At 65.6% G+C, this 226,134-nt stretch carries 212 protein-coding genes, 4 tRNA genes, 2 pseudogenes and 1 riboswitch (1 of these 219 only partly in view); of the genes and pseudogenes, 144 read left to right on the top strand and 74 right to left on the bottom strand.

What is annotated here, in order from left to right; all coding sequences use genetic code 11:
- The 5 genes from surE to rlmD form a co-directional block, all read left to right on the top strand.
- A protein-coding gene (gene surE / locus AC56LK_RS01090) for a 5'/3'-nucleotidase SurE (protein ID WP_497182719.1) crosses the window boundary here: on the top strand, positions 1-251 show its 3' portion. It extends 484 nt beyond the left edge of the window; the window shows 251 of its 735 coding nt (coding positions 485-735); its start codon lies beyond the left edge, outside the window; its stop codon occupies positions 249-251.
- Entirely contained in the window at positions 248-1,132 is an 885-nt protein-coding gene (locus AC56LK_RS01085; RefSeq protein WP_497182718.1) for a protein-L-isoaspartate(D-aspartate) O-methyltransferase, read from the top strand. Before surE ends, AC56LK_RS01085 begins: the two co-directional genes overlap by 4 nt.
- A 144-nt stretch (positions 1,133-1,276) precedes the next feature.
- Complete coding sequence (locus tag AC56LK_RS01080) at positions 1,277-2,200, top strand: peptidoglycan DD-metalloendopeptidase family protein (protein WP_497182717.1); 924 nt, start codon at positions 1,277-1,279, stop codon at positions 2,198-2,200.
- A gap of 17 nt (positions 2,201-2,217) precedes the next feature.
- The gene (gene rpoS, locus AC56LK_RS01075; RefSeq protein ID WP_497182716.1) at positions 2,218-3,234 is read left to right on the top strand and encodes an RNA polymerase sigma factor RpoS; all 1,017 of its coding nucleotides are present in this window, start codon (positions 2,218-2,220) and stop codon (positions 3,232-3,234) included.
- A 131-nt stretch (positions 3,235-3,365) separates the two neighbouring features.
- Entirely contained in the window at positions 3,366-4,736 is a 1,371-nt protein-coding gene (rlmD, locus tag AC56LK_RS01070) for a 23S rRNA (uracil(1939)-C(5))-methyltransferase RlmD (RefSeq protein ID WP_497182715.1), read from the top strand.
- Positions 4,737-4,799: 63 nt separating this feature from the next.
- Here rlmD and AC56LK_RS01065 read toward each other — a convergent pair whose 3' ends face one another.
- Complete coding sequence (locus AC56LK_RS01065) at positions 4,800-5,498, bottom strand: Bax inhibitor-1/YccA family protein (protein ID WP_497182714.1); 699 nt, start codon at positions 5,496-5,498, stop codon at positions 4,800-4,802.
- A gap of 231 nt (positions 5,499-5,729) precedes the next feature.
- Here AC56LK_RS01065 and ndk point away from each other — a divergent pair, with 231 nt between their 5' ends.
- The 19 genes from ndk to AC56LK_RS00970 all read left to right on the top strand — a co-directional run bounded on the left by ndk (position 5,730) and on the right by AC56LK_RS00970 (position 24,017).
- Complete coding sequence (gene ndk / locus AC56LK_RS01060; protein WP_436105057.1) at positions 5,730-6,143, top strand: nucleoside-diphosphate kinase; 414 nt, start codon at positions 5,730-5,732, stop codon at positions 6,141-6,143.
- Positions 6,144-6,223: 80 nt separating this feature from the next.
- Positions 6,224-7,396: a dual-specificity RNA methyltransferase RlmN gene (gene rlmN, locus AC56LK_RS01055; RefSeq protein ID WP_497183036.1), complete on the top strand. Its 1,173-nt coding sequence runs from the start codon at positions 6,224-6,226 to the stop codon at positions 7,394-7,396.
- On the top strand, positions 7,396-8,187 hold the full coding sequence (pilW, locus tag AC56LK_RS01050) for a type IV pilus biogenesis/stability protein PilW (RefSeq protein WP_497182713.1): 792 nt from the start codon (positions 7,396-7,398) through the stop codon (positions 8,185-8,187). The genes rlmN and pilW overlap by 1 nt, the downstream gene beginning before the upstream one ends.
- A gap of 21 nt (positions 8,188-8,208) precedes the next feature.
- Positions 8,209-9,216 (top strand): RodZ domain-containing protein, encoded by a 1,008-nt coding sequence (locus AC56LK_RS01045; protein ID WP_497182712.1) that lies wholly within the window; start codon positions 8,209-8,211, stop codon positions 9,214-9,216.
- A 15-nt stretch (positions 9,217-9,231) separates the two neighbouring features.
- Positions 9,232-10,515, top strand: a complete 1,284-nt coding sequence (gene ispG, locus AC56LK_RS01040; RefSeq protein WP_497182711.1) for a flavodoxin-dependent (E)-4-hydroxy-3-methylbut-2-enyl-diphosphate synthase — start codon at positions 9,232-9,234, stop codon at positions 10,513-10,515.
- Positions 10,516-10,519: 4 nt separating this feature from the next.
- Positions 10,520-11,878: a histidine--tRNA ligase gene (gene hisS, locus AC56LK_RS01035; RefSeq protein WP_497182710.1), complete on the top strand. Its 1,359-nt coding sequence runs from the start codon at positions 10,520-10,522 to the stop codon at positions 11,876-11,878.
- Between the two features lie 43 nt (positions 11,879-11,921).
- Positions 11,922-12,596, top strand: a complete 675-nt coding sequence (locus AC56LK_RS01030) for a YfgM family protein (RefSeq protein WP_497182709.1) — start codon at positions 11,922-11,924, stop codon at positions 12,594-12,596.
- A 92-nt stretch (positions 12,597-12,688) separates the two neighbouring features.
- Positions 12,689-13,870 carry an outer membrane protein assembly factor BamB gene (gene bamB / locus AC56LK_RS01025; RefSeq protein ID WP_497182708.1) on the top strand — a complete coding sequence of 394 codons (1,182 nt, stop codon included), beginning with the start codon at positions 12,689-12,691 and terminating at the stop codon, positions 13,868-13,870.
- A 9-nt stretch (positions 13,871-13,879) separates the two neighbouring features.
- Complete coding sequence (gene der / locus AC56LK_RS01020) at positions 13,880-15,223, top strand: ribosome biogenesis GTPase Der (RefSeq protein ID WP_497182707.1); 1,344 nt, start codon at positions 13,880-13,882, stop codon at positions 15,221-15,223.
- Between the two features lie 140 nt (positions 15,224-15,363).
- The gene (hfq, locus tag AC56LK_RS01015; protein WP_026354376.1) at positions 15,364-15,600 is read left to right on the top strand and encodes an RNA chaperone Hfq; all 237 of its coding nucleotides are present in this window, start codon (positions 15,364-15,366) and stop codon (positions 15,598-15,600) included.
- A gap of 32 nt (positions 15,601-15,632) precedes the next feature.
- Positions 15,633-16,805 carry a GTPase HflX gene (gene hflX / locus AC56LK_RS01010; RefSeq protein WP_497183035.1) on the top strand — a complete coding sequence of 391 codons (1,173 nt, stop codon included), beginning with the start codon at positions 15,633-15,635 and terminating at the stop codon, positions 16,803-16,805.
- 3 nt (positions 16,806-16,808) lie between these two features.
- A complete protein-coding gene (gene hflK / locus AC56LK_RS01005) occupies positions 16,809-18,098 on the top strand; it encodes an FtsH protease activity modulator HflK (protein WP_497182706.1) in 1,290 nt (429 codons plus the stop codon).
- Complete coding sequence (gene hflC, locus AC56LK_RS01000; RefSeq protein WP_497182705.1) at positions 18,098-18,970, top strand: protease modulator HflC; 873 nt, start codon at positions 18,098-18,100, stop codon at positions 18,968-18,970. The genes hflK and hflC overlap by 1 nt, the downstream gene beginning before the upstream one ends.
- A gap of 252 nt (positions 18,971-19,222) precedes the next feature.
- Positions 19,223-20,377 (top strand): ATP phosphoribosyltransferase regulatory subunit, encoded by a 1,155-nt coding sequence (locus AC56LK_RS00995; protein ID WP_497182704.1) that lies wholly within the window; start codon positions 19,223-19,225, stop codon positions 20,375-20,377.
- 3 nt (positions 20,378-20,380) lie between these two features.
- Positions 20,381-21,697, top strand: a complete 1,317-nt coding sequence (locus AC56LK_RS00990; protein WP_497182703.1) for an adenylosuccinate synthase — start codon at positions 20,381-20,383, stop codon at positions 21,695-21,697.
- 33 nt (positions 21,698-21,730) lie between these two features.
- A complete protein-coding gene (locus AC56LK_RS00985) occupies positions 21,731-22,270 on the top strand; it encodes a phosphoribosyltransferase (protein WP_209585874.1) in 540 nt (179 codons plus the stop codon).
- Between the two features lie 271 nt (positions 22,271-22,541).
- A complete protein-coding gene (locus AC56LK_RS00980) occupies positions 22,542-23,009 on the top strand; it encodes an Lrp/AsnC family transcriptional regulator (RefSeq protein WP_497182702.1) in 468 nt (155 codons plus the stop codon).
- A 74-nt stretch (positions 23,010-23,083) separates the two neighbouring features.
- The gene (locus AC56LK_RS00975; protein WP_436105072.1) at positions 23,084-23,680 is read left to right on the top strand and encodes a MarC family protein; all 597 of its coding nucleotides are present in this window, start codon (positions 23,084-23,086) and stop codon (positions 23,678-23,680) included.
- Positions 23,681-23,747: 67 nt separating this feature from the next.
- The gene (locus tag AC56LK_RS00970) at positions 23,748-24,017 is read left to right on the top strand and encodes an RES family NAD+ phosphorylase (protein ID WP_497182701.1); all 270 of its coding nucleotides are present in this window, start codon (positions 23,748-23,750) and stop codon (positions 24,015-24,017) included.
- 32 nt (positions 24,018-24,049) lie between these two features.
- Here the strand turns inward: AC56LK_RS00970 and uvrB are convergent, their stop codons facing one another.
- Positions 24,050-26,146, bottom strand: a complete 2,097-nt coding sequence (gene uvrB / locus AC56LK_RS00965; RefSeq protein WP_497182700.1) for an excinuclease ABC subunit UvrB — start codon at positions 26,144-26,146, stop codon at positions 24,050-24,052.
- 115 nt (positions 26,147-26,261) lie between these two features.
- Between uvrB and AC56LK_RS00960 the strand changes: the two genes are divergently transcribed.
- From AC56LK_RS00960 to AC56LK_RS00945, 4 genes are all read left to right on the top strand, one after another.
- Positions 26,262-27,473, top strand: a complete 1,212-nt coding sequence (locus tag AC56LK_RS00960) for an amino acid aminotransferase (RefSeq protein ID WP_497182699.1) — start codon at positions 26,262-26,264, stop codon at positions 27,471-27,473.
- 115 nt (positions 27,474-27,588) lie between these two features.
- Positions 27,589-27,664 (top strand) — tRNA-Asn (locus AC56LK_RS00955).
- Between the two features lie 123 nt (positions 27,665-27,787).
- Entirely contained in the window at positions 27,788-28,546 is a 759-nt protein-coding gene (locus AC56LK_RS00950) for an alpha/beta fold hydrolase (protein WP_497182698.1), read from the top strand.
- 68 nt (positions 28,547-28,614) lie between these two features.
- A tRNA-Asn gene (locus AC56LK_RS00945) sits at positions 28,615-28,690 on the top strand.
- A 51-nt stretch (positions 28,691-28,741) separates the two neighbouring features.
- Here the strand turns inward: AC56LK_RS00945 and AC56LK_RS00940 are convergent.
- The gene (locus tag AC56LK_RS00940; protein ID WP_497182697.1) at positions 28,742-29,452 is read right to left on the bottom strand and encodes a glutathione S-transferase family protein; all 711 of its coding nucleotides are present in this window, start codon (positions 29,450-29,452) and stop codon (positions 28,742-28,744) included.
- 98 nt (positions 29,453-29,550) lie between these two features.
- On the opposite strand from AC56LK_RS00940, the gene AC56LK_RS00935 reads away from it, so the two are divergent.
- Positions 29,551-30,450: a LysR substrate-binding domain-containing protein gene (locus AC56LK_RS00935; protein WP_497182696.1), complete on the top strand. Its 900-nt coding sequence runs from the start codon at positions 29,551-29,553 to the stop codon at positions 30,448-30,450.
- Here the strand turns inward: AC56LK_RS00935 and AC56LK_RS00930 are convergent.
- The 3 genes from AC56LK_RS00930 to purT all read right to left on the bottom strand — a co-directional run bounded on the left by AC56LK_RS00930 (position 30,401) and on the right by purT (position 34,997).
- On the bottom strand, positions 30,401-31,567 hold the full coding sequence (locus AC56LK_RS00930) for a PepSY-associated TM helix domain-containing protein (RefSeq protein WP_497182695.1): 1,167 nt from the start codon (positions 31,565-31,567) through the stop codon (positions 30,401-30,403). The two genes, AC56LK_RS00935 and AC56LK_RS00930, sit on opposite strands and share 50 nt — an antisense overlap.
- A 10-nt stretch (positions 31,568-31,577) precedes the next feature.
- Positions 31,578-33,680, bottom strand: coding sequence for a TonB-dependent siderophore receptor (locus tag AC56LK_RS00925; protein ID WP_497182694.1), 2,103 nt, complete (start codon positions 33,678-33,680; stop codon positions 31,578-31,580).
- Between the two features lie 108 nt (positions 33,681-33,788).
- Positions 33,789-34,997: a formate-dependent phosphoribosylglycinamide formyltransferase gene (gene purT / locus AC56LK_RS00920; protein WP_497182693.1), complete on the bottom strand. Its 1,209-nt coding sequence runs from the start codon at positions 34,995-34,997 to the stop codon at positions 33,789-33,791.
- Between the two features lie 125 nt (positions 34,998-35,122).
- Between purT and AC56LK_RS00915 the strand changes: the two genes are divergently transcribed.
- A tRNA-Asn gene (locus tag AC56LK_RS00915) sits at positions 35,123-35,198 on the top strand.
- 139 nt (positions 35,199-35,337) lie between these two features.
- Here the strand turns inward: AC56LK_RS00915 and AC56LK_RS00910 are convergent.
- The 5 genes from AC56LK_RS00910 to AC56LK_RS00890 all read right to left on the bottom strand — a co-directional run bounded on the left by AC56LK_RS00910 (position 35,338) and on the right by AC56LK_RS00890 (position 38,498).
- Positions 35,338-36,864, bottom strand: coding sequence for an amidase (locus AC56LK_RS00910; RefSeq protein ID WP_497182692.1), 1,527 nt, complete (start codon positions 36,862-36,864; stop codon positions 35,338-35,340).
- 67 nt (positions 36,865-36,931) lie between these two features.
- Positions 36,932-37,345, bottom strand: coding sequence for a DUF6691 family protein (locus AC56LK_RS00905; RefSeq protein WP_497182691.1), 414 nt, complete (start codon positions 37,343-37,345; stop codon positions 36,932-36,934).
- The gene (locus AC56LK_RS00900; protein ID WP_497182690.1) at positions 37,342-37,779 is read right to left on the bottom strand and encodes a YeeE/YedE family protein; all 438 of its coding nucleotides are present in this window, start codon (positions 37,777-37,779) and stop codon (positions 37,342-37,344) included. The genes AC56LK_RS00905 and AC56LK_RS00900 overlap by 4 nt, the downstream gene beginning before the upstream one ends.
- Positions 37,769-38,107 carry a metalloregulator ArsR/SmtB family transcription factor gene (locus AC56LK_RS00895; protein ID WP_497182689.1) on the bottom strand — a complete coding sequence of 113 codons (339 nt, stop codon included), beginning with the start codon at positions 38,105-38,107 and terminating at the stop codon, positions 37,769-37,771. The genes AC56LK_RS00900 and AC56LK_RS00895 overlap by 11 nt, the downstream gene beginning before the upstream one ends.
- A 61-nt stretch (positions 38,108-38,168) precedes the next feature.
- Positions 38,169-38,498, bottom strand: a complete 330-nt coding sequence (locus AC56LK_RS00890) for an HNH endonuclease signature motif containing protein (protein WP_497182688.1) — start codon at positions 38,496-38,498, stop codon at positions 38,169-38,171.
- Between the two features lie 142 nt (positions 38,499-38,640).
- Between AC56LK_RS00890 and AC56LK_RS00885 the strand changes: the two genes are divergently transcribed.
- Positions 38,641-40,308: a response regulator gene (locus AC56LK_RS00885; RefSeq protein WP_497182687.1), complete on the top strand. Its 1,668-nt coding sequence runs from the start codon at positions 38,641-38,643 to the stop codon at positions 40,306-40,308.
- Here AC56LK_RS00885 and AC56LK_RS00880 read toward each other — a convergent pair.
- Both AC56LK_RS00880 and AC56LK_RS00875 read right to left on the bottom strand, forming a co-directional pair.
- Positions 40,290-40,745: a response regulator gene (locus AC56LK_RS00880; protein ID WP_497182686.1), complete on the bottom strand. Its 456-nt coding sequence runs from the start codon at positions 40,743-40,745 to the stop codon at positions 40,290-40,292. The two genes, AC56LK_RS00885 and AC56LK_RS00880, sit on opposite strands and share 19 nt — an antisense overlap.
- A gap of 9 nt (positions 40,746-40,754) precedes the next feature.
- Positions 40,755-43,007 carry an ATP-binding protein gene (locus AC56LK_RS00875; RefSeq protein ID WP_497182685.1) on the bottom strand — a complete coding sequence of 751 codons (2,253 nt, stop codon included), beginning with the start codon at positions 43,005-43,007 and terminating at the stop codon, positions 40,755-40,757.
- 182 nt (positions 43,008-43,189) lie between these two features.
- Here AC56LK_RS00875 and AC56LK_RS00870 point away from each other — a divergent pair, with 182 nt between their 5' ends.
- Positions 43,190-45,097 (top strand): hybrid sensor histidine kinase/response regulator, encoded by a 1,908-nt coding sequence (locus tag AC56LK_RS00870; RefSeq protein WP_497182684.1) that lies wholly within the window; start codon positions 43,190-43,192, stop codon positions 45,095-45,097.
- Between the two features lie 37 nt (positions 45,098-45,134).
- On the opposite strand, the gene AC56LK_RS00865 is transcribed toward AC56LK_RS00870, so the two are convergent.
- From AC56LK_RS00865 to AC56LK_RS00840, 6 genes are all read right to left on the bottom strand, one after another.
- On the bottom strand, positions 45,135-47,129 hold the full coding sequence (locus AC56LK_RS00865; protein WP_497182683.1) for a T6SS phospholipase effector Tle1-like catalytic domain-containing protein: 1,995 nt from the start codon (positions 47,127-47,129) through the stop codon (positions 45,135-45,137).
- Positions 47,126-47,872, bottom strand: coding sequence for a DUF3304 domain-containing protein (locus tag AC56LK_RS00860; protein ID WP_497182682.1), 747 nt, complete (start codon positions 47,870-47,872; stop codon positions 47,126-47,128). The genes AC56LK_RS00865 and AC56LK_RS00860 overlap by 4 nt, the downstream gene beginning before the upstream one ends.
- On the bottom strand, positions 47,856-48,689 hold the full coding sequence (locus AC56LK_RS00855; protein ID WP_497182681.1) for a DUF4123 domain-containing protein: 834 nt from the start codon (positions 48,687-48,689) through the stop codon (positions 47,856-47,858). Before AC56LK_RS00855 ends, AC56LK_RS00860 begins: the two co-directional genes overlap by 17 nt.
- 1 nt (position 48,690) lies before the next feature.
- Positions 48,691-51,540 (bottom strand): type VI secretion system Vgr family protein, encoded by a 2,850-nt coding sequence (locus AC56LK_RS00850; protein ID WP_497182680.1) that lies wholly within the window; start codon positions 51,538-51,540, stop codon positions 48,691-48,693.
- Positions 51,541-51,645: 105 nt separating this feature from the next.
- The gene (locus AC56LK_RS00845) at positions 51,646-52,830 is read right to left on the bottom strand and encodes an esterase/lipase family protein (RefSeq protein ID WP_497182679.1); all 1,185 of its coding nucleotides are present in this window, start codon (positions 52,828-52,830) and stop codon (positions 51,646-51,648) included.
- Positions 52,831-52,931: 101 nt separating this feature from the next.
- Positions 52,932-54,191: a dienelactone hydrolase family protein gene (locus tag AC56LK_RS00840; RefSeq protein ID WP_497182678.1), complete on the bottom strand. Its 1,260-nt coding sequence runs from the start codon at positions 54,189-54,191 to the stop codon at positions 52,932-52,934.
- Positions 54,192-54,425: 234 nt separating this feature from the next.
- On the opposite strand from AC56LK_RS00840, the gene AC56LK_RS00835 reads away from it, so the two are divergent.
- Genes AC56LK_RS00835 through AC56LK_RS00820 form a run of 4 tightly spaced genes read left to right on the top strand, consistent with a single transcriptional unit; the run spans position 54,426 to position 59,146 of the window.
- Positions 54,426-56,096 carry an MFS transporter gene (locus AC56LK_RS00835; protein ID WP_497182677.1) on the top strand — a complete coding sequence of 557 codons (1,671 nt, stop codon included), beginning with the start codon at positions 54,426-54,428 and terminating at the stop codon, positions 56,094-56,096.
- 1 nt (position 56,097) lies between these two features.
- Positions 56,098-57,183: an HlyD family secretion protein gene (locus AC56LK_RS00830; protein WP_497182676.1), complete on the top strand. Its 1,086-nt coding sequence runs from the start codon at positions 56,098-56,100 to the stop codon at positions 57,181-57,183.
- A complete protein-coding gene (locus AC56LK_RS00825) occupies positions 57,180-58,547 on the top strand; it encodes an efflux transporter outer membrane subunit (protein ID WP_497182675.1) in 1,368 nt (455 codons plus the stop codon). Before AC56LK_RS00830 ends, AC56LK_RS00825 begins: the two co-directional genes overlap by 4 nt.
- Entirely contained in the window at positions 58,544-59,146 is a 603-nt protein-coding gene (locus tag AC56LK_RS00820; protein ID WP_497182674.1) for a tRNA-uridine aminocarboxypropyltransferase, read from the top strand. Before AC56LK_RS00825 ends, AC56LK_RS00820 begins: the two co-directional genes overlap by 4 nt.
- 178 nt (positions 59,147-59,324) lie before the next feature.
- Here AC56LK_RS00820 and AC56LK_RS00815 read toward each other — a convergent pair whose 3' ends face one another.
- The 3 genes from AC56LK_RS00815 to AC56LK_RS00805 all read right to left on the bottom strand — a co-directional run bounded on the left by AC56LK_RS00815 (position 59,325) and on the right by AC56LK_RS00805 (position 60,583).
- On the bottom strand, positions 59,325-59,543 hold the full coding sequence (locus AC56LK_RS00815; protein WP_497182673.1) for a hypothetical protein: 219 nt from the start codon (positions 59,541-59,543) through the stop codon (positions 59,325-59,327).
- A gap of 89 nt (positions 59,544-59,632) precedes the next feature.
- On the bottom strand, positions 59,633-60,043 hold the full coding sequence (locus AC56LK_RS00810; RefSeq protein ID WP_497183034.1) for a lysozyme inhibitor LprI family protein: 411 nt from the start codon (positions 60,041-60,043) through the stop codon (positions 59,633-59,635).
- Positions 60,044-60,217: 174 nt separating this feature from the next.
- On the bottom strand, positions 60,218-60,583 hold the full coding sequence (locus tag AC56LK_RS00805) for a DUF6794 domain-containing protein (protein WP_497182672.1): 366 nt from the start codon (positions 60,581-60,583) through the stop codon (positions 60,218-60,220).
- A gap of 363 nt (positions 60,584-60,946) precedes the next feature.
- On the opposite strand from AC56LK_RS00805, the gene AC56LK_RS00800 reads away from it, so the two are divergent.
- Positions 60,947-62,077: a PA0069 family radical SAM protein gene (locus AC56LK_RS00800; protein WP_497183033.1), complete on the top strand. Its 1,131-nt coding sequence runs from the start codon at positions 60,947-60,949 to the stop codon at positions 62,075-62,077.
- Positions 62,078-62,104: 27 nt separating this feature from the next.
- On the opposite strand, the gene AC56LK_RS00795 is transcribed toward AC56LK_RS00800, so the two are convergent.
- Positions 62,105-62,575 (bottom strand): YciI family protein, encoded by a 471-nt coding sequence (locus tag AC56LK_RS00795; protein ID WP_497182671.1) that lies wholly within the window; start codon positions 62,573-62,575, stop codon positions 62,105-62,107.
- Between the two features lie 112 nt (positions 62,576-62,687).
- Positions 62,688-63,626 carry a helix-turn-helix domain-containing protein gene (locus AC56LK_RS00790; RefSeq protein ID WP_497182670.1) on the bottom strand — a complete coding sequence of 313 codons (939 nt, stop codon included), beginning with the start codon at positions 63,624-63,626 and terminating at the stop codon, positions 62,688-62,690.
- Between the two features lie 87 nt (positions 63,627-63,713).
- Between AC56LK_RS00790 and AC56LK_RS00785 the strand changes: the two genes are divergently transcribed.
- Positions 63,714-65,120 carry a cytochrome P450 gene (locus tag AC56LK_RS00785; protein WP_497182669.1) on the top strand — a complete coding sequence of 469 codons (1,407 nt, stop codon included), beginning with the start codon at positions 63,714-63,716 and terminating at the stop codon, positions 65,118-65,120.
- A gap of 19 nt (positions 65,121-65,139) precedes the next feature.
- On the opposite strand, the gene AC56LK_RS00780 is transcribed toward AC56LK_RS00785, so the two are convergent.
- Entirely contained in the window at positions 65,140-65,736 is a 597-nt protein-coding gene (locus AC56LK_RS00780; RefSeq protein ID WP_497182668.1) for a gamma-glutamylcyclotransferase, read from the bottom strand.
- Between the two features lie 21 nt (positions 65,737-65,757).
- On the bottom strand, positions 65,758-66,657 hold the full coding sequence (locus tag AC56LK_RS00775) for a LysR family transcriptional regulator (RefSeq protein WP_497182667.1): 900 nt from the start codon (positions 66,655-66,657) through the stop codon (positions 65,758-65,760).
- Positions 66,658-66,753: 96 nt separating this feature from the next.
- Between AC56LK_RS00775 and AC56LK_RS00770 the strand changes: the two genes are divergently transcribed.
- Positions 66,754-67,779 carry a fumarylacetoacetate hydrolase family protein gene (locus AC56LK_RS00770; protein WP_497182666.1) on the top strand — a complete coding sequence of 342 codons (1,026 nt, stop codon included), beginning with the start codon at positions 66,754-66,756 and terminating at the stop codon, positions 67,777-67,779.
- Positions 67,776-68,420, top strand: coding sequence for a maleylacetoacetate isomerase (maiA, locus tag AC56LK_RS00765; protein ID WP_497182665.1), 645 nt, complete (start codon positions 67,776-67,778; stop codon positions 68,418-68,420). The genes AC56LK_RS00770 and maiA overlap by 4 nt, the downstream gene beginning before the upstream one ends.
- Positions 68,421-68,464: 44 nt before the next feature.
- Here maiA and AC56LK_RS00760 read toward each other — a convergent pair whose 3' ends face one another.
- Entirely contained in the window at positions 68,465-68,911 is a 447-nt protein-coding gene (locus AC56LK_RS00760; protein WP_497182664.1) for a CBS domain-containing protein, read from the bottom strand.
- Between the two features lie 144 nt (positions 68,912-69,055).
- On the opposite strand from AC56LK_RS00760, the gene AC56LK_RS00755 reads away from it, so the two are divergent.
- The 12 genes from AC56LK_RS00755 to AC56LK_RS00700 all read left to right on the top strand — a co-directional run bounded on the left by AC56LK_RS00755 (position 69,056) and on the right by AC56LK_RS00700 (position 78,320).
- Positions 69,056-69,826, top strand: coding sequence for a uracil-DNA glycosylase family protein (locus tag AC56LK_RS00755; protein WP_497182663.1), 771 nt, complete (start codon positions 69,056-69,058; stop codon positions 69,824-69,826).
- A gap of 203 nt (positions 69,827-70,029) precedes the next feature.
- Positions 70,030-70,518, top strand: a complete 489-nt coding sequence (gene iscR / locus AC56LK_RS00750; protein ID WP_497182662.1) for a Fe-S cluster assembly transcriptional regulator IscR — start codon at positions 70,030-70,032, stop codon at positions 70,516-70,518.
- Complete coding sequence (locus tag AC56LK_RS00745; RefSeq protein ID WP_497182661.1) at positions 70,518-71,774, top strand: IscS subfamily cysteine desulfurase; 1,257 nt, start codon at positions 70,518-70,520, stop codon at positions 71,772-71,774. The genes iscR and AC56LK_RS00745 overlap by 1 nt, the downstream gene beginning before the upstream one ends.
- 25 nt (positions 71,775-71,799) lie before the next feature.
- The gene (iscU, locus tag AC56LK_RS00740; RefSeq protein ID WP_369092782.1) at positions 71,800-72,189 is read left to right on the top strand and encodes a Fe-S cluster assembly scaffold IscU; all 390 of its coding nucleotides are present in this window, start codon (positions 71,800-71,802) and stop codon (positions 72,187-72,189) included.
- Between the two features lie 27 nt (positions 72,190-72,216).
- Positions 72,217-72,540 carry an iron-sulfur cluster assembly protein IscA gene (iscA, locus tag AC56LK_RS00735; protein WP_036249162.1) on the top strand — a complete coding sequence of 108 codons (324 nt, stop codon included), beginning with the start codon at positions 72,217-72,219 and terminating at the stop codon, positions 72,538-72,540.
- Positions 72,541-72,543: 3 nt separating this feature from the next.
- Positions 72,544-73,062, top strand: a complete 519-nt coding sequence (hscB, locus tag AC56LK_RS00730; protein ID WP_497182660.1) for a Fe-S protein assembly co-chaperone HscB — start codon at positions 72,544-72,546, stop codon at positions 73,060-73,062.
- A 106-nt stretch (positions 73,063-73,168) separates the two neighbouring features.
- The gene (gene hscA / locus AC56LK_RS00725) at positions 73,169-75,058 is read left to right on the top strand and encodes a Fe-S protein assembly chaperone HscA (RefSeq protein ID WP_497182659.1); all 1,890 of its coding nucleotides are present in this window, start codon (positions 73,169-73,171) and stop codon (positions 75,056-75,058) included.
- Positions 75,059-75,125: 67 nt separating this feature from the next.
- On the top strand, positions 75,126-75,467 hold the full coding sequence (gene fdx, locus AC56LK_RS00720; RefSeq protein WP_036249155.1) for an ISC system 2Fe-2S type ferredoxin: 342 nt from the start codon (positions 75,126-75,128) through the stop codon (positions 75,465-75,467).
- A 13-nt stretch (positions 75,468-75,480) separates the two neighbouring features.
- Complete coding sequence (iscX, locus tag AC56LK_RS00715) at positions 75,481-75,675, top strand: Fe-S cluster assembly protein IscX (protein WP_497182658.1); 195 nt, start codon at positions 75,481-75,483, stop codon at positions 75,673-75,675.
- A complete protein-coding gene (locus AC56LK_RS00710; protein ID WP_497182657.1) occupies positions 75,662-76,540 on the top strand; it encodes a class I SAM-dependent methyltransferase in 879 nt (292 codons plus the stop codon). The genes iscX and AC56LK_RS00710 overlap by 14 nt, the downstream gene beginning before the upstream one ends.
- An 8-nt stretch (positions 76,541-76,548) precedes the next feature.
- Entirely contained in the window at positions 76,549-77,577 is a 1,029-nt protein-coding gene (gene ltaE / locus AC56LK_RS00705) for a low-specificity L-threonine aldolase (protein ID WP_497182656.1), read from the top strand.
- A complete protein-coding gene (locus AC56LK_RS00700; protein WP_497182655.1) occupies positions 77,577-78,320 on the top strand; it encodes an rRNA pseudouridine synthase in 744 nt (247 codons plus the stop codon). The genes ltaE and AC56LK_RS00700 overlap by 1 nt, the downstream gene beginning before the upstream one ends.
- On the opposite strand, the gene AC56LK_RS00695 is transcribed toward AC56LK_RS00700, so the two are convergent.
- From AC56LK_RS00695 to AC56LK_RS00680, 4 genes are read right to left on the bottom strand one after another with little or no spacing between them, the layout of a single operon-like run.
- The gene (locus AC56LK_RS00695) at positions 78,317-78,862 is read right to left on the bottom strand and encodes an RDD family protein (protein ID WP_497182654.1); all 546 of its coding nucleotides are present in this window, start codon (positions 78,860-78,862) and stop codon (positions 78,317-78,319) included. The genes AC56LK_RS00700 and AC56LK_RS00695 overlap by 4 nt on opposite strands.
- A complete protein-coding gene (locus AC56LK_RS00690; protein ID WP_497182653.1) occupies positions 78,831-79,586 on the bottom strand; it encodes a DUF3106 domain-containing protein in 756 nt (251 codons plus the stop codon). The genes AC56LK_RS00695 and AC56LK_RS00690 overlap by 32 nt, the downstream gene beginning before the upstream one ends.
- Positions 79,583-79,984 (bottom strand): DUF3619 family protein, encoded by a 402-nt coding sequence (locus AC56LK_RS00685; protein ID WP_497182652.1) that lies wholly within the window; start codon positions 79,982-79,984, stop codon positions 79,583-79,585. The genes AC56LK_RS00690 and AC56LK_RS00685 overlap by 4 nt, the downstream gene beginning before the upstream one ends.
- The gene (locus AC56LK_RS00680; RefSeq protein ID WP_436108039.1) at positions 79,981-80,550 is read right to left on the bottom strand and encodes an RNA polymerase sigma factor; all 570 of its coding nucleotides are present in this window, start codon (positions 80,548-80,550) and stop codon (positions 79,981-79,983) included. The genes AC56LK_RS00685 and AC56LK_RS00680 overlap by 4 nt, the downstream gene beginning before the upstream one ends.
- Positions 80,551-80,795: 245 nt before the next feature.
- On the opposite strand from AC56LK_RS00680, the pseudogene AC56LK_RS00675 reads away from it, so the two are divergent.
- From AC56LK_RS00675 to AC56LK_RS00640, 8 genes and pseudogenes are all read left to right on the top strand, one after another.
- A pseudogene (locus AC56LK_RS00675) lies at positions 80,796-80,912 on the top strand (ABC transporter ATP-binding protein); the annotation flags it as partial.
- 20 nt (positions 80,913-80,932) lie between these two features.
- Positions 80,933-81,178: pseudogene (locus AC56LK_RS00670) on the top strand (ABC transporter permease); the annotation flags it as partial.
- 381 nt (positions 81,179-81,559) lie between these two features.
- Positions 81,560-83,287, top strand: coding sequence for an acetolactate synthase 3 catalytic subunit (locus tag AC56LK_RS00665; RefSeq protein WP_497182651.1), 1,728 nt, complete (start codon positions 81,560-81,562; stop codon positions 83,285-83,287).
- On the top strand, positions 83,287-83,778 hold the full coding sequence (ilvN, locus tag AC56LK_RS00660; protein WP_027867685.1) for an acetolactate synthase small subunit: 492 nt from the start codon (positions 83,287-83,289) through the stop codon (positions 83,776-83,778). Before AC56LK_RS00665 ends, ilvN begins: the two co-directional genes overlap by 1 nt.
- A gap of 35 nt (positions 83,779-83,813) precedes the next feature.
- Positions 83,814-84,830 (top strand): ketol-acid reductoisomerase, encoded by a 1,017-nt coding sequence (ilvC, locus tag AC56LK_RS00655; protein ID WP_497182650.1) that lies wholly within the window; start codon positions 83,814-83,816, stop codon positions 84,828-84,830.
- A gap of 169 nt (positions 84,831-84,999) precedes the next feature.
- Positions 85,000-85,770 (top strand): SIMPL domain-containing protein, encoded by a 771-nt coding sequence (locus tag AC56LK_RS00650; RefSeq protein ID WP_497182649.1) that lies wholly within the window; start codon positions 85,000-85,002, stop codon positions 85,768-85,770.
- Positions 85,771-85,842: 72 nt separating this feature from the next.
- Positions 85,843-86,709, top strand: a complete 867-nt coding sequence (gene pssA, locus AC56LK_RS00645) for a CDP-diacylglycerol--serine O-phosphatidyltransferase (RefSeq protein WP_497182648.1) — start codon at positions 85,843-85,845, stop codon at positions 86,707-86,709.
- 57 nt (positions 86,710-86,766) lie between these two features.
- Positions 86,767-88,314: a 2-isopropylmalate synthase gene (locus AC56LK_RS00640; RefSeq protein ID WP_497182647.1), complete on the top strand. Its 1,548-nt coding sequence runs from the start codon at positions 86,767-86,769 to the stop codon at positions 88,312-88,314.
- A gap of 35 nt (positions 88,315-88,349) precedes the next feature.
- Here the strand turns inward: AC56LK_RS00640 and AC56LK_RS00635 are convergent, their stop codons facing one another.
- Complete coding sequence (locus AC56LK_RS00635) at positions 88,350-88,850, bottom strand: hypothetical protein (RefSeq protein ID WP_497182646.1); 501 nt, start codon at positions 88,848-88,850, stop codon at positions 88,350-88,352.
- Between the two features lie 186 nt (positions 88,851-89,036).
- Here AC56LK_RS00635 and rpsO point away from each other — a divergent pair, with 186 nt between their 5' ends.
- The gene (gene rpsO / locus AC56LK_RS00630) at positions 89,037-89,306 is read left to right on the top strand and encodes a 30S ribosomal protein S15 (RefSeq protein ID WP_027867691.1); all 270 of its coding nucleotides are present in this window, start codon (positions 89,037-89,039) and stop codon (positions 89,304-89,306) included.
- A gap of 165 nt (positions 89,307-89,471) precedes the next feature.
- Positions 89,472-91,574 (top strand): polyribonucleotide nucleotidyltransferase, encoded by a 2,103-nt coding sequence (pnp, locus tag AC56LK_RS00625; RefSeq protein ID WP_497182645.1) that lies wholly within the window; start codon positions 89,472-89,474, stop codon positions 91,572-91,574.
- A 116-nt stretch (positions 91,575-91,690) separates the two neighbouring features.
- Here the strand turns inward: pnp and AC56LK_RS00620 are convergent, their stop codons facing one another.
- Complete coding sequence (locus AC56LK_RS00620; RefSeq protein ID WP_497183032.1) at positions 91,691-92,578, bottom strand: LysR family transcriptional regulator; 888 nt, start codon at positions 92,576-92,578, stop codon at positions 91,691-91,693.
- Between the two features lie 128 nt (positions 92,579-92,706).
- On the opposite strand from AC56LK_RS00620, the gene AC56LK_RS00615 reads away from it, so the two are divergent.
- From AC56LK_RS00615 to AC56LK_RS00580, 8 genes are all read left to right on the top strand, one after another.
- Positions 92,707-93,948, top strand: coding sequence for an SGNH/GDSL hydrolase family protein (locus AC56LK_RS00615; protein ID WP_497182644.1), 1,242 nt, complete (start codon positions 92,707-92,709; stop codon positions 93,946-93,948).
- A gap of 133 nt (positions 93,949-94,081) precedes the next feature.
- Positions 94,082-95,215, top strand: a complete 1,134-nt coding sequence (locus AC56LK_RS00610; RefSeq protein WP_497182643.1) for a sensor histidine kinase — start codon at positions 94,082-94,084, stop codon at positions 95,213-95,215.
- A gap of 199 nt (positions 95,216-95,414) precedes the next feature.
- Positions 95,415-96,275 (top strand): STAS domain-containing protein, encoded by an 861-nt coding sequence (locus AC56LK_RS00605; RefSeq protein ID WP_497182642.1) that lies wholly within the window; start codon positions 95,415-95,417, stop codon positions 96,273-96,275.
- A 7-nt stretch (positions 96,276-96,282) separates the two neighbouring features.
- On the top strand, positions 96,283-96,639 hold the full coding sequence (locus AC56LK_RS00600; protein ID WP_436105134.1) for an STAS domain-containing protein: 357 nt from the start codon (positions 96,283-96,285) through the stop codon (positions 96,637-96,639).
- Entirely contained in the window at positions 96,639-97,106 is a 468-nt protein-coding gene (locus AC56LK_RS00595) for an anti-sigma regulatory factor (protein WP_436105135.1), read from the top strand. The genes AC56LK_RS00600 and AC56LK_RS00595 overlap by 1 nt, the downstream gene beginning before the upstream one ends.
- On the top strand, positions 97,094-98,122 hold the full coding sequence (locus AC56LK_RS00590) for an ATP-binding SpoIIE family protein phosphatase (protein ID WP_497182641.1): 1,029 nt from the start codon (positions 97,094-97,096) through the stop codon (positions 98,120-98,122). The genes AC56LK_RS00595 and AC56LK_RS00590 overlap by 13 nt, the downstream gene beginning before the upstream one ends.
- Positions 98,119-99,486, top strand: a complete 1,368-nt coding sequence (locus tag AC56LK_RS00585; protein ID WP_497182640.1) for an ATP-binding protein — start codon at positions 98,119-98,121, stop codon at positions 99,484-99,486. Before AC56LK_RS00590 ends, AC56LK_RS00585 begins: the two co-directional genes overlap by 4 nt.
- On the top strand, positions 99,486-101,384 hold the full coding sequence (locus AC56LK_RS00580; protein ID WP_497182639.1) for an ATP-binding response regulator: 1,899 nt from the start codon (positions 99,486-99,488) through the stop codon (positions 101,382-101,384). The genes AC56LK_RS00585 and AC56LK_RS00580 overlap by 1 nt, the downstream gene beginning before the upstream one ends.
- 68 nt (positions 101,385-101,452) lie before the next feature.
- On the opposite strand, the gene AC56LK_RS00575 is transcribed toward AC56LK_RS00580, so the two are convergent.
- Complete coding sequence (locus AC56LK_RS00575) at positions 101,453-102,877, bottom strand: M16 family metallopeptidase (protein WP_497182638.1); 1,425 nt, start codon at positions 102,875-102,877, stop codon at positions 101,453-101,455.
- A gap of 11 nt (positions 102,878-102,888) precedes the next feature.
- A complete protein-coding gene (locus AC56LK_RS00570; RefSeq protein ID WP_497182637.1) occupies positions 102,889-104,292 on the bottom strand; it encodes a M16 family metallopeptidase in 1,404 nt (467 codons plus the stop codon).
- A 317-nt stretch (positions 104,293-104,609) separates the two neighbouring features.
- Between AC56LK_RS00570 and AC56LK_RS00565 the strand changes: the two genes are divergently transcribed.
- Both AC56LK_RS00565 and AC56LK_RS00560 read left to right on the top strand, forming a co-directional pair.
- Positions 104,610-105,392: a GIN domain-containing protein gene (locus AC56LK_RS00565; RefSeq protein WP_497182636.1), complete on the top strand. Its 783-nt coding sequence runs from the start codon at positions 104,610-104,612 to the stop codon at positions 105,390-105,392.
- A gap of 111 nt (positions 105,393-105,503) precedes the next feature.
- Positions 105,504-106,115, top strand: coding sequence for a tetratricopeptide repeat protein (locus AC56LK_RS00560; RefSeq protein ID WP_497182635.1), 612 nt, complete (start codon positions 105,504-105,506; stop codon positions 106,113-106,115).
- A gap of 15 nt (positions 106,116-106,130) precedes the next feature.
- On the opposite strand, the gene AC56LK_RS00555 is transcribed toward AC56LK_RS00560, so the two are convergent.
- Positions 106,131-107,483 carry an SGNH/GDSL hydrolase family protein gene (locus AC56LK_RS00555; RefSeq protein ID WP_497182634.1) on the bottom strand — a complete coding sequence of 451 codons (1,353 nt, stop codon included), beginning with the start codon at positions 107,481-107,483 and terminating at the stop codon, positions 106,131-106,133.
- A gap of 240 nt (positions 107,484-107,723) precedes the next feature.
- On the opposite strand from AC56LK_RS00555, the gene AC56LK_RS00550 reads away from it, so the two are divergent.
- The 32 genes from AC56LK_RS00550 to AC56LK_RS00395 all read left to right on the top strand — a co-directional run bounded on the left by AC56LK_RS00550 (position 107,724) and on the right by AC56LK_RS00395 (position 135,990).
- On the top strand, positions 107,724-110,027 hold the full coding sequence (locus AC56LK_RS00550) for an FdhF/YdeP family oxidoreductase (RefSeq protein WP_497182633.1): 2,304 nt from the start codon (positions 107,724-107,726) through the stop codon (positions 110,025-110,027).
- Complete coding sequence (fdhD, locus tag AC56LK_RS00545; protein ID WP_497182632.1) at positions 110,024-110,866, top strand: formate dehydrogenase accessory sulfurtransferase FdhD; 843 nt, start codon at positions 110,024-110,026, stop codon at positions 110,864-110,866. Before AC56LK_RS00550 ends, fdhD begins: the two co-directional genes overlap by 4 nt.
- A gap of 45 nt (positions 110,867-110,911) precedes the next feature.
- Positions 110,912-111,898, top strand: coding sequence for an MYG1 family protein (locus AC56LK_RS00540; protein ID WP_497182631.1), 987 nt, complete (start codon positions 110,912-110,914; stop codon positions 111,896-111,898).
- A 77-nt stretch (positions 111,899-111,975) separates the two neighbouring features.
- Entirely contained in the window at positions 111,976-112,194 is a 219-nt protein-coding gene (locus AC56LK_RS00535) for a hypothetical protein (RefSeq protein ID WP_497182630.1), read from the top strand.
- A gap of 63 nt (positions 112,195-112,257) precedes the next feature.
- The gene (locus tag AC56LK_RS00530) at positions 112,258-113,238 is read left to right on the top strand and encodes an NAD(P)H-quinone oxidoreductase (protein WP_497182629.1); all 981 of its coding nucleotides are present in this window, start codon (positions 112,258-112,260) and stop codon (positions 113,236-113,238) included.
- A gap of 93 nt (positions 113,239-113,331) precedes the next feature.
- On the top strand, positions 113,332-114,081 hold the full coding sequence (gene tpiA / locus AC56LK_RS00525; protein ID WP_497182628.1) for a triose-phosphate isomerase: 750 nt from the start codon (positions 113,332-113,334) through the stop codon (positions 114,079-114,081).
- A 54-nt stretch (positions 114,082-114,135) separates the two neighbouring features.
- Positions 114,136-114,627, top strand: coding sequence for a preprotein translocase subunit SecG (gene secG, locus AC56LK_RS00520; protein WP_497182627.1), 492 nt, complete (start codon positions 114,136-114,138; stop codon positions 114,625-114,627).
- Positions 114,628-114,852: 225 nt separating this feature from the next.
- A tRNA-Leu gene (locus AC56LK_RS00515) sits at positions 114,853-114,937 on the top strand.
- 167 nt (positions 114,938-115,104) lie between these two features.
- On the top strand, positions 115,105-115,464 hold the full coding sequence (locus tag AC56LK_RS00510; protein WP_436105152.1) for an NADH-quinone oxidoreductase subunit A: 360 nt from the start codon (positions 115,105-115,107) through the stop codon (positions 115,462-115,464).
- A 3-nt stretch (positions 115,465-115,467) separates the two neighbouring features.
- Positions 115,468-115,944, top strand: a complete 477-nt coding sequence (locus tag AC56LK_RS00505; protein ID WP_020654624.1) for a NuoB/complex I 20 kDa subunit family protein — start codon at positions 115,468-115,470, stop codon at positions 115,942-115,944.
- A 15-nt stretch (positions 115,945-115,959) separates the two neighbouring features.
- Complete coding sequence (locus tag AC56LK_RS00500) at positions 115,960-116,556, top strand: NADH-quinone oxidoreductase subunit C (protein ID WP_497182626.1); 597 nt, start codon at positions 115,960-115,962, stop codon at positions 116,554-116,556.
- The gene (locus tag AC56LK_RS00495; RefSeq protein WP_497182625.1) at positions 116,556-117,809 is read left to right on the top strand and encodes an NADH-quinone oxidoreductase subunit D; all 1,254 of its coding nucleotides are present in this window, start codon (positions 116,556-116,558) and stop codon (positions 117,807-117,809) included. Before AC56LK_RS00500 ends, AC56LK_RS00495 begins: the two co-directional genes overlap by 1 nt.
- A gap of 16 nt (positions 117,810-117,825) precedes the next feature.
- Positions 117,826-118,302 (top strand): NADH-quinone oxidoreductase subunit NuoE, encoded by a 477-nt coding sequence (nuoE, locus tag AC56LK_RS00490; protein WP_436105155.1) that lies wholly within the window; start codon positions 117,826-117,828, stop codon positions 118,300-118,302.
- Positions 118,299-119,594, top strand: a complete 1,296-nt coding sequence (nuoF, locus tag AC56LK_RS00485; protein ID WP_436105156.1) for an NADH-quinone oxidoreductase subunit NuoF — start codon at positions 118,299-118,301, stop codon at positions 119,592-119,594. The genes nuoE and nuoF overlap by 4 nt, the downstream gene beginning before the upstream one ends.
- A gap of 21 nt (positions 119,595-119,615) precedes the next feature.
- Complete coding sequence (gene nuoG / locus AC56LK_RS00480) at positions 119,616-121,958, top strand: NADH-quinone oxidoreductase subunit NuoG (RefSeq protein WP_497182624.1); 2,343 nt, start codon at positions 119,616-119,618, stop codon at positions 121,956-121,958.
- Complete coding sequence (gene nuoH, locus AC56LK_RS00475) at positions 121,958-123,046, top strand: NADH-quinone oxidoreductase subunit NuoH (RefSeq protein ID WP_497182623.1); 1,089 nt, start codon at positions 121,958-121,960, stop codon at positions 123,044-123,046. Before nuoG ends, nuoH begins: the two co-directional genes overlap by 1 nt.
- Positions 123,047-123,061: 15 nt before the next feature.
- Complete coding sequence (gene nuoI, locus AC56LK_RS00470; protein ID WP_027863876.1) at positions 123,062-123,550, top strand: NADH-quinone oxidoreductase subunit NuoI; 489 nt, start codon at positions 123,062-123,064, stop codon at positions 123,548-123,550.
- Between the two features lie 16 nt (positions 123,551-123,566).
- Positions 123,567-124,232: an NADH-quinone oxidoreductase subunit J gene (locus AC56LK_RS00465; protein WP_497182622.1), complete on the top strand. Its 666-nt coding sequence runs from the start codon at positions 123,567-123,569 to the stop codon at positions 124,230-124,232.
- Positions 124,229-124,537 carry an NADH-quinone oxidoreductase subunit NuoK gene (gene nuoK / locus AC56LK_RS00460; protein WP_027863874.1) on the top strand — a complete coding sequence of 103 codons (309 nt, stop codon included), beginning with the start codon at positions 124,229-124,231 and terminating at the stop codon, positions 124,535-124,537. The genes AC56LK_RS00465 and nuoK overlap by 4 nt, the downstream gene beginning before the upstream one ends.
- Positions 124,538-124,575: 38 nt before the next feature.
- Entirely contained in the window at positions 124,576-126,639 is a 2,064-nt protein-coding gene (gene nuoL, locus AC56LK_RS00455; protein ID WP_497182621.1) for an NADH-quinone oxidoreductase subunit L, read from the top strand.
- Positions 126,640-126,664: 25 nt separating this feature from the next.
- Positions 126,665-128,164, top strand: coding sequence for an NADH-quinone oxidoreductase subunit M (locus AC56LK_RS00450; protein ID WP_497182620.1), 1,500 nt, complete (start codon positions 126,665-126,667; stop codon positions 128,162-128,164).
- Between the two features lie 6 nt (positions 128,165-128,170).
- The gene (nuoN, locus tag AC56LK_RS00445) at positions 128,171-129,685 is read left to right on the top strand and encodes an NADH-quinone oxidoreductase subunit NuoN (protein WP_497182619.1); all 1,515 of its coding nucleotides are present in this window, start codon (positions 128,171-128,173) and stop codon (positions 129,683-129,685) included.
- 7 nt (positions 129,686-129,692) lie between these two features.
- On the top strand, positions 129,693-130,046 hold the full coding sequence (locus AC56LK_RS00440; protein ID WP_497182618.1) for a DUF2818 family protein: 354 nt from the start codon (positions 129,693-129,695) through the stop codon (positions 130,044-130,046).
- 45 nt (positions 130,047-130,091) lie between these two features.
- Positions 130,092-130,646, top strand: coding sequence for an NUDIX domain-containing protein (locus AC56LK_RS00435; protein ID WP_497182617.1), 555 nt, complete (start codon positions 130,092-130,094; stop codon positions 130,644-130,646).
- A gap of 3 nt (positions 130,647-130,649) precedes the next feature.
- The gene (locus tag AC56LK_RS00430; protein ID WP_497182616.1) at positions 130,650-131,345 is read left to right on the top strand and encodes a hypothetical protein; all 696 of its coding nucleotides are present in this window, start codon (positions 130,650-130,652) and stop codon (positions 131,343-131,345) included.
- Positions 131,345-132,085 carry a 2-C-methyl-D-erythritol 4-phosphate cytidylyltransferase gene (gene ispD, locus AC56LK_RS00425; RefSeq protein WP_497182615.1) on the top strand — a complete coding sequence of 247 codons (741 nt, stop codon included), beginning with the start codon at positions 131,345-131,347 and terminating at the stop codon, positions 132,083-132,085. Before AC56LK_RS00430 ends, ispD begins: the two co-directional genes overlap by 1 nt.
- A gap of 2 nt (positions 132,086-132,087) precedes the next feature.
- Positions 132,088-132,606 (top strand): 2-C-methyl-D-erythritol 2,4-cyclodiphosphate synthase, encoded by a 519-nt coding sequence (gene ispF, locus AC56LK_RS00420; protein WP_497182614.1) that lies wholly within the window; start codon positions 132,088-132,090, stop codon positions 132,604-132,606.
- Between the two features lie 79 nt (positions 132,607-132,685).
- Entirely contained in the window at positions 132,686-133,954 is a 1,269-nt protein-coding gene (locus AC56LK_RS00415) for an MFS transporter (RefSeq protein WP_497182613.1), read from the top strand.
- Positions 133,955-133,958: 4 nt separating this feature from the next.
- Positions 133,959-134,267, top strand: a complete 309-nt coding sequence (locus tag AC56LK_RS00410; RefSeq protein WP_497182612.1) for a hypothetical protein — start codon at positions 133,959-133,961, stop codon at positions 134,265-134,267.
- Positions 134,268-134,317: 50 nt separating this feature from the next.
- Positions 134,318-134,872, top strand: a complete 555-nt coding sequence (locus AC56LK_RS00405) for an NADPH-dependent FMN reductase (protein WP_497182611.1) — start codon at positions 134,318-134,320, stop codon at positions 134,870-134,872.
- Entirely contained in the window at positions 134,862-135,323 is a 462-nt protein-coding gene (locus AC56LK_RS00400) for a VOC family protein (protein WP_497182610.1), read from the top strand. The genes AC56LK_RS00405 and AC56LK_RS00400 overlap by 11 nt, the downstream gene beginning before the upstream one ends.
- Positions 135,324-135,420: 97 nt before the next feature.
- Positions 135,421-135,990, top strand: a complete 570-nt coding sequence (locus tag AC56LK_RS00395) for a phasin family protein (protein WP_497182609.1) — start codon at positions 135,421-135,423, stop codon at positions 135,988-135,990.
- A gap of 16 nt (positions 135,991-136,006) precedes the next feature.
- Here the strand turns inward: AC56LK_RS00395 and AC56LK_RS00390 are convergent, their stop codons facing one another.
- The 6 genes from AC56LK_RS00390 to ribA form a co-directional block, all read right to left on the bottom strand.
- Positions 136,007-137,239, bottom strand: coding sequence for an acyltransferase family protein (locus tag AC56LK_RS00390; RefSeq protein ID WP_497182608.1), 1,233 nt, complete (start codon positions 137,237-137,239; stop codon positions 136,007-136,009).
- Between the two features lie 104 nt (positions 137,240-137,343).
- Complete coding sequence (locus tag AC56LK_RS00385; protein WP_497182607.1) at positions 137,344-138,057, bottom strand: LytR/AlgR family response regulator transcription factor; 714 nt, start codon at positions 138,055-138,057, stop codon at positions 137,344-137,346.
- Positions 138,045-139,139 carry a sensor histidine kinase gene (locus tag AC56LK_RS00380; protein ID WP_497182606.1) on the bottom strand — a complete coding sequence of 365 codons (1,095 nt, stop codon included), beginning with the start codon at positions 139,137-139,139 and terminating at the stop codon, positions 138,045-138,047. Before AC56LK_RS00380 ends, AC56LK_RS00385 begins: the two co-directional genes overlap by 13 nt.
- Before the next feature lie 42 nt (positions 139,140-139,181).
- Complete coding sequence (locus AC56LK_RS00375) at positions 139,182-140,132, bottom strand: FHA domain-containing protein (RefSeq protein ID WP_497182605.1); 951 nt, start codon at positions 140,130-140,132, stop codon at positions 139,182-139,184.
- On the bottom strand, positions 140,129-141,577 hold the full coding sequence (locus AC56LK_RS00370; protein ID WP_497182604.1) for a S1 family peptidase: 1,449 nt from the start codon (positions 141,575-141,577) through the stop codon (positions 140,129-140,131). Before AC56LK_RS00370 ends, AC56LK_RS00375 begins: the two co-directional genes overlap by 4 nt.
- Positions 141,578-141,645: 68 nt before the next feature.
- Entirely contained in the window at positions 141,646-142,308 is a 663-nt protein-coding gene (ribA, locus tag AC56LK_RS00365) for a GTP cyclohydrolase II (protein WP_497182603.1), read from the bottom strand.
- A 182-nt stretch (positions 142,309-142,490) separates the two neighbouring features.
- Between ribA and AC56LK_RS00360 the strand changes: the two genes are divergently transcribed.
- Positions 142,491-144,362 carry an ABC transporter ATP-binding protein/permease gene (locus AC56LK_RS00360; protein ID WP_497182602.1) on the top strand — a complete coding sequence of 624 codons (1,872 nt, stop codon included), beginning with the start codon at positions 142,491-142,493 and terminating at the stop codon, positions 144,360-144,362.
- Between the two features lie 3 nt (positions 144,363-144,365).
- Here AC56LK_RS00360 and AC56LK_RS00355 read toward each other — a convergent pair whose 3' ends face one another.
- The 3 genes from AC56LK_RS00355 to AC56LK_RS00345 all read right to left on the bottom strand — a co-directional run bounded on the left by AC56LK_RS00355 (position 144,366) and on the right by AC56LK_RS00345 (position 146,589).
- Positions 144,366-145,706, bottom strand: coding sequence for a hypothetical protein (locus AC56LK_RS00355; RefSeq protein WP_497182601.1), 1,341 nt, complete (start codon positions 145,704-145,706; stop codon positions 144,366-144,368).
- Between the two features lie 66 nt (positions 145,707-145,772).
- Complete coding sequence (locus tag AC56LK_RS00350) at positions 145,773-145,994, bottom strand: energy transducer TonB (protein WP_497182600.1); 222 nt, start codon at positions 145,992-145,994, stop codon at positions 145,773-145,775.
- Between the two features lie 64 nt (positions 145,995-146,058).
- Entirely contained in the window at positions 146,059-146,589 is a 531-nt protein-coding gene (locus tag AC56LK_RS00345) for a hypothetical protein (protein WP_497182599.1), read from the bottom strand.
- A gap of 170 nt (positions 146,590-146,759) precedes the next feature.
- Here AC56LK_RS00345 and AC56LK_RS00340 point away from each other — a divergent pair, with 170 nt between their 5' ends.
- Entirely contained in the window at positions 146,760-147,263 is a 504-nt protein-coding gene (locus AC56LK_RS00340) for a GAF domain-containing protein (protein ID WP_497182598.1), read from the top strand.
- Complete coding sequence (locus AC56LK_RS00335) at positions 147,250-147,678, top strand: ANTAR domain-containing protein (protein ID WP_497182597.1); 429 nt, start codon at positions 147,250-147,252, stop codon at positions 147,676-147,678. Before AC56LK_RS00340 ends, AC56LK_RS00335 begins: the two co-directional genes overlap by 14 nt.
- Before the next feature lie 12 nt (positions 147,679-147,690).
- On the opposite strand, the gene AC56LK_RS00330 is transcribed toward AC56LK_RS00335, so the two are convergent.
- Entirely contained in the window at positions 147,691-147,903 is a 213-nt protein-coding gene (locus AC56LK_RS00330) for a DUF3820 family protein (protein WP_497182596.1), read from the bottom strand.
- 74 nt (positions 147,904-147,977) lie between these two features.
- Here AC56LK_RS00330 and AC56LK_RS00325 point away from each other — a divergent pair, with 74 nt between their 5' ends.
- Together AC56LK_RS00325 and AC56LK_RS00320 are read left to right on the top strand one after the other, a co-directional pair.
- Positions 147,978-148,397 (top strand): DUF1810 domain-containing protein, encoded by a 420-nt coding sequence (locus AC56LK_RS00325; RefSeq protein WP_497182595.1) that lies wholly within the window; start codon positions 147,978-147,980, stop codon positions 148,395-148,397.
- A gap of 126 nt (positions 148,398-148,523) precedes the next feature.
- The gene (locus AC56LK_RS00320; protein WP_497182594.1) at positions 148,524-150,122 is read left to right on the top strand and encodes a PKD domain-containing protein; all 1,599 of its coding nucleotides are present in this window, start codon (positions 148,524-148,526) and stop codon (positions 150,120-150,122) included.
- Here the strand turns inward: AC56LK_RS00320 and AC56LK_RS00315 are convergent.
- Positions 150,119-150,412, bottom strand: coding sequence for a hypothetical protein (locus tag AC56LK_RS00315; RefSeq protein WP_497182593.1), 294 nt, complete (start codon positions 150,410-150,412; stop codon positions 150,119-150,121). The two genes, AC56LK_RS00320 and AC56LK_RS00315, sit on opposite strands and share 4 nt — an antisense overlap.
- A 77-nt stretch (positions 150,413-150,489) precedes the next feature.
- The gene (locus tag AC56LK_RS00310; RefSeq protein WP_497182592.1) at positions 150,490-150,759 is read right to left on the bottom strand and encodes a hypothetical protein; all 270 of its coding nucleotides are present in this window, start codon (positions 150,757-150,759) and stop codon (positions 150,490-150,492) included.
- A 151-nt stretch (positions 150,760-150,910) separates the two neighbouring features.
- Here AC56LK_RS00310 and AC56LK_RS00305 point away from each other — a divergent pair, with 151 nt between their 5' ends.
- The 15 genes from AC56LK_RS00305 to AC56LK_RS00235 all read left to right on the top strand — a co-directional run bounded on the left by AC56LK_RS00305 (position 150,911) and on the right by AC56LK_RS00235 (position 177,454).
- Positions 150,911-152,524 carry an NYN domain-containing protein gene (locus tag AC56LK_RS00305; RefSeq protein ID WP_497182591.1) on the top strand — a complete coding sequence of 538 codons (1,614 nt, stop codon included), beginning with the start codon at positions 150,911-150,913 and terminating at the stop codon, positions 152,522-152,524.
- A 126-nt stretch (positions 152,525-152,650) separates the two neighbouring features.
- Positions 152,651-153,067 (top strand): hypothetical protein, encoded by a 417-nt coding sequence (locus tag AC56LK_RS00300; RefSeq protein ID WP_497182590.1) that lies wholly within the window; start codon positions 152,651-152,653, stop codon positions 153,065-153,067.
- Positions 153,068-153,367: 300 nt separating this feature from the next.
- Positions 153,368-156,118: a type VI secretion system Vgr family protein gene (locus tag AC56LK_RS00295; protein WP_497182589.1), complete on the top strand. Its 2,751-nt coding sequence runs from the start codon at positions 153,368-153,370 to the stop codon at positions 156,116-156,118.
- A gap of 23 nt (positions 156,119-156,141) precedes the next feature.
- Positions 156,142-157,893 (top strand): esterase/lipase family protein, encoded by a 1,752-nt coding sequence (locus AC56LK_RS00290; RefSeq protein WP_497182588.1) that lies wholly within the window; start codon positions 156,142-156,144, stop codon positions 157,891-157,893.
- 14 nt (positions 157,894-157,907) lie between these two features.
- Complete coding sequence (locus tag AC56LK_RS00285) at positions 157,908-159,386, top strand: T6SS immunity protein Tli4 family protein (protein ID WP_497182587.1); 1,479 nt, start codon at positions 157,908-157,910, stop codon at positions 159,384-159,386.
- A gap of 3 nt (positions 159,387-159,389) precedes the next feature.
- The gene (locus AC56LK_RS00280; protein ID WP_497182586.1) at positions 159,390-159,656 is read left to right on the top strand and encodes a PAAR domain-containing protein; all 267 of its coding nucleotides are present in this window, start codon (positions 159,390-159,392) and stop codon (positions 159,654-159,656) included.
- 123 nt (positions 159,657-159,779) lie between these two features.
- Entirely contained in the window at positions 159,780-161,258 is a 1,479-nt protein-coding gene (locus AC56LK_RS00275) for a sodium:solute symporter (RefSeq protein ID WP_497182585.1), read from the top strand.
- 33 nt (positions 161,259-161,291) lie between these two features.
- Positions 161,292-163,148, top strand: coding sequence for a signal peptide peptidase SppA (gene sppA, locus AC56LK_RS00270; protein ID WP_497182584.1), 1,857 nt, complete (start codon positions 161,292-161,294; stop codon positions 163,146-163,148).
- Between the two features lie 253 nt (positions 163,149-163,401).
- The gene (locus tag AC56LK_RS00265) at positions 163,402-164,751 is read left to right on the top strand and encodes an efflux RND transporter periplasmic adaptor subunit (protein WP_497182583.1); all 1,350 of its coding nucleotides are present in this window, start codon (positions 163,402-163,404) and stop codon (positions 164,749-164,751) included.
- A 19-nt stretch (positions 164,752-164,770) separates the two neighbouring features.
- Positions 164,771-167,869, top strand: a complete 3,099-nt coding sequence (locus tag AC56LK_RS00260; RefSeq protein WP_497183031.1) for an efflux RND transporter permease subunit — start codon at positions 164,771-164,773, stop codon at positions 167,867-167,869.
- Positions 167,866-171,105 (top strand): efflux RND transporter permease subunit, encoded by a 3,240-nt coding sequence (locus AC56LK_RS00255; protein ID WP_497182582.1) that lies wholly within the window; start codon positions 167,866-167,868, stop codon positions 171,103-171,105. The genes AC56LK_RS00260 and AC56LK_RS00255 overlap by 4 nt, the downstream gene beginning before the upstream one ends.
- Positions 171,106-171,113: 8 nt before the next feature.
- Entirely contained in the window at positions 171,114-172,508 is a 1,395-nt protein-coding gene (locus AC56LK_RS00250) for an efflux transporter outer membrane subunit (protein ID WP_497182581.1), read from the top strand.
- A gap of 86 nt (positions 172,509-172,594) precedes the next feature.
- On the top strand, positions 172,595-174,733 hold the full coding sequence (locus AC56LK_RS00245; RefSeq protein WP_497182580.1) for a S46 family peptidase: 2,139 nt from the start codon (positions 172,595-172,597) through the stop codon (positions 174,731-174,733).
- A gap of 165 nt (positions 174,734-174,898) precedes the next feature.
- Positions 174,899-176,851: a rhamnogalacturonan lyase B N-terminal domain-containing protein gene (locus tag AC56LK_RS00240; protein WP_497182579.1), complete on the top strand. Its 1,953-nt coding sequence runs from the start codon at positions 174,899-174,901 to the stop codon at positions 176,849-176,851.
- 30 nt (positions 176,852-176,881) lie between these two features.
- On the top strand, positions 176,882-177,454 hold the full coding sequence (locus tag AC56LK_RS00235; protein WP_497182578.1) for a proprotein convertase P-domain-containing protein: 573 nt from the start codon (positions 176,882-176,884) through the stop codon (positions 177,452-177,454).
- Here AC56LK_RS00235 and AC56LK_RS00230 read toward each other — a convergent pair.
- Genes AC56LK_RS00230 through AC56LK_RS00205 form a run of 6 tightly spaced genes read right to left on the bottom strand, consistent with a single transcriptional unit; the run spans position 177,447 to position 184,621 of the window.
- Positions 177,447-178,808: a sensor histidine kinase gene (locus tag AC56LK_RS00230; RefSeq protein WP_497182577.1), complete on the bottom strand. Its 1,362-nt coding sequence runs from the start codon at positions 178,806-178,808 to the stop codon at positions 177,447-177,449. The two genes, AC56LK_RS00235 and AC56LK_RS00230, sit on opposite strands and share 8 nt — an antisense overlap.
- Entirely contained in the window at positions 178,805-180,199 is a 1,395-nt protein-coding gene (locus tag AC56LK_RS00225) for a sigma-54-dependent transcriptional regulator (protein WP_497182576.1), read from the bottom strand. Before AC56LK_RS00225 ends, AC56LK_RS00230 begins: the two co-directional genes overlap by 4 nt.
- A gap of 22 nt (positions 180,200-180,221) precedes the next feature.
- Positions 180,222-181,382: an ABC transporter permease gene (locus AC56LK_RS00220; protein WP_497182575.1), complete on the bottom strand. Its 1,161-nt coding sequence runs from the start codon at positions 181,380-181,382 to the stop codon at positions 180,222-180,224.
- A gap of 50 nt (positions 181,383-181,432) precedes the next feature.
- Complete coding sequence (locus AC56LK_RS00215) at positions 181,433-182,680, bottom strand: ABC transporter permease (RefSeq protein ID WP_497182574.1); 1,248 nt, start codon at positions 182,678-182,680, stop codon at positions 181,433-181,435.
- 10 nt (positions 182,681-182,690) lie between these two features.
- Positions 182,691-183,353, bottom strand: coding sequence for an ABC transporter ATP-binding protein (locus tag AC56LK_RS00210; RefSeq protein WP_497182573.1), 663 nt, complete (start codon positions 183,351-183,353; stop codon positions 182,691-182,693).
- Between the two features lie 20 nt (positions 183,354-183,373).
- Positions 183,374-184,621 (bottom strand): efflux RND transporter periplasmic adaptor subunit, encoded by a 1,248-nt coding sequence (locus AC56LK_RS00205; protein WP_497182572.1) that lies wholly within the window; start codon positions 184,619-184,621, stop codon positions 183,374-183,376.
- Positions 184,622-184,834: 213 nt separating this feature from the next.
- On the opposite strand from AC56LK_RS00205, the gene pnuC reads away from it, so the two are divergent.
- From pnuC to AC56LK_RS00190, 3 genes are all read left to right on the top strand, one after another.
- Positions 184,835-185,428 carry a nicotinamide riboside transporter PnuC gene (gene pnuC, locus AC56LK_RS00200; RefSeq protein ID WP_497182571.1) on the top strand — a complete coding sequence of 198 codons (594 nt, stop codon included), beginning with the start codon at positions 184,835-184,837 and terminating at the stop codon, positions 185,426-185,428.
- Positions 185,425-185,937: an AAA family ATPase gene (locus tag AC56LK_RS00195; protein WP_497182570.1), complete on the top strand. Its 513-nt coding sequence runs from the start codon at positions 185,425-185,427 to the stop codon at positions 185,935-185,937. The genes pnuC and AC56LK_RS00195 overlap by 4 nt, the downstream gene beginning before the upstream one ends.
- An 89-nt stretch (positions 185,938-186,026) precedes the next feature.
- A complete protein-coding gene (locus AC56LK_RS00190; protein WP_497182569.1) occupies positions 186,027-186,992 on the top strand; it encodes an HDOD domain-containing protein in 966 nt (321 codons plus the stop codon).
- Positions 186,993-187,029: 37 nt separating this feature from the next.
- On the opposite strand, the gene AC56LK_RS00185 is transcribed toward AC56LK_RS00190, so the two are convergent.
- From AC56LK_RS00185 to AC56LK_RS00175, 3 genes are all read right to left on the bottom strand, one after another.
- Positions 187,030-189,165 carry a TonB-dependent siderophore receptor gene (locus AC56LK_RS00185; RefSeq protein ID WP_497182568.1) on the bottom strand — a complete coding sequence of 712 codons (2,136 nt, stop codon included), beginning with the start codon at positions 189,163-189,165 and terminating at the stop codon, positions 187,030-187,032.
- Positions 189,166-189,254: 89 nt separating this feature from the next.
- A riboswitch (TPP riboswitch) is annotated at positions 189,255-189,362 on the bottom strand.
- Between the two features lie 63 nt (positions 189,363-189,425).
- The gene (locus tag AC56LK_RS00180) at positions 189,426-191,042 is read right to left on the bottom strand and encodes a CocE/NonD family hydrolase (protein ID WP_497182567.1); all 1,617 of its coding nucleotides are present in this window, start codon (positions 191,040-191,042) and stop codon (positions 189,426-189,428) included.
- Between the two features lie 48 nt (positions 191,043-191,090).
- Entirely contained in the window at positions 191,091-192,062 is a 972-nt protein-coding gene (locus tag AC56LK_RS00175; protein ID WP_497182566.1) for a DUF535 family protein, read from the bottom strand.
- Positions 192,063-192,416: 354 nt separating this feature from the next.
- Between AC56LK_RS00175 and AC56LK_RS00170 the strand changes: the two genes are divergently transcribed.
- Positions 192,417-193,124 carry a glutathione S-transferase gene (locus AC56LK_RS00170; RefSeq protein ID WP_497182565.1) on the top strand — a complete coding sequence of 236 codons (708 nt, stop codon included), beginning with the start codon at positions 192,417-192,419 and terminating at the stop codon, positions 193,122-193,124.
- A gap of 33 nt (positions 193,125-193,157) precedes the next feature.
- On the opposite strand, the gene AC56LK_RS00165 is transcribed toward AC56LK_RS00170, so the two are convergent.
- On the bottom strand, positions 193,158-194,363 hold the full coding sequence (locus AC56LK_RS00165) for an MFS transporter (RefSeq protein WP_497182564.1): 1,206 nt from the start codon (positions 194,361-194,363) through the stop codon (positions 193,158-193,160).
- Between the two features lie 103 nt (positions 194,364-194,466).
- Between AC56LK_RS00165 and AC56LK_RS00160 the strand changes: the two genes are divergently transcribed.
- The 5 genes from AC56LK_RS00160 to AC56LK_RS00140 all read left to right on the top strand — a co-directional run bounded on the left by AC56LK_RS00160 (position 194,467) and on the right by AC56LK_RS00140 (position 200,966).
- Positions 194,467-195,363 carry a LysR family transcriptional regulator gene (locus AC56LK_RS00160; RefSeq protein WP_497182563.1) on the top strand — a complete coding sequence of 299 codons (897 nt, stop codon included), beginning with the start codon at positions 194,467-194,469 and terminating at the stop codon, positions 195,361-195,363.
- An 87-nt stretch (positions 195,364-195,450) separates the two neighbouring features.
- Positions 195,451-195,924: a VOC family protein gene (locus AC56LK_RS00155; RefSeq protein ID WP_497182562.1), complete on the top strand. Its 474-nt coding sequence runs from the start codon at positions 195,451-195,453 to the stop codon at positions 195,922-195,924.
- A gap of 38 nt (positions 195,925-195,962) precedes the next feature.
- Positions 195,963-196,814, top strand: a complete 852-nt coding sequence (locus AC56LK_RS00150; RefSeq protein WP_497182561.1) for a PhzF family phenazine biosynthesis protein — start codon at positions 195,963-195,965, stop codon at positions 196,812-196,814.
- 277 nt (positions 196,815-197,091) lie between these two features.
- A complete protein-coding gene (locus tag AC56LK_RS00145) occupies positions 197,092-197,919 on the top strand; it encodes an N-acyl amino acid synthase FeeM domain-containing protein (RefSeq protein ID WP_497182560.1) in 828 nt (275 codons plus the stop codon).
- 164 nt (positions 197,920-198,083) lie between these two features.
- Positions 198,084-200,966 (top strand): putative bifunctional diguanylate cyclase/phosphodiesterase, encoded by a 2,883-nt coding sequence (locus AC56LK_RS00140; protein WP_497182559.1) that lies wholly within the window; start codon positions 198,084-198,086, stop codon positions 200,964-200,966.
- A gap of 20 nt (positions 200,967-200,986) precedes the next feature.
- Here the strand turns inward: AC56LK_RS00140 and AC56LK_RS00135 are convergent, their stop codons facing one another.
- From AC56LK_RS00135 to AC56LK_RS00125, 3 genes are all read right to left on the bottom strand, one after another.
- Positions 200,987-201,358, bottom strand: coding sequence for a DUF4124 domain-containing protein (locus AC56LK_RS00135; protein WP_497182558.1), 372 nt, complete (start codon positions 201,356-201,358; stop codon positions 200,987-200,989).
- A gap of 94 nt (positions 201,359-201,452) precedes the next feature.
- Complete coding sequence (locus AC56LK_RS00130) at positions 201,453-201,740, bottom strand: RidA family protein (RefSeq protein ID WP_497182557.1); 288 nt, start codon at positions 201,738-201,740, stop codon at positions 201,453-201,455.
- Entirely contained in the window at positions 201,740-202,717 is a 978-nt protein-coding gene (locus AC56LK_RS00125; RefSeq protein ID WP_497182556.1) for a threo-3-hydroxy-L-aspartate ammonia-lyase, read from the bottom strand. Before AC56LK_RS00125 ends, AC56LK_RS00130 begins: the two co-directional genes overlap by 1 nt.
- A 96-nt stretch (positions 202,718-202,813) precedes the next feature.
- On the opposite strand from AC56LK_RS00125, the gene AC56LK_RS00120 reads away from it, so the two are divergent.
- From AC56LK_RS00120 to AC56LK_RS00110, 3 genes are all read left to right on the top strand, one after another.
- The gene (locus tag AC56LK_RS00120; RefSeq protein WP_497182555.1) at positions 202,814-203,353 is read left to right on the top strand and encodes a GbsR/MarR family transcriptional regulator; all 540 of its coding nucleotides are present in this window, start codon (positions 202,814-202,816) and stop codon (positions 203,351-203,353) included.
- Positions 203,350-204,408 (top strand): TIGR01777 family oxidoreductase, encoded by a 1,059-nt coding sequence (locus tag AC56LK_RS00115; protein WP_497182554.1) that lies wholly within the window; start codon positions 203,350-203,352, stop codon positions 204,406-204,408. Before AC56LK_RS00120 ends, AC56LK_RS00115 begins: the two co-directional genes overlap by 4 nt.
- A 144-nt stretch (positions 204,409-204,552) precedes the next feature.
- On the top strand, positions 204,553-206,034 hold the full coding sequence (locus AC56LK_RS00110; RefSeq protein ID WP_497182553.1) for a pyridoxal phosphate-dependent aminotransferase: 1,482 nt from the start codon (positions 204,553-204,555) through the stop codon (positions 206,032-206,034).
- Here AC56LK_RS00110 and AC56LK_RS00105 read toward each other — a convergent pair.
- Together AC56LK_RS00105 and ompR are read right to left on the bottom strand one after the other, a co-directional pair.
- Positions 206,031-207,404, bottom strand: coding sequence for a sensor histidine kinase family protein (locus tag AC56LK_RS00105; RefSeq protein ID WP_497182552.1), 1,374 nt, complete (start codon positions 207,402-207,404; stop codon positions 206,031-206,033). The two genes, AC56LK_RS00110 and AC56LK_RS00105, sit on opposite strands and share 4 nt — an antisense overlap.
- Positions 207,404-208,105: an osmolarity response regulator transcription factor OmpR gene (ompR, locus tag AC56LK_RS00100; protein ID WP_051306146.1), complete on the bottom strand. Its 702-nt coding sequence runs from the start codon at positions 208,103-208,105 to the stop codon at positions 207,404-207,406. Before ompR ends, AC56LK_RS00105 begins: the two co-directional genes overlap by 1 nt.
- A gap of 277 nt (positions 208,106-208,382) precedes the next feature.
- Between ompR and AC56LK_RS00095 the strand changes: the two genes are divergently transcribed.
- Both AC56LK_RS00095 and AC56LK_RS00090 read left to right on the top strand, forming a co-directional pair.
- Entirely contained in the window at positions 208,383-208,781 is a 399-nt protein-coding gene (locus AC56LK_RS00095) for a hypothetical protein (RefSeq protein WP_497182551.1), read from the top strand.
- A 158-nt stretch (positions 208,782-208,939) separates the two neighbouring features.
- Positions 208,940-210,799 (top strand): flagellar assembly protein A, encoded by a 1,860-nt coding sequence (locus AC56LK_RS00090; protein WP_497182550.1) that lies wholly within the window; start codon positions 208,940-208,942, stop codon positions 210,797-210,799.
- Between the two features lie 12 nt (positions 210,800-210,811).
- Here the strand turns inward: AC56LK_RS00090 and AC56LK_RS00085 are convergent, their stop codons facing one another.
- On the bottom strand, positions 210,812-211,312 hold the full coding sequence (locus AC56LK_RS00085; RefSeq protein WP_497182549.1) for a nuclear transport factor 2 family protein: 501 nt from the start codon (positions 211,310-211,312) through the stop codon (positions 210,812-210,814).
- A 69-nt stretch (positions 211,313-211,381) separates the two neighbouring features.
- On the bottom strand, positions 211,382-212,251 hold the full coding sequence (locus AC56LK_RS00080) for a DUF817 domain-containing protein (RefSeq protein ID WP_497182548.1): 870 nt from the start codon (positions 212,249-212,251) through the stop codon (positions 211,382-211,384).
- A gap of 160 nt (positions 212,252-212,411) precedes the next feature.
- On the opposite strand from AC56LK_RS00080, the gene AC56LK_RS00075 reads away from it, so the two are divergent.
- The 3 genes from AC56LK_RS00075 to AC56LK_RS00065 all read left to right on the top strand — a co-directional run bounded on the left by AC56LK_RS00075 (position 212,412) and on the right by AC56LK_RS00065 (position 216,499).
- On the top strand, positions 212,412-215,306 hold the full coding sequence (locus AC56LK_RS00075; protein ID WP_497182547.1) for a hybrid sensor histidine kinase/response regulator: 2,895 nt from the start codon (positions 212,412-212,414) through the stop codon (positions 215,304-215,306).
- A gap of 26 nt (positions 215,307-215,332) precedes the next feature.
- Positions 215,333-215,959, top strand: a complete 627-nt coding sequence (locus tag AC56LK_RS00070) for an NUDIX hydrolase (protein ID WP_497182546.1) — start codon at positions 215,333-215,335, stop codon at positions 215,957-215,959.
- Positions 215,960-216,031: 72 nt separating this feature from the next.
- On the top strand, positions 216,032-216,499 hold the full coding sequence (locus tag AC56LK_RS00065; RefSeq protein WP_497182545.1) for a chemotaxis protein CheW: 468 nt from the start codon (positions 216,032-216,034) through the stop codon (positions 216,497-216,499).
- Between the two features lie 6 nt (positions 216,500-216,505).
- Here AC56LK_RS00065 and AC56LK_RS00060 read toward each other — a convergent pair whose 3' ends face one another.
- The 7 genes from AC56LK_RS00060 to dapC form a co-directional block, all read right to left on the bottom strand.
- Positions 216,506-218,491, bottom strand: coding sequence for an ATP-binding cassette domain-containing protein (locus tag AC56LK_RS00060; RefSeq protein ID WP_497182544.1), 1,986 nt, complete (start codon positions 218,489-218,491; stop codon positions 216,506-216,508).
- Between the two features lie 21 nt (positions 218,492-218,512).
- A complete protein-coding gene (gene prmB / locus AC56LK_RS00055; RefSeq protein ID WP_497182543.1) occupies positions 218,513-219,403 on the bottom strand; it encodes a 50S ribosomal protein L3 N(5)-glutamine methyltransferase in 891 nt (296 codons plus the stop codon).
- Positions 219,404-219,424: 21 nt separating this feature from the next.
- The gene (gene dapE / locus AC56LK_RS00050; protein ID WP_497182542.1) at positions 219,425-220,561 is read right to left on the bottom strand and encodes a succinyl-diaminopimelate desuccinylase; all 1,137 of its coding nucleotides are present in this window, start codon (positions 220,559-220,561) and stop codon (positions 219,425-219,427) included.
- Entirely contained in the window at positions 220,558-220,917 is a 360-nt protein-coding gene (locus AC56LK_RS00045; protein ID WP_497182541.1) for an ArsC family reductase, read from the bottom strand. Before AC56LK_RS00045 ends, dapE begins: the two co-directional genes overlap by 4 nt.
- Before the next feature lie 128 nt (positions 220,918-221,045).
- The gene (locus AC56LK_RS00040; protein WP_497182540.1) at positions 221,046-222,194 is read right to left on the bottom strand and encodes a PilT/PilU family type 4a pilus ATPase; all 1,149 of its coding nucleotides are present in this window, start codon (positions 222,192-222,194) and stop codon (positions 221,046-221,048) included.
- 32 nt (positions 222,195-222,226) lie between these two features.
- Positions 222,227-223,054, bottom strand: coding sequence for a 2,3,4,5-tetrahydropyridine-2,6-dicarboxylate N-succinyltransferase (gene dapD, locus AC56LK_RS00035; RefSeq protein WP_497182539.1), 828 nt, complete (start codon positions 223,052-223,054; stop codon positions 222,227-222,229).
- Between the two features lie 53 nt (positions 223,055-223,107).
- Positions 223,108-224,319, bottom strand: a complete 1,212-nt coding sequence (gene dapC, locus AC56LK_RS00030) for a succinyldiaminopimelate transaminase (RefSeq protein ID WP_497182538.1) — start codon at positions 224,317-224,319, stop codon at positions 223,108-223,110.
- A 75-nt stretch (positions 224,320-224,394) separates the two neighbouring features.
- On the opposite strand from dapC, the gene AC56LK_RS00025 reads away from it, so the two are divergent.
- Positions 224,395-224,904: an energy transducer TonB gene (locus AC56LK_RS00025; RefSeq protein WP_497182537.1), complete on the top strand. Its 510-nt coding sequence runs from the start codon at positions 224,395-224,397 to the stop codon at positions 224,902-224,904.
- Positions 224,905-224,926: 22 nt separating this feature from the next.
- On the opposite strand, the gene AC56LK_RS00020 is transcribed toward AC56LK_RS00025, so the two are convergent.
- The gene (locus AC56LK_RS00020; RefSeq protein WP_436105240.1) at positions 224,927-225,124 is read right to left on the bottom strand and encodes a hypothetical protein; all 198 of its coding nucleotides are present in this window, start codon (positions 225,122-225,124) and stop codon (positions 224,927-224,929) included.
- Between the two features lie 31 nt (positions 225,125-225,155).
- Positions 225,156-225,797 (bottom strand): uridine kinase, encoded by a 642-nt coding sequence (gene udk, locus AC56LK_RS00015; protein WP_497182536.1) that lies wholly within the window; start codon positions 225,795-225,797, stop codon positions 225,156-225,158.
- Between udk and AC56LK_RS00010 the strand changes: the two genes are divergently transcribed.
- Together AC56LK_RS00010 and AC56LK_RS00005 are read left to right on the top strand one after the other, a co-directional pair.
- Positions 225,777-226,058 carry a MerR family DNA-binding transcriptional regulator gene (locus AC56LK_RS00010; protein ID WP_497182535.1) on the top strand — a complete coding sequence of 94 codons (282 nt, stop codon included), beginning with the start codon at positions 225,777-225,779 and terminating at the stop codon, positions 226,056-226,058. The genes udk and AC56LK_RS00010 overlap by 21 nt on opposite strands.
- A partial coding sequence (locus AC56LK_RS00005; RefSeq protein WP_497183030.1) for a helix-turn-helix domain-containing protein occupies positions 226,030-226,134 on the top strand: 105 nt, incomplete at its 3' end. The genes AC56LK_RS00010 and AC56LK_RS00005, both read left to right, overlap by 29 nt.

Raw genomic sequence — 226,134 nt, 5'->3', positions numbered from 1 at the left:
ACCTGCCGTACGACGAGATCGGCCCGCTGACGCCCTCGCGCCTCGGGCGCCGTCACCAGGCCGAGCCGGTCGTCCGCGCGCAGGATCCGCGCGGCCGCGAGATCTTCTGGATCGGCGCGCCAGGCGCCTGCCGCGATGCGGGCGAGGGCACCGATTTCCATGCCACCGCGCAGGGCTGCGTGTCGATCACGCCGCTGCAGATCGACCTGACCCACCGGGCCCAGCTGGAACTGCTGCGGGGGATCGTATGAGCGACAAGCGCAGCACCTTTCCGCTGCCGCTGTCGTCGGTGACCGGCGGCGCGGTGCGCAAGCCGGGCATCACGGCGACGGTGGCCACGCCGCAGACCGCGACCCGCAATGCCGCGCACACGGCGGTGAACAAGGGCGCCGCCCAGCCGCCCGCGGCCCTGGCGCCGTCGCCGCGCCCGCCGGGCTACGCGCAGGCGCACCAGACTGCGGCGCCGGTCGCCCAGCGTTCCGACCTGATGGCGTCGGAAGCGGTGCGGCGCGCCATGGTGGCGCGCGTGGCGCGCCAGGGCGTCAAGGACGGCGTCGTGCTGGGTGCGATGGAAGCGGTGCCGCGCCACCTGTTCATCGAGCCGGCCCTGTCGGCCCAGGCGTACATCGATGCCTCGCTGCCGATCGGGCACAACCAGACGATTTCGCAGCCCTACATCGTGGCCCGCATGATCGAGGCAATGCGTGAAGCAATGCGCGGTGGAGAGAAGCTCGGCCGGGTGCTCGAGATCGGCACCGGCTGCGGCTACCAGGCCGCGGTACTGTCCTTCGTCGCGCGCGAAGTCTACTCGATCGAACGCATCAAGCCGCTGCACGAGCTGGCCAAGACCAACCTGCGGCCGCTGAGGATTTCGAACCTGCGTTTGCAATACGGCGATGGTATGCTAGGCTTGCCGCAGGTTGCACCATTCGACGGCATCATCCTCGCAGCCGCGGGACTCGAAGTACCGCAAGCCCTGCTCGAACAACTGGCCATCGGCGCGCACCTGGTCGCACCGGTTGGCGCCCAGGTCCAGCACCTGCAACGTATCACCCGTATCGGCAAGAGCGAGTGGGCCAGCGAAACGCTGGAAGCATGCCACTTCGTGCCGCTGCGTCCCGGCACAATCTAGCGTGTCACGGCGGCGTGCCGCATGGCGCGCCGCGTCGGCTCGGCCTGTTCCGAACTGCCGGGTCAACCCAGCCGGCCTCGCCCGCGTTGAAGAGCCAGGTCTTGCCGGCACGGCCATAGAACATGAACAGAAAACAGAAAGACAATGAACCAAGCACCCCGATTAGCACTGCTCACCCTCGCCCTCGGCCTGCTGGCCGGCTGTAACTCCCTGACGCGCCAGGCGCCGGTCGTCGAACGCACCGCGACGCCGACGGCGTCGCAGGCGCGTCCGGCTCCGGCCGCCCGTGTCGAAGAACCGAAACAGGACGAGAAGGGCATGTACACCGTGCGCCGCGGCGACACCCTGCTGCGCATCGCGCTGGACCACGGCGAGAACTACCGCGACATCGTCGCCTGGAACAACCTGCGCGACCCGGACGACATCAAGGTCGGCCAGACCCTGCGCGTGTCGGCGCCGGAACGCGGCGAGCGTACCGCCAACATGCAGACCCAGCCGGTGCCGGTGCCGCCCCCGGCCACGCCGCCGCGCAAGACCGAACCGCGCGCCGACAAGCAGCCCTACAACGACAACGTCGCCGCCAGCCAGCCGAGCGCGCCCGCACGCACCGAGCCGGTCCGCCCGGCCGCGCCAGCGCCTGCGCCGGCGGCCCCGGCCCCGGCGATCGCCGCCGGCAGCACCGTGACCGCGAACGCCGACGACAGGCTGAGCTGGATGTGGCCGGCCGACGGCCGCATCGTCGCCACCTTCGACGAAGGCCGCAACAAGGGCATCGACATCGCCGGCCGTCCCGGCCAGCAGGTGGTGGCGGCAGGCGCCGGCAAGGTGATGTACGCTGGCAGTGGTATCCGGGGTTATGGTAATCTCGTCATCGTCAAGCACAACAACAGCCTGCTGTCGGCTTACGCGCACAACCGCAAGATCGTCGTCAAGGAAGGCGACAACGTGGCCAAGGGCCAGATGATCGCGGAAATGGGCGATTCCGACGCCGACTCGGTGAAATTGCATTTCGAGATACGCCAACAGGGCAAACCAGTCGACCCGTCGAGGTTCCTGCCCGGTCGTTAGAGGTTTGAAAAAATGGTATGACGCAGCCGCCGCACTCGCTGGACCCGCAGGACACAGACGAGTTTCCGGACGAACCGGAGCACGAAGGTGCGCTTGCGGCTGACGCGGTCGACGCGGCGGAGGCCTTGCCGGGCGGCCCGCAAATCGACACCCTGGTCGAGACGGTGGACGAGCTGCGCAAGGTCTTGCAGGCCGAGCTCGCCACCGACACCACCCAGCACTACCTCAACCAGATCGGCACCCGCCCGCTCCTGAGCGCGGGCGAGGAAGTCCAGGTCGCCACGCTGGCCAAGGCCGGCGACTTCGCGGCGCGCCAGAAGATGATCGAGCATAATCTGCGCCTGGTCGTCTCGATCGCCAAGCACTACATCAACCGCGGCGTCGTGCTGCTCGACCTGATCGAAGAAGGCAACATCGGCCTGATGCGCGCGATCGACAAGTTCGAGCCCGAGCGCGGTTTCCGCTTTTCCACCTACGCTACCTGGTGGATCCGCCAGAGCATCGAACGCGCCATCATGAACCAGGCGCGCACCGTGCGCCTGCCGGTGCACATGGTGCGCGAGCTGAACCAGGTCCTGCGCGCCAAGTACCATCTCGAAGCCCAGAAGCACGACGGCAAGGAAGCCTCGTGCGAGGACATCGCCAGCCTGGTGGGGCGTCCGGTGGAAGAGGTGCAGGACATCCTGGCCCTGTCCGAACACGCTGCCTCGCTCGACGCCCCGCTCGACAACGATCCTACCTCCACCCTGATGGACATGCTGCCCGACGACGGCGAGGCCAGCCCCGACGTGCGCGCCGAGCAGCACGAGATGACGGTCCTGGTGCGCGACTGGCTGGCGCGCCTGCCGGACAAGCAGCGCCTGGTGGTGACGCGGCGTTTCGGGCTGGACAACGACGATCCGGCCACGCTGGAGACCCTGGCCGAAGAGATGGGCGTGACGCGCGAGCGGGTGCGCCAGATCCAGCAGGAGGCGCTGGTCAAGCTCAAGCGGGCGATGGCGGCGCGCGGCGTGGTGCGCGATTCGCTGCTATAGGCTGGGCGGCCGGCCCCTTGTAGCGCCCACCCGATTTCCTTGCTATCATGCCCGCCGGGCGCACACGCCCATTTTTTATTTGCGAACTCCCCGCACAGCCAGTCCTGTGCCCACTCCTATTTTCCGCCACCATGCAAGAAATTTTCATCGACATCAAATCCCTGGATGCGGACGCGCGCGGCGTCGGCCACCTCGAGAACGAAGACGGCAGCCAGGGCAAGGTGATCTTCGTCGAAGGCGCGCTGCCGGGCGAGCGCGTCAGCTTTGAAACCCTGCGCAAGAAGAAGAACTGGGAGTCGGGCCGTATGGTCACGCTGCAGCGCGCCTCGTCGATGCGCGTCGAGCCGAAATGCAAGCACTTCGGCTACTGCGGCGGCTGCTCGATGCAGCACCTGGAGCCCTCGGCCCAGGTCGCGATGAAGCAGCGCGTCCTCGAGGACAACCTCTGGCACCTCGGCAAGGTCAAGTCCGAGAACATCATGCGCCCGCTGTACGGTCCGACCTGGGACTACCGCTACCGCGCGCGCCTGTCGGTGCGCCATGTGGCCAAGAAGGGCGGGGTGCTGGTCGGCTTCCACGAGCGGGCCTCGTCCTACGTGGCCGACATCATCTATTGCGAGATCCTGCCCGACCACGTCGCCCAGCTGATCGTGCCGCTGCGCGAATTCATCGGCCAGCTGTCGATCTACAACCAGCTGCCGCAGATCGAGGTCGCGATCGGCGAAGAGGTCACGGTGCTGGTGCTGCGCATCATGGCGCCGCTGAGCGCTGCGGACGAGGTGCTGGCGAAAGCCTTCGCCGACAAATGGAACATCCAGTGGTGGCTGCAGCCGAAGGGCCCGGACACCGCCTATCCGTACTACCCTCTGGGCAAGGAGCTGTACTACACGCTGCCGGAATTCGGCATCCGCATGCCCTTCAAGCCGACCGACTTCACCCAGGTGAACCACCAGATCAACCGCGTGCTGGTGGCGAAGGCGCTGCGCCTGCTCGAGGTGCAGCCGGGCGAGCGCGTGGCCGACCTGTTCTGCGGCCTGGGCAACTTCACGCTGCCGCTGGCGACCCAGGCGCGCGAAGTGGTCGGCATCGAGGGCAGTACGGCCCTGACCACGCGTGCGCTGGAGAATGCGCAGGCCAACGGGCTGGCGGCGAAGACCTCGTTCTCGACCCGCAACCTGTTCGAAGTGACGAAGGAAGACCTGGTCGCGCTCGGCAAATTCGACCGCATGCTGGTCGACCCGCCGCGCGACGGCGCCATGGCGCTGTCGCTGGCGCTGGCCGACCTGCGCGAGACCCATGAGGAACTGATGCCGCAGCGGATCGTGTACGTGTCCTGCAGCCCGTCGACGCTGGCGCGCGACGCCGGCATCCTGGTGCACAAGGCGGGTTATGTGCTGAAGAAGGCGGGTGTGTGCAATATGTTCCCGCATACCTCGCACGTGGAGTCGATTGCGGTGTTCGAGCTGGGTGAGAAGCCCGTTGCGCCGGCTGAAGTCGCTTGAGCGCTACGCAAGCAAAGAAAAAGCCGACCAGATGGTCGGCTTTTTCATTCAAGCAGAGTCCGCTTAGTCGCGGTCGCCGCCGGCAATGCCCAGCAGGTGCAGCAGGCTGGTGAAGATGTTGTACACGTCCAGGTAGATCGCCAGCGTCGCCGAGATGTAGTTGGTCTCGCCGCCGTTGATAATGCGCTGCACGTCATACAGGATGAAGGCCGAGAAGATGCCGATTGCCAGCATCGAGATCACGATCGACAGCGCCGACATCTGCAGGAAGATGTTGGCCACCGCGGCCAGCAGGATCACGATCACGCCGGCCATCAGCCAGCTGCCCATGCCCGAGAAATCGCGCTTGGTGGTGCTGGCGATGCTGGCCATCACCGCGAACACGCAGGCGGTGCCGCCGAAGGCGGTCATGATCAGGGTGCCGCCGTTGCTGTAGCCCAGGGTGTGGCGCAGCAGCGGGGTCAGCATCAGGCCCATGAAGAAGGTGAAGCCGAGCAGCACGGCTACGCCGACCGCCGAGTGCTTGGTCTTTTCGATCGCGAACATGAAGCCGAACGCGATAGCCAGGAAGATGATGAAGCCGATGCCGCCGCTGAGCATCGGCAGTTCCATCGATACGCCGATGAAGGCGCCGAGGACGGTCGGGATCATCGACAGCGCAAGCAGCCAGTAGGTGTTGCGCAGGACGTTGTTACGCGCGACCTGGCCCCGACCGGCTTTGGTCAGGTCGATCGTGCTGCGTGGTTGCGAGTTAGGGAACATTTATGCCTCCGGTTAGTGGATGAGCGTCACTGAAAACATACAAGGCCAAGCTTAGTCAAACCTTAAGCAGGGCTGAAACCAGGACGATTTTGCTCTGCCACTCTACCACTTTGCTTGCCAGTGCCGCAATATCGGCTATATGAGGGATGTATGGTAAAATTAAAGGTTGATTGAGGTCCAAATTTTAATCAAGTTCTCGATTTAAACCTTTCTTTTTATTGGAGTTTTTACATGGCAATCGAACGCACCCTGAGCATCATCAAGCCTGACGCAGTCGCGAAAAACGTGATCGGCCAGATCTACACCCGTTTCGAAAACGCCGGCCTGAAGATCGTTGCTGCCCGCATGACCCAGCTGACCCGCGAACAGGCTGAAGGCTTCTACGCTGCTCACAAGGAGCGCGGCTTCTTCAACGACCTGGTGAACTTCATGGTGTCGGGTCCGGTCATGATCCAGGCCCTGGAAGGCGAGAACGCCGTCCTGGCGCACCGTGACCTGATGGGCGCTACCGATCCGAAGAAGGCAGAGAAGGGCACCATCCGCGCCGATTTCGCCGATTCGATCGATGCCAACGCCGTGCACGGTTCGGACGCTGTCGAAGCTGCAAAAGTTGAAATCGCTTACTTCTTCCCAGAACTGAAGTAATCGGTTTTATTGCATCAAGAACCGCTCGCCCGCGGCCCAAGGCCGGCGCGAGCGGGGTTATTTGGAAAGATACAGGATTTATCATGACGACTCTCACCAACCTGCTGGACTTCGATCCCGCGCAACTCGTCGCGTATTGTGCCGAGCTGGGTGAGAAGCCGTTCCGCGCCAAGCAGCTGCAGCGCTGGATCCACCAGTTCGGTGCGGCCGACTTCGACGAGATGACCGACCTGGCCAAGTCGCTGCGCGAAAAACTGAAAACCCGCGCCGAGATCCGTGCGCCGGGCATCATCAGCGACCATACCTCGTCCGACGGCACCCGCAAGTGGCTGGTCGACGTCGGCAATGGCAATGCCGTGGAAACCGTGTTCATCCCGGAAGAAAACCGCGGCACGCTGTGCATCTCCACGCAGGCCGGCTGCGCCGTCAATTGCCGCTTCTGCTCGACCGGCAAGCAGGGCTTCAACCGCAACCTCACCGTGGCCGAAATCATCGGCCAGCTGTGGATGGCCGAGTTCGAGCTGCGCCGTACCAAGGGCATCGAGCCGGGCCCGAAGGGCGAACGCCAGATCACCAATGTGGTCATGATGGGCATGGGCGAGCCGCTGCTCAACTACGAGCCGACCGCGACCGCGCTCAAGCTGATGCTCGACGATAACGCCTACGGCCTGTCGCGCCGCCGCGTGACCCTGTCGACCTCTGGCGTGGTCCCGAACATCGACAAGCTGTCGCAGGACGTGCCGGTGGCCCTGGCCGTGTCGCTGCACGCGTCGAACGACGCGCTGCGCGACATCCTGGTGCCGCTCAACAAAAAGTACCCGCTGCGCGAACTGCTGGCCGCGTGCAAGCGCTACCTGGAATTCGCCCCGCGCGACTTCATCACCTTCGAATACTGCATGCTCGACGGCTTCAACGATTCCGACGAGCACGCGCGCGAACTGATCGCCCTGGTGAACGATCCGGTGGTCGGCGTGAACTGCAAGTTCAACCTGATCCCCTTCAACCCCTTCCCGGAATCGGGCCTGACGCGTTCGAAGAACCCGCGCATCAAGGCCTTCGCCCAGGTGCTGATGGATGCCGGCATCGTCACCACCGTGCGCAAGACGCGCGGCGACGACATCGATGCCGCCTGCGGCCAGCTGGCCGGCGAGGTGCAGGACCGCACCCGCGTGGCCGAGCGCATGGAAAAGATGGCTGAGTACCAGAAGAAGTTCGGCGCCGACTTCGGGCGCATCGTGGAGATCCCTTCCTGATGGGTAGCAAAGCCGGCGGCGCCGCGCTCCTGTTTGCCCTTGCCTTGCTGGCCGGCTGCGCCAGCAATGGCGGCGGCGAACTGAAGACCGCGTCGGACCAGACGGCGGCGGAAAAGCGCGCCTCGATCCGCATGCAGCTGGCGGTCGGCTATTACCAGCAGGGCAAGCTCGAGATCGCGCTGGACGAAGTCAAGCAGGCGATCGCCGCCGAGCCGGGCAATGCCGAGGCCTACGGCCTGCGCGCCCTGATCTACACCGCGATGGGCCATCTGCCGCTGGCCGACGAGAACTACCAGACCGCGTTGCGCCTGAATCCGGGCAACCCGGACCTGTCGAACAACTACGGCTCCTTCCTGTGCCAGTCGCTGAACAAGCCGGCCCAGGCCATGCCTTACTTCGATACGGCGCTGCGCAACCGGGCCTACCAGACCCCGGTGAGCGCGCTGGTGAACGCCGGCCTGTGCAGCATCCGCAGCAAGAATTTCCTGGCCGCCGAGCGCTACCTGCTCGAAGCCGTGCGCTACAACCCCGACCTGCAGGCCACCAATGCCGGCCTTGCGCGGACCTATTACGAGCGGCGCGACTACCAGCGCGCCGGTTTTTTCATCAATCGCCTGATCGAGACGTCGAAACTCGACAACCTCTCGGCCGACGCGCTCTGGCTGGCGCTGCGCGTGCAGCGCAAGCTGGGTGACCGGAGCCAGGAAGCCAGCCTGGCAGCCCAGCTGCGGCGGCGCTTCCCCGGCTCGCCGGAGTACGCGGCGTTCGAGCGCGGCGCATTTGATGAGTGAATCTAGAGTGAGACCAGCACAATGAACGAGCAAGCAGACCAGCCGGCGACGCCGGGCAACGATGCAGGCCTTCCCGGCAAGACCCTGCAGTCCCAGCGCGAAGCGATGGGCTGGAGCGTGGAGCAGGTGGCCGACCAGCTGAAGCTGGCGCCGCGCCAGGTGGTAGCGCTGGAAGCGGGCGACTATGCCTCGCTTCCGAGCCCGGCCGTGACGCGCGGCTTCGTGCGCGCCTACGCCAAGCTGCTGAAGATCGACGCCGCCCCGCTGGTGGCCAAGATCGAGATGAACATGCCGCCGGAAGCCCTGGCCGGCGCGACCGCTTCGGTTCCGCGCCGCGAACAGCGTCCCACGTCGTTCTCGCAGAGCCGCTTCCCGATCGGCGGCAAGCGCAACAAGGTGCCGGTCGGCCTGATCGCCGGCGCCGTGGTCCTGGCCGCCGCCGGCGCCGCACTCTGGCACTTCGGCCTGATCCCGGGCAGCCGTCCGCTGGAAGCCGATGCCGGCGCCGGGCTCGAGACGCCCGCCGTGGCGCCGCTCACGCCGAACGGCGCCGCAGCGAGCGCCCAGGATCCGCTGCTGAACCCGTCGGTGCCGCTGATCTCGGTACCGGCGCCGGCAACCGAGGGCGGCGCCGCACCGGCAACGGCGGCGCCGGCCGCAACCACTCCGCCAGCTGCCGCGCCAGGCGCCACACCGGCGACCACGACGCCGCCGGCAGCGGCGGCGACGCTGGCGGCGCCCGTCACCACGGTACCGGCAGCGCCGGCAACTGCGCCGGCAGGCGCCGGTGGCAACGCGCTGGTGCTGAACGTGCGTGAGGATGCCTGGATCGGTGTCCGTCCGGCCGGCGGCGGCAAGCCGCTGATCTGGCGCGAGGTCAAGGCCGGCTCGACGGAAACCGTTGACGTCGCCGGACCGGTCACCCTGACCGTCGGTAATCCTGGCGCCGTGACGGCGACCCTGCGTGGTTCGGCTGTCAGCCTGGAGCAGGCGCCGGGCAAGAAATTCGCACAAGTGTCTTTGAAGTAAGCAATGGAACGGAACATGATGGTGAACGAACCCTGCATCGGAGAACCGATTCCCTCGGGTCCGCTGGCGCGCCGCGCCAGCCGCAAAGTGCTGGTCTCGCATGGCGAGCGCAAGGTCTGGGTCGGCGGCGACGCGCCGGTCGTGGTGCAGTCGATGACGAATACCGACACGGCCGACGTGATCGGCACCGCGATCCAGGTCAAGGAACTGGCGCGCGCCGGTTCCGAGATCGTGCGCATTACCGTGGACACGCCGGCAGCGGCGGCCGCGGTGCCGGCGATCCGCGAGCAGCTCGACCGCATGGAGATCGACACCCCGCTGGTCGGCGACTTCCACTACAACGGCCACCTGCTGCTGCGCGACTATCCGGAATGCGCACAGGCGCTGTCGAAGTACCGCATCAATCCGGGCAACGTGGGGCAGGGCGCCAAGCGCGACACCCAGTTCGCCCAGATGATCGAGATCGCCGCCAAATACGACAAGCCGGTGCGCATCGGCGTCAACTGGGGCTCGCTGGACCAGTCCCTGCTTGCCCGCATCATGGACGAGAACGCCTCGCGCGCGAATCCGTGGAGCGCCCAGGCCGTGATGTACGAAGCCCTGATCACCTCGGCGATCGAGAACGCCGTGCGGGCCGAGGAAGTCGGCCTGGCGCGCGACAAGATCATCCTGTCGTGCAAGGTCTCGGGCGTGCAGGACCTGATCGCGGTCTACCGCGAACTGGCGCGCCGCTGCGACTACCCGCTGCACCTGGGCCTGACCGAAGCCGGCATGGGCAGCAAGGGCATCGTCGCCTCGACCGCCGCGCTGTCGGTGCTGCTGCAGGAAGGCATCGGGGACACCATCCGCATCTCGCTGACCCCGGAACCGGGCGGCGACCGCACGAAAGAGGTCGTGGTCGGCCAGGAGATCCTGCAGACCATGGGCTTGCGCAAGTTCACCCCGATGGTGATCGCCTGCCCGGGCTGCGGCCGTACCACGTCCACCGTGTTCCAGGAGCTGGCGGACAACATCCAGACCTTCCTGCGCGAGCAGATGCCGGAATGGAAGAAGACCTATCCGGGCGTGGAAGCGATGAACGTGGCCGTGATGGGCTGCATCGTGAACGGCCCGGGCGAATCGAAGCACGCCAACATCGGCATCAGCCTGCCGGGCACGGGTGAATCGCCGGCGGCGCCGGTGTTCGTCGACGGCCAGAAGTTCGCCACCCTGCGCGGCGAGCGCATCGTGGATGAGTTCAAGACCATCGTGCTGGATTACGTCAAAAAGAATTACAGCCGCGAAGCTATTACAGAATAAGACTATGTCCAAACCAGAAAAAATCGTCGCCGTCAAAGGCATGAACGACATCCTCCCGCAAGACGCACCGATGTGGGAGCTGTTCGAGAACACCGCCGAAACCATCCTCAAAAGCTACGGCTACCAGAAGATCGTCACGCCGATCGTCGAGGACACCAGCCTGTTTGCACGCGCCATCGGCGCGGTCACCGACATCGTCGAGAAGGAGATGTACTCCTTCGAAGACTCGATGAACGGCGACCAGCTGACCCTGCGCCCGGAAGGTACCGCCGGCGCCGTGCGCGCGGTGATCGAGCACAACCTCGTGTACGACGGCCCCAAGCGTCTCTGGTACAAGGGCCCGATGTTCCGCCACGAGCGTCCGCAGCGCGGCCGCTACCGCCAGTTCTTCCAGTTCGGCGCCGAAGCCGTGGGCTTCTCGGGTCCGGACATCGACGCCGAGCTGATCATGCTGTGCCGCCGCCTGTGGGACGACCTCGGCCTGCAGAACGTGCGCCTCGAGCTGAACTCGATCGGCAATGCCGACGAGCGCCTGCGCCACCGCGCCGACCTGATCGCCTATCTCGAAAAGCACGAGGACATCCTCGACGCCGAGGCCAAGCGCCGCCTGCACAGCAACCCGCTGCGCATCCTGGACACCAAGAACCCGGCCATGCAGGAGATGGTCAACGGCGCGCCCAAGCTGCTCGACTACCTGGGCGAAGAGTCGCAGGCCCACCTGAACGGCCTGAAGAACATCCTCGACCGCAATGCGGTCCAGTACACCATCAACCCGCGCCTGGTGCGCGGCCTGGACTACTACAACCGCACCGTGTTCGAGTGGGTCACCGACGAACTGGGCTCGCAGGGCACCATCTGCGCCGGCGGCCGCTACGATCCGCTGATCGAGCAGTTCGGCGGCAAGGCGACGCCTGCGGTCGGCTTCGCGATGGGCATCGAGCGCATCATCGAGCTGATGAAGGGCCTGGGCGAAACCCAGGCGCCGAGCCAGTGCGACGTGTACATGGTGCACCAGGGCGAGGACGCCCAGCTGCAGGCCTTCATCCTGGGCGAGCGCCTCCGCGATGCCGGCCTGGATGTTGTGTTACATTGCGCAACGCCGGCAGGGGCGGGCAGCTTCAAGAGCCAGATGAAGAAGGCCGACGGCAGCGGCGCCTCGTTTGCCGTGATCATCGGCGACGACGAGATCGCCTCCGGCCAGGCTGTCGTGAAAGCCATGCGTGGCGAAGCGGGCGAGCAGCAGCAGGCCAAGGTCGCCTTCGAGGAAGTGGTCGACTACGTGGTCGACCAGATCGTCGGCGGCGGCGGGCACGACTGCGACGACGAAAATTGCAATGAGCACGGACATCACCACCGTCCGTAAGCGCTGACAGTACCGATCCACCACTAGAAAAACAGAGCAGACAATGGCATACGACCTCGAAGAGCAGGAACAGATAGCGAACTTCAAGGCCTTCTGGGCCCGCTACGGCAACATCATCTATGCGGTGCTGATCATCGCGCTCGGCTCCTACGCCGCCTACAACTTCTGGAATTCGCACAAGCGCAGCCAGGCCGTCGAGGCCTCGGCGCTGTATGACGAGCTGCAGGCATCGCTCGCTGCGAGCGACAATGCCAAGGCCCAGCGCATCGCCGGCGACATCCAGAAGAAGTACGAGGGCACGACCTACGCGCAGATGGCCGCCCTGGGCGCCGCCAAGACCGCCTTCGAGGCGAATGACCTGAAGGCCGCCAAGGCCCAGCTGCAATGGGTGGTGGACAATGGCAACGACGAATACAAGGCCATCGCGAAGCTGCGCCTGGCTGGCGTGCTGCTGGACGAGAAGTCCTTCGACGCCGCGCTCAAGCTGCTGAACGACAAGTTCCCCGAGCAGTTCTCGGCCGAGGTGTCGGACCGCAAGGGCGACGTGCTGGTGGCGCAGAACAAGATTGCCGAAGCACGTCAGGCCTATGTGGCCGCGTTCGCGGCGATGCACAAGGATAACCCGGGCCGCCAGCTGGTCCAGCTGAAGCTCGAAGCCATCGGCGGCACCGTGCCGACGGAAGCGAAAGACGCGAAAGCGCCCGCAGCCGCCGCGTAATGCCTGATTGACAGGCCCGCGCGCGCTTGCGAAAGGCGTGCGCGGGCTTTGCGTCCTCTACAGTCTACAGTCCAGGAACAAGGTTAAAGAATATGCGTATTAGCAGCAAACTTGTTGGTGTTGGTGTACTGGCCCTGGTGACGGGCTGCTCGAGCATGAGCCCATCCAGCATGGTCAATAAACTCAGCTCGCTCAATCCTTTCGCCTCGAAAGACAAGACCGACCAGCCGGCGCCCCTGGTCGAGCTGAAGGCCACCATGGCCGTGCGTACCGCATGGAAGCTCGACATCGGCAAGGCCGGCCCGCACGTGTTCTCGCCTGCGCTGGCAGGCAACACCGTGGTGGTGGCCGGCGGCGACGGCGACATCGCGCGCGTCGAAGCCGCCACCGGCAAGCTGCTGTGGCGCACCAAGGCCGGCAGCGAACTCTCGAGCGGCGTCGGCACCGACGGCAACCTGATCGTGGTCGGCGGCGCCAAGGGCACCGTGCTGGCCTTCGACATGGACGGCAAGAAGCTGTGGAGCTCGCAGCTGTCGAGCGAACTCCTGTCCTCGCCGGTGGTTGGCCAGGGCGTCGTCGTCGCGCGCAGCCTCGACAACCGCATCGTCGGCCTGGACGCCAGGACCGGCGAACGCAAGTGGACCGTACAGCGCGTGACGCCGGCACTGACCCTGCGCACTGCGCCGGGCATGCTGATCAATGGCAGCGACGTCATCATCGCCCAGCCGGCGGGCCGCCTGTCCTCCTTCATCCTGGCCACCGGCGCGCCGCGCTGGGACCAGGAAGTCGGCGTGGCGCGCGGCGCCACCGAACTCGAGCGCGTAACCGACATCGGCGGCGCGCCGGTGCTGTTCGAGGGCGACGTCTGCGCCGTTTCCTACCAGGGCCGGGTCGCCTGCTTCGATGCGGCGGCAGGTTCGGTGAAGTGGACCCGCGACCTGTCGTCGGAAGTTGGCGTCGCCGTCGACCAGCGCTTCGTGTTCGCCCCTAGCGACAAGGGAGAGCTGTTCGCCTATAACCGCGACACCGGCTCGAACGCCTGGAAAAACGACAAGCTGGCCTTCCGCCGCCTGTCGACCCCGGTCTCCTTCGGCCGCGCGGTGGCGGTGGGCGACTACCAGGGCTACGTGCATTTCCTGTCGCGCGAGGACGGCGCTTTCCTCGCCCGTGCCGCCACCGATGGCAGCGCCATCATCGGCACCCCGCAGGTGGCTGGCTCGCACCTGATCTTTCAAACACAAAATGGAACTGTGACCGCCATCGCGGTCGAATAGAATAAAACAATGAAGCCGGTAATTGCACTCGTTGGTCGCCCGAACGTCGGGAAGTCGACCCTATTCAACCGCCTGACCCGCTCGCGGGACGCGCTGGTGGCCGACCTCCCTGGCCTGACCCGCGACCGCCACTATGGCGAAGGCCGGATCGGCGAACGGCCGTTCCTGGTCATCGACACCGGCGGTTTCGAACCGGTCGCCAAAGAGGGCATCATGCACGAAATGGCGCTGCAGACGCGCCAGGCGGTGGCGGAAGCCGACGTCGTCGTGTTCATCGTCGACGGTCGCCAGGGCCTGACCCCGCACGACAAGACCATCACCGATTACCTGCGCAAGACGGGCCGCAAGGTCATGCTCGTGGTCAACAAGTCCGAGGGCATGAAGTACACCTCGGTCACCGCCGATTTCTATGAACTCGGCATGGGCGACCCGTACGTCATTTCCGCCGCCCACGGCGACGGCGTGCACGACCTGGTCAACGAAGCCCTCGATTTCGCCCTCGAGAACCGTCCCGACGAGGAAGACGAGCCGGAACACCCCGACCACGGCATCAAGATTGCCATCGTCGGCCGCCCGAACGTGGGTAAGTCGACCCTGATCAACACCCTGGTCGGCGAGCAGCGCGTGATCGCCTTCGACATGCCGGGCACCACCCGCGACTCGATCGAAGTGCCTTTCGAGCGCGACGGCAAGAAATACACCCTGATCGACACCGCCGGTATCCGCCGCCGCGGCAAGATCTTCGAGGCCATCGAGAAATTCTCGGTCGTGAAGACCATGCAGTCGATCTCGGATGCCAACGTGATCGTCCTGCTGCTGGATGCCCAGCAGGATATTTCCGAGCAGGATGCGCACATCGCCGGCTTCATCCTGGAGTCGGGCAGGGCGCTGGTGGTGGCCGTCAACAAGTGGGACGGCCTGCAGTCGGACGACCGCGACCAGGTCAAGATGGACCTCGACCGCAAGCTCGACTTCCTGTCCTTCGCGAAGACCCACTTCATCTCGGCGCTGAAGGGCACCGGCATCGGCCAGCTGATGAAGTCGGTGGATTCGGCCTATGCCGCCGCCACCGCCAACCTGTCGACCCCGCGCCTGACCCGCGCGCTGCAGGAAGCGATCGAGAAGCAGGAACCGAAGCGCAAGGGCAGCACCCGTCCGAAGATGCGCTACGCCCACCAGGGCGGCCAGAACCCGCCGATCATCGTGATCCACGGCAATGCGCTGGAAGCCGTCAGCGACCCCTACAAGCGCTATCTGGAGAAGCATTTCCGCGACATCTTCAACCTCGTGGGTACCCCGGTACGCATCGAATTCAAGTCCGGGAAGAATCCATTTGCCAGGGAGCAGAATTAGCCGTAGCAGGACGACAAAAAGTGGCAAAACAGGTTACAGTAGCTCAGGGCTTTCATTCGCCATAGCGGAATGTGGCCCAGGCACTTGAAAATCGGCAAATCGCCACAACTTTTAAACTACAACAACATTACGGAGCTGTTATGAGCAACAAAGGGCAACTGTTACAAGACCCATTCCTGAACGCATTGCGCAAGGAGCACGTCCCCGTCTCCATCTACCTGGTCAACGGCATCAAGCTGCAAGGCCATATCGAATCCTTCGACCAGTACGTCGTCCTGCTTCGTAATACCGTGACCCAGATGGTCTACAAGCATGCCATTTCCACCGTCGTCCCGGCCCGCGCCGTCAACCTTAACCTCGACTCCGAAGCCGAGTAAGGCCGATGGCTGACGCCCCCGGCAACACCTCCATGCGCGCAGCGCTGGTCGGCATCGACTTCGGCGCTGGCGACTTTACCGCCAGCCTCGAAGAGCTGTCCCTGCTTGCGCGCTCCGCCGGCGCCGAACCGATCACCACGATCACGGCCAAGCGCGGCAGTCCCGATCCCGCCCATTTCGTCGGCAGCGGCAAGGCCGACGAGATCGCCGTGGCCTGCAAGGCCGAGCGGATCGACATCGTCATCTTCAACCACGCCCTGTCTCCGGCGCAGCAGCGCAACCTGGAGCGCCGCCTCGAGGTGCGCGTGGTCGACCGTACCAGCCTGATCCTCGACATCTTCGCCCAGCGCGCCCAGAGCCATGAGGGCAAGCTGCAGGTGGAACTGGCCCAGTTGCAGCACCTGGCCACGCGCCTGATCCGCGGCTGGACCCACCTGGAGCGCCAGAAAGGTGGTATCGGCCTGCGCGGTCCCGGCGAAACCCAGCTCGAGACCGACCGCCGCCTGATCGGCGAGCGCGTCAAGCAATTGCGCATCCGTCTTACCAAGCTGCGCAAGCAGCACGAGACCCAGCGCCGCCAGCGCGGACGCAACCAGACGTTCTCGGTGTCGCTCGTCGGTTATACCAATGCCGGCAAGTCGACCCTGTTCAACACGCTCACCAAGGCCGGGGTATATGTTGCGAACCAGCTGTTCGCAACCCTCGACACCACCAGCCGCCGCCTCTACCTCGGCGACGAGGTGGGCAGCGTGGTGATTTCCGATACCGTCGGCTTCGTGCGCGAACTGCCGCACCAGCTGGTGGCGGCCTTCCGCGCCACGCTCGAAGAGACCATCCACGCCGACCTGCTGCTGCACGTGGTCGACGGCAATTCGCCGGTGCGCATGGAGCAGATCGAGCAGGTCAACGAGGTGCTGCGCGAGATCGGCGCCGATCACGTGCCCCAGATCCTGGTCTGGAACAAGATCGATGCGGCCGGGCTCGAGCCCGGGGTCGAGCGTGATGAATATGATAAGATCAGCCGCGTTTTCATCAGCGCCCACAGCGGAGCTGGACTGGACCTGCTGCGCGAAGCCATCGTCGAGTCGGCCAAGGCGGCGCGCGCGGGCAACGCGCGGGACGGGGACGAACCGGCGGTGGGCGGCTCCCTGGGCAGTTCTGCAGAGAACAATATAACAACCTCTACCCATCTCGGGCCACACTAGCCTATGCTCGTTTCTTTACTCAAGCGTTGCGGCATCAAACTGTCGCTCAACGATCCACGCTGGGGCCATAAACCCCAGGGTGACCCCAAGGCCCAGGAGGGCCGCCGGCCGGGTGAAGGCCCGCCCGACCTCGATCAACTCTGGCGCGACTTCAACGCCCGCCTCAACCGCATCTTCGGCGGCCGCAACAACGGCGGCGACGGCGGCAACGGCCCGTCCGGCCGCGGCGACATGCGCGGCGCCAGCGTCACCGCCGGCGTGGTGGCGGTGATCGTCGGCCTGATCTGGCTGGCGAGCGGCGCCTTCATCGTGCAGGAAGGCCAGGTCGGCGTCGTCACCACCTTCGGCAAGCTCAGCCACAAGACCGGCGCCGGCTTCAACTGGCGCTGGCCGTATCCGATCCAGGCCCACGAGACCGTCAACGTCTCGCAGATCCGTACCGCCGAGATTGGCTACCGCGCCAACGTGCGCAACAAGCAGCCGGCCGAAGCCCTGATGCTGACCGATGACGAAAACATCATCGACATCCAGTTCGCGGTCCAGTACACGCTGAAGGACCCGGTCCAGTGGCTGTTCAACAACCGCGAGAACGACGAGACCGTGCGCCAGGTCGCCGAGACCGCGATCCGCGAAGTGGTCGGCCGCAACAAGATGGACTTCGTGCTGTACGAAGGCCGCGAGAAGGTCGCGGTGGACGTGCACCAGATGATGCAGAAGATCGTCGACCGCTATGCGCTCGGCGCCCTGGTCACCAACGTGACCATGCAGGCGGTGCAGCCGCCGGAGCAGGTGCAGGAAGCCTTCGACGACGCCGTCAAGGCCGGCCAGGACCGCGCCCGCGCCAGGAATGAAGGCGAAGCCTACGCCAACCAGGTGATCCCGCAGGCGCGCGGCCAGGCCTTCCGCCTCCAGCAGGACGCCGAAGCCTACCGCTCGATGGTGGTGGAGAATGCGACCGGTAACGCCTCGCGCTTCGACCAGGTGGTGGCCGCTTATGCGAAGGCGCCGGCCGTGACCCGCGACCGCATGTACATCGACACGATGCAGCAGATCTTCTCCAGCACCAGCAAGGTGATGGTCGATTCGCGCACCGGCAACCCGATGATCTACCTGCCGCTGGACAAACTGATCGGGCAGGGCGCCGGCAACGAAGCCGTGGGCGGCCGTTCCGGTCCGCAGCAGGTTCCGGTGCCGCAATCGTCGGCGCCGGCGGACGTCATGCAAGCCATGGATTCGGTGCGTCAGCGCGACAGCCGGAGCCGCGATTCCTCACGTGATCGGGAGAGCCGTTAATGAACCGCCTCGTAACTTTATTTGTGGCGGGCTTCATTGCCCTGATGCTGCTGTCGTCGACCGTGTTCGTGGTGGACCAGCGCCGCTTCGCCATCGTGTTCGCCCTGGGCCAGGTGCGTGACGTGATCACCGAACCGGGCCTGCACTTCAAGCTGCCGCCGCCCTTCCAGAACGTGATCTACCTGGACAAGCGCATCCTGACGCTCGACACGCCCGACGCCGACCGCTTCATCACGGCCGAGAAGAAGAACATCCTGGTGGATGCCTTCATGAAATGGCGCATTACCGATCCGCGCCTGTACTACGTCAGCTTCAACGGCGATGAAAACCGTGCGCGCGACCGCCTGTCCCAGATCATCAAGGCGGCCCTGAACGACGAAATCACCAAGCGCACCGTGCGCGAAGTGATCTCGGGCGAGCGTGGACGCGTGATGGAGGCGGTGAAGGAAAAGGTCGTGGCCGAAGCCAAGGAGATCGGTGTCGGCGTGGTGGACGTGCGCCTGAAGCGCGTCGACTACATCGAGCAGATCAACAACTCGGTGTACGAACGCATGAAGGCCGAGCGCGTGCGCGTGGCCAACGAACTGCGTTCGACCGGCGCCGCCGAATCCGAACAGATCCGCGCCGACGCCGACCGCCAGCGCACCGTGATCATCGCCGAAGCCTTCCGCGAGGCCGAGAAGATCAAGGGTGACGGCGATGCGAAAGCAACCGCGATCTATGCGGATGCGTTTGGCAAGAACCCGGAATTCGCCAGGTTCTACCGCTCGCTGGAAGCCTACCGGGCGACCTTCAAGAACCGTGGGGACGTGATGGTGGTGGATCCGAATTCGGAGTTCTTCAAGTACTTCAAGCAGCCGGGCAGCAAGTAAGCCGGATTGTCTGATAACGTGGGCGGCTCTGCCGCCCACGTGACGTTTACCCGGCAGTTTTCAGTCTATACAAGCGTTGCACAATGGCACTCTGACAAGCCATCAGGCCTGTCAAACCAACATCCCCCGCCTACGCCTTGGCATTTTCGGGTAAAATCACCGATTCGGCGCTCGCACCGTGCGCCAGCACGCGTGTGCGCTCCGCAGTGCTCTTTGCATCGCTCTTAAAAACAACCCGTTAGCTGTCTGCCCATGCCGAACTGGCTTTTGCCTGAGAATATCGCCGATGTCTTGCCGTCCGAGGCGCGCAAGATCGAAGATCTGCGCCGCAAGATGCTCGACACCTTCCGCCTGTACGGCTACGAACTGGTGATGCCGCCGCTGCTCGAGTACGTCGAGTCGCTGCTGGCGGGGGCAGGGCAGGACACCGAACTGCGCACCTTCAAGGTGGTCGACCAGATCTCCGGCCGCCTGCTCGGCCTGCGCGCCGACATGACCACCCAGGTGGCGCGCATCGACGCCCACCTGCTCAACCGCGAAAGCGTCACCCGCCTGTGCTACGCCGGCAGCGTGCTGCATACCCGTCCCTCGGGCCTGCACGCCACCCGCGAGCCGATCCAGATCGGCGCCGAGATCTACGGCCATGCCGGCCTCGAAGCCGACGCCGAGATCCAGGAACTGGCGCTCGGCTCTGTCGCGCTGGCCGGCTTCACCGACGTCCGCCTCGACCTGTGTCACGTCGGCATCCTGCGCGCCCTGCTGGCCGCGGACCCGGCCGCGCAGCGCGACGAAGCCCAGCTGACCTGCCTGCTGCGCGCGAAAGATGCGCCGGGCCTGGACGAGTTCACGCACAATTACCTGCCCGAGACCCGCAAGGCCCTGCTGGCGCTGACCCAGCTCTACGGCGACGTCGAGGTGCTGGGCCGTGCCAAGGAAATGCTGCCGGCACTGCCCGGCGTGACGCGCGCGCTGGCCGAACTGGCCGCGCTGGCGGCGGGCGCCATCGGCCGCGCCGAAGTGGCGATCGACCTGGCCGACCTGCGCGGCTACCAGTACGAAAGCGGCGCCATGTTCGCGCTCTACGTGCCGGGCCTGCCGAACGCGGTGGCGCGCGGCGGCCGCTACGACCATGTGGGCGAGGCCTTCGGACGCGCGCGCCCGGCGACCGGCTTCTCGCTCGACCTGCGCGAACTGGCGCGGCTGCTGCCGCTAGCTGAGCGCAAGCATTCCATCCGCGCGCCATGGGGCAATGCCCCCGAGCTGAAGGAAAAAATCGCTGACCTGCGCAAGGCAGGCGAAGTCGTGATCCAGAGCATGCCGGGTCACGACAATGTTCAGGACGAGTTCGAGTGCGACCGCGTGCTCGTCCTCGAAAACGGAAATTGGATTCTCAAAAACTTAGGTTAAGTGATGTCAAATACTAACGTGGCAAAGAACGTCGTTGTCATCGGCACCCAGTGGGGCGATGAAGGCAAGGGTAAGATCGTCGACTGGCTGACCGACCATGCGGCCGGCGTCGTCCGTTTCCAGGGCGGCCATAACGCGGGCCACACGCTCGTGATCAAGGGCCAGAAGACCGCGCTGCAGCTGATCCCCTCGGGCATCATGCGCGAAGGCGTGGCCTGCTACATCGGCAACGGCGTCGTGGTCTCGGTGCCGGACGTCCTGCGCGAGATCGACAAGCTGGCCGCGGCCGGCGTCGAAGTCGTGTCGCGCCTGAAGATCTCGGAAGCCTGCCCGGTCATCCTGCCTTACCACGTCGCCATCGACAAGGCACGCGAAGCCAAGCGCGGCGAGAACAAGATCGGCACCACCGGCAAGGGCATCGGCCCGGCCTACGAAGACAAGGTGGCGCGCCGCGCGATCCGCATTGCCGACATGCTCAACCCGGAGCGTTTCGCCGAGAAGCTGAAAGAGAACCTCGAGTACCACAACTTCGTGCTGGTGAACTACCTGGGCGGCGAAGCGATCGACTTCCAGCAGACCTACGACGACGCGATGGCACAGGTCGAACGCCTGCGTCCGATGGTCGCCGACGTGTCCTCGCTCCTGCACGCCGCGCACAAGGCCGGCGGCAGCCTGCTGTTCGAAGGCGCGCAAGGTTCGCTGCTCGACGTCGACCACGGCACCTATCCCTTCGTCACCTCGTCGAACTGCGTGGCGGGTAACGCCGCCGCCGGCGCCGGCGTCGGCCCGGGCATGCTGCACTACATCATGGGCATCACCAAGGCCTACACCACCCGCGTCGGTTCGGGCCCGTTCCCGGCCGAACTGCCGACCGACCAGGGCGTCGGCGAGCACCTGTCGCGCGTGGGCCACGAATTCGGCACCGTGACCGGCCGTGCGCGCCGCTGCGGCTGGTTCGACGCCGCGCTGCTGCGCCGCTCGGTCCAGATCAACGGCGTGTCGGGCATGTGCCTGACCAAGCTGGACGTGCTGGATGGTATCGAATCCCTTAAACTCTGCACCGGTTACAGGATCGACGGCCGCGACGTCGACATCTTCCCGGTCGGCGCCGAAGAAGCCGCGCTGTGCCAGCCGGTCTACGAAGAGATGCCGGGCTGGACCGAAAGCACCGTCGGCGCCAAGTCGCTGGAAGAGCTGCCCGCCAACGCCCGCGCCTACATCAAGCGCATCGAAGAGCTGGTCGGCATCCCGATCGACATGGTGTCGACCGGCCCGGACCGCGAAGAAACCATCGTGCTGCGCCACCCCTTCGCGGCATAAGACCCAACTATAAAAAAATAGGAATAGCCTGAAATGAACACCCCTGCATCGACCGACAAGGACCTCTGGGTTTCCTGGGACGAGTACAACCGCCTGGTCGAGCGCCTCGCGCTGCAAGTGTATGAATCGAACTGGAAGTTCGACATGGTGCTGTGCCTGGCGCGTGGCGGCGTGCGTCCCGGCGACGTGATCTCGCGCATCTTCGACGTGCCGCTGGCGATCCTGTCGACCAGCTCCTACCGCGAAGAAGCCGGCACCAAGCAGGGCAACCTGGACATCGCCAAGTACATGACGATGACCAAGGGCCCGCTGGCCGGCCGCATCCTGCTGGTCGACGACCTGGCCGATTCGGGCGTGACCCTGCAGAAGGTGCGCGAGCACCTGCAGACCAACTACCCGGACGTCAGCGAAGTGCGTTCGGCCGTCATCTGGGTGAAAGGTACCTCGGCCTTCAAGCCGGACTACCACCTGGAAGACCTGCCGCACAACCCATGGATCCACCAGCCGTTCGAGGACTACGACGGCCTGCGTCCGCACCAGCTGTCGGCGTGGATGAAGAAGTTCGAGAAGTAGTCCGTTGCCCCTGAAAAGGGCAAGCGAACGGGCAGGGGAGGCGCGAGCCTTCCCTGCCCTTTTGCTTTGTTGCGGCTTCTCTCGTGAAGAAGCGTCCGCGGCGCGCGATGCAGCTTCGGTCGTGGCGAAGGTTCGGGGCGGCGCGGGAAGGTCTCGATAAAGTCATTCCATGGTAGCGGCGCGGCCCTGGAAGGTGCTTTTGTAGTTTTCCTATCTTGTGCAAACTGTGGGAGAATCTTCTGTGTTTTAAGAAAAACATAGGAGAACCTTCATGAAAGACGGCGAGCTCGACGAGATCGATCGCAAGATCCTGCGCATCCTGCGCAGGGACGGCCGCATCAGCAACCAGAAACTGGCCGACAGCGTGCACCTGTCGCCCACCCCTTGCTGGAACCGGGTCCGTGCCCTGGAAGAAACCGGCTTCATCGAGGAATACGCAGCGATCCTTTCCCAGCGCGCGCTGGGCCTGCCGGACACCGTCATCATCGAGGTCACGCTCGAGCGCCACGACGACGAGATCTTCGAACAGTTCGGCAAGGCGCTGGCGGAGCTGCCCGAGGTGATGGAGGCCAGCCTGCTGACCGGCGACTACGACTACCTGATCAAGGTGGCGGTGGCCGGTACCGAGGGCTACGAGCGCTTCCTGCGCCAGCGCCTGTACAAGATTCCCGGCATCCGCCACAGCCGTTCCACCTTCGTGCTGCGCACTCTCAAGCGCACCCATTCCGTGGAGCCCTGATACAAAGCCGGGGTCGCCATTTCATGGCAGTCTGTTAAGATGCGGCGGTTGCCGACAATAACAATCAGAAACCGATGACCCAAAGCTTCTTCCAGACCTTCATCCTCCTGATTCTCGTCACCGACCCGTTTGGGAATGTCCCCTTGTTCGTCGCGGCCCTGAAGGAAGTGCCGGTCCAGCGCCGCGCCCGCATCGTGGTGCGCGAATGCGCGATCGCCTTCCTCCTGCTGCTCGTTTTCATGTTCTTCGGCCAGCACTTCCTGGCGGCCCTGCACCTGTCGCCGGTGGCACTGCGCATCGGCGGCGCGGTCATCCTCCTCATCATTGCGATCCGCATGATCTTCCCGCATCCTGACGGCGTACTCGGCCGCAACGAGGGCGGCGAGCCCTTCATCGTGCCGCTGGCGATTCCCGCGCTGGCCGGCCCGTCGGCCCTGGCCACCGTGCTCCTGTTCAGCTCAGGAAGCCTGACCGAGACCATGGTGCACGTGGCTGCGCTGGCCGCCGTCGGCGTGGTGTGGCTGGCGGTCTTCCTCAGCGCCGAGCGCCTGCAGCAAAAGCTCGGCCCGCAGGTCATGACCGCCTTCGAGCGCCTGATGGGCCTGATCCTGACCGCCATGTCGGTCGAGATGCTGCTGGGCGGTATCCGAGAGTTCGTCAAGACGCTGTGAGGGCAGCGCTGCTCCCGCGCCCGGTGCCGGTGTATGCTGGACCCGGGACAACTGGAGACAAGCTCGCATGAGAACCTGGAGAATCGCGGAAGAAGACGTGGCCCTCGACCGCAGCTGCGAGGGCGCGCGCAAGAGCGGCGGACATTGGCATGAAGAGGGCTGCGCGGCCCTGTATTCGGCCATGACGGTGGAGCTGGCGGTGCTCGAGAAGTTCGTCCATGCCGAGGGCGACGAACCGGGGCTGGTGCTGGTGGCGGTCGACCTGCCCGACGATCCCGGGCTGGGCGTGGACGTGGCGCCGCGAAGAAAGACTGAGGCGAAAAAAACCGTTCCCTGAACAGCGGGAACGACTTCCAAGGCTTGCCGGGCTTACTTGCCCAGGATCGACACCACGTTGTCCGTCCCCGGCGCCCCGAAGGCCTGCTGCTTGAGCACATGCAACTGATCCCGCACCTGTGCCGCCTTCTCGAACTCGAGGTTCTTGGCGTGGTCCACCATGAGCTTCTCGAGGCGCTTGATCTCCTTGCTGATCTGCTTCTCGCTCATCGACTCGACCTTGGCCGTCGCGGCGTCTTCCTGGATGCCCTCGGCCATGGCCTTCTGGGCGGCGTTGCTGTACACGCCGTCGATCATGTCCTTGATCTTCTTGTTCACGCCCTTCGGCGTGATGCCGTTCGCTTCGTTGAACGCGATCTGCTTGGCGCGGCGGCGCTCGGTCTCGTCGATCGCGCGCTTCATCGAATCGGTCATCTGGTCGGCATAGAGGATCGCCACGCCGTTCAGGTTGCGCGCCGCGCGGCCGATGGTCTGGATCAGCGAACGCTCGGAACGCAGGAAGCCTTCCTTGTCCGCGTCCAGCACCGCCACCAGTGACACTTCCGGCAAGTCGAGGCCCTCGCGCAGCAGGTTGATGCCGACCACCACGTCGAAGGTACCGAGGCGCAGGTCGCGCAGGATTTCGACACGCTCCACCGTCTCGATATCGCTGTGCAGGTAGCGCACCTTGATGCCGTGGTCGCTCAGGTATTCGGTCAGCTGCTCGGCCATGCGCTTGGTCAGCGTGGTCACCAGCACGCGCTCGTCCTTGGCGATGCGGTCGGTGATCTCGCTCATCAGGTCTTCCACCTGCGAGCGCGCCGGCTTGACGATGACCAGCGGGTCGACCAGGCCGGTGGGACGCACCACCTGCTCGACCACGTTGTCGGCCTTTTCCTTTTCGTAGTCGGCCGGCGTGGCGGACACGAAAATCGTCTGGCGCATCTTGCCTTCGAACTCCTGGAACTTCAGCGGCCGGTTGTCCAGCGCCGAGGGCAGGCGGAAACCGTAGTCGACCAGGTTCACCTTGCGCGAGCGGTCGCCGTTGTACATCGCATTGAGCTGGCCGATCATCACGTGCGACTCGTCCATGAACATCAGCGCGTCCTTGGGCAGGTAGTCGATCAGGGTCGGCGGCGGTTCGCCCGGCATCGAGCCGGACAGGTGGCGCGAGTAGTTCTCGATGCCCTTGGTAAAACCGATCTCGGCCAGCATCTCGAGGTCGAAGCGGGTGCGCTGCTCGAGGCGCTGTTCCTCGATCAGCTTGTTCTCGGTGCGGAAGTATTCGAGGCGGTCGCGCAGCTCGGCCTTGATCGATTCCACCGCGCGCAGGACGGTCGAGCGGGCCGTGACGTAGTGCGAGCCCGGGTAGACCGTGAAGCGCGGGATCTTCTGGCGCACGCGGCCCGTGAGCGGGTCGAACAGCTGCAGCGATTCGATCTCGTCGTCGAACATCTCGACGCGGATCGCGAGTTCGGCGTGCTCCGCCGGGAAGATGTCGATGGTGTCGCCGCGCACGCGGAAGGAGCCGCGCGAGAAGTCCATCTCGTTGCGCGTGTACTGCATCTGGATCAGGCGCGCGATGATGTCGCGCTGCGCCACTTTGTCTTTATGGCGCAGGGTCAGGACCATCTTGTGGTATTCGTTCGGATTACCGATACCGTAGATGGCCGACACGGTGGCGACGATGACCACGTCGCGCCGCTCCATCAGCGACTTGGTGCACGACAGGCGCATCTGCTCGATGTGCTCGTTGATCGACGAGTCCTTTTCGATGAACAGGTCGCGCTGCGGCACGTAGGCTTCCGGCTGGTAGTAATCGTAGTAGGAGACGAAATACTCGACCGCGTTCTGCGGGAAGAATTCGCGGAACTCCGCGTACAGCTGGGCCGCCAGCGTCTTGTTCGGTGCGAACACGATGGCCGGACGGCCCGCCTGCGCGATCACGTTCGCCATCGTGTAGGTTTTACCGGAACCCGTCACGCCGAGCAGGGTCTGGTACATCAGGCCGTCATTGATGCCTTCGATCAGGCCGGCGATCGCGGTCGGCTGGTCACCGGCCGGAGGAAAGGGCTGGTGCAGCTTGAAGGGCGATCCGGGATAGGTGATGACGGTCGGCTCCGGGGCATTTGCGATGGATAAATCTGCCATACTTTCAGACCTTTGCTAGAATGGGAATCCGCTTGCGGCACTGCAGCATGACTATACAAGCAGTGTCGTTCCATGAAACCGCTGCGAACCCACCGACAAAACTCAGTTTATCACGATGACTTCCACAGCCTCCGCCAGCCTCTTCGGCGCCATCGACATGGCGCCCCGCGACCCGATCCTGGGCATTACCGAAGCGTTCAACGCCGACACCAATTCAGGCAAGATTAACCTGGGAGTGGGCGTCTACTATGACGATAATGGCAAGGTGCCTTTGCTGCAGTGCGTGCAGAAGGCGGAAGCGAAGCTGATGGAGCAGCCGGCGCCGCGTACCTACCTGCCCATCGAAGGGCTGGCTGCGTATGACAAGGCCGTGCAAGAGCTGGTATTTGGGGCCGACAGCGCCGTAATTCAAGAGAAGCGTGCGATCACCGCGCAGGCCCTGGGCGGCACCGGCGCGCTCAAGCTGGGCGCCGACTTCCTCAAGCGTTTCTCGCCGAATTCCGAGGTCTACATCAGCGACCCGAGCTGGGAAAACCACCGCGCCCTGTTCGAGAGCGCCGGCTTCGCCGTCAACAACTACACCTATTACGACCCGGCCACCCACGGCGTGAATTTCGACGGCATGCTGGCCTCCCTGAAGGCCATGCCGGCCAAGTCCATCGTGGTGCTGCACGCCTGCTGCCACAACCCGACCGGCGCCGACCTGACCCAGGACCAATGGGGCCACGTGATCGAGGCCGTCGTCGCGGGCGGCCTGGTGCCATTCCTCGACATGGCCTACCAGGGCTTCGGTGACGGCATCGCCGAAGACGGCGCCGTGGTGCGCCGCTTCGCCGAGACCGGCATCCCGCTGCTGGTGTCGAACTCGTTCTCGAAGTCCTTCTCGCTGTACGGCGAGCGCGTCGGCGCACTGTCGATCGTCGGCACCAGTGCCGAAGAAACCGCACGCGTGCTCTCGCAGCTCAAGCGGGTGATCCGCACCAACTACTCGAATCCGCCGACCCATGGCGGCAAGGTGGTCGCCACCGTGCTGGCGACCCCGGAGCTGCGCCAGCTGTGGGAAGAAGAACTGGCCGGCATGCGCGTGCGCATCCGCGAAATGCGCAACGTGATGGTCGCGAAGCTCAAGGAAAAAGCGCCGGGCCACGATTTCGAATTCGTGCGCGAGCAGGTCGGCATGTTCTCGTACTCGGGCTTGACGAAAGAGCAGGTCGGCAAGCTGCGCGAGCAGTCGATCTACGCGGTCGACACCGGCCGTATCTGCGTTGCTGCCCTGAACTCGACCAACATCGACCGCGTCGTTGACGCCGTTGCGAAAGTTCTTTAAAATCGCGGCTCTTCGGAACTGACGAGAGTTGTTTCCGAAGAGCAGCAAAGATGGCTGCGCGACATGACGTGAATTTGACACGCTGTCACCGCAAACATATAATGCTGTCATCAATTCCCTGATAGCTCAGTCGGTAGAGCGACGGACTGTTAATCCGCAGGTCCCTGGTTCGAGTCCAGGTCGGGGAGCCAGAATTGCAGAAGGCCACATCGTGAGATGTGGCCTTTTTTGTTGGTGCGTCAAACAACACTTTTGGTTGCAAGGAGGCATACACACGCGGTACGCTGGCGGCAGCAAACTCTTCAGGACGAACAGTGAAACATCTACCATCGAGCAAGAGGCTCGCCGTCGGCGGACAGGTGTTCCGGTTTTCCTTGTCGGGGAAGGGCAGCCCGACCATCGTCATGCTGGGAGGCGCCGGCGCCACCCTCGAAGGCTGGTTCAAGCTGTTTCCCGAGATCGAGACCCTGGGCGCGGTGATGAGCTATGACCGGCCCGGCGTCGGCGGCAGCGGGCGTCCGCGCGAGCCGCAGATGGGCACCACCGTCGTCCTGCAGCTGCGCGCGCTGCTGCGCGAGATCGGCGCCAAGCCGCCATTCCTGCTGGTGGGGCACTCCTTCGGCGGCCTGCACGCCAACCTGTTCGCCCGCGTGTATCCCGACGAAACCTGCGGCGTGCTGTTCCTGGAGGCGACCGCGCCGGATGACGTGCGCAACATGAAGCGCTACCGTTCGCGCCTGCAGCGCGCCGTGGCCGGCCTGCTGGACCGTGTCTCGCCGCCGGATCCGAATGACGAGATCAGCAACGAGGCCGAGACGGTCGAGGAAATCGGCGAGGCGCCGCCGTTCCCGCCGATTCCGGTCACCGTGCTGTCGGGCGGCAAGCGCCTGCCGCGCTGGATGGTGTCAAGCGAGGCGCAGCGCGAACGCGAGCGCAACCAGCTGCTGCTCGCGCGCCTGTCGCCGCTGGGCGAGCGGGTGATCGCGCCGCGCAGCGCGCACTTCCCGCAGATGTCCGAGCCGCGGCTGGTGCTGGACGAACTCGCGAAGCTGGTCAAGCGGGTCCAGGTGTAGGAAATCTTGCCTTTCGATAGCGCAGGACTTCGCGGAATCGAAAAGCGCTGCTATAATACGGCCTCTAATCCCTGATAGCTCAGTCGGTAGAGCGACGGACTGTTAATCCGCAGGTCCCTGGTTCGAGTCCAGGTCGGGGAGCCAGAATATATGCAGCCCTGCGAGAAATCGCAGGGCTGTTTTCATTTCAGGGTGTCAAAGAACGCCTGATTCCTGCAGCGTGGCCAGGCTCACGTGGCCGCGGAACCCGCTGCCTCCTTGCACCGCTTCGTTCGCCTCGATTCCCAGCGCGAAACGCACGGCCGGCAGCTCCCTCATGCGCTCGGCGTGGGCGAAGACGGCCGGGTAGCTGCGTGCCAGGTCACCCACCTCGTGATACGCCGCCCAGCGGCCGACTGCGAACAGATAGGCATCGGCAACCGTCGGGGTGGCGCCTCCCAGCAGCCATGCGCGGTCGGCCAGCATGCGCTCGACGTGGCCGAGTTCCACGTTCACCTGTGTCACTGCCTCGGCGCGCATGCGCTGGCGCAGGTCTTCCGGCAAGCCCCGGGTTTCGTACAGTTTCCACAGTGGCCCGAAGGACGCGAAAAAGTCGGTGGTCAGGTAAGACAAGGTTTCGGCCAGGCGATCGAATTCCAGCGTGCCTTGGCGGAAGCCCAGGCCCGCGTCGATGCCGCGCGAACCGATGTGCTGGAGGATCGCGAAGCTTTCGGTCAAGCTTACCTTCGGCGCCAGCATCAGCGCCGGGGTTTTCATCCGTGGGTTGGCGCGCGCAAAGGTGGCCGGCCAGGGGTGCTCGAGCATCTCGATGCGGCACAGCTTGTAAGGCTGTCCCAGCCATTCGAGCGCGATGACCGATGCCAGCGAGCAGCCGCTCGGTACGCCGTAGAAAAGAACCTGTTCCATGTTGATCTCCTGAGTGAAAGTACACGAACTATAAATTCGTGGACGATGGAGCGATAGACGGTCTAAAGTAGAATCAGCGTCCACACACGGAGACGATGATGCTGAATCTGAATGACGTATATTTCTTCACCCAGGTCATCGACCATGGCGGCTTCGCCCCTGCCGCGCGCGTCACGGGAACGCCGAAATCCACGCTGTCCAAGCGCATCACGGCGCTCGAGGCGGAGCTGGGCGTGCGGCTGATCCAGCGTTCGTCGCGCCGCTTCACGGTGACCGACCTGGGGCGGGAGTTTCACCGGCACGCGGTCGCGATGCTGATCGAGGCGGAGGCGGCCGAGAACGCAGTGCGCCGGCGCCTGGCCGAGCCGAGCGGCATCGTGCGCATCACGGCCTCGATTCCCACGGCGCAGACCGCGCTGGCGCAGCCCTTGCTGGAACTGGCGCGCAGGTATCCCAAGCTGCACGTGGCCGTCCAGGCAGCCGACCGCTTCGTCGACATCATCCAGGAAGGCATCGATATCGCCGTGCGCGATCACTTCGCGCCGCTGCCGGATTCAGGCCTGATCCAGCGCACCGTGTGCGTGGATCCCGTGTACCTGGTGGCGGCGCCGCACTATCTGGCCGCCCGCGGCACGCCTGCGGCGCCGGCCGAGCTGGCGGGGCATGAGGGATTGCTCGTTCATCCGCAGGCGCCGCCCTGGCGCCTGCAGCGCGATGGTGAGCTAGCCGAGGTGGTCGAGGTGTTGCCGCGCGGCCGCCTGTCGGCCAACGAGTCGAGCATTCTGCTGGCTGCGGCCGCCGGCGGCATGGGCATCGCCTGCCTGCCGCGCAAGCTGTGCGGCGCGGCCCTGCAGGCCGGCAGGCTGCTGCGGGTACTGCCCGAATGGACGGCGGGACAGGTGACGACCACCTTGCTGATACCGCACCGGCGTGGGCAGCTGCCGTCCGTCAGGGCAGTCGCGGATGTGCTGGCGGAACGGATACCGTTGCTTGGATAACGCCCTGCAGCGACGCCAGCTTCTGCTCGGCCGTCACCTTCCTGCGCTGCCACCACAGCACCAGCCCGCTCCACAGCACGACGATGCTGAGCACGTCCAGCAGCGCCCACAGCAGCTTGAGCGCCATTCCGCCGTAATCCCCGAAGTGCAGCGGCTGCGACAGCATCAGGGTCGACACGTACCAGGGCATCTCGCCGCTGGCCACCACCTGCGCCGTACGCGCGTCGATCACCGCGATCGACAGCAGCTTCGAGGTCAGGGGCGTATTCCCGTTCATGAAGGCGACGAAGTGCTGCGGCGTGGCGAAGCCGTTGCCCGGATAGGCCATGAAGCTCAGCGACTTGTCCGGATGCGCCCGGCGCGCGGCCCGCAGCGCCGCATCGGCCGACAGCGGCCCGGTGACGGCAGGCTGCTTGCGATAGGGCGCGGCCAGCGCTGCCAGTTCGGTCGCCTGCCAGGCGGCGAAGATCGGCCGGTTCAGCGCATTGATGGTGCCGGTCAGGCCCACCACCAGCAGCCAGACCAGGGTCACCATGCCCAGCAGGTTGTGCTGGTCGAGCCACTTGAGCCGGGTAGCGCGCGCGCGCCGCACGGTCCCGAAGCGCAGCTTCTTCATGTAGGGCCCGTACACGCAGATGCCCGACACGATCGAGGCGCCCAGCAGCAGCCCGGTGAAGCCGAGGAACAGGGTGCCGCCGAGGCCCAGGTACATGTCGGTGTGCAGGCGCAGCATCAGGTCCATGAAACCCTGGCCCAGCGGGTACTCGCTGAGGAAAGCGCCGCTGCGCGCGTCGTAGGTATAGAAGGCCGTCAGGCCTTCCGAGTCGATCTTGTCGGCCATGCGCACGTGAAGCAGTTCCGGCTCGTCGGCTTCGGCCACCAGGAACTGCGGGACGTCTTGCGGGCGGCGCGCCTGGGCGTCGGCGACGATGCGGTCGATGCTGGCCTGGCCCGTGTGGCCGGGCGCCAGCGCCGGCGGCTCCACGCTGGCGCCGGTCAGATGGGCGATCTCGTGCGAGAAGATCAGGGGCAGGCCGGTCACGCACAGCATCAGCAGGAACAGGGTGCTGACCAGGCTGGTCCATTTATGGACCGCATACCAGGCGCGGAAGCTCATCGACCGCTCCTCAGAATGCCGCATGCAGGCTCAGTTCGACGCTGCGCGCGGCGCCCATCCAGCAGTTCCGCGCGCTGTGGCAGGCGCCGACGTAGCGCTTGTCGCCCAGGTTGCTGGCGGTGAGCCCGAGGCGCCAGGTCTTGTTCAGCCTGTACATCGCGGCGGCGTCGAACACGGTATAGGAGGGCACGGTGCCGGCATTCGCCGCATCCATCTGGCTCTCGCCCACGTAACGCAGGCCTGCACTCAGGTCGAGCGTGTCCAGCGGCGCATAGTTCAGCCACAGCGAGGCCTGCCTGTCGGCCACCCACACCGGCGTCTTGCCTTCCAGCGCAGGATCGAGCGGGTTCTCCGTCACTTCCATGTCGAGCTTCGTCAGGCCGAACGTGAAATCGAGGCGCTCGGTCAGGGCCTGGCTCCACGACAGCTCCGCGCCCCTGCTGCGCACTTCGCCGTTCTGGGTGTACTGGTTGAAGCTCGGCGTGTTCACGACCACGTTGCGCTTGCGGATATCGAACAGCGCCACCGTCAGCTGGGTACGGGCATCTAGCGACTTGTATTTGACGCCGCCTTCGAGCTGTTTCGCCGTGGTCGGCTTGAAGGCCTGGCCGGTGACGGAATCGACGCCCGCCGTCGGCTCGAACGAGGTCGAGTAGTTCAGGTAGGGCGCCAGGCCGTTGCCGAGCTGGTAGATCGCCGCCAGGCGGCCGCTGGTCTTGCGCTGGGCGATCGAGGTCGTGCTGTCCGAAGGGAAGCCGGCATAGCTGGACGCATTGAGGTCTTCGCTGCGGTAGCGGTCGCGGCGCACGCCGCCGATCACGGTCAGGGCGCCGAGCTTCACTTCGTCCTGCAGGTAGAAGCCGAGCTGCGACTGGCGGATCGCATGCCGCTCGGTATAGAAATCGAAGGGAAGCGTGGAGACGTCGAACAGGCGGTGCTTCGGCGCGCCGAGGTCGATCGAGGGCGTATCGGTGCCGAGGGTGTCGCCGTAGCCGACATTGGAACGCAGGCGCTGGTAGTCGACGCCGGCCAGGATGCGGTGCGTGAAGGCGCCCGTGTTCAGCCGGAAGGCCAGCTGGTTGTCGGCCACCCAGCCGTTCATGTCCTCGTCCGTGAAATAGGCGGAACGGGTCAGGGTGCGCCTGTCGGCCAGCAGGCCGTTGTTGTAGGTATTGCGCTGCAAGCCGCTCGCCTTGGTATGGCGGACGTTCTGCAGGAAGCTGAGGCGATCGTTGAAGGCGTGCTCGAACTTCCAGCCGGCCATCGTCACTTCGCGCTGCATGCCCGACCAGCCGGCGTCGCCGGCAAAGGCGCTGGAGGACAGGAAGCCGTAGGGCGCGGCCTGCAGCGTGCCCAGCGCCGGCAGCGGCGTGGACGGGATCAGGGCCGGATCGTCCTGGTAGTACAGGTTGAGGTTCAGGCGCGTGGACGGGCCGATGCGCCAGGTGAGCGAGGGGTTGAGGAGGCGGCGCTCTTCCTGGGTCGTCAGCTGCTGGCCGTCGCGTTCGCGCGCCAGGGCCACGATGCGGTAGTCGACATCCTTCGACAGCGGGCCGGTGCTGTCGAGCGCCAGCTCGCGCAGCGCATCGGTGCCGATGCGGGCGCGCAGCACGGTTTCCTGTTTCGAGCGCGGCTGTTTGGCGACCTGGTTGACCATGCCGCCCGGCGGCGCCGAACCGTACAGCACCGAGGTCGGGCCCTTCAGGACTTCGACGCTGTCGGTGGCGAAGGCGTCGACCTGCGGCACCAGGTTCCACAGGCCGTTGTACTGCAGCGGCAGGCCGTCGTAGTAGTTGCGGTAGCTTTCGAAGCCGCGGATCGTGTACTGGTCGAAGATGGTGACGGTCGGGCGGCTCTCCGGCGTCACGCCCGGCACGTAGCGCAGTGCTTCGTTGACGCTGTCGACCTGGCGCGCTTCCAGCAGCTCGTTGCCGTAGACCTCATAGCTCATCGGCGACTCGAGCGGCTTGAGCGCGGACTTGGTGCCGGTGGTGCGGTAGCCGGGGGCGCTGACGAGCACCTGGGCGGTGTCCTGCGCGAAGGCGAGGGGACCGAGGGTCGACAGGACCAGCAGGCTGAGGAGGGGGCGCGAAGCTGTGACGGGCGTGGGCATGGGAAGACGGTTCTAATGAAAATGATAATGAGAACGATTATCATTCACTATAGAACTTCTGTCAAAGCCTGCGCTTGGGCAGGCTTCCTTACAGCGGCGCGCTGCGCATCAGCGGATCACCGGCTTGACGCGCGAGGCCGCTTCCAGGGCACGCAGGCGGGCCGTTTCGACGTTATCCGCCGTCGCCAGCGCCACGCCCATGCGGCGCCGCGCGAAGGATTCGGGCTTGCCGAACAGCCGCAGATCGACACCCGGCACGCGCAGGGCGTCGGCCACGCCTTCGAAGGCGATGCCCGCGGCCTCGTGCTGGCCATAGATGACGGCCGAGGCGCCGGGCGCGCGCAGCGCCACGTCGACCGGCAGGCCCAGCACGGCTTTCGCATGCAGCTCGAACTCGCTCTGCACCTGGCTGGCCATGGTCACCATGCCGGTGTCGTGCGGGCGCGGGCTGACTTCCGAGAACCACACCATGTCGCCCTTGACGAACAGCTCGACGCCGAACACGCCGCAACCGCCCAGGTCCGCCGTCACCTTGGCCGCGATGTCGCGCGCGCTCGCCAGCGCGGCGGGGCTCATCGGGTGCGGCTGCCAGGATTCCACGTAGTCGCCCTGCACCTGCTTGTGGCCGATCGGCGCGCAGAAGCTGGTCTCGACCTGGCCGTCGGCGCCGATCGAGCGCACCGTGAGCAGGGTGATTTCGTAGTCGAAGTCGATGAAGCCTTCGGCGATCACGCGGCCGGCGTCGACGCGGCTGCCGCTGGCCGCAGATTCCCAGGCCTTGGCCACGTCCGCCGCGCTGTCGAGCTTCGACTGGCCCTTGCCGGACGAGGACATCACCGGCTTGACCACGCAGGGGAAGCCGACCGCCGCGCAAGCCTGTTCCAGTTCTTCCAGGCTGCTGGCGAAGCGGTAGGGCGAGGTCGGCAGGCCGAGTTCCTCGGCGGCGAGGCGGCGGATGCCTTCGCGGTTCATGGTCAGCAGCGCGGCGCGCGCGGTCGGGATGCAGGTGATCCTGCCGGCTTCCTCGAGGGCGACCAGGGTCTCGGTGGCGATGGCTTCGATTTCCGGCACCACCAGGTCGGGCTTTTCCAGGGCGATCAGGGCGGACAGGGCCGCGCCGTCGGTCATGTCGATCACGTGCGCGCGGTGCGCGACCTGGTGGCCGGGCGCGTTCGGATAGCGGTCCACCGCGATGGTTTCCACGCCCAGGCGCTGCAGGGCGATGATCACTTCCTTGCCGAGTTCACCGGAGCCGAGCAGCATCACTTTGGTGGCGGAAGGGGAGAGGGGCGTGCCGAAGAGGCGTGGGGTCGTCATGGGTCTGGCCGGAATCGATGGGGAAGCCGCGACTATAGCAAAGGCGCTTGCGGCCTGCCGCCGGCGGCCTGTTTTCGCGAAGCACTGGTCAAATCCGAATCGGGCCGCTATAATGCGGCCTCTTTTCCCTGATAGCTCAGTCGGTAGAGCGACGGACTGTTAATCCGCAGGTCCCTGGTTCGAGTCCAGGTCGGGGAGCCAGAATACGAAGGGCTGCACGCAAGTGCAGCCCTTTTTGTTTTCCGGCGCTGGAATGCGGCGCTGGTGCATGAGTCGCCACCGTCTCTACACCGTCGTCCCGGCGCGGGCCGGGACGACGTTGGTTACATTTGCGGGACGATCAGGCAGGGGCGACTTCGGCAGCCTGCACCCTTTCACGGGTCATCTCCGGCAACCGCTCAAACCACGGCTGCGCCCCCTCCAGCTGATGCGCCAGCTGCAGCAGCACGTCCTCCCTCCCGAACGGCGCCACGAACTGCACCCCCAGCGGCAGCCCGTCCGCCGTCCAGTGCAGCGGCACGGACATCGACGGCGTCCCCGTCAGGTTCGACAGCTGGGTGAACGGCACATAGCGCAAATTGTCCCGCGCAATCTGCTCCACCGTGCTGTCGAGCAGTCCGAGCCGTGCCAGCAGGCCGAGCATGCCGGTGCGCTGCAGGAAGCCCAGCAGCGTCTGCTGTGCCGCCGGCAGGTCGCCGGTGCCGTGTTTTACCGGCGGATGGGCCAGCGTGGGCGTGAGCAGCATGTCGTAGCGCTGGTGGAAGCGTCCCAGCGCCCGTGCGAAGGTATTCCACTGCGCCAGCTGGGTCGTCAGGGCCGGCGCCCCGATCGCGCTGCCCAGCGTGACCAGCAGGCGCGTCATCAGCTCCGGCTCGCCGCCGCTGGCGCCAAGCGCCTTCATGCGCGCCACCAGGGATGGCACCTGTCCGAAGTAGACGTGCAGGTAGCTGGTCGCGAGCAGGGCGCCGTCGATCTCGGGCGCGGCTTCTTCGACCTCGTGGCCCAGCCCGCGCAGCAGCTCCGCCGCGTGGCGCACCGCCGCCACCGCTTCCGGATGCACCTCGGTGCCGATCGGCGAAGCGCTCGTGAAGCCGATCAGCAGCCGGCCAGGAGCGCGCCGCATCAGCTCCGCGTACGGGGCGGCGGGTGGCGCGATGATGAAGGGATCGCCCGGCTCGGCGCCCTGCAGCACGTCGAGCGCCAGCGCGGCATCGCGCACGCTGCGCGACAGCACGCCTTCGCTGGACGCGCCGAACCAGACTTCGCCCACGTCCGGACCGGCAGACACGCGCCCGCGCGAGGGCCGCAGCCCGAACAGGCCGCAGCACGCGGCCGGGATGCGGATCGAGCCGCCGCCATCGTTCCCGGCCGCCATCGGCACGATGCCGCTGGCGACGGCCGCCGCCGCGCCGCCGCTCGAGCCGCCCGGCGTGTGCGCCAGGTTCCAGGGATTGTTGGTGCGGCCGAACAGCTCCGGATCGGTCACGCCCTTGAGCGCGAATTCCGGCAGGTTGGTCTTGCCGAAGACGACCAGGCCGGCGTCCAGGTAGCGCCGCACCACGGCGGCGTGCTCCCTGGGCACGTGGCCGCGCATGGCGCGGCTGGCATTGGTGGTCGGCAGGCCGGCATAGTCCTGCAGGGTGTCCTTGAGCAGGAAAGGCACGCCGGCGAAGGGGCCGCGCAAGGGACCCTGCAACTGGCGCCGCGCTTGCTCTTCCATCAGCCGCACCACCGCGTTGACGCGGCCATGGACCTGCACCTGGCGTGCCAGCGCAATATCGAGCAGTTCGTGTGGACTCACCTCACCATTGGCAACGAGGGCGGCGAGGGAAGTGGCATCGTGGCGCAGGAATTCGTCGAAATCCATGGGCAGTCTTTCATTGAGTGCCTGTGATGAAATCCGCTACGCCCTGCCTTGTCAAGGAAAAGCGCGCTCAGCGCCGCATTTCAATCACCTCGAATAAAGCCATGCCGGCCACCATCGCGCCCGTGAACAGCAGCGGCTCGGGCCCGCCCCATGCCAGCGACACCAGCGCCGGACCGGGACAATAGCCGGCCAGGCCCCAGCCGGCGCCGAACGCCAGGCTGCCGAGCACGAGGCGGCGGTCGGGGCGCCCCTTCGCCGGCAGGTGCAGGGGACCGCCGTCGAGCGTGCGTCCGCGCCGTGCAAGCCAGGCGAAGGCGGGCGCCGCGACCAGTAGCGCGCCGCCCATCACGAACAGCAGCGACGGATCCCAGTTGCCGGCCAGATCGAGGAAGGCGAGCACCTTGCCCGGGTCGGCGAGTCCGGACAGCAGCAGGCCGATGCCGAACACGAAGCCGGCGAGGAGGGCGTAGAGGAGGGTCATGCGGCCCCCAGGACATGGCGCAGCAGCCAGACGGTCAGAAAGCCGGCGGCCATGAAAGCCGCGGTGGCGGCGATCGATCGCGGCGAGCGGCGCGACATGCCGCAGATGCCATGGCCGCTCGTGCAGCCGGATCCGTAGCGGGTGCCCACGCCGACCAGCAGGCCGGCCAGCAGCAGCACCGGCATCCCGGCATCGACCCGGATCGCCGGCAGCGGCATGAACAGCGCGAACCCAAACGGCGCGCCGACCAGGCCCGCGAGGAAGGCGAGGCGCCAGCCGGTGTCGCCGCGCTCCGGGCGCAGCAGGCCGCCGACGATGCCGCTGATGCCGGCGATGCGCCCGGCCAGCAGCGCGAAGATCGCAATGCCCGTGCCGATCAGCAGGCCGCCCGCGAGCGAGCTCCAGGGTGTGAAGTTGGCCATGTCAATGTTCATCGCGCGCTTCCTGGTCGCTTGGACAGTAGAGGGTGTACAGGAGTTGCAGTACGGCGAGGGCTGCGGGGCTGCTGATCCGGTAGAAGACCTGCTTGCCGGCGCGCCGGGTGGCGACCAGGCCTTCTTCGCGCAGCACGGTGAGCTGTTGCGACAGGGTCGGCTGGCGGATGCCGGTGCGGGCTTCGAGCATGCCGACCGACAGCGCTTCCTGGGTCATCTGGCACAGCAGCAGGAGCCGGTCGCGGTTCGACAAGGCCTTGAGCAGCCGGGTGGCATCGCCCGCGGCGGCCTCCAGCCTGGCCAGGTGCCCTGGTGCGGAGAGAGTCATGTGATTTTCCGATCCTATTCAATATATGAAATTATATATTGATCGCGCGGATCGTGCCTGATCAGCGGTACTTCTTCTTGTTCGAGGTATAGGTGCGCGTATAGAAGCCGGACGGCTTCTTCGCCACCCAATCGATGAAACTGCGGATGTCTTCGTGCCCGCGCAGCGCTTCCCAGCTGTGATAGGTCTGCAGCAGCTCGCGCTCGGTGAACGCGGAGTGGATCTTGCGGTGGCAGATCTTGTGGATCGGGAACTGCTCCTTGCCCTTGAAGGTCCTGGGAATCAGGTGATGGCGGTCGATATTGACCGTCCCGAGCATGCGGCCGCACAGCGGGCAGCATGCGTCAGGTAGGGGAGCCTCGGTCATCGGTTCGGCGCGGCGCTTGGGCATGCCTCCGATATGGCGGTGGCACATGCCGCTTGCAAGGCGCACACCCATCAAATCTGTCAGTTGTGCTCGTCGTTTCCATAATGTAGTAGAATTATTGCTTACCCTTTTTGCAAGTTCGTGACTTGTCTCCGAGCCCGCCGCAATGATTGACGATCGTCCCGAATGCTCCATTCTCCTCATCGACGATGAGCCTTTTGCCCAGGACATCATCGCGCATGGACTGCGGGACTGCAGCGGTCATACCCTCTGCTACGAGTCGAGTCCGGCGCGTGCGGTCGAGGTGGCGCGCGAGGTCCGCGCCACGGTGGTGCTGGTCGACCTGCGCATGCCCGACCTGGACGGCTTCGAAGTCACCGCGCGCCTGCGCGCCCATCCCGACACCGAAGACCTTCCCGTCATCGTCCTGTCTTCCGAAGACGACCCCGAGATCAAGGCGCGCGCCTTCGCCGTCGGCGCCAACGACTACCTGGTCAAGTGGCCCGATGCGCGCGAGCTGGTGGCGCGCGTGCGCTACCACAGCGGCGCCTGCGTCGCGCGGCGCCAGCGCGACGCCGCCTTTGCCTCGCTGCGCGTGAGCCAGGAGCAGCTCGCCGCCAGCCAGTCGGCCCTGCACCAGGCGCAGAAGATGGAAGCGATCGGCCAGCTCACCGGGGGCGTGGCGCACGACTTCAACAATGTCCTGCAGATCATCGGCGGCAACCTGCAGTTGCTCAAGCTGGTGGGCAACCTGAACGACAGCGCGCAGAACCGTGTCGACATGGCCCTGGGCGGGGTCGAGCGCGGCGCCAGGCTGGCGGCCCACCTGCTGGCCTTCGCACGGCGCCAGCCGCTGCAGTCGGTGGTGGTCGATCCCGGCCACCTGCTGCGCGACATGGACGACATGATGCGCCGCGTGCTGGGACCGAACGCGCGCATCGTCACCGAGATCGAGCCGGGCCTGGGCAGCACCATGGTCGATCCGAGCCAGCTCAACAACGTGCTGCTGAACCTGGCCATCAATGCGCGCGACGCCATGGCCGGCAGCGGCACCCTGACAATCCGCGCCAGCAATGTCGGCCCGGGCCCGGAACTGCCGTCCGAGGTCCCGCAGGGGAATTTCATCATGATCGAGGTGCTCGATACCGGCCAGGGCATGCCGCAGGAAGTCCTGCTGCGCGCCTTCGAGCCCTTTTTCACCACCAAGCCGACCGGGCAGGGCACGGGTCTGGGCCTGTCGATGGCCTATGGCTTCGTGAAGCAGTCGGGCGGCGAGATCGTGCTGCGCAGCGCACCGGGGCAGGGAACCAGCGTGCGCATCTACCTGCCGCGCAGCGACGCCGCGCCGGTGGCGGTCGAGCAGGTGGCCAGCGCGCCGCTGGCCGGCGGCCTGGAGACGATCCTGGTGGTCGAGGACGAGCCGGAAGTGCGCGACTCGACCTGCGGCATCCTGTCGGCGCTGGGCTACCAGGTGCTGGAGGCGGAAGATGCGGAAAGCGCAGTGAAGATCATCGACAGCGGCCGTCACATCGACCTGGTGTTCACCGACGTGATCATGCCGGGTCCGGTCAGCAGCCTGCAGCTCGGGGAGATCGTGCGCCGCCGCCGTCCGGACACGCAGGTGCTGTATACCTCGGGTTATGCGGAAGGCGTGCTGTCGCACGAGGGCAAGCTGGACGCCTCGGTGCACCTGCTGCAGAAGCCCTACCACCCGGAAGCGCTCAGCGCGCGCATCCGCCACCTGCTGCGCCGGGCAAGGCGCGGGCAGCATGGCGGCCAGGTGGCCGCCTCAGGCAGGCAGCCGGGCCAGCAGAATCACTTGGGCTTGACGTAGCGGCGCGAACCCGGCGGCGGTTCGTTCAGGACCGCCCAGAACACCCCCAGGTCGGCGATCGCTTTCAGGAATTCGGCAAAGTCCACCGGCTTGACAACGTAGGCGTTGACGCCCAGTGAATAACTGCGCACCACGTCCTGCTCTTCCTTCGACGAGGTCAGCATCACCACCGGGACGCTCCTGAGCCCGTCGGTCTCGCGGATTTCCTTCAGCACTTCGAGCCCGTCCACCTTGGGCAGCTTCAGGTCGAGCAGGATGACGGCCGGGTTGCCGACCGTGCGTTCGGCGAATTCGCCGCGCCGGTGCAGATAGTCGAGCGCCTCGGCGCCGTCGCGCACGATGACGACCTCGTTGGCCAGCTGGCTCTTCGACAAGGCGATCAGCGTCAGTTCGAGATCATGCGGGTTGTCTTCGACCAGGAGGATGGGCTTGAGCATTGCGTTGCCTCAGTGAGGTGGGTGTTTCGGAATACTGAAGGAGAAGGTCGCGCCTTCTCCCTGTACGGAGTGGGCCCAGGCGCGGCCGTTGTGGCGCTCGATGATGCGGCGCACGTTGGCCAGGCCGATGCCGGTGCCCTGGAAATCTTCCAGGCGGTGCAGGCGCTGGAAGACGCCGAACAGCTTGTGCACGTACTCCATGTTGAAGCCGGCGCCGTTGTCGGCCACGTGGAATACCGTGAAATCGGCGTCTTCCTCGGACGTGATGGTGATGACCGCCGGGTCGCGCTGGGCGGTGAACTTCACCGCGTTCGACAGCAGGTTGAACACCGCCAGGTGCAGGAAGGCCGGGTCGGCGCGGACCATGGGCAGCGGCTCGATGTGCCAGTCGACGTTACGGCCCTGCATCTCGGTGCCGAGCTTGTCGATGCAGGCCGCCACCAGGTCGTTCATGTCGACCCGGGTCGGGCGCAGCGCGGCGCGGCCCATCTGCGAGAACGACAGCAGGTCGTCGACCAGCTTGCCGGCAAGGCGGGCCGACTCCTTGATGTTCTTCAGGAAGCGCTGGCGCCGCTCCAGGTCTTCGGCGCCGGCCGACTCGATCAGCAGGTCGGAGAATCCCACGATATGGCGCAAGGGCGCGCGCAGGTCGTGCGAGACCGAGTACGAGAAGGCTTCGAGCTCCTTGTTGGCGCGCCCCAGTTCCTCGGCCAGTTCGGCCATCTGTTCGGCGCGCTCCAGCGCGATCCCCAGCAGCGCGGTGCGGAATTCCTCGGTCAGCTCGATCTCGGCGCCGTGCCAGGGCAGGCTGTGGCCGTGGATGGTCTCGCGCCAGGCCTGGAAGCTCAGGCGCGGGGTCAGCTGCGCGGGATCGCCGGGCGCGGCCTGCTTGCCGTGGGGGTTGCCGGCCCATTCGATGGTCTGCACCACCTCCGGGCGGAACCACAGCAGGTAGTGCTGGTGGATGCGCGAGATGGGCAGGGCCAGCAGGCCGCTGGCATTGCGCACCATGTCCACGCCGGCGGGATAGATGTCCTTCAGGTGGTCGGTGTGGAATACTTCGGTATTCCCCTGCAGCGACAGCCAGTCGGCCAGGGCGCGGATCTGCGGCTCGTCCGGCGTGTCGCCGTAGGTCAGCACGCGCTCGTCCACCACGACGGCGACCCCGCCCGCGCGCGCGAAGCGCAGCAGCTCGGGGAACACGCCGCTCATGTTCTCGATGAAATCGGCGCCCTTGGTCAGGTGCCCCAGCATCTCGACCATGATGCGGCGCACCTCGAGGCGGAACTGCAGTTCGCCGGAATCCTCGCGCGATCCGATGCACAGCGCCAGGATCTGGGCCAGCTGCTCGCAGGCGGTGCGCTTCTCGACCGAGACCGGGCGGGGCGCCGCATTATGGCAGGAGATCAGGCCCCACAGCTTGCCCTTGACGATGATCGACACCGACATCGAGGCCAGCGTGCCCATGTTGCGCATGTATTGCAGGTGCACCGGCGAGACGCTGCGCAGCGCCGCGAAGGACAGATCGTTGCGCTGGCCGGTCACCGGATTCAGCTCGGGCAGCAGCGGCGCCGGCTCGTAGTTGGCGTCCTGGATCACGCGGATCGGCGACAGCGCGTACAGCGCGCGCGCCTGGGCCGGCACGTCGCCGGCCGGGAAGTGCTGGCCGAGATAGGACTCGTAGCCGTCTTCCTTCGATTCGGCCAGCACCCGGCCATGGCCGTCGCTGTCGAACTGGTAGACCAGCACGCGGCCGTAGCCGGTGACTTCGCGCACGTGGCGCGCGGCCAGCTCGGACATGTCCGGGATCGAGGCCGGCTGGTTCACGTTGAGCAGGAAGTCGCCGATCAGCGGGTACAGGTTGCGGAAGTCGGCGGCGCGGCGGCGCTCCACCGCTTCGAACTCGAGGATCAGCAGGCTGTCCCAGGCATGGACCAGGACGTCGAAGTGGGCGCCGTTACTGGCCGTGATCGTGCCGATATACGCGGGACGCGACGCCACCTGGCTGGCCTCGAGCTCGGCGGCGATGCGCGCGGCCGCGTCCTCGCCCACCACCTGCGCCAGCGGACGGCCGAGCGCGTCCCGGGCCGGGACGCCGGTCCAGCGTTCGAGGTTGGCGCTGGCCTGCAGCACGGGCAGACTCAGCCCCGGCCCGGACGACAGCGTCAGCATGAAGCCATGCGGCTGGATGCTGCCCGGGGTGCGGATCGGTTCGTCCGCACAGCGGCTGAGGTCGAGAGTGGCGGTAGGAGCCTGGGTCATTGCAAACAAGAAGCCTGCGGAAGATACAATTCGATATTGTAGCGTCAAATCCGGCAGATCAAACGCACGTGACCGAGACTTGTTGTATAGACAAGTCAATAGCGAGTCAAGTGCGTGGCCGCTATTGCTGAGTATCGGTATGATAGGATATTTGCCGCACCTGATACGGAAGCGCCCGGCCCATGAACACGCAACACCCTGCCAAGCCCCCGTTGACCGACGAACAACGGTTTCAGTACCTGATCGCCGGTATCAGCGACTACGCCATCTACATGCTGGACCCGTCCGGCCACATCGCCAGCTGGAATGCCGGCGCCCAGCGCTTCAAGGGCTACCGGCCGCACGAGATCCTGCGCGAGCATTTCTCGCGTTTCTACACGCCGGAAGACCAGGAGGACGGGCTGCCGGCGCGCGCGCTGGCGCACGCCCTCGAGCATGGCAAATACGAGGCCGAAGGCTGGCGCGTGCGCAAGGACGGCACCCGCTTCTGGGCCCACGTGGTGATCGACCCGATCTACGACGAGCACCACAACCTGCTGGGCTATGCCAAGATCACCCGCGACGTCACCCAGCGCAAGCAGGCCGAGGATGCGCTGCGCGAGAGCGAACAGCGCTTCCGCCTGCTGGTGCAGGGCGTCACCGATTACGCGATCTACATGCTGTCGCCCGAAGGCGTGGTGACGAACTGGAACGTGGGCGCGGAGCGCATCAAGGGCTATTCCTACGACGAGATCGTCGGCGACCACTTCTCGCGCTTCTATACCGAGGAAGACCGCGCCAACGGCATGCCGCAGCGGGCGCTCGCCACAGCGGCGCGCGAGGGCCGCTACGAGGCCGAAGGCTGGCGCCAGCGCAAGGACGGCACCCGCTTCTGGGCCCACGTCATCATCGACGCGGTCCATGACGACGAGGGCAAGCTGCTAGGCTTTGCCAAGATCACACGCGACCTCACCGAGAAGAAGCGCACCGAGGAAGCGCTCGAGCAGGCGCAGCTGGCCCTGTTCCAGTCACAGAAGATGGAATCGATCGGCCAGCTCACCGGCGGCGTCGCGCACGACTTCAACAACCTGTTGTCGGTGCTGGCCAGCGGCCTCGAGGTGCTGGGCATGAGCCGCCAGGGCAGCGGCGACGCCAAGACGCTCGACAGCATGCGGCGCGCGATCGACCGCGGCGCCACGCTCACCCAGCAGCTGCTCGCCTTCGCACGCCAGCAGCCGCTGCAGCCGGAGACGCGCAGCATCAACCGCCTGATCTCGGGCTTTGAATCGGTGCTGCGCCGCGCCGGGCATACCGGCATCGAGTTCGAGTTCAACCTCGACCCGCAGGCCGGCAGCGCGGTGGTGGACGGCGCCCGCTTCGAATCGGCGCTGCTCAACCTGGTCGTGAACGCGCGCGACGCCATGCCCGAGGGCGGCCGGCTGGTGCTGGACACTGCCCAGCTCATGCTGCAGGAGGGGGAGGTGGCCGGGCTGGCGCCGGGACCCTACGTGTGCGTCTCGGTGACCGACACCGGCACCGGCATGACGCCCGAGACGGTGCAGCGCGCCTTCGAACCATTCTATACGACCAAGGAGACCGGCAAGGGCACGGGCCTGGGCCTGTCGCAGGTGTACGGCTTCATCAAGCAGTCGGGCGGCGAGGTGGTCATCCAGAGCACGGAGGGGGAGGGCACCACGATCGCGATCTACCTGCCGGCGGTGACGTCGGAAGACCGCGAACTGGCGCACGGCGATTCCGAGACGGTGCTGATCGTCGAGGACGAGCCGGACCTGCTGGACGTGGCCTCGGCGCTGTTCATGAGCATGGGCTACGACGTCACCACCGCGGCCAGCGGCCAGGAAGCCATGGGCGTGCTGGCCACCCGCGACGTCGACATCCTGTTCACCGACATCGTTATGCCGAACGGTGTGAACGGCATCGAGCTGGCCGAGTACACGCGCGAGAACTACCCGAACATCAAGGTGATGCTGGCCTCGGGCTATCCGCAGCCGGCGCTCAAGCTGGACCAGTACCGGCTGGGCGACTTCACGTTCGTGAGCAAGCCGTATCGCCTGTCGGACCTGGCGCGGGGGCTGCGCAGCGTGAATTGAGCGTATTGGAAACCATTGTCTCCGGAAGCGTCATCGTTCAAGAAATCAAGGACGTGTCGCTTCCGGCGTAGATTTTCCTGTATCTCAGGTAACCAGCCCTCGACATGATGCCGAACGAGCCGTCCCATGGTTCATGACCACCGACGCGGAAGCGTGGAATCTTGTTTGTCTTCGCATACTCTTCTGCAGCGCGATGTTCTTCAAGCGTCAGGCGTGACCTGTGATCCGCCTTGCTGATGACGGTCAGCGCCTTCTCACGCTCCTTGCCACAGCGACGCAGATATTCATGCATTTTCTCTTCGGTATCTGGTCCGGTGAGCTTGAATGAAGCCCGTGAGTCATGGACGTAGTTGTCGAACAGGTCGAGGGTCGCTTCGCACGGATGTGCAAGCGCGTGCCAGAAGGTGGCAATTTCTTCCCACTCCGAGTAGTGCTGGTCGCCGAAGCCGGGGTGTTGTGGAGCTGGTCGGAAGTGCGCGCCTTTCGACTGCAGCCACGATAGGAATGCCTTGATTTCTTCATCGAACTGCAGCGCTGCACTGTGCAGGTCGTTCTGGTAATACGTGGCCGCTTGCAAAAAACTGCGGCTGTTTTGCAGTGGCGCTTGCCCCGATACCTTGCGATGGACACGCCACTCGATCTGCTTGCGGATATGCTCGCGCACGATACGGTGCAAGGGACCTTGCTTTTCCTTGCAGGTGTCGAGGTAGGCATTGAAGGCGTGGATCGTTTCTTTCCTGACTGCGAATCTGGCCTGGGTAGCCGGCGTCGAAAACTCGAGTTTTAGCGGGACACCGTTCAGCCGGGCTTCCTTGTACATCATGATGAGCGGGATCCTCGACAGCATGTCGTCGCCATTGCGATCGCTTCCCCGACCTTGTTCGCGCGGGCAGTAACCGCCACCGATATCGGAATGCACTCCCGGAACCACGACTTCCTTGCACCCGGCGGGAATGGCGCCGTTCACCGAGATCGAGTCAAGGGGAAAGCTGCGCCGGAGTTCGTGCGCGGCCACCAGGTGAAGGCACTTCAGTCCTGCGGGAACGCGCAGGCTGTCCTCTGCGTCCGCCCAGGAGCCGTGTCCGTTCTCGCTCGCAACCGTATTGCCGACGCCGACGGACGCGACCGTGTCGAAAATGCCGAGGAAATCGAATTCGACCGGGAAGCCACCGAGCGACATCCGTTTCGCGCCGCAGAGCTGCGCATCGAGCCTGCATAGGGTCTGGAGCCAGTTCGCGAAGGCGCGCGCCTGTGTCGCACCACGCGAGAAGCCGAAAATGGAGATGTAGATTGTCTTCACGATGCCCGGATTGATCTTCGCCGGCTTGCCGGTACGCTTGTCGCGCCAGTGTGGTGCAACCGCCTGGTGCAGCCGGGTCAGCATTCCATTCAACAGAAACTTCGCCAGCGTCCCGGTAGCGGAACCGACGATGTCTGCATCGTCGCCCTGCCGCCCTTCGACCGCCCAGCGGGTGCGCTTGGTGAGCGAGAGCGTCGTGAATAGCTTATCTATTTCGGGCTGCAGGATCAGCGGGGAATGCAGGAAGAAGCGGTGGACATTGTTGATGGCCTGGACCAGCGCCCAGATGATGCGGCGCTCGCCCCAGCGGCCTGTGCCGCCGCCGGCCAGTTTGTCGAGGCCGGCGCCGGTGTCCTTGGCTTGCGGGAACCTGGTGCCGGGGCCGGGGACGTAGACCCTGAAGAAATGCTTGTACTGCTCCGGCTTGTATTGCCAGTCGGTCGACTTGGGGAGCACGCCGGGAACGCTCATTCCGGGGAAGCAGTCATACAGGCGTGCGATGTTCGAGTAGTCGTTTGTTTTCTCGGCAGCGACGTAATTGTTGCCTGTGCCGTCGAAGAAGAAGCCGAAAAACAGATTGGTGTCGCATGACGATTTTGGTGAGCAAATCGAGGCGGTTTCCCGAGCAACATAATTCTTGATCACCTCGTTATTCGACCCTGCAAATAACAGTTCAGATAGCGACGGCTTTTCGAACTCCAGCCCAGCCGTGGGAGAAAGAAATGCGCTCATGGTTTGGCCTTCATGATTTCTTCAAGTCTGTCCCTGCTGCGAACTAGTCCTTCCGAATACCTCTTCGTGAGGTACTGCATATATCGCGGGTCTGACGGGCCTGTAAATCCCGATACTTCCGAAGAGCTGTATTCTTTGTGAGTTTTCCAAGATTCCTTGGCATGGCCCTCCGGATCTTCTTTAAGCTCTTTCAAAAACGATTCGTACAGCTCGACGCCGTACGCCTCTTCTTTTCGGTAGAGTTCCCACCTCTCGCGTTGGTACTCGAGAGAAGGAATTGGCCAGCCTTTGATCTTGCCAGGCCAATTTGCATGGTCCGGCTGAACGTTGCTGGAAACGACGCTGATCTTTCCATTGACGTCCCGGATGACCCACAATTCTCCAGCCTCGGCATATTCGGGCACCTCGACTTCATGTTCTTCCGTGACTCGAGGCAGGCTCCCGTCGGGGCGCTTCTCCAGCCAGTGAAATGTCGTAAGACGAACCTTTGTACCGGGTTTCCATGTCCAGGGAAGCACGGCGCAACAGGTGGTGCCGCCGCCTGCGAATGGCGCGATGTGTTCGCCACCGAGGGGTTGTGTCGGATCCTCGGGATCTTCCACCAAATAGCTGAATTCACGGTCGCTGTAGTTCACGCCATGCAAGCTGACATTTGCACGCGAGCCCCGGTATTGCGACAGGGCGGCCAGACCGAGAGCGCATACGACGCCAATACCTGTAAGGATCTTATGTTTCAGCAGCATCAAGGGCTCCTTCGGAAAAGGTCTGTGTCTTCCACACTTCAAACAATCTCGCGATATCCGGCGCCGCATCCTGTCCACGGTGCACCCATAACCAGACGCACCAGTCGACCAGCTCGGCGTCACCGAGGCCGGCGTCGATGGCTGGTGTCATGGCAGAAGAAATCAGTGCGTGTGCGTGCGACGGGCGATACGTAACACGATCGGGCTCGGTGGAGAGCCGCGCCAAGATTTCATCGACACGGCCATCGTCGACCAGCATCCCGAACTGCACATCGTCGAGTTGGGGAACGGTTGCAATCTTCCTGCCGGTTCCGTCGAGCGCCAGCGTCCGCCAGCTGCCATCGCGCGCGATGTAACTCCAGCTCTCAGCCGGACCGGTGAATTGCCTGCGCTGCTCCATGCCCAGCGTCTTCAGGATTGCCGGAACGCGCCGGGTATCGGCGAAACGAAAATTGAAGCGTTGGCCGTCGGCTTCGATGATGCACCACGCCGCCAGCCGTGCTGCCAGCTCCGGCCACGGTTCAGGCGTTTCGATCACGCTCACCATGGGCCACCCCTGGCATCTGCGCAGTACCGCCTTGACGTCCCGACTAGCGGGATCGAAAGGCAGGACAAACGGCGAGACATCCAGCGTACTCGGGCCGCTCCCGGGCAGTCCGTCGAACAGCAAAGCCTTGCGGTCGGCGGCAATGCGTCGGTGCACGCCAGGAACGAACGCTCCATCGACCAGCAAATGAAGCTGGTGGCCGGGAGCAAGCTGCCGGTAGCGCTGCTGCAGCGCGTCGAACCAGCTATCGGCGTAGGGATCGGTCAGCATGTCACTCCACCATGGAAAAGGCCGCACCTGCGGCAAGGGCGCGTTTCAGGCATTCGACGCACACGCTGCGGGGAAGCGCAGGCATCGGGTAGCCCAGCTGTTGTGGGTCCGCCAGGCTCTTCTTGCCTGCGTGGACAGTGAGCTTGCCGGGGCATTGCACGCTGATGTTGCCGGCATCGATGGTCAGGTTCGCACCGCCCGCAGTCGACAGGACGATCCGCCGTGCCGCCGCCCAATCGATATGCGCGTTGGCACTGATGACATTGATCCCATCGCGGGCCTGTATGAAGAGCGCAGCGGACTGCGCCTGCAGGCCGATGTCGTCTTTGGCCGCGACCATCTGCAAACCGGTACTCCCTTCGCCGGGTTTCACCGAGCCGCCCAGCACCCCGATGGCCTGGCTCGTCTGCACCCGCAGTCCGGCGCTCCCGACCAGCTGCGTGTCCTGCATGCTCATCAAGCTCGTGATCTCGCCGATTGCCAGTTGCAGGCTTTGTCCTGCATCGACACCCAGGACGTCGTTTGCGGACAGCACGATCACGGGTGCCTCCGGATGAGGTACCTGGCTGCTGCCGGCATCGGCAGTCGACGACACGGCAAGGGCCAGGGCCTCGAGTGGTGCAGCCTTTCCATTCAACAGGCTGGCCTCCGCCTTGCCGGCGCCGGCGTGGGCTGCCAGCCCCACAGTCAGATGCGCCGTCGCCGCAGAGTGCAGGCTGCCGGCCGTGACGACTGCCTGGCGGACTAACGTAATCCCTGCCTGATCAGTACCGGCAGGGTCGCGTGAGCACGCACTGTGCATGATCTGGTAGCTCGACACCAACAGCCCCGCGCCGGCTTGCACCGCTCCGTAAGCGTCGGAACGCAGTTCGGCGCCACGGCCCCGAAAGCTTCCACGGAAATTGTCGGTGGCGTGAATCAAATGTCCCAGGTTCAGCGCTGTTGCCATGTGCGTACTCTTGAGCTGGACGCGGCCTTGTGCGTCGGTATCGTCGAACAGCAGCTGGTTATAGCCGGCACCGCCGATGCCGGCAGAACGAATGCCCCACTGCGCCGCCGCGTTGCGATGGCCATCGTGGGCAGCGGAAGCGCCGTGCCAGACCGGACCGTTACCCCCGGCCAGGTTGCCTTGTCCCGAGTACGCATGGTCGTGGGCCCGGGCGAAGCACTGCGGGTTGCCATCCGCGTTCTGCCTGCCGCCGGGCGTCGGCACGATGCCGCCTTCGCCCCGGCCGTTGTACAGAGCCCCGACCACCACAGGGCGGTCGATGTCGTTTTCCAGGAATTGCACCAGCACTTCCTGTCCGATCCGGGGAAGGAACTGGCTGCCCATGCCGCTGCCTGCAAGCCGTTGCGCTACCCGAACCCAGCAGCTTGCGTTGGCGCCTGCCTCCTCGCTATCCTGCCAGTGAAAGCGGATGCGGATGCGTCCCAGGCGGTCGCAGTATGGTGCATCGACGCCATGTCGGTCGCTCCCGTCGGCGCCGATGACGATCGCGGTTTGCGCGCCATGCGCAGTCGGCTTGGCCTTGATGCGGTCGTCGTCATGGTTCAGCAGCGGACGCCACGGGAGCTCGGCCGGGATCGCATCGAAGCGGTTGGCGTAGCCGGCTTGCCGCGCCTGTTCGATGACCGGCGCCAGATCATCCGGTTTGAGCCGGGCGCTCTGTTCCAGCAGTTCGGGAATGGGGCCGAAGAGTTCGGCCAGGGCGAGCTGTGCCGGCGGCGGCATGTTGTTCACGCCAACGCTCGTAACATGCACGACCGTGAATCGCGCTGCTTTCGCAAGCCGCTGCAATGGCGCGTCGGTTACTGTCAGCCGCGTTCCGGCGCGCAGGGTGCGGACGGTGGAGTGGCCCTGCCACAGCTGGCCGCGTGCCTCTGTGCCTTCCATTTGCAGATCGGCGTGGCGCCGCGCCTGCACGGCATCCGTAAAAGCGTACTGCCCAGGTACATCGTAGGATTCGAGCCCAGGCAGCCCGCTGGCCTGGGTGAGGGCGGGGGAAGCGGCGCCGACCAGCCGCTTGGCCTTGTAGTCGCTGCTTTGCAAGGTGGTGAGGGAGGCATGCAGGCGCCTGTGTGCGACCAGCGCCTGTACTGTATCGTGCTGCTCGACCGAACTTGCCCCGTGATAGCGGACGCTTGCGCCATCACGGCAGCTCCGGTCATCCGGCACACCATCGCGGCGGGTGCTGTCGGCAAACAAGACCAGGCAGGGACCGTCTTCGGCCTGCTCATTGCGCCAGCCAAGTCCCTCCTCGGCCAGCATCCGGCACACGAAGTCCAGGTCAGACTCCCGGTATTGACAACAGTAGCTGCGCGTCGGCAAGGTAGCAAGCAAGGTCGTGGCCTCGGCGCTCCAGCGCCAGCGTGCGCCGGGGGTATGGGCCGCGAATACTGTATCGACGATCTCCATGATCGACTTGTCCTGCCAGACCCGGCTGTTGCGCACGTGTGCCAGCCGCCATATCCACGGCGAGATGCGGATGCGGTAGCGCGCCAGACCACCGTCGCTGCCGAGCACGGACACGGCACTGATTTCACCACCGACACACTCGCGGGTGCCGTCGGCCAGGGCGACCTCCAGCGCCACTTGTTGGCCCAGCATCGATGCAGGTTCCAGATAGGCGTTCGTGGACAGCGCGATGACCTCGCACACAGGAATGTCCAGCACGGCGTCTTCGGCAGCGTAAGCCTCGACGAGCAGCGTGAACGATTCAGCGTTCTGGCCCGGATCGCCGATCCTGAGTTCGAACAGCCTGGTCGCGCCAGAGAACTCCGCAAGCGTGGCCGCGAGCTGTTCTATCAAGTTGGTGCTCATGACTGACGCGCTCCATTGTTGGATGAACATCGGCCACGATACGGCTAAGTTAACTGTTGGCTATTGCGTCAAGTCATCATGGTGGATCGTGCCGGAAAGCCCAAGCGCACGATGGCGGGGACCGAGGCGCGGCATCTACAGGTCAAAGATAATGTCGCTGATCCGCTCGTACAGCGGATTCGCCGAGGGCCCCGGATTCGGCCAGTTCAGGATATCGAAGTGGTCGTACCCCCGGTAATTCCCCAGGAAGTTCCACGCCCCCTTTACCGACTTGCCGTCGTAGTCCCGCACCGCATGCCCCGCCGGCGCGCGCATGCTGGCGGTATTCACCACCCCGTCGTTGGCGAACCACTCGCTGTCGATGTGCACCCGTCCCGCACCCTGCTGGGTATAGCCGCCCAGGCCGTTCTGCAGCACCGACGGCACGATCCATTCGCCCGCCGTGCCCTTGAAGGCCGGGATCATGTCGAGCCGCGGATACTGGTAGAAGGTGGTCTGCACCGGCGCGATCACGCGGTCGGTGCCGTTGCAGCACCAGCTGCCGGCTTCGGTCGCCACCGTCCCCACCGAGAACCAGTAGATGTGCGGCGAGGTGCGCGCCCAGGCGTTGAAGTCGCGCGCGCCGTCCGGCGACATCTCCCAGGTGGCCCAGCGGTGTTTCAGGAGCTCGCCGAGCGGCGTCTGCAGGGGCGGGGCCACGTTCAGCACGGCGTCGGCGAAGGTGGTGCCGTTGTGGGGCGTCGAGATCGTCGTCACGCTGCGCACCCAGCCGAGCTTGCCGCCCTTGAACAGGGTGTGACCGCCTTCGTCGTCGGGGGAGCCGTGTTCGAGCAGCTCGACCAGGGCGCGGATGGTGGTGCCGCCCTGGCTGTGGCCGATGAAGTGGAGCGGATGCCGCTCATCCCAGGAAGGATACAGCGCGAGCGGATGGTTGTCCGGATTGTTCTTCGGGTCGGCGGCCCAGCACTTGCCGGCGGGTTTCTGCTGCTGGCCCGGCAGGCCGACCTTGCGCACGTGGGCCGCGCCGTAGTCGACGCAGCCGCCCTTGATCTGGGCGTACAGGTCGGCGGCGCGGTCCCAGTTGGAATTGACCGGGCCGACCGCCGCCGCGAACACGGTGCGCGGCCCGCGGTAGACCTGCATGTGGGCGGCAATGTCGCCATAGCCGCCCCAGTAGTTGAAGCCGCTGTGCGCGAAGGTGCCAGGCCCGAAGCCGAGGAAGCCGTGGACCAGGATGACGGGATGGTTGTTGGCTGCGGGAGTGGGCACGCAGGTGCACAGCGCGGCCAGCGCGAGCAGGGCGTGGATGATGCGAAACATGCAATTCTCCGAGATGGCGTCAGGGCCATTGTCGGAGTTAGGGACGGGGCCCGGTTTGCGCTGTGTCGGATCGTAGGTGGGCGGTCGAGCCGCCCACCCTGTCAGTTCGTTGCCTTGTTCGAACCGATCGAGGTCGTCGGCGTCGAGTTGGCCGCATCCGCCACCGGCTGCGGCGCCGGCGTGACCGAGGCCGTGGCCGAGGTCTTCTCTGCCTGGCCGAGGTCGCCGTTCCACACGACGTAGTCGTCCACCGAGTACAGGCGGCACGGCTCCTTGCTCTTGGCGGTGCAGGTGGCCAGCGCGCGGCCGTCCGGGTCTTCGCCTTCTTCGGCCCAGGTCCAGGCGCCGCTCGGCGACACCGCGAAGGCGCGCGGGGTCATCTTGCTCAGGTATTCCTGGTAGGCGCGGCGGCCGTTCTCGGACAGGAAGGGCACGGCCTCGATGTCATCCACCTGCGCATAGTCGGTGCGCGCCGGGGTCGGCGGCGCCGGCACATCGTGGAGTACCTTGGTCGGCATGCCGATCTGGGCCAGGAAGCGCATGGTGTCGTCCAGCCATACTTTTTCGCCGTCGCGGCTGGCGAGCATGCCGTGCGAATCGCGCTTGAAGGCCGGGAACCCGACCAGGCGGCCGCGGCCGCCGGACTGTTCGAAGGCCGCGTGCATGCGGCCGGCCAGTTCGGGGCCGAACAGCGAGTCGTTTTCGCCATACATCCACAGGGTCGGCAGCTTGGCCTTGGCGCCGTACTCGGCGAAGGCCGACACCAGGGCAGAGCGCCAGGCGCAGCGGTCGCTGTCGTCGCGCAGGCCGCCGGCAAAATTGATCAGGCCGCGCACGCCCGGCTGTTCCCGGGTGCCGAGGGCGATGGTCGCCAGGCCGCCGTAGGACTGGCCGGCGACCACGATGCGGTTGGCGTCGACCCAGTTCTGCCGGCGCGCATAGGCCAGGGTGGCGGCGATGTCTTCCGCCTGGGCGTAGCCGTTGGCGGTCATGTTGCAGCCGTAGTCGCGGTAACGGCCGGTTGAATTCGCGAAACCCTGGCGCATCGGAACCATCACCGCATAGCCGCGTTTCACGAAGGCGGTGGCCATGTGGTAGAAGCGGTCGCGCGGCTGCAGGTTCGGGCGGCCCGGATCCTTGCCGTGGTTGATGATGATGAGCGGGAAGGGGCCCGGGCCGTTCGGCTGGAACACGGTCGTTTCGAGCATGGCGCGGCCCTGCGGGCCGGCAGGCACCTGCTCGATGTGTTCGTTCATGCGGTGATCAAGTTGCAACTCCTGCTGCACGGCGATCCCGGGGATCATGGCGGCGGCGGCCAGGGCGGCGGCCAGCAGGTTGCGGAGCGTGAAGCGTGGGACCATGTTGACTGTCTCGACTACGTACCGGGTGAAACAAAATACGGAACAATTTCCGCATGGCATAAATTGATTCTAGGTATGTAGAAAAGGCAGGGCAATACTCGTTATAGCAATTCCAGAAGTAAATTTTCGTGGCGTGACAAAGTGACTACGCCATTGTTGTGTTCGTGGCCATCCGACGCGGTTTTTCGTGAACGGTTATCATGCGAAGCTTGCAAGAAAAGGGAGAATGATCGGATGAGCAAGTACGCGCCGCGCGAGTGGGCGCCCGATGAGAAGCCGATGCTTCCGGGCTCGCCCTCCACGCCGGCCCATCCGACCCCGCTGCGTTTCGCCTACCTCTTCGTCGGCATCCTGATTACCATCACGGGTGGCCTCGGCAATGCCCTGGTCGCGGTCAACCTGGTCAATCTGCAGGGCACGCTCGGCGCCTATTCCACCGGGACCGCCTGGCTGCCGGCCGCCTACGTGATGGCGAATGCCTCCATGAACCTGCTGCTGGTGAAGTTCCGCCAGCAGTTCGGGCTGCGCCTGTTCACCGAGTTCTTCCTGGTGCTGTACGCGCTGGTGACCTTCGCCCACCTGTTCGTCAACGATCTCGGCTCGGCCATCGCGGTGCGCGCCGCGCACGGCATGCTGGCGGCGGCGGTGTCGCCGCTCGGCCTGTATTACGTGCTGCAGGCCTTCAAGAAGGAATGGCGGCTGCGCGGCGTGGCACTGGCGCTGGGCTGCGCCCAGCTGGCGCTGCCGCTGGCCTACATCTTTTCCAACGACCTGCTGCAGATCGCCGAATGGCGCGGCCTGTACATGTTCGAGCTGGGCCTGGCCGTGGTCTCGCTCGGCGCGGTGCTGTTGCTGAAACTGCCGCCGGGCGACCGGCTCAAGGCCTTCCGGCCGATGGACTTCGTCACCTTCGTCCTGTTCGCACCCGGCATGGCGCTGCTGTGCGCGGCGCTGAGTTTCGGCCGCGTGCTGTGGTGGTTCGAAGCGCCCTGGATCGGCGCCGCGCTCGCCGCTGCGATCGTCCTGCTGGCCGCGGCCCTGTGCGTCGAACACAACCGCGCCAACCCGCTGCTGAATTTGCGCTGGTTCACCAACGCGAACATCCTGCGCCTGGCGCTGTCGATGGTCCTGGTGCGCATCGTCCTGTCCGAACAGAGCGTCGGCGCGGTCGGCTTCCTGCGCCTGGTGGGCCTGGATAACGACCAGCTGCAGACCCTGTACGGCATCGTGCTGTGCGCGACCATCGCCGGCATCGTGGTCTCGGCGCTGACGGTCAACGTCAAGCACCTGATGGCGCCGCAGGTCGTCTCGCTCCTGATCATGGCGCTCGGCGCCTGGCTCGACGCCCACGCCACCAACCAGACCCGCCCGGAACAGATGTACCTGAGCCAGAGCCTGCTCGCCTTCGGCGGCACGCTCTTCCTCGGACCGCTGGTGATCTCGCTGATCGGCACCGTGATCGCCAATCCGGCCAACCTGATCAGCTTCTCGGTGCTGTTCGGCCTGACGCAGAACCTGGGCGGCCTGCTCGGTTCCGCCATCGTCGGCAGCTTCCAGGTATTCCGCGAAAAATATCACTCTTCCATCATCGTCGAGCACCTCAGCAGCCTCGATCCGCTGGTGGCCGGCCGCATCCAGCAAGGCGCCGCCGCCGCCGGCCAGCTGCTGGCCGATCCGGCCGCGCGCATCCGCCAGGGCGTCGCTTCGCTGGCCGCGAGCGCCACGCGCGAGGCCAACATCCTGGCCTACAACGACGTCTTCCTGGTCCTGTCCGTACTCGCCGCCGCCAGCGCAGCATGGATCTTCCTGCACGCCGTGTGGCAGCATTTCTTCCCCGTCCCCCAGGCCGTGCCGGCGCCGCCGCCGCCCGGGGCGTCGCCACCACCCGAACCCGTCACCGACTGATATGCCCGAACCATCCACGTCTCCCGCCAGCCCACGTTCGCGCCGCATCCTGCTGAGCGCGCTCGCCTTCGGCGCCATCGCCCTGGCCGGCGTGCTGGTGGTGCTGTATGCCTGGAAGCTGCCGCCCTTCCGCACCACGCTGCAGAGTACCGAGAACGCCCTGGTGCGCGGGCAGGTGACCATCATCAGCCCGCAGCTGAGCGGCTACGTGGTGGAGGTGGCGGTGCAGGACTTCCAGACGGTGCGCAAGGGCGAACTGCTGGTGCGCATCGACGACCGCATCCCGACCCAGCGGCTGGAGCAGGCGCGTGCGGAACTGGCCACGCGCCGCGCCGCGCTCGAGAACTACGCGCAGACCAATCGCAGCGCCCAGGCCACGATCGCGCAGAACCAGGCGACGCTGGCTTCCAGCGAGGCTCAGGCGCGCCGCGCCGAGGCCGACCTGCGCCGGGTGGAGGAGCTGGCGGCCGACGGCTCGCTGTCGGCGCGCGAACGCGATGCCGCGCGCGCCGCCCGCGCCCAGGCGGTGGCGGCACGCGATCAGGCCAGGGCGGCGCTCGAGATCGCACGCCAGAACCTGCGTTCGGTGGGCGTGAGCCGCGCGTCGCTCGACGCCGCGGTGGCGAACGCCGAAGCGCAGGTGCGGCTGGCCGAGATCGAGCTGTCGAACACCCGCATCCTGGCGCCGCGCGACGGCCAGCTGGGGCAGGTGACGGTGCGCGAGGGCGCGTTCGTGAACGCCGGCGCCCAGCTCACGGCCCTGGTGCCGGAGCAGTTCTGGATCATCGCCAACATGAAGGAAACGCAGATGGCCGACGTGCGCCTGGGCCAGCCGGTGCGCTTCACGGTGGACGCGCTGAACAACGCCAGCCTGCGCGGCCACGTGGAGCGGATCGCGCCGGCTACCGGCTCCGAGTTCTCGGTGATCACGCCGGATAACGCGACCGGTAACTTCGTCAAGATCGCCCAGCGCATCCCGGTGCGGATCAGCATCGACCCGGACCAGCCGCTGGCCCGGCGCCTGCGGCCGGGCATGTCGGTGGTGGCCACGATCGACACGGCGTCCGCACGCAAGGATGCGCAATGAGGGCGGCCTGTCTCGCAGCGCTGCTGTTGGCCGGCTGCGCGATGACGCCCCAGCCGGCGCCCGCGCCAACCCTGCAGGTACCGCCCGCGTGGCGCACTGCGTCCACCCACGACGCTGCCGTCGCGCGCGAGTGGTGGAAGGCCTTCGGCGATCCGCAGCTGGACGCGCTGGTGCGGCGTGCGCTCGACAGCAATGGCGAGCTGCGCATCGCCCGTGCGCGCCTGCAGGAATACGCGGCGCGCGTGCGCGTTGCAGGCAGCGCGCAGCAGCCTTCTTTGAATTTTTCGTTTGCGCCGACGCGCGCCCGCGCCATCGGCCCGCTCGGCCAGCCGGTCGAGGTGACTTCGATCGTCGGTGCAGTGCAGGCGGCCTATGAGCTCGACCTGTTTGGACGCCTGGACAGCCTCACGCAGGCCGCGCGCTTCGAGTCCCTGTCGCAGGAAGCCGCGCTCGATGCGGCGGCGCTGTCGGTGGCGGCGAATACGGCGTCCGGGTATCTGAATCTGCTCGGCCTGGACGCCCAACTGAACCTGGCGCGTGAGACGCTGGCCTCGCGCGAGCGCTCGTTCGCGCTGGCGCGCCACCAGTTCGAGGTCGGCTACAGCTCGCGCCTGGAGATGTCGCAGGCCGAGGCCGAGCTGCACGCTACCCGCGGGGTGCTGCCGCAGCTGGAACGCGCGATCGCGCAGCAGGAACAGGCCCTGAATTTGCTGGTCGGTGAGAGCCCCGGCCCGGTGGCACGCGGACTGCCGCTGCCGGCGCTGCGCATGCCGGCGCCAGGCCCGGGCCTGCCGTCCGAACTCTTGCGGCGCCGTCCGGACATCGCACAGGCCGAGCGCGCGGTGGCCGCCAGTGACGCCAGCCTGGCGGCGGCGCGCGACCAGCTGCTGCCCTCGATCCGGCTGACGGCATCGCTCGGCGTGGAGGGCAACAGCGTGGCGCGCCTGCTGCGTTCCCCGGTCGAGCTGTGGAGCATCGGCGGCAGCGTTCTGGCGCCGCTGTTCGACGCCGGCCGCCTGCGCGCCCAGGCCGAGATCGCGGGAACGGCGCGCGACCGCGCCGTGTTCGCCTACGAGAACGTGGTGCGCGGCGCCTTTGCCGAGACCGAGAATGCGCTGGCCGCGATGGACGGACTGCGGCGCCAGTTGACGGAAGCCGAGGCGCGCCGCCTTGCCGCCAATGAGGTGCTGCGGGTGGCCCATAACCGCTACCGCAATGGCTATGCTTCCTACCTCGAGGAGCTGGACGCGCAGCGCAATGCTTTCAGCGCCGAGAACACGGTGCTGCAGCTGCGCGCCAGCCTGCTGGCGGCCCACGTCGACCTGTACCGCGCGCTGGGCGGCGGCTGGACGCCGGCATCATGAAGCGCGCGAGTTGCGCGACCTGCCTGCGTGCGCAGTCGGCCTGCATTTGCCGCTGGATCACGCGCGTCGAGGCACGTGCGGCGCTGCTGGTGCTGCAGCATCCGCTGGAGGTGAACAACGCCAAGAACAGCGCGCGCCTGCTGCACCTGAGCGTGGCAGGCAGCGTGCTGGCGGTGGGGGAGCGCTTCGATCCGGACCAGCTGTCCGCATTGCTGCATGCGGATGGGCGTGTGCCGGTGCTGCTGTATCCGGACACGCCGGGCGACGCCAACTTGCCGGCACCGCCTGCCCTCGAGCCCATCGACGCCGAGCGGCTGCGCCTGGTGGTGCTGGACGCGACCTGGCGCAAGAGCCGCAAGATGCTGTACCTGAACCCGGCCCTGCAAGGCCTGCCGCGGCTGGCGCTGCGCGAGGTCGCGCCGTCGAACTACCGGATTCGCAAGGCGCATGCGCCGCACCAGCTGTCCTCGCTGGAAGCGGCCGCGCTCGCGCTGGCCCAGCTGGAAGGAGAGGGCGAGGCGTTCAAGCCGCTGCTGGACGCCTTTGACGGCTTTGTGCGGCAACAAGCCGCCTTTATTCCCGCTGTAGCGGATGAATAGAATCGTCACGACGTGACCACGATGTCCTGAATCGACATGTGCACATCAGCGGACCACGTCGAAAAATTCCCACCAGCCCGATAAATCTTTGCGCCAGCGATCACATAGTGACCGAACAGAGCTATTAAATGGCACGAGTCTTAGTGTCCGCTTTCGACCCAGAGCAGACCTTGTCATTTCACGCTTCAGGCTTCGAAAACGGGTCAAGACTTGGGTGCTGAAGTCCAATTGGTCTGACGAGTCGATCATGAAGTTCCCACATCGTAGAACCTAAGCCACGCATAATATCGGTTCGCTCTGGTTCGCTCAGCTTATCGATGTCATGAGACAGGGCCACAAGTATTGCATTGGCGGACATGATTTTTTCCATCAATTCTTTAGCAGTACTGAAATCCATAGACGTCCTTGCTTTAAAGCCACTACACGTGAACAAATGTCCGCAATTGGCCGATAGCGGACCAAATCTATCATGGGCTAGTCGTCAAATTATCGTCCCGGACCATTCATTAGCAAAGCGTGCAGACTTCGGGTTCGTTCTTTCGTCTGCTCGGTTCTTCGAACGTTCGCATTTATAAACGCGCTGTCACCCCAGCATAGTCGGATGTTGAACTCGGCACATGCAAACTGTGCCTTCCAGTCAGCCTCGCGAAATGTCATCCACGATTTTTGAGCCGAAGCAAGCCTATCCAGGAAAACCGCGCTCTCAGCATACTTCTCAACGATACTCCAGTAGGTAGACTCCATCTCTTTCTCTGCAGCGACAAGGTCCTCGTATGCACAAGCATCCAGGTTAGGCTTGCTGCTTCCGCGATCACATCGAGGAAGTGCAGATGCTGACAAGTTACTGGCAAATAAAATACTGAGCAATATGAAAAATCTCAGTCCCCACCTTTTCATTGGGTTCACTCATCACCTCTAAAGTCTAGCGAATCAGGTCCGACGTTGGCCGTTTTCGGCCGTTCAGCGTATGTGCCTCTCGACCCTAAGCGGACGGTCCGACCAAATCAATCGGGCGGGCCAGTCGGAGAATCGTCACGTCAGGGTTCATGCTGTCGATAGGACCGGCTAGTTTTATTTATGCAATTCGTCCCACACAGCCGCCATGATGATGCCCGACGCATCATCTGGATGGCAAGGCTTGCCACAAGCCGACTCGAGAAGCTTCGTGTTGCCGCGCCAGAGACCGTAGTGGTTGCGGATGCCCGCTCCCCAGCTGTGGTGATATCGGATCAAGTCAGTTTTTTCCAACGCCTTAATGCGGTCGACTTCGGCGTCGGACATTGTCGATAGGATGTCCTTGACGGTCTCTTGCACAGTGGTCGGCCAATGCTTTGGGCCGAGCGGTTTGCTCGACGGCGCCTGGGCTAAAGCATGGCCAGTGAACATCATTACAACGGAGAGGACCGCGTAGGAATGGCAGGCGTTGGGTGATTTCATGATTGAAGAATTAAATGAACCCGAGCTGGGAAAATTCCGACAAGTAGCCTGATAAAGGATCAGAATACCAAGCGACGGCGTTTAGAAATGCGCAGTTTTCCACAGTTCAGATGTCCCCACTTTGGCCGATTGCGGACGTCCGTAAGCGAACAGTGTATGAGCGGAATTTTCATCAGAGCAAGTGACGTTTTAATCATCCGGTGAGAATCTTGTTCATCCAGTGGTGACTTTTCACTCTGCTCACCCGCGTGCTCTACTTGAAGCCTACGGGACAGCGGCGTACAATACTGTATAAATATACAGTATGGAGCCACCGTGCCCGATCGCAAACCCACCCAGCGCCAGTCCGTGGACGAGCAGCCCATGCTCGGCCCGCGTCCGCTCGCGCCGCATAAGGGGCGGGGTGCGGTGTCGAACGTGCAGGGCCGGTATGAAGTCAATGTCCGCGAAGAATTCGACGACGGTTGGGAGCGCGATGACGATGAGGCCGCCAGCATCAAGACCGTCGTCACCGACGAAGTCGCCAAGAGCATCCTCACCCGCAACACCTCGCCCGACATCCCCTTCAATGTCTCGTTGAATCCCTACAGGGGCTGCGAGCATGGCTGCATCTACTGTTTCGCGCGGCCGTCCCACAGCTATCTCGGCCTGTCGCCGGGGCTCGATTTCGAAAGCCGTTTATTCGCCAAGGTCAATGCAGTCGAGCTGCTGCGGCGCGAGCTGGCCAAGCCCGGCTACGTGCCCGAGCACATCGCCATCGGCGTCAACACCGACGCCTATCAACCCTGCGAGCGCGAACTGCGCCTGACGCGCCAGGTGCTGGAAGTGCTGCGCGAATGCCGGCATCCGGTCGGGCTGATCACCAAATCCTCGCTGATCGAACGCGACATCGACCTGATCGCGCCCATGGCCGAGCAGCGCCAGGCCTGCGCGGCCATTACCCTGACCACGCTCGACCCGGCCATTTCGCGCACCCTGGAACCGCGCGCGGCGGCGCCGGCACGCCGGTTGCGTACGATCCGCACCCTGACCGAGGCCGGCATCCCGGTGAGTGTGAGCGTGGCGCCCATCATTCCTTTCGTCACGGAGCCGGAGATCGAACGCATCCTGGAAGCGGCCCACGATGCCGGCGCCGTCGGCGCGCACTACACCGTGCTGCGCCTGCCCTGGGAAGTCAATCCGCTGTTCCAGGAATGGCTGCAAGCCCATTTCCCCGGCCGGGCGCAGCGGGTGATGAACCGCATTCGCGACCTGCGCGGCGGCAAGGACTACGACAGCGAGTTCGGCAAGCGCATGCAGGGGGAGGGCGTGTGGGCCGACCTGATACGCCAGCGTTTTACCAAGGCGGTCGACCGGCTCGGGATGGGCAACATTCGCGGACGCTTCGGCAGGCTCGATGGTTCGCAGTTCCGCAAGCCGCTGGTGGTGCCGGCTTCGGCACCGTCGTCCGTCAAAGGAGGCGGGAAGGCGGCGGGGCAGATGGACCTGTTTTAAGACCTAGCCCCGGCCGGCGCGAGGGACCTACTTCTTCTGGATCTTGTTGTGCACCTCGTTCACCATCATCACCCCGGCCGAGGCGAACAACTTGTGGTACTCGGCTTCCATCAGCCCGCTGATGATGACCGGGTCGGTGTCGACGAGGCGCTTGGCTTCCTCGATGTCGGGCGTGGCCATCACGAAGATGCCGCGGCGGCCTTCCTTGCCGTCCAGCGGGCCGGCCAGGGCCAGCTTCTTCTCGGCGGCGAGGCGGCCCATGTTGGCGAAGTGCCCCTCGAAGATTTTCGCGCGCTCGGCCTTGTCCTCGATTTTCTTCGGGCCGGTCTTCAGGATGACCAGCACGTAGCTGCGCATGCCGCGCTCGTCGGCGCCGAGCGACTTGGCCAGTGCGGCATCGTACTGCGGCGCCGGCTCGGCGGCCTTGGTTTGCGCGGTGGCCGGCCCCATCGCGAACAGCAGCGCACACCCCAACATGGTCAGCATTTTTCTGGACATTCCCGTTCTCCTGTTATGGCGCGCCCGCAGGCACGCGTATTGCAGGCAGCCCGCCTTGCGCGGCCCGCATCCCTGGCGATTCTAGCAAGCTTCTCGACGTCCGGGCCTGCCGTCAGACCCACAAACGATAGATCCAGAACGATTCGTCCTCGATGTAGCGGTCGGCGAATTCGGTCGGCGGAAATCCGCAGACCTGGCGGGTGACGCGGCTCAGGTGGGCCTGGTCCGAGAAACCCTCGTCCAGCGCCAGCGTGGCCCAGTCGAAGGGCTGGCCGTTCTCGTAGCGGTCGCGGGCGGCGAAGAACAGGCCTTCGGTGCGCGTCAGGCTTTGCCATTCGCGCAGCGAGCGCCCGCTGAAGGACTTGATGCGGCGCTCGACCTGGCGTGCGCTGTGGGTGCTGCGCCAGCCGTGCGCCTTCCAGGCCAGCCGCTGCACCCAGTGCCGCCCCATCTCGCGCAGCGAGGACCGCTCCAGCGGGCGCCCCTGCACGCTGCGCCAGCGCCGCCCGAGATGTTCTTCGAGCACGCGCAGGGCCGCCGCGTCGTCGGGCGCTTCCAGCAGGGCGAACAGGAAGGGCTGCCAGTCCGGCGCGAGCACCGTGTGCGCCGGCACGAAGCGGTCCTGCACCGCGGCGAGGTCGAGGCCGAACAGGGCCTGGGCCGCATCGGGCGGGAAACAGGCCATGTAGCCGCGGCCGCTCGTCGGGGACCAGGTCGCCAGCGGACGGGAAAAGCTGCCCGAGATCATCATGCGCGCGCCGAAAGGGCGCCAGCCGGCGTCGGGATCCACCAGGCCCATGTCCAGGTCGTGGAACCAGGACAGGGTCACGAGCGGCGAGGCGGGGAAGTGCGACAGCCGCTGCGGGTCGGACAGCACCAGGTGCCGGGTGTCGCGGCTGACCAGGGCCAGCAGCGCGCCCTGCAGCGCGGGCGGCGCCAGCAGCAGGCGGTCGATCGGATGCCCGCCCGCCGCGGCGGCGCGCGGGGCGCGGGCCTGCAACGGCGGGCAGCTTGACGTGGGCAGGAGGGTAGCGGCGCTGTCGGGGACCATGGTCTTGCAGTATAGGCAAGACCAGGACGCCTGTCGATGTCGTTTGGGTTCAAGACGCGAGCGGCGAAGCCGGGAAGAATGCAGGGCATGACGACCCCGACCTCGCCCCAATGCCCCTTCCAGGGCGGCGCCACGCCGCCGGCCAATCACCCCGACGGCGCCTGGCCGCCCGGCCCCCCGTCCGGCCTGACCGGATGGGGACTGATTGCGCGCATGGCGCGCGGCCTGCCTGCCGCGCTGCGCGCCTGGCGCAGCGACTACGGCAACCTGGTGCACCTGCGCATGTGGCCCGAGCACCAGCTGGTCGTGAGCGATCCGGCGCTGGTGCGCGAGCTGCTGGTGAACCACCATGACGCGCTGCTGCGCTGGGAGCGCGGTGTGCGCATCTTCGCCCAGACCCAGGGCCATAGCGTGATGATCGCGGAAGGCGCCGCCTGGCGTGCGAAACGCCAGGCGCTGCAGCCGGAGTTCGCGCCGCGTCCGGTGAAGGCCTTCGTCGATACCATCGCCGCGGCCACCGCGCGCGCGCTCGACGGCTGGACGGCCGCATCCGCCAGCCAGCCGATCGACAGCGCGCTGACCGCGCTCACCATGGACGTCATCATGCGCATGATGTTTTCCAGCGAGATCGGGGAAGACGCACGCGCGGCCGAAGCGGCGGTGCACGAGGCGCTCGTGATCGGCAACGCCGAGATGTACTGGCCGGCCAGCTGGCCGGACTGGATGCCCTGGAAGCGCCGCAAGCGTGCGATGCTGGCCACCCTGAAGGGCCTGATCGCGCGCCACGTGGAAGCGCGCCTCGCCCTGCCGGTCGAGGAGTGGCCGTCCGACCTGCTGGACCGCCTGCTGCGGCTGCACCGCGCCGACCCGGCCGCCTGGCCCTTGTCTGCGGTGCGCGACGAATGCATGACCGCCTTCCTGGCGGGCCACGAGACCACCGCCGCTACGCTGGCGTGGTGGGCCTGGTGCATGGCGGCCAATCCGGAGGCGCAGGAGAGCGCGCGGCGCGAAGTACGGTCCGTGCTGGGGGACAGGGCGCCGGGTGAGGCCGACCTGCCCGCGCTCGGCTACCTGGCGCAGACGCTCAATGAAACCCTGCGCCTGTACCCGTCCGCGCCGATCCTGATGAGCCGGCGCTCGACCCGCGAGATCGTGCTGGACGGCTGGACGGTGCCGGCGCGGACCATGTTCATGGTGCCGATCTTCCTGCTGCACGAGGATGCGCGCAGTTTTCCCGAGCCGCAGGCCTTCCGGCCGGAGCGCTTCGCCCCGGGTGCGCCGCCGATCCCGCGCGGCGCCTTCCTGCCTTTCGGGGCCGGGCCGCGCGTCTGTCTCGGCCAGCACCTGGCGCTGGCCGAGCTGACCGTGATCGCCGCCATGATCCTGCAGCGCTACACGCTGTCGGTGCCGGAAGGGCAGGGCGCGCCGGAGGCGGTGCAGAACATCTCGCTGCGGCCGCGGGCGCCGCTGCACCTGACGCTCACGCGGTGCTGATGCGTGGCGGGCCTCCCGCTCAATCCGCGGGGCTGGACGGCGCCGCCGCTTGCGCGATGAGCTCGGCGAGGTGGCGCTCGATTGCGTGCACGTGTTCGTCATGCTTGCCGAGCTCGCGCAGGGCCCGGGCCAGCGCCAGCAGGTATTCGCTGTTCGGGCCGCTCGGACCGCGCGCGGTGGCGATCTGGCGGGCGATGTCGCGCTCGCTGGCCGGACCGAGGAAGGCCGCATTCTCGTGGGTCGCGATGTAGACGATGCCTTCGGCGGCGCCGCCGCCCTCGAAGGCGATCTCGGTGGCCAGGCGCAGGTAGCCGTTTTTCTCGCGGTGGTCGAGGTGGGCGAATTCTTCCGGCGTGACCAGGTAGGCCATGCCGTGGCAGGTGACGCCCGCGTCCGGCACCAGGGTCACGACGCGCCCCGGGGCTTGTTCGGTGCCGCGGTGGTCGTGCGAACCCTGCCAGAAGCGGCGGCTCCAGCCCCGGATGCTGGCGGCACGGCGTTCGATGAAGGGGAAGTCGGCCTTGAAGATCAGGGAGCCGTAGCCGAACAGCCAGACGCTGGCGTGGCTGTCGAAGCGGTCCATCAGGCGGTTGATCTCGATGGTGTTCAGGGACATCTGCGAATTGTAGCGCGGCCGCTAGTCCTTTGCTGTCGTGACGAACTGTTCCAGGAAACCGATGAGGCTTTCCGCCGCCGGCGACAGCGAGCGTCCCGGACGCGTATAGATGAAGAAGCGGCGGCTCAGGACCGGCGCTTCCAGCGGGCGCATCACGAGGCCGTACAGCGCGGCCAGCGGCGCCGCGTAGGGCATGCACACCGTCACCCCGAGCCCGGTGGCGGCCATGGCCAGGGCCGTGGTCATGAAGGTGACTTCGTTGGCCGGCCTCACCGGGACCTCGCGCAGGGAGGCGTGGACGTCGTCGAGCAGGCGCTCGGTGAACTGGCCCCGCAGCGAGATCAGCGGATAGCGCGCGACGTCCTTCCAGCTGATGCGCTCCCGTCCTTCCAGCTCGTGACCCTTGGGGAAGACCAGCGCGAAGGGCATCTCGAACAGCAGCTGCGCATCGAGCGGCGGGGCCGGTTCGCGCTCCGGGCCGATGCCGAAGTCGGCCTCGCCCGATAGTACCCGCGCGATCACGCTTTCCACCGCCGTGTCGCCCAGCCGCACTTCGATCTCGGGGTGGAGCGCGCGGTAGGCTGCGATCGCCTGCGGCATCAGGGTGCAGGACAGCAACTGGGGCGCGGCGATGCGCACGATGCCTTTTTTTAGCTGGGTGTGGTCGGCGACGTTGGCCAGGGCGCCGTCGAGATCGTCGATCATCTGGCTGAACAGCGGGTAGAGCTCGCGCCCGATGTCGGTGAGCAGGGCGCGGCGGGTGCTGCGGTCGACGACCTTGGCGCCCAGGGTCTGTTCGAGCTCCTTGATCAAACCCGAGAGCGCGGATTGCGTCACATGCATGCTTTGGGCGGCGAGCGTAAAGTTACCCGTCTTGGCCAGGGCCACGAACGCGCGCATCTGGCGCAAAGTTGGATTCATAAGCTTATCTAATAAATCGGGCGAAAAATACTGTTTGAATGATAGTAGGTTTTGCTCTCTAATGGCGAAGAGTCATTATTTTGCAAAGGGAACCCCATGAAACTCGCCACCCTCAAGACCGGCGGCCGCGACGGCACGCTGGTCGTCGTCAGCCGCGACCTGGTCACTTGCCAGGCCGTCCCCAAGATCGCCCGCACCCTGCAGTGCGCGCTGGACAACTGGGAAGAAGTGGCGCCGCAGCTGAAGAAGGTGTACGAGCGCCTGAACGCCGGCACCGCCGACAAGGCCGAGTCCTTCATCGAGGAAGAATGCCACTCGCCGCTGCCGCGCGCCTACCAGTGGTGCGACGGTTCGGCCTACATCAACCACGTCGAGCTGGTGCGCAAGGCGCGCAATGCCGAGGTGCCGGAATCTTTCTATTCAGACCCGCTGATGTACCAGGGCGGCTCCGACTCCTTCGTCGGCCCCTGCGACCCGATCGCGGTGCTGTCGGAAGCGTGGGGCGTGGACCTGGAAGCCGAGGTGGCGGTGGTGACCGGCGACGTGCCGATGGGGGCCTCTAGCGAAGAGGCGGCCGCGGCGATCCGCCTGGTGATGCTGGTCAACGACGTCTCGCTGCGCAACCTGATCCCGAACGAGCTGGCCAAGGGTTTCGGCTTCTACCAGTCCAAGCCGGCCAGCGCCTTTGCGCCGGTGGCGGTGACGCCGGATGAGTTGGGCGAGGCCTGGGTGGATTCCAAGCTGCACCTGCCGCTGCTGGTGACCCTCAACGACCAGCCCTTCGGCCGTCCGAATGCGGGCGAGGACATGACCTTCAGCTTCGCCCAGCTGGTGGCGCATGCGGCCAAGACGCGTGAACTGGGCGCGGGCAGCATCATCGGCTCGGGCACGGTGTCGAACAAGCAGGGCAGCCTGCATGGCTCGAGCATCGCCAACGGTGGTGTCGGCTATTGCTGCCTGGCCGAGGTGCGCATGTACGAGACGATTGAACAGGGCAAGCCGGCGACGCCCTACCTGGCGTATGGTGACACCGTGCGCATCGAAATGGTCGACAAGGACGGCGCCAGCATCTTCGGCGCGATCGACCAGGAGGTCGCACGCTATCACAGGAGGCAGGCATGAAGCTCTACACCTATTTCCGCAGCTCGGCCGCATACCGGGTGCGCATTGCCCTGAACCTGAAAGGGCTGGACTACGAGGCGGTGCCGGTGCACCTGCTGCGCGACGGCGGCCAGCACCTGCTGGACCCCTACCTGGAAGTCAATCCGAGCGGCCTGGTGCCGGCCCTGGAGGACGATGCCATCGTCCTGAGCCAGTCGATGGCGATCATCGAGTACCTCGAAGAGGTGCACCCGATGGTGCCGCTGCTGCCCAGGGATGCGGTCGGACGGGCGCGCGTGCGCGAGCTGGCGCAGATCATCGCCTGCGACATCCACCCGATCTGCAACCTGCGCGTGCTGAAGTACCTGGTGAAGCACCTGGGGCAGCCGGAAGAAGCCAAGACCGACTGGTACCGCCACTGGGTCATCGAAGGCATGCGCTCGCTGGAAGCCCACCTGGCGCGCAACCCGGGCACCGGCAGCTTCTGCCACGGCGACACGCCGACCATCGCCGACTGCTTCCTGGTGCCGCAGGTGTTCAATGCGAAGCGCTTCGATATCGACGTGACGGCGTATCCGACCATCGCGCGCATCAATGACTTGTGTGTGGATTTGCCGGCGTTTAAGGCGGCGCATCCGAGTCAGCAGCTGGACGCGGAGTAATTGAAGCGGTGGGCGGCTGGGCCGCCTACCCTGAGCCCATCCTTTCAATGCCGCGTCTCTGACCGGTCCGGCTCCGACGGCGACGAAATCTCATCCAGTGCCTGGTCGGCCGACCCCTGCGACTTGGTCGCGATATCCCCCAGCGACACGATGCCCACCAGCTGCTTCGACTGCTCGTCGATCACCGGCACCCGGCGGATCTGCACGTCGCCCATCTTGTCCAGCACTTCGCCGACATCCTGGTTGCTGTAGCAGGTGCGCACATCGGTGCTCATCACGTCGCCGACGAAGCACTGGTCCGGCGACTGCCCGGCGGCCACCGAACGCACGGTGATGTCGCGGTCGGTGATCATGCCCACCAGGCGCTCGCCGTCGCACACGGGGATCGCGCCGACGTTCAGGTCATCCATCATCTGGGCCGCGCGCTGCACGGTTTCCTTCGGAGAGATCGTTTGGACGTCGGGCGTCATCACTTCACGAATCGTTTGCATGCTTCCTCCTGCTTGTTGGTGATTGGCCCGGGATCGGGCAGTGGGAAAATCATGCCTTGAATTGCCAAAAGCGGACGCTAGATTGACGGTGGGAATGCAGTCTGGCTGCGCTACAATCCCGCCTCCCCACGAATGCTAATCGCCATGTCCAAGCACCCGATTCCAGCCCCCCTCATCGCCGCCCTCGGCCGCGCCGACGCCTCCTGGCGCCCGGTCCTCGAAGCCGGCCTGCAGGCGGTCGCCGCTGCCGATCCCGCCTACCTGCCGGCGCTGGCCGTCGACGACTACCTGCCCACCGAAGGCCGCATCTTCGCCGCCTTTTCCCAGCCGCTGGACAAGGTGAAGCACGTGCTGGTGGGGGAGGGGCCTTACCCGCGCGCCGAGAGCGCGACCGGGGTGTGTTTCATGGACGGGGCGGTGGGCGCGCTGTGGTCGGAGACCGGACTGTCGAAGCCGGTCAACCGAGCCACCTCGCTGCGCAACTTCATGAAGATGCTGCTGGTGGCAAACGGTCAGCTGCAAGCGGAGGACACCGGCGGCAGCGCCATGGTGCCGGTCGCACAGGCAGCCCGCACGAATGGTTCGATCCAGACCCTGGCCCAGCTGCAGGACAATCTGCTCGGCCACGGCTTCCTGCTGCTGAATGCGGCGCTGGTGTTCCGCAAGCACGTGCCGCCCGCTATTGACGCCCGTGCCTGGCTGCCTTTCCTGCAGACGGTGCTGGCGGCGCTGGCGAACCAGCCGCAACCGCCGACGCTGGTGCTGTGGGGAAAGATTGCCGAGCAGTTAAAGAAATTGCCGGAGGCGGGGCGGCTGCCGCAGATCCATGCCGAGCATCCCTACAACCTCTCGTTCATCCAGCACAGGGGGATGCAGGAGCTGTTCGGGCCGATGGAATTGTTGCGACTGCGATAAGGTTGCCTGGAGGCGCGGGCACCATGCGGTTTTGGGGGCCTCCAAGACAAGCCAGTCAGGATTTGCTATACTTGACTAAATCGATCAACTAATCGGCTTATCCAGACAGCAGCACTCGACAGAATTGATTGTTGCGCTGCACCGAGGGGTTGAAAAGAGGCAATACTTATTTAGAGCAAGATTTTACATTAACCGGGGTTGTGATGCGTCTGACCACCAAAGGCCGTTTTGCTGTTACCGCGATGATCGACCTCGCCCTGCGTCAGGGTAATGGTCCGGTCACGCTGTCGGGCATCAGCCAGCGCCAGGCCATTTCGCTGTCCTACCTGGAACAACTGTTCGGCAAGCTGCGCCGCCACGAGATCGTCGAGTCGATCCGCGGTCCCGGCGGCGGCTACAGCCTGGCCCGTCCTGCCGACAAGGTGACGGTGGCCGACATCATCATCGCGGTCGACGAGCCGCTCGATGCCACCCAGTGTGGCGGTAAAGAAAATTGTCACGGCGCCGACGCTGCTTCCGGCACCCGTTGCATGACCCACGAGCTGTGGACCACGCTGAACGCCAAGATGGTCGACTACCTCGATTCGGTCTCGCTGCAAGACCTGGTCGACCAGCAGAAGCAGAAAGAACAGAACGTCGTGGTGGTGCACCGCACCCCCGCAGCCGCCAATATTGAAACCGGAGTGAACTGATGAACGCGCCCTTGGACAAAAAAATCGAGCAGAGCTTCGTGACTGCGCCGCATTTCCCGATCTACATGGATTACTCGGCGACCACGCCGATCGATCCGCGCGTCGCCGACAAGATGATTCCCTACCTGCGCGAGCAGTTCGGTAATCCGGCATCGCGCAGCCACATGTACGGCTGGAGCGCGGAAGCGGCGGTCGAGGAAGCGCGCGCCAACGTGGCGGCCCTGGTCGGCGCCGATCCGCGCGAAATCATCTGGACCTCGGGCGCGACCGAATCGAACAACCTGGCCCTGAAGGGCGCCGCCCAGTTCTACAAGACCAAGGGCAAGCACATCATCACCGTCAAGACCGAGCACAAGGCGGTGCTGGACACCGTGCGCGAACTGGAGCGCCAGGGCTTCGAGGCGACCTACCTCGAGCCGCAGGACAACGGCCTGATCACGCTGGCCCAGCTGGAAGCCGCGATCCGTCCGGACACCATCCTGGTCTCGGTCATGCTGGTGAATAACGAGATCGGCGTCATCCAGCCGATCGACGAGATCGGCGAACTGTGCCGCTCGAAGGGCATCATCTTCCATTGCGACGCGGCGCAAGCCACCGGCAAGGTCGAGATCAACCTGGAAAAGACCAAGTGCGACCTGATGACCTTCACCGCGCACAAGACTTATGGTCCGAAGGGCGTCGGCGCCCTGTACGTGCGCCGCAAGCCGCGCGTGCGCCTGGAAGCGCAGATGCACGGCGGCGGCCATGAGCGCGGCCTGCGTTCGGGCACGCTGCCGACCCACCAGATCGTCGGCATGGGCGAAGCCTTCCGCATCGCCAAGGAAGAGATGAACAGCGAGCTGGAACGCGTGAAGGCGCTGCGCGACCGCCTGGCCAAGGGCCTGCTGGAGATCGAAGAGGTCTACATCAACGGCGACATGGACCAGCGCGTGCCGCACAACCTGAACGTCTCGTTCAACTACGTCGAGGGCGAGTCGCTGATCATGGCGATCAAGGACATCGCCGTGTCGTCCGGTTCGGCCTGCACCTCGGCCTCGCTGGAACCATCCTACGTGCTGCGCGCCCTGGGCCGCAGCGACGAGCTGGCGCACAGCTCGATCCGCTTCACCATCGGCCGCTTCACGACCGAGCAGGACATCGACTTTGCCGTCGAGCTGCTGAAGTCGAAGGTCGGCAAACTGCGCGAACTGTCGCCGCTGTGGGACATGTTCAAGGAAGGGATTGATCTCAATTCCATCCAATGGGCAGCCCACTAATTACAGAATTTCAAGGAGTATCACCATGGCATATTCGGACAAAGTACTGGACCACTACGAAAACCCGCGCAACGTCGGCGCCTTCGACAAGGGCGATGATGCGGTGGGCACCGGCATGGTCGGCGCACCGGCCTGCGGCGACGTGATGAAGCTGCAGATCAAGGTCAACGAGCAAGGCCTGATCGAAGACGCGAAGTTCAAGACCTATGGCTGCGGTTCGGCCATCGCATCGAGCTCGCTCGTGACCGAATGGGTCAAGGGCAAGTCGCTGGACGAGGCGCTGTCGATCAAGAACACCCAGATCGCGGAAGAACTGGCGCTGCCGCCGGTGAAGATCCACTGCTCGATCCTGGCGGAAGACGCGATCAAGGCCGCCGTGGCCGATTACAAGAGCAAGCACGCCGCGAAGGCGTAACGAGTAAGCTAGATTGGAGCAAGCGTAATGGCAATCACCCTGACTGAAAAAGCCGCGAAGCACGTCAACCGTTACCTCGAACGCCGGGGCAAGGGCATCGGCTTGCGCTTCGGTGTGCGCACGACCGGCTGCTCCGGCCTGGCCTACAAGCTCGAGTACGTCGACGAAGCCTCGAACGAAGACAATGTCTTCGAATCGCATGGCGTGAAGGTCTTCGTCGACCCGAAAAGCCTGCCCTACATCGACGGTACTGAGCTGGACTTCGCCCGCGAAGGCCTGAACGAGGGCTTCCGCTTCAACAACCCGAACGTCAAGGACAACTGCGGCTGCGGCGAAAGCTTCCGTATCTAACGCATGAAGCAGACCCACTTCGAGCTGTTCCAGCTGCCGGCCACCTTCGCGGTCGACGGCGACGCGCTGGACGCGGCCTACCGCGAGATCCAGGGCCGCGTGCACCCGGACCGCTTCGTGAGCGCGACCGACGCCGAGAAGCGCGTGGCGATGCAGTGGGCGACGCGCGCCAACGAGGCCTACCAGACCCTGCGCAATCCGCAGAAGCGGGCGCAGTACCTCTGCGAGATCAATGGCGTCGACCTGCAGACCGAGTCGAATACCGCGATGCCCGCAAGCTTCCTGATGCAGCAGATGGAATGGCGCGAAGCGCTCGACGATGCGCGCGCGGCGAAGGATGCGGCTGCGCTGGACGATCTCGACGCGCAGGTGCGCCGTGAACGCAAGGGCATGCTGGAGCAGGTCGGCAAGCAGCTCGACGCCGGCGATTATCAGGGCGCCGCGCAGGGCGTGCGCGCCATGATGTTCCTCGATAAGTTCGGTGAAGAGGTACAGTACGCGTTCGAAGCACTCGACGCGTAGTGGATATCGCATGGGGCCGGGGTCGTTTGTGTCGATGGCACAAACGACCCCGGCCACTTGGCAGCACAGAAAACGCAGCACATAAAAACAAGCAGGTAACACGACAATGGCACTACTCCAAATCGCCGAACCCGGCATGTCCACCGCCCCGCACCAGCACCGCCTGGCGGTCGGCATCGACCTGGGCACCACCAACTCGCTGGTTGCCACCGTCCGCAGCGGCAGCCCGGAAGTGCTGAGCGACGAGGACGGCCGTCCGCTGCTGCCATCGGTCGTGCGCTACCTCCCCAACGGCAATGCCAACATCGGCTACAAGGCCCAGGCGCACCAGACCACCGACCCGAAGAACACGGTGGTGTCGGTCAAGCGCTTCATGGGCCGCGGCCTGAAGGACATCGCCCACGCCGAGAACCTGCCCTACGACTTCGTCGACGCTCCCGGCATGGTCCAGATCAACACGGTCGCCGGCGTAAAGAGCCCGGTCGAGACCTCGGCCCAGATCCTGGCGACGCTGCGCCAGCGCGCCGAAGACGCGCTCGGCGACGACCTGGTCGGCGCGGTCATCACGGTGCCGGCCTATTTCGACGACGCCCAGCGCCAGGCCACCAAGGATGCGGCCCAGCTGGCCGGCATCAACGTGCTGCGCCTGCTGTCCGAGCCGACCGCCGCCGCCATCGCCTATGGCCTCGACCACGGCAAGGAAGGCGTCTACGCGGTCTACGACCTCGGCGGCGGGACCTTCGACATCTCGATCCTCAAGCTTTCCAAGGGCGTGTTCGAAGTCCTGTCCACCGGCGGCGATTCGGCCCTGGGCGGCGACGACTTCGACCACCGCCTGTTCTGCTGGATCACCGAGCAGGCCAAGCTGGCGCCGCTGTCCGAGCAGGACACGGCGACCCTGATGGTCAAGGCGCGCCAGGCCAAGGAACTGCTGTCGACCAATGAAGAAACCACCGTCGAAGCGATCCTGAGGTCGGGCGAGATCGTGCAGGTGACCATCAAGGCGCACACCTTCGCCGAGATCACCAAGCACCTGGTCGGCAAGACCATGAATGCGATCCGCAAGGCGATGCGCGACGCCGACGTGAGCGTCGAGGACGTCGACGGCGTCGTGATGGTCGGCGGCGCCACCCGCATGCCGCACGTGCGCCGCGCCGTGTCCGAGTTCTTCCACACCATCCCGCACGCGAACATCGACCCGGACAAGGTGGTGGCGCTGGGCGCCGCCATCCAGGCCAACCTGCTGGCCGGTAACCGCGCCGAAGGCGACGACTGGCTGCTGCTGGACGTGACCCCGCTGTCGCTCGGCATCGAGACCATGGGCGGCCTGGTCGAGAAGATCATCCCGCGCAATTCCACCATCCCGTGCGCCCGCGCGCAGGAATTCACCACCTTCAAGGATGGCCAGACCGCGCTGGCGGTGCACGTGGTGCAGGGCGAGCGCGAACTGGTGTCGGACTGCCGTTCGCTGGCGCGCTTCGAGCTGCGCGGCATTCCGCCGATGGCGGCCGGCGCGGCGCGCATCCGCGTGACCTACCAGGTCGACGCCGATGGCCTGCTGTCGGTGTCGGCACGCGAGACCCGCTCCGGCGTCGAAGCCTCGATCACCGTCAAGCCGTCCTACGGCCTGGGCGACGACGAGGTGGCGCGCATGCTGCAGGATTCCTATAGTTCGGCCCAGGGCGACATGCAGATGCGCGCCCTGCGCGAAGAGCAGGTCGAGGCCGAGCGCATCCTGCTGGCGACCCAGTCGGCGCTGGATGCCGATACGGAGCTGCTGAGCGACGCCGAGCAGGATGATGTGGCGAAACTGGTGCACGGCGTGCGCGATGCGATCCACCGCTCGAACGACACCTCGCTGGAAGCAGGGCAACGCCAGGATGCCCTGCACGCGGCGGTGCAGGCGCTGGCCAAGGGTACGGAAGAATTCGCGGCACGCCGGATGGACAAGAGCGTGCGCAAGGTCCTGGCGGGCAAGTCGCTGGACGAGGTCTAAGCCTTATCTATACGTTGTGTGGGCGGGTCTCCCGCCCACACAACGAAAACAACCATCGAGGTAATCAGTGCCACAAATCGTCATCCTCCCTCATCCGGTCTTCTGCCCTGACGGCGCCGTGCTGGAATCCCCGGCCGGCAAGTCGATCTGCGACGTCCTGCTGGAAAACGACATCGAGATCGAACACGCCTGCGACCGCGTCTGCGCCTGCACCACCTGCCACGTGATCGTGCGCGAAGGCTTCGACTCGCTGAACGAGCAGGAAGAAAAAGAAGAAGACATGCTCGACAAGGCCTGGGGCCTGGAGCCGAACTCGCGCCTGTCCTGCCAGGCGATCGTCGCCGACGAAGACCTGGTCGTCGAGATCCCGAAGTACACCATCAACCACGCAGCAGAGAAAAACCACTGAGCAGGAGCCTGCCATGAAGTGGACCGACGTCTCGGCGATCGCCGAGACCCTCTACGAGAAGTACCCGGACGTCGACCCCGCCACCGTGCGCTTCGTCGACCTGCACAACTGGGTCGTCGAGCTCGACGGCTTCAGCGACGACCGCAGCCGCGGCGGCGAACGGGTACTGGAAGCCATTCAGGCAGCATGGATCGATGAAGCACGCTAAGCACACCCCCAAACCAACGGCAGCGCCGGAACTCCCACCCGAGGTCCGCCCCGGCCAGTCGATCGAGCTGCTGAAGGAACTGCACATCCTCACGCGCGACGGCAAGCTGAACCAGGACAGCCGCCGCAAGCTGAAGCAGGTCTACCACCTGTACAACTTCATCGAGCCGCTGCTGCAGGACGTGCGCGAGCAGAAGCCGGGCGTGACCCTGGTCGACCACGGCGCCGGCAAGTCCTACCTCGGCTTCATCCTGTACGACCTGTTCTTCAAGGGCCTGGACGACGGCGCGCACATCTATGGCATCGAGACGCGCGAAGAGCTGGTCCAGAAGTCGACCGAGCTGGCCGCGCGCCTGGGCTTCACGGGCATGTCCTTCCTGCCGCTGTCGGTGGCGGAGTCGACAAGCTCCGACAAGCTGCCGCCGACCATCGACATCGTCACCGCACTGCACGCCTGCAACACGGCCACCGACGACGCCATCGACTTCGCCCTCAAGAAAAAGGCGAAGCACATGGTGCTGGTGCCCTGCTGCCAGGCCGAAGTCGCGACCGTCCTGCGCAAGAACAAGGGCAAGGACCTGGGCCGCAACGCGCTGACCGAAATCTGGCGCCACCCGATCCACACCCGCGAATTCGGCAGCCAGGTCACCAACGTGCTGCGCTGCCTGCAGCTGGAAGCGCACGGCTACCAGGTGACCGTCACCGAGCTGGTGGGCTGGGAGCACTCGATGAAGAACGAACTCATCGTCGCGACCTACAAGAACCTGCCGCGCCGCCGGCCGTCTGAGCGCCTTCAGGAAGTGATGGCCGAACTTGGCCTCACTGAGATGAAGGGGCGTTTCTATACCCCTGTCACAGCAGACTGAGAGCGAATATGAGCAAGCAGCACTGGATCGACCTGCGCAGCGACACCGTCACCCAACCCTCCGACGCGATGCGCGCCGTGATGGCGTCGGCGGAAGTCGGCGACGACGTGTACGGCGACGACCCCTCGGTCAACCGCCTGCAGGACTATGCCGCCGAGCTGTTCGGCTACGAGGCCGGCCTGTTCGCGCCCTCGGGCACCCAGACCAATTTGATCGCCCTGATGACGCACTGCGGCCGCGGCGACGAGTACCTGGTCGGCCAGGAAGCCCACACCTACAAGTACGAAGGCGGCGGCGCCGCGGTGCTGGGTTCGATCCAACCGCAGCCGATCGCCAACCAGCCGGACGGCTCGATCGCCCTGGGCGACATCGAGGCCTACATCAAGCCCGACGACATGCACTTCGCGCGTACCCGCCTGCTGGCGCTGGAAAACACCATCGGCGGCCGCGTGCTGCCGCAGGATTACGTCAAGGCGGCGACCAGCCTCGCGCACAGCAAAGGCCTGGCCACCCACCTCGACGGCGCCCGCATCTGCAATGCCGCCGTCAAGAACGGCATCAGCCTGCGCGAAGCCGTGCAAGGCTTCGATACCGTCTCGGTCTGCCTGTCGAAGGGCCTGGGTGCGCCGGTCGGCTCCGTGCTGCTGGGACCCAAGGCCTTCATCGAGCAGGGCAAGCGCTGGCGCAAGATGCTGGGTGGCGGCATGCGCCAGGCCGGCGTGCTGGCCGCGGCCGCGCAGTATGCGCTCGAGCACAACGTGGAGCGCCTGGCCGAGGACCATGCCAACGCCGCCGCGCTGGCACAAGGCCTGTCGCAGATCGCCGCCTTGAAGGTCGGCAGCCCGCAGACCAATATTTTCTGGATGGATGTCCCGGCCGCCGCCTGCGAGCCGCTGCGCCAGCACCTGGCCCGCGCGCACATCCGCGCCTCGATCGGCCCGCGCACCCGCCTGGTGACCCACCTGGACGTGTGCGCCGCCGACGTGACCCGCACCGTCGAGGTGTTCCAGGCCTTCTTCGCCGACTGGCGGTCCTGATGGCGGCTGACATGAAGGAAGACGGCATCCGCCTGGCCAAGCGCGTCGCGGCGCAACTGGGCTGCTCGCGCGCCGAAGCGGAGCGCTATATCGCCGGCGGCGGCGTCAGCGTCGACGGCCAGGTCGTCGAGGACCCGGCCAGCCGCGTGCTGCCCTCGCAGGACGTGCGCGTGCTGCCGGGCGCCTCGAGCGAGGAAGCGCCGCCGGTCACCATCCTGCTGTACAAGCCGGCCGGGATTAACTCGGGTGTCGGCGCGCGCGGCGAGCCGGCCCTGGACTGCCTGCTGCCGGAAGCCCAGGCGCAGGGCCACGGACAGCCGCGCTTCCTCAAGCGCCACCTGCACAAGCTGACCCTGACCTCGCCGCTGGAGACGGATGCGAGCGGGCTGGTGGTCTTCACCCAGGACTTCCGGGTGGTGCGCAAGCTGGTGGACGACGCCGCGCGCGTGGAGCAGGAGTACATCGTCGACGTCACCGGTTCCATCAAGGAAGGCGGACTGGCGCTGCTGAATCACGGCCTCGGCTTCAGCGGCAAGCCGATCGCACCGATGAAGGTCAGCTGGCAGAACGAGCACCGGCTGCGCTTCGCGCTGAAGGACGTGCGCCCAGGGCTGATCGATCACATGTGCCGCGAGGTCGGGCTGGAGATCGTCGAGATGCGCCGCATCCGCATCGGGCGCGTGCCGATGGCGGGTCTGCAGGCGGGGCAGTGGCGCTATCTGCTCGACTACGAGCGCTTCTAGTCCGACCTGCCGGAGGCGGTTTTCTTCGGGAGTGCGATCAGGCGGGTGCCGGCCAGGCGGTCGTGCAGGAACTGCCGATCCTTGTCGAACAGTGCCGTCATGGCCCAGGCCACGATTCCGACCACGAAGGCCACTGCAATCTGTCCCTTGCCGTGCAGCCCGAAGGCCCAGCACGCGCCCAAGGCCGGCAGGAACCAGCCCCAGGCCAGCAGGAAGCGCAGGGCGGCCGTCCTGAACGGCAGCTGGTGGTGCCCGGGTTGGACCACCTTGATGCGCCAGGTCTTCATGGCCAGCGTATGTCCGGTGTTCATCCAGCACCAGGTGAAGTAGGCTCCCGTCACCAGGAACAGCCAGGCTTTCATCCCTTCCTTGGCCAGCGGGTGCTGGCTGTTCAGGGTCACCAGCATGTAGAAGGCGATCGCCAGCATCTCCACCGAGACCAGCAGCAGCGCTTCGTAGAGCATCACGGTGACGCGGCGCAGGATGGTCGGGGTGGCGACCGGTGCGGACTTAGTTGCTGGCGTTGCTTGGGTTGCTGGCATTCGGAGCGGACTGGGCGGCAGGTGAAGGGGCGGCAGGCGCCGCAGCCGCTGGAGCGGCGGCAGGCGGCGCCGACGTGATCGTGGTCGGTACGGTGGCGGCGCCGGCCGCGCTTGCCGGCGTCGGCAGGATGCAGGCGGTGCCGCGGCGCGTGGCGCCCGGCGGGCAGCTGGTCGGCGTGTCGATGATCGGCGAATGCGGCAGGGAGGGCGCGCCCTGGGACGTGCCCGAGCGTGCCAGCCGGCGCTTTTCTTCCTCGGACAGCTGCTTGTAGCTCTCCCAGGTAGCGGTCTTCTGGCCCGGCGCCAGTTTGCGGGTCTTGCTGTAGTTTTCGCGCGCGAGATTGCGCTGGGCCGGCGTCAGGCGCATCCACTGGCGCATGCGCTCGTGCACGCGCTGCTGCTCGGCCGGGTTCATCGAGGCGAAACGCTGCGACATCTCGAGCCAGCGGCGCTTGCGCATGCCGTCCATGCCGTCCCATTCGGGCTGCAGAGGTTTGAGTGCACGCTGCTGGTTACGGGTCAGTTCGCGCCAGAGCGGCTTGTCGAGGGTCTTGGCGGGCGGCTTGGCGCCGGCTGCGATGGTGGGAGGCGCGCCTGCGCCGCGGGCGGCGGGCGCCGTCGATTCGGATTTGTTGTAGACCGCCCAGGTCGCGGCCCCGGCAATCAAGACCGCGGCCGCAGTTGCAACGACGGCGATGCGGGGCTTCGGCGCGGTTTTCGTCATTGCTGGCGCTGTTGCGACTCCACATAGGCATTGAAGCCATGGTCGAGGTAGGCGGTCAGCGGCAGTTCGTCGGCCAGCACGGCGGCGTCGATCTCGGCCATCGCGGCGAGGCGCTGCTGCTGCTCGTACTGGTAGACGCCGCCCATGCCGATGACCAGGGCCAGCATCGGCGCCGCCACGGCGATCCGCGCGAGAGCCGGGCCGCTGAACAAGGCCTTGATGTCGAACAAGGGGCGCTTGGCCTGCGGAGCCTGGCGGGGCGCGTCAGCTTTCTTGCGTGACAAGGCGAGCGCGCGCGCCGCAGCCAGCCGCTCGGTCGTCGAAACCGGCAGCGCGTCGAGGTTCTCGTTCAGGGCATGGCGTAGCTTGTACGCCAGGTTGATGTCGTCCGTGTTCATAGCTTGATTCCCTTGGCCTTGAGCGCCTCGGCGAGGGCGTGGGTCGCGCGCGAGCAGTGTGTCTTGACGCTTCCCTCGGAACAACCCATCGCTTCGGCCGTCTCGGCCACGTCCATATCCTGCCAGTAACGCATGAGGAAGGCTTCCCGTTGACGCGGTGGGAGCTTTTCTACTTCCTGTTCAATCAGGCGTAGGGTTTGTGCGCGCTCAAACTGGTCGGCGCTGGATTCCGCGGCGGCCGTTCCCGCTTCCGCTTCATAGGAAGAAAGTATATCAAATTCCTCATCGTCCCCATCCGGCCGGCTGAAGCCCGAGAAGAGGCTGATCCAGGTATTCCGCACCTTTTCGCGGCGGAAGTAATCGAGGATGGTGGTCTGCAGGATGCGCTGGAACAGCATGGGCAGCTCGGCCGCCGGCTTGTCGCCGTATTTCTCGGCCAGCTTGATCATCGCGTCCTGCACGATGTCGAGCGCCGATTCGTCCTTGCGAACCGCATAGACCGCCTGCTTGAACGCACGCCGTTCGACATTCTCGAGGAAGTCGTTGAGTTCTTTGTCTGTGGCCATGCGTTGTTGAAAAGGCGCCTTGATGCGAATGCCGTGAGGAAAACTATCGAATCCTAGCAAAAAACCATCCTTCACGCATCGAAATCGCGCAGCGGGCGGCTGGAGGAGGTCCTCGGTGCCGCCAAGAAGTGCATGAAGTTAGTCGAAATGATTCGTTGTTGGGCGTGGAGTGCATGGCTATTCCGGAATCAGGTTCACTCAACATTATTCGCCATGCCGCTCGACTCGACCCGCCAGGATTTCGGCCGCCCTGGAAGACGGTGCGCGAGAACGTCATGCTCCCGCTGCTGGCCGGCGGGGTGAAGCGCAAGGAGGCGGCCCTGCGGGCGCGCCACTGGCTCGGCAAGGTGGGGCTGGCGAAGAAGCGCTGGTGGTGGGGAACCTGTCGGGCCTGAAGATCGGCTGGGCCTTCGCCTGGCGGACCCTGATCGCGGCTGAGTTGGTTTTTGGCAGTACGTCGGGGCAGGGCGGACTCGGCTGGTATATCTTCCAGAGCCGCAACGAACTGTTTGCCGACAAGGTCTTCGCCGGCCTGGCCGCCGTCATCCTCATCGGGCTGGCGATCGAACACCTCGTGTTCCAGACCCTGGAACGGCTGACCGTCCGCCGCTGGGGCATGCAGCGCTGAACGCATCCGCGGCGCAGCAAAAAAATCATCGTTTATGCCTTGACCAAAATGGTGCAACGCAGTAATGTGTTTGAATGCTTTGCACCCCCGAAGCTCTCCAGTCTCCCGGTTAAGGCCCACAAGCCATCTCCGGATTGACGCGCTTTCATTTGTAGGCAGTTTGCTCCGACCCGCGCCAAAAGCGCGAGAGATGCGTATAAACGCTACAGACACTCAAGCCGAACGAGTTGCGCCCAGCGCCCGTGCGTCAGGACCCTACGGTGTCCCCAAACACAGCCGCGACCGCAGAGAGAAGGGACGCATGAGGGTTGTTGCGCATATCGTATTTCGTTAGGAACGGGCATCCGATCAAACTCCCATTGGGTATTGAAAGGAATGAACATGAATAACGATGCATCAGCTCCCATCACGGGTGCTGAGATAGTGGTGCGTTGTCTCGCGGAAGAGGGCGTCAAGCACGTCTTCGGTTATCCCGGCGGGGCAGTCCTCTACATCTACGACGCCATCTTCAAGCAGGACAAGTTCCAGCACGTCCTCGTCCGCCACGAACAGGCCGCGGTCCATGCCGCAGACGCTTATTCGCGCAGCTCCAACACCGTCGGCGTTGCCCTCGTGACCTCCGGTCCGGGCGTGACCAATGCCGTCACCGGCCTGTCCACGGCCTACATGGATTCGATCCCGATGGTCGTCATTTCCGGCCAGGTGCCGAGCCATGCGATCGGCCAGGATGCCTTCCAGGAATGCGACACCGTCGGCATCACCCGCCCGGTGGTCAAGCACAACTTTCTGGTCAAGGATGTCCGCGAACTGGCATCGACCATCAAGAAAGCCTTCTTCATCGCCCGCACCGGCCGTCCCGGCCCCGTGCTGGTCGATATCCCGAAGGACATCACCATGCACAAGTGCGCGTTCGAGTATCCTCGCGAGATCGAGATGCGCTCGTACAAGCCGGTGGACAAGGGCCACGCCGGCCAGATCCGCAAGGCCGTGCAGCTGCTGCAAGGGGCCGAGCGCCCGATGATCTATGCGGGCGGCGGCGTCATCCTGGCGAATGCCTCGAATGAACTGAACCGCATGGTCGAGAAGCTCGGCTTCCCGGTGACCAACACGCTGATGGGCCTGGGCGCCTCGCGCTCGAGCAGCCCGCACTTCGTCGGCATGCCCGGCATGCACGGCACCTATGAAGCGAACATGGCGATGCAGCACTGCGACGTCCTGATCGCCATCGGCGCCCGTTTCGACGACCGCGTGATCGGCAACCCGAAGCACTTCGCCTCCAACCCGCGCAAGATCATCCACATCGACATCGACCCTTCGTCGATCTCGAAGCGGGTCAAGGTCGACATCCCGATCGTCGGCAACGTCAAGGACGTGCTGGTCGAACTGCTGTCGCAGCTCGACGCCAGCACCGCCCAGACCAATACCAGCGCCCTGCAGGCCTGGTGGAAGCAGATCGCCGAGTGGCGCGGCAAGGATTGCCTGGCCTATACGGATTCGAGTGAGCTGATCAAGCCGCAGTCGGTCATCGAGCAGCTGCACCGCGTGACCAACGGCGACGCCTTCATCACCTCGGACGTCGGCCAGCACCAGATGTGGGCCGCGCAGTACTACGGCTTCGACAAGCCGCGCCGCTGGATCAACTCGGGCGGCCTGGGCACCATGGGCGTCGGCCTGCCGTACGCGATGGGCGTGCAGATGGCGAATCCGGATGCGACGGTCGCCTGCGTCACCGGCGAAGGCTCGATCCAGATGTGCATCCAGGAGCTCGCGACCTGCAAGCAATACCACCTGACCCCGAAGATCATCCTGCTGAACAACCGCTTCCTCGGCATGGTCCGCCAGTGGCAGCAGATCGACTACGGTTCGCGCTATTCCGAGTCCTACATGGATTCGCTGCCGGACTTCGAGAAGCTGGCCGAGGCCTATGGCCACGTGGGCATGCGCATCGAAAAGCCGTCCGACGTCGAGGGCTCGCTGCGCGAGGCCTTCGCCATGAAGGACCGCCTGGTGTTCATGAACTTCATCACCGACCAGAGCGAGAACGTCTGGCCGATGGTCAAGGCCGGCAAGGGCCTGAATGAAATGCTGCTCGGTTCGGAGGACCTGTAATGCGACACATCATTTCCGTCCTCCTCGAAAATGAAGCCGGTGCGCTGTCGCGCGTGGTCGGGCTGTTCTCGGCACGCGGCTACAACATCGAAACCCTGACCGTGGCGCCGACCGAAGACGCGACCCTGTCGCGCATGACCATCGTCACCAGCGGCTCGGACGACATCATCGAGCAGATCACCAAGCACCTGAACCGCCTGATCGAAGTGGTGAAGGTGGTCGATCTCACCGAAGGCCAGCACATCGAGCGGGAGCTCATGCTCATCAAGGTGCGGGCGGTCGGCAAGGAGCGCGAGGAGATGAAGCGCACCGCCGACATCTTCCGCGGCCGCATCATCGACGTGACCGAGAAGACCTACACGATCGAACTGACCGGCGCCAAGAGCAAGCTGGATGCCTTCATCGACGCCATCGACCGGGCCTCCATCCTCGAGACCGTCCGTACCGGCGGCTCGGGCATCGGCCGCGGCGAACGCATCCTCAAAGTATAAGCAATCCCACACTTACAAAAAATTAGGAATACATCATGAAAGTTTTCTACGACAAAGACTGCGACCTCTCCCTTATCAAAGGCAAGAATGTCGCCATCATCGGCTACGGCTCGCAGGGCCACGCGCACGCGCAAAACCTGAGCGAATCCGGCGTCAATGTCACCGTGGGGCTGCGCCGTGGCGGCGCATCGTGGAACAAGGTCGAAGCGGCCGGCCTGAAGGTCGCCGAGGTCGATGAAGCGGTCAAGAACGCCGACGTCATCATGATCCTGCTGCCGGACGAGAACATCGCCGAAGTCTACAAGAACAACGTCGAGCCGAACGCCAAGCAGGGCGCCGCGCTGGCCTTCGCCCACGGCTTCAATGTCCACTACGGCCAGGTCGTGCCGCGCGCCGACCTCGACGTGATCATGGTCGCACCGAAGGCCCCGGGCCACACCGTGCGCGGCACCTACCGCCAGGGTGGCGGCGTACCGCACCTGGTCGCCGTCTACCAGGACAAGTCGGGTTCGGCACGCGACATCGCGCTGTCCTACGCCATGGCCAACGGCGGCGGCCGCGCCGGCATCATCGAGACCAACTTCCGCGAAGAGACCGAGACCGACCTGTTCGGCGAGCAGGCCGTGCTGTGCGGCGGTGCGGTCGAGCTGATCAAGGCAGGCTTCGAGACCCTGACCGAAGCCGGCTACGCGCCGGAAATGGCCTACTTCGAGTGCCTGCACGAGCTCAAGCTGATCGTCGACCTGATCTACGAAGGCGGCATCGCCAACATGAACTACTCGATCTCGAACAACGCGGAATACGGCGAGTACGTCACCGGCCCGAAAGTCGTCACCTCGGCGACCAAGGATGCGATGCGCCAGTGCCTGAAGGACATCCAGACCGGTGAATACGCGAAGAGCTTCATCCTCGAGAACAAGGCCGGCGCCCCGACCCTGATCTCGCGCCGCCGCCTGACCGCCGAGCATCCGATCGAGGAAGTCGGCGCCAAGCTGCGCGCGATGATGCCGTGGATCGCGAAGAACAAGCTGGTCGACCAGTCGAAGAACTAAGCCGTACCCAGCGGTGTCGGGCCGTAGTCCGGCACCGCGACAATTCGAGACAACTGTTACTCCAGATACTCAGTTGCAACGATCCATTACAAAATCACGATGGAAGTTGCGAGAGCGGTATCGTATAAGTGACGCGGACATCCGTCGTAACTTTTCTGGAGAACAATAAATGAACATTTCCAAATCGATCGTGGCTGCGGCCCTGGTGCTGGCCTTCCAGGCCCAGGCGCAAACCGTGACTGCACCGTCGACCACCGGCACGCTGGTGGTGGTGCCGGCCTTTGGCGAAGTGAAGCACGCCAACGACCAGGCCACCGTCACCTTCGCGGTCGAAGAGCATGACAAGGACAAGAATGCCGCTGCGGCACGCGTGAACCGCAAGATGAAGGAGGGGACCGAGATCGTGCGCCGCGCCGATCCGAAGGCCGAGCTGAAGACCATGGGGTATTACACCTACCCGGTCTACCCGGAAGTGCCGCCGATGCCGCAGCCGATGGCGCGCACGCCGGTAAAGCCGGTGCCGATCGCCTGGCGCGTCGGGCAGTACCTGGAGGTGAAGACCACCAATCTTGCCGACTTGCCGAAGACCGCCGCCGCAGCCCAGAAAGTTCTGCAAATCAATAACGTGAACTTCGGCCTGAGCCCGGAACTGGAAAAGCGCCTCGACGACCAGCGCATCGCCGCGACCTACCGCAACCTGAACGAGCGCATCGTCTCGATCGCGGGCGCGATGGGACGCAAGCCGCTTGACGCGGTGCTGGACACGGTCGATTTCGAGGGGTCGGGCAATTATGCGGGCGATGGGCAGGCGGCGCAGGCGCCGATGATGATGCGCGCGAGCGCGATGAAGGAAGCGGCGGACCAGATGCCGGAGCCGAGCTTTGAACCGGGAGAAACAACCCTCCAGATGCGTCTGGTAGGCAAGGTGCGATTCAAGTAAACATAGCCATTCGCTAACATGGGTTCCCGCCTCTATAATGCTGGGAACAGCATTATTTGACTATGGAGCCCTATGCCGACCTTTCCACGACGCCGACCACCTGGAGCAGCGCCCAAGGCGCCACGATTTTCCCGCTTGAAACGCTTCGGGCGCCGGGCGGAAGACCGTCTTCCGGGTGAGCGTGGCCGCGGCATCTACCTGCTGCCGAATGCGTTCACGACCGGCGCGCTGTTCTGCGGTTTCTACGCCATCGTCATGGCGATGAACCAGCGCTTCGAGCACGCCTGCTGGGCGGTGTTCGTCGCGATGATCCTGGACGGACTGGACGGCCGCATTGCGCGCCTGACCAATACCCAGTCGGAGTTCGGCGCGCAGTACGACTCGCTGTCGGACATGGTGTCCTTCGGCGCCGCGCCGGCGCTGGTGATCTATGAATGGTCGCTGCGCGGGCTGGGCAAGCTGGGCTGGATCGCGGCCTTCATCTACTGTGCGGGTGCGGCGCTGCGGCTGGCGCGCTTCAACACCAACATCGAGGTGGTGGACAAGCGCTTCTTCCAGGGTTTGCCGAGCCCGGCGGCGGCGGCCCTGATCGTCGGCTTCATCATGATGATGACCGACCCGGACATCAACGTCAGCTCGCGCCAGGTGGACTGGGTGAGCTGGGGCCTGGCGGTGTTCGCCGGCCTGACGATGGTGTCGAACGTACCGTTTTACAGCTTCAAGGACGTGAACTTCCGCAAGTCGGTGCCGTTCATCGTGGTGTTCCTGATTGCCCTGGCCTTCGCGCTGCTGGCGATCGACCCACCGAAAGTCCTGTGGCCGATTTTTGTGATTTACGGCTTGTCGGGATATGCCGTGTTCGCCTGGCGCGCAGCCAAGGGCAAGCCGGTGAGCATCATCCCGCTCGACGACGAGCCGGACGACAGCGTGCGCCGCTAGCGCGGCCTTCGGGCCGGGCAGGGCGCCGCTGACTTTGATTAGTTAATGGAGCCCAGAATGCCTGACTCGAACCGTTTGATCATTTTCGACACCACCCTGCGCGACGGCGAGCAATCGCCGGGCGCCTCCATGACCAGGGACGAGAAGGTGCGCATCGCGCGCCAGCTCGAGCGCCTGCGGGTGGATGTCATCGAAGCCGGTTTCGCGGCGGCATCAATGGGCGACTTCGAAGCGATCCGCGCCATCTCGGCGGCGGTGCGCGAATCCACCATCTGCTCCCTGTCGCGCGCCAACGACCGCGACATCGCGCGTGCCGCCGAGGCCCTGGCGCCCGCGGCGCGCAAGCGCATCCACACCTTCATCGCGACCTCGCCGCTGCACATGCGGGTGAAGCTGCGCATGGAGCCCGAGCAGGTGCTGGAGCAGGCCACACTGGCGATCCGCTACGCGCGCAATCACACCGACGACATCGAATTCTCGCCGGAAGACGGCAGCCGTTCGGACGAGGACTTTTTGTGCCGCGTTCTGGAGGCGGTGATCGCCGAGGGCGCGACCACCATCAACTTCCCCGACACGGTGGGCTACGCCGTGCCGGAGGAATTCGGACGGCGCATCCTGCGCCTGCGCGAGCGCGTGCCGAATTCCGACAAGGCCGTCTGGTCCGTGCACTGCCACAACGACCTGGGCCTGGCGGTGGCCAATTCGCTGGCCGGCGTCACCATTGGCGGCGCGCGCCAGATCGAGTGCACCATCAACGGCCTGGGCGAGCGCGCAGGGAATACCTCGCTGGAAGAAGTCGTGATGGCCCTGCGCACGCGCGCCGACTACTTCAACTTGACGGTCGGCGTGGACACCACCCAGATCGTGCCGGCGTCCAAGATGGTCTCGCAGATCACCGGTTTCGCGGTGCAGCCGAACAAGGCGGTGGTGGGCGCGAACGCCTTCGCCCACGCCTCCGGCATCCACCAGGACGGCATCCTGAAAGCGCGCGAGACCTACGAGATCATGCGCGCCGAAGACGTAGGCTGGACCACCAACAAGATCGTGCTGGGCAAACTGTCCGGCCGAAATGCGTTTAAATCGCGCCTGCAGGAGCTGGGCATCGGGCTGGAGTCGGAGGCCGAGGTGAATGCGGCCTTTGCCCGCTTCAAGGAGCTGGCGGACCGCAAGGCCGAGATCTTCGACGAAGACATCATGGCCCTGGTGTCGGCCGAAGACCATGCGCAGGGAGGCGAGACCTACCGCCTGGTGTCGCTGGCGCAGCGTTCCGAGACCGGCGAATTGCCGCATGCGAAGGTCGTGTTCGCCGTGGAGGGCAGGGAAGTGTCGGCCGAGGCTTCCGGCGACGGACCCGTGGACGCGGTGGTGAGCGCGATCGAGAGCGTGGTCAAGAGCGGCGCGGAGCAGGTGCTGTTTTCGATCAATGCGATCAGCAACGGGCCGCAGTCTCAGGGCGAAGTCACCATCCGCCTGTCGCACTCGGGGCGTATCGTCAACGGTGTCGGGGCGGATCCGGACATCATCGTGGCCTCGGCCAAGGCCTATCTGTCGGGCCTGAACAAGCTGCATTCCAAGGTCGAACGCGTCAACCCGCAGGGCGTGTAAGCGCTGCCGGACACCGGGGTACTGGCCCCGGTGTCCTACCACCCCATCCTGTCCCGCGGCTCATACATCGGATCCGGCCCATTCAGCATTTGCCGCACGATCCCCTGGCGGTCGAAGTGCACGTGCATCATCGAGTTCCACACCCCCGCTTCCTTGTAGCGGTAGGACCAGACTTCCCAGTCCCGCATCGCCACGAAGGACTTCTCCGCCGGCCTGCCCACGGTGCGCAGTACTTCCTCCTTGTCGGCGACGTCGACCTCGATGGTCGCGAACTTCCCGCCGGTCAGTACCTGCTCGTAGGACAGCAGCCGCTCGTCCGCTCCGATGCGCGCCATGTAGGTCTGCTGCCCCATCGGCCCGGTCGCGTACTCGAAGATCCTTTCCTGCCCGGCCCCATAGATGGCGGTCGGCGCGCCCATCTTCTGCTGGACCACCGCGGCCGAATCGCCGATGGACGGCGCCTGGCGCAGCATCCCGGCGCAGCCGCCGAGCGCCAGCAGGGCCAGGATTGTTGCAATCTTGACTAATTTAGCCATCATTCACTCCGCGAAATGCCGCAAAACCCCCATGATCCACCTTTCTGGCGCTGCAAACAGTGGCCGCACGCCCGGTTTTCCCCTATACTGGCGGGTCTGTCCGTTTTGGGACAGCGATTTGTATCAACATCGTCAATCACGGTGCGCTGGGTTTCGACTCATGCACCGCATGTGAAAGGTAACATCATGACCGTAGAAAACATCAACAAAGCCGCGATCATCGCGGACAACGCACGTGGCCAGAACGATACCGGTTCGCCGGAAGTCCAGGTCGCACTGCTGACCGCCCGCATCAACGAGCTGAACGGCCACTTCAAGGCACACCAGAAGGATCACCACTCGCGTCGTGGTCTGATCATGATGGTCAACCGCCGTAAGAGCCTGCTGGCTTACCTGAAGCGCAAAGACGCAAACCGTTACCGCGACCTGATCGCCAAGCTCGGCCTGCGTAAGTAATCGTTGGTCAAGACGATTTAGTCACGAAATGCCTGCGCCAGATACCTGTCGCGGGCATTTTTTGTTTTTGTTGTTTGTTGTTGCAGTAATGACGGAGACACTCCGTCCGTGGTGAGGTGAACGACAGCTCCTGAAAATCTGTCGGCAAATAGAAAGGGATTACCCATGTTTAACAAAGTTACGAAAACCTTCCAGTACGGTCAACACACGGTCACCCTGGAGACGGGTGAAATCGCGCGCCAGGCAAGCGGCGCCGTCGTTGTGTCGGTCGAAGATACCGTCGTGCTGGCAACCGTGGTCGCCAGGAAGGACGCCAAGCCGGGCCAGGACTTCTTCCCGCTGACCGTCGATTACATGGAAAAGACCTACGCGGCCGGTAAGATCCCGGGTGGTTTCTTCAAGCGCGAAGGCCGTCCTTCGGAAAAGGAAACCCTGACCTCGCGCCTGATCGACCGTCCGATCCGCCCGCTGTTCCCGGAAGGTTACCTGAACGAAGTCCAGGTCATCATCCACGTCCTGTCGGTCAATCCTGAAATCGACCCGGACATCCCGGCCATGATCGGCGCCTCGGCTGCGCTGTGCATCGCCGGCATCCCGTTCAACGGCCCGATCGGCGCAGCGCGCGTCGGCTACGCGAACGGCCAGTACATCCTGAACCCGACCACCACCGAGCTGAAGACCTCGCAGATGGACCTGGTCGTCGCCGGTACCGAAACCGCCGTGCTGATGGTGGAATCGGAAGCGCAGCAGCTGTCGGAAGAAGTCATGCTGGGCGCGGTCGTCTTCGGCCACGAGCAGATGCGTGCCGTGATCGACGCCATCCACGACCTGGTCGCCGAAGGCGGCAAGCCGGAAGTCGAATGGGCGCCGGCAGAGAAGAACGAAGAACTGATCGCCCGCGTGAACGACCTGGCCGCCGAGAAGATCCGCGACGCCTACCAGACCCGCGAAAAGTCGGCGCGCCAGCAGAAGCTGAAGTCGATCTCGGCCGAAGTGATGGCCGGCCTGGCGACCCAGGGCGTGACCGCTGATTCGGCTGAAGTCGGCAACATCCTGTTCGACATGGAAGCCAAGGTCGTGCGTTCGCAGATCCTGAACGGCGAGCCGCGCATCGACGGCCGCGACACCCGCACCGTGCGTCCGATCGCGATCCGCACCAGCGTGCTGCCGCGTACCCACGGTTCGGCCCTGTTCACCCGCGGTGAAACCCAGGCGCTGGTCGTGGCCACCCTCGGCACCGCGCGCGACAGCCAGAAGATCGACGCGCTGATGGGCGAGTACACCGACGACTTCATGATGCATTACAACATGCCTCCGTTCGCCACCGGCGAAACCGGCCGCGTGGGCACCCCGAAGCGCCGCGAAGTCGGCCACGGCCGCCTGGCCAAGCGCGCGCTGGTCGCCGCGCTGCCGTCGGCTGACGAGTTCAGCTACTCGGTGCGCCTGGTCTCGGAAATCACCGAGTCGAACGGCTCCTCGTCGATGGCTTCGGTCTGCGGCGGCTGCCTGGCACTGATGGACGCCGGCGTGCCGATGAAGGCGCACGTCGCCGGCATCGCCATGGGCCTGATCAAGGAAGGCGGCAAGTTCGCGGTCCTGACCGACATCCTGGGTGACGAAGACCACCTGGGCGACATGGACTTCAAGGTCGCAGGTACCCCGGCAGGCATCACCGCGCTGCAGATGGACATCAAGATCCAGGGCATCACCAAGGAAATCATGCAGGTGGCGCTGGCGCAAGCCAAGGAAGCCCGCCAGCACATCCTGGCCGAGATGCAGCGCGCCGTGCCGAGCGTGAAGACCGAGCTGTCGGACTTCGCACCGCGCCTGATCACCATCCGCATCAACCCGGAAAAGATCCGTGACGTGATCGGCAAGGGCGGCGCCGTCATCCGCGCGCTGACCGAAGAAACCGGCACCCAGATCGACATCACCGACGAAGGCGTCGTGACCATCGCGTCGGTCGATGCCGCCGCCGGCCAGGAAGCCAAGCGCCGCATCGAAGAGCTGACCGCATCGGTCGAAGTGGGCAAGACCTACGACGGCACCGTGCTCAAGCTGCTGGACTTCGGCGCGATCGTGCAAGTCATGCCGGGCAAGGACGGCCTGCTGCACATCTCGCAGATCGCCAACGAGCGCGTCAACGCCGTTGCCGACTACCTGAAGGAAGGCCAGCAAGTGCGCGTGAAGGTCCTCGAGACCGACGAGCGCGGCCGCCTGAAGCTGTCGATGAAGGCTGCTGATCCGGTGGAAGGCGCGGCGCAGTAAGCACCGCGGCTTCGAGCCAACAAGAACCGCCAGCGCGTGAGCCTGGCGGTTTTTTTCGATATGCAGATGTTTGTCATGGCTCACTCGTGCTGGACTGTGGGATGAGTTTTTCTTGCTCACGACGATGCGTGGAAGCCGGGTAATCCGCGCATGCGCGTAGTGATGAACTCGATAAACAGTTTGGCGCGCAAAGGCTGGTAGCGGCGCGACGGATAGAGCAGGGTCAGGTCTTGCGGCGTTGCGGACCAGGCCGGCAAGACGCGCACCAGCGCACCCGTGGCAAGCAGGTCATGCACCAGCCATTCAGGACACAGGCCGATACCGCCGCCCAGCGCGAGCGCTTCGCGGATGGCCAGCCCGTTGTTCACGCGGTAACGGCTGTTGGCCGCGACACGGCGGGACTCCTCTCCCGCGTGCAGCTCCACGGTGCTGCCCGGCGTCCAGGCGAAACGGACGAAGTCATGCGCGGCAAGTCCACCGGGGTCCGTCGGCGCGCCGCGTTGCCGTAAATATGCCGGTGAGGCGGCCAGGAAACGCGGCACCGAGGCAATGCGGCGCCCGACTGCGTCTGGCGGCAAGCTGGTCCCGAGCCGCAGGGCGACGTCCACCCCTTCCTCGACCAGGTCCACGAAACGGTCGTTCAGGATCAGCTCGACCGAGATGGCGGGATGCTGGCGCATGAAGTCCTGGACCAGCGCGTTCAGGTGGAACTGTCCCAGGGCGACGGGCGCGTTGATGCGCAACAGGCCGGTCGCCTGGGTGGTCAGTCCCTGTACGCTGCTTACCGCAGCGTCGTACTGCTCGAGAATTGCCTTGGCCTGGTCGTAGAAGTGCAGTCCCTGTTCAGTCGGCATCGGTCCCCTGGTGCTGCGCTCCAGCAGGCGGACATTGAGCTGGGCTTCGAGCTGGGACAGGACTTTGCTGACGCTGGACTGCGTGCTGCCGATCTCGCGTGCAACCGCCGACAGGCTGGCAAGCTCCATCGTCCTGCAAAATATCCGCAATGCACGCAAGGTGTCCAATCTTCCTCCTGTCTTATTCCAAAATAGAATAACCCATAGTCCAGCATTGGGGCTACTCGTCGCATTTGGCATAAGCTATCGTGGGCTCCTACTTTTACAGGAGCTCCACAATGAAAACATCTACCGGAATCGCGGCCGTCCTTTCCGTCTTGGCCATCCTGGGCGCAAGCGCCGCTGCACCAGCAGCGGGGCCGGAGCCCGGGCATTGGGTCACGTCCTGGTATGCAGCCCCGCAGCCGGTCTGGGGCGGCACATTCATCCTTCCGACCGGCATTCCCGCCCGGCTCGAGAACCAGACCGTTCGCCAAACCCTCAGGCTGAGTAGCGGCGGCAGGCGGCTGCGGCTCGTATTCTCGAACCGCTATGGGGACGAGGCGGTACAGATCGGTGCGGTCCGGCTCACGTTGGAGGACGGAACGGCGCGCAAGCCGCAAGTGCTCAGCTTTGCCGGACAGTCCGGGGCCAGGCTGCTGCCGGGAGCCCAGCTGACCAGCGACCCGGTCGAAGGGCCGATCCCGCCCCTGGCCCGGGTGACCGTATCGACGTATTTCCCTCAACCCACCCCAATCAAGAATTTTCACTGGGGCCAGCAACAGACACTCGGGCTTGCCGCGGGAGACCGGACAGGGAGCGCCGGCTTCAAGGCGGACAGCAGCATCGGGGGCCGCTTGTTCCTGAGTGCGGCACTGGTGGAGGTCCAGCGCAGGACCCGCGGCGTGGCGACGCTCGGCGACTCGATCACCGACGGGAATGGTTCGACACCCAACCAGGACCGCCGCTGGCCCGATTACCTCGCCGAGCGCCTGGTGGGGCAGGGCGCCGCGGTGGCAAACGCCGGGATCTCGGGCGCCCGCCTGTTGCGAAACGGGATGGGACTGAATGCCCTGGCCCGGATCGAGCAGGACGTGCTCGCGCAGCCGGGTGTGACCGATCTGGTCGTCCTGCTCGGGACTAACGACATCGGCTGGCCGGGCGGCCCCTTCGCGCCGGGAGAGCCGCCGGTCACGCTGGACGAACTGCGATCCGGGTTCTCGCAACTGGCCGCCAGCGCCAGGTCACGGGGCCTGCGCATCATCGCGGGAACCCTGCCGCCGTTCGAAGGGGCGCTGGAGGGCACGCTCTATGCCGGACACTATAGTGACGAGAAGGAGAAATTGCGCCAGGCGTTGAATCAATGGATACGCGTCGCGCCCGACTTCGACGCGGTCGTCGATTTCGACGCCGTGCTGCGCGACCCGGAGCATCCCCGCCGGCTTCGCGCCATCTACGATTCGGGCGATCACCTGCATCCCGGCGACCGCGGCTATGCGGCGATGGCGGAAGCGGCTGCGGCTGTATTGTCGACGCCGTAAATGCTCGAGGGGGCGGTGCCTGGCCGGCCGCACCGTCCCGGGAGACGAAGTGGTAGACTGCCTGGGCGCCTGGGCTGAGCGCTGGCCTGCGGAGCCGTTCGTTCGAGATCAATGCTTGAGCCAGGAGCTGCGTATGATGTACGAATTCCTTTCCAATAATCGCGACGAACTTGTCCAGCGATGCAGCACCAGGGTCCACGAGCGTGCCGGCCCTCCTGCTACCGAAGCTCAGTTGCAAGCAGGTATTCCACTGTTTCTCGATCAGCTGATCCGCACCCTTGAAGTCGAACAGTCGGCCAGGCCCGGCGACGGCCGGCGCATTACAGGCCCATCAGGCGGAGTTCGTGGACATTCCGAATCGAGTATCTCGGCAGCGCAGCACGGCAGGGACCTGCTCAAGCTCGGCCTGCACGTGGGCCAGGTCGTGCATGTCTACGGAGACCTGTGCCAGGCAATCATGGATTTGGCCGTGGAGCGTGATGTTCCTTTTCATGTGGACGAGTTCCGCACGCTGAACCGCTGTCTCGACAATGCCATCTCCGACGCGGTGACCGAGTTCAGCTTCCAACGCGACTTTCATACGGCCGAGATGCATTCTCTCGAAGCGGGGAAGGAGTTGGCACTGTTTGCGCGGGAGATGCGGCACTTGCTTGGCACGGCTTCGCTGGCTTTTACCGCTGCAAAGGCCGGCCAGTTGAGCCTGAATGGCGCCACGGGCACGATCCTCGAGCGGAGCCTCGCCGGCCTGGACACGCTGATCGCCAGGTCTCTCGAGGAGGTGCGGATCCTTTCTCAGCACCTGAATGCACTCGGAGGTTTCTCCCTGGCGCTTTTCATTGAAGAGGTGCGCCTTGCCGCGTCTTTGTCAGTCCGGAAGCATGGTTGCAGCTTGCATGTGCCACAGGTGGATCCCGAGCTCGCCGTGCACGGTTCACGCGATCTGCTGATGGCTGCGGTGGCAAACCTCTTGCAAAATGCATTCAAATTCACCAAGCCTTGCAGCGAAGTCGTGCTGAGCGCATATGCGTCCTTCGACCGTATCGTGATCGATGTCGCAGACCAATGCGGGGGATTGCGCCCCGGTGCGGTAGACACAATGTTCCTGCCCCATGCACAGCATAACGGTGAGCACTCCGGCATCGGCCTGGGCTTGACAGTGTCAAAACAAAGTGTTGCCGCAAACGGTGGCGAATTGACCGTGCGCAATGTTCCCGGTCATGGCTGCGTCTTCACGATCAGCCTCCCGCGTAACCACCTGCCGACCTGATCGCCTCTCCCCGGTAATTCATCCGCCCAGCAATAAGGCGTGGCCGCGTCCTATCGTGGCCCGTGCGCACGATACAACTGTGTCGTGACCATAATGCAAGAAATGTTATAGTCGATCATTTCGTCAATAAGGGTTCGCTTGCGTCTGTTTCACTGCGGCACCCACTGATTTCAACCATCCAAACCTAGGAATCGCAGAGATGACCACGAAGGATTACGCCGCCCGTATCAGCCAGCTCATCCAGGAACACCAGGCCGACATCGGCGCCGAGTGGACGACGCAGCTCGAGGCGATGATCGTGCGCGGCAGCTCCAGTTCGAAGGAGCAGCTGCGCAGCCATTGCCAGCAATTCATCTCGGCGCTCGTCACCGCGACCCGCAGCGGCGAACTGGGCAACATCGAGCACCGTTCCTGGGATGAGGTACGCGACCTGCTGGCCGAGATCTCCTCGACCCGCGCCAAGTCCGGCTCGACCCCGGCCGAAACCGCCACCTTCGTCTTCTCGCTGAAGCAACCGCTGTTCGGTCAGCTGCGCCAGGGTTTCGAAGGCGACAGCGAAGCCATCGCCGCCGCCTCATGGACCGTCAGCACCCTGCTGGACAAGCTGGGCCTGTACACCATCGAAGTGTTCCAGAAGACCAAGGACCAGATCATCGTGCGCCAGCAGCAGGAACTGCTCGAGCTGTCGACCCCGGTCGTCAAGCTGTGGAACGGCATCCTGGCGTTGCCGCTGATCGGCACCCTCGACTCGGCCCGCACCCAGGTGGTAATGGAAAACATCCTGCAGAAGATCGTCGACACCGGCGCCGTCATCGCCATCATCGACATCACCGGCGTGCCGACCGTCGACACCCTCGTGGCCCAGCACCTGATGAAGACCATCGCCGCCGCTCGCCTGATGGGCGCCGACTGCATCATCAGCGGCATCCGCCCGCAGATCGCCCAGACCATCGTGCACCTCGGCGTCAACCTGGAAGACGTGATCACCAAGGCTACCCTGGCCGACGCCTTCCTGGTCGCGCTCGAGCGCACCGGCACCGCCGTCGTCGCCAAGGCATAAGCAGAACATGGAACGTATTCCTATCCTGCGCATGGGCGACCTGCTGCTGGTCACGATCCAGGTCGACATGCACGACCGCCTCGCCATGCAGCTGCAGGACGACCTGACCGAGCGCATCGTCAGCGACGGCGCCAAGGGTGTCCTGATCGACATCTCGGCGCTCGACCTGGTCGATTCCTTCATCGGCCGCATGATCAGCAATACCGCCGCCATGGCGCGCGTGCTCGACGCCCGCACCGTGGTGGTCGGCATGCAGCCGGCGGTGGCGATCACCCTGGTCGAATTGGGCCTGACGCTGCACGGCGTCCGGACGGCACTGAACGTGGAAAAGGGCATGGCCCTGCTGGGAAAGAACTTTAACTGATGAACGGCGCGCATACCGGTGCAGTCCTGTTCGATACCGCGTTGCTGGACCGCCACCGCCAGCACCGCAGCGCACGCGTGACCCTGCGCCTGCAGTCGGACGAGGACGTTGTAGGCCTGCGCAAGCAGGTGCGCGAGCGGGCGGTGGCCATCGCCCTGTCCCTGGTCGACCAGACCAAGCTGGTCACGGCCGCAAGCGAATTGGGGCGTAATACAATCAAGTACGGCGGCGGCGGCGAAGTCCACCTGGACAGCCTGTCCGACGGTGTCCGCCAGGGCATCGGCCTGTTGTTCGTCGATGCCGGTCCCGGTATCGCCGACATCGACAACGCGCTGCGCGACGGCTTCACCACCGGCGGGGGCCTCGGCCTCGGCCTCGGTGGCTCGAAGCGCCTGGCGGATGAATTCGACATCGATAGCCGCCGCGGAGAGGGCACTGCCGTGCTGGTGGTGAAATGGAAGCGCTGATCAGTTCACTCGCACAGCAGGAAGTGCACGCGATTAACCACGCGAGCGATGTCGCGGCGGTGCGGCGCAGCGGCCAGAAGCTGGCCGATGCGCTCGGCTTCAACGAGACCCGCGCCGGCCAGCTGGCGCTGATCATCACCGAGGCCGCCACCAATATCCTCAAGCATGCGGGCGAGGGCGAGATCCACGTCGGACCGGCGCAGTCGGCCGCCGGCGTGGGCATCGACGTGCTCGCGCTCGATAACGGTCCCGGCATCGCCGACCTGGCTGCCTGCCTGGTCGACGGCGTGTCCAGCACCGGCACGGCGGGCACCGGCCTGGGCGCCATCAACCGCCTGGCCGACGAGTTCGACGTCTACACGCAGCCCGGCAAGGGTGCGGTCTTCTTCATGCGGCTCTGGCGCGACTTGCCGGCGCCCGAGCCCTGCGGCGTGGAGATCGGCGCGCTGTGGGCGCCGCTGGCAGGCGAGGACGAGTGCGGCGACGGCTGGGCGGTGCGCTGCGACAGCCGCGGCGCGACCTTGCTGGCCGCCGACGGCCTGGGTCACGGACCCGAGGCCGCGCGCGCCGCAGCGGCGGCCATCGGCGCACTCGAGGCCCGCAAGGGCGTGCAGGCGGACGAGCTGATGCTGGCCGCCCACGAAGCCTTGCGGCCGACCCGCGGCGCCGCGCTCGCGACCGCCCGCATCGAGTTCGCGGACGATGAACTGCAGTTTGCCGGCGTCGGCAACATCGCCGGCTGCGTGATCGACGGCGTACGCCGGGCACTGGTGTCGCACAACGGCATCGTCGGCCACAATATGCGCAAGGTACAGTCCTTCCCCTTGCCCTTCGGTCCGGGCGCCGTGTGCATCATGCATTCGGACGGCATCCAGACCCAGTGGAACCTGGACAAGTACCCCGGCCTGGTCGGCCGCAGCCCGATCCTGATCGCGGCCGTCCTGATGCGCGACTTCAGCCGCGGACGCGACGACGCGATGGTACTGGTGGTGCGCCGCCATGGGAGCTACCGGTGAGCCTGCATCGCATACTGAATGTCGCCCTCGACAGCGGCCAGGACGTGGTGGTCGTGCGTCAGCGCGCCCGCCAGGTGTCGGAACTGCTCGGCTTCTCCCAGCAGGACCAGGTGCGCGTGGCGACCGCCGTGTCGGAAGTGGCGCGGATGGCCTGCCACCAGGGCTCGGGCGGCCGCGCGGCCTTCCTGCTGGGCCGGAATGGCACGCGCCAGTACCTCGAAGTCGCCATCCATCCCGGCGCCGCGGCGCGCATGTCCACGGCGCCCGAGGTGTTCGACCAGGTGCTCAGCAGTTCGCTGCCGGAACTGGCCCTGATCACCGCGCACCGCCTGATGGATTCCTGCGAAGTCGAGCCGGCCCAGGGCGTCGCCACCACGGTCACGATGCGCAAGGCGCTGCCGCCGCAAGCCCTGGTCGACCCGGCCCGGCTGGCGGACATCAGCACACGCCTGGCCGGCAGCCCGGTCTCGAACACCCTGCAGGAACTGCAGCTGCAGAACCACGAACTGCTGGGTACCCTGGCCGAGCTGCGCGAGCGCCAGGAAGACCTGCTGTCGCTGACGCGCGAGCTGGAAGACACCAACCGCGGCATCGTCGCGCTGTACGCCGAGATCGAGGACAAGGCCGAGCGCCTGCGCCGCGCCGACGAGATGAAGTCGCGCTTCCTGTCGAATACCAGCCACGAGCTGCGCACGCCGCTGTCGTCGATACGCGCGCTGGCCCAGCTGCTGCTGGACCGCATGGACGGCGAGCTGACGACCGAGCAGGAGCGCCAGGTGCAGTTCATCGCCAAGGCCGCCAACGACCTGTCGGAGCTGGTCAACGACCTGCTCGACCTGGCCAAGATCGAGGCCGGCAAGGTCGACGTGCAGCTGGCGCCGGTGGTGATCGACAACCTGTTCCGCGCCCTCAAGGGCATGATGCGGCCGCTGGTCGACGAAGGCCGGGTGGAACTGGTGTTCGAACCCTCCGACTTCACCGAGGCTTTCGATTCGGACGAGGGCAAGATCTCCCAGATCCTGCGCAACTTCATTTCCAACGCGCTCAAGTTCACCGAGCGTGGCAGCGTGCGCGTGTCAGCCACCTACGACCAACAGCTTGATGTGATCGCGTTCGCGGTCGCCGACACCGGGATCGGCATCAGCCCGGAAAACCTGCAATTGATCTTTGAAGAGTTCAGCCAGATCGAGCATCCGCTCCAGCGGCGCAGCAAAGGCACGGGCCTCGGCCTGCCGCTGTGCCGCAAGCTGGCCGCACTGTTGCAGGGACGGGTCGACGTGGAAAGTAGACTCGGTGAAGGCACGACCTTCACCTTGCGCTTGCCGCGCCGCTTCCAGCAGTCCAGCCAAGACGGAACCGAATGATGAAAGCCAACTCCACCCTGATCCTCAACGTTGACGACAACGACGGCGCCCGCTACGCCAAGAACCGCATCCTGCAGGGGGCGGGCTTCGAGGTGGTGGAGGCGACCAACGGCACCGACGCGCTGGAGATGGTCAAGCGCCTGAACCCCGCGCTGGTGCTGCTCGACGTGAAGCTCCCGGACATCAACGGCATCGAAGTCTGCCGCCGCATCAAGGCCAGCCCGGACAGCAGCATGGTGCTGGTGCTGCAGACCTCGGCCGCGCTGACCGGCCGCGCCGACAAGATCCGCGGCCTGGAAGGGGGCGCCGACAACTACCTGGCGGCGCCGATCGAGGCCGACGAGCTGATCGCCAACGTGAATGCGCTGGTGCGCATGCGCCAGACCCAGGTCGAGCTGCGCGACAGCGAAGAGCGCTTCCGCCAGATCACGGACAACATCGACGACGTGTTCTGGATGTTCACCGTGCCGGACGGCGGCCTGGTGTACGTCAGCCCGGCCTACTCGGCCATCTGGGGCGGCAGCCCGGACGACCTGCGCCAGCGGCCCGAGGCCTGGCTGGATGCCGTCCACCTGGACGACCGCGAGCGCATCGCCCAGCACTGGCGCACACTGCACGACATGCCGCACTACGACGACGAGTTCCGCATCCTCGGCCCGGACGGGCGTACCCACTGGGTGCGCGACCGCCTGTTCGCGGTGCGCGACCAGCGCGGCGAGGTCTACCGCGTTGCGCGCGTGACCAGCGACATCACGGCGCGCAAGGAAATGGAAGCCCTGCTGCGCGCGGCCGACCGCAACAAGAACCAGTTCCTCGCCACGCTGGCCCACGAGCTGCGCAACCCGCTCAGCCCGATCCGCAATGCGGCCGCGCTGCTGGGCGCCGCCGGCGACGACAGCCAGGGCACCGAGCGCCAGGCGCGTGCGCGCGAAGTCATCACGCGCCAGGTCGACCACCTGGCGCACCTGGTGGACGACCTGCTCGACGTGGCCCGCATCTCAGAGGGCAAGATCGTGCTGCGCACCGAAGAGGTGGACCTGGGCGCCGTGATCCGGCAGGCCATCGAGACCGCCGGCCCCCTGATCACGGCGCGCGGCCACCAGCTGGCCGTGCATCTGCCGGAGCAGCAGGTATGGGTAATGGGCGATCCGGTGCGCCTGGCGCAGTCGGTCGGCAACCTGCTGCACAACGCGGCCAAGTTCACGCCGAAGGGCGGCCAGATCGACGTCGACGTCAGCCTGGCCGACAAGGGCCGGGTGCGGATCGCCGTACGCGACAACGGTATCGGCATCGCCGAGGACAACCTGCCGCGCATCTTCGGCATGTTCGCCCAGGTGGACGTGCCGCCGGACCGCGCGCCGGAAGGCCTGGGCATCGGCCTGTCGCTGGTGTCGCACCTGCTCGAGCTGCACGGTGGACACCTGAGCGCCGACAGCCCCGGCATCGGCATGGGCAGCACCTTCACGGTCGATCTGCCGCTGCTGCGCACGAGCGCGCCGGAAGCCAGTTCCGCGCATTGCGAGACGCACGAGACAGGCGGCAGCGGCATGCGCGTGCTGCTGGTGGACGACAACGTCGATGCAATGGAAATGATGGGCTTCCTGCTGGCCGAGATGGGCTACGAAACCTGCACCACCTCGGATGCCGCGCAGATCGAGGACCTGGCGTTGCGCCACCGGCCGCAGGTGATCGTGCTCGACATCGGCCTGCCAGGCATCGACGGCTACGAAGTGGCGCGCCGCATCAAGAAGAATCCGGCGCTGGCGCACGTCCGTCTGGTGGCCCATACGGGCTATGGCTCGCCGGAAGACCGCAAGCGGGCGATGGACGCGGGCTTCGATGCGCACCTGGTGAAGCCGGCGGAGTTGCCGGACCTGGAGCGGGCGCTGAAAGGCTGAGGCGCGGGCGCTACCCCCAACGAAAAGCCCCGCGAACCGCGGGGCTTTTCACATCAGCCGACAGAGAATTACTTCTCCATCACGCTGAACTCACCAAACGCCTTCAGCTGCTCTCCCAGCGCCTTCTGGTCACCCACGACCACGATCGACTGGTTCTCCGGCGCGAAGTACTTCTTCGAGACCTCGCGCACCTGTTTCGGCGTGACCTTCATGATGCGCGGCACGTACTCGCCCAGGAACTCGGGCGGCAGGCCGATCAGCCAGTTGTTGGCCAGCGTCGCCGCGACCGAGCGCTGCAGCTGGTTGCTGATCATGTAGCCGCCAGCGACGTAGCGCTTGTTCATCTCCATTTCCTTGGCCGGCACGGCTTCGGCGCCGATGCGCTTGTACTCGCTGAAGAACTCGTTCAGCGCCGCGCCGGTTACTTCGTTGCGCACGTCGGCGCCGCCGACGATCGCACCGCCCACGCGGTTCAGGCGTGCACCGGCCGAAGCGCCGTAGGTGTAGCCCTTCTCTTCGCGCAGCTTGATGTTCACGCGGCTCGAGAAGCCGCCGCCGAGGATGGTGCTGGCCAGGCGCAGCGGGATCTGGTCTTCGGCGCTGGCGGCGATGCCCGGGCTGCCCAGGCGCACGGCCGACTGCACGCTCTTGTCACGCTGCAGCAGGATGCGCGCCGGCTTGGCGTCGGCCGGGGCGGCGGCGGTTTCCGGCAGGGCCGGGCCGCTGGCCTTCCAGTCGCCGAAGGCCGCTTCGGCCATCTTCAGCGCCTCGGCTTCCTTGACCGGGCCGGTGATCACCAGCAGGGCGCGGTCCGGGCGCATGCGCTTGGCGTGTTCGGCGCGCAGCATGTCCTGGGTCACGGCGTTGATCGCTTCCACCGTCGGGGTGGTGCGGGCATACGGGTGCTCGCCGTAGATCGCGCGGTTGATGGCGCGCTCGGCGCGGAAGCCCGGCTGGGTTTCGGATACGCGCAGCGACTGCAGCGCATTGGCCTTGGCCAGCTTGACTTCGCTTTCCGGGAAGGACGGGGTGCGGGCGACTTCGGCCAGCAGCTGCATCATCGGGGCAGCCTGCGATACCAGCGCATTGGCCGAGACGACGATACCGTCCGACGAGGCACTGGCGCCCACTTCACCGCCCATGCCCTGGGCCGCTTCGGCGATCGCGCGCGAGTCGCGCTTGGCGCTGCCTTCGTTGAGCAGGCCGGCCAGCATGTTGGCGAAGGCCGGGGTTTGCGGAGCGTCGGCCGCGAAGCCGGCGCCGCGTACCGCCAGCACGTAGTCCACGCGCGGCAGGCCCTTGCGCGGCACGACCCAGACGGTCAGGCCGCTGGCCAGGGTCTTCTTGGTGATCTTCGGCACCGGGATCGCACTGTCCTTGCCGTAGGCCGGCATCGGCAGGGATTTCTCGGCGGCAGGGGCGGCGGTTGCGGCATAGACGGCCGCCGGCGCGAAGGCGACCGAAACGGCGATTGCGAGCATCAGTTTTTTCATCGATGCGCTCCTTATTTGGTAGTGGCGGCAGCCGGGGCGGCGGCGGCGGCTGGGGTGGCGGCAGGCGCCGCGAGCATCGCGGCCGGCTTGCGGTCGATGACGGTACGGTTGGTCGGCACCAGGTAGGTGCGCACCGCGCGCTGGATGTCTTCCGAGGTCACGCCTTCGATCAGGCCCGGGATCTTGTTGACCACGTTGGCGTCGCCCCACATCACCTGCATCTTCGCCATCATGTCGGCGCGGTTGATGAAGCTCTCCAGCTGGTTGTTCCAGTTGGCCAGCAGGCGGGTCTTGACGCGCTTGAGGCTCGCGGCATCCACGCCGTTCTGGGCGACCTTGGCGAGCTCTTCGTCAATGGCCTTGAGCATGGCATCGGCGCTGCTGTTCGGCTTGTACAGCGCGAACACCGTCAGCAAGGTCGGGCCGTCGTATTCGAAGGGGCCGGTCAGGCCGAACAGGGAGTCGACGTTCAGGGCGATCTCGCGGCCCTTCACCAGGCCCTGGTAGAACAGCGAAGCGTCGCCGCCGGCCAGCAGTTCGCCCAGCACGGCCATCGCGGCCTGGTCGCGGTGGCCGCGCGGCGGCATCTTCCAGGCGGCGGCGATCGCCGGCACCTGGGCCAGGGCGTCGCTCTGCACCAGCCGCTTCTCCTGGGTGTTCAGGCCTTCGTTGAAGTCGGTCGGTTTCGGCGTCGGGCGGGCCGGGATCTTGCCGAAGTATTTTTCTGCCAGCGCGAAACCCTGGGCCGGGCTGATGTCGCCGGCGATGGCGATGACGGCGTTGTTCGGGCCGTAGTAGTCGCGGTGGAAGGCGCGCACGTCGTCCAGGCTGGCGTTCTCGAGATCCTCGAAGCTGCCGTAACCGTCATGGTTGTTTTCCCACTTCTGGAAGGCATGCTGGCCGATGTCGATCCACATGAAGCCGCCGTAAGGCTGGTTCTTCACATTGACGCGGATCTCTTCCTTCACCACGTCCTGCTGGTTCTTCAGCGTGGCCGGATTGAAGTCGAGCGTCTTCATGCGGTCCGCTTCCAGCCACAGGATCGGCTCGAGCGCCGACCGGGGGGCGGTCTCGATGTAGTTGGTGTAGTCGGCACGGGTCGACCCGTTGTTGCGGCCGCCGCCACCGGTGATCGTGGTATCGAACACGCCCTTCTTGGCGTTCGGCGTGCCCTGGAACATCAGGTGCTCGAACAGGTGGGCAAAGCCGGTACGGTTCTTCGGCTCCAGGCGCATGCCGACTTTGTAGACGACCGACACGCCGACGGTCGGCGAACTGCGGTCTTCGGTGACGATGACCGTCAGGCCGTTATCGAGCTTCTTGACAGCGACCGGCAGGGTCCACTGGTCCGCGGAGGCGGCGAATGCCGACAGCGAGAACGTGAGCCCGGCCAGCAAGACAGGTAATTGGCGCATGCGCATGGGTTTGACCTCGTAATGAACTCGGGAAAAGATGAAGCCTGTACTGACGGCCTGGGCCATCATGCGCTGCATCTTAGCGCAATGGCATGCCAATAAGTAATCTTTTTTGGCGGGGAAATTTGCGCTCTGTCGACGCTGCGCAACGCACGCGCTATCCGTGCATACGCCGCTCCAGGCCGCGTTTTATGCAGTTCATCGCAGACCGGTGGGAATGGGCGGGAAGGGAGGATATAGTTGCAACATGCTAATGTTGCGGTAAAGCAGCCACAAGCTGGCAACGCACAACCAAAGAACACGATTCGGAGAATTGAATGAACCACCTTTCCAAGCTCGGCCTCGCTTTTGCGGCACTGTGCGCCCCGCTGTTCATCCCCACGGGAAGCGCCACCGCGGCCGAGGTCGCCACTGAAACGCGCCAGGTCGATGCGCGCGTGGTGCGCGTCAAGCTCGACGGCGTGGTGGACCTGAAGATTCGCCAGGGCAGCATGCCGCTGCTGGTGCTCACGGGCGATCCTCGCCTGCTCGGCAAGACCACCACCCAGCAGAGCGGCGATACCCTGAACATCGGCACCGAGACCAAGGGCGTCAGCATCAACCTGGGCCGCAGCATGGGCCTGCACGCCGAACTGACCCTGCCGAACCTGCGCGAAGTGAGTTCCGAGAGCGTGGGCGGCACCACCGTCAGCGGCTTCTCCGGTGACGAGCTCGAGCTCAACCTCGATGGGGCCGGCTCAATGAATGTATCATGTAATTACAAGGTGCTGACCGCGAACCTGGGCGGCGTCGGCAGCATGAAGATCCACGGAATCAACAGCGAGAGCGTCGAGCTGAACCTGAGCGGTGCCGGCTACGTGACCCTGTCGGGCCGCAGCCGCAGGCTGAAGGCGGAACTCGGCGGGCTGGGCGGACTGGATGCGCAGGCCTTCACCGCCGAGAACGTGACCCTCGAGCTGTCCGGCCTGGGCAACGCGACCGTCACCGCCAAGGACAGCGCCAACCTGACCCTGTCGGGCCTGGGTTCGGTGACGGTGCACGGCAAGCCGCTCAACCGCAAGGCCAGCGTCGACGGGCTCGGCAAGGTGAACTGGAAATAAAACAGCAGCAGCGCGGCCAGAACAAGAATAAGAACAAGCATACGGACAAAACAAGGTGAGCCCGACACGAGGGCGAAGGATACGCAGAGATCCTGATTCCATGCACGAGACATGAAAAAACTATTGATAGCGATCGCATTCGCACTCGGCCTGCCGGCCGCGGCGCATGCGGGCTTCGCGGAGGGGGCCAGCGCGTATAACGCGCGGAACTACGCGACAGCACTGAAAGAGATCGTCCCGCTCGCCAGATCCGGCCATGCGGACGCCCAGCATTTGCTGGGCCTGATGTATTACATGGGCCGCGGCGTCACGCGCGACTACAAGCAGGCCTTCGCCTGGCACCACCGGGCGGCCCAGCAGGGCAAGGCCGATGCCCAGTACGTGGTCGGCGCCATGTACTACACCGGCAACGCGGTGCCCCAGGACCAGCGCCACGCCGTGAACTGGTTCCGCAAGGCGGCCGAGCAGGGCCACGCCGAGGCCCAGCATGCGCTCGGCCTGATGTACCGCTACCACCAGGCCGGCATGCCGCAGGACATGGTGCTGGCCTATATGCTGTGGAACCTGGCCGCGGCCGGCGGCAACCACAACGCGGTCGAGCAGCGCGCCGCGATCTCGCGCCAGATGACCCAGGAGCAGATCGAGGAAGCGCAGGCGCTGTCGCGCACCTGGCGGCCGGGCAGGCCGCTGCCGACGTCTTCCCGGACCGGGAACAATTTGTGACCATCCAACCGCCGGCTAGCCCGGCGGTTGTGCTTTTTGCGGGACCTTGGCGGTGCTGCGGAACAGCGTCAGCGGCACCTCGTCCGCCATCGCCTGGTAACCCATGTCGTTCGGATGCAGGTGGTCGCCGCTGTCGTAGGCGGGCAGCAGCCGCGATGGCCGGGCCGGATCGCGGGTGACGCGGTCGAAGTCGATGACGGCGTCGAACTCGTCGTGGTTGCGGATCCACGCGTTCACGGCCTGGCGCAGCTGCTCCTTCTCCGCCGAGTAGGTGCCCGCGCCTTCGAAGGGCAGCAGGGTGGCGCCGATGACGCTGATCCCCTTGGCGTGGGCGCGTGCGATCAGCTGGCGGTAGCCGGCGACCAGGTCGTGCAGCGTCACCGGACTGGCGGCCGAACTGTTGCCGATGTCGTTGATCCCGATGAGCAGCGTCAGGTAGCGCACCCCCGGCGTCGCCAGCACGTCGCGGTCGAAGCGTTCCAGCACGCTGCGGCCGAACAGGGGATTCGGGGCGCTGGACAGCAGGCGGCTGCCGTCGATGCCGCGGTTGACCACGGCCAGGCGGATCGGATCGCGCAGGTTTTGCAGGCGGCGCGCCAGCCAGTCCGGCCAGCGCTTGTTGCTGTCCGGCGTGCTGCGGGTGCCGTCGGTGATCGAATCGCCCAGGGTGACGATGGCCGGTCCGGCCGCATCCACTTCGACCCCGGTTAGAAAGGGCCAGAGCGCGATCGTGCGCTGGACCGGCAGCACAGGCGCGGCAGTGAAGTCGCCCGGCAGCGACACGTAGTTGGCTTGGTGCGCGAGGGCATGGACCGTGGTGGCGGGCACGGTGCCGGGCAGGTAGAGGCTCACCGCGAGGCTTGACAAGGGCGGGATGTTCAGCTCCACCGGATCCGACAGCACCGGCGCACCCGGCGGGATCGTGACCGCAGGCCGGCCGCCGAAGCTGAGCGCACGGTCGGTGCCGGGCGCCACGTCCGATCCCCCTGCACGCAGCCCGATTCGGGCCGCGCCGATGCGCAGCGGGACGGTCCCGATCTCGTTCGAGACACGGATGCGCACCCGGTTGCCGCCGATGCTGGTGTGGACGATCAGGCGCAGGGTCTGGTCATGGAAGACCTGCAGGCTCGATTCCGGCGGCGGGCCGGCCGGCGCCGTGCCCCAGGTGGCGGTCCAGTGTTCGGTGGTCCAGGTCTGCGCGCCGGCCGGATGGCTGGTGAGCGCGATGGCGGCCGCCAGCATCGCGCTGCCCAGCAGCAGGCGCCGGCGCGGCAGGTTCATCCCGCGGGTGGACAGGGCAATGCCTTCGGCGAAACGGTTCAGGTAGGCATTCAGAAACGGAAGCAGGGCAGGAAGCATCCTCGTCATGATGGGCTCCAGGAAGCGGCGGCCATGCGATAGGCATGAGCTCGTATGTCCACTCTAGCCAGCGTGGCGCCCCCTTCCTTGCGCGACATCCAAGCTTGAAAAAATTAATATTCCTGCAAGAATTTATTGCTGTGCTTTGTACGAGGATTGTCCCGAACAGTAGGCAGCACTGTGGGCAGGCGCACCGAGCCGAGAGGGAATCCGGTCTAGGGTGGCGGTTCCAGGGACGGGGGAGCAGCCATGAGCAAGCGCACGGGAGAGGTCAGGATCGGCAAGGCGGACATGCCGGCAGGAGGCTGGGGATCGCTGGCCAAGGTGACGACGATTTTGCTGGACCAGGGCGTGCCCCTGAAGGACAGCCGCCTGCTGCTGAAGCAGAACAAGCCGGACGGTTATGCCTGCGTGAGCTGCGCCTGGGCCAAGCCGGCCAATCCGCATCCCTTCGAATTCTGCGAGAGCGGGGCCAAGGCCACGGCCTGGGAAACCACCAGCAAGACCATCGGCGCCGCTTTCTTCGAAAGCCATACCGTCACCGAACTGGAAGCCTGGGACGATCACGCGCTGGAGGCGCAAGGTCGCCTGACCGTGCCGCTGCGCTGGGACAGCGCCACCGACAAGTACCGCGAGGTGAGCTGGGACACGGCTTTCGCAGAGATCGGCGCGGCCCTGCGCGGTTTCGAAAGAGAGCAGGTCGTGTTCTACGCCTCCGGACGCGCGTCTCTGGAAACCTCCTACATGTACCAGCTGCTGGCGCGCATGTACGGCAACAACAACCTGCCGGACAGCTCGAACATGTGCCACGAGAGCACCTCGGTCGGGCTGCAGAAGACCATCGGCGTCCCGGTCGGCACCGTCGACCTGCACGATTTCGAGGAGACGGACTGCATCTTCTTCTTCGGCCAGAACGTCGGCACCAACAGCCCTCGCATGCTGCACCAGCTGCGCGAAGCGCGGATGCGCGGCGTGCCCATCATCACCTTCAATCCCTTGCGCGAACGCGGGCTGGTCAGCTTCACCAACCCACAGTCGCCGCTCGAGATGCTGACCGGGCACGAGACGCCGATCAGCACCCAGTACCTGCAGGTGAAACCGGGCGGCGACACGGCCGCGATCATGGGCCTGTCCAAGGCCATTTTCGCCCTCGACGACGCGGCGCTGGCGGCCGGCGGGCAGCGCGTGCTCGACATCGCGTTCATCCAGGAGCACACCCAGGGCATCGCGGACTTCGAAGCCGCGGTGCGCGCCTGCGAATGGAGCGCGATCGAGCGTGAATCCGGGCTGGCGCGCGCCGACCTGGAAAGCGCGGCCGCGGTCTATTGCGCCTCCAGCGCCGTCATGGGCATCTACGGCATGGGCCTGACCCAGCACCGCGAAGGGGTGCAGAACGTCACGATGATCGTCAACCTGCTGCTCCTGCGCGGGAACATCGGCAAGCCGGGCGCCGGCGTCTGTCCGGTGCGCGGCCATTCGAACGTGCAGGGCCAGCGTACTGTCGGCATCACGGAGAAGCCGGAACTGGCGCCGCTCGACAAGCTGAAGGCGCTGTACGGCTTCGAACCGCCGCGCAAGACCGGCATGAATACCGTCGAGGCCTGCGAAGCCATCCTGGCCGAGAAGCTGCAGGCCTTCATCGGCCTGGGCGGGAACTTCGTGCGCGCCGTGCCCGAACGCGGCCTGATGGAGGCAGCCTGGCGCGAGCTGCCGCTGACGGTGCAGATTGCGACCAAGCTGAATCGCAACCACGTCATTCACGGCAAGGCTTCCTGGCTGCTGCCCTGCCTGGGACGCATCGAGATCGACCGGCAGCGCGGCGGACCGCAGGACGTGACGGTCGAGGACAGCACCGGCTGCATGCACGGTTCGCGCGGCAGGGCGGAACCGGTGGCGTCCACGCTGCTGTCGGAACCGGCCATCGTGGCCGGCATCGCCAAGGCCACGCTCGATCCGAATCCGCGCGTCGGCTGGGACGCCTGGGTGGCGGACTACGGCCGCATCCGCGAGGCGATCGCCGAGACCTGGCCCGACATCTTCCACGACTTCAACGCACGCATGTGGACGCCGGGCGGCTTCCGCCGTCCGCTGGGCGCGGCGCACCGGGTGTGGAAGACCGAATCCGGCAAGGCCCTGTTTACGGCGCCCGGTTCGCTAGACAACAACCCGGACCTGCGGGGCGGCCCGGCGACGCTGCGCCTGTTCACGGTGCGCAGCGACGGTCAGTTCAACACCACGATCTACAACTACGACGACCATTTCCGCGGCGTGCAGGGCAGCCGCATGGTGCTGTTCATGGCGCGCGCCGACATGGCGAAGCATGCGCTGGCAGAGGGCGAGCTGGTGGCGCTGCGCACCCCGGCCGACGCTGGTGTCGAGCGCCGCGTCGGCGGGCTGGCGGTGGTGCCCTATGACGTGCCGGAAGGCTGCATCGCAGGCTACTACCCCGAGCTGAATGCCCTGATTCCGCTGTGGCACCACGCCAAGGAAAGCAAGGTGCCGGCCGCGAAGGCGATCGAGGTGCTCCTCGAGCGCGGCGGGAGGCCCTCTTGAACGCCGGCGAAGGTTTCTTTGCGCCGCCGGGCGCTTGCCGCCTGCCGGCCCAGCGCTGGCGCGACGGCCAGGTGGAGGACGCGGCCGAGCTGGTAGCGGACGAGGTGCCGGTGGCGCTCGTCTACAACGGCATCAGCCACGCGGTGATGCTGGCTTCTCCCCGGGACCTGGAGGATTTCGCGATCGGTTTCTCGCTGGGCGAGCGCATCGTGCGCGATGTGCGCGACATTTACGACCTCGAGGTGGAGGAGGCGCCGAACGGCATTGCGATCGAGATGCGCATCGCCTCCGGCGCGGCGGTGCGCCTGAAGGAGACGCGCCGCGCCCGCACCGGCAAGACCGGCTGCGGCCTGTGCGGCGTCGAAAGCCTGGACTGGTTCGACGACGATGCCTTCGCGACGGATGCATCGCAGGATGGCGCGGTCCGCTTCGCGCCGGAGTCCCTGCACCGCGCGATGGCGTCTATGGCCGCTTGCCAGGACCTGCACCACGCGACCGGCGCCGTGCATGCCGCCGGCTGGGCCGATCTCGGCGGGGAACTGCTGTGCGTGCGCGAAGACATCGGCCGCCACAACGCGCTCGACAAGCTGGTCGGCGCGCTGGTGCGCGGCAAGCTGGACCCAAGGAACGGCTTTGCCGTGGTGACCAGCCGCGCCAGTTTCGAGATGGTGCAGAAGGCGGCGCGCGCCGGCTGTGCGCTGCTGGCCGCGATCTCGGCGCCCACCGCGCTGGCGGTGCAGCTGGCCGAGCGGGCGGGGCTGACCTTGGCCGGTTTCGTGCGCGACGGGCGCCACGTGCTCTACACCCATCCGCAGCGGCTCGCGCCAGGGGAGGGGTGAAGGCGAGTATGATGCGCTCCTTGATTCGAGCATATTGGAGCAATCATGGTCATCGTGACCCACAACGGCAAGTTCCACGCGGACGACGCATGGGCGGTGGCCGTCCTGCATATTCTTTACCCTGACGCCGAAATCGTCAGGACGCGCGAGCCCGCCATCATCGAGGCTGCCGATTTCGTGGTCGACGTCGGCGGCATCTGGGACCCGGCCGCGGGCCGCTTCGACCACCACCAGAAGGGCTTCGAGGGCGCCCGCGCCAGCGGCGTGCCCTATGCCAGCGCGGGGCTGGTCTGGCGCGAGTACGGCGCGCGCTGCGTCGCCCTGCTGGCCGCGCAGCACACCGGCCACCAGCTCGACGAGGACACGGCGCAGCAGATGGCCTATGCCATCGATGCCGACATCGTGCAATACCTCGACCTGTCGGACGTCGGCGCGGCCAAGAACGCGCCCGGCGGCTACGGGATGTCGGCGGTGGTCTCCGGCTTCAATCCGAACTGGATGGACGAGCAGCGCCTCGGCTACGGGCTCGAGGCGGAAGCTTATCGTCTGACTCAATTCCGCAAGGCGATGGCCTTGCTCACCGACGTGATCGTCAATTCGGTCAAGTACCGGATCGGCGCCATCCTCGCGCTGGCCCAGGTGCGCCAGGCCGAGGTACTGGAAAACGGCCGCCTGCTGTTCCTGAAGAATGCGGCGCTGCCGTGGAGCTCGGTGGTGCGCAAGGAAATGCCGAAGGTGCTCTTCGTGCTCAGCCACAGCCTGTCGGAAGACCGCTACATGCTGCACACGGTGCCCGCGACGACCGACACCTTCGATGCGCGCGCCGACCTGCCGGAAAGCTGGGCCGGCCTGCGCGACGCCGACCTGGCCGCGGTGACCGGCGTGCCGGACGCGAAGTTCTGCCACAACGGCCGGTTTATTGCTGCGGCGAAAACGTACGAGGGCGCGTATGCGATGGCGCTGCAGGCACTGCAGGCGGTCGACAGCGGCCAGACGCCTTTGTTCAGCCCGCGCGACACGCTTTTGTCCTGAGTTGGCCGAGCGTTAGGTAAGGCACGGTCATTTGTGGCCGGAAACCCTATCTTGGTCCCATGGCCAAGATTGTTTCGATGAGAAAGCTTTACGCGATGCAGCGTATGTCGGCCGCGCTGAACCGGGCCTCGGCCGCGCGGCCTTTCGGGCCGGAAACGGACCGGGCACTGCGCTGGGCTGCCGCCTGGGGTATGTCGGCAGGTATCCGCGTCCCGCATACCCGGGTAAGGCTGCGGCGCGATACGCTGGTGGGCGTCAGCGTCGCGCCCGATCCGCAACGCCGTCTGCCTTCCTGAGGAGGGTGCGCAGGTTTTTTCCGACTCCCTTACAATTGTGGTTTTTTCAACACGGGAGCATCCATGCGCGCCATCGAAATCACACAGCCGGGCAAGCCGGAGGTCCTGCAACTGTGCGAACGTCCGCTGCCCGCCTTGAAGGCTGGCGAGGTGCTGATCAAGGTGCACGCGGCCGGCATCAACCGCCCGGACGTGCTGCAGCGCCTCGGCAAATACCCGGTGCCACCCGGCGCCTCGGATTTGCCGGGCCTCGAAGTGGCCGGCGAAATCGTTGACGGCGACTACGCGGCAGCCGGTTTTGCCAAAGGCGACATCGTCTGCGCGCTGGTGCAGGGCGGCGGTTATGCCGAGTACTGCACCGCGCCCGCCGAGCAATGCCTGCCGATCCCGCAAGGCTTGACGCCGCTGGAAGCCGCTTCGCTGCCCGAGACATTTTTTACCGTCTGGTCAAATGTTTTCGACCGCGCCCGGCTAAGCCCCGGCGAATCGCTGCTGGTGCAGGGCGGGACCTCGGGCATCGGCGTGACCGCGATCCAGCTCGCCGCGGCGCTCGGCCACCGCGTGTTCGCCACCGCCGGCTCGGATGAGAAGTGCCGTGCCTGCGAGCAGCTGGGCGCCGAACGCGGCATCAACTATCGCAGCGAAGACTTCGCGGCCGTGGTCAAGGAACTGACGGGAGGGAAGGGCGTCGACGTCATCCTCGATATGGTAGCGGGCGACTATATCCCGCGCGAAATCGATTGCCTGGCCGACGACGGCCGCATCGCCCTGATCGCGCTGCTCGGCGGCGCCAGGGCCGAGATCGACCTGGGCCAGGTGCTGCGCCGCCGCCTGGCGATCAGCGGCTCGACCCTGCGCCCGCGCCCGGTCGCCTTCAAGGCCGCGATCGCCCGCAGCCTGCGCGAGCGCGTCTGGCCGCTGTTCGCCGAAGGCAAGCTCAAGCCGGTCATCTACCGCAGCTTCCCGCTGGCCCGGGCCGCCGAGGCGCACGCGCTGATGGAGTCGAGCACCCACGTCGGCAAGATCGTGCTCGAAGTGGTCTAAGAGATTGAATCAAAAGGGAACTGGCAGCTCAGCATTGTTTGACCGCCACATATTCGACCGCTAGAATAGCGGGTTATTTAAGCGTGGGGTTCTATGCGTTCCAAACTCGTCGTAGGTAACTGGAAAATGAACGGCAGCCGCGCGGCCAACGCCTCGCTCCTGACCGGCATCCTGGAAGGTCTGGACAATGCCAGGGCCAAGGTCGCGGTCTGCGTGCCGGCTCCCTACCTCTACCAGTGCCAGGAATTACTGCAAGGCAGTCCGGTCGCCTGGGGTGCCCAGGACGTGTCCTGCCATCCGGTCGGCGCCTACACCGGCGAAGTGTGCATGTCGATGCTGCAGGATTTCGATTGCCGCTACGTGATCGTCGGCCACTCCGAGCGCCGTGCCTACCACGGCGAAAGCAATGAACTGGTGGCCAAGAAGGCCAGGGCCGCGCTCGACGCCGGCCTGACCCCGATCGTCTGCATCGGCGAAACCCTCGAGCAGCGCGAAGCGGGGCAGACCATGGAAGTGGTCGACGCCCAGCTCGACGCCGTGCTGGAAGCCGTCGGCCGCGAAGCCGTGGACAAGATCGTGCTCGCCTATGAGCCGGTGTGGGCGATCGGTACCGGCAAGACCGCGACCCCGGCCATGGCCCAGGAAGTGCATGCCGCCCTGCGCGAAAAACTGCGTGCATGCAACGCCGAGGCCGCACAAAACACGCTGGTGCTGTACGGCGGCAGCATGAAGCCGGATAATGCGGCGGACCTGATGGCGCAGCCGGACATCGACGGCGGCCTGATCGGCGGTGCGGCACTCAAGGCGGCGGATTTCCTCGCCATCATCCGCGCAGCGCAGTAAAAGATACGCAGTAGCTATTTAAATAAACGTCGTTAACTTGGAAATGGAATTGCAATGAACACCGTGTTCAATCTGATTATTGTTGTGCAGGTTATTTCGGCCCTGGCCATCATCGGCCTGGTGCTGGTCCAGCACGGCAAGGGCGCCGACATGGGTGCGGCCTTCGGTTCTGGCGCTTCGGGCAGCCTGTTCGGTGCCTCGGGCTCGTCGAACTTCCTGTCGAAGTCGACCGCCGTCGCGGCCGCGGTGTTCTTTGCCTCGACCCTGGCCCTGGCCTGGTCGAGCAATAGCCGCAGCACCGGCGGTGAAGATGCCGGCGTGATGGGCCGCGTCACCGTGCCGTCCTCGCAGGCGCCGGCCACCGGCATCCCGAGCGACGTGCCGGGCGCAGGCCCGAACGCCGGCCCGACCACCGTGGTCCCGGCCAACGACATTCCGCAAACCCCGGGCGTTGCCATCCCGGCGGCACCAGGTGCGGCAGCGCCGGCGCCGGCAGCTCCGGCCGCCGCTACCCCGGCCCCCGTTGCCCCGGCTCCGACCAAGTAAATCCGCCTGCGCGCCGCACGCGCGTTCCGGATGTGGAGTAGAATGCGGCTCGCCATCGGGTGGGCCGCATGCAGTAGAGGACGCAAGTCCGTTCAGTGCGGCCAAGCCTGCTGTAAAGATGGGCCAGGCTCAAAAGAAATGTTGAGTAATTGCGTAATTTCCTTGTGTTAGCGCAATTTGTGCATTGAAAAGTAGTGCTAAAGCAGGTTAAAATACTGGTCTCCAGCCGACGTGGTGAAATTGGTAGACACGCTATCTTGAGGGGGTAGTGGCGCAAGCTGTGCGAGTTCGAGTCTCGCCGTCGGCACCAAGATACAAAGAAGCCAGCAAGGGCGCAATGAGCAACCGCTCTCCTGCCTGAGCTGGCTTTTTTACGATTCGTGCGGTCCTGGTGGAAGGTCCTCAGCCAGGTTCGGACGGGTCGGCGCTGCAGCCCTGCAGTGTTTCATTAACCGATCGTTCAGAATAGGCTTCATCGTGAACCTCGAAAATTATCTCCCCGTTCTTCTCTTTATCCTGGTTGGCATCGGTGTCGGTGTCGCTCCTCAGGTGCTCGGCCGCATCCTTGGCCCGCACCGTCCCGACGCAGCCAAGCTGTCCCCGTATGAATGCGGCTTCGAAGCCTTTGAAGACGCGCGCATGAAGTTCGACGTTCGCTACTACCTGGTGGCGATCCTGTTTATTTTGTTTGATCTGGAAACGGCATTCTTCTTCCCATGGGGCGTCTCGATGCGCGAACTGGGCTGGACCGGTTTCGTCACGATGATGGTGTTCATCGCCGAATTCATCGTCGGTTTCTGGTACATCTGGAAGAAAGGTGCCCTTGATTGGGAATAAGCCATGGCAATTGAAGGCGTATTAAACGAAGGTTTCATTACCACCACAGCCGATAAGCTGATCAACTGGGCGCGCACCGGGTCGATGTTCCCGATGACGTTCGGCCTGGCATGCTGCGCGGTCGAGATGATGCATGTGGGCGCTGCCCGCTACGATCTCGACCGTTTTGGCATTGTGTTCCGCCCATCGCCGCGCCAGTCCGACGTGATGATCGTCGCCGGCACGCTGTGCAACAAGATGGCTCCCGCCCTGCGCAAAGTGTACGACCAGATGGCCGAGCCGCGCTGGGTGATCTCGATGGGTTCCTGCGCCAACGGCGGCGGCTACTACCACTACTCGTACTCGGTGGTGCGCGGCTGCGACCGCATCGTCCCGGTCGACGTCTACGTGCCGGGCTGCCCGCCGACTGCGGAAGCACTGCTGTACGGCATCATGCAGCTGCAGAACAAGATCAAGCGCACCAACACCATCGCGCGCTAAGAACAGCGAAACACCATGACGACTAAACTCGAAACCCTTGAACTCGCCCTGAAAAATGCACTGGGCGAGGGCGCCGCGATCACCTCGGCGCTGGGCGAACTGACCGTGGTGGTCAAGGCCGCCGACTACATCAAATCGATGCAGGCCCTGCGCGACGACCCGGCCCTGGCATTCGAAGAGATGATCGACCTGTGCGGCGTCGACTATTCCCAGTATGGCGAAGGCACCTGGGACGGCCCGCGTTTCGCGGTGGTCGTGCACCTGCTGTCGCTTCAGCATAACTGGCGCGTGCGCGTGCGCGTGTTCTGCCCGGACGACGACATGCCGATGGTCGAGACGATCACGCCGATCTGGCGCGCCGCCAACTGGTTCGAGCGCGAAGCCTTCGACCTGTTCGGCATCCTGTTCGACGGCCACGGCGACCTGCGCCGCATCCTGACCGACTACGGCTTCATCGGCCACCCGTTCCGCAAGGACTTCCCGATCACGGGCTATGTCGAAATGCGCTACGACCCTGAACAGAAACGCGTGATCTACCAACCGGTGACGATCGAGCCGCGCGAGAACATCCCGCGCGTGATCCGTGAAGAAACCTACGGGACATCGAAATAATGGCTGAGCTTAAGAATTACACCCTGAACTTTGGTCCGCAGCACCCGGCAGCGCACGGCGTGCTGCGCCTCGTGCTGGAGCTGGACGGCGAAGTGATCCAGCGCGCCGACCCGCACATCGGCCTGCTGCACCGCGGCACCGAGAAGCTGGCCGAGACCCGCACCTACCTGCAGTCGGTCCCGTACATGGACCGCCTCGACTACGTGTCGATGATGTGCAACGAGCACGGCTACGTGCTGGCGATCGAGAAGCTGCTGGGCGTCGAGGCGCCGATCCGTGCGCAGTACATCCGCACCATGTTCGACGAGATCACCCGTATCCTGAACCACCTGATGTGGCTGGGCGCGCACGCGCTCGACATCGGTGCCATGGGTCCCTTCCTGTACGCTTTCCGTGACCGCGAAGACCTGTTCGACGTGTACGAAGCGGTGTCGGGCGCGCGCATGCACGCGGCCTACTACCGTCCGGGCGGCGTCTACCGCGACCTGCCGGACCGCATGCCGCAGCACAAGGAATCGCCGATCCGCTCGAAGAAGGCGATCGACGAACTGAACCGCGACCGCCAGGGTTCGGTGCTGGACTTCCTGGATGCCTTCACCAAGCGTTTCGACGGCTATGTCGACGAGTACGAAACCCTGCTGACCGATAATCGTATCTGGAAGCAGCGTACCGTCGGCATCGGCGTGGTGTCGCCGGAAGACGCGAAGGCCATGGGCTTCACCGGCGCCATGCTGCGCGGCTCGGGCGTGGAATGGGACCTGCGCAAGATGCAGCCCTACGCGGCGTATGCGAACCTCGACTTCGACATCCCGGTCGGCACCAACGGCGACTCCTACGACCGCTACCTGGTGCGTATCGAAGAAATGCGCCAGTCGAACCGCATCATCAAGCAGTGCATCGCCTGGCTGCGCGTGAACCAGGGTCCGGTCATGATCGACAACCACAAGATCGTGCCGCCGAACCGCATGGACATGAAGTCCAACATGGAATCGCTGATCCACCACTTCAAGCTGTTCACCGAAGGTTTCCACGTGCCGGAAGGCGAGGCCTATGCCGCGGTCGAGCACCCGAAGGGCGAGTTCGGCATCTACATCGTGTCGGACGGCGCCAACAAGCCCTACCGCCTGAAGATCCGCACCCCGGACTATGTCCACCTGCAGAGCCTCGACGAAATGTCGCGTGGCCACATGATTGCCGACGCAGTGGCCATCATCGGTACGCAGGATATCGTGTTCGGCAGTATCGACCGCTAAGAGGCAGGAGAAGATTATGTTATCGCAGGATTGCTATAAAAAAATCGATCGCGAGCTGGCCAAGTACCCAGCCGATCAACGCCAGTCGGCCGTGATGGCTTCGCTGGCCCACGCCCAGGTCGAACTGGGCTGGCTGTCGCCGGAAACCATGCAGGAAATCGCCGACTACATCCGCATGCCGGCCATCGCCGTGCAGGAAGTCGCGACCTTCTACAACATGTACAACCTGAAGCCGGTCGGCAAGGCCAAGATCACGGTCTGCACCAACCTGCCGTGCGCCCTGTCGGGCGGCGAGCGCGCCGGCCAGTACCTGAAGGACAAGCTGGGCATCGACTACCGCGACACCACCGCCGACGGCCAGTTCACGCTGATGGAAGGCGAGTGCATGGGCGCCTGCGGCGACGCACCGGTGATGCTGGTGAATAACCATCGCATGTGCTCGTTCATGAACGATCAAAAAATCGACGCTCTGGTAGAGGAACTGAAGAAATGACCAGCTTGCACGACCGTCACATCAATCCGCTGATCCTCAAGGACCTGAATGGCGACAACTGGCGCCTGGCCGACTACGTCAAGCGTGGCGGCTATTCGGCGCTGCGCCGCATCATCGAAGAGAAGATTTCGCCGGAACAGATCATCGCCGACCTGAAGGCCTCGGGCCTGCGGGGCCGCGGCGGCGCCGGTTTCCCGACCGGCCTGAAGTGGAGCTTCATGCCGCGCCAGTACCCGGGCCAGAAATACCTCGTCTGCAACACCGACGAAGGCGAGCCGGGTACGTTTAAAGACCGCGACATCATCCGCTACAACCCGCACGCGCTGATCGAAGGCATGGCCATCGGCGCCTACGCGATGGGCATTACCGTGGGCTATAACTACATCCACGGCGAGATCTTCCAGGAATACCTGCGCTTCGAAGAAGCGCTGGAAGAGGCGCGTGCCGCCGGCTTCCTGGGCGACAAGATCATGGGTTCGGAGTTCTCGTTCCAGCTGCACGCCCACCACGGCTACGGCGCCTACATCTGCGGCGAAGAAACCGCACTGCTCGAGTCCCTGGAAGGTAAAAAGGGTCAGCCGCGCTTCAAGCCGCCTTTCCCGGCCTCGTTCGGCCTGTACGGCAAGCCGACCACGATCAACAACACCGAGACCTTCGCGGCCGTCCCGTTCCTGCTGAACATCGGTCCTGAGAACTACATGGGCCTCGGCAAGCCGAACAATGGCGGCACCAAGATCTTCTCGATCTCGGGCGACGTCGAGCGTCCGGGTAACTACGAAGTCCCACTGGGCACCCCGTTCGCCAAGCTGATGGAGCTGGCCGGCGGCATGCGTGGCGGCAAGAAGATCAAGGCAGTCATCCCGGGCGGTTCGTCGGCGCCGGTGATCCGCGGCGAGGTCATGATGGATACCGACCTCGACTACGATTCGATCGCCAAGGCCGGTTCGATGCTGGGTTCGGGCGCCGTGATCGTCATGGACGAGACCCGCTGCATGGTCAAGTCGCTGCTCCGCCTGTCCTACTTCTACTACGAAGAATCCTGCGGCCAGTGCACGCCGTGCCGTGAAGGCACCGGCTGGATGTACCGCATGGTCCACCGTATCGAACACGGCAAGGGCCGTCCGGAAGACATGGACCTGCTGAACAACATCGCCTTCAACATCAAGGGCCGCACCATCTGCGCCCTGGGTGACGCAGCGGCGATGCCGGTGGAAGCGATGATCAAGAACTTCCGCGAGGAATTCGAATATCACATCGAGCACAAGCACTGCCTCGTGCCCGCATACCTTTAAACCAGGTCAGGTAACGATCAAATGGTTGAAATTGAATTAGACGGCAAAAAAGTCGAAGTCGCACCAGGTTCCATGGTGATGGACGCCGCAAACAAACTCGGGACTTACATCCCGCACTTCTGCTATCACAAGAAATTGTCGATCGCAGCGAACTGCCGCATGTGCCTGGTCGAAGTCGAGAAGGCGCCGAAGCCGCTGCCGGCTTGCGCCACGCCGGTGTCGCCGGGCATGATCGTGCGCACCCACAGCGACAAGGCGGTGCAGGCACAGAAGTCGGTGATGGAGTTCCTCTTGATTAACCACCCGCTGGATTGCCCGATCTGCGACCAGGGCGGCGAATGCCAGCTGCAGGATCTGGCCGTCGGCTACGGCAAGAGCAATTCGCGCTACGACGAAGAGAAGCGCGTGGTGGCCCCGAAAGAGGCCGGCCCGCTGATCTCGATGGAAGAGATGTCGCGCTGCATCCAGTGCACCCGCTGCGTGCGTTTCGGCCAGGAAGTGGCCGGCGTAATGGAATTCGGCATGGTCGGCCGCGGCGAGCACTCGGAAATCACCACCTTCGTGGGCAAGACCGTGGACTCGGAAGTCTCGGGCAATATGATCGACCTGTGCCCGGTCGGCGCCCTGACGTCCAAGCCTTTCCGCTATTCGGCACGTCCGTGGGAACTGCAGCGCCGCAAGTCGATCGCGCCCCACGACTCGCTCGGTTCGAACCTGATCGTCCAGGTCAAGGGCGGCAAGGTCATGCGCGTGCTGCCGCTGGAAAACGAAGCCATCAACGAATGCTGGCTGTCGGACAAGGACCGCTTCTCCTACGAAGCCCTGGACAACGCCGACCGCCTGGTCAACCCGATGATCAAGCAGGGCGGCGTGTGGCAGGAAACCGACTGGCAGACCGCGCTGGAATACGTGGCCCATGGCCTGCGTAACATCCGCCACGAGCACGGCGCCGACAGCATTGCCGCTGTCGCCACCCCGCACTCGACCCTGGAAGAGCTCTACCTGCTGAACAAGATGACCCGCGGCATTGGCTCGGACAACATCGAGTTCCGCCTGCGCCAGGCCGACTTCGCGCTGGACGGCCAGGTCACCCCGTGGCTGGGCATGCCGATCGCGAACTTCTCGCAACTGAAGCGCGCCTTCGTCATCGGTTCCTCGCTGCGCAAGGACCACCCGCTGGTCGCGACCCGCCTGCGCGTCGCCACCAAGGGCGGCGCCAAGCTGTCGCTGCTGGGCTCCAGCGATGACGACCTCCTGATGCCGATCGCGAACAAGCTGATCGCCGCACCGACCGACTGGCTGGCCGCGTTGTCGGAAGTCGTGTCGGCCGTGGCCGGTGCCAAGGGCGTCGCCGCACCATCGGGCTTCGAGAACGTCCAGGCAGGCGAGGGTGCCCGCGGCATCGCCGCGACCCTGGTCGGCGTCGACACCCCGGGCGCGGTCCTGCTGGGTAACGCTGCCTCGTATCACCCGCAAGCTTCGAAGATCCACGCCGCCGCGCAGTGGATCGCCGAGCAGACCGGCTGCTCCTTCGGCTACCTGGTCGACGCCGCCAACACCGTCGGCGGCTATATCGTCGGCGCGACGGGCAAGGGCGAAGCGGTCTTCGCCAGCCCGAAGAAAGCCTACGTGCTGCTGAACGCGGAACCGGAACTGGATGCGGCCAATCCGCAGCAGGCTCGTGCCGCACTGGACAGCGCCGAGATGGTCGTCGCCATGTCCGCCTTCAAGCACGGCATGGACTTCGCCGACGTGCTGCTGCCGATCGCGCCGTTCAGCGAGACCGCCGGCACCTTCGTCAACTGCGAAGGCCGCGCACAGAGCTTCAACGGCACCGTCAAGCCGCTCGGCGAAACCCGTCCGGCCTGGAAAGTGCTGCGCGTGCTGGGCAACCTGCTGGGCCTGTCGGGCTTCGACTACGAAACTTCGGAATCGATCCGCGACGAAGCCATCGGCAAGGGCAATACCGACCTGTCGGCCAAGCTGAACAACGTTGCCAAGCTGGCGCCGACCGTGGGCCAGACCGCCCCGGCCGGCCAGCTCGAGCGCGTCGCCGACGTGCCGATCTACTTCACCGACGCGCTGTCGCGCCGCTCGGAACCGCTGCAGCGCACCGCCGACGCGAATGCGCCGCTGGTGAGCCTGTCGAAGGCCGTCGCCGAACAGATCGGCGTCAAGGCCGGCGACCTGGTGCGCGTGTCGCAGGGCTCGGGCAGCGCCGTGCTGGTCGCCAACGTGGACGCACGCCTGCCGTCGAACGCGGTGCGCGTGGCCGCCGGCCACCCGGCCGTTGCGGCACTGGGCCCGATGTTCGGTGAGATCAATGTTGAAAAAGCAGTTGAACAAGCAGGAGGCGGCAAATAATGGCAACGCCCGGTTTCATCGATACACTGAACGCCGGCGGGGCTGACCTGCTTGGCCCGGTCTGGCCGCTGGCCTGGACCGTCATGAAGATCCTCGTGGTGCTGCTGCCGCTGATGGGCCTGGTCGCTTACCTGACCCTGTGGGAGCGCAAGCTGATCGGCTGGATCCAGATCCGCGTGGGCCCGAACCGCGTGGGCCCGGGAGGCCTGCTGCAGCCGATCGCCGACGCGCTCAAGCTGCTGCTCAAGGAAATCGTCATCCCGACCAAGGCCAACCGCAGCCTGTTCGTGATCGGCCCGATCATGACCATCATGCCGGCCCTGGCCGCCTGGGCGGTCGTGCCCTTCGGTCCGCAAGCCGCGCTGGCCAACGTCAACGCCGGCCTGCTGTTCCTGATGGCGATCACCTCGATGGAAGTCTACGGCATCATCATCGCCGGCTGGGCCTCGAACTCGAAGTACTCGTTCATGGGCGCGATGCGCGCCTCGGCCCAGATGATTTCCTATGAAATCCCGATCGGCTTCGTGCTGGTCGTGGTCCTGATGGTGACCGGCAGCCTGAACATGTCGGACATCGTCCTGAGCCAGCAAATGGGCACCATGGCCGACATGGGCCTGACCTTCCTGTCCTGGAACTGGCTGCCGCTGCTGCCGCTGTTCGTCATCTACTTCGTGTCCGGCCTGGCAGAGTGCAACCGCCACCCGTTCGACGTGGTGGAAGGGGAGTCGGAGATCGTCGCCGGCCACATGGTCGAGTACTCGGGCATGTCCTACGCGATGTTCATGCTGGCCGAATACGCCAACATGATCCTGATCTCGACCCTGGCGGCCATCATGTTCCTGGGCGGCTGGTCGGCTCCGTTCGCCTTCCTGGAGTTCGGCGCGATCGGTGGCTTCTTCTGGCTGTTCCTGAAGATGTTCCTGCTGGTCTCCCTGATGATCTGGGTTCGCGGCACCTTCCCGCGTTACCGCTATGACCAGATCATGCGCCTGGGCTGGAAAGTCTTCATCCCGCTGACCCTGATCTGGCTGGTGTTTGTCGCCGCCTGGATGCAGACGCCGTGGAACATCTGGACTGCTGTGAAGTAAGGAAGCAAACACAAAATGAATCGGATTAAAGAAATTGTCGGCAGCCTGATGCTGTCCGAACTCTTCAAGGGCCTGGCCCTGACCGGCAAGTACGCGCTGTCGCGCAAGATCACGGTCCAGTACCCGGAAGAGAAGACGCCGATGTCGAACCGCTTCCGCGGCCTGCACGCGCTGCGTCGCTACCCCAACGGGGAAGAGCGCTGCATCGCCTGCAAGCTGTGCGAGGCAGTCTGCCCGGCCATGGCGATCACCATCGAATCGGCACAGCGCGAGGACGGCACCCGCCGCACCACGCGCTACGACATCGACCTGACCAAGTGCATCTTCTGCGGCTTCTGCGAAGAGTCCTGCCCGGTCGACTCGATCGTCGAGACCCATGTGCTGGAATACCACGGCGAAAAGCGCGGCGACCTCTACTACACCAAAGAGATGCTGCTGGCCGTGGGTGACCGCTACGAAAACGACATCGCCGCCGCCCGCGAAGCGGACGCGAAGTACCGATAAGAAGAGGCAGTCATTCATGGAATTCACCACTTTCCTGTTCTACGCGTTCGCGGCCATCATGGTGCTGGCCTCGCTGCGCGTCATCACCACCAAGAACCCGGTCCACGCCGCGCTGTTCCTGGTGCTGGCCTTCTTCAACGCAGCCGGTATCTGGCTGCTGCTGAAGGCCGAGTTCCTGGCCATCGTGCTGGTGCTGGTCTACGTCGGCGCCGTGATGGTGCTGTTCCTGTTCGTCGTCATGATGCTCGACATTAATATCGACCGCATGCGCGAAGGCTTCTGGGGCTACCTGCCGGTGGCGTCTAGCATCGGCGCCCTGATCGTGCTCGAGATGGCCGCCGTGCTGTACCGCGCCTTCAACGAGACCGACCTGTCGGCCGAGGCCGCCGCGCTGAACATCGGCGGCACCAAGGAACTGGGCCTCTTGATCTACACCAAGTACATCTACGGCTTCGAGATCGCGGCCGTGATCCTGCTGGTGGCGATCATTGCCGCCGTCGCCCTGACCCTGCGCAAGCGCAAGGACACCAAAGCAATCGACCCGGCCCTCGCGGTCCGCGTCAAGCGTAACGACCGCCTGCGCATCGTCAAGATGGATGCGGTCAACCAGCGCGCGATCGATGCAGCGAATGCTGAAAAAGCGGCAGCAGCAGCGGCCGCAGCACCGAAGGAGGCACCATGACTTTGTCGCTCGCACACTACCTGATCCTGGGCGCGATCCTGTTCGCGATCTCGGTGATCGGTATCTTCCTGAACCGGAAGAACATCATCATCCTGCTGATGGCCGTCGAATTGATGCTGCTGGCGGTGAACCTGAACTTCGTCGCGTTCTCGCACTACCTGGGAGACGCGGCGGGGCAGATCTTCGTGTTCTTCATTCTGACCGTCGCGGCCGCCGAATCGGCGATCGGCCTGGCGATCCTGGTGGTCCTGTTCCGTAACCTGGACACGATCAATGTGGAAGACCTCGACAGCCTCAAGGGCTGACGGTCTCGGTTGATTAACAATAACGATTAAGGTTCAACATGGCGGGGCAACTCTCTTCCTCAATGTTACTGGCGGTGCCGCTGGCGCCGCTCGCAGGTTCGGCGATTGCCGGCCTGCTCGGCACCAAGTTCTTCGGTAATGTGGTCGGTCGCAAGGTGTCGCACACCGCGACCATCCTGGGCGTGCTGATCGCGCTGATCATCTCGGTCCAGACCCTGATGGCGGTGCTCGACGGCGCCACCTTCAATGAAGACATCTACACCTGGATGAACGTCGGCACGCTCAAGCTGGCCGTCGGCTTCCAGATCGACACCCTGTCGGCGATGATGATGTGCGTGGTCACCTCGGTGTCGCTGATGGTCCACATCTATACGATCGGCTACATGGCCGAGGACGAAGGCTACAACCGCTTCTTCTCGTACATCTCGCTGTTCACTTTCGCGATGCTGATGCTGGTCATGTCCAACAACTTCCTGCAGCTGTTCTTCGGCTGGGAAGCGGTGGGCCTGGTCTCCTACCTGCTGATCGGCTTCTGGTACACCCGTCCGACCGCGATCTTCGCCAACATGAAGGCCTTCCTGGTCAACCGTGTCGGCGACTTCGGCTTCATCCTCGGCATCGGCCTGCTTCTGGCCGCCTCGGGCACCATGCATTACGGCGAGACCTTCGCCCAGGCCGACAAGCTGGTCGGCATGACCGTCCCGGGCATCGGCTGGCCGCTGCTGACCGCAGCCTGCATCTGCCTGTTCATTGGCGCGATGGGTAAATCGGCGCAGTTCCCGCTGCACGTCTGGCTGCCGGACTCGATGGAAGGCCCGACCCCGATCTCGGCACTGATCCACGCCGCGACCATGGTTACCGCCGGCATCTTCATGGTGGCGCGCATGTCGCCGCTGTTCGAACTGTCGGACGGCGCGCTGAGCTTCGTCATCGTGATCGGTTCGATCACGGCGCTGTTCATGGGCTTCCTGGGCATCATTCAAAATGACATCAAGCGCGTCGTCGCTTACTCGACCCTGTCGCAGCTGGGCTACATGACCGTCGCGCTGGGCGCTTCGGCCTACTCGGTGGCCGTGTTCCACCTGATGACCCACGCCTTCTTCAAGGCGCTGCTGTTCCTCGGCGCGGGTTCGGTCATCATCGGCATGCACCACGACCAGGACATGCGCAACATGGGCGGCCTGCGCAAGTACATGCCGATCACCTGGATCACCTCGCTGCTGGGCTCGCTGGCCCTGATCGGTACCCCGTTCTTCTCGGGCTTCTACTCGAAGGATTCGATCATCGAGGCAGTGCACGCGACCAACATCCCGGGCGCCGGCTTCGCCAACTTCGCGGTGCTGGCAGGCGTCTTCGTGACCGCCTTCTACTCCTTCCGTATGTACTTCATGGTATTCCATGGCGAATCGCGCTGGAACCACCCGGTGAAGCACAGCGAAGGCCACGATTCGGACGCGCACCATGAAGAAGACGAGCATGGTCACGACGACCACCACCACCACGGCCTGCAGCCGGGCGACAAGCCGCACGAGTCGCCATGGGTCGTGACCCTGCCGCTGGTCCTGCTGGCGATCCCGTCGGTCATCATCGGCTACCTGGCGATCGGTCCGATGCTGCATGGCGACTTCTTCAAGGGCGTGATCACCGTGAACCCGAACCACCCGGCGATGGCCACCCTGAGCGAAGAGTTCCATGGCGCCGCCGCGATGGCGATCCACGGCCTGCAGACCGCACCGTTCTGGCTGGCACTGGCCGGCGTCGTGACCGCCTACTACTGCTACATGATCAACCCGCGCGTTCCTGCCTGGTTCTATGCCAAGTTCACCTTCCTGCACACCCTGCTGGACAACAAGTACTACATGGACAAGTTCAACCAGATGGTCTTCGCCGGCGGCGCACGCGCCGTCGGTGGCGGCCTGTGGAAAGTGGGCGACCGCGGCCTGATCGACGGCCTGATGGTCAACGGTTCGGCCAAGCTGGTCGGTTGGTTCTCGACGGTGACCCGTACCTTCCAGACGGGCTACATCTATCACTACGCGTTCGTGATGATCGTCGGCGTGCTGGCAACCCTGCTGTGGTTCTTCCCGTTCTGGCAGGCTTAATCGGGATCGATAAGAAAAGCGAAAAATGATGCAGTCAATTTCTACATTTCCTCCTTACCTGAGCCTGTCGATCTGGCTTCCGATCCTGTTCGGCCTGATCGTGCTGGCCGTCGGCCGTGACAAGAACGCCGGTTTCGTGCGCCTGCTGTCCCTGGTCGGCGCCGTCGTCAGCTTCCTGCCGACCCTGCCGCTGATCATGAACTTCGACAATGCCGCCCACGGCATGCAGTTCTATGAAGCGGCAGCCTGGATCGACCGCTTCAATGTGTTCTACAAGCTGGGCGTCGACGGCCTGTCGCTGTGGTTCGTGCCGCTGACCGCCTTCATCACCATCATCGTGGTGCTGGCGGCATGGCAGGTGATCGAAGAGCGCGTGGCGCAGTACATGGGTTCCTTCCTGATCCTGTCGGGCCTGATGATCGGCGTGTTCGCCTCGCTGGACGGCCTGCTGTTCTACTTCTTCTTCGAAGCCACCCTGATCCCGATGTACATCATCATCGGCGTGTTCGGCGGCCCGAATCGCGTGTATGCGGCATTCAAGTTCTTCCTGTACACGTTCTTCGGCTCGCTGCTGACCCTGATCGCGATCATCTACCTGTACAACGCTTCGGGCTCCTTCGACATCCTCGAATGGCACAAGCTGCCGTTGACGATGAACGAGCAGATCCTGATCTTCGTCGCCTTCTTCATGGCCTTCGCCGTGAAGGTGCCGATGTGGCCGGTGCACACCTGGCTGCCGGATGCCCACGTGGAAGCGCCGACCGGCGGTTCCGTGGTGCTGGCCGCGATCATGCTGAAGCTGGGCGCCTATGGTTTTCTCCGCTTTTCGCTGCCGATCACCCCGGACGCCTCGCAGTACCTGGCGCCGGTTGTCATCAGCCTGTCGCTGGTTGCCGTGATCTACATCGGCCTGGTGGCCCTGGTCCAGAAGGACATGAAGAAGCTGGTCGCTTACTCGTCGATCGCCCACATGGGTTTCGTCACCCTGGGCTTCTTCATGTTCAACGACCTGGGCGTGCAGGGCGGCCTGATGCAGTCGATCTCGCACGGCTTCGTGTCGGGCGCGATGTTCCTGTGCATCGGCGTGCTGTACGACCGTGTCCACTCGCGTGAAATCGCCGACTACGGCGGCGTGGTCAACACGATGCCGAAGTTCGCCGCCTTCGTGGTGCTGTTCTCGATGGCCAATGCCGGCCTGCCGGCCACCTCGGGCTTCATCGGCGAATTCATGGTCATCCTGGGCGCCGTCGAGTTCAACTTCTGGACCGGCCTGGCGTCGGGCACCGCCCTGATCCTGGGCGCCGCCTACTCGCTGTGGATGGTCAAGCGCGTCGTGTTCGGCCCGATCGGCAACAAGAACGTCGCCGAACTGACCGACCTGAACGGCCGTGAATTCGCCATCCTGGGCGTGCTGGCCATCGCCACCCTGTGGATGGGCCTGTATCCGGCGCCGATCGCCGAGACGCTGCAGGTGTCGGTCACCGATCTGCTGCAGCACGTCGCAGCCGGCAAATTGCCTCAATAAACTGCCATGAACGAAATGAACTCCACATTGCTAGCGGCGACCGACACCAACCTGGCGCCGGTCTATGCCGAAATCTTCCTGCTGATCGCGGCTTCCGCGATCCTGCTGATCGACATGTTCCTGAAGGAAGGGAAGCGCAACCTGACCTACGCGCTGTCCCTGCTGGCCATCGCCGGTTGCGGCGTGCTGACCTTCGCCGACATGAACGCCGGCGCTACCGTGTACACCTTCAGCGGCATGTACGTGGCGGACCCGATGTCCAACCTGCTCAAGCTGGTGACCTACGTGGCCACCGCCATGACCCTGGTGTATTCGCGCCAGTACACGCAAGACCGCGCCATGATGTCCGGTAACCTGGGCGGCGAGTTCTACGTGCTCGCGCTGTTCTCGATGCTCGGCCAGATGATCATGATCTCGGGCAACAGCATGCTGTCGCTCTACCTGGGCCTGGAACTGATGTCGCTGTCGCTGTACGCCCTGGTGGCCCTGCGCCGCGACCACGCCGTGTCGACCGAAGCCGCGATGAAATACTTCATCCTGGGCGCACTGGCCTCGGGCTTCCTGCTGTATGGCATGTCGATGATCTACGGCGCCACCGGTTCGCTCGACCTGACCGTCATCAGCCAGGTCAGCGCCACCGCCGATGCCAACCGCAACATCCTGGTGTTCGGCCTGGTGTTCGTCGTCGCCGGCCTGGCCTTCAAGCTGGGCGTGGTTCCCTTCCACATGTGGGTCCCGGACGTGGTGCAGGGCGCCCCGACCGCCGTCACCCTGCTGCTGGGCGGCGCACCGAAGCTGGCGACCTTCGCCATGGTGATCCGCATGCTGCCGGAAGGCCTGGGCTCCATGGCCTTCGACTGGCAGCAGATGCTGCTGGTGCTGGCCGTGCTGTCGCTGGCCGTGGGTAACATCACCGCGATCGCCCAGACCAATATCAAGCGTATGCTGGCCTACTCGACCATCGCCCAGATGGGCTTCGTGGTGCTCGGCATGATGACCGGCGTGGTCAACGGCGACAGCAGCGATGCCGCTGCCTCGTACAGCGCCGCGATGTACTACACCATCACCTACGTCCTGACCACGGTCGGCAGCTTCGGCCTGATCATGATGCTGGCACGCGCCGGCCATGAAGCCGAGACCATCGCCGACTTCAAGGGCCTGGGCAAGCGTTCGCCATGGTTCGCGGTCGTCATGACCGTCCTCATGTTCTCGCTGGCAGGCGTGCCGCCGATGGTCGGCTTCATGGCCAAGTGGGCCGTGCTGCAGGCGGTCGTGAACGCGGGCATGGTGTGGCTGTCGGTCGTGGCCGTGCTGTTCTCGCTGGTCGGCGCCTTCTACTACCTGCGCATCGTCAAGACCATCTGGTTCGACGAAGCTGCGGACACCGCCGCCATCCACACCCCGACCGACATGCGCGTCGTGATGTCGCTCAACGGCGTGGCCGTGGTCCTGCTGGGTATCGTCCCGGGCTGGCTGCTGGCGGTGTGCTACAGCGCCATGCAGGCAACCCTCGCCAGGTAAGCCGCCGGTGGATTCTTCCCTGGCGGTCTGGCTGGTGGTCGCGATTTCGATCGCGGCCGCCAACCTGCCTTTCCTCACCGAGCGCGTGTTCGGTTTCATTCCCCTGAAACCGAAGACCGCCGGTGACGGCATTCCCCCCTCCGCCTCTACTGGCCGTCTGCGCACAAAGTCCCTCCCGCTGCGCCTGCTCGAATTAATTGTTTTATACTTCGTCGTCGGCTTCCTGGCTCGCATGCTGGAATCCCGGATCGGCGGCGTGTTCGCGCAGAACTGGGAGTTCTATGCGATCACCGGCTGCCTGTTCCTGGTGCTGGCGTTCCCCGGTTTCGTCCTGCGTTACCTGCGCAAACGCCGCGCCTGATTTCCTTCGTCCCTGCCAGGCCTGGCAGACCACACTGGAGACTGCATGTCGGATTTGCGCGAGACCCGCATCGACGGGGGCGTCGTCTATGACGGCCCCTTCCTCAAAGTAGAACGCGACCGCATCAAGCTGCCGGACGGCTCGATCACCCACCGCGAATTCATCCGCCACCCCGGCGCCGTCGTGATCCTGCCGCTGCTGCCCGATGGCCGCATTTTGCTGGAACGCCAGTTCCGCTACCCCAATTCGCAAGTCTTCATCGAATTCCCCGCCGGGAAGATCGACCCGGGCGAAGACCACCTGGACTGCGCCAAGCGCGAGCTCGAAGAAGAAACCGGCTATACGGCCGCGAAGTGGCGTTTCGTCTGCACCATCCACAATGCGATCGCGTATTCGGACGAGCACCTGGAGCTGTTCCTGGCCGAAGAGATGACCGCCGGCGAGCAGAAGCTCGACGACGGCGAATTCCTCGAGACCTTCAGCGTCACGCTGCCCGAGCTGCTCGAGATGGTGAAGCGCGGCGAGATCACCGACGTGAAGACCATCATCGGCACGTTCTGGCTCGAGAAGATCCTGTCGGGCGCCTGGAACCCCGTCTGAGGCATGAAATCCTGGCTGGCGCTCGTTCTGTGGTTCTGGGCGCTGGCTGCCACGGCGGCGCCGCGCACCGACTTCCAGGCGCGCTGCGAGGACACGATCGGCGAGACCCTGTCGGTGCTGACCGGCACCCGGAACGGCTTTCGCATCGATAACACCGTCGGTTTTCGCTCGCTCACCGTGATGAAGGGTAGGGCGCGCCCGGGCCAGGTCGTGCTGGGCCTGACCCGCACCGAATCGGTCGTCAGCATCAACGTCGGCGGGCGCCTGCTGAGCGACCCGGCCAGCGGCTACGAATGCATTGCGCCCCACATCGAGATCAGGCTCCACTATCCCCCGATCGTGGTCTACGTCAGCCGCGAATTCCGGCCCGGCTCCTGCGCTTACGAAGAAGTGCTGGCCCACGAGATGCGCCACCTGAACGCCTACCTCGACTACCTTCCCAAGGCCGAGGCGCGGGTGCGCCTCGCGCTCGCCCGGCGTTTCGAGGACAAGCCGCTGTATGCGCGCGCCGGCCAGGCACAAGGCCTGCTCCAGCGCGAAATCGACCGCGGCTGGATGCCTTATATTAAAAGCGAAATGGCGAAGGTCGAGGGCTTGCAGGCCGCCATCGATTCGCCGCAGGAATATGCCCGCCTCGGCAAGGTTTGCGGAGGTGCGGTACAGTCCTTGCTTGGACCTTTACAGCGACGCAAGCAATAATGACAAACCCAGCAGTACCGACACCCTCAGCCTGTTCGCAACGCTATTTCGCGTTGCTTCCCGCGGCCGGGGTCGGCGCCCGCATGGCAGCCGGCAGCCCCAAGCAGTACCTGCCCGTCGCCGGCAAGCCGATGCTGCGCCATGCCATCGATGCCTTCCGCACGAGTCCCCTGATCGCCCACACCTATGTGGTCGTCAGTCCCGATGATCCTTTCATCGACGCGCTCGTGCCGCCGGAGGGCGTCACGGTGCTGCGCTGCGGCGGCGCCACCCGCATGGAATCGATCCGCAACGGCTTGCGCACCCTGCACGGCAGCGTGGCGGCCGAGGACTGGATCCTCGTCCACGATGCCGCCCGCCCCGGCCTGGATGCGGAACTGATCGAGCGCCTGATCGTCGAAACGGGTGAGCACCCGGCCGGCGGCCTGCTGGCGCTGCCGGTGGTCGACACCGTCAAGCGCAGCGTGGCGGGCGAGGTGGCCACCGTGTCGAGGGATGGCCTGTGGCTGGCCCAGACGCCGCAGATGTTCCGCTACCGGCTGCTGTGCCGTGCGCTCGACGCCGTCACCGATCCTGCCGCGATCACCGATGACGCCAGCGCGGTTGAAGCCTTGGGACTGGCCCCCAAGTTGGTGGAAGGGCATCCCCGCAACCTCAAAGTCACGCTGCCGGCCGACATCCGGATCGCCGAGATCTACCTGGCAGCCTTCCGAACCGAACCGAAACAAACATCTGAATGACTATGGCACAAGCATCCTGGAACCCCACCCCGCCGTTCCGCATCGGGACCGGCTATGACTGCCACGCACTGGTCGAAGGGCGCAAGCTCATCGTCGGCGGCGTGACCATCCCGCACCGCCTCGGCCTGCTCGGCCACTCCGACGCCGACGTCCTGCTGCACGCGATCATCGATTCGCTGCTGGGCGCCGCCGCCCTGGGCGACATCGGCAAGCATTTCCCCGACACCGACCCGATGTTCGCGGGCGCCGATTCGCGCACCCTGTTGCGCGAAGTGGCGCACCGCGTGGTCGCCACCGGCTACACCATCGGCAATATCGACGCGACCATCATCGCCCAGCAGCCCAAGATGGCGCCGCACATCCCGCAGATGGTCTCGCGCATCGCCGAAGACCTGGGCGTGTCGCCGCAGCAGGTCAACATCAAGGCCAAGACCAACGAGAAGCTCGGCTTCCTCGGACGCGAAGAGGGCATGGCCGCGGAATCGGTCGCGATGCTGATCCGTGCCGCAGAAGCGGGCTGAGTTGACTCACTGATATGTGCGTGTATATGCACTATAATTCCCCGAATGGGCAATCGGCCCATCCCGGAAGGAGCCGCACATGACGCAGTCAAACGAGCACAACACGATGTCGCCGCGCGCGGCCTGGATGCTGATCCTGGCCGCGAGCACGATCCTGATGATCACGATGGGCGCGCGCCTGACCACGGGCCTGTTCCTGTCGCCGATCAATACCTCCACCGGCCTCGGCATCGCCAGCATCAGCTTCGCGATGGCGGTCGCCCAGCTCATGTGGGGCGCCTCGCAGCCGGTCTTCGGCGCCATTGCCGACAAGTACGGTCCGGCCAGGGTGATCGTCATCGGCGGCATCATGCTCGCCGCAGGCACTGCCGCCACCCCCTTCGTCGATTCCGAATGGGGCCTGATCCTGACCATGGGGCTGCTGTCCGCCGCCGGTGCGGGGGCGGGCAGCTTCTCGATCCTGATCGGCGCCACCGCCCAGCGCCTGCCCGCCGAGCGGCGCGCCTTCGCTTCCGGCTTCATCAATGCCGGCGGCTCCTTCGGCCAGTTCGTGTTCGCCCCGCTGATGCAGGCGATCATCGCCGGCGCCGGCTGGGTGGCGGCGATGCTCACCATGGCGGCCACGACCCTGCTCACCATTCCGCTGGCGCTCGGCATGCGCAAGAAGCCGGCCCAGCCCACTGCCGTGCCCGCGGCAGCCGTTGCAGCCGCACCTGTGCCGCCAGGCATCACGCTCACCGAACAACTGCGCCAGGCCATGCGCGACCGCAGCTACCTGTGCCTGCACCTGGGCTTCTTCACCTGCGGTTTCCACATCGCCTTCCTGGTCACCCACCTGCCGCAGGAAGTCGCCCTGTGCGGCCTGCCGGCCGGCGTTTCGGCCACCGCGCTGGCCCTGATCGGCCTGTTCAACATTGCCGGCAGCCTGGCCGCCGGCGCGCTCGCCAGCCGTTACCGCATGAAGTCGCTGCTGGCGATCATCTATGCCAGCCGCGCCGTGCTGATCGTGGTCTACCTGCTGGCGCCCAAGACCGCGCTGACCTTCTATTTGTTCGCCGGCGCGCTCGGCTTCACCTGGCTGGCCACGGTGCCGCCGACCGCCGGCCTGGTCGGCAAGCTGTTCGGCATGCGCTACCTGGCCACCTTGTTCGGCATGACCCTCCTGTCGCACCAGATCGGCGGCTTCTTCGGGGCCTGGCTGGGCGGCCTGTCCTTCGTGCGCTTCGGTGATTATTCGTGGATGTGGTACGCGGACATCCTGCTGGCCCTGGCGGCCGCACTGGTCAACCTGCCAATCCGCGAAGCGAAGATCGTGCGTCCGGCCGCGCTGGCCGCCGCGAAAGGCTGAACGGATGGCGCGCGAAGCCTGGGCCTATCGCGAGGTGGCGGTCGAATCGTTTTCCGATCCGAGGACCGGGCGGGTCGGCATCCGTCCCGTTTCGGGCCAGGCCTATGCGACGTCGCTGCGGGTGCAGTGTTCGCGCGCGCTCAGCGATCCCGAGCGTTATCCGGTCGGCACCCGTTTCCTGATCTCGGCCAAGCTGACCGACCGGCTGGGCGGCGCGCCTTTCCTGTATGCCTGGCATGGCGATCCGGTGGTCGTGATCAGCAAGGCGACGCTCAAGCGTTTCATCGAAGAACGTAGACGCCTCCGTATTTAAGTAAAAATGGTTACCATCAAGATTTCGAGACCGAACCCGAAAGGAGCACCATGGCCACACAGAACATTGCCGTCATCGTCGGCAGCCTGCGCAAGGACTCGTTCACCCGCAAGGTGGCGCAATCGATGATCGAACTGGCGCCTGCCAGCCTGAAGCTGGAGATCGTCGAGATCCGTGACCTGCCCCTGTACAACCAGGACGACGAGACCGACCATCCGCCCGCCGCCTTCACGGCTTTCCGCGAGCGCATCCGCCAGGCCGACGGCATCCTGTTCTGTACGCCGGAATACAACCGCTCGGTGCCGGGTGCCCTCAAGAACGCGGTCGACGTCGGCTCTCGGCCCTACGGCAAGGCGGCCTGGACCGGGAAGCCCTGCGCCATCGTCAGCGTCTCGCCCGGCGCGCTCGGCGGTTTCGGCGCCAACCACCACCTGCGCCAGATGCTGCCCTTCCTCGACATGCCCTGCATGCCGGCGCCGGAAGCCTATGTCGGCATGGTGGCGGGCAAGTACGAGGGCGAGCGCCTGGTCGACGATGCCAGCCGCGCCTTCTTCCAGACCTTCATCGATACCTTCGCCGCCTGGGTCGAGCGCCATGCCAAATAGCAATCCTATCGCTGTACGCGGGCTCGACCACATCGTCCTGCGCGTCACAGACCTCGACGCCATGATCGCCTTCTATGGCGAGGTGCTGGGCTGCCACGTCGAGCGCCGCCTCGACGATATCGGACTGATCCAGTTGCGCGCCGGCCAGGCCATGATCGACCTGGTGCCGGTGAACGGCAAATTGGGGCGCGAAGGCGGGGCCGCGCCCGGCACCGGCGGACGCAACCTCGACCACCTGTGCCTGCGCGTCGAGCCTTTCGACGAAGCCGCGATCCGGCGCCACCTGGACGCACATGGCGTGCCCGCGGGGCCGGTCGAGTCGCGCTACGGCGCGGAAGGCGAGGGGCCGTCGATCTACCTGCTCGACCCGGAGCGCAATACGGTCGAGCTCAAGGGAGCGCCGTACGGGCCGGACTTGCGCACGTTTGATCCACATCAATCGTCTGCCTGACTGCAGCTTTAGCCTTCTAGTTTCGCGCCGGGGCCCATCTGCCGGGCCGTGGCGTGTCCGCTGTGATTCCCATCCAAACAGACAACGAGGGCTAAGCATGGTTTTCTTTCCACAATCCGTGACCCCGGCGGTGCGTTCCCATATGGACGCGCAGACCGCCTTCCTGAACGACATGTCCAAATCGATGTTCCACTCCTTCCAGCAGCTGTGCGACCTGAATATCCAGCTGGTCCAGACCCTGGTCGAGGAAAGCACGCTGGTCGGCCAGCAAGTGCTGAGCGCCGACCGCCAGTCCAGCATGCTCAGCGCGGCCTCGGCGCGGGCCCAGCCCACTACCGAGAAACTGCGCTCCTACCAGCATCAGGCCGCGCGCCTGGCGGCCGAGGCCCAGGTGGAACTGGCGCGCGTGACCGAGCAGCACGTGCAGAACACCACCCGCACAGCGCGCGCCCTGGTCGACGAAGTGGCCCGCACGGGTGCCGAGGAAGCCGAGCGCAGCATCCGCAGCCAGCAGGAAGCGATCCGCAATGTCGAGGATCCCTTCACGCGTCCGAACGGTGAGGAGCACCCATCGCCGGGCGCTACTGTTGATGCGCAGCGCGCGCAGCCCGGTGCAGGAAAGGAAGGGCAACAACCGGGGCGCCCGGCCGGCGCGCCGACGCATTGAGCCTGAAGCTTTATGGCTAGCCCTGTGCCCGCATGCCGCTGCGGGCCCGGGGTGCAGCCACCGGCGCCGGCAGTGCCCCTTGCGGGCGCTGCGGCGCCAGCCCGAACAGCGGCCGCAACAGGGGTACGCGCCGCACCAGCGCATACGTGCCGAAGCTGAGCGTCACGGTCAGCACCACCAGCAGCACCGCCTCGACGCCGGCTGCGATGCGCAGCGGCTTCATCGTGTGCGCCAGCACGACGATCAGGGTCTGGTGCAAAATGTAGACCGGAAATACCGCCTCGTTCAGGTAGCGCCGCGCGGGGCCGTCGCGGTCCAGGTGGCGCGCCGCGAACCCGCAGGCCGCCACGATCGCGCTCCAGGCCAGCAGCGCATACACCGCATACATGATCGGGCGCAGCACGGCCACCACCTGCGGCCTGATCACCTCATACGTCACCGCGTCCCACAGCACCAGCAGGGTCCAGCCGGCGGCGGCGATGCCGAGCGCCTGCCAGCGCAGCGTACCCGGCCTGGTCCAGAATCCCGGCACCCGCGCCACCAGCGCGCCCAGCAGGAAGGGCAGGAAGGACATCGCGTGGTTGTACCAGTCGCCCACGACGCTGTGATTGGTCGGGAAGTGCTCGACCAGGGTGATCCGCGCAATCGCCAGCAGGGCGGCGGGCAGGGCGAGCAGCTTCCAGCCATGCAGCAGGCTGCCGAGGCGCGCGGCGATCCGGTCGAAACGCGGTCCCAGGGCTGCGGCGATGGCGCCCAGCAGCATCGTGTAGATCCACAGGTAGGCGACGAACCACAGGTGGTTCCAGGTCGGCAGGATCAGGCAGTCCTCGCGGCAGAAGCCCGGGTAGGCCTGCAGGTAGAGGCCCATGAAGGCGCCGTAGCCGCCGGCATAGCCGAGCTTCTCGACCACCTCGAAATAGGGCTGGGGCGGCACGATCACCAGCATGCCAAACACCAGCGGCAGCAGCAGGCGCGCGCTGCGTCGGCGCAGGAAGGATGCGGTTCCCGCCTTGCGCAGCATGAGGCTGGCGGCCGCGCCGGCCACGAAGAACAGCAACCCGAGGCGCCACGGCGACGACATCATCATGAAGGGCTCCGGACCGGTGCCGGCGAAAGGACTCTTCACATGCCAGTCCCAGGTGACGTAGTACATGCCGGTGTGGTAGAGGATCAGCAGGAAAAAGGCCAGGATGCGCACCCAGTCGAGGAAGTACAGGCGCGCGGCGGGAAGATGGTGGTCACGGGTCATGGCTTGCTCACGTTGGAAAGGTGAGGCCAGCATGCCGCGCGGGCGCGGCGAAGACGAGCGCTGTGGGGCGAAGCGGGTGCGCGGCGGGGTGGAACGGACGGCGCTCAGGGCGCCTGCAGTGCCGCCATGAGCGCCGCGCGGTACTGACGGCTGCAGGGCACGCGCGCACCGCTGCGCAGCAGCAGTTCGCAGTCGCCCTTGTCGAGCGGGACGATGCGCTCGACCGCGCCCGGACGCACCGCGGCGCGCCGGTGGCAGCGCACGAAACCGCCGCCCAGCTGCGCCAGCAGGCCGGACAAGGTCTGGCGCAGCAGCGGCGCCCCCTGTGCCGTGTGGAGCACCACGTAGTTGTCGGCGGTCTCCAGCCATTCGATGTCGGCCACCTGCACCACGCGGGTGGCGCCGCGTTCCGTGACCAGCAGCTGGCGCGGGGCCAGGCCGGATGCCGCATGCGCGCCTGGTGCCGCATGACGGGCACGCAGGCGCCCCAGCGCGCGCTGCAGGCGCGCCTGGTCGAAGGGCTTGAGCAGGTAGTCGATGGCGTTCGCATCGAAGGCCTGCAGCGCGTAGCCGTCGTAGGCCGTGACGAATACGACGAGCGGCGCCGGCGCCGGCAGCGAGGCCGCCAGGTCGATGCCCGACAGCTCCGGCATCTCGACGTCGAGCAGCAGGGCGTCCGGCCGGAACTCCGGCAGGCAGCGCAGCGCCTCGACGCCGTCGGCGGCTTCATGGATGGCCTCGATGCCCGCTTCCAGCGCCAGCATGCGGCGCAGCCGCTCGCGCGCGGGGCGTTCGTCGTCGACGATCAGGATGCGCACGGCAGCCTCAGTTCGGTGCGCACGCCGGCCGGCACGAGCTGGGTCAGGGCCAGGCTGGCGCCGGCGCCGTGCAGGGCCGCCAGGCGCGCGCGCAGATTGGCCAGGCCCAGGCCCGGGCCGGGCGCCTGCGCTGCCTGGCCGAGCAGGCCGCGGTCGTCCTCGATGCGCAGCACGAAGTCCGCGCCCTCGCGCGCCGCGCTGACCGTGATGCGGGTGGGATCGCGGCGGCGCTCGACCGTGTGCTTGAACACGTTCTCGAGCAGCGGCTGTACGCTCATGGCGGGCAGCGCGACCGACAGCACGGCGTCCTCGATGCGCCAGTCGACCTGGGCGCGGCCGTCGAAACGGCCCTCCATCACGCCGGCATAGGCGCGCGCCAGGCACAGCTCTTCGCCGAGGGTGGCCTGCGGCCGCTCGCCCAGCGCCAGCGCGGCGCGCAGCAGGTCGGCCAGCTGCACCAGGGTGGCGTCGGCGCGCGCCACGTCGGTGTGCATCAGCGAGGAGATGGTATTGAGCGCGTTGAACAGGAAGTGCGGCTGCATCTGGCGCGCCAGCGACTGCAGCTGGGCCTCGCGCAACAAGGCGTTCGCCTGTTCGGCCCTGACCCGGGCGGCCAGCAGCTCGCGGTAGGACAGCAGGCCGAAGCCGATGGCGGTGAACAGGCCGGCGAACACCGTCATCTTGAGCGACTCGTAGACGAACAGCTGGGGCCAGGGCTCGTGCTCGTAGGCGGCGCCGGCCAGGCCATACACGGCGTGGCGGATGCCGAATACCAGCGGCACGAAGCCCAGCCAGTACAGCGGCAGGAAGCGCGCCTGCAGTACGAACCAGCGCCAGGGCGTGGCGATGAGGGCGTCGTAGCGGGCGCCGAGCCGGCGCTGCAGGAACAGCAGGAAGCTGGCGACCAGCGCCGACGAGGTCTCCCACAGCACCGGCTGCCAGTATGCGCTGCCGCCGTCGCGCCGGTAGTCCTCGAGCGCGACCAGCACCATCAAGGTCCAGAACAGGAGCCAGGCGATGGCGAAGGCGGTCTTGCTGCGGGTCGGGTTCATGGGCTGGTTGGGCTTGGGATGCCCGATCATCCTGCATTCGCCGGTGCTTGTCAAAGCGCCATGGATGGGCGCCTAGTCCGTTTGCTTGCGCCGTTCGGCGTCCAGCTCCGCGCGCATGGCCTCGACCCCGGCCATGTAGTCGGCCACCGTCGCATCCGGGCTGGCGCGCAGTTCCGGCGGCAGCAGCACCGCCATGTACAACTCGTCGGCGACGCGGCCGTGGCGCTGCTGGTTCACGATCAGCACCAGGCAGGAAGCCAGCACGGCGGCCGCGGCGCAGACCGCGCGCAGGCGCCGCCGCAGCGGCGGCTTGATGGTCGCCAGGTGGAAGTAGATGATCCCCGCGACCGTCGCCACCGCGACGTGCGAGCCGTAGCGCGTCAGCCATTCGAGCGAGTAGGCATAGGCGATGACGGCAGCCAGCAGGCGGAATCCCACCAGGGCCGCCATGCCGCAGCCGAAGATGAACAGATGCCGTCCCAGCCGGGTATAGCGCCCGAACAGGCGGTTCAGGAAGGCCCACAGGCTGCTCCACAGCAGGGCCGCGCCGATGCCGGCCGCCGGGGCCAGCACGTAGTTCAGCAGCTCGAAGGGCTGGGCATCGAACAGCCAGGTAAGCAGCAAGGCCACCAGCCCCGCCAGCAGCACGCCCACCAGGCCGGGCAGCAGGCCCTCCCAGCCGTGCATGGTGCGGTCGCGCAGCTCGGCCGGCACCGGGAAGTCGGCCGGCCGCACGCGCAGCGAGGTGTGGCCCATGCGCACCACCGTGTCGCCGCCCAGGGTCAGCTGCTGCACCCGCTTGCGGCCGTGGTTCAGGCCATTGCGCGTGCCGAGGTCGCGCATCGAGAGCGCGCCGTCCGGGCCTTCCTCGATGACGGCATGGTGGGCGGCGGCGTATTCGTCGTCGAGGATGAAGTCGTTGTCGTAGGCCCGGCCGACGCGGATCGGCAGGCTGGCGGCGCGGTGCCGGTGCAGGACTTCGCCGTTGCGGGCCAGGATCTCGACCGTCCACGGGCCCCTCATGGCGTGCTCCCGATCGCAGGCGCGCGCCTGAGGTTGCGGCCGAAGGAGCCGAGGAAGGCGCGCGTGACGCGCATGCCGTTGTCGTAGGAGACGCCGGACACGTCCAGGCGGCTCTGCAGGCTCGATTCGGCGGCATTCGTGCTGGCCGTCAGCAGCGTGAAGTTGTACAGGCCCTCGAACTTGCGGTAGGCGCGCACGCAGGTCACCGCGCGCAGCGGCAGGGTGCGGGTGTGCACGAAGCGTTCGCTGCACACCGGCTTGGTCAGGCGCTGGTCCCATGCGCTGCCTAGTTGATCGGTACGGAACAGCCGGCTGGCCAGGGCCGCGAAGGGCAGGCGGGCCAGGTTGTCGGAACGGATGTACTGGTGGGTCATCGCCACGTGGCCGGTCTGCTGCGACGAGGACACGTAGATCGCCGACTCCATCGCGCAGCTCATCGCATCGAGGGTGTACGCGGTCTCGGCCTTCACGTTCGAGCGCCCCCAGCAGCGCAGCTGGCCGGATTCGCGCACCGGCACCAGGTAGGGCCCCATGCTCTTGATCGCCAGCGGCTCGTCGAGCAGGCGGTCGACCATGGCGCGCTGGTGCTCCAGCAGCTGGGCCGCGATCAGGGGGTTGAAATCCTTCGGCGGCGCCGGCTGGCTGTCCACCTTGCGCAGCAGCTCCTGCACATACTTCACCGGCACCAGGAAGCTGACCGATTCGCCGTCGCGCCGCTTGGACACGTTGACGCCGGCCACGGTGCCGTTGCCGGTGACGCTGGGACCGCCGCTCATGCCGGAATTGATCGGGCCGCCGAACATGAGCTGCTCGTAGAAGCTGCGGGTGACGATGCCGTTATAGGCGCCTTCCGAGATCGCAAAGCCGAGATCGAGAGGATTGCCGAGCGAGTACAGGCGCTGGCCCTGGGTCAGGCGCACCGGGCGTTCGGGCACCTTGAAGAAGCCGCTTCCTTCGCGGTTGACGCGCACCACGGCCAGGTCGTGCAGGACGTCGACCGCCAGCAGTTCGACCGGACCGCTGTTGCCGTCGGTGTCGACGTATTCGGCGGTGTAGACGTCGGGGTCGAGGGCCATCTGCGACACCACGTGGTAGTTGGTGACGACCAGATTGCCGGTGCCGACGAAGAAGCCGGAGCCGACGGTGGACTGGGTGCGCCCGTTCTTGAGCAGCATGCGGATCTGCAGCAGGTCGCCCCTGGCCGAGGAGTACAGGTCCTGGGCGGCCGAGGAAGGCGGCGGCAGGGCGTCCTGGGCATCGACCTCGCCCGGCGCGGGCGCCGGCGGGATGGTGCCGGGCGGCGCCGACTCGGGCAGGTGCGGAGGCGGCGCGGGAATGGCCGCGGTGGCGCCGGCGCGCGGCGGCCGGGCGGCTTGGGGCGGCGGTGCGGTGGCCGCGCCCGCCGCGAGGCAGAACAGCAGGAAGGCGGCGACAGTCCGTTTCATGCAATCCGATCATGGCAAGAAGGAAGCACTATCTTGCCACCGGACGGCCTGTCCGCGCGCGCGTTAGGTCATGGCGCTTCCGGGGCGGCAGCCGCCTCGGGCTGGCCCATCATGTGCCCCAGCTTGGCCTGCTTGGTGTTCAGGTAGCTGTCGTTGAAGGCGTTGCGGTTGACCAGCAGCGGCACGCGCTCGGTCACCTGGATACCCAGGCGGGTCAGGGCGTCGATCTTGCGCGGGTTGTTGGTCATCAGGCGCAGGCTGCGCACCCCGAACTGCGCCAGCATCGGCTTGCACAGCTCGTAGTTGCGGGCGTCGGCATGGAAGCCCAGCTGCAGGTTGGCCTCGACCGTGTCGGCGCCGGCTTCCTGCAGGCGGTAGGCGCGGATCTTGTTGACCAGGCCGATGCCGCGCCCTTCCTGGCGCAGGTAGAGCAGCACGCCGCGCCCTTCCTCGGCGATGCGCTGCAGCGCGCCCTCGAGCTGGGCGCCGCAATCGCAGCGCTGCGAGAACAGCACGTCGCCGGTCAGGCATTCGGAATGCACGCGCGCCAGCACCGGCTCGCCGTCGCCGATATCGCCCAGCACCATCGCCAGGTGCTCCTTGCCGGCCTGGCTACCGCCCGGCCCATGCTCGACGAAGGCGTGCAGCGTGAACTGCGCCCATGGGGTCGGCAGGGCGCACGAGGTGACGTAATCGAGCAGCTGGTCGGGGGCGGCGGATGGGGTGGGCATGGCGTTTTGTCTGGTCTGGAGCGTATTGCAGTAACCGCGTAGTTTACCGGAAATCCGACACTGCCGTGCGGCGGCCCCGGCCTGGAAGCGCCGCTATGTCCGTTTCCGCACTGAACAGCTTCATTCCCGGTCGTATGCTGGAGGCGTTATTCAGGCAACCACGCAGGCAACCACGAACCATCATGAACACGCCGCCCCCCGCCAGTACCGACGCCGCGCCCGACCGGGACGCGGCGGCGCCGGAGAAAGCACGCCGGGCACCCCCCTTGTCGCTAGCCGCATGGAAACAGTTCGTCGGCGTCGCCAAACCCTATTGGCTGGGCGACGAAAAACGCAGGGCCTGGAGCCTGCTGCTGCTCCTGATCGTGCTGATGCTGGTCGAGACCAAGCTGGCGGTCATGCTCAACGAGCAGGCCGGCGAGATGACCTCGGCGCTGGCCGGCAAGGACGGCGATCGCTTCTGGACCTCGGTGCGGGCCTGCCTGTTCGTCCTGGCCTTCGCGGTGCCGACCTACGCCTTCTACTACTACATGCGCGACGTCTTCGCCAACCAGTGGCGGCGCTGGCTGACCGGGCGCTTCCTGGACGGCTACCTGAAGGGGCGCAAGTACTACGAGCTGGGGGCGGGCAGAGATGCGGGCAGCGAGATCGACAACCCCGACCAGCGCATCAGCGAAGACGTCAACACCTTTACGGGCAGGTCGATCCACTTCCTGCTGATCTTCCTGGGCTCGCTCATGCAGCTGGTGGCCTTCAGCACCGTGCTGTGGTCGATCTCCCACCTGCTGGTGGGCGTGCTGGCCGTGTATGCGCTGGCGGGCACCGTGATCGCCCTCTGGGTCTTCGGTACGCCCCTGATCCACCTGAATTTCTGGCAGTTGCGGCGCGAGGCCGATTTCCGCTTCAGCCTGATGCGCCTGCGCGAAAACGCCGAATCGATCGCCTTCTACCGCGGCGAAGCACAGGAGCGCGCCCACATCGACAGCAAGTTTAGCCAGGTGATCGACAATTTCGCGAGGCTGATCAGGAAGCAGCGTTCCCTCAACCTGTTCCAGCGCAGCTTCAGCCAGCTGACCCTGGTGCTGCCGGGTGTGATCCTGGCCGACGGCGTCCTGTCGGGCCAGCTGGAAGTGGGGCGGGCGATCCAGGCGGCCGGGGCCTTCACTGCCGTGCTCGGCGCCGTGGGCGTGATCGTCGACAACTTCGAAAGCCTGAGCCGTTTCGTGGCGGGCATCGGCCGCCTGCAGGCCTTGTCCGCCCTCGTCCTGCCCGGCGCGGCGCCGGCGGCGCTCCCCGACAGGCAGGAAGCACGCATCCAGCGGCGTGCGGGCACACAGCTGGCGCTGGAATCCCTGACCTTATATCCGCCGCAATCCGACCGCGTGCTCATCAAGGAGCTGAGCCTGGTCTTGAATCCGGGCGACGCCCTGCTCATTACCGGCGAGAGCGGTTGCGGCAAGAGCTCGCTGCTGCGTGCGATTGCCGGCCTGTGGCAGCGCGGCGGCGGCGTGATCCAGCATCCGCCGCTGGAGGACTGCTTCTTCCTGCCCCAGCAACCCTATCTGCAGCCGGGTACCCTGCGCAGCCAGCTCATCTATCCAAGCGCGCATGCAAGCCTGGATGACGCGCGCCTGCTGGAGATACTGGAGCAGGTCCACCTGCCGCGCCTGGCCGAACGCGTGGGGGGCCTGGACGCCGTGCACGACTGGGAAAAGCTGCTGTCGGTCGGCGAGCAGCAGCGCCTGGCCTTCGGCCGCGTGCTGGTGCACCGGCCGAAGATCGTCATCCTCGATGAAGCGACCAGCGCGCTCGACGGCGGCAATGAAGCCTCCTTGTACGGACGCCTGCGCGAGAGCGGCACCACCCTGGTCAGCATCGCGCACCGCGCGGCGGTGCTGCGCCACCACACCCATGTGCTGCGCCTGCTGGGCGAGGGCGCCTGGGAGCTGCATGAAGCGGCCGGTTTCCAGTTCGAGGGAGCGGCAACGAGCTTGCGCGGCAGCGCCGCCGCGCCGCTGCCGCAGCAGGTGCGCAAGGTGGCGGCGGCGGGTTAGCCCTCAGTGGACGTCGGCCTCGAGCGTCATGCCGGTGATGTGCGATCCTTTTCTTCTGACGGTCAGCTCCAGGCGGTCGCACCCGGTTTGCCATGTCGGGGGAAAGTCCTGAGTAAGGCTCAATGTATTCCGGAGGGATGTCGCGGTCAGCCGCTTGCCGATGTACTTCGGCCCCATTTCCGCCCGGCTGACGATGGTTTTGCCGCCCGCCGTGATGAAGTAGTCGATGCGCAAATCCTGAGCCTGGCGCCGGAACAGGCTTGCCCCGCTCTCTGGAGTGACTTCGACCAGCACATCCTCGCCCATTCCTCGTTCCACGATGCGGTCGAGACGCTGGACTTGATCGACGATGAACGCGCACGTCGCGTCGTAGTGCGCTTTGCGTGCCTCCGGCGGCGTGGCGGCGGCGCCCATCGCCCTCGCAGGGCTTGCGCTGAGCAGGGTGACCGTCGCATCCGAATGGATGAATGCGGGCTTCCATGGCGGGTTGACGACGCGGATCTGGTTCACGCCGAGTGCCGAAAAATCCGCGACCGAAAAAGTCCAGCCGAGCGATGTGTCACCGTGTTTCTTTTCCCGGCCCTGGCCCAGGGTCGTGATCCGCTGCTGCACGCCGATGCTGGAAAAGAACTTGCGTTCCGCTTCCACCTGGGGCGCGATCTCTTGCCGGAGTGCTTCCATGAGTTTGGCCCGTTGCAACTCGCGCTGCTCGGGCGGCATCGCTTCCAGCATCGCTTCCTGTTCGTCATCGAAGCGGAAGCTCACGCTGCTCAAGCCGCCGTGATAGCCGACCACCGCAAAGTTGCTGACGATCTTGCGCGGCGCTGCGGGGAACACATAATTGGCGCATGACGAAAAACAGATCTCCATCACCTTGACGGTCAGTCCCTTGGCATGCACCCAATGGCCGAGTTCCATGCCGGCCCCCGTCGGTCCGCCCTTGCTGCGGATCGACAGGATGGCGGGCTTGTCCTGCGCGTTGTCGAACAGGGAAAAAGCCTGCCGGTTGGCTTCTTCGGAGAGTCCGCCGACGTAATGCAGTTCACCGCCGTCGATGAAGACCTGGGCTGGCGGAGATGCAGCGGCAGCTTGCACAGGCACCGCCAGGGCAAGCAAGAGTGCCGCGGCATGAGGAGAACGAAGTTTTTGTTTCATTGGTTCATCGAGGAGCAGCAGAAAAACGATGTACGCGACACCCATGGCCAGCATGTAGCGCAGCGCCATCGTGTCCACCCCGGCGCCGAGCATTGCCGCCGATGCCCCGAAGCCCGCCAGCCCGGTCAGCGACACCAGGATGAACATCTGCACCCGTGGAAAGCTGTCGCGCAGCAGGCGGGCGCGCATGCGATGGACAGCGGTGGCACGCGTGAGCGGGCGGGAACGGTCAGCCGGGTTCCGCATCGTTTGGCCTTACTCCGCCTTCCAGACGTACTGGAAGTGGGTCCATGCGTCGACCGGCTTGCCGTCCTTCACCGCCGGATTGAAACTACATTTCATGAAAGCGACCAGGGCGGCCTCGTCCTGGCTACGCTCAGGCTCGTCGAGCAGGTCGATATCACGGGGCAGTGTCGCAAAGACGACCGACACGGAACTTATCCGGTCCATGAGGTGTTTGGCTGTATCGAGATCCATTGAAGCTTTCAGCTTGGCGTAAGGAAGAAATACGCGTGCACTCGATTAACAAACTGCACGGGGGTCACCGATATAAATCCGACAGCTGCTTTCCAGTTCGCCGTACCGGATGGTCGCTTGTTGGACTGAAAACAAACAGCTTTGGTACATGATCGAAAGTCCGGTAGTCCTCGCAAATTGAAATGTCATCGTCGAAGACAAGGGTATCGTTACGCCAGACCGTGGCTTTTGCGAAGGTCAGTGCACCACATGCCCCATTCAAGTTCCAGTTCCCGGGTTGGGCACTAATCTTGATCCGATAGTGATGCTCGCCGAACTTGCATGAGCGTACGACACTCAAGACCTTTGCAATCGACACTCCATCTGGATTGTTCTTTTTCAGGTCACCCGTATCCCATAAGTCGAATTTGTCGTTCGGAAGGTCATAGGGAGAGAATAGCCCGATCAGAAGAAGATTCTCAGCCTTATTGCAGCCGACTCCTACAATTAACTGATCATCCGACTTTGGTGCGTATCGATCGTATTGACTGACCTCTTCGGCAGTACAAATGTTCTGCAAAAGTGCGAGAAGCAACATGAGAAAAAAGCGGCGCATTCCGTCTCCTTGTGCTCCTGTACAGGTAGGCACAAGCATGATGCCTGATCACCTCACGCAAAAATCCACACATTTCCACCGTGTCATGATCGGACAGGGTACGAGCTGGATCACGGCAGCCGGGCTACAATCGTGCTCCCGCCAATCGCCACGCACACACGTCGCCCTCCATGATCAAGCCCCCTCTGCCCGCCAACGAGAATGAGCGCCTCGCGCTGCTCCATGCGCTGCTGCTGCTCGACACGCCGCCCGAGCGCCGGCTCGACCGGATCGTCGACTTCGCCTCCGCCGAGTTCGCCGTCCCCATTTGCCTGATCAGCCTGGTCGACTCCGACCGCCAGTGGTTCAAGGCCCGTGTCGGCCTGGACGCCTGCGAGACCCCGCGCGACGTTTCCTTCTGCGGGCATGCGCTGGCCAGCGACGCGATCCTGATGGTGCCGGACGCTTCCCTCGATCCGCGTTTCCACGACAATCCGCTGGTGACCGGTCCGCCACACATCCGCTTCTATGCCGGCGCGCCGCTGCTGTGCCGGGACGGGCTGGCGATCGGCACCCTGTGCCTGATCGACACCCGTCCGCGTACGCTCGATCCGGTCGAACAGGCCATCCTGGAGAGCCTGCGCGACCTGGCGGTGCTCGAGCTCAGCACGAAGCGGCCCGATGACGATGACTGATGCTGATTTCAAGCTCCTGCTGGTCGAGCCCGTGAACCTGCTGCGGCGGACCGTGGCCCTGACGGCGCGCAGCCTCGGCACGGCGGACGTGACGGAGGCCGCCACCTACCCGACGGCACAGCAGTTCTGCGCGTTGCGCCGCTTCGACGGGGCGGTGATCGCGGTCGAGTCGCTCGTCTCCCTCGAGTCCAGCGCGGGACTGGCCCTGATCCAGCAGATCCGCCTGGGGCAGGGGGGCAGCGCGCCGTCGATGCCGATCGCGGTGCTGGTCGAGTCCTGCAACGCCGAATTGCTGCAGGTGCTGCGGGCCTGCGGCATCAGCCGCATCCTGATCAAGCCTTTCCGGGTGCGCGACGTGGTCGATACGATCGACGGGATGCGTGAACTCGCGCGCGGCGCGGCTGGCCCATCCTGACGCAGCGCCGGTTCACCCTGTTTGCAGCGGATCCAGCAGGCTGCGCAGATCGTTATGGTCGAGTTCGTACATCAGGGCCAGCAGCTGGCCCAGTTCGCCATGGGGAAAACCTTTGCGGGCGAACCAGCCGAGGTAATGACCAGGCAAGTCGGCGATCTTGCGGCCTTTATATTTCCCGTACGGCATGTCGCGTACGAGCAGCAGGGAGAGGTGGTGGGTGTCCATTGGTACGTCCTATGGAACGCACTTTAGCAAACAATCTCAAAGTCGTAGGATCGATGCGATCAGGAGGACCCGACATGGACAGTGATTTCGACCTCGAGCGTTTCGTCCGGGCGCAGGAACCGGTGTACGCCACGGTGCTCGCCGAACTGCGCGCGGGCCACAAGCGCAGCCACTGGATGTGGTTCATCTTTCCCCAGATCGCCGGGCTCGGCCACAGCGAGATGGCGCAGCGCTACGCGATCGCTTCCAGCGACGAAGCGGCGGCCTATCTGGCCCACCCGGTACTCGGGGCGCGCCTGCGCGAATGCGCCAGCATCGTGGCGGCGCTCGACAGCGATGCGGCCGGCGAGGTCTTTGGCCACCCCGACGAGCTCAAGTTCCGTTCGTCGATGACCCTGTTCGCCGACGTCGCACCCGACGAGGCGGTGTTCCAGTCCTGCATCGACAAGTATTTCGGTGGCGAGCCCGACGAGGCCACGCTGGCGCGGCTTTGAATCCAGGCATCGCCGGCCGGAAAGCTCTCGGCGCGCACGTTTGCGCCAGTTCGTCCTGCACGCCCTGCGTGCGCCCTACAGTGGTCCTGTTCATGCGGGCGCATGGGCATACTAGCGGAGGCAAACATGCGAACTTTTTCGATCGGGCGGATTTCCGCGGCAACAGCCCTGCTGGCTTTGGCGACGGCGGTGGCCGCCGGGACCAGCGCCACGCCGGAGGCAGCTGAGCAGCACCAGGCCGGCAGCCATGCCGGCAAGGACGTCTACGGCATCGTCAACCTCGGAGGCGGGGATTTCGGCTTCATCGCCGACATCAATGCGCGCGGCCAGGCCGCGTTCGAATACTTCGGCATCGACGGCCTGCTGCACGTCGGCTTCTTCGACGGTACGCGCCTGACCGAGCTGTCGCCGCCGGACAGCGGCGCCGACCTTCTCGGCGACCTGAACGACAAAGGCGAAGTCGCCTTCGCGGCTAGCCTGGTCGAACCCGCGGGAAGCACCCCGTTCCGGCCCTTCCGCTGGTCGGCCTCGCGCGGCCTGGTGCCGCTGGCGAGCCTGAGCAGCGATGGCCCGACCTTCATCTCCGCCATCAACAACCGCTCGGAAATCGTCGGAAGGTCCGCCCTCTCGAATGAGAACGGCGCCAGCCGGGCCGTGCGCTGGACGGCGACCAACCGCCTGATTCCGCTGGCTTCTCCCGCGGGTATCGGGCAGAGCTTCGCCAGCGACATCAACGACAACAACGTCACGGTCGGCTTCGGAGACCTGGCGAGCGGGGTAGGGAATGTGCTGGTCTGGGATGCCGCCGGCCGTCCGACCAAGCTGGGCTCCTTCGGCAGCAGCTACGCCTTCGCTTCGTACACCAACAACCGCGGTGATATTGCCGGGATGCTCGACACACTGGGCCCGGCCATCAGCGCCTTCTTGTGGAGTCCGGGAAAAGGCGTGGCACGCATCGGCACGCGCACCATCGCACATGGGCTCAACGAGATCGGCCAGGTGGTCGGCCGCAACTACGGCGTCAGCGGCGACCTGCCCCGTGCCTTCCTGTTCTCCCGGGCGAGCGGCCTGATCGACCTGCACCCGCGCGGGCTGTTCGCGTCCGAGGCCAACGACGTCAACGACGGCGGCGTGGTCGTCGGCCTGGGGCAGCGTACCCCGGGCCTGAACATCGCCTATCGCTGGACGCGCAGCGGCGGCCCCGTGGACCTGAATACGCGCGTGCTCAACCCGCCGTCCGGCCTGGTGCTGACCTCGGCGCTCGCCGTCTCGAACAATGGCGACATCCTTGCCAATTCCAACGCCGGGGTGGTGCTCCTGCGCGCGAACGGCGGGACCGATGCGCCGGTGCTGGGACCCATCCGGCACGCCCAGCCGCGCCTGAACCAGCCGCTCGAGCTGACGCTGTCCTTCCGCGACCGTAACCCGGGCGACACCCATAGCGCGACGGTCGACTGGGGTGACGGCGGCGGTCCGCAAGCGGTGGGACTGCGCGAATACCGCGGCAAGGGCGAGGTGCGCGCCAGCCACACATATGTGTCCGAAGGCGACTTCAACATCGTCGTGCGCGTGCGCGACTCGACCGGCAAGGCCACCCAGCTGTTCGAGCGCATCACGATCCGCGAACTCGGTACCCCGACCGCGACCGGCGAGCCGGCGGGCCCAGCAAAAGCCCGCGCGCCGGCGGCCAGCCTGCGCCCCGAGACGGCCGGCATGCTCCGCTAGGGAAGCCCCTCTTTGGTGAGCTGAGCCGACTTGGCCAGGATCGCCTCCAGCTGCGCCATGTCGACCGGCTTGACCAACTGGGGCTGTTCGGTGTCTTTCAGGAAGCCGCGGCCGTCGACCTCGCGCAATTCGGTCCAGTCGGCGTTCATCCGGTACACGACCTGGCCGGCCGTCGTCAGTGCCCGGAAGCTGCTCTCGCTGTCGCGCAGGGCCCCCTCGGAGCGGATCTGCTCGGTGACGTCCTTGGTCGTGTGGGCAATGCAGGCCAGGGCGCCGTCCGGGCCGAACACGGGCCACTATGGGCGCTCCAGAATCTTTCCTCGAAGCTGATGGCGCCATCGGGGCCCGTGACCGGGATCGGGTAGCGCTACACCGGCAGGGTGTCCGGCTGGCCGGGCTCGCGCACCCGGGCCAGCGAGGTCCGCAACTCCATCTCGTTGGTGCGCGCCGGGTCGTTCGGGCCCCAGGGAAAGGCCACGAACAGGCTCACGCCGACCAGGTCTTCGCGCTTGCGCGACGATGCGTTCAGGAAGGCCTCGTTCACGGCCAGGATGACGGCCTCCGGTGTCGGGGACAGCAGGTACTTGCCGATCGGCGAATTGTTGAAGACCGACTCGAAGACGGAGGGCGGAAGCATGGGTCGATACTGTCGGGCCGTTGAGAATAAGCACATAAAACCGAAATCGCCACCGTGACACAATCCCGCCAAGCGTGCGTAGGCGGCCAGGAGGCGGCGTGTTGCGTATAATCGCGGTCAGTTCGTCCTTTTATTATCTGAAAGCAATAACATGGCCTCCTCCGACAACATCAGCATGGCGGTGTTCTGCGACTTCGAAAACGTCGCGCTCGGCGTCCGCGACGCCAACTACGAAAAATTCGACATCAAGCCGGTGCTGGAGCGCCTGCTGCTCAAGGGCAGCATCGTGGTCAAGAAGGCCTATTGCGACTGGGACCGTTACAAGACCTTCAAGGCGCCGATGCATGAAGCGAACTTCGAGCTGATCGAAATCCCGCACGTGCGCCAGTCCGGCAAGAACTCGGCCGACATCCGCCTCGTGGTCGACGCCCTCGACCTGTGCTACACCAAGTCGCACGTCGACACCTTCGTCATCATCTCGGGCGACTCGGATTTCTCGCCGCTGGTGTCGAAGCTGCGCGAGAACGCCAAGCGCGTGATCGGCGTGGGCGTCAAGCAGTCGACCTCGGACCTGCTGGTGGCCAACTGCGACGAATTCATCTTCTACGACGACCTGGTGCGTGAAAAGAACCGCGCCGCCGCCAAGCGCAAGGAAGAACTCGACGCCCGCCGCGGCCAGCCTGCAGCGCGCCGCCCGAGCGACGACAAGCGCAAGGAAGAACTGGAAGCGCGCAAGGTGCAGGCCCTCGAGATGGTGGTCGAGACCTTCGATGCGCTGGTGTCCGAGCGCGGCGACACCGGCAAGATCTGGGCCTCGCTGCTGAAGGACACCCTGAAGCGCCGCCGTCCGGACTTCTCGGAGACCTATTACGGCTTCCGCACCTTCGGCAACCTGCTGGAAGAAGCGCAGACCCGCGGCCTGTTCGAATTCGGCCGCGACGAAAAATCGGGCACCTATGTGTTCCGCAGCGCGAATGCGCCGCTCGCGATGCCCGCGCCGGAGCTGGTGGCGCCGGAACCGGGCGCCACCGCGAGCGAAGAAGGCGCAGACGAAGCCGAGGTGGTGGAAGCGCGTCCGGATTCGCGCCGCCGCGGCCGTGGCGGGCGCAACAAGGGCGCCGGGCGCAGTGAGGCGGCAGCAGCCCTGTCGTTCGAAGCAGGCCCTGGCGCGCTCCCTGATGCGGTCGAGCCTGAGCTGGCGCTGCCGGAAACTGATCAGGCTCTTCCGGTCGAAAACCAGCCGGACACGCGCCGCCGCACCCGTGGCGGTCGCAACAAGGGCGCCGGTCGTGGCGATCCGGCAGCGGGGGCGCCGGACGCGGCCGCGCTTGGCATAGCAGAGCTTGACGAGCTTGCGTCGGCAACGCCGCTCGCCGAAGAAGCTGCGCCACAAGTTATCGAGGCGCCGGCGGACGCGGTGGCGGCCGAAGTGCCGGCGCCTGCCAAGGAACGACGCCGCGCGCCGCGCAAGCCCGCGGCACGCAAGGCCGCGGCAACGGACAGTACGGCAGTCGCGGAGAGTCTGCTCACGTCATCCGAACCGGCGCCGGACGCCCCGGCAGCCGGGGCCGACGCGCTCACGTCGGCCGGCAGCGACGCGGACCTTGATCATGACGACGATACCAGCAACGATGTCGATGGTAACGTCGCCGAAGTCAAGGTGGCGCGCAAGAAGCCGGGAGGCTCGCCCCGCAAGCCGGCAGCCCGCAGCACAGCGCCGCGTGGACGCCGCCCGGCCAAGCCAAAGACGCCGTCCAAGGGCTGATGCCCGGCACTGGCAGGGGCGGCGCGTGCGACGTGTGGGCGCCGCTGCTGCGATAATGGCATCGCCCGCATGCTCGGGCCTGCCGGGGCGGCCGCCGCGGCTGACGCGATGTGCGAAGGAGCTGCCATGCGTGTGCTTGCCGGACTGTTGATGCTGTCAGCCGTGAATCTCGCATGGGCCGCGCCTCCGGCCGCCCATCCCATCCTCGGCATCTGGAAACTCAGCCTGCCCGACCTCGGCTGCTCGGAAACCTACCGCTTCCGCGCCGACGGCACCACCCTGGTCACCAGCGCCGAAGAAGTGTCGGAAAGCGAATACCGCATCCCCGCCAAGCCCAGCGCCAAGGGCTTCTACCGTCTCGAAGACCGCATCGTCAAGGACAATGGCAAGAAGGACTGCGCGGGCGCCATCATGAAGCCCGGCACCACCGCCACCAACTTCATTCGCTTCCATCCGTCGGGGGCCCTGTTCCTGATGTGCGCGGACGAGACCATGAACACCTGCATCGGACCCTTCGAACGCGTGCAGGGCGAGGAAGCCTGACGCTAAGGACAGCGGCAGAGGCATCTCTGCAAACGCAGGTTCGCTGCCTCCAGGCAGATCGTTGCTGCGCTGATCTCGCTTCCGCCGAATCATCTCGACAGACGAAGAAAGTGTTCTCCCTTCCATGCAGAGAGCATGGAATGAGTCAGGGCCGCAATGGTACCGATTGTGCTCTGTGCACTACGGGACCAACGGACTCGCCCGAGCATTCGTTTATCTCAGGTCAATTACGTCTAGTAGATTGTTGCAATACTGCTTGTTGCAACAAAGACTCAGTAATACAACCTGGGAAGTGTTCATATGAACCTCAACGAGTTGGAAGGCGCGTGCGCTGGTTTGTCCGAAGGGTACCGACCGATCCGTGTACGACTGGCGCAAGCGAGGAATGTGCTTGACGACGTCTTGCTCGTCAAGCGTGTTACTGGGGATGAAACGCTATGCGGTGGGCTGGAATATCGGCTTCTATGCGTATCGACACGCGCTGATCTTCCCCTGAAAGAATTCATCGCACTGCCGGTCGAACTCCAGTTCGTGACCGACAGCGGCGATCTGCGCTCCGTATGCGGCATCGTTTCACAAGCGGCTGCCGGCCACAGCGATGGCGGTCTTGCGACCTATCAACTGGTGATGCGCGACGCGTTAGCGCTGATGGAACACCGCATCAATACCCGTATTTTCCGCAACCAGAATGAGCTGGATGTTACCGAGCTCATTTTGGACGAGTGGCGTCGGAACAACCCGGTATTGGCCAAAGCCTTTGACGTGGATTGGTCGTATGTAACCGGCACCTATCCTGCCCGGGAATTCACGATGCAGCATAACGAGTCCGATGCAGAGTTCCTGCGCCGGTTATGGAAGCGACGCGGTCTCGCCTGGTTCCTTCGGCCCGGGCAAGCCAGCGGGCCGGATAGCCAGGACATACCGGGCCATACCCTCGTCCTGTTCGATGACGTATCCAAGTTGTCGCAGAACGCCGCGGGCACCGTTCGCTATCACCGGGATGATGGCACCGAGCAAAGCGATACTGTCATCAGCTGGAGTCCGGTGCGTACACTCAAGCCAGGCAATGTGGCCCGCCAGAGCTGGGACTACATGCAAGGTCGCGCCATGACAAGTAATACGCCTTCCTGTATCGATCAAGGGACAGCGGGTAGCCAGTTCGCAGTCACGCTTGACGACTACCTGGTTGACATGCCGCACGCGGGCGACAACGGAAAGGATTATCGCAGCCTCGGTGAATTGCGCATGAAGCGCCATGAGTACGAATCCAAGTGCTTTTACGGTGAAGGCAGCGTGCGGAACCTGTGCGTTGGACAGTGGATAGGCTTGACTGGTCATCATGAGATCGATTCTCATCCCGAAAGCGAACGGGAGTTCATTGTCACGCGTCTCGAAGTGAATGCAGAAAACAATCTGCCGAAGGAAGTCGATGCCCTGGTACAGCGCCTGTTTGCACTGAGCCGATGGGATGATGCGCTGCCCGAAAACGCCTTGCAGGAAGCCAGCGACGAACGCGGCATGCGTTACACCAATCGTTTTTCTTGCGTCCGGCGTGGGATTCCAATTGTTCCCGCTTTCGATCCGCGTAGCGACTTGCCGCGCCCTCAGTTGCAAAGTGCGATCGTGGTCGGTCCTGCGGGTGAAGAAGTGCATTGTGACGAACATGGCCGGGTCAAGGTGCGCTTCCCCGGTGCCAGGGCCGAAGACCACAGCCACGCGCAAGGTGCTGGCGCGAGCGACAGCGATCGTGACTCGGCCTGGGTGCGTGTTGCCAGTACCTGGGCCAGTAATCAGTGGGGAACGCTTACGCTGCCTCGCGTGGGCGATGAGGTCATTGTCGACTTCCTGGGCGGGGATCCGGACAAGCCGATCATCGTTGCGCAGGTCTATGGAGGCACGGCCCCTCCGCCTTCGTTCAGCCATACCGGTGCGCTACCCGGAAACAGGTACCTCGCCGGCATCAAGAGCAAGGAAGTGCAGGGAACCCGCTATAACCAGCTACGGCTGGATGACACGCCGGGGCAGATCAGTGCACAGCTGTCTTCCCAGCACGGCTACAGCGAATTGAACCTTGGTTGGCTCACGCATCCCCGCAGCCAGGGCAAGGGCGAGGCGCGGGGCGAAGGTGCCGAACTACGCAGTGATCATGCTGTTGCCGTGCGAGGTGCGCAGGGTGTCCTCATCAGCGCCGCTGCGCGCCAGAAGGCAAGTGGCAAACAGCTGGACCGGGCCGAATTGACCGGTTTGGTCGAGACCTTGCAAGGCATCCAGCAGCAATTGGCCGAGCTGTCGGTGACGCACCATGCCGACAACACCGACGATAAGGAACTGGGGCAACTGCTTGGATACCTGAAGCAGTGGGAAGCTGGCAGCAATACCGGAACCGACAGCGCAGGCGAGGGCGGCCAGCCGGTCGTGGCACTGTCCGCGCCCGCGGGCGTGGTAATGGCGAGCGAGGACAATATCGCGATCGGCGCGCAAACGCACGTCGACATGGTCAGCATCGGCAATACCCAACTGTCAGTCGGCAAAAAGCTTTTGGCGCGCGCGTCGGAAAGTATCAGCCTGTTCGCGCATCGGCTTGGAATCAAGCTGATCGCGGCCAGTGGAAAGCTCGATATGCAGACCCATGCAGACGACATCGAGCTCACGTCCGCCAAGCGCATCGTGCTGACTGCCACCGACGAGATCGTGCTACAGGCACCCAAGCTGCGCATGATCACCCAAGGGGCGCAAGTGGATGGCGGCGGCGGCGCCATCACGCAGCAAAGTAGTGGCGAGCACACGATTAAATCGTCGAAATTCGCGCATGTCAAACCAGGTAGTGGCAGTCCGGCCGCCGTGACATTGCCTACCAGTGAGACGGCGCACGACCAGCAAACCGTGCTGCGCTGGATCGGGACCGACGAACCGATGAAAAACCAGCGTTATCGCATCACGACGGAGGACGGACGCACGTTCGAAGGGCGTACCGATGAGGCAGGTCTGACCGAGCGCTTTACCAGTGCCATTCCCTTCGGCAGCTACAGCATCGAGGCGCTCGACGACTGATCAAACTGGATAGAAGGACGAATATGATGACCACCGCGGAACACCCCTTGCCCGCACAACAGAATACCGGCGCCGCCCGCAGAGCCGAAGGTTTTGCGACGCCGAAGCAAGACAAGAAGCCGCAGTGCGCACGCATGCTTCCCAGGCGGGTGTTGCCGATTATTTTTCTCCCCGGGATTATGGGATCGAATCTGCGCATGAGCGCGACGCGGCAACAGGAGATGGGCCGAGGTAACAACGTCGCGTGTCGGCCAGATGTCCTCGGTCCGACGAGCATCACCGGTGCCGCCACCGAGACCCCCGCGGAGCGTCAACTGCGTCTGGATCCTTTACACACAACAGTAGATATTTACAATCCCTCCGGGCCGTCGGATGTCAGCGGTGATGAGCGACACAGCAATGTCGAACTGGACGATGGCTTCCGTTCACCATTGCTGACGGATGACCCGCCCACCACGAAGAACCGGCGTAGCGCGGTACAGAAAGCGAGGGAGCGGGGCTGGGGCGAAGTCTTCTTCAAGAGCTACGGGGAGTTGTTGCAGCATCTTGAGTCGCGTCTCAACAATACGTTCTTCGAAGGCAAGCTCCGCCAAGAGTGGCACGATGTGGTGGGTGTCGATCCGCGTGGCTGGTTGGCCGATCCCGGCTTGCCACAACAGGCATTGACCTCGGGCGATCTCAAGAAGGTTGCCACCGACTGCTGGTTTGCCGTATATGCCTTTGGCTATAACTGGCTGCAATCCAATGGTGATAGCGCCAGGATCATCGCCACCCGCATCAACAAGGTGATCGACGACCTGAACCAGTCCGGATATGAATGCAACCAGGTCATCGTTGTAACCCATTCCATGGGAGGGCTCGTAGGGCGTGCGTTGCTTCATCCTAGCTTCGGCAACCTGCAGGACAAGGTTGTCGGCATCATTCATGGCGTAATGCCAGCCATCGGTGCACCGGCGGCCTACAAGCGCATGCGGGCCGGATTCGAAGACCCAGGAATGTTCGGAAATCCGCAGGAAAGCCTTGCCGCTAAAGTGGCCGGGAATTATGGCGACGAGGTCACGGCGGTGTTGGCAAACGCACCGGGAGGACTGCAACTATTGCCGTCCGAGTCCTATGGCAATGGCTGGCTGCGGGTAACACACGACGGACGCGATCTTGAAGCATGGCCAAAGCAGAGCGACCCGTACGGTGAAATATATATGGTGCGAGGTAAGTGGTACGCATTGTTTCGAGAAGAATGGATCAATCCGTCAAATTTGCTGCCGAAAGATAACGGTGGTACGTTCAAGCGCACATGCACATATCTCGAAAAAGCCAAGCACTTCCACCGAACAATTGCAAACACCTATCACCCTAACAGTTATGCCCATTACGGCGCCGATCGCGAGCGGCAGAGCTTTGGTGAAGTTGTATGGGCAATTGATAAAAACTGTGCCGATCCAACTGGCTGGCGCGACTGGCCAATCCTTAGCGATAACCGACAGGGCAAGGTGGAACTCGTTCGTTGGGACAGCCTCAGCAACAATAAGGCACTCTTGCCGTTCACCGAAAAGGTACCACCCCCTGTACACGCCGTCATTCTTTCGCCTGCCGCGCCAGGCGATCAGACAGTACCCGCCAGGTCAGCGGATCACCAATTGCAAAGCGGTAAATTCAAAGGCGTGTTCCGTCAGATCGGTTATGAACACCAGTCGAGTTTCAAGGATCCCCGTGCGATCGCATCGACTTTATACAGCATCGTGCGCATCGCCCAAAAGGCAACATGGAAATGCTAAGAAGGATGATGCATATGAATACGCTAAAACGCCTTGTTTCCGTTATCGCCGCAATCTTCATGCTGGTTGCTTGCAATCAAGCCCCTAAGGAATGGAAGACTCCGAATATGACGATACTAACGCCACGCCTTAAGACGATGTTCGAGAAGACCAAGACCGTTTGTTTTGGTCGCTTCCTGGTCGATGTGCCTGCATCGACAACGGTAGCATGGGGAAGAGCCAGTGTTCCACTCAGTATCGGCATTTATCCTGACGGTGTCCGTGAGGTGGAAGAATTGGCGCAAAAATTCATTAATGAGCTGAAAAGTGAGAAAGCCATTTACCTAAATGATGTACCCCTGCTGCTATCGATCGAACATGTAAGCCAACCAGAAGGAAAGATAGTCACTGGTTACAGTGGTTTTGAAGCCCTCAGTGATATAAGAATCAATGGTTATTTCAGGCTGAATAATGATGGTATTGTCTTCAATACCTATTCTTTTACGGACGAGAAAAGCGAGACTGTCGCGCTCATTATGAGTATTGTTCGGCGCCTTCGACAACGCGCTGAAGACGAAATACCTGCCGAACCCGGAAATTGCGTCGAATACGCTTTCTTGCCAGATGAGAATCGAACCGAAAAAGAGCCTCGTGCCGAACTGGTTAGTATCGGTTTCCGTTTGAAGGAATTTCCGGACACGCATCTCTCGATTTCCATCAGGCCGTCGAATCCCCATAACTCGGAAAGCAACTCTTTAGAATGGCAACTTGAGCGACTCGAGAAGAACTTGAAAGCCGAGAACCCGAATCATCCGCGCCTGAAGACAAAATACTTCCGCCGGGGAAAGCGCAATATCCATGACTGGGTGAACGGCTTCGAAGGACTCTCACGTTCGCCGGAGCAAGCGAATATCCACTCGATTCACGATTTCGGCATGGACTTCAAGGGCGTGCCCTCAGACCCATTAAAACCTTATGCCGACATCCGGATGCAAACCGGGGTCGCTGACAATGCCGCCGGTGCGACCAAACCCATCCTGACCGACGAGGAGGCCATCGCTGTATGGGACAAGATCACCAGCACCATCCGCGTGCGCCCGACAGGCGCCGCAGCGGCAAAGAGCGCTGGAACCACCCCACAACCGCGTCTTCCGCTAGGGGAGCTTGCCGCAACCGGTCGTACCTGCTCGCAAACCGGCCTGTGGGAATCGGGCGAACCGTCCGCCACGGAGGGCGGCAGACGCCGCTTCGTCAAAGCCGGGGAAATCATGCCGCGTGTATCAGCGCCCGGCACACCGTCAATATGGCAAAAGCTCAAAGGAGAAAAGCCTACATACGAATTGGCGACAGTCTGGAAGCTGGTCGGCTATGACGATGTCCCGGCTCTTGTCAATGTGGTTGCACCAGTGCCATCGATCTCGCAAGTACTTCCAGAGGATGGAACTGCAAAAGACGCAGGTGGCGACTCTGGCGCTGGGTTTGGCGACGAAACCTCATCTAAAGGAAAAGGCTGAGCGATGCCCAACGTTATTCGTCTCGGTGATCCAACCTCGCATGGTGGCAAGGTAGTGAGCGTGGGCGCAGGCCATTTTACGGTCGATGGTAAAGCGGTTGCTCGTGTCGGCGATGTGTGCAGTTGTCCCATCAAAGGACATGACAATTGCAAGATTGCTGAAGGAGACCCACGTCACACTATCGATGATATCGCAGTCGCCTACGAAGGGCATAAAACAACGTGTGGTGCCACCTTGATTGCTACTACGGATACGTTTTGCGAACAATAATCCGGTTGCCAGAGAGCTCGACGGGGCATAACCGGCGGGCATGGGCGGACCAGTTTGCTGCATTCCTTGTCGCAACGCTTAGGTGTATATTGCTGGGCGAAACGACAACCGCACTGGAATTCCATGTCCCCGGCACTACTCTTCGCTATCCTCATCGGCTATTTCCTCCTCTTGCTCGGCGTCGCCTGGGTCACCTCCCGCAACGCCGACAACGACAGCTTCTTCATCGGTAACAAGAGCAGCAACTGGATGCTGGTCGCCTTCGGCATGGTCGGCACCACGCTGTCCGGCGCGACCTTCATCAGCGTGCCCGGCGCGGTCGGGGCCGACGCCTTTGGCTATGCCCAGATCCTGATCGGCTACGTGTTCGGCTACATCGCCGTGGCCTATATCCTGCTGCCGCTGTACTACCGGCTGCAGCTGACCTCGATCTACCACTACCTCGACGTACGCCTCGGACGCCGTTCCTACCAGAGCGGGGCGGGCTTCTTCATCATCTCGCGCCTGCTCGGCGCCACCGCGCGGCTCTACCTGGTGGTCAACATCCTGCAGGCGATCATCCTCGACAGCCTGGGCGTGCCGTTCTGGATGACGACCCTGGTCATCCTCGGCATGATCCTGATGTATACCTACCAGGGCGGCGTCAAGACCATCGTCTGGACCGATACCCTGCAGACCACCTGCATGCTGTTTGGCCTGTTCGCCTGCGTCTGGTTCCTGCTGGGCGAACTCGGCATGTCGATCCCGGATAGCCTGGACGCGATGCAGTCGCAAGGCCTGTCGCGCATCTTCACCACCGACTTCGACAGCCCCAACTTCTTCCTCAAGCAGATCGTGGCCGGCGCCTTCATCGTGCTGACCATGACCGGCATGGACCAGGAGATGATGCAGAAGACCATTTCCGTCAAGACGCTCAAGGATTCGCAGAAGAACCTGCTGACCCTGACCGCCGTGCTGGTGGTTGTGTTGATGAGCTTCCTATTCCTGGGCGGCCTGCTTTACCTGTATGCACCGGTTGCCGGCGTGACCGCCACCGGCGACAAGATCTTCCCGGCCGTGGTCATGGGCCACCTGCCCGCCACGGTGCAGATCATCTTCCTGATCGCCCTGATCTCGGCGCTGTTCCCGAGCGCGGACGGCGCCATCACCGCGCTGACCTCCTCGTTCTGCATCGACATCCTCGGCATCAAGCGCCGCACCGACCTGACGGAAGCAGCCAAGGAGCGCCTGCGCCGCCGCGTGCACCTGGGCTTCGCCGGGCTGTTCCTGTTCCTGGTGATGGGCTTCAAGCTGGCCGACAACCCGAGCATGATCGTGGTCATCCTCAAGCTGGCGGCCTATACCTACGGTCCGCTGCTGGGCCTGTTCGCCTTCGGCATGCTGACCCGCCGCAGCCTGACCGACCACCTGGTGCCGTACGTTACGATCGGCGCACCGATTCTTTGCGCTCTCCTTGAGTACAATCAGGAACACCTGCTCGGTTCCTACCGCCTTGGGCTGGAATTGCTTATGGTAAATGGCATACTCGTATTTGCCGGCCTGTTCGCGATCTCCCACAAGGAAAAGGCCGGGACGGCCGCGCTCACCGCATCAGCGGGATGAGCGCCCACCATATTGATTGAAGACGGAGTTTCGATGGCTTTCAAACCCCTGAGCGCGCTGCGCCGCGGATTCGGCATGCTGTGGCGTGCGGTCGACGTGTCGCGCCGCACTTTCATGAACCTGCTGTTCCTGCTGTTCGTGATCTTCGTCGTCATGATCATGACCTCGGGCGGGGTCAAGCCGATCGGCGAAAAGACCGCGCTGGTGCTGGAGCTGAAGGGCGACCTGGTCGAGCAGTACCAATCGAACTTCCAGGACACTGTGCTCGATTCCCTCGGCGGCGACAGCAAGCGCAGCGTGCGCCTGCGCGACCTGCTGACCGTGCTGGATGCGGCGGCCAAGGACAAGAACATCGGCACCGTGGTGCTGCTGCTGGACCAGATGGACGGCGGCGGCCTGGCCCAGCTGCGCGAGATCGGCGCCGCGATCGGGCGCGTCAAGGCCGCCGGCAAGAAGGTGGTGGCCTGGGGCGGCATGTATGACCAGAAGCGCTACCTGGTGGCCTCGCACGCCGATGAAGTCTATGTGCACCCGATGGGCATGGTGCTGATCGAAGGTTTCGGTGCGCGCCGCAACTACTACCGCGACGCCCTCGACAAGCTGGGCGTGACCGTCAACCTGATCAAGGTCGGCACTTACAAGAGCTTCGCCGAGCCGTATATCGCCAACGGCCCCTCGGAAGCAGCCCAGGAGGCCGACAGCTTCCTGTACAACGCCCTGTGGCAGGACTACACGGCGCAGGTCGAGAAGAACCGCAAGCTCCCGGGCGGCACCATCGCCAAATGGATCGAGACGTTGCCGCAGCAGATGGAAGCGGCGGGGGGCAGCGCGGCCAAGGTCGCGCAGGAGGCGAAGCTGGTCGATGGCATCAGGACCCAGGACGAGCTGCGCGCCATGCTGGTCAAGCGCGGCGTCTACGAAGAACGCATCAAGTCCTTCCGCCAGGTCGGCTTCCACGATTACCTGGGGCGGAACGAGCCCAGGGCCTTCGGCGACGCGGTCGGCGTGATCGTCGCTTCCGGCAACATCACCGAAGGCAGCAGCGGCCCCGGCGTGGTCGGCGGCATCACCACCGCCAACCTGATCCGCCAGGCGCGCCAGGACGAGCAGGTCAAGGCAATCGTGCTGCGCGTCGACTCGCCCGGCGGCAGCGCCTATGGTTCGGAACTGATCCGGCGCGAGCTGGAACTGACGCGCGCGGCCGGCAAGCCGGTGGTCGTGTCGATGGGCAGTGTCGCGGCGTCGGGCGGCTACTGGATCTCGATGGCGGCCGACGAAGTGATCGCCGACCCGGCCACCATCACCGGTTCGATCGGCGTGTTCACCATCCTGCCGACCGCCGAGAAGGTGAGCGACAAGCTGGGCATCCATACCGCCGGCGTGACCACTACCTGGCTGGCCGACGCCTACAACCCGCTGCGCCCGATCGACCCGCGCTTCTCCCAGCTGATCCAGAGCAGCATCAACCACGTGTACAGCGAGTTCACCGCCAAGGCCGCCGCGGCGCGCAAGACCACCGCCGCGAAGATCGACGAAGTGGGGCAGGGCCGCGTCTGGACCGGCGCCCAGGCCAAGGAACGCGGCCTGGTCGACCGCCTGGGCGGCTACCGCGATGCCCTGGCCTCTGCTGCCAGGCGCGCCAAGCTGGGCGAGGACTACCGCGTGGCCTATGTCGAGCGCCCGGTCAGCCGCATCGAGCGCTTCCTGAACATGATGGGCGCTTCGACCGCCCAGGCCGTCAACATCCAGGTCAGGCTTGGCCTGATGGAAGCCGCGCTTCCCGCTGGTCCGGTGGCCCGGGTAGCGCAGGACATGGCTTGGCTGAAGGACGTGGCGGATGGGCGCAAGCCGTTTGCCGCCGTCACGCACTGCCTGTGCGGCACGCCATGAAGAGATTTGTAGCCATTTTGTAACTGCTCGCCAGGTCAAAACGACGGGTGCGGAAGCGATTCCGCACCCGTTTTCCGTTTACGGGGCGGATTTCTCCGTCAACGGTGTAAATCGGCGTTAAGACCGTCCCGGCCATGTAACAAGGTGGGGTGCGCAATGTACGTTACGAAACATAACGTCGCGCCAGGGGGTGCTAAGCTTTTCGGCATATCGTTAGCTGAACAACACCCTGGCCACAACAACAAGGTTGAGCATGGATTCGAACGCGTCCCAGAAACCCGCCCTCACGAGCCCTCCGCCACCATCCCCCGAGGCGCGGCGCCGCAAGCGCCGGATCGGCGCCCTCATCGCGGTGCTCGCGATGATCGGCCTGGCCGCGCTGGCCTGGTACCTGACCCATCGGCCGGCGGGCGGCGCAGCAGGCGGGCCGCCGGGCGCGGCGGGCGCGCGCGGCCAGGGCGGCGCCGGTGCCGGCGGGCCCGGCGGAGGCGGAGGTGGACGTGGTGGACGCGGCGGACCGGCGACCACGGTCGGCGTCGCGACTGCCGAGCAGGCCGACATTCCGGTCAACATCGATGCCCTCGGCACCGTGGTGCCCGCCGCCACGGCCACCGTGCGGCCGCAGGTGTCGGGCGTGGTCCAGAAGATCCTGTTCACCGAAGGCCAGCAGGTCAAGCAGGGACAGGTGCTGGCGACTATCGATCCGCGCCCCTTCGAGATGGCGCTGCTGCAGGCGCGCGGCCAGCGCCAGCGCGACGAGGCCCAGCTGGAGAGTGCGCGCCTGACCTTGTCGCGCTACCGCACCCTGCTGGAACAGGATTCGATCGCGCGCCAGGAAGTCGACACCCAGGCGGCGCTGGTCAAGCAGCTCGAAGGCACGGTCATGACCGACCGGGCGTCCGAGGGCGTGGCCCAGCTCAATGTCGGCTATACCCGGGTGAAGGCGCCGATCGCCGGCCGGGTGGGGCTGCGCACGGTGGACATCGGTAACCTGGTCGGCAGCGGCGATGCCAACGGCGTCGCCGTGATCACCCAGCTGTCGCCGATCGACGTCGAATTCACCCTGCCGCAAGACCAGGTGCCGGCGCTGCAGGGGCGCATCGCGCAAGGGGCCAAGCTTCCCGCCACCGCGCTCGACCGCACCCGCACCGACACGCTGGCCACGGGCAGCTTCATCGCGCTCGACAACCAGGTCGACGTCCAGACCGGCACGGTGCGCGCCAAGGCGCGCTTCGCCAACACGGACAACAAGCTGTTCCCGAGCCAGTTCGTCAACCTGCGCCTGGTGCTGAACACCATCGAGGATGCCGTGGTGGTGCCGGTGACGGCGTTGCGCCATGGCGCCAACGGCGACTTCGTGTATGTGCTGAATGCGCGGGAGAAGACGGTGTCGCAGCGCGCGGTGACGCGCGGGCAGGCGAACGTGGACAAGGTGCAGATCACTTCGGGCCTGAAGGTGGGCGAGCAGGTGATCACGGAAGGTGCGGACCGGCTGCGCGATGGCGCCAAGGTGACCTTGCCGGGTGACCGGCCGCAAGGGGCGCGTGGCGCCGGTGCGGGGCAGGGCGAGGGCCGCCGTCAGCGTCAGGGAGCGCAACAATGATGTGCATCGGGAGAGCATGTTGAGCCCATCCGCCCCATTCATCCGCCGCCCGGTCGCCACCGCGCTGCTGATGCTGGCGATCGTGCTGGCCGGCCTGGTCGGCTACCGCTTCCTGCCGCTGTCGGCGCTGCCCCAGGTGGACTTCCCGACCATCCAGGTGCAGACCCTGTACCCGGGCGCCAGCCCGGAAGTCATGGCGCGTACCGTCACCGCGCCGCTGGAGCGCCAGTTCGGCCAGATGTCGGGCTTGAGCCGCATGAGTTCCACCAGCGCGGCCGGGGTCTCGGTGATCACGCTGCAGTTCGGCCTCGGCCAGACCCTCGACGTCGCCGAGCAGGAAGTGCAGGCGGCGATCAATGCGGGCGGCTCGCTGCTTCCGAGCGACCTGCCGGCGCCGCCGGTCTATGCCAAGGTCAACCCGGCCGACGCGCCGGTGCTGACCCTGGCCATCACCTCCGACTCGCTGCCGCTCACCGAAGTCCAGAACCTGGTCAACACGCGCCTGGCCCTGAAGATCAGCCAGGTCTCGGGCGTGGGCCTGGTGACCCTGTCCGGCGGCCAGCGCCCGGCGGTGCGCATCCAGGCCGACACCGAGGCGCTGGCCTCCTACGGCCTGGGCCTGGACAGCCTGCGCAGCGCCATCACGGCGGCCAACGCCAACAGCGCCAAGGGCAATTTCGACGGCCCGACCCGCTCCTATGCGATCAATGCCAACGACCAGCTGCTGGCGGTCGAGGACTACAAGAACCTGATCGTCGCGTATCGCAATGGCGCCCCGGTGCGCCTGCAGAACGTCGCGCGTGTGGTCGACAGCGCCGAGAACGTGCGCATCGGCGCCTGGGCCAACCTGAAGCCGGCCATCATCCTGAATGTGCAGCGCCAGCCGGGCGCCAACGTGATCGCCACCGTGGACGGCATCATGGAGCGCCTGCCCGAGCTGCAGACCGGGTTGCCGGCCTCGGTGCGCATGGACGTGCTGAGCGACCGCACCGCCGGCATCCGCGCCTCGGTCCACCACGTGCAGATGGAACTGCTGCTGGCCGTGGTGCTGGTGGTGCTGGTGATCTTCGCCTTCCTGCACAGCCTGCGCGCCACCGTGATCGCGAGCCTGGCGGTGCCGATCTCGCTGGTCGGGACCTTCGGCATCATGTACCTGATGGGCTACAGCCTGAACAACCTGTCGCTGATGGCGCTGACGATCGCCACCGGCTTCGTGGTCGACGATGCGATCGTCATGATCGAGAACATCGCGCGCTACATTGAAGAGGGCGAGAAGCCGATGGCGGCCGCGCTCAAGGGCGCGAGCCAGATCGGCTTCACCATCATTTCGCTGACCGTGTCCCTGATCGCCGTCCTGATTCCGCTGCTGTTCATGGGCGACGTGGTCGGGCGCCTGTTCCGCGAATTCGCGGTCACGCTGGCGGTGACGATCCTGATCTCGATGGTGGTGTCGCTGACCCTGGTGCCGATGATGTCGGCGCGCTGGCTCAAGAGCCACGAAGACGAGCATCCGGGCCGCTTCGCCTCGAGGTCCCAGGCCTTTTTCGAGCGCGTGATCCAGCGCTACGACGTGGCGCTGGGCTGGGTACTGGCGCGCCAGGGCCTGACCCTGCTGGTGGCGCTTGCCACCCTGGTGCTGACCGCGCTGTTGTGGGTCGTCATCCCGAAAGGCCTGTTCCCGACCCAGGACACCGGCCAGCTGCAGGCACGCCTGCAGGCGCGCCAGTCGATTTCCTATGCCGAAATGGCCAGGCTGCAGCAGCTTGCCGCCGCCGAAGTGCTGAAGGACCCGGCGGTGGCCTCGCTCAGCTCCTACGTGGGCGTAGATGCGGCCAACAACACCATGCTCAATGCCGGCACCATGCTGATCAACCTGAAGCGTGAAGACCGCGAGGACCAGGATGAGGTCATGGCGCGCCTGCGCAGCCGCGTCGCCGGCGTGGCCGGCGTCACCATGTACCTGCAGCCGACCCAGGACCTGACCATCGATGCCGAGAGCGGCCCGACCCAGTACCGCCTGTCGATCGAGAGCGCCGACAGTGCCACCGTGAACGAATGGGCGCGCAAGCTGGTGGCCCGGATGGCGACCATGAAGGAATTGCGCAACGCGACCACCGATGCCGGCGCCGCCGGCGCCGCCGCCTACATCGACATCGACCGCGACACCGCCTCGCGCCTGTCGATCACGGCCGCGTCGATCGACGATGCGCTCTACAGCGCCTACGGCCAGCGCATCGTCTCGACCATCTTCACCGAGACCAATCAGTACCGCGTGATCCTCGAAGCCCAGCAGGACGAGACGATGTCCCTGGCAAGCTTGAGCCGCCTGCAGCTGCGCACCGGTTCCGGCCAGCCGACGCCGCTGTCGGCGGTGGCGACCATCCGCGAGGCCGAGGCGCCGCTGCAGATCACCCACGTGGCCCAGTACCCGGCGGCGACGGTCGGCTTCGACACCGCCCCCGGCGTCTCGCTCGGCACGGCGGTGGATGCGATCCGCGCGGCGGCTGAGGAGATCAGGATGCCGAACGCGGTGAGCATGACCTTCCTCGGGGCCTCGGGCGCCTACCAGGCTTCGCTGTCGAGCCAGCTGTGGCTGATCCTGGCCGCCGTGGTCTGCGTCTACATCGTGCTGGGCGTGCTGTACGAGAGCTACGTGCATCCACTGACCATCCTGTCGACGCTGCCCTCGGCCGGCGTCGGTGCGCTGCTGGCGCTGTGGGTTACCGGGCAGGGCTTGGGGGTAATCGGGATCATCGGCATCATCCTGCTGATCGGCATCGTCAAGAAGAACGCGATCATGATGATCGACTTCGCCATCGAGGCCGAGCGCGACGAGGGCAAGGCCCCGCTCGACGCGATCCGCCAGGCCTCGCTGCTGCGCTTCCGCCCGATCCTGATGACCACGCTGGCCGCGCTGTTCGCCGCCGTCCCGCTGATGCTGGGCTGGGGCGAGGGCGCCGAGCTGCGCCGCCCGCTGGGCCTGGCCATCTTCGGCGGCCTGATCGTCAGCCAGCTGCTGACCCTGTTCACCACGCCGGTGATCTACCTGGCCTTCGACCGCCTGGCGCGCCGGCGGAGCGGTAAGGCGTCGAACAAGCCGAAAGAGGTCGGCGCATGAATCTGTCGCGGCCCTTCGTCGAGCGTCCGATCGCGACCGTCCTGCTGACGATCGGGCTGGCGCTGGCCGGCATCGCCGCCTTCTTCGTGTTGCCGGTGTCGCCGCTGCCGCAGGTCGATTACCCGACCATCTCGGTGTCGGCCTCGCTGCCCGGCGCCAGCCCGGAGACCATGGCCTCGAGCGTGGCCACGCCCCTGGAGCGGCGCCTGGGCGTGATCGCCGGCGTCAACGAGATGACCTCGAACAGCGGCAACGGCTCGACCCGGATCAGCCTGCAGTTCGACCTGAACCGCAAGATCGACTCGGCCGCGCGCGAGGTGCAGGCCGCGATCAACGCCGCGCGCGCCGACCTGCCGGCCACCTTGCGCAGCAATCCGACCTACCGCAAGGCCAATCCCTCGGATGCGCCGGTGATCATCCTGGCGCTCACCTCGAAGACCCGTTCACCGGGCCAGATCTACGAGTCCGTCGCGAACCTGGTGCAACAGCGCCTGGCGCAGGTGAAGGGCGTGGGCGAGGTCGAGATCGGCGGCGGTTCGCTGCCGGCGGTGCGGGTCGAGCTGCTGCCGTATGCGCTGAACAAGGTCGGTTTATCCAGCGAAGACGTGCGCGCGGCGATCCAGGCCACCAATGCCAACCGCCCGAAAGGGGCGATCGAAGGAGGCGGCAACCGCTTCCAGATCTATTCGCAGCCGGCCGGGGACAAGGGCGGCGAGGGTAGACCATCCGCCGCCGAGTACCGCGACCTGGTCGTGGCCTGGCGCGACGGCGCCGCGGTGCGCCTGCGCGACGTGGCCGAGGTTATCGACGGCGTCGAGAACGTGAATACGCTCGGCCTGTTCAACGGCCAGCCGGCGGTGATCGTACTGGTCACGCGCCAGCCCGACGCCAACGTCATCGAGACCGTCGACGGCGTGCGCGCGCTGCTGCCGACGCTGCAGGCCCAGTTGCCGGGCGACGTCACCCTGCAGGTGGCGTCGGACCGCACCAATTCGATCCGCTCCTCGCTGCACGAGATCGAATTCACCCTGGTGCTTTCTATCCTCCTTGTGGTGCTGGTGGTCAGCGTGTTCCTGCGCAGCGTGCGCGCCACCATCATCCCGGCGGTGGCCACCGTCGTTTCGCTGCTGGGCACCTTCGGCGTCATGTATTTGCTGGGCTTCAGCCTGAACAACCTGTCGCTGATGGCGCTCACGGTCGCCACCGGCTTCGTGGTCGACGACGCCATCGTCGTGCTCGAGAACACGGCGCGCCACCTCGAGACCGGCATGGACCGCATGAAGGCGGCGCTGCTCGGCGCGCGCGAGGTCGGCTTCACGGTGCTGTCGATTTCGCTGTCGCTGGTGGCGGTGTTCATCCCGCTGCTGTTCATGGGCGGGCAGGTCGGCAGGCTGTTCCGCGAATTCGCCGTCACCCTGTCGGTGGCGGTGCTGATCTCGCTGGTGATCTCGCTGACCACCACGCCGATGATGTGCGCCTGGCTGCTGCGCAAGGAGAACAAGGACAAGGATGGGGAAAAGCGGCCCGGGCGCCTGGCGCGCTGGTCCGAGCGGGGCTTCGGCAAGGTGTTGCGCGGCTACGAGCATTCGCTCGACTGGGCGCTCGACAGCAAGCTGCTGGTGATGATCATCCTCGCTTTCGTGGTCGTCCTGAACGTCTACCTGTTCGCGGCGGCCCCGAAGGGCTTCTTCCCGCGCCAGGACACCGGCCAGCTGAACGGCGGCATCCGCGCCGACCAGAGCATCTCCTTCCAGGCCATGCAGGGCAAGCTGCGCCAGCTGGTGGGCATCATCAAGCGCGACCCGGCCGTCGATACCGTGGTGGCCTTCACCGGGGGCGGACGGGCCGGCGGCGGCTTCATGTTCCTCAACCTGAAACCGGTCGACGAACGCGCCGAAGGCGACACCGGCGAGGCAGTGATCGCGCGCTTGCGTCCGCAGCTGGCGCGCGTGACCGGCGTGTCGATCTTCCTGAACCCGGTGCAGGACCTGCGCATGGGTGGACGCTCCAGCAACTCGACCTACCAGTACACCCTCAAGAGCGACAATGCGGCCGACCTGAAGCAGTGGGCCACGCGCCTGGCCGAGTCGATGAAGCGCCAGCCTGCACTGGTGGACGTCGATACCGACCAGGCCGATAACGGCGTCGAGACCTTCGTCACGGTCGACAAGGACACGGCGGCGCGCCTGGGCATCAGCACGCGCGACGTCAATAATGCGCTGTACAACAACTTCGGCCAGCGCCAGGTGGCGAATATCTACGATGAGCTGAACCAGTATCGCGTGATCATGGGCGTGGCCCAGCGCTATGCGCAGTCGCCGGAAGCCCTGCGCGACGTGTACGTGCCGGCACGCGGCACTGGAACCGCCACGGCGGCGGCCTCCGCACCGTCGAACCCGACCGCCGCGCGCGACCCGTCCAGCGGATCGGCCCTGTCGTCCGGCGCCACCACCATGGTGCCGCTGATGGCCGTCGCCAGCTTCGCCGAAAGCTCGACCCCGACCTCGGTCAACCACCAGGATGGCGAACTGGCGACCACGGTCTCATTCAACCTGGCCGAGGGCTTCAACCTCGAGGACGGCCAGGCCGCCGTGAAGCAGGCCGAAGCCGACATCGGCATGCCGACCAATGTGCGCGGCAGCTTCCAGGGCACGGCGCGCGCCGCCCAGGAGTCGAGCAAGGAGCAGCCGATGCTGATCCTGGCCGCCATTGTCGTCATCTACATCGTGCTCGGCATCCTCTACGAAAGCCTGGTGCACCCGGTGACAGTGCTGTCCACGCTGCCCTCGGCCGGCGTCGGCGCCGTGCTGGCCCTGCTGTTGTTCAATATGGAGTTCTCGATCATTGCGCTGATCGGGGTCTTCCTCCTGATCGGCATCGTGAAGAAGAACGCGATCCTGATCATCGACTTCGCGCTCGAGGCCGAGCGCGCGCGTGGGCTCACCGCGACGCAGGCGGTGCGCGAAGCCTGCATCCTGCGCTTCCGCCCGATCCTGATGACGACCCTGGCCGCCGCCCTGGGCGCGCTGCCGCTGGCGATCGGCTTCGGCGAAGGCTCGGAGCTGCGCCGCCCGCTCGGCATCGCCATCATCGGCGGCCTGGTCGCCAGCCAGCTCCTGACCCTGCTCACGACGCCGGTGGTCTACGTCCTGCTCGACAAGCTGCGCACCAGGAAGGCGGACGAGCACGAGCTGACCCGCCACTTCGACGCCGACGAACCGGCCCCTGCAAAATAGTGACGCCCATGAGAACAAACTCCATCTTCCGCCTCCCTGCGATCGCCCTCGCAGCCAGCCTCACCGCCGGCTGCGCGGTCGGCCCCGCCTACCAGCGGCCCACGACGCCCGAGCCGGCGGCCTTCAAGGAAGCCCAGGGCTGGGTGCCGGCGGCGCCCGCCGATGCGCTCGAGCGCGGACCCTGGTGGCAGCTGTTCGAGGATCCGGTACTGAATGAACTGGCGGCCAGCGTCGAGGTCTCGAACTTGAACGTGGCAGCGGCGGCGGCCAACTACGCCCAGGCGCGCGCCCTGGTTCAGCAACAGCGCGCCGCGCTGTTCCCGAGCCTGAACCTGAACCTTGGCGCCGACCGCGCCGGCGTGCGCGGCCAGGGCGCCGATAATGCCTACCGTCTGAACCTCGGCGGCAGCTGGGAGCCGGACGTCTGGGGCCGGCTGCGCGCCGGCGTCACCAGCGCCCAGGCCGGCGCCGAGGCGACAGCCGCCGACCTGGCCAGCGCGCGCCTGTCGGCCCAGGGCGAGCTGGCGGCCAACTATTTCGCCGTGCGCGCCCTCGACGCCCAGCGCGCGCTGCTGGCCCGCACCATCACCGGCTACGAGCGCGAGCTGCAGATCACCCAGAACCGCTTCAAGGCCGGTATCGTCGCCCGCACCGACGTGCTGCAGGCCGAGACCCAGCTGGCCAATGCCCGCGGCGACGAACTGTTGCTGGTGCGCCAGCGCGCCCAGTTCGAGCATGCCATCGCGGTCCTGGTCGGCAAGGCGCCCAGCGAGTTCGCGCTGGCGCCGTCGCCTGAGTGGCGCGTGACGGTGCCGGCGGTGCCGGCCGGCGTGCCGTCGCTGCTGCTGCAGCGCCGCCCCGACATCGCCGCCGCCGAGCGCGACGTGGCGGCCGCCAACGCGGAAATCGGCATCGCGCGCTCGGCCTACTTCCCGAACATCGGCTTGAGCGCCTCGCTGGGAACGGGCGGCAGCCGCGTCTCGGACCTGTTCTCGGCTTCCAGCGCCGCCTGGTCCTTCGGCCTGTCGGCGGCCCAGGCGATCTTCAATGCCGGCGCCACCCGCGCCGGCGTGGCCGGGGCCGAGGCGCGCCATCAGGCGGCGGTGGCGCGCTACCGCCAGACCGTGCTCAGCGCCTTCGCCGACGTCGAGGACCAGCTGACGGCGGTGCGCGTGCTCGAGCAGCAGCAGGCGCTGCGCCGGGTGGCCTCCGAAGCCGCCGACAAGGTCGAGCAGCAGATCATGAACCGCTACCGCGCGGGGCAGGTGAGCTATTCGGAAGTGGTGCAGGCCCAGGCGACGGCGCTGAATGCGCGCCGTTCGCTGGTGCAGGTGCAGGCCGACCGCCAGGCGGCGGCGGTGGCCCTGATCCAGGCGCTGGGTGGGGGCTGGCGGGCAGGGTAAGCCCGTCAATACGCCAAAAAACGACCGCATGCATATGTAAGAAAGATATACTCCGGGCTGCATTTTCATTCACCCGGGGTTTAAATTTGTTCAAATCGTTTGTCCTGCCCGTCGTCCTGATGGGCGTTGGGGGCTTCGCGCTCGCCGATGAAGGCCAATGGCAACCGCACCAGCTGCCGCAACTCAAATCCGAACTGAAGCGCATCGGCATCACCGTGCCGGCCGAGAAGCTGGCCGACCTGGCCAGGCATCCGATGAGCGCCATCGTCTCGCTGGGCGGCTGCTCGGCGTCCTTCGTGTCGCCGGAGGGCCTGGTGGTCACCAACCACCACTGCGCCTACGGCGCGATCCAGCGCAATGCGACCCCGGAAAAGAACTACATCGTCAACGGCTTCCTGGCCAGGACCCGCGCCGAGGAACTGCCGGGCGGCCCGAACACCCTGGTCTACGTGACCGAGAAGGTCGAGAACGTCACCGCGCGGGTGCTCAAGGGCCTGGCTGCGAACCTGTCGGGCCGCGAACGCCACGAGCTGGTGGAGTCGCGCATCAAGGCGCTGGTCGCCGAATGCGAGACCGACAAATCGGTGCGCTGCTCGGTCCCGGCCTTCCACCGCGGCCTCGAGTACTATCGCATCAAGCAGCTGATGATCCGCGACGTGCGCCTGGTGTACGCGCCGTCCGACCGCATCGGCAACTTCGGCGGCGACATCGACAACTACGAATGGCCGCGCCAGACCGGCGACTACGCCTTCCTGCGCGCCTACGTCGGCCCGGACGGCCGCCCGGCCGACCCGTCGCCGAACAACGTGCCCTATAAGTCGAAGGACTTCCTGGTGGTCTCCGCCGAAGGCCTGAAGAAGGGCGATCCGATCCTGCTGGCCGGCTACCCGGGCCGCACCAGCCGCTACAAGCTGCCGAGCGAGATCCGTTACGCGCGTGACGTCGACTTCCCGGCCAAGGTGGCGAGCATCACCGCCGACCTGTCGGTGATCTCGGCCGCCACCATGGGCAACCCGGCCTGGGACGTGCGCTATGCGAGCGTGGCCAAGAGCCTGAACAACGTGCTCAAGAAGACCCAGGGCCTGCTGGACGGCTTCGCGCGCAAGGACATCGCCGCGATCAAGGACGTGCAGGACGCCGGGTTCCGCGCCTGGCACAAGCAGAATGGTAACGGCGCCAGGAACCTGCTGGGCGAGCTGGATGGCGTGATCGCGCAGGACATGGCGGCCGCGCGGCAGGAAGGCGCCTGGGCGGAGGCCATCCACAGCGACCTGCTCAAGAGCGCGCGCACCCTGTACCGCCTGGCGCTGGAGCGCCAGAAGCCGGACGCGCAGCGTGAAGCCGGCTACCAGGAGCGCGACCTGTCCTTCATCAAGGCGCGCCTGACCCGCCTCGAGCAGTCCTTCGTGCCCCAGGTCGACGAAGCCCGCTGGGGCGCGGCGCTGCTGCGCTACGGCCGCATCGACGCGAAACTGCGCCCGCAAGGACTGGATGCGCTGCTGCCGGCACCGAACACCCTGAACGCGATGTACAAGGCGACCGACCTGGACGATACCGCCAAGCGCCTGGCCTGGATCGGCAAGGATCCGGAAGCCTTCCGCAAGTCGGCCGACCCCTTCATCCAGCTGGCGGTGCGCCTGCAGGACACTGGCATGACCCTGGAGAATCGCCGCAATGAGATCGACGGCAACCTGGAGCGCGTGATCCCGCAGTACATGGCGGCCGTCATCGCCTGGAAGAAGTCGCAGGGCAAGCCGGTCTACCCCGACGCCAACTCGACGCTGCGCGTCACCTACGGCAGCGTGGCGCCGTATGCGCCGCGCGACGGCCTGGTCAAGGGACCGTTCACGACCGTCGAGGGCATCGTCGAGAAGGCGAGCAACAAGGATCCCTTCATCGTGCCGGCTGCCCTGAGCGATGCGATCAAGGGCAAGCGCTACGGCGTGTTCAAGGATGCGGCGCTGGGCACCGTGCCGGTGAACTTCCTGTCGAGCGCCGACACCACCGGCGGCAATTCGGGGTCGGCCGTGATGAACCGGCGCGGCGAACTGGTGGGCCTGAACTTCGATTCGACCTATGAATCGATCACCAAGGACTGGTACTTCGACAGCGAGATCACGCGCGCGATCCACGTCGACATCCGCTACATGCTGTGGGTGATGAAGGAAGTCGACCGTGCCGACAACCTGCTGAAGGAAATGACGATCAAGTATCCGAAAAAGTAAAACGGAACGATCCTCGAGAACGCGGCCAGAGCGATCTGGCCGCGTTTTTTTATACATATCGCTCACGCGCCTGAGTTTTTTCGAAAGCCCTGCCGAGACAATTGACCCGTCGCGTCTTTACATTCAATACTGAAATGCAATTACAACAACATTATTGGAGACACGATGAAGACACCGAGCTTGAAAGCACTGCTGCAAGGCTGTGCGCTGTTCACCATGCTGTCCGGCGCGTCCATGCAGGCGCAGGCGGCATTCAGCGTCACCGCGACCAAGGACGCGAGCGATCGCGTGATCAGCTACACCATCGATACCGACGCCGGCCTGGTATTCAAGGTGCGCGGCCACCCGAACGATACCAGCACCACCTCGCCGGGCGACCTGTCCAGCATCATTTATAACGGCGTCGAGTACCAGGATGCCGGCCGCGGCACCCAGGTCAACAGCGGCTACGACTTCATCTACACGGACCAGACCGGGGTCGAGGTCAAGGCCGAAACGGTCGACGCCAACGGCAATGCCGTCCCCGTCACCCTGCCGGCTGCCGGCCAGAGCGCGGTCACCGCGGCCAGCGATTACATCAAGGTCACGGTCAAGACGCTCGGCGGGACGACCGGGGTCCTGACCCATTACTACCTGGTCAGGAAGGGCGATCCCAAGATCTACATGGGCACCCACTTCACCGCCGAACCGACCGGCCAGGCCCTGGTGCGCTTCATTGCGCGCCTGCGGATCGCCGCGCTGCCGAGCGGCACGCCGGCCGGCACCCCGGGCGGCCTGGTGGTGAATGCCGATCCGAACCGCCCGCCATCCTGGCCCGACGATTTGCGCGGCACCACCCACGCCATCGAAGCAAGCGATATCTTCGGCATCAACACCGGTGCGAATGCTGGCGAGACGCGTTCCAAGCATTATTCGAACATGCGCCTGAAGGACTGGGCATATATCGGCGGCACCGGTCCGAATGCCGGCGTCTGGATCCTGCGCGACAACAACGAAGGCGGCTCCGGCGGCCCCTTCTACCGCAGCCTGCTCAACCAGATCACCAGCACCAACAACGAGATCACCTACATCGTCAACTATGGCGAGGGCCAGACCGAAGGCTTCCGTTTCAACCGCCTGAACGCCTACACCATGGTCTTCAACAACGGTGCGGCGCCAGCGCCGGTCGATACGGCATGGTTCTCGAAGATGAACCTGCTGGGTTACGTGCCGCCGACCGGGCGCGGTGGCGTGTTCGTGCCGGCCATCTATGGCCGGCACGCGGCCTACCCGTACACGGTCGGTTTCGCGAACGCCACGGCCCAATACTGGGCCGACGCCGCCAGCCACGACGGCAGCACGCGGGCCGACGGCATGCTCCCCGGCAGCTACACGATGACGGTGTACAAGAACGAGCTGGCCGTCGCCGCATCAACGGTCAACGTCACCGCAGGCACCACCAACATCGTGCCGGCCGTGACGATCGGCGCCGATCCGCTGGTGAACAATGAGGACCCGCGCGGCAAATGGCATATTGCCAAGGGCGATCCGAGCCTGACCCAGGCGTTGTTCCGCATCGGCGAGTGGGACGGCACGCCAAGGGAATTCCTCAATGGCGACAAGATCACCGTCATGCATCCGTCCGACGTGCGCATGGGTCCATGGTTTGCGACGGCAAGCAGCGCCAATCCCTACCGCGTCGGGATCTCGACGCCGGGCCAGCACATGCCGGCCTTCCAGTGGAAGGGCCTGAATACCGCGCCGAACGGCCCGGTCACGGTCAACTTCACGCTGAAGGCAAGCCAGATCTCGGCCGCCTCGACCTACCGCTTCCGGATCGGCATCACGGCCGCGCAGGCGGGCGGGCGGCCGCAGATCAACGTGAACAGCTGGACCTCGCCCTTCGTCGGCTCGCAGTCGGGCGACGTGTTCCCGCCGAGTCAACCGTCGACCCGCACCATGACGGTCGGCACCTACCGTGCGCGCAACATCACCTACGACTACACGATTCCGGCCAGCGCCCTGATCGCCGGCCAGAACACGCTCAAGATCTGGGTCGTCAGCGGTTCGACCAGCTCGTCGAGCTGGCTGACGCCCGCGGTGTCCTTCGATGCCATGGACCTGATCAAGATTAACTGAAACCTTCAAAACTTTTCAATCGAGCCTACCGTGCAATCCAAAACTCTTTGCCTGACCCTCGCCGCCGCCTTCGCCATCGGCGCCACCGCCGGCGCCCAAGCCGGCGTCATCACCACCTCCACCAATGTTCCGGTCGAGATCTGCGACACCTGCAGCGTCAGTTCGACGCTGAACGTGGGCAGCCATGGCCGCCTCCTCGACGTCGACGCGCTGGTCGACATCACCCACGGCTGGGACGCCGACCTGGTGCTGAGCCTGAGCCATGAGGGCGTCACCGTGCTGCTCTCGAACCGCCAGGGCGGCTCGGGCGGCGCCAACTATACCGGCACCGTGTTCGACGACCAGGCCGCCACCGGCATCGACGCGGGCTATGCCTATGCGCCTTACACCGGTTCGTTCCGGCCCCAGGAGGCGCTGGCCGCCTTCATCGGCCACGACGTGTTCGGTGACTGGACCCTGACGGTGGTGGACAGCGAAGCGGGCGACGCCGGCACCATCGACGCCTGGGGAATCCGCGCCGAGGTGCCGGAACCGGCTTCGCTGGCCTTGTTCGGCTTGGCGGCGCTCGGCATGGGCGGGGCGCGCCGCCGCCAGTCTAGCTGAAACGGATCTCGAATCGCGTCTCGCCCTGGCCGGTGGACGCGAGCGAGTAGGGGTAGCCATGCCGCGTGAGCACTTCGCGCACGAACATCAGGCCGATCCCCTGGCCGCCCTGCTTGGTGCTGAAGAAGGGCGTGAACAGCTGGCGCGCCGGCACCTCACCCAGCAGGTCGGCCGAGTCGAGCACCGCCAGCACGGTTTCCTCGCCATCGCGTTCGAGCGCCAGTTCGACGTGGCCGCCTGCCACACCCGCCGCCTGGCGCGCCAGCACGGCTTCGATCGCATTCTTCACGACGTTCAGCAGCGCCCCTTCCATCAGGCCCAGGTCCATCGGCTGGGCCGGCACCGGCTCGCAGCGGCGCCAGCCGAGCCGGATGCCGGCGCGTGCGCACTGCTCGCGGTTCAGCCACAGGATGTCGTCGACGACGGCGCGCAGGTCGGCCGGCCGCAGCTCGGGCGCCGGCATCTTGACCACCCGCGTGAAGCGGTCGATGAATTCGCCCAGGCTGATGTTGCGGCGCTTGACGGCGTCGATCGCGGTGGCGAAATCGAGCGCGTCCGATTCGCGCAGCTGGCTGCGGTAGAACAGCAGCGAATCGAGCACCGAGCGGGTGGCGGCAACGGTGTTGTTGACCTCGTGCGCCAGTACCCGCACCAGCTTGGCGTAGGTGGCGCGCTCCGAATCCTCGAGTTCGGCCGTCAATTCCTCGAGCATCAGGAAGTGGCGGGCGAAGCCGCGGTCGAAGAACTGGCCGCGCTGCGCGCGGTAGCGCCGTCCTTCGGTGTCGGCGATCATGCGGCTGTCGCCGAGGGGAAGGGCGTCGAGCTGGGCGACCAGGTCCAGGCTGCGTTCGCGCGCCCGCGCATCGAGTCCTGGCGCAAACTGCGCTCCCGCCAGCGGCTTGCCCTCGGTCCGATGCAGGCCCAGCATGGACAGGGCGCTGGCATTCACCAGGCTGACCGCGCCGTCGAAATCGAAGACCAGCACCGCGCTGGGCGTCGCTTCCAGCAGGCGGTCGAGGAAGCCCTGCTGCTCGCCCAGCGCCAGGCGCTCGCGGTGCAGCGCCGCCAGCATGGTGTTGAACATGCCGACCAGTTCATCGAGTTCGGACGAAGCCGGCGCCGCCAGCCGGTTGGCGTAGTTCTGGTCCTGCAGCAGGTCGTGGAAGCGGCGCGTGTAGCCGAGCGGTTCGAGCGCGCGCCGCATCAGCGCGAAGCCGGCGGCGAGGCTGGCCAGCAGCAGGCCCTCGGCGCCGACGAAGAGCAGCGGGTGCTCGGGCAGCAGCAGGCCGGCAGCCGCGAACATCAACAGGTGCAGGACGAGCAGGTAGGCGCCGAGCCGCCGGCGCAGGCTCATTCGCCGGCCCCGGCGCCAGGTTCGGCCAGGCCGTGCCGTTCCAGGCGGCGGTACAGCGCGGTGCGCGACAGGCCGAGCGCCTTGGCCACGCGGGTGATGTTGCCGCCGTGCTGGTCGAGCGCCTGTTCGATCATGCGCCGCTCCACCTGCTCCAGCGTCATGCCGTCCAGGCCGAGGCGTGGCGTGCTGCCCGCCTCGTCGAGCTGGCCGGCGGCGGCGAAATCGTGCTGGCTGAGCTGGGACTTGCCGGCCAGGAGCAGGGTGCGTTCGAGCGTCTGCTTGAGCTGGCGGATGTTGCCGGGCCAGGACTGGGCGCCCAGCCAGTCGAGCGCGCCGGGCGTGAGCGTGACCTCGCCCAGCCCATAGCTGTCGGCCACCCGCGCGGCGATGTGGCGCGCCAGCAGGGGGATGTCGCTGCGCCGCTCGCGCAGCGGGGGGAGGCGGATCGTGATCAGGTTCAGGCGGTAGAACAGGTCTTCGCGGAATTCGCCGGTGGCCACCAGTTCGGCCAGCTCGCGGTTGGTGGCCGAGACCACGCGGATGTCGGCCTGCTCGCTGCGGCTGGCGCCGACCGGCTGGTAGCGCTGGTCCTGCAGCACGCGCAGCAGCTTGACCTGGTCGCCGCGGTTCAGCTCCCCGATCTCGTCGAGGAACAGGGTGCCGCCGTCGGCGCAGGCGACATGGCCCTTGCGGTCGGACCTGGCATCGGTGAAGGCGCCGCGCACGTGGCCGAACATCTCGCTCTCGAACAGGGTCGGCGTGATCGCGCCCATGTTGATCTTGATGATCGCCTTGTCCGCGCGCGGGCTGTTGCGGTGGATGGCGTCGGCCACCAGTTCCTTGCCGGTGCCGCTCTCGCCCAGGATCAGCACCGGCGCGCGGGTGCGTGCGACCTGGCCGATCGTGGCCAGCACCCGCAGCAGCTTCGGATGCTCGCCGACGATGCCGCCGAAATCGAAGTCGCCGTCGAGCGCCTTGCGGCCCGGTCCGGCGGCGCCCGTGCCGCCCAGTTCCAGCGTGGCCTTGATCAGGTCGACCAGCTGGGCGTTGTCCCAGGGCTTGGTGAAGAAATTGGCGGCGCCGGCCTTGATGCCGCTGACCGCCAGCCCGATCGAGCCCCAGGCCGTCATCAGGAGCACCGGCAGGACAGGGTGCCGCGCCCGGATCTCGGCCAGCAGCGCCAGGCCTTCGGCGCCGCTGGTCTGGAGCGAGAAGTTCATGTCCTGCAGGACCAGGTCGAAGCGCTCGCGTCCCATGAGCGCGAGCGCGGCCGCCGGCCCGTCACAGCAGGCCGCGTCGAAACCGGACTGCTTGAGCAACAGGGCCAGCGAGACCTGGACCGCGCCGTCGTCGTCGACGACCAGAATGCGCGGTGTGCGTGATGCTTCCATCTTGAGGATGTCTTCCTTGTTGTTATTCGTGATGCAGCGCTTCGGTCGGGCTCAGGCGGCTGGCGCGCCAGCCCGGATACAAGGCGCACAGCAAGGATAGCAGATAGATCGCCGCCATCGACAGGCCGGCGGCCGCCGCGAAGACGCGCCAGTTCAGGCTGTCGCCCAGCACGCCGGTGAGCGGCAACTGCACCAGCAGCGCCAGCCCCAGCGCGATGGCGACGGAGCTGAGCATGAATTGCTCGGCGACGATCTGCCGGTAGATCTGGCCGGCGCTGGCGCCGATCGCACGACGCAGGCCGATCTCGGGGATGCGCTGGGCGGTGTTCTGCCACAGCGCGCCGAACAGGCCGAAGGCGACCATCACCAGCATGAAGGCGGCGATGATGCCGACCACGACCAGCGGTGTCATGTAGGTCTTGAGCATGCTGCCGCGCATGGCCGCGAGCGGCGTGATCTCGTACGACCAGTCGTTGCGGATCAGCTTCAGGCGGGTGTTCAGGCGTTTTTCGAAAGCCCGTTCGGTGCCGGGCGCCACGCGCAGCAGGATGGTGCGGGCGTCGCGGTCGTTCTTGCCCGCTTCGAAGCGGGTGAAGGCGAAGTTGACCGGGGCCGACAGCTCGCCCTTGGGCCGGTAATCGTCTACCACGCCCACGATCCGGTAGCCGGCCGTGACGCCCGGGCCTTCGCTCGCGTCGACGAGCTGGCCGACTGCGCGCTCGCCCGGGAACATGGCCTCGGCCAGGCGCCGGTTGATGACGGTGGCGCGGACCGCGCTGCCGTTGTCCAGTGCGGAGAACCAGCGTCCCTCGACCAGCTTCAGGCCCAGCACGCGGGCAAAGCGGTCGTCGGCATCGAGCATTTCGGTCTGCATCGACTTGCCCTTGGCGCCGTTCGCGGCATGGCGCCGCAGGTCGGTCGAGATGGTCGAATTGGAATAGGGCGCGAAGCTGGCGATGGCGACGTCGCGCACTTCCGGCAGTTCGGCCAGTCCGCGGCGGAAGCTGTCGTACACGGCCTCCTCGATCCGGGTCTGCTGTTCGTCGCCGACGACCAGGCTCACCGACCACAGGCCGGCGCCGTCGAAGCCGAGCGGCATGCGGTACAGCTGCGAATAGCGCACCCCGAAGGCGGCCACGCCGAACACGATGGCGAAGGCGATCAGGATTTCAAGGCTCAGCATCAGATTCCTGGACTTGCGCTTCCAGGTCAGTTTCAACAATTGGCGGAACATCAGGCGGCTCCCTTCAAGGCGTGGACGGGATCGAGGCGCGACATCTTCCAGGCGGGCAGCACGCCCGAGACCAGGCCGAAGACGGTGGCGATCAGCATGCCCCAGCCGAATACGGCCAGGTTCAGGTCGACCTCGAGGTAGGGAATCAGGGCGGCGTTCTCGAGCCAGGCCAGCACCAGCGCGGTGGCGCCGAGTGCCAGCAGGCCGCCGGCCAGGCACAGCAGCACGTTCTCGACCACCAGCTGCACCGCCAGCTGGGCGCTGGTGGCCCCGAAGGCCTTGCGCACGCCGATCTCGGCGCGCCGCTCGAGGATGCGGCCGGTGTTCAGGTTGACCAGGTTCAGCGCCGGCAGCAGCATGAAGACCAGCATCGCGGTGCCGATGATGGCCAGCAGGATGGCGGCGCCGGAGTCCGGCTGGTCGGACCGGCCGACGGTCATGCGGGCGAATACGTCCAGCTTGCTGTCGGCCCAGAAGCGGATCGTCTTCCACTGTTTCGGATCGTCGTGCACCACGCCTTGCGCGATCGCCTCGACCTGGCGCCGGATGCGTGCCAGGTCGGCCGACTCTTTGGCGAGGATCAGCGCGACGAAGGGGCCGGTCAGCTGCGTGCGGTAGTCCGAGGAAGCATAGGTGGAGATCGGCACCCACATGTCGGCGAAGGCGTTCAGGTGCATCGCGTCGCCCACCACGCCGGCCACTTCGTAGACCTGGCCGCCGATGTCGACCTGCTGGCCGATGGCCACCTGCGGCGTTCCCGGGAACAGGCGGCGCGCCGTGCTCTCGTTCAGGACCGCGATGTGGCGCCCGGCCGCATCGTCGGCGGCAGTGGGCAGGCGCCCGGCCAGCAGGCGGAAGTCGAGCACCTTCCAGTAGTCGGCATCGGCGCGCCGCATCTGCAGCTCGCTGACGGAATCGCCCTGGTACACCGAGACGCCCTGCGGCATCGTGACCATGGCCACGCGCTCGACCCCGGGCATGGGCTTGAGGTACTTGTCGATCAGCTTGTAGCCGAGCGGCGAGGTGCTGGTGCTGTCGCCTTTCGGGCTGTCCATGCGCATCATGAAGATCTGCAGGAAGCGATCGCTGCGGCCTTCGACCCCGGACGGGCGGAAGGCCGTCTCGAGCAGGGAGGCGATCACCATCAGCACCACCAGGGTCAGCACGATGCACAACAGATTGATCAGGGTGAACAGCTTGCGGCGCATGAAGACCTTCCATGCGGTCAGGAGGTAGTTGCGTAGCATCCGGTTCTCCTCAGGCGACCAGCTGGCCGTCGAACACGCGCACGATGCGGTTGGTGCGGCGGGCCTCGCGCTCGTCGTGGGTCACCATCACCACCGTCGTGCCTTCCTCGTTCAGCTTGAGCAGGATGTCCATCACTTCCTCGCCCATCTTGCTGTCCAGGTTACCGGTCGGCTCGTCGGCCAGCAGCACCTGCGGACGGCCGACGATGGCGCGGGCAATCGCCACGCGCTGCTGCTGGCCGCCCGACAGCTGGTTCGGATAGTGGTCCATGCGCGCGCCCAATCCCACCTTTTCCAGCGCCTCGCGCGCCAGGCGGCGCCGTTCGCCTGAAGCCATGCTGCGGTACAGCAGGGGCAGTTCGACGTTGTCGATCACGCGCAAGTCGGGAATCAGGTGGAAGCTCTGGAAGATGAAGCCGAAGGTCTGGTTGCGCAGCGCCGCCACCTGTTTGTCGCGGTAACGCGTGACCGGAATGCCCTCGACCTCGACGTTGCCCTGGCCGGGCCGGTCGAGCAGCCCGATGAGGTTGAGCAAGGTGCTCTTGCCGCAGCCGCTGGGCCCCATCATGGCGACGAACTCGCCCTTCTTCACGTGCAGGTCGACGTCCTTCAGCGCCAGCGTCTCCACCTTGTCGGTGCGGTAGGTCTTGCTGACCTTGTTCAGTTTGATCATGATTTCCCCTTATGTGTTCATTAGTTCGTGATGCGGATGCTGTCGAGGTTCGCAAACGCCTTGGTGTCGGACACGATGAAGCGTTCGCCGGCGCCTGCGCCGCTCACCACTTCGATCAGCTTGCCGTCGCTGCTGCCCAGCTGCAGGGTGGTGCGGCGCGCCACGCCGTCGCGCACCGCGAAGGCGTCCTGGCGCCCGTTGCCGTTGAAGGCGGCGCCGCTGTCGAGTACCAGGGTGCCGTTCTTGCGTGCGGTGACGATGTTGACGTCGACCCGCATCTTGTTGCGCAGCAGCGGGTGGTGGGGCTGCGCCAGGTCGACCAGCAGCTTGACGGTGCCGTTCTGGATCTCGGGCAGGATGGTGTGCACGCGGCCGTCCAGCCGCTCGCCGTTCTGCTCCACGCGCACCGCCTGGCCCTGCGCCAGGCTGCGCGCATGAAAGTCCGACACCGTCGCTTCGACCCGGTAGTTGTTCAGCTCCGACACGCGCGCCAGCAGCTGGCCGGCGGCGACGCTGGCGCCTTCGTCCTGCACCACGGTGGTCAGCATGCCGGAGAAGGGCGCGCTGACGCGCGCCTGGGCCAGCATCCGCTCCTGCTGGGCGATCTGCTTCTGCAGGATGTCCTGCTGCAGGCCGGCGGCGGCGATGCTGGCGGCGGTGGTGTGGCGGCTGTCGGCGATCAGCTCGCGCTGCTGGCGCAGCTGGATCTCGGCGCGCTTCACGGCCAGCTCGCCGGCCAGCAGGTTTTCGCCCGACACCAGGCCGCTCTGGCGCAGCTTCTGGTTGCGCTCGTTGAGGGCGCGGCTGGAGAGCAGGTCGAGTTCGAGCAGCTCGATGCCGGCCAGGAGCTGCTTGTGCTTCTGCGCCAGCTCGAGCTTGAGGGTGGCGATCCGGTTTTCCTGCTGCGCCAGCTGTTCGCGCAGCGTGTCCAGCGCCAGGCGGATCTCGCGGTCGTCCAGTTCCAGGATCAGCTGGCCGGCTTTGACCTGCTGGCCCGGCTTGGCGTGGACCTTGGCCACGCGGCTGACGACGGGACTGGCGACGACTTCCTCGTGCACGGGAATGACGATGCCGGCGGCATTGATGGTGTTGGCGACGTCGCCGCGGCGCACGGTCGACAGCACGATGTCGGATTCCGCCACGCTGGGACGCAGGGCGCGGTTGAGGAACCAGCAGGACAGCACCAGGCCGGCGAGCAGCAGGATGGCGGCGGCGATGCGGACGCGCCGGCGGCGTTGGGTGAAGGCGGGGTCGAGGGCTCGGTCCATGGTGGGGCGAATAGTTGTTTGCCTTGCTATTGCAAACACCGTGCCAGCACGCTGTGCCCCTCGTACGGGCTGTTTGCCCCTTTGGCCTTGCCCGCCTGCGGGCAATGGTGTCCGGATCCGGACAATGCGCGGACGCTGAGCCTTGCGCATTCAGCGGCGAGTGGCCATAATCGCCTGCTGACCTGGCGCCGCCGCCCACCAAATCGCATCCGAATGAACGAACCGCTAGCCTTCCCCGGTTTCAGCACCACCCCGCTGGAACTCATCTCCTTCCTGCTGGCGGCGACCACCGTGCTGCTGAACATCCGCCAGAAGCACTGGGCCTGGCTGTTCTCGATCGCTTCCTCGGCGACCTATGCGGTGGTGTTCTTCGACGCCAGGCTGTACGGCGACATGGGCCTGCAGTTCGTGTTCATCGGGGCCTCGGTATGGGGCTGGTACCAATGGCTGCACGGCGCCGGCGACCAGCAGCTGGTGGTGACGCGCCTGCAGCGCGCGGGCCGGGGCTGGGCCATCGCCGGCTGGGTCATCGGCTTCGTGCTGCTGTCCGCTTTCCTGGATCACCTCACCGACACCGACGTGCCGCATGCGGACGGCTTCCTCACCGCGGGAAGCCTGGTGGGCCAGCTCCTGCTGGGGCGCAAGAAGGTGGAGAACTGGCTGGTGTGGATCGTGGTGGACGTGCTCTACGTCGGCCTGTACGTCTACAAGGGCCTGATGCTGACCGCGCTGCTGTACGCCGTCTTCGTGGTGCTGGCCTGGACCGGCTGGCGCGCCTGGTCGAACATCGCGCGGAGGGATGCATGAGCGGGCCACTCGCACGCGTCGCGGTGCTGGGCGCCGAATCCTCGGGCAAATCGACCCTGTGCGAAGCCCTGGCGCGGCACTACGGCACCGTCTGGGTGCCGGAATACCTGCGCGAATTCGTCGACACCCGTGGCCGCGTGCCCTTCGAAAGCGACCAGTACCTGATCGCCCGCACCCAGCGCGCCCGCGAGAACGACGCTGCCGCGCGTGCCCACCGCTTCCTGTTCTGCGACACCACGCCGCTGATGACGGCGCTGTACAGCCGCCAGTACTGGAACCGCGTCGACCCGCAGCTGGCGCGCCTCGACAGCAGCCACGATTATGCGTGGACCCTGGTGACGGCGCCCGACAGCCCCTGGGAGCCGGACGGCCTGCAGCGCGAATCCGAGGAGGTGCGCCAGAAGGTGCACCGGATGCTGCTCGAGACGCTGGACGCCCGCGCCATCCCCTACGTCCTGCTGGAAGGCAGCCTGCCGGACCGGATACGGCAGGTCGAGGCTTTGATCTAGATTCAAAGAAAAACTTCTTACGCTTGTCTTTTTGTTGCCGTATGGTATTAAAATAGTTTTCTCTGCGTTGACAAATACGGCGGTGCGCTGTGAAAAACTGGATAGGCCGTCTTCTGGGCGGCAACGAGAAGGAGACTGCTGCCGAAGCCGGCGCCGATAAGGCCGTGGAGCAGCATGCCGACAATGTGACGGCCGAGCTGGACGCCGCCTTCTACCGCTGGCTGGTCAGGTCGAACGGCACCAACGCCAGCGCGGAAGAGGAACAGCAGATCCTCGAGGCCGTGCGCGCCCTGGCGGACGATCCCGAAAAGGCGTCGGTGCTGGTGCCGCGCGTGCCCGAGCTGATCACGCAACTGCTGGGCGCCCTGTCGGACGAGAACATCTCGATCGCCGCGCTGTCGGCCGAGGTGGGACGCGACCTGGTGCTGGTCGCCGAAGTGATCCGCGAGGCGAACAGCGCCTATTACCGGCCGGCCAAGCCGATCGAAGCCATCGACGGCGCGGTCACGATGCTGGGCCTGAACGGCCTGCGCATGCTGCTGGCGAAGATCGCGATGCGTCCGCTGGTGCGGGTGAAGGTGCAGGGCGTGGCGCGCCAGGTGGCGCCGGTCGTCTGGCGCCACTCCGAACGCTGCGCCTTTGCCGCCAGCGTGATGGCGCCGGGCCTGTCCGCCGGCGTGTTCGAATCCTACCTGGCCGGCCTGATGCAGAACGTGGGCCTGCAGGTCGCCTTCCAGGTGGCCGACGGCATCTGCGGCGGCAAGGTCCCGGGCTCGGGAACCTTCGGGGTCGAACTGTTCGCGGCCAGCCGCCAGCTGTCGGCGGTGATCGCGCGGCATTGGGACTTCCCCGCCGAGGTGGTCGAGGCGATTGCCTGGGCGGGCGACCCGGACGGGCCGCAGCTGGCCCAGGCCCTGGCCCAGGGCGACCGCATCGCCAAGCTGCGCCTGCTGCTCGATGCCAGCGTGATCGAAGACGACGACAGCTTCGTCACCGACGGCTTGAACGGCTTCCAGCGCCGCTGCCTCGGCAAGCTGGCCGAGCTGACGGATTGAGGCCGCCTGCCACGGCAGGCGTGGCAGGCAAGGCGCGTCAGAAGTCGAACTGCGCCGACACCCGGAAGCTACGCGGCGCGCCCGGCAGCAGGTAGCCGCCCAGCGACTGCGTCACGTCGCGCCAGTAGAACTTGTCGAACACATTGTCCAGGCGCGCGCGCAGGATGGCGTTTGTGCCACGACCCATGCCGCCGATGCGCAGCGCGTACGACGCGCCCAGCGCGGCCACATGGTAGCCCGGGACGACGGCGCGGTTGGCCGGATCGAAGGCCTTGCTGCCCGCGTACTGCCAGGTGGCGTCGAGCTTCAGGCCGGCCAGCGCCGGTACCGCATACTCCACCCAGGCGGTCGAACGGAATTCCGGCACATTGGTCACGCGCTTGCCTTCGACGCTGGCGTCGCCGGTGCCGGTCTGCTTCGCGTCGAGCGCCATGAGCGACAGGCTGTAGTTCAGGTCGGCATTGAGCTTGCCCTGGGCCGCCAGTTCGACGCCGCGGTGGCGCTGCTGGCCGGCGCGCACGAACAGCTTGGCGCCATTCACGTACTCCAGGCCCTGGCGGATGTCGAAGGCCGCGGCGGTCAGCATCACGGCATTGTTGACGATGCCCTTGACACCCAGTTCCACCTGCTTCGAGCGGCTCGGCGGCAGCACGCTGTCTTCATTGGCGGTGCCCATCTCGGCGATGCCGCCGTGCTGCAGGCCGTGGCTCAGCGAGCCGTAGACGCTCCAGTCTCGCGCCGGCTTGTAGACCAGCGCCACGCTCGGCAGCACGAAGCTGTCATCCGCATGCACCCAGCCCTGTTCGATCTCGGCCAGTTCGTCGCGCTTGAGCTTCACCCAGCGCAGGCCGGTGTGCAGCGTGATGCGTTCCGACAGCGTGGCCACGTCCTGCACGAACAGCGCGCTCTCGCGGTCGTTGCGGCGTTCCATCACCGGACCGGTGCGCGGACTGCCCGGCGCCGGATCCACGGTCAAGTTGTTCCAGATGTTGCTGTAGCCGGCGTAGTCGTAGACGTATTCGCCGAAGCTGTCGTGGCGCTCCGACAGCGCCGCGCCGACGGTCAGCTGGTGGCGCACGGCGCCGATGGCGAAGCGGCCCTGCAGCATGGCCTGTGCGCCCCACGGGGTCTTGCGCTCGCCGACGCTCTGGTAGTCGTAGACGTCGTAGTCGCCGTTCGAGCAGTAGCCCGGATAGAAGCCGTCCCCCTCGTTGCTGCAGCCGTAGGGGAAGGCGGTGTAGTCGTCGCGCTTGAACCAGTGCTTGTTGGCGTTGATGGTCGCGGTCCAGTCGGGATTGAGGCGGTATTCGAAGCGCAGGCCCAGGTTGCTGCTGTCGGTTTCCACCGGCTTGGTCCAGGGCTGGGCGTTCAGCAGGATCTTGGGCGACACGCCGGTCGGCAGGACTTCGTTGCGCAGCAGCTGGTAGCCGGGCGCGGTGATCTGCGACTTGTGCTGGTGGTCCAGGTCCAGCGCTAGCTGCGCGTTCGGACTGATCTGCCAGTCGAAGGCGCCGGACACGAACTGGCGCTCGCCGTCGGCGCCGCGCACATAGGATTTCAGGTCTTCGGCCGCGGCATTGATGCGGTAGCCGAAACGGCGGTCGTCGAAGCGGCCGCCCAGGTCGATCGCGCCGTGCAGGGTACCGCGTTCGCTCACTTCCACCAGCGTCGAGCGCAGCGGCGCATTGGTCGGGCGCTTGGTGATGAAGTTGACCATGCCGCCCGGCGCCGCGACGCCGGCCTGCAGGCCGGCCAGGCCGCGCAGCACTTCGATGCGTTCCTTGTTCTCCAGCGGGATCTGGGTGTCGGCGGGGATCGCGATCCCGTCCTTGCGGTAGCTGGTGGCGTTGTCGAGGGCGAAACCGCGGATCGAGAACTGCTCGGCATAGCCGACCGCGTTGTAGGCGTCGCCGACCGAGGCGTCGAAGCGCGCGGCGTCGCTCACGTTGCGGATCGACAGGTCCAGCATCTGGGTGCGGTTGATGGCGGTGATCGAGGCCGGGGTGTCGAGCAGGGGCGCGTCGGAGAAGCCGCCGATGCTGGCGCGGTCGCTGGCGATCCAGCGGCTGCCGGTGACGACCACCGAGGCGACGCCTTCGGCTTCCTGGGCGGATACGGAAAAGGCCTGCAGGATGGCGCAGGCAAGAACGGAGTGCTTCAGCTTGAAAGTCATGGTTTGCTCGTCTTCGCGCGCCACGGCAAAGTGGCGCGCTGCTTTTGATAAAAAAGCCGGAGCCAACGTGGGGGAAGGGCAAACAAATGGGGAACTGCGTTGCGCTTTCCTTCGCTGGCATTATCCAGATCAGGTACGAAGGGTATCTCTCACCCGGCAGCGCGTTTGTGCGCGCACCAGGACCCCTAGCGAGGCGGCAGTGTACCACGGACCCGGGCGGGCGTGGTGAATGTGGCAAGGGCCGGCGGCCGGCCCTGTGATTACTTCGGCGCCAGGCTGGACACTTTCAGGTCCAGCACCTTCAGGCGCGCCACGGCATTGCTGTTGCGCGGGTTGAGTTCCAGCGAGCGGCGGTAGCTGCGCACGGCATCTTCCTTGTGGTCCGCCGCTTCCTGCGCTTCGCCCAGGCTGTCGAACAGGTTCGCATCCTCGGGCAGGAGGCGGGTGCCGAAGCTGAAGATGGCGATGGATTCGGCATGCATCCCGTCGCGCAGCAGCTCGTAGCCCCAGGAATTGATCGCGTCCGGACCGAGCTTGAAACTCGCGCCGCGCGCCTGCACGTCCTGATACAGCTCGAAGGCCTGGTCGAAGCCGCGCTCGGCCAGCTGGCTGGCGAAGTTCTCACGGGTCGGCGCCAGGCCGCTGCCGCGTTTCGCTTCGATCGTGATCATGCGCTTCGGTGCGCCGTTGGCCTCGGGTTTGTTGGCCAGGAAGGCATGCGCCGCCTTGTCTCCTTTCAGCTTGGCGTCGAGGAAGCGGCGCACGTACTGCGCCATCCAGCCATGCGCGGCGCGCACTTCGCCGCGGTCGTAGTCGTCGAAATCGCCGGCGCGGGCGAAGCGCAGCCCATCTGCTGCGAAATGATGGTGCAGCATCGGATGCATCGTGGCCACCAGCACGTCGGAGTAAGTCATCCGGTTCAGCAGGCTGAAGGCCGTGCTCTTGTCGCGGCGGTTCAGGTCTTCGATCGACGTGGGGCGCTGCGCCAGGTACAGCAGCGGCACCGGCAGGCGCGCCGGCGTCACATAGGGCACCGCGGCCTTGCCGCCGTCAACGAATTGGGGGAAGTAGCGCACCGACCCGTCGATGCTCACCAGCGCCTTTATCCGGTCATCGCGGGCCGCGGCCATCACGTTCGCCAGGCCGCCCCAGCTGAAACCGGCGACCGCGAGCCGCTCCAGGTCCGCCTGCGGCAGTGCGGCCGCCTGCGCGATCAGCCAGGCGATGTCGGCTGCCTGCGTCTCGAGGCCTTCGATATCGTCCGTCATCGCGCGCGTGCGCGCTCCCTTCGAAGCGCTGGACAGCACGATGTAGCCATGGCTGGCAAGGTATTCGCACAGGTCGGCGTTCTCGGACGCGCTGGCACTGAAGCTGGGGGCGTAGATCACGACCGGGAAACGGCCATCGCGTGCCGGCGCGTCGAGCGCCGCCAGCATCGCTTGCGCCAGCTCCTGCCGCCCGCCTTCGCTGCCGGCCAGCTGGCTGATTTCAAGCGCGCTGCGGCGCTTTACTTGCTCGGGAGAGAGGTCGAAGCCGGACTCGGTGGCGCGGGTGGCAATATAGTCGCCGACGCTGAGCGGCCGTCCGGCGCGCGTGGCCGGGTACCACACCAGCACCTGCATCGGACGCGCCCGTTCGCCGCTCGCCGGCTTGCCGGTGGTGAGCGAGACACGGGTTTTATACACGCGCGCGTGGTCGTACTGCTTGAGTACCTTGAGGCCGACCGGGAGCGGGCCGGGGGCGGGTATCAGGGTAGTGGCGTGGGCTGCGGGCAGGGCGCAGAACAGCAGGGCAGATATGAGGACGATCGGCAGGCGGGTCATGGCGGGTGGAGGCGTGGTCAGGGCGCCCAGTATAGGAGCGGAGCCTGGCGCCATGTCTCTCCAATTCTCACCGCGGCATGGCGCCGCCCACTGACCCTCGGCTCAGGCTTCGGCCGTGGCCGGCGATGTCGCCGCGCGCGCCTGTGCGCTGGCCGCCGGCACCATGTGGCGCAGCATCGTGGTGCGGGTGGAGTCGCCGATGGTGCGCCAGAACTCGCGGCGCTGGGCGGCGCGCTTGCGGTGCTTGGACGGCATGTCGGCCAGCGGCTTCAGGTAGAAGGGCAGGCGGATCAGGTAGCTGCGGCCCGGCATCTCGACGCCGCCCAGGATCTTCCAGAAGCCGTCGTAGGCGTTCTCGAAGTGCTTGACGTCGACGGGGTCGTAGGCGATGTGCGAGGTGCACTTGATGGCCACCACCTGGTCGATGCCCAGCGCCTGGGCCACGCCCTGCATCGCGGCGAAGCAGAAGAAGCTCGGCGAGTTGTTGGGGAAGGCTTCCTCGAAGGCGTCGAAGGCGGCGCCGGAGTCGGTCCAGCGGCCCTGGTTGCGGGTGACGAAGGGCACGGTCGGCAGGTCGACGCCCGCCAGCTGCCCGTCCACCCAGGTATAGGAGAGTCGGTGCAGGTACTTGCCGTCGGCGACCAGCGAGATGGTGAGGTCGCCCTCGGCATCGTGGCGCGGCGCCATCTCAAGGCGCAGCAGGAACTGGTGCGCGCCGCCCTCGTGCTGCGACTCGTGCTGCCACAGCGTGAGCCCGCCGCCGCCGTAAACCGCCTGGTGGTAGGCGTTGCCGAAGGCGCTGTCCTCGAAACGGTAGTGCGACAGCACGCATTGCACGCGCTGGCGCGCACTCAGGTCTTTCGACAGGTAGTTGCGGTGGCTCAGGTGGTGGAACAGGTCGTCGTCGGGGGCGGCCGCGACGAAGCGGCGCACCAGGTCGAGCCGGCACAGGGCCTGGTGCTCGCGCCAGTAGCGCAGCACGCGCAGGCTGCGCACGATACTCAGCATCCACGAAGCGGGCGTGTACTGGCTGCGGCGGGCGAGCCAGCTCTTGGACAGATGAGCGAAGATCATGGTGAGAGCTCCAGTCGGCAGTAAAGTTGCGGGCGCCGGGATGGCGCCACCGTCTTTATCTTTCCCGCCGCTCAGGAGAAGGGCGGGATTGCACAACAGAAATCACATTCTGCCATGCAATAGCCGTGGATGCTAACTGGTGCCTGGATACGACAGAGGGAGGGTAGTGAGGTGAAGGGAACCGCAGCAAAGGGTTGCGTTCATGTTGTCTCTCTCTTGATCGGCTTTTTGCGTCTTTTTGCGACTTTTTGTTTTCGCCCGACAGGCAACGCAAGATTACCATGTTTGTGCGGCGACACGCTTCCGATTCATCATCGATAATTGCGCCAAACCGAAGCAGACCGGAGGTGCGAGATGGCGTATGAACTTTTTTACTGGCCGGGTATCCAGGGACGCGGGGAGTTCGTCCGGCTCGCCCTGGAAGAAGCCGGGGCGGAATACGTGGACGTGGCGCGCCGCGCGGGCGGCATGGACCTGCTGCTGTCGGCGCTCGACACCGAAGCCCATCCCTCGTTCGCGCCGCCTTTCCTGCGCGCCGGCGAGCTGACCATCGGCCAGGTCGCCAACATCCTGCTCTACCTGGGCGAGCAGCATGCGCTGGCGCCGCGCAGCGATCCGGGCCGGCTGTGGACCCACCAGCTGCAGCTGACCATCGCCGACCTGGTCGCCGAGATCCACGACACCCACCACCCGATCGCCACCTCGCTGTACTACGAAGACCAGAAGCCGGAAGCGCAGCGCCGCGCCGCCGACTTCATCGAGACCCGCCTGCCCAAGTTCTTCGGCTATTTCTCGCGCATCCTCAGCAACCCCGAGCAGCGCGACTGGCTGGTGGGCGACAAGCCGACCTATGCCGACCTGTCGCTGTTCCAGGTGATCGAGGGCCTGCGCTACGCCTTCCCGAACGCGATGAAGCGGCTCGAGGGTGACTACCCGGCATTGGTCGCGCTGCGCAATCGCGTGGCCGCGCGTCCCAACATCGCCGCCTACCTGGCCTCGCCGCGGCGGATCCCGTTCAACCAGAACGGGATCTTCCGCCACTATCCCGAACTGGACGAATAATCAGTCCCATCGAGGCGCGATGAATCCTTTGGATTAATGGGTGGCGACGGCGCTGGTCGGCATGGCTTTCGCGGGCAGGCCGTCGCGGCGGTCGAGCCGGCGCGCCAGTGTGGTAAGCAGGAAGGCCCCAAGCACGATCAGGGCGCCGATCCAGGGCGTGGCCATCAGGCCGAAGCGGGCGACGATGATCCCGCCGCCCCAGGCGCCGAGCGCGATGCCGACGTTGAAGGCGGCGATGTTCAGGCCGGAAGCCACGTCCACCGCCTGCGGCGCATCGCGTTCGGCGCGCTGCACCACGTAGACCTGCAGGCCGGGCACATTGCCGAAGGCGACCGCGCCCCAGGCCAGCACGGTGGCCAGCACCAGCCATTTGTTCGGCGCCGTAAAGCCCAGCACGAGCAGCACCAGGGCCAGCAGGGCGAACACGATCTGCAGCGCCGGCAGCGGACCCTTGCGGTCGGCCAGATTGCCGCCCCAGATGTTCCCGGCCGCGACCGAGACGCCGTAGACCAGCATCACCAGGCTGACGCTCGACGCGGCAAAACCGGACACCTCCTGCAGGATCGGCGCCAGGTAGGTGAAGGCGATGAAGGAGCCGCCGTAGCCGAGCGTGGTCATGGCATACACCAGCAGCAGGCGCGGCTTCTTCAGCACCGCGAGCTGGGTCGGCAGGCCGGCGGGCTTGCTGCCGGCGATATTGGCCGGCACCAGGATCCAGCTGCCGATCATGGCAACTACCCCCAGCAGCGACACCGCGAGGAAGCTCGCCTGCCAGCCGAAGTGCTGGCCGATGAAGGTCCCGAGCGGCACGCCGGTGACCAGGGCCACGGTCAGGCCGGTGAACATCAGGGCGATCGCGCTCGCGGCTTTCTCCTTCGGCACCAGGCTGGTGGCGATGGTCGAGCCGATCGAGAAGAACACGCCGTGGGCGAGGCCGGTGAGGACGCGCGCGGCCATCAGGGCGGCATAGCCCGGCGCCATCCAGGCGACCAGGTTCCCGACCGTGAACAAGGCCATCAGGCCGAGCAGCAGCAGCTTGCGCGGCATGCGGCCGGTGAGGGCGGTCAGCACCGGGGCGCCGACGGCGACGCCGAGCGCGTACAGGCTGACCAGCAGGCCGGCCGACGGCACCGACACGTTCAGGCTGGCGGCAATGGTGGGTATGAGGCCGACGATCACGAATTCGGTCGTGCCGATGGCGAAGGCGCTGAGCGTCAGCGCCCAGAGTGCGAGTGGCATGGGGTTCTCCTTGTCTGCCGTTGATCCAGGCCAGCAGTGTGCAGCCGTGGCGCACATAGAAAAATGCCTGGGCGTACAATTTACTTTTGACTGGGAGTCACGAATGGTCGACGTAGAGGCCTTGATTGCCTTCACCGCTGTCATAGATACAGGCTCGTTCTCGCATGCCGCCGAGCGCCTCGGACAGACGCCTTCGGGCGTGTCGCGCACGATCTCGCGGCTCGAAGACCGGCTGGGGATGACCTTGATGCACCGCACGACGCGGCGCCTGCAGCTGACGGAGGAGGGAAGCTGGCTGCTGGGGCGGGCGCGCAGCCTGCTGGCCGAGCTGGCGAATACCGAGGCCGAGGCCGCGGCGCGCCGTTCCCAGCCCTCGGGCCTGGTGCGGGTCAACTCGGCGACGCCGACCCTCGATCACTTGCTGGCGCCGCTGCTGCCGGAATTCCTGGATGCCTACCCGCTCGTGCAGCTGGAACTGGTCAGCGGCGAAACCTACGTCGACCTGATCGAGGAAAGGGCCGACCTGGCGATCCGCATCGGGATGCTGCCGGATTCGACCCTGAATGCACGCCGCCTCGGCAGCACGCGGCTGCGGGTGCTGGCCGCGCCCGCCTACATCGAGAAACACGGCATGCCGGCGGACGCCGCCGCCCTCCAGGCCCACCGCACGCTCGGCTTCACGGCGCCGGCGACCCTGAATACCTGGCCGCTGCGGCATGCGGGCGGGGAGGGCTGGACCGTCACCCCGGCGGTGTCGGCCTCGAGCGGCGAGACGGTGCGCCACCTGGCGCTGGCCGGCGCCGGGGTGGCCTCGCTATCGGATTTCCTGACGCGCGCCGACATCGCGGCCGGGCGCCTGCTGCCGGTGCTGGAAGAGGCGACACTGCCCTGGACCCAGCCGGTATGGGCGGTCTTCTATAAACAGGGATCGCTGGCGCCGCGGGTGGCGGCACTGGTCGATTTCCTGGCCCGGCGGCTGCAGGACGTGCTGGACCGCTAGGGCGGCCCGGTTCAAACTTCTTGGGGATTGCCCGAACCATCGCACGGCGCTAGTGTCTGTACGCTAGTCCAAACACAGGAGCCGTCCATGAATACCGAGAACAGCAAGGTCAAGCCCGTCGAAGACGGCATGCACACCATCACCCCGCACCTGGTCTGCGCCGGCGCGGCCGACGCCATCGCCTTCTACGAGCGCGCCTTCGGCGCCGTCGAAGTCATGCGGCTGCCGGGGCCGGGCGGCAAGCTGGCCCACGCCGCCGTGCGCATCGGCGATTCGATGCTCATGCTGATGGACGAGTTCCCCGACTGGGACGCCAGCGGCCCGCGGGCGCTGGGCGGTACGCCGGTCACCATCCACCTGTCGGTGCCGGACGTCGACCGCGCCTTCGAGCGCGCCGTGGAGGCCGGTGCGATCGCACGCATGGCGCCGGCCGACATGTTCTGGGGCGACCGCTACGGCGTGGTCGAGGACCCGTTCGGCCACCGCTGGTCGATGGCGACCCATATCCGCGACGTCTCGCCCGAAGAGATGGCGGCGGCCATGCAGCAGGGCTGTCCCTGAATTATCATGCCCGTCGCTCAACTATCAGAGAGACTGACATGAACGAATCCAGGCTGGATGCCGATCGGGTCCTGCGCATCGCCGCCTTCTCCGACGGCGACACCGGCGGCAATCCCGCCGGTGTCTGGATCGGCGACGCGCTGCCGCCCGCGCCGCAGATGCAGGCACTGGCGCATGCCATCGGCTTTTCCGAAACCGCGTTCGCCGCGCCGCAAGGAGAAGGCTGGCGCGTCCGCTATTTTTCGCCCGAGTCCGAAGTGCCGTTCTGCGGCCATGCCACCATCGCGCTCGGGGCCGCCCTGGCGCGCCGCTTCGGCGAGGGCCGCTACGCGCTGGCGCTGAACGCGGCCGCGATCTCGGTCGAGGGCAAGCTGGAAGGGACGCGGGTGGCGGCCAGCCTGCAATCGCCGCCGACCCGCAGCCGGCCGGCGCCCGCCGCCCTGGTCGATGCCGCGCTGGCCCTGTTCGGCTACAGCCGCGCCGACCTCGACGAACGCATCCCGCCGGCCCTGGCCCACGGTGGCGCCGACCACCTGGTGCTGGCCCTGAACAGCCGCGCTGCGCTGGCCCGCATGGCCTACGAGCTCGACGCCGGGCGCCGCCTGATGAACGAAGCCGGTCTGGTGACGGTCGTGCTGGCCTGGGCGGAAACCCCGCAACGCTTCCACACCCGCAACCCCTTCGCGTCCGGCGGCGTGCTGGAAGATCCGGCCACCGGCGCCGGCACGGCCGCGCTGGCGGGCTACCTGCGCGACCTCGGATGGCCGCACGGCGGGCGTATCGAGGTGGTGCAGGGCGAGGACATGGGCATGCGCTCGCGCCTGGGCGCGGAGATTCCGCCGGAGCCCGGCGCCTCGATCCGGGTGTCCGGGACGGCGCGCACGATGTAGGAGCGCCTGCAGTCATGAGGCCTGCCGGATGCAGCATCCGCGGCATGCCTTCATGACAGCATTTGTGACATCTCCCCAGGAGAATGTAAACACAATGTTAACGATGGCCTTGCGTTCATGTAGGATAAATATTACAAATTTGTCGGAGAACTCTTAGCCTTTTGTAGGACAAACAGAGGGGGGAAAGTGCCTCACCTCAACATTTAGAAAGATACTGAACGGATTGATAATTTGATTCAGGCAAGTTCTGTTTCACACTTCAATCGGGAGTATCGTCATGTCGCTGTTCGACCCAATCGTTTCCAATTTCGCCGGTGCTGGTGCGCGCGCCGTCCAGGATGCACGTGCGGCTCGCGCTGCCGGGCTCGCTGTCGAGCGTCTGCCATTTACCATCCGCCGCGTGGAGACCGAGGCGGACCTGCTGCAGGCAGTGAAGATCCGCCACGCCGCCTACGCCCGCCACGTGCCGGACTTCGCGCGATCGCTGGCGCTGCCGGAAGCGGCCGACTATGACGACGACACCATCGTGCTGCTGGCCGAGTCGAAGCTCGACGGCACGCCGATCGGCAGCACCCGGATCCGCACCAACCTGGTCCGTCCGCTCGGCGTCGAGGAATCGATCGTGCTGCCGGACTGGCTGCAGGGCCGCCGCCTGGTCGAAGCGACCCGCCTCGGCATCGACGAGGGCCGCATCGGCCGCGTGGTTAAAATGGCGCTGATCAAGGCCTGCTTCATGTACTGCGAAGACAACGACATCGATTTCTCGGTCGCCACCGGCCGTCCGCCGGTCGACCGCCAGTACGAACAGCTGCTGTTCACCGACGTGTTCCCGGAGCAGGGACCGGTGCCGCTGCGTCACGTCGGCAATATCCCGCACCGCGTGATGGCCTTCGAGATCGCCACGTTCGAACAACGTTTCCGCGAGAAGCGCCATCCCCTGCTAAACTTCTTCTTCAACACCCACCATCCCGACATCGATGTCGGGCCCGCCACGCCGCCGGCGCTGGCCAGGACGCAAGTGAAGAAGCAAGTGAAGCCCGCGGGCATGCACATGAGCAAAATGCCGGATTTGACGTTGCAGTCACGCGAATTCGCCTTTGCCTGAGCAGTTATTGCATGACGGCATCACTTTAAAGCTGTATCCTTGCGCTTTGACGCCGCCGCCGGCTCCGGCGGCGGTATTCGACCGCACTGATCCAGCTTATGCCCATCCCGACATCCCAACGCCGTTCTTCGTTTCCAGGCACCGCGCATGCGGTGGTGGAGCAGGTGTTGAAGTTGTTTTCGTATTACCTGATCCCGTTCGGGATCGGTCTCGTTTCCCTGATCGCCCTGGTGTTCTGGCACGACCAGTACCGCACCGTCGGCGACGTGCCGCTGTCGATGTACGTCGCGGTCCAGCAGGAAGCCGCCTTGTCCCCGGGCGCCGCGCTGGCGCGCGCCCGCGCCTCGAGCCTGACGACCGGCCATGACACCCATTTGTCGGAAGCCCCAGTGTGGTTCGCCTTCGAGCCGATGCCGCGCGCAGGCCGGCAAGTGGTCGAATTCCCGTCGCGCCATGCGCTCGAGGTCGCCTGCTGGGATGCCGGCAGCCTGGCGCCCCTGGGAAGCGCCACGCGCGGCGCCGGCACCGGCTTCATTGAAGGCTCGAAGGCCGGCTTCGCCCTGAAGCTGGCCCCGCTGCCGCCCGAACTGCTGTGCCGCGCCAGCTTCGCCGGCCCGGCGCGCCTGTCGGTGCTGCAATGGCCGGCCGATCAATATGCACTCTCGGTCGAGCAATACCACCGCAAATCCGGCCTGCTCGACGGCGGCATGGTGGTGCTGGCCCTGTTCATCCTCATCACGGCCGTGATCAACCGCCAGCCGCTCTACGTGCTGTTCGCCGGCTGGCTGGTGCTGAACCTGCGCGTCGCCGCGCTGTCGGCCGGCTGGGACATCCAGTGGCTGGGCCAGACCATCCCGTCCGACTGGCTGCTGCGCAGCCGTTCGGTGACCATCACCCTGTACGGCATCGCCACGCTGACCCTCTACCAGTCGCTGCTGCGCGAGAACATCGCCGCGCTGCGCTACGTGCTGCCTTTCCGGATCATGCAGTGGCTGTGCATGCCAATGCTGGCCGCCGCCATGTTCCTGCCTTACGGCATGTACCTGCCGCTGCTGTGGGGCATCACGGTGTGCTGCTTCTCGGTGATGACGGTCGGCCTGTTCAAGATCATCGCGGAGTCGCGCAACCGGGTCGCGTCCTGGTTCGCGGCCTCGTTCGCGGTCAGCTTCCTGGCCACCATCGCCGAAGTCGCGTCGGCCGCCCTCGGCATGCGCGAACTGCTGGGCATCATCAACAGCGTCACCGCCGCACTCGCGTCGAGCCTGCTGGCCGCGCTGGCCGTGGCCGAGCAGATGCGGGTCGAGACCGAGCAGCGCGAAGCGGCCCAGCAGGAACTGGAACACGCCTACCAGGCCATGCCGGTCGGCCTGTTCACGCTCGACATGTACGGCCACTTCCTGAGCGTCAATCCGGCCCTGCAGAAAATGCTCGGCATCGCCAGCTTCGTGCCGGGCCGCACTGCCTGGCGCCAGTTCTTCACCGAAAGCACCTGGACCGAGCTGCACGAGCAGGTCCATGCCAAGGCCGAGGCCGAGATGGAGCTGACCAGCCGCGACGGCACCCAGCGCTTCCTGGTCAGCGCGACGCTGGCACGCTCGCGCATCGAAGGCGTGCTGCAGGACACCACCGAGAAGCACAAGGCCACCGAGCAGCTGCAGTTCATGGCCAATAACGACCCGCTGACCAAGGTGTATAACCGCCGCGGCATCGAGCGCGAGTTCGCGCTGGCCGCGAATGGCCTGGCCGCGGGCAAGCCGATGGCCCTGGCCTACGTCGACCTCGACCGCTTCAAGCTGATCAACGACCTGTTCGGCCATGCGGCCGGCGACGAAGTGCTCAAGCAGGTGTGCGAACGGATGGCCACCATGCTCGCCGGCGGCCAACAGATCGGCCGCGTGGGCGGCGACGAATTCGTGATCCTGATGCCGGAAACGGCGGTCCCGCTGGCCTCGATCATCTGCCGCGGCATCGTCGACCGCCTCGGCAACACGCCTTACCGGGTGGGCGACAAGGCCTTCCACGTGCGCGGCTCGGTCGGCCTGATCGAGGTCACGCCGGGCATCGCCATGAAGGATGCGGTCTCGACCGCCGACCGCGCCTGCCGCGAAGCCAAGACGGGGCAGGGCGAAGGCCTGGTGGTGTACGAGCGCGGCGCCGAAGCCTTCCGCCAGCGCGCGGCCGAGCTGGACATGGTGGCGCGCCTCTCCGGCCCGCAGGCCACCGAGGGCCTGCTGCTCGAGATGCAGCCGATCATGTCCCTGAGGAGCCCGCGCGAATCGCTGAATTTCGAGGTGCTGCTGCGCATGCGCGAGCCGGACGGCCGCGTGGTGCCGGCCGGCGCCGTGATTTCCGCGGCCGAGAAGAGCGGCCGCGCGAGCGTGATCGACCGCTGGGTGCTGAACACCACGCTGGCCTGGATCGCCGAGCATGCCGAACAACTGGGCAATACCCGCTTCGTGTGCATGAACCTGTCGGGCGCCTCGCTCAACGACGAGCGCTTCGTGCAGGATACGTTCGACATCCTGGGGCGCTACGTGCACGTCGCCAGCCGCCTGTGCCTCGAGATCACCGAGAGCGTCGCGCTGCACGACCTCGACAACACCCGCCGCTTCATCGACCAGGTGCGCAGCTTCGGCGTGAAGGTGGCGCTGGACGACTTCGGTGCCGGCTACACCTCCTTCTCCTACCTGAAGGAACTGCCGGCCGACGTGCTGAAAATCGACGGCAACTTCATCGTCAACATCAACGCCCACCCGGCCAATGTGGCGATCGTCGAGGCGATCGTCAGCCTGGCGGGCAACCTCGGCATGAAGACGATCGCGGAATGGGCGGAAGACGCAGCCACGGTGCAGACGCTGGCGGAGATCGGCGTGGATTACGTGCAGGGTTGGGCGGTAGCGCGTTCGCAACCGCCCGAGCGCCTGCTGGAGGCGCGCTCGGCGGCGGATTTCATCACCGACCCGGAAGTGCTGGAAGTGCTGCGTTTGCTGGAGTCGCCGACGTCCCCGCATCTGGCGAGCGTGACGCGCCTGCACGACCTGCATTGAGCGCGCCCGGCGCGCCGGCTTCAGTGCAGCGTCGCCAGGGTCTGCTTGCCCGCTCCCGCATCCATCAGTAAGAACTGCGCCCGCGCCGCCTTCAGCGTGGCGACATCCTGCTTCATCGGCTTGACTTTGTCGCGCGGCGCGCTGTGGCGGCGCTGCACCGGCGGCGGCAGCACGCCTTGCTCGGTGACGAGCGGATAGGGCTCTGCGCGGGTGATGCCCTCATCAGCCGGCGTATTAGCCATGCGCACCATGGTCGCGCCGCCGTCGCAAGGCTGGTCGGTCAGGGTGATGCGGCCGGCGCCGTCCACGCACTTGACGATGTCCGCGGCAGGAAGGGTAGCAGGCGCGGCCATGGCCGCGACGAGGATGCTGAGACAGAGATGACGCTTCATGGTCGCTCCTTTTCTTGAGCCTCCATTGTCCGTGTCGGTCTTACAATGCTCTGTTCGTTGCCTCACTCGTGCGCGGCATGCGTGCAAGAATCTCTCAGCCGTTCGGCCTTTCCGCCACCAGCTGGACTTCCACCAGGAAACCATAATGCAGCGCCGGCACCGGCACCACGGCACGTGCCGGCCGGTGCTCGCCAAAGACCTCGGCATAGGCCGTATTGAACGCAGGCCAGTGCTCCACGCCGGCCAGGTACGCGGTGCATTGCACCACGTCATCCAGCCCGCAGCCGGCCGCGCGCAGGATCTTCTTGCGCTGCGCGAACACGGATGCGCACTGGGCCTCGAACGAGGACCCAGGCAGCTCGGGCGACTGGACAAGTTCCATCACGCGTCCAGGGTCTGCATCAGTTCGGCGAAACGCGACAGGTCAACGTTGCCCCCGCTGATCAGGATGCCGACCCGCTTGCCCATGACGTCGACCACGCCGTGCAGCGCCGCGGCCGCCGCCAGGCAGCCGGTCGGCTCGACGATCATCTTCATGCGCTCGGCAAAGAAGGCCATGGTCTGCACCAGCTGGGCGTCGCTGACGGTGACGATGTCGTCCACGCTGCGGCGGATCACCTCGAAGTTGTGCTCACCGATATGGGTCACCATGGCGCCGTCGGCGATGGTTTTCGGTACCGCGATGTGCACGATCTCGCCCTTGCGCAGCGACTGCTGGCCGTCGTTGCCGGCTTCCGGCTCCACGCCGATCACCTTGCAATCCGGCGACAGCGCGCGCGCCGCCAGCGCACAGCCGGCCAGCAGGCCGCCGCCGCCCAGGCAGACCAGCAGGATGTCGAGCGGACCGGTTTCCTCGAACAATTCCTTGGCCGCCGTGCCCTGGCCGGCGATCACGTCCGGATGGTCGTAGGGCGGGATCAGGGTCATGCCGCGCTCTTCCGACAGGCGGCGGCCGATTTCCTCGCGGTTCTCGGTATAGCGGTCGTAGGTGATGACTTCGCCGCCGTATTCCTTGGTGGCCTTGACCTTCAGCGCCGGCGCATCGCTCGGCATGATGATGACCGACTTGATGCCGGCCAGTTTCGCCGACAGGGCGATCGCCTGTGCATGGTTGCCCGACGAGAAGGTGACGACACCGGCCTTGCGCTGGGCATCGTCGAACTTGGCGATGGCATTGTAGGCGCCGCGGAACTTGAAGGCGCCCATGCGCTGGTAGTTCTCGCATTTGAAGAACAGCGTTCCGCCGCTCAATGCATTGGCCGTGGTCGAGGTGAGGACCGGCGTGCGGTGCGCGGCGCCTGCCAGGCGCTCGGCGGCCAGTTCGACGTCACGGTAGGAGAGGGCGGTGGCAGCGGTCATGGCGGGCTCGCGAAAGTCGAAAGCCGACAGTATACGCTTGACACTGTGTTCATTTTGTTCTTTAATTTCTGTATCGACAGAAATAAAGGAAATGCCATGGCCCTGAGCCCGACCGCACAGAAATTCGTCCTCCACTGGGGAGAGATGGGCACCCGCTGGGGCGTCAACCGGACGGTGGCCCAGATCCATGCGCTGCTCTACCTGTCCGAGCGGCCCCTCACCGCCGACGACATCGTCGAGACCCTGGGCGTGGCCCGTTCCAACGTCAGCAACAGCCTGAAGGAGCTGCAGAGCTGGAAGCTGGTGCGCGTCACCCACGTGCTGGGCGACCGGCGCGACCATTTCCAGGCCCTGCAGGACGTATGGGAAATCTTTCGCGTCATCCTGGAGGAGCGCAAGCGCCGCGAGATCGACCCGACCCTCAGCGTGCTGCGCGAATGCGCCATCGACGGGGCCGACGACGGGGAGCTCGACGCGGCCACGCTGGCGCGCATGCAGACCGTGCTGGACTTCCTCGAGATGCTCAGCGCCAGCTTCCAGGACTTCCAGCACCTGCCGCCGCAAACGCTGCAGCGCATGCTCAGGATGGGCGGGCAGGTGGCGCGCTTCCTCCCGGCCGGCAAGGAGAAACCATGAGCACCACACCTGATGCCGCTTTGAACGGACATCGCTTGTCAGGCCTGGCCGAGGTGCTGGCCGCCATGCGGCGCAAGCGGATCGTGGTCGATGACGCCGGCGCGCCTCCGCTGTCCTTCGACACGCAGGCCCGCACGGTCCTCGTGACCGGCGCCACCGGCTTCATCGGCCAGCACCTGGTGCGTGCGCTGCTGCGCGACGGTCACGCGGTGATCGCCCTGACCCGTCGGCCGGAAGAAGCGGACGAAATCTTCGACGGCAGGGTGCGCTGCATCGCCTCGCTGGATGCGCTGGCGGCGAGCGTCCCGGTGGACGTCGTCGTCAACCTGGCGGGCGCCCGCATCCTCGGTCCGCGCTGGAGCGCGGCGCGCAGGGAAGCCCTGCGGCGCAGCCGCATCGGCCTGACGCGCCGGCTGCTCGGCTGGATCGCGCGGGCCGAGCGCAAGCCTTTCCTGCTCCTGAACGCGTCCGCGATCGGCTACTACGGCATCCAGGCGCCCGGGGACGCGGCGGAACTCGACGAAGCGGCGCCGCCGCAGCCGGTGTTCATGTCGGACCTGTGCCGCGAATGGGAAGAGGCGGCCGGCGAGGCGGTGCGCCACGGCGTGCAGGTGGAATGCATGCGCTTCGGACTGGTGCTTGGGGCCGGCGGGGCGCTGCCGATGCTGCTGTTGCCGATCCTGCTCGGCCTGGGCGGTAAACTGGGCAGCGGACGCCAGTGGCAATCCTGGATCCACGTCGACGATGTGGTGCGCGCCATGGCGCACCGCTGGCGCCATGCGCTCGCCGCCCGGGGCGGCGCAGCGCCGGCTGCCGGGGCGAGCAACTTCACGGCGCCCGAATGCGTGAGCCAGGCGGAGTTCAACCGGATCGCCGCGCGCCTCTGGCGCCGTCCCAGCTTCATGCCGACGCCCGGCTGGCCGCTGCGCCTGCTGTTGGGCGAGCAGGCCGACCTGCTGCTCGAAGGCCAGCGCGTGGCGCCGCGGCGCCTGGAGCGCGAAGGCTTCGTGTTCCGCTATCCCGGCCTTGCGCAGGCGCTGGCGAGCCTGAAATAAGGCCGGTTTCATGCTGCCTGCATGGGCGCGCAATCGTGCGACCGGCTCCATCCCGACTCAGTAGACTGCGCGAAGGTTTGCGATTGCCCCGGGGCAAAATTTCATCTCGCATTCCTTCGTGAAGACATGAGTGAGAGACACGCGATGACCCAGCTACACCAGCCACTCGAACGCCCTACGGTCCCGACCTATACCCCGCACCTGCGCAGTCACATCCAGGCAGCCGCCGACCACCTGCTGAACGACTCGGAAGAGATGCGCCAGTGCTCGCCGGAGCAGGTGCTGTACCACGACTACATGCAGGCCGGAGCGCCGCACGGACCGGCGCTGTATGCCGTCAAGGGCGAGCACTGGAACGGGGTCAGCCCGGCATTCCTGGACTTCATCAACAGCTACCGCTTCGGGCGCGGCGACATGGGATATGCCGAATCGGGTTACGGCATCCAGCGTCACCGCAATTTCATGCGCCGCCTGATCGTCAGCGAACACCACCTGGGCGAACGCAGGCCGGCAGCGGGGCTCGACATCGACGTCGGCTGCCTGGCGATGACGACCCGGATGGCGATGTACGACATGGCCAAGGTCGCGCTGCGCCACGCGATGGAGCATGCGCCCGGCAAGACCCCGGTGGCGCTGGTGCCGACCCCGGCCTGGGACTACCGCGGCATCTTCCGGGACGTCGGCTTCGAGGTCGTGTTCCTGCCGCTGGGGCCGCGCAACGGCTGGCTGCCCGACCTGCGCGAATGGGAGGCCATCGTGCGCGACACGCTCGCCGACGGCAGCCGCCAGATCGCCATGGCGGTAAGCAATCCCCAGCACAACCCGACCGGCATGCAATGGCCGGTGGAGGTCACGCGCTACCTGCTCAAGCTGTGCGCCGCCCAGCGCGGCTTCCTGCTGCTCGACGACGCCTACTATTGCGTGCACGATCCGCGCGCGCCCGTGGTGAACCACCTGAAGGCCCTGCTCGAGGCCTTCGACGACGAGGCCGGCAAGGGTGGCGAAAGTGCCCTGGTCCGCTCCGGCATGTTCGAACGCTGGGTTGCCACCCGGCCCTTCGGCAAGCAGTTCTCATGCAATACGATGGGCGTGGCGGCCATCACGACCTCGCCCAGGATGCTGCGCCACCTGAACCGCGAATCCTGGATCAACCGCTACCACACCAATACCCACAATGCGGAACTGATGTGCGCCTGGCTGGCCACGCCGGAAGCGGCCGACTGGACCATCGAGACCGGCCTGTTCTACACCCGCCAGAAGGAACTGGTGCGCGCACGCCTGAAGGAGCGCATGGGCTGGACGGATGCGGGGCTGTGCATCGGCCCCTCGACCTCCTACATGCTGATCGAGATCCCGCGGGTCTACCAGGACACGAACGGCGGCATCGACCGCTTCCGCGACGACCTGTTCTTCGCCACCGGCACCCTGGTGTCGGCCTCGCTGTTCAACCAGACCGCGCCGGTGCCCTACGTGCGCCTGCACCTCGGCAGCCATCCGGACGTGATCGAGGAGTTCCTGCGGCGCTGGGAAGCCGCCGGCCTGCGCTACGACATGCCCCGGACCTTCGGAGGCAGGGAAGCGCTGGCACGGCCGGTGGCGTCGCCGGTGTTCCGGCAGCCGGCCTAGCCGGCCAGCGGCAGCGCCAGCTGCAGCAGCAGGCCGCCGCCTTCGCGGTTGCTGACCGTGAGGTCGGCATTGTGGCGGGTGAGGACGCGCTCGACGATGGCCAGTCCCAGGCCGGCGCCGTTGGCCTGGCCGCGCGCGCTGTCCAGGCGCGTGAACGGTTTCAGCAACTGGTTGATCTGGTCGTCCGGCACGCCCACGCCGTGGTCGCAGATCTCGATCACGGCGCGCCGTCCGTGGCCGGTCGCTTTCACGCGCAATACGATCGCGATCTCGGTGAAGTCCTGGCCCGGCGTCTTGCCGTACTTGCGGGCATTCTCGATGATGTTGTTGACCACGCGCCGCAGGTCGGTCGCATTGCCCATCACGTGCACGCCCGGCATCAGGTCGACCTGCACCCGCAGGTCGCGGATGCGGCCCGCTTCGCGGCCGATCTCGTTCAGCATCTCGGACAGGTTCACCGCAACGAAGGTGGCGGCATCGGTCGGCTTGGCGTAGTCGAGGAACTGGCCGATGATGGCGTCCATCTGGTTGATGTCCGACTGCATGCCTTCACGCGCATCCTGGGGCAGGTTTGCCATCTCGACTTCCAGCTGCATGCGCGCCAGCGGGGTGCGCAGGTCGTGCGAGATGCCGGCCAGGATCACCGCGCGGTCCTTCTCGACCTGGGCCAGGTCGTCGACCATCTGGTTGAAGCTGCGGTTGGCCTCGATGATCTCCTGCGAGCCCTTCTCGGGCAGCGGCGCCGGCTTTTCGCCCTTGGCGATGGCGCGCGCGGCCGCCGTCAGGCGCGCCAGCGGGCGGTTCACCAGCGAAGAGATGAAGGCCGCGCCGATCAGGGACAGCAGGCCCACCAGCGTGGCCCAGCCCAGCCATTGCACGCGCGTCAGGCCGGCCAGGCGCTCGCGCTCGAGCATGAGCCAGTATTCGTCCTCGTCGATGTTGAAGCTGATGTAGAAGCCCGGCACCCCGTTCACGCCGCTGGAAAAGCGGGTCTGCTTGCCCAGGCGCTCGCGCACGATGGCCGCGATCTCGGGCATCAAGGGATTGTTCGGCGGCGGCTCGACCAGGTCGTCCTCGTTCAGCGTCAGGACGCGGATGCCTTCATTGGAGACCAGTTCGAGCAGCAGTTCGAGCCGCTGCGCAGGCGCCGAGTGGATCAGGGCGGCCCTGGTGATGGTGACCGCCGACACCACCAGTTCGGCGGTCTGCTGGACCTGGGGGCCGCGCTGGAACACGCTGATCATGCCGATCCACGAACCCATGGAGGCCGCGGTGAGGGCGGACATCAGCAGGAAGGTGCGCCAGAACAGGCCGCTGCGGTACCAGGCGAAACGCGCGGCGCGGCGCGCCGCCGAAAATGGTGCGAACACTAGCGCGGCTGTCCTTCAGGAATGAACACATACCCCAGGCCCCAGACGGTCTGGATGTAGAGCGGGCTGGAAGGATCGGGCTCGATCAGCTTGCGCAGGCGCGAGATCTGCACGTCCAGCGAGCGGTCGAAGACTTCGTATTCGCGGCCGCGCGCCAGTTCCATCAGCTTCTCGCGCGACAGCGGCTGGCGCGCATGGCGGGCGAATACCTTCAGCACCGAGAATTCGCCGGTGGTCAGGGGGACCGTCTCGCCGTTTTTCTTGAGGGTGCGGGTGCCCAGGTCGAGCACGAAGTCGCCGAACTCGAAGGTCTGCGGGGTTTCGCTCGGCGCGCCCGGGATTTCGTCCGGGCCCTTGCGGCGCAGGACCGCGCCGATGCGGGCCACCAGCTCGCGCGGGTTGAAGGGCTTGGGCAGGTAGTCGTCGGCGCCCATCTCGAGGCCGACGATGCGGTCCACGTCCTCGCCCTTCGCGGTCAGCATGATGATCGGGGTCTGGTCGCCGGCACCGCGCAGGCGGCGGCAGATCGACAGGCCGTCTTCTCCCGGGAGCATCAGGTCCAGCACCAGCAGGTCGTAGCGCTCGCGCAGCCACAGCTTGTTCATGGCCGGCGCGCTCTCCGCGGTCACCACCTGGAAGCCCTGCTCGGTGAGGTAGCGGCGCAGCAGGTCGCGCAGGCGGACGTCGTCGTCCACCACCATGATCCTGGCGGCGTGTCCGCCCTGGTTGCCGGGGGCGCCTGTCGGGCTGCTGCCCGTATTGTTCGTCGATGCGTTCATATGGAATCCAGAATTGTCAGAAGCATGTCGCTATGGTAACGTGTTATCGCTTGAACATCTCGTTCTCATGGCTCAGCCATTACATTAAGTTACAAACTTTACCCAATCGGTCTTACACCTCGAACGCTATGCACATACACTGGCTGCAAGTAGAAAACACAGCTTATCTGTTTATATGGCATCGCGGAAGAGGAACACTATGAACAACGTGCTCACCAAAAACCAGGCAAGAATTGCAGCGGCAAGCGGCGACCGGTTGGCGCGTTTCGTCAGGCATGGTGTTGCCGCTTGCATGCTGGCCTGCACTGCCGCCGGCGCCATGGCGTCCGGCCAGGACCGCGGCCCGCGCCGCGAAGAGATGCAGCAGCGTTATGACACCCGCGCGCAAGACCCGCGCTACGATCAGCGTGCCCAGGAGATGCGCGAGGAGGCCCGCCGCATGCAGGAGCAGGCCATGCGCGAGCAGCAGATGCGCGAGCAGCAGATGCGCGAAGAGGGCCGTCGCGGCGGCCGCATGACGCCGGACGAGCGCAGCGACCTGCGCCGCCAGATCAACGAAGCCAACCGCGACTTGTACCCGAACGCACGCCGCCGCTGAACGCAGCGGCTGGTCCGACGAACGGCGCCCGAGGGCGCCGTTCGTCATTCAAATGCCCCCATTCGAGGGGTTTCCTTTGGGAAATGCAGTTGCCATATGTTTATTTATGTATCGCAACATGCTATCGTAGGGAACCCTGACCAGACTGGGAGTGATCCGTGTCCAACCAAGCAGTACCTGGCGCCGAGGCCTGCATCGCCCGGCAGCCGGATGGCGTCTATTGTGACGTGGCCGCGCTTGGCCCGGTGCTGCTGGCAGCGGTCGACGCCATCCTGCTCCGCAACCAGTACTTCTCCGGCCTGAACTATCCGGTCCTGATCAAGGCGCTGTTCGGCCATGGCCCCGAGCTGCCGTGCAATGCGCGCGGCGAGATCGTGGTGCGCCTGGCCGACGACATCCTGCCTTTCGATCCCGCCCGCCGCACCCTGTACCGCGCTGTGAAGATCGCCGACGGCCAGGCTGAATATTATTTCGAACCCGTGTTCCTGCTGGATGAGGAGGGCGCCGAACAGCCGACCCGGCTCGACATCGACGAGTTCATCGCCGACATGTGGATGAAGGGCATCCGCTTCGGCATCGAGGTCGAGGCCGTGCAGGCCGCCATCGGCGCCGGCGCGGCGGGCCGCCTCGTGGTGGCGCGCCGGCTGGCACCCCGCCCGGGGGAGGACGCGCGCGTGGTCGAGGTCTCGAACGAACTGCATCGCAGCGACGCCCCGCGCCAGCTCGCCAACGGCAAGCTCGACCTGATGAGCTTCCAGAACCGCTTCCCCCAGGTCCAGCGCGGCATCCGCCTGCTGCGCAAGCTGCCGCGCGTCCAGGGCGAGCCGGGATTCGAGCTGTCCGGCATCGCGCTGGCCCCCGAGTTGCCGTCCGATCTAGAACTGGCCGACTGGAGCGGCCCGGGCACGACCGTGGACCGGATCGCCGAGGGTGAATTCGTGGTGGCGCTGCAGGAGGGCTTCCTGAACGTGGAAGGCAACCGGCTGTCGGTGGGCGACAAGATCGTCAGCCACGACGGCGTCAGCGCGAAGACCACCGGCAACCTGCATCTGGAAGGCGACTACGAGGAATTCGGCGAGGTGCAGGAAAACCGCGTGGTCGAAGGCGAGAGCATCACGGTGCACGCCGACGTGTTCGGCAACGTGGTCTCGCGCGGCGGCGTGGTCTGCCTGAACCGCAACCTGATCGGCGGCAGCGCGCGCAATGCGGACGGCCCGATCCACGTGCTGGGACTGGCCTCCGGCGCCACCATCCAGAGCGCGAACGGCGAAGTGAGCCTGCAGCGCGCAGAGAACTGCACCGTCTCCGGCAGCAAGGTGAGCGTGGCCGAAGCGCTGAATTGCGAGATCGTCGCCGACGAAGTGGTCATCGGCAAGGCCGAAGGCTGCGCCATCGCCGCCAAGCGGATCGCGATCGAGTGTGCCGCCCCGCGCGGGCACAGCGAAATGCGGGTGTTCGTGATGCGCCCCGATTGCAGGCGCATCGAGGCGGCGATCGGCATGATCCGCGAGCGCGTCGACCAGTTCGGGCAGCTGGCCGCACAGCGCCGCGCCGCAATGGGAGCTGTGACCGCCCAGCCTGAGGTGGCCAGTTACGTCAAGCTGGCCGGACGCGTGCGCAAGGGCGAACTGGTGCTCACGTCCGAGCAGCAGCCGGCCTTTAAAAAACTGGCAGCCGGCGTCGCGCCGGCACTCAAGCAGATGGCCGCGCTGTCGCAGGAAATCAAGGACAGCGAGGCCGAACAGCAGTCCGGCATGGCGCTGCTGGCGCGGCTGGAGGCGCAGCGCGCGGAACACAGCGGCGCGGTCAGCGTCGCCATCGGGCAGGTGAGCGGCGACATATCGGTGCGTGCGCTGGACGTGGAGCCGGACGGCGCCGAGGCGGAACGCGGCAGCAATTACCGGCTGGCGCCGCGCGAAATCAAGGCGCGCCTGCGCGACGCCAGCGGCGCCGAACTGCTGTTCGCCGGCAGCAGCGGCAGCTTCGACTGGAGCACGCCGGACGTTCCCGCCCCCTGAACCCGGTTCCGCTCAGTTGCAGGGACAGTCGTCCTGCGCCGGCCTGATCTCGGTAGTCTGGTGGAAGGTGTTCTTCCAGCCGTCCGGCTGGTTCACCCAGACCCGGACGAAGCGCGCGCGGAAGGGCTTGGCCGCGGCGCCGTCCTGCAGGGAGCGGAAGATCCCGGTGACCAGGGCCGCGCTGCCGCCGTCGAGCACCTGCACTTGCAGCGATTCGACCTCGTAGACACGGAAGCGCAGGTTCTCGCGTTCGATCGCCGTCAGCAGCTCGGTCTTGCTGCGTACCCGGCCGCGGCTCTCGACATGGTGATACTGGCGGTCCATCAGGTGGCGCAGGGTGGCGACGTCGCCCCGGCGGATGGCGTTGGCGCGCTGCCGCTCGAGGGTGGCGAGCAGGGCCTGGACCTCGGTCTCGGGGCCCGCGGGGCGATCGGCCTGGGCTGCGGTGGCCGGCATGCCGGCGGCAAGCTGCAGGATAGCCAGGCAGAGGATGAGCTTGAACAGCGGCTTCATGAAGTTACCTACAAATCCTACGACAGCGCCGGCACGGGTGTGCCGCATGCTTCCATCATAGCAGCCCCCTCAGGCCCGCGCGACGTGGATCTTTTCCTTGATGTGCTTGAGGTTGGCCACGATGGTGAAGGTCATGATGACCAGCAGCGACCACGAGCTCCACTTGCTCACGTGGACCACCGACCAGGCACCCAGCTGGTTGGGGTAGCGCCACACGCCCCAGAAGGTGCCGATGTTCTCGGCCAGCCAGATGAAGAAGCCGATCAGCACGAAGGCCAGCAGCAGCGGCATCTTGCGGTCGCGGTCGAGCGGCCGGAACACCACCGTGGTGCGCGAGTACAGGCCGAGCGCGCAGGCCGCCAGGTACCAGCGGTAGTCGCCGATGTAGTGGTGGGTGAAGAAATTCAGGTAGATCAGGATGGCGATGGTCCAGGCCATCCAGTGCGGCGGATGGTGGCGGATGCGCAGGTCGAACAGGCGCCAGGCCTGCACGATGTAGCTGCCGATCGCCGCGTACATGAAGCCCGAGAACAAGGGCACGTCCAGTACCTTGGTGTACGCGAAGTCCGGATAGGCCCAGGACTGGATGGCGCCGGAGACCTTGAAGGCTTCCAGCGCGAAGCCGATCGCGTGGAACAGGCAGATCGCCTTCAGCTCATCCATCGTCTCCAGCCCGGAGCGCACCATCCACAGCTGGATCGCCAGCGCCACCAGCAGCAGCACGTCGTAGCGCGGGATGCCGAACACACCGGTGCGCGGCGTCAGCATCATGGCGGCGAAGAACAGGCCCACGAACAGGCAGGCGCGCGCATTCTTGAAGCCGAACCAGAGGAACTCCACCCCGCCGCGGCGCCAGCCGCCGAGCTGGCGCGGCCGGGTGTCGAGCAGGACGTTGTCGAGCGCAAGCGTGATGGGGGCGGAGCCGGGCGTCTTGTTCATGTTGTTGGCGGTGTTGTTCGTCCCTTGCAGGTCAGCCGATCTTGTCACAGAAGGGTTGCCGAATCAATGCCGCGCACCGAAAACGATGCCTGCTCGTAACGAAATCTTGTCAAAATAGATACGGGTAAAATAGCTTGTCATCATCTAACCATCCTGGATCATGGCGCTTCACGACCACGCCTACCGCGCCCTGTTCGACGCGTCGCCGAATCCCTACCTGGTCCTCGACCGCCAGCTCAACATCGTCACCGCCAACCGCGCCTACCTGGCCTCGACCGGGCGCTCGCTGGACGAGATCGCGGGACGCCAGGCCGGCGAGGCGTTTCCGTCCGATCCGGACACCATGCGTCATATGCTGGCCTCGTTCAAGCGCGTGCTGCGCAGCGGCCGGCCGGACACCATGGCGCTGCTGCGCTACGACATACGGCGCCCCGATGCGGACGGGGGCGGCGTGGCGCCCCGCTACTGGACCATCACCCACCTGCCGGTGCTGGACGAGGCGGGCGAGGTGGCGCTGGTGCTGCAGCATCCGATCGACGTCACCGGCCTGGCCCGCATGCGCGAAGCCGCCGGCATGGCGCTGGAGAGGGACACGCCGCTGCTGGCCGAGCAGACCGGCCTGATCGACCGCGCCCGCGACGTCCAGGAAGCCAACCTGCACCTGCAGGCCGACGTCGCGCGCCTCAAGACCCTGTTCCTGAAGGCGCCCAGCTTCATGGCCGTGCTGCGCGGGCCCGACCACGTATTCGAGTTCGTCAACGAGGCCATGGTCGAGCTGCTCGGGCCGCGCAGCTACACCGGCCGGCCGGTGCGTGCGGTGCTGGCCGAACTGGCGGACCAGCGCCTGTTCGAGGTGCTCGACGCGGTGCTCGCCTCGGGCAGGGAATACCTGGCCTACGATATCCCGATCCAGATCCGGCGCGCCGCCGGCGCCTCTCTGGAGCGGCGCTACATCAACGTGATCTACCAGCCGATCGTCGAGGACGGCGTCATCGCCGGCATCTTCGTCGAAGGCACCGACGTCACCGGACAGCACCTGGCGCGCCGCACGGTCGAGATGCAGGTGGCGCGGATGAAGCAGGTCGAGCGCCAGCAGGCCTTCCAGCTCGCGCTGGCCGACCGCCTGGCGCCGCTGGTCGCGGTCGAGGACATCATCGGCGCGGCCAGTGCGCTGCTGGGCGAGACGCTCGGCCTGGCACGCGTGCTGTTCGCCGAAGTGCGCGAGCCGTCCGGCGCGGCCACGGTGCGGCGCGACTGGTGCCGCGCGAACGTGGCCAGCATCGCGGGAACCGTCACCACGCTCGAGGCCTTCGGTCCCAGCCTGGCCGAGGACCTGCGCCACGGGAACGACGTGGTGATCGCCGACGCCGCCCAGGATCCGCGCACGCGCAGCGTGTATCCGGCCTATGAGGCGATCGGGCTGCGCGCCCTGGTCACCCTGCCGCTGATCAAGGCCGGGGAACTGCGCATCGTCCTGAGCATGCACAGCGACGGTGCGCGCACCTGGACCGAGGAAGAGGTGTGGATGGCGCGCGAGATGGCCGAGCGTACCTGGGCGGCCGTCGAGAACGCCGGCGCCCAGGCCGCGCTGCGGGTCGAACGCGACCGCTCCCAGTACATCTTCGACACCATGACCGAAGGCTTCGCGCTGGTCGATACGGACTGGATCATCACCAGCATGAACGGCGCCGGCGTCCAGCTGGTGGGGCGCCCGCAGAGCGAGGTGGTCGGCCACGACCACTGGGAAGTATTCCCCGATTCGGTCGGCAGCGAGGTCGAACGCATCTGCCGCGAGGTCATGGCCACGCGCGCGGCCGGCACCGTCGAATACGCGTATCCGCTGCCCGGCGGCGGACACCTGTGGATGGAAGTGCGGGTGTATCCGGCCATGGACGGCGAGCTGGCGATCTTCTTCCGCGACATCACCAAGCGCCGTGACGCCCAGGAACAGCTGCGCCTCGAAGCCCAGCGCAAGGACGAATTCCTGGCCATGCTGGCCCACGAGCTGCGCAATCCGCTGGCGCCGATCGGCGCCGCCGCCGAACTGCTGGCGCTGGGGCGCCTCGATGCCGACGGCGTGCGCCACACCAGCGCGATCGTGGCGCGCCAGGTCGGCCACATGACGAGCCTGATCAATGACCTGCTGGACGTGTCGCGCGTCACGCGCGGCCTGGTAGCGCTGGCCAGCGAGCCGGTGGACGTCAAGGCCGCCATCGCCGACGCCCTGGAACAGGTGCGACCGCTGGTCGAGGCGCGCCGCCACCGGCTCGAAATGCAGCTGCCGCTGGAGGACGCGAGCGTCGAGGGCGACCACAAGCGGCTGGTGCAGGTGCTGGCCAACCTCCTCAACAACGCGGCCAAGTACACGCCGGACGGTGGCCACATCGTGGTGCGCATGGAAGTCGATGACGGGCGCGTGACCATGAAGGTCACCGACAACGGCATCGGCATGACGGCCGACGTGCAGCGCGGCGTGTTCGACCTGTTCACCCAGGCCGAGCGCACCTCGGACCGCTCCCAGGGCGGGCTGGGGATCGGCCTGGCGCTGGTCAAGAGCCTGGTCGAGCTGCACCGCGGCAGCGTGTCGGTGCACAGCGAGGGGCCGGGGCAGGGCAGCTGCTTCTCGGTCTGCCTGCCGCGCGCCGCGGCGCCGGTCCCCGCTGCACCGGAGCAAGCGGGCCACCAGCAGCCGGTGGCGGCGAGCGGACGGCGGGTACTGGTGGTCGACGACAACGTCGATGCGGCCGAGCTGCTGGGAATGATGCTGGAAGGCGCCGGCCACGCCGTGCACGTCGAACACCTGTCGCAGGGCGCCTTCGATTACGCGAGTGCGGCAAAGCCGGACGTCTGCATCCTCGACATCGGCCTGCCCGACATGGACGGCAACGAGCTGGCGCGCCGGCTGCGCGCACTGCCGCAGATGCGCGGCGCGCTGCTGGTCGCGGTCACCGGCTACGGCCGGCCGCTAGACCGCGAGGCCGCGCTCGCGGCCGGCTTCGACCACCACCTGGTCAAGCCGGTCGACATCCAGCGGCTGCTCGACCTGCTGGCCTGACGCGGCGCCCGGCGTAGAATGGCTGCATGAGCCTCATCCATCCGAAGAAGAACGACAGCGGCGCCCCCGTGGTGCTCGATTCCCCGACTCCGGCCACGCCCGTGGCGCACTGGCGCGACCCGGGACAGGTGGCCACCGTGATCCCGCAGGGCGAGCTGCCCGCCGCCCTGAACGGCATCGCTTTCGGGGTATGGAGCGAGGCGCCGCAGGACGACGCCGGCTGGGCCGCGCTGGCGGGCCGGGAAGGCTTCGAGGAACCCGACTTCGTGCCCGCGCCCGGCAAGCGGGTGGCGGCGGGCGTCGTCATCCTCGAAGAGGACGGGCGGGTGTGGGTGGTGCACCCGTCGAACGCCTTCGGCGGCTACGCCGCGACCTTCCCGAAAGGGACGCTCGACCCGGGCATGTCCCTGCGCGCCACCGCGATCCGCGAGGCCCACGAAGAGAGCGGCCTGCGGGTGGCGCTGACCGGCTTCCTGGCCGACCTGACCCGCAGCCGCAGCCGGACCCGCTACTACCTGGGCCGGCGCCTGGGCGGCTGCCCGTCCGACATGGGCTGGGAAAGCCAGGCGGTATCGCTGGTGCCGCGCGCGCTGTTGGCGCAGGTCCTGGTCAATCCCAACGATGCGCCGCTGGTGGCAATGCTCGAGAGGTGAGTAGTTGACTACAGTCAACATTTTAGAAGGAGCTCGCCCTTAGGATAGGTGGTGCCGATGAAAGGAACCACCATGTCGAACCACATTCCCGCTCTTTCTGCACCCCAGCAGTACCTCGGTTTCACCCTGGGCGGACTCGACTATGGGCTCGACTATGCGGCCGTGCAGGAGTTGAAGGTATTCCGGTCGCTCGAACGCTTTTCCAGCGACGGCGAGATCATCGGCGGCGTGGCGCTGTCGCGCGGCGTGATCATGCCGGTGGTCGATTTGCGGGCCGCCTTCGCCCCCGGCTTTTCGCTGCCGGAGCCGGATACCGACGTGGTGATCGTGCGCGTGCAGGCCGGCGTGGTCGGGGTGGTGGTGGAGCGCGTGACCGGCGTGGTGCGCCTGCGCCCGGAGCAGGTGGTGCCGCTGCCGGATGCGCAGTTCGACGCCGACTACCTGATCGGGCTCGGCCTGGCCCGGGGCCGGCGCCTGATCCTGATCGACATCGGGCGCCTGATGTCGGTGGCGCCCGCGGAGCCGCGCCAGGTGGCTTGACGTGATTTAGGCCGCCAGGCCCTCGAGCTGCTCCTGCAGCTCGAGCCATTCGGATTCCAGCTGCTCCAGGTCGCGCACGGCGAAGGCCTGGTCGGCCACCAGGGTCTTGAGCTTTTCCTTGTTCTCGGCTTCGTAGATGCCTGGCTCCAGCAACTGGGCGTCGATATCGGCCTTTTTCGCGTTCAGCTTGGCCATCTGCTCCTCGAGGCGCTTGACGCGGTTCTCGATCGGCTTGCGCAGGGCAGCGAGGCGCTGGCGCGTTTCCGCTTCCTGCTTCTTCTGTTCCTTGCGGTCGGCCGGCGCCACGGCCTGTACCGGCGCGGCCGCTGTCGCGTCGCCCGCCGCCTTCGGCGCCGGCAGGGTACCCGTGCCCTTGCCCAGCTTGGTCTGGAACAGCCATTCCTTATAGTCGTCCAGGTCGCCGTCGAAGGGCTGCAGCTTGCCGTCGGCGACGATGATGAACTCGTCGGTGGTCGCACGCAGCAGGTGGCGGTCGTGCGAGACCAGGACCACGGTGCCCTCGAACTGCGCCAGCGCCATGGTCAGGGCCTCGCGGGTCTCGAGGTCGAGGTGGTTGGTCGGTTCATCCAGCAGCAGCAGATTGGGACGCTGCCAGACGATCAGGGCCAGCGCCAGGCGCGCCTTCTCGCCGCCGGAGAAGGGCGCGATCGGGCTGCTCACCATCTCGCCCGGGAAGTTGAAGCTGCCGAGGAAGTTGCGCAACTCCTGTTCGCGCACGGTCGGCGCGATCTTCGCCAGGTGCCAGAGCGGCGACTCGTCGTGGCGCAGCATCTCGACCTGGTGCTGGGCGAAGTAGCCGATCGACAGGCCCTTGCCGAGCGTGGCCTTGCCTTCCAGCGGCATCAGTTCGCCGGCGACGGTCTTGATCAGGGTGGATTTACCGGCGCCGTTCACGCCCAGCAGGCCGATGCGCTGGCCGATCTGCAGCGAGAAGTTGACGCGCTTGACGATCGCCTTGCCGCCGACCTTGTCGCCATGCTCGTCCAGCAGCGGATAGCCGGCGTCGACGTCTTCCAGCACCAGCAGCGGGTTCGGCGCCGACAGCGGGTCGCGGAACTCGAAGGAGAATTCGGCGGCGGCGCGCAGCGGCGCCAGTTCTTCCATCTTGGCCAGGGCCTTCATGCGGCTCTGGGCCTGGCGCGCCTTGGTGGCCTTGGCCTTGAAGCGGTCGACGAAGGATTGCAGGTGGGCGCGGGTGCGCTGCTGCTTTTCAAACGCGGCGGCGGCCAGCACCAGGTGGGCGGCGCGCTGGCGCTCGAAGGCGCTGTAGTTGCCCGAGTAGCGCTTCAGCTTGCGCTCGTCGATGTGCACGACCACGTTGACGATTTCGTCGAGGAAGTCGCGGTCGTGCGAGATGATGATCAGGGTGCCCGGATAGCGCTTGAGCCAGTCTTCCAGCCAGATGATCGCGTCCAGGTCCAGGTGGTTGGTGGGCTCGTCCAGCAGTAATAAATCGGAAGGGCACATCAGGGCCTGCGCCAGGTTCAGGCGCATGCGCCAGCCGCCCGAGAAGCTCGCCACCGGCTGCTGCATCTGCTCCAGCGAGAAGCCCAGGCCGATCAGCAGCTGCTCGCCGCGCGACTGCACCGTGTAGGCGTCGGCATCGAGCAGCAGGCTGTGGAGCTCGCCCAGGCGCATGCCGTGGTCGTCCGCATCCGGATGCGCTTCCAGTTCGTCCAGCTCGGCCTGCAGGCGGCGCAGGTTGACGTCGCCGTCGATCGCGTACTCCAGCGCCGGGCGGTCGAGGGCCGGGGTCTCCTGTGCCACGTAGGCCATGCGCCACTTGGCGGGGAAGTCGATCGCGCCCTGGTCGGGGTGCAGTTCGTTCCTCAGCATGGCGAACAGGCTCGATTTGCCGGCGCCGTTGGCGCCGATCAGGCCGATCTTGTCGCCCGGGTTGAGGGTGAGGTCGGCGTCCTCGAGCAGCGGCTTGGTGCCGCGCATCAGGCTGACGTTCTGGAAACGGATCATCGAAAAACCAAATAAACAGATTTACTGGGCTTGCAGCTGTTCGGCCGTAAGCAGGAACACGGCATCGTCGCCGGCGCTGGTGGTCAGCCAGGTCAGGCCGAGATGCCCGAAGGCGGCTTCCGCATAATCGCGCTCGTTGCCGATCTCGACCACCAGGATGCCTTCCGGCGTCAGGCGTTCGGCGGCGCCGGCGACGATCTTGCGCACCAGGTCCATGCCGTCCTCGCCGCCCGCCAGGGCGATCTGCGGTTCGCGCAGGTATTCCGGCGGCAGCTTGCCCATCGAGCTGCTGTTGACGTAGGGCGGGTTGGTGACGATCAGATCGTACTTCTTGAACGGCACATTGGTGTACAGGTCCGATTCGATCGGGTTGACCCGGCCTTCCATCTTGTACTCGCGGATGTTGTGCTCGGCCACGGCCAGCGCATCCTTCGAGATGTCCACGGCATCGACCACGGCGTTCGGGAAGGCGTCGGCCATCATGATCGCCAGGCAGCCGCTGCCCGTGCACAGTTCCAGCACGTTCTCGACGGCGTCCGCGTCCTGCACCCAGGGGCTGAAGGTCTGCGGGATCAGTTCGGCGATGAAGGAACGCGGCACCAGCACCCGCTCGTCCACGTAGAAGTGGTAGTCGCCCAGCCAGGCTTCCTTGGTGATGTAGGCGGCCGGCACGCGCTCGCCGACGCGGCGCTCGATCACTTCCATCACCTGGATTACTTCATCCGGCAGCAGGCGGGCGTCGAGGAAGGGGTCGAGGCGGTCCAGCGGCAGCTTGAGGGTGTGCAGGATCAGGTAGGCCGCTTCGTCGAAGGCCTCGGCGCTGCCGTGGCCGAAGAACAGCTTGGCGCCATTGAAGCGGGTGATCGCATAGCGCAGCAGGTCGCGCGGCGTGCTGAAAGTGGTGTTGGTCATGGCCTTCTCCCGGTATGTTTGTTACTGTGCCAGCAGCTGTTCCAGCGTGCGGCGGTAGATGTTCTTGAGGGGATCGATGTAGCGCAGCTCGATGTGTTCGTCGATCTTGTGGATGCTGGCGTTCGGAGGCCCGAATTCTATCACCTGCGGGCAGATGCGGGCGATGAAGCGGCCGTCCGAGGTGCCGCCGGTGGTCGACAGTTCGGTCTGCACGCCCAGCTCCTCGCGGATCGCGTCGCACAGGGTGTCCGACAGCGTGCCCTTGGGCGTCAGGAAGGGCTGTCCGGACAAGGTCCACTGCAGCTCGTAATCCAGGCAGTGGCGGTCGAGGATGGCGTGCACGCGCGCTTCCAGGCCGTCGGCGGTGCTGGCGGTGGAGAAGCGGAAGTTGAAGTCGAGGCTCAGGCTGCCCGGGATCACATTGGTGGCGCCGGTACCGGCCTGGATGTTCGAGATCTGCCAGCTGGTCGGGGCATAGTACTCGTTGCCTTCGTCCCAGACTTCGGCGGCCAGTTCGGCCAGTGCCGGCGCGGCCTGGTGGATCGGGTTGCGCGCCAGGTGCGGATAGGCGATGTGGCCCTGGACGCCCTGGATCACCAGGTGACCCGAGAGCGAGCCGCGGCGGCCGTTCTTGATGGTGTCGCCCAGCACGTGCACCGATGTGGGTTCGCCCACCAGGCAGTAGTCCAGGGTCTCGCCGCGTTCTTCCAGGCGCTCGCAGACCACCACGGTGCCGTCCACCGCCGGGCCTTCCTCGTCGCTGGTGATCAGGAAGGCGATCGAGCCCTTGTGGTCCGGGTGGGCCGCGATGAATTCCTCACAGGCGACCACCATGGCCGCGATCGAGGTCTTCATGTCGGAGGCGCCGCGGCCATACAGCTTACCGTCGCGGCGGGTCGGCACGAAGGGGCTCGAGGTCCAGTGCTGCTCGGGACCGGAAGGCACCACGTCGGTGTGGCCGGCGAACACGAACACCGGCGAGGTCGTCCCCTTGCGCGCCCACAGGTTGGTGACGCCATTCGATTCGATGGTCTCGCAGTGGAAACCGAGCGGCGCCAGCAGTTCCTTCAGGCGCGCCTGGCAGCCCTTGTCGTGCGGGGTGACCGAATCGAGGGCGATCAGCTCTTCGGTGAGCAGCTGGGTACGCGAGGGTTTCATGCAGCGGCCTTGAACTTGGCGTCGTACATGTCGGCCGAGAAGCCGACCGAGACCTGGCCCACGCCGGCAAGAACGGGGCGCTTGATGACGGACGGGTTTTCCAGCATCAGCGCCAGGGCACTGGCCTTGTCGCTGACTTGCGCCTTGCGCTCGTCGCTGAGGTTGCGCCAGGTCGTGCCCTTGCGGTTAACCAGGGTTTCCCAGTCGAGCTGTTCGAGCCAGCCGGCCACCAGTTCGCGCGTCAAGCCTTGTTTCTTGAAGTCATGGAACGTGAAGTCGTGGCCCTTGTCCGCCAGCCAGGTGCGGGCTTTCTTGACGGTGTCGCAATTGGGGATGCCGTAGAGGATCGTGGTCATGGGGCGTGCGTCCTTGCGCCTGCGAGCATGCACAGGCCGATGGTATTTTGGAAAGGCGGCAAGGATAGCACAGGCACGCCCCTGCGAGAATTCTACACAGGGGCGGCTGGACGCAGCGGACGGGTGCTTCAGGAGTTGAGCGTGAATTCCGTAAACGACGCCCCGGGCGGCTCGTCGCCCGGTTTCTTCTGCTGATCTTCCGGCTGCACCTGGCTGTCCGGCCCATTGTTGAGCAGCCAGAGCAGGTTGGTGGCCGAATCCGCATTCGCCAGCGCTTCTTCCTGGCTCACCAGGCCATCCTTGACCAGTTTGAGCAGGGCGGTCTCGAAGGATTGCGAGCCCGGCGACAGGCTCTTGTCCATCGCTTCCTTGATCTGGCCGATCTCGCCCTTTTCGATCAGGTCGGCGATGTAGCGGGTGTTCAGCATGACCTCGACCGCGGCCTGGCGCTGGCCGCCGGCGGCCGACTTGATCAGGCGTTGCGAGACGATCGCCTTGACGCTCGATGCCAGGTCCTGCAGCAGGGCGGCGCGGTTCTCGATCGGGTAGAAGCTGATGATGCGGTTCAGCGCGTTGTAGCTGTTGTTCGCGTGCAGGGTCGCCAGCACCAGGTGACCGGACTGGGCGTAGGCCAGCGCCGCCGCCATGGTTTCCTTGTCGCGGATCTCGCCGATCAGGATGCAGTCCGGCGCCTGGCGCATCGAGTTGCGCAGGGCGGTGCCGAAGCTGGTGGCGTCGCTGCCGATTTCGCGCTGGTTGACGATCGACTTCTTGTTCTTGAACAGGTATTCGATCGGGTCTTCCAGCGTCAGGATGTGGCCGCTACGCTGCTCGTTGCGGTGGTCCAGCATCGAGGCGATGGTGGTCGACTTGCCGGAGCCGGTCGCGCCGACGATCAGCAGCAGGCCGCGCTTTTCCATGATCAGCTCGGACAGCACGGGCGGCAGGCCCAGTTCGCCGAGCGGCGGGATATTCGCCGGCACGAAGCGGAACACCGCCGAGATCGAGCCGCGCTGGCGGAAGGCCGACAGGCGGAAGCGCCCGAGGTTGGCGACCGAGACGCCCAGGTTGAGTTCATTCTCGCGCTCGAGCTCCTGCATCTGCTCGGGTGTGGCGATCTCGGACAGCAGCGAGATGATGTTGTCCGGTTCGAGACGATGCTGGTTGATCGGGATGAGGTTCCCGTTGATCTTGATGTGCACCGGCGAATTCACGGCGAAGAACATGTCGGAAGCGTTCTTCTCCTTCATCAGCTGGAACAGGCGGTCCATGGCCATCGCATCGTCTCCTTTGTCGTCCGGGGGCCGGCTCAGTCGCCGCGCAGCAGCTCGTTGATGCCGGTCTTCGAGCGGGTCTGCGCATCGACGCGCTTGACGATCACGGCGCAATACAGGCTGTACTTGCCGTCGGCGGACGGCAGGCTGCCCGACACCACCACGGAGCCCGACGGCACGCGGCCGTAGGTGACTTCGCCGGTCTCGCGGTTGTAGATCTTGGTCGACTGGCCGATGTAGACGCCCATCGAGATCACCGAGTTCTCTTCGACGATCACGCCTTCGACGATTTCCGAACGCGCGCCGATGAAGCAGTTGTCTTCGATGATGGTCGGGTTGGCCTGCATCGGTTCCAGCACGCCGCCGATGCCGACGCCGCCCGACAGGTGGACGTTCTTGCCGATCTGGGCGCAGGAGCCGACGGTGGCCCAGGTGTCGACCATCGCGCCTTCATCGACGTAGGCGCCGATGTTGACGTAGGACGGCATCAGAACCACGTTCTTGCCGATGAAGCTGCCGCGGCGGGCAACCGCCGGCGGCACCACGCGGAAGCCGCCCTTGGCGAAATCTTCCGGGGTGTAGTCGGCGAACTTGGTCGGGACTTTGTCATAAAACTGCATGCCGCCGCCACCGGCGACCGGCACGTTGTTCTCGAGGCGGAAGGACAGCAGGACGGCCTTCTTGATCCACTGGTTCACGACCCAGCTGCCGGACTCTTTCTGCGCCACGCGCAGGCTGCCGTTGTCGAGGCCCGCGATCACGTGGGCGACCGCGTCGCGCACTTCCGCGCTGGCGTTGGACGGGCTGATTTCCGCGCGCTGTTCCCACGCGGTGTCGATGATGTTCTGGAGTTGTTGGGTCATGAGGATTCTCTAGTTTAGGTGTATTCGGTGGTGCTGCCGCGGCATATTGCTGACTACAGGCCCTTGCAGAACTCGACGATGCGGTTGGCGGCTTCGAGTCCTTCGTCGATGCTGGCGACCAGCGCCATGCGGATACGGTTGCGGCCCGGGTTGAGGCCGTGCGCTTCGCGTGCAAGATAACTGCCTGGCAAAACCGTCACATTATATTCGGCGTACAGGCGGCGTGCGAACTCGGTGTCCGACAGGCCGGTGCGGCGCACGTCGGCCCACAGGTAGAAACCGGCGTCGGGGAGCTCGACGTCCATCACCTGTTTCAGCAGCGGGGTGATGAGCTGGAACTTCTCGCGGTAGAGCGCGCGGTTCTCCTGCACGTGGTGCTCGTCGTTCCAGGCAGCGATCGAGGCCGCCTGGATCGGCGGCGACATCGCGCCGCCGCAGTAGGTGCGGTAGAGCAGGAATTTCTTCAGCAGCTGAGGGTCGCCCGCGACGAAGCCCGAGCGCATGCCCGGCACGTTCGAGCGCTTCGACAGGCTCGAGAAGACGACCAGGTTGGTATAGGGGCGTTCACCTTCGCTGCGGCCCAGCCCGTGCGCGGCTTCCAGCGCACCCAGCGGCGGGGTCGCGCCGAAGTAGATCTCGGAATAGCATTCGTCGGCGGCGATCACGAAGCCGTGGCGCTCGGACAGCTCGAACAGCTGTCGCCAGTCCTCGAGCGTGAGCACGGCCCCGGTCGGGTTGCCCGGCGAGCAGACGTAGAGCAGCTGCACGCGCGCCCAGACCTCATCCGGGACGCTGCCGAAGTCGGGCGCGAAGTTGCGGCCGGGTTCCGAGTTGACATAGTACGGCGTGGCGCCGCTCAGGTAGGCCGCGCCTTCGTAGATCTGGTAGAAGGGGTTGGGGCTCATCACCAGCGCGCCGCTCCTGCTGCCGTCGACGATGCACTGGGCAAAGGCGAACAGCGCCTCGCGCGAACCGTTCACCGGCAGCACCATGGTGGCCGGGTCGACCGCCGGGATGCCGTAGCGGCGCTCCAGCCAGCCCGCGATCGCCACGCGCAGCGGCTCGCCGCCGTGGGTGCTGGGGTAGACGGCCAGGCCCGCCATCGCATGCATGAGGGCTTTTTCGATGAAGGCGGGGGTCGGGTGTTTCGGTTCGCCGATGCCGAGGCTGATCGGGCTAAGTGTGGCGTTCGGAGTGACGCCGCTGAACAGCTGGCGCAGCTGTTCGAAGGGATAGGGGTGGAGCTGGTCGAGATGTGGATTCACGTCTGTCACCGCGATGAGCGGCCTGTTCGCTTTGGATATTCAGGCAATTATAGCCTTTGCACGCGGGAGCGATGGATGGCTGCTCAGGCTGCGCCGGGACAGCTTGGTAGAAGGAATTGTGCAAGCAGGCAATATTGGACGGATAATACGGCTCACTACATCATTCGCGTTCCGTTCAATATGCGTACCCTACTTTTCCCGGCAACTGCATTGTTCCTCTGCTTGATGAGCTTTGATGCGTTGGCACAGGAGTCCGTCGCGCCCGCGCCAGGCGGAACGCACATCCCCGAAAGTAACAGAGCCTGGATCGACGCATCGAACTGCAGGCCCGTCTATCCGCGCTCATCGGTGCGTAATAGTGAAGAGGGGGCGGTGAGGATGGCTTTCCACATTGAAGCAGACGGCTCCCTGCTCGAATCAAGAATCGTCAAGTCTTCCGGGTTTCCCAAGCTCGACCATGCCGCATATGAAGCCATGAAACAATGCAAGTTTCATCCTGAAATCGATAAAGGCGTGCCGGTTCGCTCCTGGCTCGAGTTCGTCTACGTATGGCGGATCAAGGACTATCGACCGGCGACGTTTTGATGAGGTACCCGATGCATGGAGTTCAAGCCAGGGCTTCTTTGGCGGCTTCCTCGGGCGTCAGTCCATCGTAGAACTGGTCCATGAACCACTCGACCTGCTCTTCGATGTGGTCCTGCGCCTGCTTGACGGTCGCGCCGCCTGCTACCAGGAAACCTTCGACTTCGATGCACCACTGGATGAAGGCCAGGGTTTCTTCGTCGAGTTCTTCTTTCTTTGCCATACCATTCCTTACATGCTGCATTAAAAAAACGTCAGGGGCGTTTCAGCTGGCCGATGACGCTCGCTACCTTGGTGGTGATCACGTCGACTGCCGGGCCATTCGCGCCGTGGGGCAGGATGACGTCGGCGTGGCGCTTGGTCGGCTCGATGAACTGCTTGTGCATCGGGCGGACGGTTTCCAGGTACTGGCCGACAATGCTTTCCATCGAGCGCCCGCGTTCGGCAATATCCCTTTGCATGCGGCGGATGAAGCGGACGTCGGCGGCGGTGTCGACAAAGATCTTCAGCGACATCATGTTGCGCAGGTCCGCGTCGTACAGGGCAAACAGGCCTTCGATCACGATGACCGGAGCTGGCTTGACCGGAATGGTCTTGTCGGAGCGGTTGTCGATCGTAAAGTCGTACTCCGGCATCGCGATCGTTTCGCCATTGAGCAAGGCCTGCACGTGCCGTACCAGCAGCGGCCAGTCGAAGGCTTGCGGATGGTCGTAGTTCTGCTTGCGGCGCACTTCAGGGCTGAGATCGGACTGGTCGCGGTAGTAATCGTCCTGCATCACGACCGACACCATCTCGGCGCCGAACGAGGCCAGCACCTGCTGGGTCACCGTTGACTTGCCGCTGCCGCTGCCGCCGGCGACACCAATGACAAACGGATGGAAAATAATCTCATTCATACCCGTATGATACCGGAGCTTGACTCTGGTCGAACCAAATGTGAACTGAAGTGTCCTAATGTGACCATGGAAAGCACGGTAGGGATCGGACAGGCCGTGAGGCTGGTGGGGGCCACGGTGAAGACGCTGCAGCGCTGGGACCGGGAGGGGCGGCTCGTTCCGGCAGCGCACACCGCCAGCAACCGGCGCCGCTACACCGAGCGCCAGCTGCGCGCGGCTTTGGAGAGCGACCATGTTGCTGGCGCACCGGATCAGGATTGACGCGAGCGCAGCCCAACGCGACTATTTCGCGCGCGCGGCCGGCACTGCCCGGCGCGTCTGGAATTGGGCCCTGGCC

The sequence above is a fragment of the Telluria sp. ZB4P36 genome (assembly GCF_059685865.1).
This window is presented reverse-complemented; position numbering and strand designations above follow the sequence as displayed.

Bases quoted from the DNA above. Each gene is read 5' to 3' on its own strand.
- nuoH (WP_497182623.1), top strand. From the start codon at position 121,958: ATGGCAACGCCCGGTTTCATCGATACACTGAACGCCGGCGGGGCTGAC.
- nuoE (WP_436105155.1), top strand. From the start codon at position 117,826: ATGTTATCGCAGGATTGCTATAAAAAAATCGATCGCGAGCTGGCCAAG.
- AC56LK_RS00680 (WP_436108039.1), bottom strand. From the start codon at position 80,550: ATGGCCACAGACAAAGAACTCAACGACTTCCTCGAGAATGTCGAACGG.
- AC56LK_RS00160 (WP_497182563.1), top strand. From the start codon at position 194,467: ATGGTCGACGTAGAGGCCTTGATTGCCTTCACCGCTGTCATAGATACA.
- AC56LK_RS00125 (WP_497182556.1), bottom strand. From the start codon at position 202,717: ATGACCGCTGCCACCGCCCTCTCCTACCGTGACGTCGAACTGGCCGCC.
- AC56LK_RS00770 (WP_497182666.1), top strand. From the start codon at position 66,754: ATGAAACTCGCCACCCTCAAGACCGGCGGCCGCGACGGCACGCTGGTC.
- AC56LK_RS00665 (WP_497182651.1), top strand. From the start codon at position 81,560: ATGAATAACGATGCATCAGCTCCCATCACGGGTGCTGAGATAGTGGTG.
- AC56LK_RS00685 (WP_497182652.1), bottom strand. From the start codon at position 79,984: ATGAACACGGACGACATCAACCTGGCGTACAAGCTACGCCATGCCCTG.
- ilvN (WP_027867685.1), top strand. From the start codon at position 83,287: ATGCGACACATCATTTCCGTCCTCCTCGAAAATGAAGCCGGTGCGCTG.
- AC56LK_RS00310 (WP_497182592.1), bottom strand. From the start codon at position 150,759: ATGCTTCCGCCCTCCGTCTTCGAGTCGGTCTTCAACAATTCGCCGATC.
- AC56LK_RS00890 (WP_497182688.1), bottom strand. From the start codon at position 38,498: ATGCCCAAGCGCCGCGCCGAACCGATGACCGAGGCTCCCCTACCTGAC.
- AC56LK_RS00840 (WP_497182678.1), bottom strand. From the start codon at position 54,191: ATGGTCCCACGCTTCACGCTCCGCAACCTGCTGGCCGCCGCCCTGGCC.
- AC56LK_RS00295 (WP_497182589.1), top strand. From the start codon at position 153,368: ATGAACCTCAACGAGTTGGAAGGCGCGTGCGCTGGTTTGTCCGAAGGG.
- AC56LK_RS00775 (WP_497182667.1), bottom strand. From the start codon at position 66,657: ATGAATCCAACTTTGCGCCAGATGCGCGCGTTCGTGGCCCTGGCCAAG.
- hfq (WP_026354376.1), top strand. From the start codon at position 15,364: ATGAGCAACAAAGGGCAACTGTTACAAGACCCATTCCTGAACGCATTG.
- ltaE (WP_497182656.1), top strand. From the start codon at position 76,549: ATGAGCAAGCAGCACTGGATCGACCTGCGCAGCGACACCGTCACCCAA.
- nuoL (WP_497182621.1), top strand. From the start codon at position 124,576: ATGGCGGGGCAACTCTCTTCCTCAATGTTACTGGCGGTGCCGCTGGCG.
- AC56LK_RS00825 (WP_497182675.1), top strand. From the start codon at position 57,180: ATGAGGGCGGCCTGTCTCGCAGCGCTGCTGTTGGCCGGCTGCGCGATG.
- AC56LK_RS00795 (WP_497182671.1), bottom strand. From the start codon at position 62,575: ATGTCCAGAAAAATGCTGACCATGTTGGGGTGTGCGCTGCTGTTCGCG.
- AC56LK_RS00900 (WP_497182690.1), bottom strand. From the start codon at position 37,779: ATGAACATTGACATGGCCAACTTCACACCCTGGAGCTCGCTCGCGGGC.
- AC56LK_RS00810 (WP_497183034.1), bottom strand. From the start codon at position 60,043: ATGAAAAGGTGGGGACTGAGATTTTTCATATTGCTCAGTATTTTATTT.
- bamB (WP_497182708.1), top strand. From the start codon at position 12,689: ATGCGTATTAGCAGCAAACTTGTTGGTGTTGGTGTACTGGCCCTGGTG.
- AC56LK_RS00335 (WP_497182597.1), top strand. From the start codon at position 147,250: ATGACGATGACTGATGCTGATTTCAAGCTCCTGCTGGTCGAGCCCGTG.
- AC56LK_RS00595 (WP_436105135.1), top strand. From the start codon at position 96,639: ATGAACGGCGCGCATACCGGTGCAGTCCTGTTCGATACCGCGTTGCTG.
- AC56LK_RS00400 (WP_497182610.1), top strand. From the start codon at position 134,862: ATGCCAAATAGCAATCCTATCGCTGTACGCGGGCTCGACCACATCGTC.
- AC56LK_RS00805 (WP_497182672.1), bottom strand. From the start codon at position 60,583: ATGAAATCACCCAACGCCTGCCATTCCTACGCGGTCCTCTCCGTTGTA.
- dapE (WP_497182542.1), bottom strand. From the start codon at position 220,561: ATGAAACCCTCGCGTACCCAGCTGCTCACCGAAGAGCTGATCGCCCTC.
- hflK (WP_497182706.1), top strand. From the start codon at position 16,809: ATGCTCGTTTCTTTACTCAAGCGTTGCGGCATCAAACTGTCGCTCAAC.
- AC56LK_RS00640 (WP_497182647.1), top strand. From the start codon at position 86,767: ATGCCTGACTCGAACCGTTTGATCATTTTCGACACCACCCTGCGCGAC.
- iscA (WP_036249162.1), top strand. From the start codon at position 72,217: ATGGCAATCACCCTGACTGAAAAAGCCGCGAAGCACGTCAACCGTTAC.
- AC56LK_RS00580 (WP_497182639.1), top strand. From the start codon at position 99,486: ATGAAAGCCAACTCCACCCTGATCCTCAACGTTGACGACAACGACGGC.
- ribA (WP_497182603.1), bottom strand. From the start codon at position 142,308: ATGCCCACCCCATCCGCCGCCCCCGACCAGCTGCTCGATTACGTCACC.
- AC56LK_RS00255 (WP_497182582.1), top strand. From the start codon at position 167,866: ATGAATCTGTCGCGGCCCTTCGTCGAGCGTCCGATCGCGACCGTCCTG.
- AC56LK_RS00895 (WP_497182689.1), bottom strand. From the start codon at position 38,107: ATGACTCTCTCCGCACCAGGGCACCTGGCCAGGCTGGAGGCCGCCGCG.
- der (WP_497182707.1), top strand. From the start codon at position 13,880: ATGAAGCCGGTAATTGCACTCGTTGGTCGCCCGAACGTCGGGAAGTCG.
- AC56LK_RS01065 (WP_497182714.1), bottom strand. From the start codon at position 5,498: ATGTTCCCTAACTCGCAACCACGCAGCACGATCGACCTGACCAAAGCC.
- nuoF (WP_436105156.1), top strand. From the start codon at position 118,299: ATGACCAGCTTGCACGACCGTCACATCAATCCGCTGATCCTCAAGGAC.
- AC56LK_RS00180 (WP_497182567.1), bottom strand. From the start codon at position 191,042: ATGGCGCCAGGCTCCGCTCCTATACTGGGCGCCCTGACCACGCCTCCA.
- iscR (WP_497182662.1), top strand. From the start codon at position 70,030: ATGCGTCTGACCACCAAAGGCCGTTTTGCTGTTACCGCGATGATCGAC.
- AC56LK_RS00695 (WP_497182654.1), bottom strand. From the start codon at position 78,862: ATGCCAGCAACCCAAGCAACGCCAGCAACTAAGTCCGCACCGGTCGCC.
- AC56LK_RS00555 (WP_497182634.1), bottom strand. From the start codon at position 107,483: ATGACGAGGATGCTTCCTGCCCTGCTTCCGTTTCTGAATGCCTACCTG.
- AC56LK_RS00700 (WP_497182655.1), top strand. From the start codon at position 77,577: ATGGCGGCTGACATGAAGGAAGACGGCATCCGCCTGGCCAAGCGCGTC.
- AC56LK_RS00755 (WP_497182663.1), top strand. From the start codon at position 69,056: ATGTCCAAGCACCCGATTCCAGCCCCCCTCATCGCCGCCCTCGGCCGC.
- AC56LK_RS01085 (WP_497182718.1), top strand. From the start codon at position 248: ATGAGCGACAAGCGCAGCACCTTTCCGCTGCCGCTGTCGTCGGTGACC.
- nuoI (WP_027863876.1), top strand. From the start codon at position 123,062: ATGAATCGGATTAAAGAAATTGTCGGCAGCCTGATGCTGTCCGAACTC.
- AC56LK_RS00300 (WP_497182590.1), top strand. From the start codon at position 152,651: ATGCGTGTGCTTGCCGGACTGTTGATGCTGTCAGCCGTGAATCTCGCA.
- AC56LK_RS00615 (WP_497182644.1), top strand. From the start codon at position 92,707: ATGAAAACATCTACCGGAATCGCGGCCGTCCTTTCCGTCTTGGCCATC.
- AC56LK_RS00610 (WP_497182643.1), top strand. From the start codon at position 94,082: ATGATGTACGAATTCCTTTCCAATAATCGCGACGAACTTGTCCAGCGA.
- AC56LK_RS00930 (WP_497182695.1), bottom strand. From the start codon at position 31,567: ATGAGCTTCCGCGCCTGGTATGCGGTCCATAAATGGACCAGCCTGGTC.
- AC56LK_RS00790 (WP_497182670.1), bottom strand. From the start codon at position 63,626: ATGGTCCCCGACAGCGCCGCTACCCTCCTGCCCACGTCAAGCTGCCCG.
- AC56LK_RS00925 (WP_497182694.1), bottom strand. From the start codon at position 33,680: ATGCCCACGCCCGTCACAGCTTCGCGCCCCCTCCTCAGCCTGCTGGTC.
- AC56LK_RS00390 (WP_497182608.1), bottom strand. From the start codon at position 137,239: ATGACCCGTGACCACCATCTTCCCGCCGCGCGCCTGTACTTCCTCGAC.
- AC56LK_RS00860 (WP_497182682.1), bottom strand. From the start codon at position 47,872: ATGCTGCTGAAACATAAGATCCTTACAGGTATTGGCGTCGTATGCGCT.
- AC56LK_RS00210 (WP_497182573.1), bottom strand. From the start codon at position 183,353: ATGATCAAACTGAACAAGGTCAGCAAGACCTACCGCACCGACAAGGTG.
- AC56LK_RS00650 (WP_497182649.1), top strand. From the start codon at position 85,000: ATGAACATTTCCAAATCGATCGTGGCTGCGGCCCTGGTGCTGGCCTTC.
- AC56LK_RS00250 (WP_497182581.1), top strand. From the start codon at position 171,114: ATGAGAACAAACTCCATCTTCCGCCTCCCTGCGATCGCCCTCGCAGCC.
- AC56LK_RS00320 (WP_497182594.1), top strand. From the start codon at position 148,524: ATGCGAACTTTTTCGATCGGGCGGATTTCCGCGGCAACAGCCCTGCTG.
- AC56LK_RS00350 (WP_497182600.1), bottom strand. From the start codon at position 145,994: ATGGATCTCGATACAGCCAAACACCTCATGGACCGGATAAGTTCCGTG.
- AC56LK_RS00225 (WP_497182576.1), bottom strand. From the start codon at position 180,199: ATGGAAGCATCACGCACACCGCGCATTCTGGTCGTCGACGACGACGGC.
- AC56LK_RS00635 (WP_497182646.1), bottom strand. From the start codon at position 88,850: ATGGCTAAATTAGTCAAGATTGCAACAATCCTGGCCCTGCTGGCGCTC.
- AC56LK_RS00940 (WP_497182697.1), bottom strand. From the start codon at position 29,452: ATGGAACAGGTTCTTTTCTACGGCGTACCGAGCGGCTGCTCGCTGGCA.
- AC56LK_RS00910 (WP_497182692.1), bottom strand. From the start codon at position 36,864: ATGGATTTCGACGAATTCCTGCGCCACGATGCCACTTCCCTCGCCGCC.
- pilW (WP_497182713.1), top strand. From the start codon at position 7,396: ATGGGTAGCAAAGCCGGCGGCGCCGCGCTCCTGTTTGCCCTTGCCTTG.
- AC56LK_RS00380 (WP_497182606.1), bottom strand. From the start codon at position 139,139: ATGATCGGGCATCCCAAGCCCAACCAGCCCATGAACCCGACCCGCAGC.
- AC56LK_RS00865 (WP_497182683.1), bottom strand. From the start codon at position 47,129: ATGAGCGCATTTCTTTCTCCCACGGCTGGGCTGGAGTTCGAAAAGCCG.
- hscB (WP_497182660.1), top strand. From the start codon at position 72,544: ATGAAGCAGACCCACTTCGAGCTGTTCCAGCTGCCGGCCACCTTCGCG.
- AC56LK_RS00215 (WP_497182574.1), bottom strand. From the start codon at position 182,680: ATGCTACGCAACTACCTCCTGACCGCATGGAAGGTCTTCATGCGCCGC.
- AC56LK_RS00155 (WP_497182562.1), top strand. From the start codon at position 195,451: ATGAATACCGAGAACAGCAAGGTCAAGCCCGTCGAAGACGGCATGCAC.
- AC56LK_RS00165 (WP_497182564.1), bottom strand. From the start codon at position 194,363: ATGCCACTCGCACTCTGGGCGCTGACGCTCAGCGCCTTCGCCATCGGC.
- tpiA (WP_497182628.1), top strand. From the start codon at position 113,332: ATGCGTTCCAAACTCGTCGTAGGTAACTGGAAAATGAACGGCAGCCGC.
- AC56LK_RS00185 (WP_497182568.1), bottom strand. From the start codon at position 189,165: ATGACTTTCAAGCTGAAGCACTCCGTTCTTGCCTGCGCCATCCTGCAG.
- AC56LK_RS00435 (WP_497182617.1), top strand. From the start codon at position 130,092: ATGTCGGATTTGCGCGAGACCCGCATCGACGGGGGCGTCGTCTATGAC.
- AC56LK_RS01030 (WP_497182709.1), top strand. From the start codon at position 11,922: ATGGCATACGACCTCGAAGAGCAGGAACAGATAGCGAACTTCAAGGCC.
- AC56LK_RS00120 (WP_497182555.1), top strand. From the start codon at position 202,814: ATGGCCCTGAGCCCGACCGCACAGAAATTCGTCCTCCACTGGGGAGAG.
- AC56LK_RS00820 (WP_497182674.1), top strand. From the start codon at position 58,544: ATGAAGCGCGCGAGTTGCGCGACCTGCCTGCGTGCGCAGTCGGCCTGC.
- AC56LK_RS00130 (WP_497182557.1), bottom strand. From the start codon at position 201,740: ATGGAACTTGTCCAGTCGCCCGAGCTGCCTGGGTCCTCGTTCGAGGCC.
- AC56LK_RS00550 (WP_497182633.1), top strand. From the start codon at position 107,724: ATGAGCAAGCGCACGGGAGAGGTCAGGATCGGCAAGGCGGACATGCCG.
- AC56LK_RS00275 (WP_497182585.1), top strand. From the start codon at position 159,780: ATGTCCCCGGCACTACTCTTCGCTATCCTCATCGGCTATTTCCTCCTC.
- AC56LK_RS00045 (WP_497182541.1), bottom strand. From the start codon at position 220,917: ATGACCACGATCCTCTACGGCATCCCCAATTGCGACACCGTCAAGAAA.
- nuoG (WP_497182624.1), top strand. From the start codon at position 119,616: ATGGTTGAAATTGAATTAGACGGCAAAAAAGTCGAAGTCGCACCAGGT.
- AC56LK_RS00095 (WP_497182551.1), top strand. From the start codon at position 208,383: ATGAACAACGTGCTCACCAAAAACCAGGCAAGAATTGCAGCGGCAAGC.
- AC56LK_RS00745 (WP_497182661.1), top strand. From the start codon at position 70,518: ATGAACGCGCCCTTGGACAAAAAAATCGAGCAGAGCTTCGTGACTGCG.
- AC56LK_RS00575 (WP_497182638.1), bottom strand. From the start codon at position 102,877: ATGAAAAAACTGATGCTCGCAATCGCCGTTTCGGTCGCCTTCGCGCCG.
- AC56LK_RS00075 (WP_497182547.1), top strand. From the start codon at position 212,412: ATGGCGCTTCACGACCACGCCTACCGCGCCCTGTTCGACGCGTCGCCG.
- AC56LK_RS00870 (WP_497182684.1), top strand. From the start codon at position 43,190: ATGAACACGCAACACCCTGCCAAGCCCCCGTTGACCGACGAACAACGG.
- AC56LK_RS00600 (WP_436105134.1), top strand. From the start codon at position 96,283: ATGGAACGTATTCCTATCCTGCGCATGGGCGACCTGCTGCTGGTCACG.
- AC56LK_RS00785 (WP_497182669.1), top strand. From the start codon at position 63,714: ATGACGACCCCGACCTCGCCCCAATGCCCCTTCCAGGGCGGCGCCACG.
- AC56LK_RS00835 (WP_497182677.1), top strand. From the start codon at position 54,426: ATGAGCAAGTACGCGCCGCGCGAGTGGGCGCCCGATGAGAAGCCGATG.
- AC56LK_RS00935 (WP_497182696.1), top strand. From the start codon at position 29,551: ATGCTGAATCTGAATGACGTATATTTCTTCACCCAGGTCATCGACCAT.
- AC56LK_RS00530 (WP_497182629.1), top strand. From the start codon at position 112,258: ATGCGCGCCATCGAAATCACACAGCCGGGCAAGCCGGAGGTCCTGCAA.
- AC56LK_RS00500 (WP_497182626.1), top strand. From the start codon at position 115,960: ATGACGACTAAACTCGAAACCCTTGAACTCGCCCTGAAAAATGCACTG.
- hflC (WP_497182705.1), top strand. From the start codon at position 18,098: ATGAACCGCCTCGTAACTTTATTTGTGGCGGGCTTCATTGCCCTGATG.
- AC56LK_RS00450 (WP_497182620.1), top strand. From the start codon at position 126,665: ATGATGCAGTCAATTTCTACATTTCCTCCTTACCTGAGCCTGTCGATC.
- AC56LK_RS00995 (WP_497182704.1), top strand. From the start codon at position 19,223: ATGCCGAACTGGCTTTTGCCTGAGAATATCGCCGATGTCTTGCCGTCC.
- AC56LK_RS00280 (WP_497182586.1), top strand. From the start codon at position 159,390: ATGCCCAACGTTATTCGTCTCGGTGATCCAACCTCGCATGGTGGCAAG.
- AC56LK_RS00395 (WP_497182609.1), top strand. From the start codon at position 135,421: ATGGTTTTCTTTCCACAATCCGTGACCCCGGCGGTGCGTTCCCATATG.
- AC56LK_RS00040 (WP_497182540.1), bottom strand. From the start codon at position 222,194: ATGGCCATGGACCGCCTGTTCCAGCTGATGAAGGAGAAGAACGCTTCC.
- iscX (WP_497182658.1), top strand. From the start codon at position 75,481: ATGAAGTGGACCGACGTCTCGGCGATCGCCGAGACCCTCTACGAGAAG.
- AC56LK_RS00115 (WP_497182554.1), top strand. From the start codon at position 203,350: ATGAGCACCACACCTGATGCCGCTTTGAACGGACATCGCTTGTCAGGC.
- AC56LK_RS00065 (WP_497182545.1), top strand. From the start codon at position 216,032: ATGTCGAACCACATTCCCGCTCTTTCTGCACCCCAGCAGTACCTCGGT.
- AC56LK_RS00170 (WP_497182565.1), top strand. From the start codon at position 192,417: ATGGCGTATGAACTTTTTTACTGGCCGGGTATCCAGGGACGCGGGGAG.
- purT (WP_497182693.1), bottom strand. From the start codon at position 34,997: ATGACGACCCCACGCCTCTTCGGCACGCCCCTCTCCCCTTCCGCCACC.
- AC56LK_RS00830 (WP_497182676.1), top strand. From the start codon at position 56,098: ATGCCCGAACCATCCACGTCTCCCGCCAGCCCACGTTCGCGCCGCATC.
- AC56LK_RS00465 (WP_497182622.1), top strand. From the start codon at position 123,567: ATGGAATTCACCACTTTCCTGTTCTACGCGTTCGCGGCCATCATGGTG.
- rpsO (WP_027867691.1), top strand. From the start codon at position 89,037: ATGACCGTAGAAAACATCAACAAAGCCGCGATCATCGCGGACAACGCA.
- AC56LK_RS00855 (WP_497182681.1), bottom strand. From the start codon at position 48,689: ATGCTGACCGATCCCTACGCCGATAGCTGGTTCGACGCGCTGCAGCAG.
- AC56LK_RS00875 (WP_497182685.1), bottom strand. From the start codon at position 43,007: ATGACCCAGGCTCCTACCGCCACTCTCGACCTCAGCCGCTGTGCGGAC.
- AC56LK_RS00985 (WP_209585874.1), top strand. From the start codon at position 21,731: ATGAACACCCCTGCATCGACCGACAAGGACCTCTGGGTTTCCTGGGAC.
- AC56LK_RS00410 (WP_497182612.1), top strand. From the start codon at position 133,959: ATGGCGCGCGAAGCCTGGGCCTATCGCGAGGTGGCGGTCGAATCGTTT.
- AC56LK_RS00535 (WP_497182630.1), top strand. From the start codon at position 111,976: ATGAGAAAGCTTTACGCGATGCAGCGTATGTCGGCCGCGCTGAACCGG.
- AC56LK_RS00405 (WP_497182611.1), top strand. From the start codon at position 134,318: ATGGCCACACAGAACATTGCCGTCATCGTCGGCAGCCTGCGCAAGGAC.
- AC56LK_RS00605 (WP_497182642.1), top strand. From the start codon at position 95,415: ATGACCACGAAGGATTACGCCGCCCGTATCAGCCAGCTCATCCAGGAA.
- AC56LK_RS00305 (WP_497182591.1), top strand. From the start codon at position 150,911: ATGGCCTCCTCCGACAACATCAGCATGGCGGTGTTCTGCGACTTCGAA.
- AC56LK_RS00960 (WP_497182699.1), top strand. From the start codon at position 26,262: ATGACTTCCACAGCCTCCGCCAGCCTCTTCGGCGCCATCGACATGGCG.
- AC56LK_RS00205 (WP_497182572.1), bottom strand. From the start codon at position 184,621: ATGGACCGAGCCCTCGACCCCGCCTTCACCCAACGCCGCCGGCGCGTC.
- AC56LK_RS00135 (WP_497182558.1), bottom strand. From the start codon at position 201,358: ATGAAGCGTCATCTCTGTCTCAGCATCCTCGTCGCGGCCATGGCCGCG.
- AC56LK_RS00195 (WP_497182570.1), top strand. From the start codon at position 185,425: ATGAGCGGGCCACTCGCACGCGTCGCGGTGCTGGGCGCCGAATCCTCG.
- AC56LK_RS00080 (WP_497182548.1), bottom strand. From the start codon at position 212,251: ATGAACAAGACGCCCGGCTCCGCCCCCATCACGCTTGCGCTCGACAAC.
- prmB (WP_497182543.1), bottom strand. From the start codon at position 219,403: ATGACCAACACCACTTTCAGCACGCCGCGCGACCTGCTGCGCTATGCG.
- AC56LK_RS00980 (WP_497182702.1), top strand. From the start codon at position 22,542: ATGAAAGACGGCGAGCTCGACGAGATCGATCGCAAGATCCTGCGCATC.
- rpoS (WP_497182716.1), top strand. From the start codon at position 2,218: ATGACGCAGCCGCCGCACTCGCTGGACCCGCAGGACACAGACGAGTTT.
- AC56LK_RS00690 (WP_497182653.1), bottom strand. From the start codon at position 79,586: ATGACGAAAACCGCGCCGAAGCCCCGCATCGCCGTCGTTGCAACTGCG.
- AC56LK_RS00970 (WP_497182701.1), top strand. From the start codon at position 23,748: ATGAGAACCTGGAGAATCGCGGAAGAAGACGTGGCCCTCGACCGCAGC.
- AC56LK_RS00085 (WP_497182549.1), bottom strand. From the start codon at position 211,312: ATGAAGCCGCTGTTCAAGCTCATCCTCTGCCTGGCTATCCTGCAGCTT.
- maiA (WP_497182665.1), top strand. From the start codon at position 67,776: ATGAAGCTCTACACCTATTTCCGCAGCTCGGCCGCATACCGGGTGCGC.
- AC56LK_RS00570 (WP_497182637.1), bottom strand. From the start codon at position 104,292: ATGCGCCAATTACCTGTCTTGCTGGCCGGGCTCACGTTCTCGCTGTCG.
- sppA (WP_497182584.1), top strand. From the start codon at position 161,292: ATGGCTTTCAAACCCCTGAGCGCGCTGCGCCGCGGATTCGGCATGCTG.
- AC56LK_RS01045 (WP_497182712.1), top strand. From the start codon at position 8,209: ATGAACGAGCAAGCAGACCAGCCGGCGACGCCGGGCAACGATGCAGGC.
- AC56LK_RS00340 (WP_497182598.1), top strand. From the start codon at position 146,760: ATGATCAAGCCCCCTCTGCCCGCCAACGAGAATGAGCGCCTCGCGCTG.
- AC56LK_RS00240 (WP_497182579.1), top strand. From the start codon at position 174,899: ATGAAGACACCGAGCTTGAAAGCACTGCTGCAAGGCTGTGCGCTGTTC.
- ispF (WP_497182614.1), top strand. From the start codon at position 132,088: ATGGCACAAGCATCCTGGAACCCCACCCCGCCGTTCCGCATCGGGACC.
- AC56LK_RS00265 (WP_497182583.1), top strand. From the start codon at position 163,402: ATGGATTCGAACGCGTCCCAGAAACCCGCCCTCACGAGCCCTCCGCCA.
- AC56LK_RS00025 (WP_497182537.1), top strand. From the start codon at position 224,395: ATGGCTGCTCAGGCTGCGCCGGGACAGCTTGGTAGAAGGAATTGTGCA.
- AC56LK_RS00885 (WP_497182687.1), top strand. From the start codon at position 38,641: ATGATTGACGATCGTCCCGAATGCTCCATTCTCCTCATCGACGATGAG.
- AC56LK_RS00975 (WP_436105072.1), top strand. From the start codon at position 23,084: ATGACCCAAAGCTTCTTCCAGACCTTCATCCTCCTGATTCTCGTCACC.
- AC56LK_RS00565 (WP_497182636.1), top strand. From the start codon at position 104,610: ATGAACCACCTTTCCAAGCTCGGCCTCGCTTTTGCGGCACTGTGCGCC.
- AC56LK_RS00150 (WP_497182561.1), top strand. From the start codon at position 195,963: ATGAACGAATCCAGGCTGGATGCCGATCGGGTCCTGCGCATCGCCGCC.
- AC56LK_RS00415 (WP_497182613.1), top strand. From the start codon at position 132,686: ATGACGCAGTCAAACGAGCACAACACGATGTCGCCGCGCGCGGCCTGG.
- udk (WP_497182536.1), bottom strand. From the start codon at position 225,797: ATGAATGAGATTATTTTCCATCCGTTTGTCATTGGTGTCGCCGGCGGC.
- AC56LK_RS00020 (WP_436105240.1), bottom strand. From the start codon at position 225,124: ATGGCAAAGAAAGAAGAACTCGACGAAGAAACCCTGGCCTTCATCCAG.
- AC56LK_RS00880 (WP_497182686.1), bottom strand. From the start codon at position 40,745: ATGCTCAAGCCCATCCTCCTGGTCGAAGACAACCCGCATGATCTCGAA.
- AC56LK_RS00325 (WP_497182595.1), top strand. From the start codon at position 147,978: ATGGACAGTGATTTCGACCTCGAGCGTTTCGTCCGGGCGCAGGAACCG.
- rlmD (WP_497182715.1), top strand. From the start codon at position 3,366: ATGCAAGAAATTTTCATCGACATCAAATCCCTGGATGCGGACGCGCGC.
- pnuC (WP_497182571.1), top strand. From the start codon at position 184,835: ATGAACGAACCGCTAGCCTTCCCCGGTTTCAGCACCACCCCGCTGGAA.
- dapD (WP_497182539.1), bottom strand. From the start codon at position 223,054: ATGACCCAACAACTCCAGAACATCATCGACACCGCGTGGGAACAGCGC.
- AC56LK_RS00175 (WP_497182566.1), bottom strand. From the start codon at position 192,062: ATGATCTTCGCTCATCTGTCCAAGAGCTGGCTCGCCCGCCGCAGCCAG.
- AC56LK_RS00815 (WP_497182673.1), bottom strand. From the start codon at position 59,543: ATGGATTTCAGTACTGCTAAAGAATTGATGGAAAAAATCATGTCCGCC.
- secG (WP_497182627.1), top strand. From the start codon at position 114,136: ATGAACACCGTGTTCAATCTGATTATTGTTGTGCAGGTTATTTCGGCC.
- AC56LK_RS00220 (WP_497182575.1), bottom strand. From the start codon at position 181,382: ATGCTGAGCCTTGAAATCCTGATCGCCTTCGCCATCGTGTTCGGCGTG.
- AC56LK_RS00505 (WP_020654624.1), top strand. From the start codon at position 115,468: ATGGCAATTGAAGGCGTATTAAACGAAGGTTTCATTACCACCACAGCC.
- AC56LK_RS00010 (WP_497182535.1), top strand. From the start codon at position 225,777: ATGGAAAATAATCTCATTCATACCCGTATGATACCGGAGCTTGACTCT.
- AC56LK_RS00360 (WP_497182602.1), top strand. From the start codon at position 142,491: ATGAACACGCCGCCCCCCGCCAGTACCGACGCCGCGCCCGACCGGGAC.
- AC56LK_RS00230 (WP_497182577.1), bottom strand. From the start codon at position 178,808: ATGAGCCTGCGCCGGCGGCTCGGCGCCTACCTGCTCGTCCTGCACCTG.
- AC56LK_RS00355 (WP_497182601.1), bottom strand. From the start codon at position 145,706: ATGCGCGCCCGCCTGCTGCGCGACAGCTTTCCACGGGTGCAGATGTTC.
- AC56LK_RS00370 (WP_497182604.1), bottom strand. From the start codon at position 141,577: ATGAAACGGACTGTCGCCGCCTTCCTGCTGTTCTGCCTCGCGGCGGGC.
- hscA (WP_497182659.1), top strand. From the start codon at position 73,169: ATGGCACTACTCCAAATCGCCGAACCCGGCATGTCCACCGCCCCGCAC.
- AC56LK_RS00540 (WP_497182631.1), top strand. From the start codon at position 110,912: ATGGTCATCGTGACCCACAACGGCAAGTTCCACGCGGACGACGCATGG.
- ilvC (WP_497182650.1), top strand. From the start codon at position 83,814: ATGAAAGTTTTCTACGACAAAGACTGCGACCTCTCCCTTATCAAAGGC.
- AC56LK_RS00290 (WP_497182588.1), top strand. From the start codon at position 156,142: ATGATGACCACCGCGGAACACCCCTTGCCCGCACAACAGAATACCGGC.
- nuoN (WP_497182619.1), top strand. From the start codon at position 128,171: ATGAACGAAATGAACTCCACATTGCTAGCGGCGACCGACACCAACCTG.
- ispD (WP_497182615.1), top strand. From the start codon at position 131,345: ATGACAAACCCAGCAGTACCGACACCCTCAGCCTGTTCGCAACGCTAT.
- AC56LK_RS00850 (WP_497182680.1), bottom strand. From the start codon at position 51,540: ATGTTCATCCAACAATGGAGCGCGTCAGTCATGAGCACCAACTTGATA.
- AC56LK_RS00560 (WP_497182635.1), top strand. From the start codon at position 105,504: ATGAAAAAACTATTGATAGCGATCGCATTCGCACTCGGCCTGCCGGCC.
- uvrB (WP_497182700.1), bottom strand. From the start codon at position 26,146: ATGGCAGATTTATCCATCGCAAATGCCCCGGAGCCGACCGTCATCACC.
- AC56LK_RS00110 (WP_497182553.1), top strand. From the start codon at position 204,553: ATGACCCAGCTACACCAGCCACTCGAACGCCCTACGGTCCCGACCTAT.
- ompR (WP_051306146.1), bottom strand. From the start codon at position 208,105: ATGGTGGTGGACGACGACGTCCGCCTGCGCGACCTGCTGCGCCGCTAC.
- AC56LK_RS00345 (WP_497182599.1), bottom strand. From the start codon at position 146,589: ATGCGCCGCTTTTTTCTCATGTTGCTTCTCGCACTTTTGCAGAACATT.
- ispG (WP_497182711.1), top strand. From the start codon at position 9,232: ATGATGGTGAACGAACCCTGCATCGGAGAACCGATTCCCTCGGGTCCG.
- AC56LK_RS00845 (WP_497182679.1), bottom strand. From the start codon at position 52,830: ATGTTTCGCATCATCCACGCCCTGCTCGCGCTGGCCGCGCTGTGCACC.
- AC56LK_RS00285 (WP_497182587.1), top strand. From the start codon at position 157,908: ATGAATACGCTAAAACGCCTTGTTTCCGTTATCGCCGCAATCTTCATG.
- AC56LK_RS00800 (WP_497183033.1), top strand. From the start codon at position 60,947: ATGCTCGGCCCGCGTCCGCTCGCGCCGCATAAGGGGCGGGGTGCGGTG.
- AC56LK_RS00330 (WP_497182596.1), bottom strand. From the start codon at position 147,903: ATGGACACCCACCACCTCTCCCTGCTGCTCGTACGCGACATGCCGTAC.
- hisS (WP_497182710.1), top strand. From the start codon at position 10,520: ATGTCCAAACCAGAAAAAATCGTCGCCGTCAAAGGCATGAACGACATC.
- nuoK (WP_027863874.1), top strand. From the start codon at position 124,229: ATGACTTTGTCGCTCGCACACTACCTGATCCTGGGCGCGATCCTGTTC.
- AC56LK_RS00780 (WP_497182668.1), bottom strand. From the start codon at position 65,736: ATGTCCCTGAACACCATCGAGATCAACCGCCTGATGGACCGCTTCGAC.
- iscU (WP_369092782.1), top strand. From the start codon at position 71,800: ATGGCATATTCGGACAAAGTACTGGACCACTACGAAAACCCGCGCAAC.
- AC56LK_RS00590 (WP_497182641.1), top strand. From the start codon at position 97,094: ATGGAAGCGCTGATCAGTTCACTCGCACAGCAGGAAGTGCACGCGATT.
- AC56LK_RS00990 (WP_497182703.1), top strand. From the start codon at position 20,381: ATGTCAAATACTAACGTGGCAAAGAACGTCGTTGTCATCGGCACCCAG.
- AC56LK_RS00905 (WP_497182691.1), bottom strand. From the start codon at position 37,345: ATGACCCTCCTCTACGCCCTCCTCGCCGGCTTCGTGTTCGGCATCGGC.
- AC56LK_RS00375 (WP_497182605.1), bottom strand. From the start codon at position 140,132: ATGAGGGGCCCGTGGACGGTCGAGATCCTGGCCCGCAACGGCGAAGTC.
- AC56LK_RS00430 (WP_497182616.1), top strand. From the start codon at position 130,650: ATGAAATCCTGGCTGGCGCTCGTTCTGTGGTTCTGGGCGCTGGCTGCC.
- AC56LK_RS00495 (WP_497182625.1), top strand. From the start codon at position 116,556: ATGGCTGAGCTTAAGAATTACACCCTGAACTTTGGTCCGCAGCACCCG.
- AC56LK_RS01080 (WP_497182717.1), top strand. From the start codon at position 1,277: ATGAACCAAGCACCCCGATTAGCACTGCTCACCCTCGCCCTCGGCCTG.
- AC56LK_RS00760 (WP_497182664.1), bottom strand. From the start codon at position 68,911: ATGCAAACGATTCGTGAAGTGATGACGCCCGACGTCCAAACGATCTCT.
- AC56LK_RS00070 (WP_497182546.1), top strand. From the start codon at position 215,333: ATGAGCCTCATCCATCCGAAGAAGAACGACAGCGGCGCCCCCGTGGTG.
- AC56LK_RS00060 (WP_497182544.1), bottom strand. From the start codon at position 218,491: ATGATCCGTTTCCAGAACGTCAGCCTGATGCGCGGCACCAAGCCGCTG.
- pnp (WP_497182645.1), top strand. From the start codon at position 89,472: ATGTTTAACAAAGTTACGAAAACCTTCCAGTACGGTCAACACACGGTC.
- AC56LK_RS00710 (WP_497182657.1), top strand. From the start codon at position 75,662: ATGAAGCACGCTAAGCACACCCCCAAACCAACGGCAGCGCCGGAACTC.
- hflX (WP_497183035.1), top strand. From the start codon at position 15,633: ATGCGCGCAGCGCTGGTCGGCATCGACTTCGGCGCTGGCGACTTTACC.
- AC56LK_RS00145 (WP_497182560.1), top strand. From the start codon at position 197,092: ATGTCGCTGTTCGACCCAATCGTTTCCAATTTCGCCGGTGCTGGTGCG.
- pssA (WP_497182648.1), top strand. From the start codon at position 85,843: ATGCCGACCTTTCCACGACGCCGACCACCTGGAGCAGCGCCCAAGGCG.
- ndk (WP_436105057.1), top strand. From the start codon at position 5,730: ATGGCAATCGAACGCACCCTGAGCATCATCAAGCCTGACGCAGTCGCG.